A 230,686-nucleotide genomic window follows, 5' to 3' on the forward strand; every position below is an offset into this window, starting at 1 on the left:
AGGAACGCAAAGAATTTTCTCGTCGCGATCGCCACCATCAATCATTTCTAAGAAGCCAATAGGTCGTGCCGCAATTATACAGCCAGGAAAGGTAGGTTCATCAATGATCACCATACCATCTAGGGGATCGCCGTCATCAGCTAAAGTGTTGGGGACAAAGCCGTAGTCATAAGGATATTTGACTGACGAATAAAGTACCCGGTCTAAGGCAAAAGCTTGTAAGTCTTTGTCGAATTCGTATTTATTTTTACTCCCGCCTGCAATTTCAATCAGAACGTTGATGAGACCCGGTTTTGGTTGGGGTGGTATACGGGATAAATCCACAAACAAGCTCCTCTTATAAAACAGTACATCGGGGATATAAGCAATATTGCCTCCCCGTGTAGAATTTTAGGGCCAAGATGGACTTCAATACTACTTTAATTCAGGGGAAAAGGAGAAAGGGGAAAGGTTAAGGGTTATGGCTTTTCCTTTTACCGAAAAATATTCTAGTGACAAAAAGTGCGGCGATTCCTAAAGAATCGCCGCATATTGGCGCTGTATCATCAGCGCGTGGATTATTCAGTTGTTATAGCGGACAGATGGTTAATGCTTCATCTCTCATCTGTTTACAGAGAGTAGAAACAATGGTTGTTGCTGAGTTATCTGTTCCCACTTTGGGTTTATTGAGTTGTGAATTGCCAGTCTGATCGTTTAATCCCCGCTTCTGGGTAGATTATAAGTCAGAGGTTGTTGCGTGTTGTGTACATTTGTCGAAGAATAATGAGCAATGACAAATACAGGTAATGTCAGAGTCAGTAGAGCGATCGCGGTTCCCACAATGTCTGCCAACCTATGGGAATATGTATCGGTATTGGCAGACTGACTATTTGAATTCATACAAAAAATTTGAATTTCACCACTTCACTTTGAGCTTTACTCTCCGAAGAGAGCCTTGATCCTATTTTAACTACTTTTAGATGTAACCAGCGGATACATTTATAATCTTATCCAGTTTTACAAGTGTCATAATATTCCTACGCTACAAAAGTCTTTTGATACAAAGTTCTAGATAAACATTTTGGGCTTTGATGTGGTAGCTAAGATTAAATATCACTGGCTCTTCTTGTATCATTTTTGCTGCTTTTGATTTAGGATTTAGAGAATCATAAATTACATTTTTGCAGTTGAGTGCAGATGCAATTTTTCATCAATCTTGGGCTTGATTGCATTAGTATAACATCTGAAAAAGCTTTGTCTAAGGTAGTTTTAGGGATATGTGGTTAATTTGTGTTACTTAAAAACTTCACCGAAAAATCACTGATTATCTATTAATCATAGTGATATTCCACAGTGGTAATACTGAAACGAAATCATGTTTTTAGATTAACCAATATTGTTGCTTTTTGTAACCAGAAATCGACACTGAATAAATACAGCTATATCTACCTGGTTCAGCATTATTAAATTAGTTAGGATGCTAAGAATATTCCCAAGACATGAGTAAATATTACTAGTAATACTTTCTTATTTTGTCAATCTATATTTAGGTAGATTTGAAGATATTTAGATACTATATATCTACATAAATTTAGCAAATTTTTCAGCACTATATCTCGCAATAATGCAGTGTTTAATCGTAATTTTATCACAAATTGAGTATGAGGAAACCGCCGCTAATCTAGGGCGGTTTGGTTAAGCAATCGGAGGGTATTTATAGCTTAAATTGCTAATTTTCAAATTGTTGTAGCCAAGTTTGCACTTGCACAACTAACGTCTACCATAGGCAGTCATTGGTTCTTTAATAAAACGAATGTAAAGGTGTTTAAATGTGGATTTAATCACCCGTGGCATCGCAAAATCGATGGGGACTAGCTTATCTGGTAGTCGCCAATCTTCTATTTTGAGTAAATCAGGTTCTAACTGCGGAAAATCAATCTCAGCCAATTGTGGGCATAGTCCTAATCTTTGAGAAGCTGCGACTGTGGGTACTTGCTGCGGTGGGACATTGAGAATTTCTACCATTGCCCGATCCAGGGCAAACACATTTGATGTTGCTGCCAAAATACCTAATGCACGCGGTTCTCCATTACTAGGGCCATTGCCATCATGACCGATGATCCCATCTAAAATGGTTAAGCTGGGGTTAATAGCCTTTGCAGTTTCTACTAACATCTCCGCAAAGCGGTTTGCATCTTTACCGGCTTCCATGTGCCACCAAGCTTTCATTTTGCCGGGAACGCAACCAAAGAGGTTTTTTACGCCTAAAGTTAATGTTAGTTGAGCATGGGATTTAACTTTGGGTAAGTTAATCACCACATCCGCCGCCATTGCTTCTTTTGATAGCAACAGATGATTAAAATTTTCGCTGACGGTTTCGTAACGCTGACCGTGAAAATCGATAATTGGTAGGTGAAGTTCCTCGAAAATTGGTGCATAGCCATTGGCTATAGCCACACCCTTGGCACTACCAAAAGCGGGACTATCCCCTAAAAAAGGCTTACCGCCAACTTCCATTACCATCTGGGCAACTGTGTAAACCAATTCGGGGCGAGTAGTACACTCTTTACCAGGACGCGCACCTGTGAGTAAATTAGGTTTGAGCAAAACGCGATCGCCTGGCTTAACAAAAGCTGCTATCCCCCCAAAAGGTTCCAGCAGCGTTTCTAGGGACTCGCGTAAAGTCTCTCGTTCGTAAGAATTAGCACGGATTAAGCTGACAGATGGTTTTTGTGTCTGCATGGATTATTTAGACAAGTAGTAAAGATAAAGAAAAAAGAATTTCTTCTTTCATATATCTTCCTACTATCTTTTTAATCCAGGTTGTCTGATTCTGGAGTGAGGGGTATGATACCGCTCATCTGTTCGAGATTTAACACAGTGGCTAATTCCGCTTCACTCATCAGTCCTTTCTCCAAAACAATCTGCCGTAAAGATTTGCCAGTTTCTAAGGATTCTTTTGCCACAGCCGCTGCATTTAGATAGCCAATGTGGGTATTTAAGGCGGTAACTAAAGCCAAACTACCTTCCGCGTATGCCAAACAACGTTCTTGGTTAGCAGTAATCCCTTTGATGCAGCGTTCCGTGAGGGCAGCGATGGTATTGCCCAAAATTTCAATACTATGAATCAAATCATAGGCAATTAGCGGCATCATCACATTTAATTCTAATTGTCCCGCTTGGGCTGCCAGGGCGATCGCATTGTCGTAACCCATGACTTGAAAACATACCATTGATGTCATCTCTGCCATCACCGGATTGTATTTGCCTGGCATAATTGAAGAACCAGGTTGCACGGGGGGTAATTGAATTTCCTTGAATCCAGTTTTTGGCCCCGAATCCATCAACCGTAAATCATGGGAGATTTTGACTAAATCCTGAGCTAAATTACGTACAGCACCAGAAACATTTACAAATGGTGCCATACTCTGCATTGCAGCCATGAGATGGGGTGCAGGTTGCAAAGGCGAGTTGAGTAATTCTGCTAATACTTCCACCACCCGCGCCCGATAACGTGGATGAGTATTCATACCTGTACCAGCCGCACTTCCACCTAAACCCAACACCATTAAATCGCTAGAGGCAGTGTAAATCCGGTTTTGATGTTCTGCAAGTATATACGCCCAAGCGCGAAAGTTCTCGCCTAAGCGCACAGGAACAGCATCTTGCAAATGAGTTCTACCAGATTTGACAATATCCTGAAATTCTGCGGCTTTGGCTTCCAAGGCTGCGATCGCATTATCTAATGCTGGGTGTAATGTATGAGTCAGCGCCAATAAGCCACCAATACGAATTGCTGTAGGGATGACATCATTGGTAGACTGCCCATAATTCACATGATCGTTAGGACTGACACGCTTGTAGTTACCCTTTTCATCCCCCAAAATTTCTAAAGCACGATTCGCCAGCACTTCGTTGACATTCATGTGGTGCGAAGTTCCTGCACCAGCTTGATAAACATCAACCACAAATTGATCGCGTAGCTTCCCTGCAAGTATCTCATCAGTTGCTTGTACAATCGCCTGACTGATTTCTTGGGGAATGCATCCCAATTCACCATTAACAATTGCCGTAGCTTTTTTAATTAATAAACCAGCATCTACGTAAGTAGGTAGCGGCTTCAGCCCGCTAATTGGGAAGTTTTCTATTGCCCGCAGCGTTTGGATACCGTAATAAACATTACTAGCAATTTGGCGATCGCCCATCGAATCCCGTTCGATGCGAAATTGGGAGTCTGCTTGTTGAGTCATGGTAAGTATGATTTTAGAGAATCTCAGAACACAGATCATCCCACGGTTAGGCAGAGATTTGGTGTTTGGTAATGGGTAATTGGTAATGGGTAATTGGTAATGGATAATGGGTAATTGCTATTCTCCTCCTTGTCCCCTTGTCCCTCCAACTCACAAGTCCTAATTTCCAATTACAATTAAGCCGCTGATGGCATTGATATCAAGCGATCGCTCTCCTTCAGCAAAGGTTAAAATAAACCCATAAACTACCAATACCTCAGCGAAATCATGTCCCTGGCTAGAGAATTAGAGACTACACCAGCAGCTATTGAGGACATCACAGAAAATGTTATCTTTCCTCCAGGTGATTTATACTCTGATGAACCTCCCTTGGAAACCGAACTACATTTAGAGCAAATCATGCTCTTACTTAAATGTTTAAAATGGTTGTGGCGCGATCGCAATGATTTTTATGCTGCTGGCAACCTGACAATTTACTATAGTTACAATCAGCGCAAAGATGAAAAATTCCGAGGGCCAGATTTTTTTGTGGTTCTCGATACAGAACGCAAAACTCGTAAAAGTTGGGTGGTTTGGGAAGAAGATGGTAAATACCCGAATTTAATTTTAGAAATTCTTTCGGACTCAACAGCGAAGACAGACAGAGGATTAAAGAAAAAACTTTACCAAGATACTTTTCGGACTCCGGATTATTTTTGGTTTGATCCCTACACCTTAGAATTCGCAGGATTTCATTTACTTGATGGTAAATATCAACCTCTAGAACCTAACAATCAAGGACATTTGTGGAGTCAACAGTTAGGCTTATATTTGGGTATTTATCAAGGTTTGGTAAGATTTTTTACCCCTGAAGGTGATTTAGTTCCGACACCAGAAGAAATCGCAGAGTTAGTAGAATCAGAACGTCAGCAAAAAGAAATTGCTCAACAAAAAGCAGAAAGATTAGCTGCTAAGTTGCGAGAGTTGAATATTGATCCAGATACAATTTAGAACTGTAAATGTCAGAATACCACTAAAATTATTAGGATTCAAATTTTAAGTTCAAGTGACCAATGACCAATGACCAATAACAAATGACAAATAACAAATAACACCCTTTACCAGCTATCTTTAATTGCAACGCTCTACTTAATTTAGAATTGCTAATGACCATACCCAACTGGATTACTTTTTCGCGCTTATTAGGAATACCATTTCTTCTTTACGGCTTATACAATCCTACAACCGAAGCTAAATGGATATGTTTAGCAATCTTTTTAGTAGCTGCATTAACCGATTGGTTAGACGGCTATTTAGCACGGAAACTCAACCAAATTAGCGATTTAGGCAAATTTCTTGACCCTTTAGTTGATAAATTCTTAGTACTTGCGCCGTTGATGGTATTGATTGAATTAGGCAAAGTCCCCGCGTGGGGAGTATTTCTCATCTTAGCGCGAGAACTAGCGATCGCAGGTTGGCGAGTCAATCAAACTCAAATTACTGGGGCGAATATTTGGGGTAAACTTAAAACTGTCAGTCAAATCATTGCGATCGCACTTTTAATTGCACCGTTATCAGCAGATTGGCAAATTCCAGCAATAACTGCATTTTGGGTTTCCGTCATCCTAACATTAATCTCTGGGGCAATTTATCTGCTACCCTCATCTGATTAAACTACTGGTACTCAAAGTTTCTATCAGCCTTCTTCTACATTTATTGATGCAACTCTATTGCGGTAGCCGATAAGCAATTTCAGCAATTTTAGATCTGACAGGTCTTTCCTTGTTAATTAATACTAGCTTCTGCCTATTTCCAGTTACCGATGGCAGATTTTCTTGTTGCATTTCCCAAGCCAAAGTCGTATAGACAATGGTATCCAAGTCATTATACTGGGGTTGCCAACCCAATACCTGACTGATTTTCTCGGCACAAGCTGTCACACAAGCTGGATCTCCAGGACGGCGTTCAGCTTCAATTACAGGGAAATCTACACCAGAAATAGCCTTTACTCTTTCAATTACTTGGCGCACACTGTAGCCTTTGCCATAGCCACAATTGAGAGTTTGGCTTTCTCCACCCGCCTCTAAATAGCGTAAAGCATCGACATGGGCAGAGGCTAAGTCTTCAACGTGAATATAATCACGAATTCCTGTCCCATCAGGAGTGGGAAAATCTGTGCCAAAAATTTTGACTTCTGACTGACGTTTAAGTGCTGCATTACAAGCGGCTGCAATTAAGTGTGTTACATTGCGTAAACTTTGCCCCAGTCGCCCACCCGGATCTGCACCGCCCACATTAAAGTAGCGTAGAGTTACATACCGCATTCGAGACGCTAAACTGTGGTCTTGAATCAGCCACTCACTCATCAGCTTTGAGCGTCCATAGGGGTTAATCGGTAAAGTAGGTGTAGATTCAGTAACTGGGTTTTCTTCTGGTTCGCCGTAAACTGCGGCTGTACTAGAAAAAATAAATTGGTTAACGTCTAGAACATGACAGCACCGCAGCAAATTGAGAGTATTGCGTGTATTGTTACTGTAGTAGTCAAGGGGATGAGCAACTGATTCTGGTACAATTAAACTGGCAGCAAAGTGTAACACGGCGCTGAATCGGTGTTTGGCAAAAACTTGGTAAAGACGGTCTGTATCTGCTAAATCACCAATAATTAATTCACCATGTAGTACCGCTTTCGGTGAACCTGTAGAACAATTATCGTAGACCACCACATCATAACCAGCTTCCCCTAATTGGCGCACGACATGGGAACCAATATAACCTGCACCGCCAGTTACTAATACTTTCGTTTTCATCTACCTTTACCTAACAAAACGACCCTGACAGTTTTAAAGGCGATCGCAATATCTAACCATAAAGAATAATTTTTAATGTAATAAAGGTCGTAAGCTAGCTTTTGGGCAGCATCCTCAACTGAAGCACCGTAAGGATAAAGTACCTGTGCCCAGCCAGTAATCCCTGGTTTGACTAAATAACGTAGTTCATAATATGGAATAGCTTCTTTAAGTTTGATATCAAACTCCGGTCTTTCAGGACGAGGGCCAATTAGACTCATATCTCCCCTCAACACATTAAAAATTTGTGGTAGTTCGTCAATCCGTAAAACTCGCAGCCAATACCCTACCCTGGTAATTCGCGGATCACGTTGAGTTGCCCATTGTGCACCTCGCTTCTCAGCATCTTGATACATAGACCGAAATTTGTAAACCCTAAATGGTTTACTGTATAAACCTGTGCGTACTTGACTGTAAAAAACTGGGCCATGACTATCCAACTTAATAGCCAGCATTGCCAATAGCATCAGGGGAAATAAAAATATCAGTAATAGGCTTGCCAGTATCAGGTCTATAACCCGCTTTACTTTCAAACTTATACCACCAGGCACTAGGTTAAAGCCAGCGCTAAAAGCTAACCAGCTATCTTCTAGCACTGATGAGGGAAGTTTATACCATAGAGTTTCGCAAATATCTGGTAACCTGTATGTTGGGATACCTTGCAGCCTGAGTTGCATCAACTGCTGCACCTGAATATCAGAAAAATCCCTTGGGGTTGCAACTACTACCCCAGATAAAGGCTGCTGCATCCAAGCTGACAAGTTATTCAGTCCACCTCCGTAACTCAGATGCGATTCTGTTTTTGCTAATTCAGCAATATCTTGACTAGCTTCGGCAAGTACTACCAAACGCCCTAATGGGTTATGTTCGAGGAACATTTGGGCAAATTTCATCCCACTCTCGCCACCTCCCAGCATCAACCACTGACTTTGCTCGGCGTGCGATCGCAACCACTTCACTGCCCATAATCTTAAAATTACAGCCCAGATGGTAAATATTCCCAGGCTGACTAGCAAAATGCCTCTTCCCAGCAACGGATGCTGTCCCCAAGTTCCAGTTAGGTAAATTAGGGCAGAAGTAATGGCAGCAACTATAAAACTAGCTAGTAAGATCCGCGCTGGAGCCCGCAAACCTGCTATTTGTGTATCTGGATGATAAGTATCTGCAAGATAAAGCCCTGCCAGAACCAGCAGCATAAATCCGCAAACCACTCCATCAAATCCCGCAATTGGCTGACCTAGACGTAACCAAAAGGCAACCCCTAAACAGACAACTAGGCCAAAAATATCTCCTACCAAAAGTAATACAGGCATTAAGCGTGGAATTGTAATTACTTGAACGCTTCCCCTGTAAGTGTGAAATGGTATATTGAACATAAATATTTTATACTACTCTTAATTCCGAAGTAAACGAGCTATAGGTAGTAGATTTTTGCTGCTTAAATATGCTTAACCCTGAGTATTCATTAATAGAAGTCTTGATTAGCAGTTGCCAATTTTCCTCTGCAAATTTGGCAAAGTTGATTAGCTCAGTTTCCGTTTAAGAGTATTTTAAGTGCTTCAGGGAGAATAACTAGTCCCTTTAATTACAAAGAAAAATTACAAATAATTTAACATACAACATAGTGATTTTTATAACAATTAATTTACATAACTTGTAATTTCTTAGTAGATGTTCTCGAGATATTTTTATTGCAAGGTATATACTTGTTACACATAGCTTTTGATTCTATGTAACTGGTGCTTTACCGATTACTTATTAGTCAAACTTTTAGGTATAAATATTAAATCTCAATAAATAATATTTATGCATTGACTAATCGTTATAAGATGTTCTTATAAATACTAGTGAATTTGTCAAACATAGTATTTATAGTGAATAAAGAACAGGAATTAGTATAGAATAATCGGGACGTTTTGGGAATCAAGACATTTGAGAGAAACTTTCTGATCGGAATATTTTGCTAATACTTTTGATCCATAGCAAGACTAGCCATACTCCATTAGTTTGGTTCGGTCACTAATTGCGTTGGTATAAATAATAGCGCCAACTCAATTTATCACTGGTTTTTCAGGAAATTGTTTTATGCCTACTAAGCAAGAAGAGCGTGAAGTCATTGATGTCCAACAGTATTGGACAGTTCTCAAAAGGCGTTGGCCAGTGACAACAGTTGTAATTGGCTCTGTGTTTGGCTTGACAGCCTTAGTAACCTTCCTTCAAAAACCAGTGTACGAATCGCAAGCCAAACTGTTATTCAACAAACAAAATGGCGTTTCATCACTGACTGGTTTGTCTTCCCAAGTAGGAGAACTGAGTGGGTTGACCAACCTCAGCAATCCAGTGGATACAGAAGCCGAGGTCATCCGCTCAAACCCTATCGTCCTAAAAACCATTACCAGCCTTAACCTCAAAGATAAATCGGGTAAACCACTCTCAATTGAAAAATTTCTGAAATTACTGAAATTGAAAACCATTCGGGGAACGGATGTCATGCAGCTTTCCTACCGCAGCACGAATCCGCAAGAAGCTGCATCTGTCATTAATTCTCTAATGAGCTATTACTTAGAAAATAATGTTCGGACAAACCGTGCAGAGGCGAGGTCTGCAAGAGAATTTTTAAATCGGCAATTACCAGAGGTAGAGAAACGAGTTTTAAAGGCAGAAATGGCCTTGCGCCGATTTAAAGAAAAAAATAGGGTAGTTGCTCTAGATGTAGAAGCAAAAGTTGGTGTTGAAGGATTAAAAGAGCTAGCCGAGGAAATTACCAGAACTCAAGGGCAACTCACTGCTGCTAAAACTCGCTCTCTGGCTCTGCAAAATCAAATGAAATTGAATACAGATACCGCTGTTGAACTCACCACCTTAAGTCAATCTCCTGGGGTACAGCAAGTACTGACAGAATACCAAAAAGTACAAGACGAGTTAGCTGTGGCACGAACTCGCTTGACCGAAGACAACCCAAAAATTATCAATTTGGAGAATCAAGAAGTAGCTCTTAGAAACCAATTAGAAGGGAGAGTTGCTCAAACCATAGGCAATTCTGAGTATACGCCAGAGCAAAATTTGCAAATTGGCAACCTCAAGCAGACTTTAACTGAAAATTTAGTTAAATCAGAAGTAGAACGTTTAGCATTAACTAACCAAGTAGCAGAATTACAGCAGGTACTTATAGTCAACAAAAACCGATTGGATAGCTTACCTCGGCTGGAACAACAACAGCTACAGTTACAACGACAGTTGAAGGTAGCCCAAGTTACCTATGAACAACTGTCGAAGCAGTTACAAGAAGTTGAAGTTGTAGAAAACCAAAATGTTGGGAATGCAAGGGTCATATCTGAAGCTTTAGTTCCTGATAAGTCTGTTTCTCCAATTATTCCTCTAAACTTGGCACTAGGGGGAATTTTGGGAATTATATTGGGTGCAGGCACAGCACTGGTGTTGGAATCTATAGATAATTCCCTCAAGACTGTAGAAGAAGCCAAGCGACTTTTGGACTATCCCTTGTTGGGTGCAATTCCACTAGCTGAAAAAGCTAAAGGTAGTGAAGCTGCAAGTGAACAAGAATTGCCTGTACTCAACAATCCCTATTCACCTGTATCTTCGGCTTTTGAAATGCTCCAAACTAACTTAAGTTTTAGCATTTCTGACAAGATGCTGAAAGTAATTGCCATAAGCAGTTCAATTCCTGGTGAAGGAAAATCTTTTGTTGCTGCTAACTTAGCAGTAGCGGTAGCCCAACTGGGACGGCGAGTATTGTTAGTGGATGCAGATATGCGTCGCCCTCGCCAGCATAAAATTTGGGAGCAAAACAACCTCGTAGGACTAAGTAATATTTTAGTCGGTCAAACTGAGTTACAAACTACAACTAAAGAAGCTTTGATGACTCTGGATATTATTACGGCTGGGACAATTCCACCTAACCCAGCTGCACTTTTAAATTCTCAACGCATTGCTACATTTATTAAGCAAGCAACTCAAGAATATGACTTTGTAATTATCGACTGTCCACCTTTGACTTTAGTTGCTGATGCCCTGATGTTGAGTAAGTTGGTAGATGGAATCCTGCTGGTTATACGTCCTGGGGTTGCTAATACTGGGTCAGTTAATGCTACCAAGATGTTGTTAGAGCAGTCTGGTCATCAGGTTTTGGGCATGGTAGCTAATGGTGTTACTCCTGAAAGTAGCTACGGTGGCTATTATGCAAAGAGTTATTACGGAGCAAAGCAATCTCACAAAAATGGGAAAGTTGATGCTTCAATATCAAAAATTCGGATTTCATGAGCCTTTTTGCAAGATTTTAGATGCCTCTGTGAATTAAATTTTGGTAAGTGCGATCGCGATAGAACATTAGAGATAGAAACAGACTTTAAACCTGGAAATTATTGGTAATAATGCGTATATTCAAGCAGTTATTCCAGAATTATAATAATCTTTTTATTGATCGGGGACGGACAAGAATTATTCGTGCATTACTCACGGGTAGTACAACATTAGTTGTCAAAGGAATGTCTACTCTAGCTGGATTTATTGCAATTCCACTAACAGCTAAATATTTAGAAACAGAAAGATTTGGTTTATGGTTGATATTAAGTTCATTATTAAGCTGGATCAGTATTGCTGATTTTGGTTTAGCAAATAGTTTAACAAATGCATTAGCCACAGCTGATGCTAATGAAGATAGGCAGATAGCCAAAGAATTTGTATCAAGTGCATTTTATCTAATGCTCTTAATAGCATCAATCTTATTAATAGTCTTCTTAATACTATATCCATCAATCTCTTGGGAACGAGTATTCAATATAAATTCAATACTGGCGAAACAAGAAGTAGGAGTATCAATTTTTGTATGTTGGATTTTGTTTATCATCCGTCTGCCACTTTCAATTCCTAGTCGCATCTATGCAGCCTATCAAGAAGGATATTGGTATCAAATATGGGGTGCCTTCAGCAGTTTTTTATCAATAATTAGTATAATAACTGCCATTTATATTCATGCTAACTTACCCTGGTTAATAGTAGCTAGCTTCGGAACTTTACTGATAGGAGATATATTTTCTGGCATCCATTTATTTTGTTTTAAACGGAAATGGTTAGCACCTAAATATGAAAATTTTAACGGGCTTCAATGTAAATGGCTCTTAAAAACTGGGTTTCAGTTCTGGATTGCTCAAATTTCAGCAATTTTAATTTTTCAAACAGATCTAATTATTGTTGCTCAATTATTTGGTGCAAGTTCAGTAGCAAGTTATGGAATTACTTTAAAATTGTTCTCTCTCATTCTATATATTTCATCCTCATTTATTATTTCTCTTTGGCCAGCCTATAGTGAAGCTTTAGCTAAAGGAGATTATGCCTGGATTAAGAATACATTTAAAATGTCTATTTATATCAGCTTCATCTGGTCTATATTTGTAGGCATATTACTAGTTATATTTTCTCCGCAACTTATCAGCTTATTAGTTAATAAAGAAGCAATTCCACATATTAGCTTGCTTTTAGCGATGCTGTTTACAACAGTATTAAATTGTATTGCCCAATGTGTAGCAATGTTGGTTAATGGGTTAGGCGAATTAAAGTTACAAGCTATATTAGCGCCTGTTTCTGCTATTAGTAATATTCTTTTATCAGTTTTCTTAGGTAATTTACTAGGTGTTTCAGGAGTAGCTTGGTCTACGGGAATTTGTATTTTGTTATTCTCTTTAGGAGCAGTAGGTGTTGATATTATAAATAAGCTGAAATTAAGAATTAGTAATATAAGTTATTTGTAGGTTAAATAAAAATGATTAAAAATTGCCCTATATGCTCTTCTAAAAGAGATGTTTACTTCAAAGCAACTATTATTAATAAATATGAGGTTAGCTATCTATATTGTAATAATTGCGGTTTGCTACAAACAGAGTATCCATATTGGCTAGAAGAAGCTTATAGTAGTGCTATTGCAGATGCAGATACTGGTTTAGTCGCGAGAAATATTGCAATTTCTAAAAGACTAGCTTGCATTATCTTCTTCTTTTTTGATCCACAAGGCAGGTATTTAGATGTTGCAGGTGGCTATGGGATGCTAACAAGACTGATGAGAGATATTGGTTTTGATTTCTACTGGTCTGACTTATATTGTGAAAATATTTTAGCTAAAGGCTTTGAGGCATCTACTACCACTAATGAATTTTGTGCAATAACTGCTTTTGAGGTATTAGAGCATATCTATAATCCTATTGAATTTATTCAAAAATCTATCAAAGATGCTGGTACATCAACAATTATTTTTTCTACAGATTTGTTTGAAGGTAATCCTCCAAAGCCAGAAAATTGGTGGTATTATGCGTTTAATACAGGACAGCATATTTCTTTCTATCAAGCGAGAACAATTCAATTTATAGCAGATAAATTATCAATGTTTTTTTATTCATATAAAACTATTCATATACTTACTTATAAACAGATAAATCACCATATACTTTTGAGAATAATGGCTGGACGTTTAGGAAATATCGGCTATGAATATGTAAGAAAAAGAATGAATTCCAAGATTTTAACAGATCATAAAAATCTGCTTAGAAACCTATAAAAAATACATAATAATTCAATATACGGGTATTTTCGAGAAAATACTCATTTTTCATATTTTAAATAGCAGGTAGAAATGATAAAATTATATTATGATTACCAAATATTTTCTTGGTCAAAATATGGCGGAATTTCCCGCTATATATATGAAATTGCAACTCGAACTGCAAAAATTAATACATTTGAAGTGCAAATTGTTGCTGGATTTTATGTAAATAAGTATTTGGAAAAATGTAGTGTGGATTTAGTCAAAGGATGGCAAATACCTCTCATACCAAAGTCATCCAAAATTATAGGTGCAATAAACGCCGAATTGTCTAAAATATGGCTTAATCATAGTAATCCTGATATTGTTCACGAAACCTTCTACTCTAGGTCACGTATAGCACCTAAGCAATGCAAAACTGTCATAACAGTTTACGACATGATTCACGAAAAGTTTGCACATTTGATGCCAGAAAAAGATAGAAAATTTAGTCTCATCAAAGCAGAAGCAATTAGACGTGCAGATCATATTATTTGTATATCTCAAAATACAAAGCAGGACTTAATTGAAATCTTGGAGATAGATCCTAAAATTATATCTACGATATATCTTGGTTATTCTCTTCAAAGCCATAAAAATATCGAAGAAACTCCAAAAATATCTGACCCTTATATACTTTATGTTGGAGAGAGGAGATTAGAATACAAAAATTTTAAGAAATTACTTCAAGCATATGCTAGCCGTCGAGTGATATTTGATAATTTTAAACTTGTATGCTGCGGAGTAAAATCCTTTTCTGATGACGAGATAGCCATGATTAAAAGCTTTGATCTTGATGATGCTCATGTCATATATGTACCAGGAGATGACAAAATATTAGCAAATCTTTATACTAATGCATCTGCATTTATTTATCCATCTCTTTATGAAGGTTTTGGTATTCCGCCTCTAGAAGCAATGTCATTTAGTTGTCCTGTTGTGTGTAGTAACACCAGTTCAATTCCGGAGATAGTTGCAGATGCTGGTGAATATTTTAATCCTTATGAATTAGAAAGCATAGCAGATGCATTAGAAAGAGTTCTTTTTTCACAAGTAAGGACTAAAGAACTTGTTATGAAAGGTAAAGAAAGAGTAAACTATTTTTCTTGGGATACCTGTGCAGAGCAAACACAGCTCGTATATAATTCATTACAATAAATGTTATTCTAAAAGCAGAAAAGTAGAAAAATTTTATTATTTTTCAAGCATATACATTTCTGTTGTTAGCTATATTATGTAGATATTGTATGTGGCGCAAAATTGTCAGTCCTGAAGTACTTTTTCTACTAGGTACACTTCAAGCTCTTTCTCCTTATATTCTTTGGATTATTCAAGGGCCAAATGAGAGTTATAACTATGAAATAACTTATTTGCCTTTATTTTTATGGACTGTCGGATATTTTTTCTTTTGGCTAGGAACTAGATTTTTTAAATCTAACCTGGATAATATATCTACTGCGATAATAAAAATTAGTTTTAGTGGTTTAAAAAGAATAATATTCATTATTTCAGTTTTAATAATTATTCAAATTATAAATATTGTTCGAGCTTATGGTTTTTTACCAATTCTAGAATTTTTCTCAGGAAATATAAATATAAATGATGTGAACAACAATGCTGTTGAAACTGGCTTTGGTCAGTTAGGTCTTTTTGCCACGTCTTTATTTTTTTTAAATGGATTATTATTATCTTTATTAATCAAAGCGATAGAATCTAATAAAAAACTCTCTTTCTTTTTCGTAGTTAATTTACTAATAGCTATTTTTGGAACTTTGATAACTGGAAAGCGCCAGGGATTGTTTATTTTAGTATTTTTTATATTTTCTGGACTCTCGATCCGTTTTAATAGCCCATTAAAAAGCTTTATAAATATATTTGGACTCCAGATCAGTAAGCAGGTAAGAATCCTACTTTACTTGGTTGTTCCAGCAATCTTAATTTACTTTATGGGTTTGATGGCTTCTTTAAGAATTGGTTCCGGTTATCAAATATCTGGTACTGATGAAACTATAAATTATCTCCAATGGCCTCTAATTAATTTCGAGGCGCAGTGCGAACAAGCTGGTTTAGGTCCATATAAGTTTAACCCTATATACACTTTCGTTAATTTGCTACCCTATAGACTTTATGAAGACTACGTAATGAATAATGATTTACCTAATCTTCCTGAGCCAAGTTCTCCTGTAGGGTTCTATGGAAATTTACATTGGGGATTAGGAATTCTGGGAATTATTGTATTTTCTTTTATTTTTGGAATAATATCTAAATATTTTTATAGCAAATCATTTTTTAGTTTGCCACATTTGTTAATTTATTGCCAAATTACATGGACTTTAATTGCTGCTCATACCTATAATCATTTTCTTTTTCTTGTTTTTTTACCATTACCTGCATTATGTTTCTTAATTTTTGGCTTTTTCTGCAATACTATATATAACAAATAAAACAACCGCAGTAGAGCCAGGACAATTTATAATCTTTTATTGGCAATAATCATCTTTAATTATTGTTAAAAAATTGAAATATCAAAATTTATTACCCTGCAATAATGATGAAGGTATTATGTGTTTTTGGAAAGTATCAGTATGGGAATCCTGCCCGTGGAATTAACACTGAATACGCAGCATTTGTACCAGCTTTAAGAAAATTAGGACATGAGGTGATCCACTTTGAATCATGGGATATGTCAGCCTACGCCAGTTACGCTGAAATGAACCAATCACTACTAGAAACAGTGAGTAAAGTACAACCTGATGTCATGTTAACAGTTCAAATGCATTATGAAATTTGGTTGGAAACATTAAAAATTATTCAAGCACGTGGAGATGTTGCAACTATTTGTTGGACTACTGATGATTCTTGGAAATACAGGCAAGTATCGCGATTTATAGGCAGTGCATATCATGCAATGACTACAACATATCCTGAGATTATCAATAAATATCATCAGGATAATATTCAAAATGTTTTATTATCTCAGTGGGCAGCTAGTTCAGAGACATTTAATGAGCCTTTGTCTTGCAAATCTTGCCAATATCCAGTCTCTTTTGTAGGAAGAGCATTTGGTAATCGAAATTACCGCATATCTCAATTACAAAAATCTGGAATTGAAGTGGCAAGTTTTGGTTATGGCTGGCCTTCTGGATCAATACCAGCAGAAGAAATACCAAGGATTATGAGAGAGTCCGTAATCAGCCTTAATTTTGCTAACTCTATAGGTCAAAACCAAATTAAAGCAAGAACTTTTGAAGTCCCTGGTGCTGGTGGTTTTTTATTAACCGAATATACACCAGGATTAGAAAGGTATTATACACTAGGTAAAGAAATTGAAATCTTTTATGATATCCCCGAATTAGTTGAAAAAATAAATTACTATTTGGCACATCCAGAAGAACGGGACGCGATCGCGTGGGCTGGATTTGAAAGAACTAAGCGGGAACATAATTATGAAATTCGTATGCAAGAAGTTTTAGACTTTGCTATAAAGTCTAAGGAAAATTGGCTAAAAACCAATCGCATAGAATTATCAAAACTATCACTTCATGATGCATGTGAATCCCACAAAATTAGCTGGAATTTAAAATTTTTAAGTGTAATTTTATTGTGGTTTAGTAGATTAATTTTCGGACACCAAAAAGGTAGCAAAGCAGCAAGAAGAATTATATTTGAAATCAGCTGGAGACTGTTTAAAAAAACTACTTTTACAGCTAGCGGTTGGCCTGGTAGAATGTTTCCCAAATATTGATATGGGAGAGTTTGGGAAGTATAGTTGCTCGTAACCAGGGGTTGTATCTCATAGAATTTATATGTTAAGTTTTGAAATTTACATTTATTTGGCGATTTATACCATATAAATATTTAGAATTTTTTTAAAGATAAAATCCTAGTCATAATATTATAAATTTCCAGATGTATTAAGCATGAATATAGAAAAATAAGATTATGAAAACATCTGTTAGTGTTGTTATCCCATGTTACTTTTGCGCTCACACCATTGATAGAGCCGTTAATTCTATAGCTCAACAAACTCTTAGACCATCAGAGGTCATACTTGTCAATGATGGAAGTGAAGATGATACTTGGAAAATTATACAAAAATTACAAGCTGAATATGAAGAAAATTGGATAAAAATTGTAGATTTAAAGTTAAACTATGGTCCTTCTAAAGCTCGTAATATTGGTTGGGATTTAGCTACTCAAGATTATATTGCTTTTCTGGATGCTGATAATGCTTGGCATCCAGAAAAAATAGCATTTCAGTATTTATGGATGTGTAATAATCCTCATGTATTAGTTTCTGGACACGCACCACCTGGATCTATTGCAAATTCAAATAAATATAATCTAGAGCCTATACTCTTAAATCAAGACCTTAAAGCCAGAGTAGTGACAAAAAAACAAATATTAAAGTCTAATCCTTTTGAAACTTCATCAATAATGATTAAGAGAAATATTCATTATCGATTTGATAATAGGAAAAGATACTGCGAAGATTATTTTTTATGGATGCAAATTTGTCTAGATCAGCAAATTATTTATTTATTGGATAAACAATTAACTTATGTTTATAAACAACCTAAAAGTTTGAGTAGTAATATTTGGAAAATGAGATTAGGAGATATTAATAACTTTTGGAAACTTTGGAGAAATAATAGAATCAACTGGGCAGAAATGATTTACTTGATAAGTAAATCATTAATCAAATTTATGATTTTATTAATTTCACCCAAACTTCACTCTTATATGAAATATATTTTATATTCTCACCAGAATTAATATAAAATCAACTATAGCAAATAGAGTTAATCAATGGAAGCAGCAATAAGTATTAGTGCATCACTAGTTCTTTATAAAAATGATAGTGATATGGTTAACCGTGTGATAATGTCCACTATCAACACACCTCTAGATATAAAATTGTGTGTGATTGATAATTCACCTGATCCTAATTTAAAAACATTATTTACGAATATAGAGCAAGTTGATTATCATTATAATGATGCCAATAATATTGGCTTTGGTAAAGCACATAATTTAGCGCTTTCTAAATGTAGAATGGCTGACTACCATCTTGTACTTAATCCAGACATATACTTTGACAAAAATGTTATACCAGAACTAATAAATTATTTAGAAAATCATCAGGAAGTTGGTCTAATTCAACCCAAAATATTGTTTCCTAATGGTGAAATACAATATCTTTGTAAGCGTTATCCAAGAATGTTTGCATTGTTCGCTAGGCGTTTTATTCCTCAATCATTACACTTCCTGATAAAAGCTTATTTAGACTGGTATGAAATGCGGGACATGGGCTACGATCAGGTAGCAGATGTTTTGTATTTATCCGGGTGCTTTATGCTTTTTCGTAGAAAGTATCTAGATGAAATTGGATACTTTGACGAAAATATATTTATGTATCTTGAGGATGCAGATATAACTTTAAGAATGGCTGAAAAATATAAAACAGTATTTTATCCTCATGTACATATTTTTCACCATTGGGCTAGAGGCTCATATAAATCAATTAATCTCGCAATAATTAATATTCTGTCAGCTATTTATTTTTTCAACAAACATGGATGGAAAATTTTCTAGAACACTTGCTTAAAGCAAGTATTTCAGTTGATGCTTATTCTGAACTCAAAAAGTTAGAAAATTATCAACGAGAGATGATAGTACTATCGCTTTTAAGACACACCAGGGTTATCGGAATTTTGGATTTTTTGCAAAATTTGTTCAACTTGGGAAGCTTTTTCCTTTCTATTTTGCGACTTGAAAATATTTATAGCCTTTTTGAGAGAAGTTAAAGCTTCATCGCGTTTATTTGTTTGCCATAATGCTAGTGCTAAATTTGTTAATGCATCGGCATAATCAGAATTGATTTCCAAAGCTTTGCGATATTCGCTCATAGCCTCATCCCAACGGCTTTGGCTAGCATAAACAATACCGATCGCATTATAAGCTAGGGCATATTTGGGTTTGAGGCGGATGGTTTCTTGGTAAGAGGTGATTGCTTCCTCTAGCTTTTCCTGTCGAAATAGTACATTTCCCAGTTGATAGTGACCAAATGCGTCTTCGGGGAATCTTTTGATAAATTTACGTAAACTTTCCTCTGCTCCTTTAAAATCACCTTGACTGTATTGAGCATTGGCTTGTTGAATAAACTGCGATCGCTCTTGCAGAAGTGAGTCTTGCTGTAACTGTGCGATTTTTGGCTCTGTAATGTTGATGTTGGGCTGTGGAGTTAATCTTTCAGCAGACTGTTCTGGGGAATGAAAAGAATTTTGCCATGTTACCGCTAACACTGATGGCGCGCTAATAATTGTCGTTATCATGCTCAGTGTTAAGTAACTAAGAGGTTGAACACATACTGTTTTAAGTTGGTTGTTCAGCGTCATCGTCCTCAATCCCTTAAGAGTGTTCTGATCCCTATAATAAATTGAGGTGCGTTAACAAATCTACAAACGCACCTCAGTTATTTGTCTGTAATTGGGTGTTAAATGTTCCTGGTAAGGTCAAGGATCAAGGCAAACTAACACAGTTGAGAGGATTATCAGTGAATTAACTGGTACTTGAGAGTTAAAAGCCACATGAACCTCAGCGTTGAGGCTGGCTGAAGCTGTAACATCTCCTTTAAAGAGGAAATGAGGAAATTTATGTAGTATACAAAATAGTTTATATGGCTTCCCATATTGGTGAGGTACAGCATTAAAAATTAACCGCAGATGGAAGAGGATAAACGCAGCGAAAAGTTTGCGCGTCCGGGTCTCCCGGCGCAAAACTTTTCAAGACAGATAAACGCCGATAAATTTGTACTTCACTAGAATAGAAAATGCTATAAATAATTATATTGATTAACTATTGTCTACTTAGTTAATCTAATGTTGTATAGAGTATATTTGAAATTCTATATTATTTTTTCAGCATTTCTACACATAAGATTACTTATAATTATCTAGATATCAAACAAGTGAAAATACTTGTGTAAATCCGACATTTTGCAAGGAGATAATACAGTTATGGGTTGGTTACAAAGACTCTTTGGTATGGAAAAACCAGAAGATGCTCAAGTGAACCCTGAGCCAACTTTAGTGGCTGAGAACTCTTCTGAAGGCGAAAGCATTCCGCTTGAGCGAGTGGGACTCAATGGGGAATATGATCAAAGTGGTTTAGCAAAAAGAGTTGCGTTGGCGTTTGACGAAGATTCTCGCTTTGATGACATTAATACAATTTATGTTGCTCAGTTAGGCAGTACAGTAGTTTTAAAAGGAAAAGTACCAGATCAAGACATTTTAAGTCAATTGGTAGAGATTGCTGGTGGAGTTAGTGGTGCTACCGATGTTGTGACTGATGAAGTAGCAGTTGGCTAGTATTGTTTGTTTCGCAAATTTTAGGTTTTAAATTTTGGATTGAAGAATTAAACAATTTAAAATTTAAAATCTAAAATTGATTAGCTATTTTTATGAGGAGCAGACTGTCAATGAAAACTCAAATCTCGGCTCGTCAATTTGGGATTGGGCTAACTTTATTAACTGTTTTAATGCTAGCAAGTTGTGGTCAAAAGCCGGAAGAATCTGCTAGCAGCAATACTGAAAATCCTACTGCTGTTTCTCAAACGAAACCTACGGCTAAGAGTGCAACTGCAACATCTACAAATCAAACTGTAATTCCCGCAGAAGCTCAAAAACTAGGTGTGAAGCCTGAAGGGGAAACTGCTTGTCCTAGTAATGCACCAATTAAAGGAAAGATTACCAAAAAGCGAGGCAATATCTACCACGTTGCAAAATCGCCTGATTATGCGAAAGTTAAACCTGAAATCTGCTTTAAAGATACAGCAACAGCAGAAAAAGCTGGTTTTTCTGCGCCTAAATAGGTAGCTTGTTAAGATGATTTAGTAATTTAGCCCGCCTTTGCGGGCTGAGTTTTTTGAGTAGATCAAACAGGGATACGATCGCGGTTATGTGGGGTATCAAAATCAATCAACGGCCCTTTGGGTACAATGCGCGTGGGGTTAACCTTGGGATGACTACGGTAATAATGCCGTTTAATATGGTCTAAATTGCAAGTTTCTTTAACGCCTGGTATTTGGTAAAGTTCTTTGAGATAATTCCACAGATTAGGATATTCCACAATTCGCCGTAAGTTGCATTTGAAATGCACATAATAAACAGCATCAAAGCGAAATAGGGTAGTAAACATACACCAGTCAGCTTCAGTAATTCTATCGCCGCAGAGATAGCGTTGTTTGTCTAATACTTGTTCCCAGTAATCGAGTGCTGCAAATAATTCTGTTACCGCTTCATCATAAGCTGATTGAGTAGTGGCAAATCCCGCCCGGTAAACACCATTATTTATGGGTTGATAAATTTTATCAATGGTTTCGTCAATTACTTTTTGCAAATCTTGCGGATAAAAGTCAACATCAGCTTTGGCAAAATCATTGAATTCTGTATCAAACATCCGAATGATTTCGCGAGATTCATTATTGACGATGGTCTTTTCTTTGATATCCCATAAAACTGGAACTGTTACCCTACCACTATAGTTGGGATCGGCTTTTAGATAAATTTGCCATAGATAGTTAGCGTTATTCACTGTATCGGGAATTGCTCCCGACTCATCATTAAATTCCCAGCTATTTTGAGCAATTTCCGCAGCAACTACCGATAAACTAATTACATCTGTTAATCCTTTTAACTGACGGAGAATTGCAGTGCGACAAGCCCAAGGACAAGCCCAAGAAATATATAAATGATATCGCCCTGGTTCAGCTTTAAATCCACTCGAACCATCGGCTGTAATTTTATTGCGAAAAGTGGTTGATGGGCGGATAAATTTCCCTTGGGAATCTTCCTGATCTCGTTCCGACACCCACTTACCATCTTTGAGTATTCCCAAACCCATAAGCATCTCCTGATAACAATTTTGGATTTTCGATTCAGGCTTTTGCAGAAATCTCAAATAAAATTAAAACTTATTTATTAAATAAAAGTTAAATGAAAGTAAGGGTTTTGAAGCAAAATTCTATTATGTGCCCTAATGTACAACTTGAATGCGCTGTTTTAGGCTTATTAAAGACTTTTTCTAATTATAGGAATCCGGTTTGATTTCTGAAAAATTTCAGCTTTGGCACTGATGCGTTACGCTATCGCTAACGCATCCTACGCGAACTTTAAAAATCAAATATTTTAATTGAGTACCAGTCATTAGCAAATGACTAATGACTAATGACGAATGACGAATGACTAATGACTACTCAGCATTCAGAATTTTTGGTACTTTAAAAAATTCTCCTTCTTGTTCTGGCGCACAGCTGAGGATGGCTTCTCGGTCAGGATAGGGTTGTAATTCATCCTCTCTTGTCACATTGCTGACATCAATAGCCCTGGTTGTAGGGGGTACATTACTGACATCGAGTTCACTTAACTGCTCTATGTAATCTAGAATACTTCCTAGTTGGGTAGTAAATTGCTCCTCCTCTTGGGAGGTTAATTCTAAACGAGCAAGCAAGGCTACTTTATGGACTAATTCACGATCAATCATTATTGTGTCAAAGGTCAAAGGTTTAAAGGGTCAAAAGTCAAGAGTCAAAATTCAAAACTATCGACTCTTGACTCTGGGCTAAAAGAATACGTCAATTTGCGATCGCCCAGTGGTTTTCAGCCAGTTCTGAGCTTCAATATAGTTATTGGGAGCCATACGAATGGCGCGAATCCAATAGTCGGCGGCTTGGTCAAACAAAGCTTCGCCACCATCATTATCCCCAGCTTCTTTGGCTTTTTCGCCTTGGTAATGATAAATTACGGCGATGTTGTTTAAGGCTTGGGGGAGGCGTGGGTTTAACTCAATTGCCTGATGGTACAATTCTAAAGCTTTGTCATGGTCGCCGTTGCTGGCATAGATTAAGCCCATATTGTAGAGGATGTAGCCGCGATCGTTGGTATCTTCCTCTAATGTGAGTGCTTCTTCATAGTATTCTAAGGCTTCAGCATATTCGCCTTCTGCTTGGGCCGACATGCCATCTCGATAATAAACAAACGCTTCTTTAGCTTTTTTGTTAGTTGGCAGTATCTTGAGAATGATATCTGCCATGACTGTAAAGGATTTGTCAATAAAGTTATCGTTTTTCTGGGTTCTTGGCATATTTGCCTCTGTGAGATTGCAGCTATTGGCGTGAACAATGCCCGGAGAGTTTGTTTAGCCGTTGTTGAGACGCGATAATAATTTTCTACGTCTTGTGGGCATAGACGAACACCCTTATTTTCCCTCTAAAGCCAACCAGATGAAAGGGGGGAGGCGCGAATTATGTCCACGTGGTAATTTTGCCATCCGTATAGTTAATAACTAATTTAACTAAATTTGTCAGGTATTGTTGTCGTTGATTGGCACAACACAGTCTGGACTGTTGTGCTGAGGTTTATTGACTAAGGTGCTAACTGGGTAGCTAGTCATTGACGCGGCTGGATAAGGACGTAATAGCGGTTCTAGTACTTCAGGGCTTTCCAGTTGGGGATCTAACCACTGATTGTAATCTTCAGGAGCCAGAATTACGGGCATCCGGTCGTGGATGGGTTCGAGTAATTCATTCGCTGCTGTGGTCAAAATGGTACAAGAGGCTATTTCTTCTCCTGAAGCCGATTGCCATTTCTCCCACAATCCAGCAAAAGCAAAGGGTTTTTCATTTTGAAGACGAAAATAAAATGGCTGTTTTTTGTTCTGTTTTTTTTGCCATTCAAAGAAGCCATCCGCCAGCACTAAACAGCGCCGACGCTTAAACGCTGAACGAAAAGAGGGTTTTTCGGCAACAGTTTCTGCTCTAGCATTGATGAGTTTGGCCCCTATGCTGGGATCTTTTGACCATGAGGGGATTAACCCCCAACGTAACTGCTGAAATTCTCGCCGATCGCTTTCGGGTTTATGTAGTACCGTTGCTATCATTTGCGTAGGTGCAATGTTATATTGCGCTGCTAAATCGGGCACTGTTTCCAACTCAAAAGCTTGAGCTAATGCTGCGGCGGTTTGCTTTAAAGTAAATCTTCCACACATAGTTTTATTTGCGATCGCAGATTAAAATTAGACGTATAAATCCGATCAATCATCGATATTTTTTTATTTCTTCAGATAATTCTATTTTCACTCTGATGCTGAATATAAATAAAAAAATATCCGGTTTTTTGAAAATCATTTGGTAAGATATTGTATTTTAAACCCCCCCTTCTTTCGCTCATATTCCCTATTATATTTTTGGCATGGAAACATTGCGGCTGTACGATTTTTTACCTTCAGGTAATGGCTATAAGATTCGTCTTCTCTTGACGCAAATCGGTATGCCATTTGAGAGAATTGAACTCAACATCACTAAAGGCGAGACTCGAACACCCGAATTTTTGAGTAAAAATCCTAACGGTAAAATTCCCCTTTTGGAGATTGAACCAGGGAAATATTTAGCAGAATCAAATGCTATCTTGCTGTATTTAAGTGAAGGCACAGAATTTCTACCTTATGATAGGTTTCTGCGCGCTCAGGTACTGCAATGGTTATTTTTTGAACAAAATAGCCATGAACCTTTTATCGCCACATCAAGATTTTTAATCTCTATTTTAGGCAAGCCTGAAAAACACCAAGAAACGATGAAATCTAGGCTTGATAAGGGTTACGCTGCCTTGAAAGTGATGGAAAATCATTTAAGCGATCGCAGCTTTTTTGTGGGCGATCGCTATACTATTGCTGATATTGCTTTGTTTGCTTACACCCATGTAGCTGATGAAGGTGGTTTTGATTTAACACAATTTCCTGCTATCCAAGCTTGGATAGAACGTGTTAAATCTCAACCTGGGTATATAACCATTCACCAAGAATGACAGTATGATTTTTTTACCAGTTATCAGTTAACAGAGGTTAACTTTCAATTAATCACTGTTAACTGACCACTGATTTGAAAGTGCTGAGTTCCTAGTTGTGATTGCTGAGTCAAAAATCCATTGAGACTGTCATGCATGGATTGAAATACTAAGTTTCAGTGTCAATTTCTACCAACTTTTGCCGAGAAGTAGCACCAGATTTAATCCTAATATAAGATTTTGGTACATTAAATTTTTCAGCTAGTAATTTAATTAACTCTTCATTAGCTTTTCCATCTACTGGTGGAGATTTTAAATGTACATTCAAACTACCATCAGCTTGTTCTTCAATTTTTTGCTGTTTGGAATTAGGTTTTACTTTAACTTTTTTTTGCATTGCCTATTTTCTTTATTAGGTGTCGCCTAATTTTAACAAGCTGGTCATACAATTTTGGATTTTAGGTTTTATACTAGTTTGACAATAAAATGCGCCAGATGGTAGGGGCAAGGCACTGCCTTGCCCTCTAGAATATATTGATGTGTCGCAAACATTATTTGATTTGGTATTCGATTTTAGATTAACTCCATAGATTCAAACTGTTGCACAAAGAGTCTCAATTAAATTCACAACTCTTTGCTTGACTTCATCGCGAACGCGGCGAAAGGTAGCAATTGATTCGCCTTCGGGATCGTCAAGATGCCAATCTTCAAAGACTTCGCGTAATACCCACTCTTGCGGTAAGTTTACGCCACAACCACATAAAGAAATTACAGCATCATAATCTTGGGGATTGAAGTCACTTAAAGCTTGAGAAGTTTGATGGCTGATATCAATTCCAATTTCTGACATTACTTCTATAGTCACGGGATCTACCTCACTGGCGGCTAAACCGGAACTAGAGACAAGAATTTTTCCTTCTCCGAAAGTGCGTGCAAAACCCTCTGCCATTTGGGAACGACGGGAATTCTTTTTGCAAACAAACATTACGCGTTTCATGATATTTCTGCTTATTCTTTGTTAACAAAAGGTAGAGCAGCAAAAATTGCTGCTCTAAAATTTTTATCTATGCATAGCGATCGCTTTTTTACGCGCAACAAGGCTTTTGCAAACTTGGTGCTACTTCTGAAGAGTTAGCATTAGCTTTAAGATTCTCCTCTGGTGCTGTATCTGCTACCTTCACTACAAATACTTCCCAGCGATTACCATCGGGATCGGTTACCCATACCTTATCTTGCAAAGCATAGCAGCAGTTAGTATCCTCTTCGGTAAATAATGCTAGTCCAGCTTCCGTAAATCGTTGGATTGCAGCTTCTACGGCTTGTGTAGTTTCTACCTGCACACCTAAATGAGATAATGCACCGCCTGATTGCACACTATCAGTTAGGTTCAATGTCAGGTTTAAGGCTGGGTTGGGAATATCGAATTTAGCGTAGTCAGGTTTATATTTCACGGGTTCTACGCCAAACATCGCTCGGTAAAATTCTACTGATTTTTCAATATTAGTAACGTTCAAAGCCACGTGAGTTTTGAGAACTGACATAAATTTACTCCTTAATGGAAAGAACTAGTACAACGGGGATCTCGCAATGTTGCTTTTTCTGGTTCTCGTGGAAACCAAGCTGCTGTTCGTTTGCAAAATTCCACTAGCATCAACATAACTGGGACTTCGATTAAAACGCCTACTACTGTTGCAAGTGCTGCACCAGAATTTAAACCAAACAGCATTACAGCTGTTGCGATCGCAACTTCAAAGTGATTACTGGCTCCTATTAATGCTGCGGGTGCTGCATCTTCATAAGCTAAATTTAGCTTTAAAGCTATGACATAACTAATGAAGAAAATGAAATTAGTTTGGATAAATAGCGGCACAGCAATTAACAAGATGTGTAAGGGATTGCTAACTATTAATTCTCCTTTAAATGCAAATAGCAAAATCAAAGTAATTAACAATGCTGTAATGGCAATTGGACTAAGATATTTTAAAAATTTTCTCTCAAACCAATCTCTACCTTTATGTTTCAAAATCCAGTAACGGCTATACATTCCTGCTATTAATGGCAAGCCGACATAAATTAACACCGATAAAACTATTGTTTGCCACGGAACTGTTAAATCATTTGCTGCTAATAACCACCTGCCTAAAGGTGCATATAAAAACAACATTGTTAGAGAATTAACTGCTACCATCACCAAGGTGTGACCTTGATTACCATAGGAAAGATACCCCCACAGCAATACCATTGCTGTACAAGGAGCAATACCCAATAAAATTGTCCCCGCAATATAAGAATTTGTTAATGCTACTTCACTACCATGAATTAATTCGCTACCTGTAATTAAAGGACGAAATAACCATCCTATAAAGAACTGAGCAAATACTACCATCGTAAATGGTTTAATTAACCAGTTCACAACCAATGTGAGAATTACAGGTTTAGGAGCGCGAATTGCATTAGCAGCTTGGCTAAAATCAATTTTTACCATGATGGGATACATCATGAAAAATAGACAGATTGCAATGGGAATTGATACTTGATAAAGACTGATTGCATCCAGTATTACTGCTACTTTGGGAAATAATCTTCCTAATGCTATGCCTATAAAAATGCATAAAAATACCCAAATTGTGAGGTATTTTTCAAAGAAACTTAGCTGGCTTCCTGCTTGTACAGGTGCTTTTTTTATCTGTGGATTTGTATTCATCGAGATTTGAATTAGTGGGCGAATTTTAGAGAAGTGGTATACATCAATAAAAATTGATGGGTTAGGCGATCGCACTCCCTCAAAACCTCGGCGTTTGAGATAGAAGCTGAAAATGCTGAGTTTGAGTTGATTATTAGGTGGCGTGCATTCCAAAAGCGATCGCTATGGCTTTGCTGCGTTCATTGGCATTACCGATACAGGTAGTATTGAGGCTATGTCTCTATCATTTCAAAAAAAGTTGATATGTCAATCACAGGTAGAGGACTATACACAAAAATTCATCAAAAAAAGTTGATATATTAGCTAGGCTTATCAAAGCTATGTGCGTAGCGATTCGGAATTCATAATTACGCTTGATACATTTTTTTAATCGCAGCAAGAACGGGTAGGGATAATTAAACTTTTGTTTTGGAAATCTGCCAAATAATCTGTTAAAACGTTAAATTGTGGCAAATTTAGGCTGTAATAAATCCAGCGCCCTTCTTGACGTGAGTTAACTAAGCCAGCTTCCTTTAAGGTTTTGAGATGAAAGGAAAGCTTTGATTGACTTACCTCCAAAGCATCGCATAAATCACATACACAAAGTTCTCGCTGTCGCAGCAGTTCCAACACGCTAATCCTTAAAGGGTCGGAAAGAGCGTGAAAGCCGGCAACAATTAAATGGGGAGTGGTAGCAGTGGAGGTTGGCATCAATTAGAGTTCGATAAGGGTAATCTACCTTTATTGTGAACTAGAAAATATTGCTCAGGTGCGTGAAGCGGAGCTATTCTGAAGGGAATCGCTACTCACACAAAGATAATTTTCTCTATCTCTGACAATTTAACTGCTATATAGTTAATTAGCTATATTAAATAACATAGCAAAATCATGTGAAAAGCAACCCCCGATAGATCAGTGGCGTTGATTACCTCTTCAAACATCCACCTTTGCTATGTTTTGTTGCAGTTCAAATTGAGCGATAACGGATAAAAAATCGATGTGGGGAAGTGCTATTACGGCTTATTTGCATTACTTAGGGTTCATGTTGGCTTTTGGTGCTTTGATTGTGGAAAGCCAATTTTTGAAGAAGGATTTTAGCCTAGAGTCCGCCTGGAAAGTTGTCATAGCTGATGCGGTTTATGGCTTATCTGCCACAATGATTCTGATTACAGGGATTGTGCGAGTCGTTTACTTTGGCAAAGGAACCGATTACTATCTCAGCAATTCGGTTTTCTATATGAAGGTGAGCATTTTTATATTGGTAAGTTTGCTGTCTTTATATCCCACCTTCTCTTTTTTGTCTTGGATTAAAGATTTACGCAATGGCAAAACACCGAGTTTGGAATCAGCAAAGGTGCAGCGAATTTCTTGGATGATTAGAGGAGAGTTATTTGGGTTTACCTTAATTCCTTTGCTAGCGGTTGTTATGGCTAGAGGAATTGGGGTGTTTTAAGAAACTAGGGAAAAGGGAAAGGGAGAAAGGGGAAAGGATTGGGACTAGTCAATTTCTTAAATCAATACCTTCGCTAATTGAGTAAAATTGTTGGCGAAGGTATTGTCTGTATTTGTAATTTAGCACTCAACACTCTTGTACAGACGCGATTAATCGCGTCTGTTGCAACTCAGCACTCATTACTGATAATGAATACCAGCTTGTTTAAATCTGTGCAGAACTTCACCCAAGCGATCGCAATCTGCAATTAAACTGATCCTGACATATCCTTCGCCGGCAACGCCAAAGGCATTACCGGGAGTGACGACAACGCCGGTTTGTTGCAAGACATCTAGGGCAAAATCTGTGGAACCAACGCCCACAGGACATTTCACCCAAAGATACATTGTGGCTTTAGTTTTGGGAATATCCCAGCCTAACTTGCCTAATCCTTCAATCAGGAAATCGCGACGGGTGCGGTAACGTTGCTGGACTTCATGCAAATATACATCTGGCAGTTGTAAGGCGGTTTCTGCGGCTGTTTGTAAGGCAGCAAAAATCCCATAGTCTAAATTGGTTTTTAAAGTCCGCAAACCTTGGATGACATGGCGATTCCCCACCACAAACCCAACGCGCCAACCTGCCATATTGTAGGTTTTGGATAAGGTGTGAAACTCTACACCAATTTCCTTGGCACCAGGAATTTCTAATAAGCTAGTGGGTTGATAACCATCAAAGGCTAACTCGGCATAACACAAGTCATGCACTAAAAGAATTTCATGTTTCCTCGCAAAGGCAACGATTTCTTCAAAAAATTCGCGGGGTGCGGTGGCTGCGGTGGGATTGCTGGGATAGTTGAAATAGAGGATTTTGGCTTTTTGTGCCACTTCATCGGGAATTGCCCCTAAATCAATTAACCAGTCGTTTTCTGGCTTGAGAATCAAGCTGTAAACTTGCCCACCAGCGATTACCGGGCCGCGAAAATGGGCAGGGTAAGCAGGAGATGGTACCAGAACGATATCACCAGGGTTGATGTAGGCGATCGCTAAATGAGCTAATCCTTCTTTGGAACCTAGTAAGGGCAAAGCTTCACTATCGGGATCGAGGGAGACACCGTAACGGCGATCGTACCAATTAGTAATAGCACGACGGAAATTTGCAGTCCCTTCAAAGGGCGGATAGCCATGATTGGCGGGATTTTGCAAAGCTGCCATTGCCGCTTCTACCACTGGTTGCGGTGTTGGGCCATCCGGGTTCCCCATGCCCAAATCAATCAAATCTAACCCTTGTTCCCTCGCCTTTGCCTTGAGCTCATCTAGACGAGCAAATACATAAGGTGGTAACTTCTGTATACGTTCTGCTGGGACAATCCAATCCAAACTCATTGCTCAACCTCGTCACTGATACCCCTGACTGAGACACGATTTGTCGCATCTCGACTATCTACTGGTGCAGTGGTAGAAACCATCGCTGCCATTAACTGTTCCAGCGCTACTTTAAAAGGTAGTCGATGGATATCGGAATTTGGATTGAGGGCGATTTCCGCAGCAGTTTGCAGTTCAGCTAGGGTAATGTTGCCCAATCCCAAATCACTTAATTTTTGTGGCAATCCAATCTCTGCATAGAATTTCACTAGCTGTTGTCTGGATGTGGCTGCTAGTTGATTGCCTTGTACCATTTCTTCTAAACGCAGTTGCACCAAGATGCCATAGGCAACTTTTTCGCCGTGAATGCTGCTATGTCCGGCAATGTGAGTTAAACCATTATGCACTGCATGGGCGGCAACTGTACGGCACTGTGCGCCTCCTAATCCCCCAACTACCCCAGCCATCAATACTGAAGCATCTACGACTGCTTGCCAATCTTCACTACCTGGCGCTTGCAAGGCGGCGACTGACTTTTGCAATAAAATATCGCGCAAAACTCGTGCTTGTTGCACAGCACCAATAATTAAAGTTTGTTGGGAATGTCCACTACTAACTGACGCTTCGTACCACTTGGCGATCGCATCGCCAATTCCCGCTACTAAGGTATGCTGTGGTGCGGTTTTAATCAAGTCGTAATCCAGAATCAGCAAATCTGGACAGCGAGATAGCGCCACATCATAAAGAAACGCCCCATCCTCAGAATACACATTCGACAGCGCCGACCAAGCTGCACAGGTAGCCGCAGAGGTGGGAATTGTCACTACTGGTAATTGCAACTGATGGGCTACTAACTTCGCTGTATCCAGTGCTTTACCACCACCAACACCGATAATCAAATCAGCTTTATGTGCTTTTGCTGCTTTCCGCAAAGATTCCAAGCTAGCTTCACAGCAATCTGCACCATAATCAGCTGCCGCGATATCTAGATGTTCTTGTTCTAAAATTGGCTGCAAACTCTCTTTGGTAATCGCCAGAGTTTGCTTTCCCGCCACAATTAAGGGACGACTCCCCAAACGCGCAATCTCTGCTGATGCAGTCTGCAATATGCTGGAACCACGAATTACTTTTGCTGGCGCGATCGCAAGCGTCAATAATGAACTAGGTGTTTGAGTAGACAAGGTTTGAGTAGAAATTTGATTGGGCATATAACTAGTTTGCCAAAACCTTGATATTTCTTAACAACTTAAAAGCGCAAATAGATAATGATGCCGGATAGTTATAAGTTAAGCTGTTTGCCACTATCAGCAATTCTGATGACTCAACTAATAAAATTGGGGAATGACATCAACTAAGCCTGTTGCCAACTGGTGAAGCAGTTTGACAGCATGGCTTAATTCTATGTTGCCCATTATCCTGAAATTCCGAACTATCAAAGTTTTGAATAACCGTATAGTTAATTAACAATACCACTCCCAGATACTGAGGAAAAGTCTCTGGGCATTCGGGTTTGGGCTTTGAGGAACAGCCAATAATTTTTCCTACCACCATTACCGATTACCGACAGGTTGATTAACTTTTTCTGATTACTGGAATTGCTAAGTTAATATCTTAAACTAAAAAAAATCATTATTGTATACTGAAATACAAAAAAAACTATGTTTTCCTGATAACAGAAAAAATTACTATTGTTTACAAGAATATACTTACTCAATCAAGCTAGATATTTCTACAAAAACCTTGCCATACATCAAAAATATCAATCTTTGGGTAGAAGAATATTGATTGCATAACTGGTGTAAATAACACAATCTCAGAGAATTCAGGAAACAGAGAATGCGATCGCTACATGAATAGGGGCGCAAAGTTTTGCGCCCCTAAAGATGATTGATGTATTGCCAAGATTGAAATGGAACTTGAAGCCTAAAAAATGCTTTTTGTTAGACTTTATCCGGTATTGCCAACATTTCTAAGCTGTAGGCTTTGGCAACTGAGCAAATTTTTCTGGGTAAACTTCCACAGTGATATTAGAGTCTTCGCGACTAACGAGCGATCGCTTCACCTGACCCAAGTATACAGGTACAGTTAACCCTGGTTCTGGGTGGGTCAAAGTCCGGGCACGAATTGTCAGCTGACTGTCAGCCTTAGTTCCTAAACGTCCATAAGAATAGAGATTACTAGCCGCTTGACGCAAAGTTGCATCTAATTCTGAAGTGGTAATTTGGGGTGTGATGGCAATTACGGCTTGTGTGGAACCATTGTCATAAACCAGAGAGTAGCGGACTGCACCAGGAATCACAGTCCGACTTAAAGGTACTAATGAGAGTGCAAATAAACCCGCTGTGACCACTAGCATAAAGCCAGTTGTACCCACCAGCCGAAAGCGGATACCCCATTTAAAAATAAAACTCAGGACTGCTAAAGCAGCAAATACCAACGTGGCAATCCCTGACCATTGGGTATATTGAAGAAAATCAGCTGTTGTGAGCATAAGCTTGGCTACGGAGGCATGAATTTTTGATTACAGACAAAACCATTCTACCGAGTGCTTACACCATCGACTTGCTAAGTTCTCAATGGTTAATCATACTAATTTGAGATTGTTTGATAGTCTGATAAGTTATGAGACTAATTTTTCTATCTCAATTTATCTAAAATCTGCTGTATTAATAACGGTGACAATCAATTGCTAAACTACCATCCTGAGCAATTGCAATATCTATTCTGTATTCTGCTGGGCAAGTTTCTACTGAATTACCTTGAATAATTTTTATTTCCTCTGCAAGCTGGCAACTTTTTAACTGTCCTTTTTCATCAAAAAAGATGTAACTTTTGGCTTTACAAGAAAAATTTGATCCGCCTGTGCGAGAATTGGAGATTTGTAAATTTATATCGTGGCTCAGAATACAAGTTGCCAATGAACCATTCGAGTAATTATTAATAGTACCTGTTTCACAACCAATCGCTGCTTTAGCAGGCAGAGATATGACAAAACTTAGCGTTAATATACCCAAAGCAGATGTGAAAATTCCCAACTCTGAAGAGCATGATTTCATGAAAAAAATCCTGAGATTTTTAATGCAATATTCTGGATACTTTCATGAGTAAGAAAAGACATATAAAAGGGCATCTGCAAGAGATGCCCGTCATGCAGGAAAACCCCCAGAAGGGTTGTCCTTACACCTTCCCAACAATCAGCAACAGTGACTAAATTTAATTAGCCACACTCACAGACGTGAATATGTTTATATTATTAAAAACAAGTTATAAGTGACTGCGGTGTATACACGGAAAATATGTAAGTTTTGATATCTAGGAATCTTATTTTATTTGTAAATTTATTTATGAAGATAGAGAATCAGTAATACAGAGGAAAATAACAAAGGAAAAGGACGAAATCATTATGATTGTGAATTTCCAAATCCCTATGATGCGATCGCCTATTGGGGGTTTTAGCCTAGCAGGGTGAAACCCAATACTACAAGGGATAGCGTTTTGAACTCAAAATTGGTTTTGGGGAAAAGGTTAAAGGTCTTTTCTTTTCCCTTGAAGCATTCCCCTTTTTCCCCTTAAATGACAAGTATTGGGGTGAAACCCAGTCTAGCTTTCAAGTTTTATCTCTATTCTTAAAAATAGGCAATTTTGGCTATGACTCAGGCAAAAACTGTGTAGGGGCGTAAAAATTCGCGTCTCTACAGAGAATAGATGTATTGCCAAGATTTTTTCAATATCAATGATCCTCAGATGGCACATCACATTTTAAAAGCAACTAAAGATACAGTACATCTCGGTGGTTTTTCCCATTTACTAACACCAGCACTGACTGTTAATTCCAGTGACACGATTGAGGTAGAAACTTACAGTGGTTATTATGTGTACGACAAAGCGCCACCGGAGTTTCTCACACCAGAATTTCTTGATATTTGCCAAAATTTAGCTGCAGAACGTAAAATTGCTAGTGGGCCGCATTTACTCACTGGGCCTATTTATGTGCGTGATGCCGAACCTGGGGATGTTTTGGAAGTAAAATTAACTGCGATCGCACCCAGTTTACCTGTAGGCTTCAACGCCATTCGTCCAGGTTGGGGCGCTTTACCCGAAATCTTTCCTCAGCCTGCTTTAAGATTTATTCCCCTCGATTTAGAAAACAATATTGCGGAATTTCCTACAAATAGCGGCATTAAAATTCCCCTCAAACCATTTTTTGGTATCCTTGGTGTTGCAACTCCCGAAACATCTCGAATTTCTATTCCACCAGGTTATTACGGCGGTAATATTGATAACCGGGAACTACAAGCAGGTTCTCGGATATTTTTACCAATTTTTGTTCCAGGTGCTTTATTTTCTATTGGTGATGGTCATGCGGCTCAGGGAGATGGTGAAGTTAATGTTACCGCTATTGAAACTTCGATGAACGGGAAAATTAAGCTCACTTTACGTAAAGATTTGCATTTCACAACACCAATCGGAGAAACTCTTACTGATATCATCACAATGGGTTTTGGTGAAACCTTAGATGCCGCCTTAGAATTAGCCTTGAAAAATATGATTGATTTCTTGGAGCGCTTTACAAATTTGTCGCCCGAAGAAGCGTATGTATTATGTAGTTTAGCCGTAAATTTTCGCATTACCCAAGTTGTCAACAGCCCCCAGAAAGGCGTGCATGGAATGCTACCGAAAGCAATTTTTTCTCATAAAATCAATTGGTAAATAAGTAGCATAGATATCAATACTGCTCGGTTAAGGATTTTCAACTCGGAATTTAGCTTGGGGAAAAGGTGAAAGGGGAAGGGTTAAAGGTTTTTTCTTGCCCCTTTTCCCCTTCCCCTTTTGCCCTTAACCGACAAGTATTAGCATAGATAGTCTAATATTTGCCCAAAACCCAGAAATATCAAATGGTGAGCAGTATTATAGCAATTGCTTACCAATGACAAATAACAGATTGTAATTGCAATTCAAAGACCATTGATTATGTCTAATATTCTCATTCAAATGTTGCTAATTGGTTTAGTTGCTGGCATTGCTGGCGGGATGTTTGGAATTGGTGGTGGGGCAATTATGGTACCAGCAATGGTATTACTGATAGGACTGGATCAAAAATTTGCCACAGGTACTTCAATTGCTGCACAAATTTTACCCATTGGGATTTTAGGAGCAGCAGTTTACTATCGCAATGGTCAACTAAATATTAAATATGCTGTAATTATTGCAGTCGGTTTAGTAGTCGGAAATTTATTTGGGGCATTGTTTGCCAATCAGCCTTTCATTAGTAGCGAGACCATGAAGAAGCTGTATGGTATCTTTTTGCTACTTTTAGGTATTCGCTATTTATGGAATAATTGAAGAATATAGCAAGTTTTTAGTTATCTTGTCTGAATTTGGTAATGGGTAATTGGTAATTGGTAATTGTAAAAAAAATCAGACCCATGACCCATGACCTATTACCAGTACTGAAATTCCATGTTAATACAGGAAGCGCGATCGCATACTCGGCTAGGTAATTGCTATCATCAGTAAATCACGGTGCTAGGCTGCTTATATCGTTATCTGTAATTTAGATAACTCTTGACTGTTGATTCTTGAATGCCTGTAGGTAGACCACTAATCTGGCTGCCTTGAACTTTGGTTGAATTTCAATTACCTACAATGGATCGTCGGAATTTTCTTAAGTATGCAACTTTCACGGGATCAAGCTTTGCCTTAACTAGCTGTATTCAAGGTAGAAGAAATTCCCAATTAGCAAGCGATGTCACCCCGGTAGCCTCACCTGTAGTCGTCAACGAACCGCTAAAGGTGGGGTTTGTTTATTTAGGGCCTGTAGGAGATTTTGGCTGGACTTATGCTCACGATTTAGGTCGTAGAGAAATGGAAGCGAATCTTCAGGATAAGGTGAAAACTACTTTTATTGAAAATGTCAGTGAAGCTGATGCAGAAAGGGTAATTCGCCAACTAGCAGCAGATGGTAGCAAACTAATTTTTACAACTTCCTTGAGCTACATGAACGCCACAATGAAAGTAGCCAAAGAATTTCCCCAAGTGATATTTGAACATTGTACAGGTTCTCAACTTGCTGCCAATGTCGGCACTTACTCCGGACGCTTTGAAGAACCGCGCTACTTAACAGGTATGATTGCTGGCAAAATGACCAAATCAAATATCATTGGTTTTATTGGTGCATACCCCATTCCTGAAGTCATTCGCGGGATAAATGCATTCACTCTAGGATTACGAACCACCAATCCTCAAGCAAAAGTTAGAGTGCTATGGGTGCAACATTGGTATCACCCTGCAAAAGAAAGGGAAACAGCCCAAGCTTTGATTAATTTAGGTGCAGATGTACTGACACAGCATACTGACTCGACTGCTGCTATGCAATTAGCGGCCGCCAAAGGTATTTATGCTTTTGGTTACAACAGCGATATGAGCAGCTTTGGTGCGAAAGTACACCTAACATCAGCAATTAATAAATGGGGAAAATTTTATATAGATACAGCTTTAGCTGTGATGAATAATACCTGGAAACCACAAAAGACTTGGAGTGGTATTGCTCAAGGTATGGTAGATATTTCCCCCATGAATCAGGCGATTCCTAGCGATGTTCAGCAATTAGTCAACGCCAAGCGCGAACAGTTTATTCAAGGTACAGCCCATCCTTTTGATGGCCCAATCAAAGACCAAAAGGGGGTACTACGCCTACCCAAAGGTAAAGCGCTTGACGATCAACTAAAAGAGAAAATGGATTGGTATGTTCAGGGAATTGAAGGGTCAATTTCCTAGTCCCCAATCCCCAATCCCCATTACCCCTTATCCCCAGAGGGGGCCCCGAGTTCCCCAGTCCCCAATCCCCTTTTACCGCAGATTTACGCAAAATAATTTGGTAACACTCTTACACGAACTTTCTCACTCTCCACCCTAGAGAGTAATACTGATTTTCCTTAACTAGTAAAACTTAATGAGGTGTTAGACCCCTACCACCTAAATCAGGGTATTTACTGTATTATTAGTCAAATAAGTCAGAGTTTATATATTCTGGCAAAAATAAATGGGTGAATATAAGTAACCAAATTATTGGCTAATGCATAAGTACCACAAGTTTTGCTAGTTACTTTGTGGTTCGATGATACACGCCCAATATTAAGTAGGTAAGGCATTAGCCCTACCTATCGTAAGTCATATGTTTCGGTCAATTTTTCAGCCCTAGATTTTTGTCAACTATTAACCTCATGTCTGAGGATAAGAATAAATGTTTTACAGGATTTACAGGTTTTACAAGCTTTGCCCTGTATAAATTGAACGTACTTCGCCATTACGCCGCACGATCGCTTCACCATTATTCACATCTACTAGTGTCCAACCACTGGAGCCGATGCTTTCACCAACAACAACGCGGTGGCTGACACCGTCAATTTTAAACAAAGCCGCAGATTTGTTGCCTAACTCTAGTATTCCTTCTAAGGTTTGAGTCGGAGCATAAACTTCTGGAACTGTGGCTACAACTTGGTGCTGGGATGCAGCAGATGCGGGTGCTGTAGCTGTGGGTAATTGTGGTGGTGCAACGCGGAATGATGCTACTGGTAATGTTGGTAGTAGATTTGATGATTGCTTAACGACAAGTGGCGCAGTTCGTACACCTACAGCTTTGAGATCTGGACGCACAGCCGCAGCATACATATTAACGCTCACCGGCTTGGCTGGTTTGCGAGGCGAATTTAAGGCTTTTTTCACCGGATTGAGCCGAGATGCACTACCTACTGATGATATGGTTTTGGGAACACCAGGCAGCAGTGGCGGTGTATAGCGCATTGGGGAAGGCGCTTGATAAACAGGGATATATATGCGCTCAACAACGTTTGTCGAACGGACTGGTGCTGGTGGTGTATTATTCGCTGTCAAAGGCTGTGGTAAGAGAACATTTCTTGCGTCGTTAGCTACTGCTAGGGCTGCTGGTTTAGGATTAGCAATTCCTGGGGTGGCGTAGCTTTGATTGTTTCTGTTCTCTTGCTGATCGATGACTGATAATGCACCTAGCATATAGTCAACTAACTCAGCTTGCACATCAACTTTCTGCGGTACAGCACGAGGCGCAATCTGAAGATTGGTAGCTAAGTTGGGGACAACGGGGAAGGTAAAGGCTTTGGAGTTGAGCAAAAACAGAATCCCCGCGATCGCTACACCAACAATTGTTGTGCCGACAATCAGCAAGGTGGCTAAAGGCTTTCTGCTTTTTTTAATTTTGCGGGTAACTGCTTTGCGAGGAGCATTTTCAATTACAGTCTTTCTCACTGGGTTGTCTCTAATTTGAGACACTCCCTGGATATTTTGGTGTGGATCATCTGGTAAGACAATCTCTGGCATTCTTACTGTCTGTACAGGGACGTATTGTACATTCACAGTTTGGGTAGGAAAACTACCGCTATAATCCAGAACATTGTCAATATCGGCAAATAGTTCATCCATCAAGCCATCAGCATAAACTTCAATCGTCCAAGGTTCGTTGGAGATCAACTCATCTGACGCTTCCGGAATAATGAAACGGGTGCTGGCTTCTTTTAACATAGGCTTTGTGATGGTAGCTGCGAAGGCGGAGAAAAGCCGCCCTGACTGCCTGGGGATAGAGATTTTTGGTTAAACATCCAACCTCCTGTCTAATATAGACAGGCTGATTGCTTGCTGGTATTAAATTCAACTGACAATCTAGAGACTGCTGATGATGCCAGTTCTTAATTCATGTCATCTATCATACCAATCTCTTCCCTACTACTATACTCAAGCTTCATGAAGTTTTTTTGAAACCAATGCTGGAAACTCTGACTGGCTCTTTGTTTTGCGTAATTCTAGATATATTAATAAAGCATTTATATCTGCTGGGTTCACCCCCCCAATCCGTGCGGCTTGACCGATGGTGAGCGGTTTTACTTTACTTAACTTTTCCCGCGCTTCTTTAGATAATGTATCAATTGTTGAATAATCTAAATCAGCAGGCAGTTGGCGGTGTGCTTGACGGGCAATTTGGTCAATCTGATTTTGTTGTCGCGCTAGGTAGCCAGCATATTTAATGTCAATTTCTGCGCCTTCTTTCTCAGCTTGGTTGAGTTCCGTGTTACCTAGTCCATATTGTTCCAGCTTGATGTAATGGAATCCCGGACGGCGGAGTAAGTCAGCCAGGGTGATTGAGCCTTTAATTGCTTGTTGGGTATCAGCTGCGATCGCTTTGCCAATTTCATCATGTTCTTTAACGCGGGTGCCGTGTAGCCGTTCTTTTTCGGCAATGATTTGGGCTTGTTTGCGGGTAAACATATCCCAACGGCGATCATCTATTAAGCCAATTTCTCTGCCCAAGGGTGTTAATCGCTGGTCGGCGTTGTCAGAGCGTAGTATTAAACGGTACTCCGAACGACTAGTGAGCATACGGTAAGGTTCACGTAAATCCTTTGTACATAGGTCATCCACTAAAGTACCTATGTAACTTTGCTCACGGGGGAAGACAATCATTTCGCGATCGCGTGCAAATCTGGCGGCGTTCACACCTGCAACAAAGCCTTGGGCTGCGGCTTCTTCATAACCTGTAGTACCGTTAACCTGTCCCGCACAAAACAGCCCCGCAATTTTCTTTGTCATCAATGTGGGATAACACTGAGTTGCAGGTAAATAGTCATATTCCACCGCATAAGCCGGACGCAGCATCACACATTTTTCTAAACCAGGGAGACTCCGCAGCATTTGGATTTGCAGATTTTCTGGTAACCCTGTAGAAAACCCTTGAATATATAGTTCGGGAATGTCTCTACCTTCGGGTTCAATAAATATTTGATGGCTTTCCTTATCAGCAAAGCGCACTATTTTATCTTCAATACTGGGACAATAGCGAGGCCCCTTAGCTTCTACCCAACCACCATAAACAGGCGATAGGTGCAAATTCTCTTGAATTAAGCGATGAGTTTCTGGTGTGGTGCGGGTAATATAACAAGGCATTTGTTCCCGTTCTACCCACACTTCCGGGTCAAAGCTAAACCAGCGCACCTCTTCATCCCCAGGCTGGAGAGTCATTTTGCTGTAGTCTACCGATCGCTTGTCTACCCGTGCTGGCGTACCAGTCTTGAGTCTGCCAGTTTCAAATCCTAGCCTATTTAAAGTTTGTGTTAAGCCCTCAGCTGCAAATTCCCCAGCACGTCCCGCCGCCATCGATTTGTTACCAACCCAAATCCGACCACCTAAGAAAGTACCAGTAGTCAATATCACAGCTTTACATTGGAACGCCACACCGAAGTAAGTCTCAACGCCAATCACTTCATCATTAGCGCCTAACACCAAGTCTGTAGCCATCCCCTCACGGATGATTAAATTCTCTTGATTCTCGACAATTGCTTTCATCACAGCTGCGTATTCTCGCTTATCCGTTTGGGCGCGTAAAGCCCATACAGCCGGGCCTCGGGAAGAATTGAGAATCCGCTTCTGCAAATAGGTGCGATCGGTCATTTTGCCAATTTCCCCACCCAAAGCATCAACTTCATGGGTTAATTGAGATTTAGCCGGGCCGCCTACTGCGGGGTTACATGGTTGCCAAGCAATTTTATCTAAATTCAGCGTCAACAGCAGAGTTCTACAACCGAGGCGGGCAGTAGCAAGGGCTGCTTCACAACCGGCGTGACCTGCACCGACGACAATAACATCAAAAGCGTCTTGAAATTCAATGGAATTGTGCATGGTCATACTTACAAGGTCAACAAACTGAGAGTTATGTTCAATTTTAACTGATACCGTAATTTCATGGATGTGTGGAGATATCCAAATCATATTATCTATTTATCTATAATGCATTCAAAAGCAATATCATTGATATTCCACAATTTATTTGAATAAAAAATATACTATCTCACCCGTAATAATATGATGTTACTAATTTTATGAATTAACTTTTAGCCTGAAGGGAATATATAAAAATATTTGATTATTTGATAAGATATTAACAATCAACATTAACATAAAGATATCTTGCTACATGAATGCTCTATTTTTATTCAAATAGGTGCCAATTATGAGAATAAATCAATTAACATATTATGATCGTAAGCGAGAGTGGCGTTTTGAGCCAATACAGTTTTCTGAATTAAACCTTTTGGTAGGTGCTTCTGGAGTTGGTAAAACTCAAATTCTTGAGTCAATTATCAATTTACAAAAAATTGCTGATGGCAAATCCTTAAATGGAGTAAGTTGGAATATAGACTTTACAGTTGATACAAATTTATATAATTGGCAAGGAGAATTTGAAACCGGAAGCCTAGTTAGTTTAATATTAGATAGCCAAAATGAAAAAAATCAATTTAAGATAGTTAATGAGTTTTTATCAGTCAATGGCAAAACAATTATTCACAGGAATGCACAAGAAATAAAATTTCATAATCAAATTTTACCAAAGCTATCTTCATTTCAAAGTGTAGTAGCTATATTGAGCGAAGAAGAAGATATTGCCCCCATTAAATATGGATTTAGCCAAATTACAGACAATAGTGATGACTATAGCAATAACAGTATGATATTTCTGAGCTTTTTTGTTAATAAAATTTTCGACAACTATTCTGTATTAAAGGATAAGTATTCATCATTACCTTTAGAAGATATCCAAAAAAGTAATCTATTAAATCAAATAAAACTAGGATTAACTTACGAATATTTTCCTGAAGTTTTTGAGAGAATTAAACACCATTTTATGGAAATATTTGTTCAAGTTGAAGATATTAAGCTAGAACAAGATGAAGAATTAGTGAAATCTCTTAATCCTAAAAACTATCCTATAGTAAAAATCAAAGAAAAAGGTGTAAATAATTGGATTAATCAAATACAAATTTCTTCAGGTATGTACAAAACACTCATGTACATAAGCGAACTGTATTTATCTGCAGAAGGAACAGTTATCTTAATTGATGAATTTGAAAATAGTTTAGGAGTAAATTGTATTGATATAGTTACAGAGCTTATATTGGAAAATAAGAATTTACAATTTATAATTACTAGCCATCATCCTTATATAATTAATAAAATTAATATAGAACACTGGAAAATAGTGACTCGCCGAGGTGGTGTAGTAACAGCTAGAGATGCAAAAGAATTTAATCTAGGTAAATCAAGACATCAGGCATTTATGCAATTGATTAATCTTGATGCATATAAGGAAGGAATTGCAGTGGGATGAATCTTTACTTTCTTGTTGAGGGAAAAAGAACTGAAAGAAAAGTATATCCGGCTTGGCTAGCTTATCTTTTACCTGAAATCAAACAAGTTAAAAATTACGATGAAGTTGAGAAAAACAATTACTATTTATTTAGTGCAGAAGGTTATCCTTCAATAATTTACGAGCATCTACCTAATGCGATCGCAGATGTTCAAGAACAGGGAAATTACAACTATCTTGTAGTATGTTTAGATGTAGATGAAAATACAGTTGGTGAGATACAAAATGAAATTTATGAGTTTCTCGCATCTGAGAAAATTAAACTAGGAAATATTGAGCTTATAATAATAGTCCAAAATAGATGTTTTGAAACATGGTTTCTTGGAAACCGAAACATTTACTCGAGACAGCCGCAAGATAGACCTTTACTAGATTTTGTTCGGTATTATGATGTCTCTGTTAACTGTCCAGAGTTAATGGGTAAATATCCAGATTTTAATACTCATGCTCAGTTCCATACAGCTTATTTGAAAGAATTATTTAAAGCAAAAAATATTAATTACTCTAAGAAAAACCCAGGAGATGTGTTAAAACCATACTATGTAGAGCAATTATTAAAGAGAATTAAGGAGCAAAAGCAGCATCTACCTAGTTTTCAAACTTTTATAGAGTTTTGCAATACTATTAAATTAAATATATCCAATTAACCTATTAATGCAACGAATATTACGAAAATTAACTTTATTTATAATTACTTTCTCTTTGACTTTTATTTTAGTTGCTAGTAATGGAATTGTGCATCACCAAACAGTGATTAATACCGCACAGTTTAACAGTTGCTTAAATAGTATTTCCACACCATGTATTACACCAGACCCCAAAACCTCAGAAACTCCCATTACGCCTTTTACCCCTGACCCCCAACTAAACGAGCAACAGCGTTTTTTAACTACAATTGCTATTAAATTATCGACAATTCCCCAACCTGGAACTTTTGAGTATATATTGCTGCGTAAATATGGCGCGCCATTTATTAATCAAAAAGCAGAGACAAAATTACCGCCAAAAGTTCTATTTGCCAATGAGCAAGAAACTAAGGAATTTCAATCTACTTTAGAAATGGTGAAAGTTAATGGTACTAATGATTGTTATTTACAGCAATCAGCCGGATTAGCTTTTAATAAAGCACGAGCCTTACAAAATATTCCCCTAAAATCAGGCTATGGTGGTGGTGATTGTACTCGCACTTTTACCACCAATTTAAGATTTTGGAACAAATATGCTAATAGTAGAACTTTAGATAAAGTTCGCCAAGGTAAAGAAACCGCTATCTTGGGAGTAGTTGCACCACCAGGATCATCACAACATCTGTGGGGATTAGCTATAGATTTACGCGTTTCTAGCCCGAAGCAAAGACAAGCTTTAAATCAAAATGGTTGGTTTCAAACCGTAGAAAATGATATTCCCCATTGGACTTATTTAGGTTTAACTGAAGCTGAATTACCTGTGTTTGGATTTAAAAAACAAGTCGTGAGGGGAATTACTTATTGGATTACGCCGATTTAAGTAATAAAAATCAAGAGTGAAGCGTCAAGAATTAAGGTCAATATTATCAAGCAGGTACGCAGCAATTACAATCATCTCACTTCTACATAACGTAATTCTGCATTTTGATTTACTTCGTCCATCGTTTCTAGATAGGCTTTAATTGCGTGTTTGATATTTTCTAAAGCTTCTTCTTCAGTTTCTCCCAAAGTCCAGCATCCTGGTAAAGCAGGACACCAAATAGCATATCCTATATGAGTTTTATTTAACTTTACTTTATAACGCATATCTAAGATAACCACTTTTGCCTGACATTTTATCTCGTTAAATTAAACAAAAATTGATCATGTGATACTGCACAAATTGAAAATATAAAGTTATATAGCCAAAATTGAGGATTTATTGACACAAATCTTAATTTAATCGGAAAAAATTGAATTGACAATTATCTATAGACCATTAATTAACAGGGCGAAAGGTTCTGTGCTTCTTACCTATTCCCTGTTTTCTTGCCTAAAAGTGCAGGCATTTTTCTTTTCGCGATAACATATAAGCGCGAAGCTCTATCTATGGGTAGATATGTAATGATGCCTCTACGTCAAACCTTAACCAAGCCAGACTTGCAACTGTCTTACCTAGAGTGGCACCAAGGTGAATTACCCTTACTACTGTTACACGGCTTAGGTGACCAAGCCCTTGTGTGGTCTAGCTTAGGGGATTATCTGGCAGCAGATTATCATATAGTTGCGCCAGATATGCGCGGTCATGGCGAAAGCAGCAAGCCGGAATCTCTATTAGATTACTCTTTTGAGAGTGCGATCGCGGATTTAGAAGCACTCATGGATCGTTTAGGATGGTCTAGTGCCCATGTTGTTAGTCATTCATGGACAGGTAAGTTAGCTGCAATTTGGGCGAGACAGCATCCAGAACGTTTACGCAGCATGATTCTGGTAGATCCGATTTTTATTTGGAAAATGCCCAACTTCTTCAAGTTGACATTTCCTCTGCTTTACCGTGTGTTACCTTTTCTCAAAAGTATGGGCCCCTTCGCTAGTTATGAGGAAGCTGAAAAGCAAGCGCAGCAGTTAAGCCAATATCAAGGCTGGACTTCCTTACATCAGCAGGCTTTTCAAGCCGGAGTCGAACAAAAACCCGATGGTAGTTGGGGTAGCAAATTTACCATAGCTGCCCGCGATGGTATTTTTGAAGATGTGATGCGTGTAGCTGGGTTAACAGAACCTGTTTATATTCCAACTCTGTTTGTGCAACCACAAAAAGGCGTAAACCGCCAAGAATGGCAACTTAAACCCTACAAAACCTATCTCAAAAACTTAAGTCTCTGCCAAGTTCCTGGTAATCATTGGCCATTCTTGACAAAACCAGAAGAATTTAACCGAACTGTGGAAGCTTTCTTAAAACAGCAGCAATGAAATAAATCTCATGATCATTGAACGGGAAAGCTAAAACTTATCTGTAATTATTAACTATAAAGGATGAAGAAAATTGTTATGTCATTGCGAATTTTTCTTTTTCATCCTTTATCCTACATTTTTATATCTACGTCATGAGCCTTTGTATTAATCCCGCTTGTACTCAACCTCATCAATCAGGCCCGCAGGAATATCGCTTTTGTCAAACTTGTGGTTCTCAGTTGGACTTGCTGGAACGCTATCGGGTAATGCGGCTGATATGCGATAACTCTGGCTTTAGTAAGGTTTATGAAGCATACGAAAAAGATACACCTAAAATCATTAAGGTATTACAAGCAAATCTTGGTGCTGACCCTAAAATAGTAGAATTATTTCAGCAAGAAGTAGCTGTATTGGGGCAATTAAATCATCCTGGTATACCGAAGGTTGATGGATACTTCCAATATAAAACCAGAGATGGTTTGCTGTTGCATTGCCTGGTAATGGAACAAATTAACGGGATTAATTTAGAGCAATGGCTTAAACAGCATGATAATGTGCCTATATCTCAATCACAAGCTATAGCTTGGTTGAAACAGTTGCTAGAAATTTTAGTGGTATTACATGGTAAGCAATACCTGCATCGAGATATTAAGCCATGTAATATTATGATTCGTAATTCTCCAGAGAACCAGACTCAGGAAGATGGCGGAGATTTATTTTTAATTGATTTTGGCACAGCTAAAGAATTAGCCAAGTCTTTAACTGGGATAAATGCAATTATGTCATCTGGTTATAGCGCCCCAGAACAACTGCATGGTGAAGCTGTACCGCAATCAGATTTTTTTGCTTTGGGACGCACCTTTGTATTTTTATTGACGGGATACCATCCCTTAGATATGTATGATATTCAGCATAATGTTTTGCACTGGCGCAATCGTGCCAATCATATCTCAACATTACTGTTAAATTTAATTGATTGGTTGATGGCACCTGAGATAGAAAAACGCCCTGCCAATGCCCAAGAGATTTTACAGCGTTTAGAGGAAATCGAAAAGCAAATAAATGCAAATTCAACAGTCAATTTAGGGCAAAATATTCAAACTGAACAGCCATATTCACCAATTAGTAAAACTTTATTAACCAAACCCAAACCGCATCTTTTGTCATTAATTGCTGCATTGATTGCTTCTTTAGGATTGCTGTGGGTGTTAGCTTTAATTCTAGGAAATTTAAAACTGAATTTTATCCCTAATTATGGACAAGCACCGGAACGAAAAGGGAAGGTAGATTATTTTCCTTATGAGGAAGGTAGGGATAGCAAAGGGAGAGCAGCCGAATTTAATATTGCAGTGTTATCAGTTGAATATAAGTGGCTGCTAGGCAGTAATTTTCAAATTAAATATAACGATAGTATTATTAGTTTAGAAGTTTTAAAGTTAAATTTAGAGCAAGAGGGTATACAAAAGATTATGGAAAACCCTACAGAGATAATTTCTGTAGGTACAGCTTCTTGCGAGGGTGATGTTGCAACTGAACAAAGTCGGGCTTTAGAACGTTCTAAACAAATCCAACTTTTAGCGAAAAAATTATTTAGTGGTACTGTCAAAAATTATCGCTTATTAAATTTGGGACAATTTCAACGCAGTGATTGTCAGGCAAATCAAGACTTAACTGCATATCAAAGAAGTATTATTATTATTGGCGTGAAGCAGAAATCCGATGGTGTAATTCTGGATGAAGCTTTGAGAAATAGATTAGAGAAGAAGCCTTTTGCTGATTTTAAATTAGAAGATTATTCTTTAGGTTCGCCCCAAAAGTTTAAGACAATACCGAATAATTTATAGTAAGATGCGTTAGCCAAAAGCTAACGCATCTTACAGATGATTGATATAGCATTCCTATGAGATTTGTGAAAAAACAAACTACATTTATATTTCCTGATTTCCTACTTCCTATTTTCAAGAGTAATTTCACCACTCATTGTAGGATTGCTATATATTACAAGGGTTTTTTGAATTGGAATTAATTACAGCTTGTGTTATGCGATCGCCCCAAGGTTTTTTCGCTGAAAACTAGTCATTAACCCTTTTTCATATCACGAGCCATGTTGAGGTAGTAATCCATTTTGGCATTAGAACGGCGACGGTTAGCGGGAGTTTCCACTGGAGTATTTTGCTTAGTTTCTATTTGTTGTGGAGGTTCAACCCGCTTTGTACCTTGCGCTGCATCAGATTCTAAAAAGTAACCAGACTCAGTTAATCCCAAGAGTTTGGCGAAAAAACCAAAGAAACTTTTGACAACATTTACAAATTTATTCCAAATGACAGAAAGAAAACCTTCAACACGAAGGTACAAGTTTTGGAGAATTTGTGTTAAACGAGACATAGTAGCCCCCTAAATTGATGATTTAAGAAATTTTGATCTAATTTTATGATGATTGCATGATATAGCTAAACGTCTCTGTCAGTAGATGTGTTTTGCTGTGCGGCCAGGCTAAAAGAAAATAAAGAAGACAACAGGGTAATATTTTTACCACGGAACGCCATTTGATATGGAATACTGATGAATAAAGTACCAAAAATAGACCGTCAACGAGAGCATCAAGCCAACGAACGCACTTTTTTAGCTTGGTTGCGTACTTCGATCGCACTCATTGGGTTTGGATTTGCGATCGCTAGATTTGGTTTATTTTTAAATCAGCTGGATGTAGCCATCACCCACAGAGAACCTGATGTACATCACTTATTCAATTCGGAAAATTTAGGGATTGTCTTAGTAATTTTTGGGATTGTCACGATCGCTTTAGCTGCATGGCAATACAATCGGGTTTTCTGGCAAATTGAACGAGGTAATTATCAACCTCATCGTCTATCAGTATGGATAATGACAGGAGCCGTGATGATTTTCGGGCTTCTCAGTATTCCTATTCTATTGTTGCGTAATCCAGTTTCACCTCGCCCATCGCCTGTGATTAATCAACCCCAATCTGCTTTGGGTAAGGAACAAGGGAGATGAGGGGACAAAAATATAAACTTAGTCTGGGAAACGCAAGGGTGGGTATCAAACCGAATCTTTCCTTTTCCACCGGAGAATGAATTTTCAGGATAAGGTATTTCCAAGAAATAAATCATTCCATCTTGTGGGGCGGGCATCTTGCCCGCTACATAAACTGGGCGGACAAGATGTCATAGGTGTCAACTTAAGCTAAAAGCTATATACGGTGAGTGTTGTACAAAAACCCTCGCCCTCATCCCCTAACCCCTTCTCCCTGAGCTATCCATTACCCGGATCTTTCTCAACATTTACGAGAGTATTCACTCACGCTTTTTATAACCCTGATTCCTTCGTCATCAATTCTCAATAAAAACCTAATTTTAGCGAGAAGACTAAGAGTTAATCTGTCAAGTATGTTTGACACCTCAGTGTTCAAGATGCCCACAAAATAAGCATTTCAAGATTGTAAAGAAAGATGTGACTAATGGATAGCTCCCTGAGGGAGAAGGGGAATTAAATCTCTTGCTCCCCTCTCCTGGTGGGAGAGGGGCTGGGGGTGAGGGCTAAACCTTGCAACCAAGAGGGTTTCACGTTAAGTTGATACGTATGACAAGATGTCCACCCCACAATAAATACTGGGATATTCTTTTATTTGGAAGTCCCTAATAGCTCATTCAATCCGCCTGTTCTGCTTTCTCTACTGTGTCGTCGTTCACTCCCAAAGTAAAAGCTAAAGGGATGCGCGATGGATAGGCTTTGACTACCTCTCGGTAAACATCGTAGTTTGTGGGGAATATCTTCTGTTGAGAATCCACTTTATAGCTCACCTTATACTCTACGGTTTTTAATAATTCTGGCTGACTTACCTCTTGTTGAGGTTTTTTACGCTGTTCCACCTCGCTGACAGTAGGACGGGGTGGAAGCGCAGGCCACCATAAACCCCGATCATCAGGGCCAGTCACCGCACCTTCTGGCTTGATACCATTGCGATTGAGTAAAGATGTAGTAGCAAAGTTTTCAAATTCTGGTGATGGCTGATTAATATATTTCACGCGCCAGGTATAAGTCGTCAGCGCTGTGGCTTCATAATCGCTACTACTAACTGTACTGCAACTGCTGAGAGTTAGCGCCGTGAGCATCACCGCAGTTAAAGGCAAAAATCTGGTTATTTTCATCTGCTTTCGGAATAGCTGTCTCACGAATGAAGCAAAAAGCCTCGTTCACGGAGTAAAAAGCCTCGCTCACGGAGTAAAAAGCCTCGTTCACGAAGCAAAAAGCCTCGTTCACGGAGTAAAAAGCCTCGTTCACGGAGTAAAAAGCCTCGCTCACGGAGTAAAAAGCCTCGTTCACCGAGCAAAAAGCCTCGTTGACGAAGCAAAAAGCCTCGTGCGCGGAGCAAAAAGCCTCGTTGACGAAGCAAAAAGCCTCATTCATGGAGTTCAACTATTTATAGAAGTCCTCTTTTCATCTTAATTCCATCACATAAGCCAGGCTTATCAATACTATCTGTAATTATTTGTCAAGTCTAGTTGACTTTTTGTAACAATTTTGTTAAATTTATTTACATAAAGTAACAAACCAAAGAAAAACAACTATGTATACCACCATTAACGAAGACGGCGTTCTCAATAACTATGCAACTGAACCCCAAATGTATTACGCTGAGTACCCTGCAATTTGGGAACAACGCAAATATGTAATACAGGCTGTTTTCGCTACTTTAATAGTCACAACTTTAGCTTTAGTAGGTTTCAGCGTTAGCTAAGATTTTTGCAATTCGCTATCTGTATCTCTCATCGTCATTTGAACTTCTCCCATCAACCTCGGTTAGTTTCGCCGGGGTTTTTTGTTGCTCAGAGGTAGCTCAAAGAAGTCAGTACTTGAAAACATGACCTTTACTTATATATCAAATTTCCCTGACTTATGTCAGAATTTTTTAGCCAAAAAGTGCCTGAAAAGCTTACTTTTTCGCCTATGAATGAATTTTTCTGAAATTATTATTGATTTACGACGCTGCTGATTCGCTTTTGGGGTGTACGCTCGATATACAGTAACTTTCACAATTGATTGTTGCCATAATTGACACCTTGAGGTAATACCATGAGAAATTATGCTGACAAACAGGACTTCATTTTGAGTCAAAGTAGAGATTTCAGCGGATGTGACTTGAGCGGAATAGACCTGAGAGCAGTTGATTTGAGTGGTATTAATTTTGTGGGAGCAGATTTGCGTGGTGCAAATTTGTGCGGTTCTATTCTTGTGGGTGCTAACCTGCGTCAGGCCAATCTGATGCAGGCTTCTTTATGTGGCGCTGATTTAAGTGAGGCGGATTTGACTGAAGCTAAATTAATTGAAGCATCGTTAATTGAAGCAAACTTAGTGCGAGCTAATCTCGCAGGAGCGAAACTCTGTGGTGCAAAATTATTAGAAGCTAATTTAACTGAAGCTAATTTAATTGGTGCAGATTTAACATGGGCAAATCTTACTGAGGCTAACTTAATTGAAGCTAAACTTTGGGGAAGTATTTTAACTCATACAAGGCTGGTGGATGCGATTATGCCTGATGGCACAATTCAGGAGCCGCAAATCATATTTGTTGCTTAAATATTATGACCACGTAGGATGCGTTAATAACGCATCCTACATAATTAAAATTCGCGGCGTGAGAAGACCAAGATTGCGATCGCTAACTTTTGCTTAAATAATTATGACCATGTCGGATGCGTTACGCTGTCGCTAACGCATCCTACGATGATTAAAATTCGCGGCGTGAAAAGACTAAGATTGCGATCGCTAAGAGCAAGGCGCTGTAGATTAAGCCATAGCCAGCATTAGCAATCAGCGCACTTGGTTCTGGTAATGCTTGCAAACCATAAACAGCGTAGTTCTTTAAATCTAAACGCGATAAATCTGGCAATATCAGATACAAAGCTTGAGTAAGTTGTTGAATACCTGGGCTATTGCTCAGTTTCCCAAATTTCAATAAATCTTGGGTGATGTTACCCAATAAATATACAGCTAAAGTTAAAACTATCGCTAATAGGGAACTAGTAAATACGCCCAAACTAATAGCCACAGCAGCAATTAAAGATGTTTGCAAAAATAAAAAAACTGCGGCAATTACAATACTATTTGCGGAATGATGGATATGTCCAAATTGTAAAAATATCAAATAAATGCCAGTCATAATGGCAATTAGTAAGGCGAGGACAGCCGATAAACCCAAGTATTTACCAGTAATAAATTCACTGCGACTAATGGGTTTGGCAATTAACATCAAAACAGTACGCTTTTCTATTTCTTTGTTAACTAGTCCAGTACCGACAAATACAGCCACAATTAAGGCAATCACACTCATAGCTGCAATACCAAAGTCCAAAAACATTTTGCCATCGGTATTAGCCGCAACTTCAGGTAATAAACGGATAGCGGCGGCGAGTATGAGGATGTACACACCGATAATATAAAGAATGCGATCGCGAATTACTTCCTGAAATACATTCTTAGCGATCACAAAAATTCTACTGAAATTCAGCATATCTAATGAATGTTGCATTTTAGAAATATAGTTGAAATTAATTTAGGGATTTTTAGAAAATAAATTATCCAATTTAATCAGATAATATTTTTCTTTTTCTCCCTGCCCCCCGCTCCCTGCCCTTCTGCCAAGAAAGTGATGGTATATTTTTTAGTTGTAAGTCCCTATCGTTGCGCTGGCGGTAATCCTAAAATTGGTTTACTAACCTTGCCGCATTCAACTTCGGCGATGATGGGTTTTTCATCGGTTTTTGAATTAGTGGCTCTGCTCGTAGTATCTGCAATTGGTCGAATTTGACAGGACTGCTTGAGATAATAACCGCGTCTGTCAGAACTAGGGCCAGTCCAAATACTGAGAATATCTAGTATATATTCGTCTTTTTTGCGAGGATTAGGGTTGGAAATTCGTGGTTCAATTCGCCATAAAAACTTCTCGTCTTTTTGTCTGAGGCGTTTGTCTTGAATTACTTGATCTGCGAGATTACTGAGATTTGCATTAGCACTTTGTAGCCATTTCTCGACTTGTGACCAAGGCTGTTTATCGATTTGATTTTCTAATTTTGGTCTAATTTCTCTCAGAATTAACGCACCATTAGGGGGAATGTTGGTTGGCAATTCTGTTTTAACTACAAAGGCACTGTTTTTAAAATTATCAGACAATAAACTAGGATATTTTTCTACCCAGTTATTGACAACAAAGTAGAATTGCAGCCAGCAACTTAGTACCATACAGCTAGCTACCAAAACAATTATTCTTTGGCGGTCTTCTGGTTTAGGAATTTGAGCTTTAGCATCCGTACCACTTCCTTCAAAAAATTCTGGTACGGCGGTAATTAGTGCCGAGATTGTCGGCCACAAAACTATAGTATTGGGAGTAATACCAGGATTATTTTGTTGCCCAAATGCAAACACACTTACTAAAAATCCTGTGATTACTGCACCGACAGGCATAAAAGTACCAGGAACCCTTAAAGGGTCATCGGTAGTATACCAAGATGTACCAGCTATTAAAAATAACCAACCAAAAAATGCAATTACATCCTTAATAGGAGGCGTAGCAAAGTAAGATATTGCCCAAGAAAAGACACTTAAATAAATTAATGTCTGCCATGCATAAGCCCTGGGAGGAACAAATATCTTTTTGAGCCTAGCGTATATATCTGAAATAAAATTGGTGAAACCCTGTAAATCCTTAAATAATACGTTCATGTTTTAACCTCTAGGTCATTTAATATTCATCAGATCATACTGTCGCGTCAATAATTAAATTAGAAAACTTTATTGCGAATCAGTAAAACAAAAGTTATAGCCGTATAACTTAAAGAATTAGCTATTAATAAAGTCGATACCAAATTATTACTAATTAACTTATAGCGTTTGAGCTTACGCCAGTTGGGAGGTTCATTGCTTGTAGTTTCCTCTCTCTTTTTCCAAAATTCTTCATTGAGTAAGAGTGAGAAACCTCTGAGCAGAAATAACTTGACAATAAACGTAGCAAAGAAAATTATAAAAGCAGACAAAATAATGATGGTCTGGGTATTAGAATATTTAACCGTATTGAAAAATATATAGTTAATTAATTCTGTCCTCAACTGCAGGGGCAACATAGGCTCTATGACGAAAAACGCTACCCAACCAATCACGCTGGAAAAGAGATTAATAGATATTGCATAAAAAATACTAGTTTTTTTGTCAAATTTTAATCTTCTGTTGAGACAGTAGCCTTCTATAGAGATGGCCATCAGTAGAAATAAGAGATCAAACAAAATTGCGCCAATCGGCAAGACTCTGGGAAGCGTCCAATCGTCAAACATAAACCTTCCTCTGTAAGGGTTAACTGTAGAGAGTATAACTGGCATACCCACTGTGATGGGGGCAATTATCTCATTGTTCTTGCCTTTTACCATCGGGATGTGCCAGTATTTTTCGGGGAATGGGGAATGGGTAATGGGGAATGGGGAATGGGTAATGGGTAATGGGGAATGGGTAATGGGTGAAAAATTAAGGCTTCAAATTTAATACATATATTTAATGTTCTATGCCCAATGCCCCATGCCCCATTCCCAATGCCCAAATATCATAGCCGCTCTACCTGAGAGTGCAAGACGTTCGTTAAGATTAAAAATTGCTACATTAGAGCTTTTCGAGAAATGACAAGGAACGGTATCGGTATTCGCACGGCGCAAGTGCGTCCTGAACGGCTCACTGGTCAAATTCACGTCTACGACGGTGCTGGGAAAGGGAAGTCCCAAGCAGCTTTAGGCGTGGTTTTGCGCTCGATTGGCTTGGGAATTAATACACCGAGCAATGCAAATCGTGTCTTATTACTAAGATTCTTAAAGGGGCCAGAACGAGATTATGATGAGGACGGCGCAATTGCTGCATTGCAGCGTGGCTTTCCCCATTTAATAGACCAGGTACGAACTGGGAGAGCAGAATATTTTGGGCCTGACGAAATTACTGCCTTTGACTGTGCTGAAGCAGCTAGAGGTTGGGATGTCGCCAAAGGTGCGATCGCCTCTGGTCTATATTCTGTTGTAGTTCTCGATGAAATTAACCCAGTTCTAGATTTAGGTTTGCTGGAAGTTGATGAAGTTGTACGGACACTTAAGTCTAAACCCCAGGATTTAGAAATTATTGCTACTGGACGTGCTGCACCGCAAAAGCTGCTAGATATTGCTGATTTACATTCGGAAATGAAGCCTCAACATCACCCCACAGCAGAAGCATTACTGATTGAGGGGATTGAGATTTATACGGGTGCTGGCAAAGGTAAGTCTACCAGTGCTTTAGGTAAGGCATTACAAGCTATTGGTAGAGGAATCAATCATCCTGGTTCTACCCGCGTGATGATTATGCAATGGCTTAAAGGTGGTAGCGGCTACACAGAAGACGCAGCGATCGCAGCCTTACAGCAATCATATCCAGAGGTAGTGGATCACCAACGCTGTGGACGAGATGCGATCGTCTGGCGCAATTCCCGACAAGAATTAGACTACGTAGAAGCCGAAAGAGGTTGGGAAATTGCCAAAACTGCGATCGCATCTGGATTGTATAAAACCATTATTTTGGATGAACTCAATCCCACCGTTGACTTAGAATTACTCCCCGTAGAACCGATTGTGCAAGCATTACTTCGCAAACCCCGTGATACGGAAGTAATCATCACTGGTCGCTGTCAAAATCAACCTTCATACTTTGATTTAGCCAGCGTTCACTCCGAGGTTTATTGTCACAAACACTATGCCAATCACGGTGTAGAACTAAAACGTGGCGTAGATTTTTAAATTGGGTGTTTGGTATTCTCATTACCCATTACCCATTACCCATTACCCTTTCCCCATCCAATTGTATTTTTTAATTACTAATTAATAAGTAATTCCTCTCAGGCTTTTTAACCATTTTTTCAAGTAGTTTTTATTATCCACTTATAAAAAATGGTTAAAATATGCTGTTTCGTAAATTACTTACTTTACCAGCTGTTCTAGCTGTTTTAGGCAGTACATTTCCGGCTTTTGCTATTCCGTCGGAAGTGTTTATTTCGGAATTGCCAGAAATCCAGCAAAGCTTACCACCAGGGTATGCAATGCGTTTACCTGAACAAATTCGCTTAGGAGATGGAAGCAATCGCGATTTGCTCAGTAAACTAACTGTCAAAGTTTTTTCTAGTAATTCGCCTCGCAGTATGATTGTGGGTTTGTTCAGTTGTGAAACTACTGATACGTCTTGTTTAGTAGGCAGTTTTAGCGTTGATAGCCCCAATTCTGTAACTGCAATCAAAGAATTTTATAAACACAGACACACAGGTAAGCCAGTTTCTTTAGGAAAAAATATTCAAGGGTATTTATTAGAAGGAAATCAGCAAAACCCACCACAACCTTTTTCCTCACTAATGTGGCAACAAGATGCATTAGTCCACACAGTTTCCTTTCCCGTTAAAGAACGGCAAAATATTCTTTGGATGGGTTATTCTATGGTGCATCAGCCACCTGTTCGCCGCACCTACGCAAAGTTGAAAAGACCAAGTCCGGTATACTCGGCTGAGAAATAAAACAGAATAATTTGTAATTCGTAATTCGTAATTCGTAATTACAAAGTTGTTGTTAGGGATAACCCAGATCCCCGACTTTTTCAAAAAGTCGGGGATCTAAATCTTATACCAATTTGAAAAAAGAATGCGACAGATTGTAGGGGCAAGGCAGTGCCTCATTGGTGTCAACTTAACGTGAAACCCGCTCTTGTGCAAGGTTTCGCCCTCACCCCCAGCCCCTCTCCCACAGGGAGAAGGGAGCAAGAGATTTAGTTCCCCTTCTCCTGCGGGAGAAGGGGTTAGGGGATGAGGGCGCGAGGTATTTGTACAACGCCCGCCCTATATAGCTTTAAGCTTAAGTTGACACTAATGGGCAGTGCCTTGCCCTCTAGAATATTATTAATGTGTCGCAAACATTCTTTGATTTGGTATTACTAAAGTATGTGATATTTCAACCTAGATAGGCTTGAATCGGATCGCGAAAATAGTTTAGCCTGAAATTGTCTACCTATCTTTTTTTAAGGTGAACAATGCCAGAGCCTGACAAGAACATTTTAAAAATACAGCCAATCACGCTAGTGTTGATTATCTCGGCTTTAATTCTTTTACCGCTTTTATTCGCTGGTTTTCTATCCCAGTAAATTCTAGAGCAATTGAGATTCTTTAACTCAACTGATTACCAAGCATTTGAGGAATTTGAGGAGAGCGATCGCGCTTTGCAATATGTACCAATTCTTCATCATTCGCTACATATCCATAAATTTTAGGGTAGGGAACTCCTACCCTCTATAGATTTGGGTACATATTAGCAATTCTCAGCTAATAATTCACTAGTTGGTCATTTTTGTAAAAAATCAGATTTCCTCTATTAAGCAAGCTCTGCAAAAATAGAATTTATCAAGTTTACTGGAGCATAGAATTTAAAGCTTTTCTTTGGATTTTTCTGTGATTTTTTAGGTCAAGAGATTATCGCTAATTCTAGGTTTCAGTATATATCTTTGTATATATATATAGTCATGCCCTAACCGTAAATCTTTCTCCCTAAGGAGACATGAATACAACTCAATTTGGTAGCTAACTTAAGAAAGTAATTATTTGACATGAGAAACCGAACAAGGTTTCCACTGGCTACAAAAGTCAAAAGCTTTAGTTAGTTAAAAGGAGTTTTCAAATGTCAGACACCAGTAAGCGCGGTTTTGCTTCTATGGATGAAGATAAGCAACGCGAAATTGCTAGTAAAGGCGGACACGCTGCTCATGAAAAAGGTACAGCACACGAGTTTACCTCTGAGGAAGCGCGTGAAGCTGGACGCAAGGGTGGTGAAGCTGTAAGCCAAGACAGAGAACACATGGCTGAAATTGGCAGCAAGGGCGGCAAGAGTTCCCACAGAGGCAGCAGCAAATCAAATAACAATGATGATGAGGACGATAACGAAGAAGGCAAAGGCACTCAGGGTGGTACCCGAGAGCAACATTCTAAGGCTGGAAAGCAAAGCCACAAGAATAAATAGAGGCTAATAGGGATTGGGAACTAGGTACTAGGTACTGGGTATTGGGAACAGTTAATTTTCATGCCTTCGTTGTGTGATTGATCACATCAGAGGTTAGCTGGAAAAATTTATGAGTGCTGGGTAAAAAACTACTTAGTAGTTCCTAATCCCTAATCCCTAGTCCCTAGTCCCTAATCCCTATTTAGGTAATACTTGGCGCAGTGCTTCTAAAAGTCTATCAACACTTTCTTTACGGCTATTAAAGCCCATTAGTCCAACGCGCCAAACTTTACCAGCTAGTTCGCCAAGACCACCGCCAATTTCAATGTTATGTTCATCAAGTAACTTACGGGCAATGGCTTTGCCATCAACTCCTTCAGGGATGCGGACAGTGGTCAGTGTTGGGAGACGATATTCTCGCTCTACGTGCATACTTAATCCAATATCTTCCAAACTATCCCAGAGATACTCTACATTTTTTTGATGACGTTGCCAGCAGTTTGCTAGTCCTTCTTCCGCCACCAAACGCAGTGCTTCCCGTAATGCATAGTAAAGATTAATGGGCGCTGTATGGTGATAGGTGCGTTCCGTACCCCAATATTTACTTAGCAAGTTCATATCTAAATACCAGTTAGCAACCTTGCTGCGTCTGTTTTGCAATTTCTCTACAGCACGGGGACTCATGGTAAAGGGTGAAGCACCCGGAGAACAACCTAAACCTTTTTGACTACAGCTATAAGCGAGGTCAACTCCCCAATTATCTAAAAATATGGGCACTCCACCCAAGCTTGTAACAGTATCCACTAGTAGCAGCGTGCCAAATTCACGACATAAATCACCAACTCCCTCCAAAGGCTGACGCGCGCCTGTAGAGGTTTCAGCATGAACTAAAGCGAGAATTGCTGGGCGATGAGTTTCTAGTGCTGTGCGGATTTCATCTAAATTAAAGACTTGTCCCCAAGGTTTGGTAATAGTGCGGACATCTGCGCCATATCTCCCCGCCATATCAACAAGGCGATTGCCAAAATATCCCGCTACACCAATTAATACGACATCGCCGGGTTCTGTAACATTGGCGATGGTTGCTTCCATTGCGGCTGTTCCGGTACCGCTAACTGCAATTGTTAGGGGGTTTTCTGTCTGCCATACGTAGCGTAGTAATGACTGAATCTCATCCATCAAAGCAAGAAAAGCGGGATCGAGATGTCCAACTGGTGAGGTATTCATTGCCTGAAGAACGGCTGGATGAGCATTGGAAGGGCCAGGCCCCAATAATAGACGATTGGGTGTTGCTAAAGGTGCAAGCTGTAACCTCTGACTGTCGTTGATTGATACGGTATGCGTCATGATTTTTTTTAGCTATGCGGTACTTACCGCATCATAGAGCGATCGCATCACCGTTTTTTGAGTGATTCTTAGGATTCTTAATTTTGCTTATCAATGATTGTTGAAGTAAGATGCAGCATACTTTTACAAGCATCAAAAGCAAGATATTTCAAAGATAATTACCAATTTAGATAACCTTGCCCCCGGTATTATGGTCTTGATGGCAGTTCTCCCAATACGCTTCGGATAAGTCTTTTGCATCTCCCTCGTGATTTGGGAAAAGGGTAATGGGAAAAGGGTAAGGGTGAATTCAATCCTTTTCCCCTTTTCCCTTGCCCCCTTAACCGAACTGTATTGGCAGTTATCCCCCTTTCTTTTGGCAACTACAAGAATGGCACCACAAGACGCAAGGCAAGAAGCACCCGCAACCCAGCGCAACCGCGAACCGATTTTAGAAGTACTTTTACAAGTGTTACCTGCGAGTGGCACGATATTAGAAATAGCTTCTGGAACTGGCGAACATTCAGTATTTTTTGCTCCCAAATTCAGCCCGCACCAGTGGCTACCCACAGATGTCAACCCGCAGTCACTCGCCAGCATTAGTGCCTGGATTGAACACTGTGGCTATGATAATATTTATCCACCGCAAACACTGGATGTGAGAGAAGCAGTTTGGCCAGTGGAAACAGGAGTAGTCAGCGAGTGGCTTGAGACTTCACCAATTACTGCGATCGTCAATATTAATATGATTCACATTTCACCTTGGTCAGCTTGTCTGGGGCTAATGGCAGGGGCAAATCGCATCCTGAAATCAGGAGGTATCCTGTATTTATACGGCCCATTTAAGCGAGGTGGAGAACATACAGCACCGAGTAATGCTGCTTTTGACGAATATTTACGCGCTCAAAACCCCGAGTGGGGTGTGCGTAACTTAGAGGATGTAATTGCAGCAGCTAATGCAGAAAATTTTGTCTTCAAACAGATTTACCAAATGCCCGCAAATAATCTTTCCGTGGTGTTTGAACGCTCTGCTAATGAATAAATTATTTTTGGAGATAATCATTGCTCGTTACCAGAAAAGATACTGATAAAGGTGTTTTTAGTTAGGTGATTGCAGACAATAAATCATCCAATTGAATCAGATATTATTTGTAAGATTCAATGATATTCTATATAAGCAACATACTCATTTTTCCTACCTGCAAGCTGAGTAATGCTTAACATTCCTTGCTTGGACTGACCTTGATTATCTTTAAAAGTCCAAGTATTCCAAATACCTGTTTTGTTTTGCTTGCTATCTTGTCGTTTCCAACCGAATTTTTCAACCTGAGCAGCATAATTATTCATTAATGCTTGAGCATCAAGTTTAGTATTTAATACAGCATAAGAATCAGCAGATGTTTTTAAATTCGTACCAAAGACTCCGCTAATTTCCACATCGGATAGAGAGACTAAGGCTGGAAGTTGTACTTTTTCAATAGATTTACTAACTGAACACTGAAATTCCGATGAACTTGTAGATGGGGAAAGTTCTAGTTTTAGACGTACTTCTGGACGTATTTCCGTAGTGGAGAAGAATTTGTTAGCTGGTTCAACACTTAATATTGCCTTATGGGAGATAGAGCAATATGTCATGTCTTCATTTGTCGAATTGTCATCCAAAATAGAGTTTGAAAGTACAAAACCTGACTTTTGATTTGATGAATCTTCCTGTTTTTCTATTTGCCAGCCAGATTTAATTAGCTGTTGCTCGTAAAAAGTTTTAGCTTGTTCTGGTGATTGCACTACATCCAGAATTATTTCAAAGCTCTCTGCTGAATGGGCAATACTACCAACAATTTTTGCTTTTTCAGGTAATGGCAAATTTACAGGTAATTGCTTTGGTAGTTGCCCTGGTATTAACTGAACTTCAGGAAATCCTAGCCAACGTTGCAACAAATATTGTAATGCTTTTGATTCCCCTTCCGATGTTGGGACTGCGGCAACTGTTGCTAATCCTAAGACAACAGCACTCAGCATGGTAAAATAATGTGAAAATTTTTTCCCAAACATGAGCAATCTCTGTATTTAGCTACAAACAATATTTAGAATATCAATCAGTTATTTAAGCTAACTGATAAGACCGATCAATATAAGTCAATTTATTATTCTGTTATCTAAAATAAACTGATAAATTATTGGCAATTTTTGACTAATTGAAAAGTACTATTTCATACAATCATAACTATTTTGAGTTACCCGCAATTAATCCGTTTATCTTAATAAATATTAATATTTTGCTTTTTTATGAAAAAATCTAGTAACTATGAGGAGGTAAAAGAGACGGAACAAGCCTCACGTTCATTTACAGCATATTACAGGCGTGTTTCCTATAATTATGCAAAATATATATTCAATCTTAGGTGGGTTGCTTGTGAGTAATTAATTCTTCTAGAGTAAATACGACTTTAAATTACACAATTTCACAAGATAATTATGGTTTTTGCAGGTAAAAGACCTAATAACTTAGGGGTTAATAACGGGAAACTAGCATCTTGTCCCAATAGCCCTAACTGTGTATCTAGCCAAAGTGCAGATGCAGTCCATCAAATTGCCCCACTGACTTTTACATCAACCCCAGAAGAAGCGATCGCCAATCTTAAAAGTATCATTGAGTCTTTACCCAGAACCCAGATAGTTACAGAAAGTCCTGATTACCTATATGCAGAATTTAAAAGTGCCTTACTAGGCTTCGTGGATGATGTCGAATTTTATCTTGACCGCAACGCAAATGTCATTCAGGTGCGTTCAGCTTCCCGCTTGGGTCAAAGCGATTTAGGTGTAAATCGTCAACGCATAGAAACTATTCGCGCCAAGTTTAACGAAGCTTAAGGGACTTCCAACTTAAAAAATGTACTATCACTGTGTAGGCAGAGGGGCAGGGGGCAGGGAGCAGGGGGAAAAATAAAAATATCTTCTCTCGGAAATGGGATAATTTATTTTCTGGAAGTCCCTAAAGAGGCGGGGTAGAGACGCGATTAATCGCGTCTTTACAAGCGCAGGGAGAAATTCCCATTCCCCATTACCCATTCGCCATCCCCAGCGCTTTTCGTAATAACATTTGGTCTTCTAATTTCGCTTCAAAACGCCCATTTTCAATATCACGAATCCAACTTTGGCTTTTACCTGTTAGCCTTGCTAAGTCTCGTTGGCTTAACCCTAGCCTTTTTCTAGCTTCAAGAATATATTCAACAGAAAGATTTATTTGTGGTTTGAATTTTGTTTTGCGGCTAGTAGTTCGCTGCTTCTTCTTAGATTTCGCCAGTTGTTTTTTCCACTCTGGTGGAACTTCAAAATATAAGATGCGGGCATTCATTAATCGATTCCACTTACCACGAGGAGCTGCATCAGTTAATCGCGTACCGTTACTACCATCATCAATCCAGAAGTCCAATGCTGCGTCTGCGTCTTCGGGGATATCAACTAACTTTGCCCATAAAGGTTGAATTTCTAATGGGTAAGTAACGGGATCGAATATAGGTTTGAGTCCATGATAATTAAGTACTTCTAAATCGCTTTCAAATATTCTTAAGAGGCGTTGGCGATTCTCCGGGTGTCCAGAGACTTGGCTTAGTTTTCGCTCGCCATAAGCAACTCTCATGAGGGTGGGGATAGTAATGCGCTGTTCTCTACCTATTTTGGTTTTAAATAATAACCACAGCATCATCCGCGCTGCGCCTTCATGCTGCTGCCAAATGCTCATGACTACATTTAGTAAAGCTTTGGGTAAGGTACCGTATTGATAGAAAGCAGTACGCTCTTTGCAACCTTGGCGATTGAGAAAATACTCTGCCCACTGACCGGCTTTAATTGTAAAAGTTAATCCAACTAGATGTTTGCATCCTAAATCGTCTTCTTGAAAGTGGTGTTGAATATCTAATAAATGCCACAAGCGGCTTTTTTCTAGGTATACTCCCGGTATCTTTCCTTTTGCGGGTAAATCAATAGAAGCGATCAGTTGACAGGGTTGTTGAGCAAGTTCTTTAATCAAAGCTAGCTTGGTAGTTTTGTTCAAGTCTTTACGTTTATCTAGCCCTAGATAGTCCTCAATCTGTCGGTCGTTGATGGTAAACTCTTCTTCCCAAGGATGATCTAGGTTAGTGGCGTGAGCTGCATAGATTAAGTGCATACAAGCAGATCTAATATCAAATGCCTCGATCGCAGATAAAGCCTTGGCACCTTTAAGTACGCTTGTTGCTTCAGAATTATTACTATCCGTCACTCGGAATGCGATCGCACCTTTACCGCCATTAATTTGTCGTTGATAATACAGCTCTCCATCCGCATCAACTTCCCAGGGAAGCGATTGACGCTGTGCTAAAACGTTACATAATTCCCAAATGACGATGGCTGAGGCAAAAGGATGTCCTTTTCCATCGGTAAATAGCTTCTGAGTGGCAATCAGATTAGCATCAACCTTACATCTACCCTTTTTTGCTTGATAAGGGACTGGAGAATTGACAGGGCAAGAAATGACACATTGCGGTGTCATATAACCTTCGCAGTCATTACACAAACTAGGGTCTATCCAGTAGTCACCATCGATAACTTTGATCGCATCTTTAGGACACTGAGGAAGGCATTTGTCACACTGAATACAGCGCTTAGTAATGGCGTAGGGCATAGTATTGTTAGAGTGATTTTTAAATTGAAATGCTAAATAAAGCCGTAAATATCTACGGGCTTCAGCTTTTATTTATTCCTCTCGGTGGCAAAGATGCCGAATTTTCTAGATGTTGCTAATACGCGATCGCCGCAAAATTTTTATCAGTTAAACTTAATTGCTCTTCATTCAACAATTATGTTGATATCAACATCTTACTATACTAACATTAGTAACTTTTTTAACCAAAAAAGTATGATTTTTTTGTTCATTTTGAACTATTAAATGAATCTTCACATTTGCCAAAAAATTATTATACAGAGTAGTTCCCGCTAACATTTATTTACCGATTTTAACATGAATGTAACAAACCTCTTTCTAATTTCATAGAGGATATTAGGAAAAGCATAAAATGGACTTTATTACGATAAAATCATTATTTTTTTAAGAATTAGCCAGCAAAATGTAGAAATTTGCGTCACAGAAATTTGAATATATCAAAATCAGGAAAATTTTACATTATTAAATTTAGTTGATATTTAATATTCAAAAAAATTCTCTTTTTTTTAGCAATATTTTGATAATTTTAATTTTGCGATGTTTATATAACAATCTAATATCATTCATAAAACTATTTGCATAGAAAGAGAATAGAGTCCAGGCGATAGCAAATCATCAATCAATTTATACTTAGCTGCACCAAAATTGAGACTACTATATTATTGTATAGGCAGAATATAGTTACTTGCTGATGTATTTTATTTACCTAAAAATCTTTGTATTTGTGGGAAATTTAGTTCATGTAGGATGCGTTAGTGATAGCGTAACGCATCTGAGTTTATATATTTGTTGGGAATTTAGTTGTAATTGATGAATTGTGTATGTTGAAACACAGAATATTGAGAGTACAAGCGCGACTGGAAAAGAGTAACTTAACAAATAGCTGCCGATGTTGCCTCAGTAGAGCTTGGTATTGAGTACAGAAACGCTAGTACCCCCACCTGTAAGTAAATATTCGTACCCTCAAAAAAATACTAGTACCCCACCATAAAAAAACTTTGAAATCTTTACTAAGCAAGGGTTTCAACAGTTGAGTACATCCCTAATTAACTGCTGTTACTAGATGAGGTAGCTGATATAACACTTTTGATAGATAGAACTCAGACCAGTGTCATCAATTTCTATCGCAGTTGTATTTGATATATGAACAAGACAAGGAGACAAAGATAACAAGGAGGATAAAGTAAAGAGATATTTGTACTTTCTACACAGATTGCTATAGTTGAGACTTTCAATAATAGATAGTTAAGAAATATAAACTCTAAAGAAATTCTAAAAAATATAGTTTTACCTGAGTAGATTTAACCCAAATATCTTTTTTTGTGATATATATCACAAAAAACCGCTTAACATTCCTAATTTATATCTAGCTTTCAGTCCTATATATAAACGCGACAAACATAAGTTGAAGTAATAGCTGCGTATATCAAATATCAAAGAGGTTATCTGTGATTTGTAAAGATTATTGACATTTAAAACTGGAAATAACCAGATTTAAAATGCAGAACTTATACCCCCGCATCCATAGGAATATGCGGCTTTGCAGTAATGCTTATGAAATCTAAACTCTTGAGAATTCTCACAGTATTTTTATTAAGCTTAGTAGTGCTTTCTCCAGCTTTAGTGGCAATAATTGTAGTTTGGCAGGAACATCTAAATTTTAAGGCTACACAAAACCTAGTGTATGCTGTTTCAGATGTTCAACACTTCGCTAATCATGGTGTCACTACCGCTATTTCTATATTATTATGGGTGATAATTTTGGCTCCCATTGGCCTTTGTTTAGGAATTACTTTGCATAAGAGCTATGTTGCTTATCGTGCTGCTGTGCTGCAAAGAAAAGTCAAACTGTTGGAAAAAATGTGGCAGCAAAATACTTATCCAGAGGAAATTATTTTATGAAACAAATTCCCCTTGGGATCATAACTTTAATTGCAGGTATCTTAATTACACTAATTAGCTTGTGGGTAGGGCAAAATAATCATCTTCTGCCTGTTCAAGCCTCTGCACAAGCACCTTTAGTAGATAATTTCTTTAATGTGATGGTAGCCATTGGGACTGCTTTATTTTTAGTAGTACAAGGGGCAATACTATTTTCTGTAATTAAGTTTCGCCGTCGTCGTGGAGATAATGGCGATGGCCTGCCAATTGAAGGTAGCTTTCCCCTAGAAATTTTGTGGACGATCATCCCCGGAATCATTGTGATTGGATTAGGGGTTTACAGCGTAGATGTTTACACCGAAATGGGCGGGATGGATGAGATTGGCCATCATCACGGTATGACCCACGAGTCAATGATGGTACAACCCAAATCAAACCCCATTGGGATTGGTTCAACACCTGCAACCGAGGGTAAACCACCATCTTTAGTGGTCAACGTCACTGGAATGCAATATGCTTGGCTGTTCAACTATCCCGATAGCGATGTCAATACAGGCGAACTGCACGTTCCCATCGGTCAAGATGTATTGCTGAACATCTCTGCAAATGATGTAATTCACTCATTTTGGGTGCCTCAGTTTCGGTTGAAGCAAGATGCAATTCCTGGACAACCTACACAGTTACGGTTCACCGCCACCAAAACAGGAACCTATCCCATAGTTTGCGCCGAACTTTGTGGTGGCTATCACGGTAGTATGCGTACTTCTGTAGTTGTCCACACCCCAGAAGATTACGATCGCTGGCTGACAGAAAATCGTGTAGCCCAACAGCCAGAAATGGATCAAACTGTTGCCGTCAATCCATAACTTGCAAGGCAAAAGGTGAGATTGAATCTTTACTACTTCTATCTTTCCCTAGCCCTTAGTCTCTAAACCCTGGTTTTATGACACAATTAGAAACTTCCAAAACTACAGCAGTCGTTACCCACCACGAAGTACCCCAAAAGTGGAAATGGTACGACTATTTCACTTTTAATATCGATCACAAAGTCATTGGCATTCAATATCTGGTAACCGCCTTTATTTTTTACCTGATTGGCGGATTAATGGCGATGGCGATTCGCATCGAATTAAATACACCAGATGCAGATTTTCTCGATCCCAACCTCTATAATGCCTTCATGACCAATCACGGCACATTGATGATTTTTATGTGGATTGTGCCGGCGGCGATTGGGGGATTTGGTAACTTTCTGATTCCCTTGATGGTGGGGGCGCGAGATATGGCGTTTCCCAAATTGAATGCGATCGCCTTTTGGTTAAATCCGCCAGCTGGGGCGTTACTTTTGGGTAGCTTCTTCTTTGGTGGTTCCCAAAGTGGCTGGACTGCTTACCCACCATTGAGTTTAATTACAGCTAACACTGCCCAATCAATGTGGATTTTAGCGATCGTGTTGGTGGGAACTTCCTCAATTTTGGGGGCGTTAAATTTTGTCGTCACCATCTTGAAGATGAAAGTCCCCAGTATGCAATGGACGCAAATGCCGTTATTCTGCTGGGCAATTTTAGCAACTTCAGTTTTAGCCCTGCTGTCTACCCCAGTGCTAGCAGCTGGATTAGTGCTGTTATTATTTGATATCAACTTTGGCACTTCTTTCTTTAAGCCGGATGCTGGCGGAAACGTGGTGCTTTATCAGCATTTATTTTGGTTTTATTCCCACCCCGCAGTATATTTAATGATTTTGCCCATCTTCGGCATTATGTCAGAGGTGATTCCCGTTCACGCCCGTAAACCGATATTTGGCTATAAAGCGATCGCTTATTCTAGCTTGGCAATCTGCATTATTGGTTTATTTGTTTGGGTACACCATATGTTTACTAGTGGTACACCTCCTTGGATGCGGATGTTCTTCACAATTTCCACTCTGATTGTTGCTGTTCCCACTGGCGTGAAGATTTTTGGTTGGGTAGCAACACTTTGGGGCGGTAAAATCCGCTTTACCAGTGCCATGTTATTTGCGATCGGCTTGCTGTCAATGTTTGTAGTTGGCGGATTGGGCGGTGTAACCTTGGGTACAGCACCTTTTGATATCCATGTTCACGACACATATTATGTGGTAGGTCACTTCCACTACGTTTTATTTGGTGGTTCTGTATTTGGTATCTATGCAGGAATTTACCATTGGTTCCCCAAGATGACAGGCAGAATGATGAATGAAACCTGGGGAAGAGTACATTTTGCCCTAACTTTTGTTGGTACTCATCTCACCTTCTTACCCATGCACCAACTCGGGTTGCAAGGAATGCCGCGCCGTGTCGCCATGTATGACCCTCAGTTTGCCGGAATTAATCATATTTGTACCATTGGCGCGATGATTCTCGGCATATCTGTAATCCCGTTCTTCTTCAACGCCATTTGGAGTTGGATGAATGGCCCCAAAGCGTCAGATAACCCTTGGGAGGCGCTAACTTTAGAATGGACAACTACTTCACCCCCGGCGATTGAAAACTGGGAAGTACTACCAGTTGTGACTCACGGCCCCTACGATTATGGGCGCAGCGATGAAGGAAAACCAACAGCGCAAACTGTTGCCTCGGTTTAACGCCAGTTGATGCGTTACGCGATCGCTAACGCATCATACGTGAACTGTTCCCTGTTCCCTCCTTAAATTTGGAAATTGGAATTTATGCAGGATTCAACTTTGAACGCCCCAGAAATAGCGTTGGGTTCAGCGGCTTCCCATGAAGAACATCAAGACTTGCGGGTGTTTGGGCTGCTGACGTTTCTGATTTCTGAGTCTTTGATGTTTGGTGGTTTTTTTGCCACTTACCTAATTTTGCGTGGTGGTGCCGCAGTTTGGCCGCCGGAAGGTACAGAAGTAGAATTGCTTGTACCGACAATTAACACCATCATCCTAGTTTCTAGTAGCTTTGTGATCCACTTAGGTGATACAGCGATTAAGAAGAACAATATTGCTGGAATGCGCCTATGGTATGGCATCACAGCGTTGATGGGGGCTATTTTCCTTGGAGGTCAGGTATATGAGTATCTGACTTTAGGATATGGGTTAACTACCAACGTGTTTTCTAACTGCTTTTATTTGATGACAGGTTTCCACGGTTTACACGTATTTATAGGGTTGCTGTTAATACTGGGTGTACTGTGGCGATCGCGCCGTGTCGGTCATTACTCTGCTACGAAACATACTGGCATTGAAATGGCAGAAATCTACTGGCACTTTGTAGATATCATCTGGATTATCCTATTTACGCTGTTGTATATCCTGAGCGTATTTTAGAAGTTACGCGAAATGTAAAGCTGAAAAAACCAGGAATCAGCTAAAAGAACAAGTAGCCACAATTAAACTCAATTTTGAGGGGAAAGGGGAAATGTTTTTCCTTTTTCCCTTTTCAGCTTTTATTTGAGGAATTTCGTGAGATATTTGTTTTGAAAGAAGAAAATAAACCGCGATCGCAATTTCCACAATCCGATTGAAGTGAAAGTAGTATCGATGGTATGAATGCAATTCTTATATGGAAAATACCCTAAATTAAAGTTGCTATTTAAAAGCGGGGAAATATGAAAATGCTTTTAATAAGTGCGAGTCAGCCAATATAAAGTAATCTAAAGATTCTAGTTGAGCAATTTATCAAGATTGCAGTCAAGAAAATTTTATGGTTGATGTAACTGTACAGGAATCTCAATCATCAATTCTGTTCCTTGCCCTGGCTCTGATTTTAAACTAATTTTTCCTTGATGTTCCTCAATTATTTGATAGCTAATTGATAATCCTAAGCCAGTTCCTTTGTTTACTGGTTTAGTTGTAAAAAATGGATCAAAAATTTTAGCTTGGATTTCTGGCTTAATGCCAATGCCGTTATCAATAATCGTAATTTTAACGGTTGCTAACTCTGTAATTTCGGTTTTTATGATAATTTGTTTATCTTGAGCTTTATCGTGCTGTTCTAACACTGCATCAATGGCATTATTTAGAACATTCATGAATACCTGATTTAATTCGGCAGGATAGCATTCAATTAAGGGGAGATTACTGTAATCCTTAACAATTTGAATATCCTGTCTGATGCGATGTTTTAAAAGTAATAAAGTACTTTCAATGCCTTCATGAATATTCACTTTCTTGCTACCAGCTTGGTCAAGCCGAGCAAAGTTTCGCAATGATAAAATCATTTCGCTAATCCGCTCAGACCCTATTTTCATTGATGTGAGAATTTTAGGTAAATCCTCAAGAATAAATTCTAGATTAATATCGCTAGCTTTTTCTTCAATAACAGCATTAAATTGGGGATATTCTTGTTGATAGGCTTGAATGAGAGCTACTAAAGATTGGATGTGATTATCAAGGTATTTGAAATTACCTTGCATGAAATTTATAGGATTATTGATTTCGTGAGCTAATCCTGCAACCATGCGCCCCAAACTAGACATTTTTTCTGTCTGCACAAGTTGCACTTGGGTTGTTTGTAATTGCTTGACAGTATGTTCTAATTGTTTGGCTTGTAATTGAGCGTTAATAGTTGCTGTAGTGAGTGCTTTGAGATTATTGTATGCCTTGGAATGGTAACGAATCCGAGCAATTAACTCCACTGGATCTGGCAACTTAATTAGATAGTCATTCGCCCCTGCAGCAAAGGCTTCTGCTTTTACTTTTGCTTCTTCTTTACTAGATAGCATGACTATAGGAATATCGCGTGTTGCGGGATGGGAACGAAACCAACGCAACAACATTAATCCATCCATTTCTGGCATCACCAAATCCAGTAAAATTACTGTAGGCGAAAGCGCGATCGCCTCTTGGATGGCTTGTGTGGGGTCACTTATATAGTGAAATGAAATTTTGGGATCGCTAGACAGAATTTGACAAACAGCTTCACCAATAATTAGCTGATCGTCAATTAACATTACCCTTGCTTTATCTGTAGCGATATCTTCCTGAGAAAAAGCAGATTCAGAACTATTTACTGGAAAATAAGTCGTTACAGTTTTTGTGATATCTGACGATACTGATCGTAATTCTAGGTGTGTGACCATATCAAAGTATTAGTAAAACTAAACTAAGTGATTAGTTGTATTAATATTAACCTATTTTTCGCTGTTGAATAGAAATGTGTTTTTTTGTAAAAAATCAGTGATTTCTCTAACTTAAAAAAACATATTTTTTGAGTCTATAAAACAAATTTGTCAGAGTATTTTCTAGTGGAAATCCAAGATAAAATAATGTTTAAATAGTAAATTTACTGAGATTTATTGATAACCTCAATTATGATTAGCCAGCAGATATAGATTTGATACAAGCTGAGGCGATCGCATCGACCCCTAAAATCTCTACAGCTGCATTCAACTCTGCTGCGGCTTTGGGCATACCGTAAACAATCGAAGTTCTGCTATCTTGGGCAATGGTATGCCAACCAGCATCTCGCATCATTTTTAAACCTTGCGCGCCATCCCTACCCATCCCAGTGAGTAGAACTCCTATACCGTTTCCAGTCCAGTTTTTAGCTGCACTTTTAAAAAAGACATCAATTGAGGGATGGTAGTAGCAATCTAAGGGTTCTTCTTCATACTCAAAAGTTAAATTGGGACGCATCACGAGATGATGATTTCTACCAGCTAGTAAAACCTTCCCCGGTTGCACAGAAGCACCAGGATTAGCTATTTGTACAGATAAAGAAGTTTGCTCGTTTAACCAAGCGGCAAAATTGGCAGTAAATTGAGCATCTAAATGTTGAATAACAACTATTGCACCTGGAAAATCTGGAGGAAATTGCGAGAGAATTTTTGTTAAAGCTTGCGGCCCACCTGTAGAAGCACCAATGGCAATTAATGATGGTAAATTATTAGGTTTATTTACTATTCTTGGACGGGGAGATTTATCAATTAATTTGGCGATAGTAGAGATTTTTTTCAGCAGTCCGGTACTACCTTCCGTAGGCGTATTAATAGCATCTAAAGCGCCATAAGACATTGCTTCAAAAACTTTACCAGCATAACGGCTCACACTAGCAGTCACCATGATAATTGCACAAGGCGATCGCTTCATGATGTGCTTGGTGGCTTCCACTCCATCCATATTGGGCATCAGCACATCCATTAAAATTAAGTCAGGAGTATCAGCTGCACATTTATTGATAGCTTCTACACCATCGTAAGCAATCCAGGCAACATCATAATCTGGTATTTTGGCGATGGTTCGGCGTAGAACTTCTACAGCCATTACCATATCGTTAACAATGGCGATTTTCATGAATTGGGGAAGGGGTAATGGGTAATTGGTGATTGGCTTAGTTATTAGCCTTAAATCTAAAATCTAAAATCTAAAATCAGAATCAGGGTTCGCCGATTAGGTCTATTACGGCTTTGAGTAAGGTATCGTCGTGAAAACTACTCTTTGTGAGATAGTAGTTTGCGCCTGCTTCTAAGCCATGAATTTTATCTTCTTCTCGGTCTTTGTAGGAAACGATAATTACAGGTGTATGCTTTAATTTTTCATGGCTTTTAATTTGGCTGGTGAGTTCAAAACCATTCATTCTTGGCATATCAATATCTGTAATAATCAAATCATAGTCGCTGCTACGAATGGCGTTCCATCCATCCATACCATTAACTGCTACTTCGACTTTATAACCTCTGTTTTCTAATAGTTTGCGCTCCATTTCACGGACTGTAATTGAATCATCTACTACCAGCACGTGTTTGTAGTTTTTGACGGCTGCTTTTTGAGTAGTGTGATTTACCTGGCTAATTTGTCCACTAGAAAGCACTTTGGCGATGGAACGAACTAAATCTTCAATATCAATAATTAATACTGGCGAACCATCATCAAGTAAGGCGGCGGCGCTGATATTGGGAACTTTACCCAAACGGGGGTCTAGGGGTCGTACAACTAAACTGCACTCGCCAATAAATCGGTCAACTACTACACCATAGCGACTGAGGCGATCGCTAATAATTACGACTGGGAGTAATTCGGGATTTTGTACCTGTGCTGGTAATTCTAAAACTTGATGGGCTGAGATTAAAGCGATCGCTTGCTCATTTAGCATAAAAAATGGCTGATTCTCAGATACCACAATTGCTGATCTGGGAACCATCATTAACTGATCGATACGTGCTAAACCAAAGGCGTAGGGTTCATTGGCAATTTCTACTACAAGAGTTCGCAGTACTGACAGCGTTAGGGGAAGCTGTAGGTAAAATGTCATACCTAAGCCTAAATTAGAAGCAGCCCGCAAATTACCGCCAACTTCCCGGACTGCGCTATGTACTATATCTAATCCCACACCCCGCCCAGAAATTTCTGTCACTGTTTTGGCTGTAGAAAATCCAGGTAAAAATAGAAACTCCATCAACTCAGCTTCAGTGAGTTTTGCAGCCATTTCGGGAGCAGTGAGGTTTTTTCTGACAATCTCCTGGCGTAAAAATTCTAAATCTATTCCTCGCCCATCATCAGAAACCGTAATTAACAGCATTCCAGCACGGTGGACAACTTCTATGCGAATTGTGCCGGTTTCTGGCTTCCCTACTGCTAAACGTTCCTGGGGTGTTTCAATACCGTGATCTATAGCGTTACGGAGAATATGAGTTAAAGGCCCTTCCAGGCGTTCGAGAATGTCCCTATCTACCAGCGTGGATTTCCCAGTAATTTCTAATTGAATGCGTTTACCCAATTGTCTGGACATATCCCGCACCATACGCGGAAAACCTTGTCCAGCTTCGCCAAAGGGACTCATGTGAGTGGCGATAACTTGGCGATATAAGCGATCGCTTAAATTAGTAGAACGCTGGCAAAATAATTCTATTTCATTGTGGCGATCGCCTAATAGCTGGCGGCATTCACTAGCTATTTGCGATACTGCACTCATTTGCTCTTGGATTTGGCGTTCTATTAAATGCCCAAAATGTTGTTTACCTAATAACTCTTGTAACCCTTCTAATAAGCCGGATAAGTGGGTATGACTAGTTTTGAGTTTCAGCAGAGAATCGGCAAAACCTTCCAACCACTTCGCCTCAACTAAGGATTCTCCAGCTAAACCCATCAAGGAGTTGAGATTTTCTGCACCTACCCGCACAACTCGGTTTTGTATGGTTTCGGGTTTTTCTCCTGAGTTAAAAACCTGAGATAGCGGTACAGCCCAAGGAGATTCTGCTGCTGGCTGTGGTGGCGGAATTTCTGCAGGGACAGCTTGACTAATAGGCTGGGACTTGCCAATATTTGCGATCGCACTAACTAAAGCTTGAATACTGGCTTCATCTGGTAATTGTGGGTTAGGGTTACCTTCGCAAGCTTCACCTATATGTAGCAGCATATCTACAGCCGCTAGCAGCACATCAATATTAGTTGCATTTAACTTAATTTCTCCCCCCTGCGCTGCGACAAAGCAATCTTCCATTGCATGAGCTAAGGTAACAACTAAGTTGAGTTGCACAATCCGCGCCGCGCCTTTAATAGAATGAGCCGCACGCATCAAAGCTGCTAAGTCTTCGTGGTGATGGGATTGATTTTCTAGTGCTAAGAGGCGATCGTTTAAAATAGCAACTTGGGTTTTTACTTCCATGCTGAATAAATCCAGCATAGAAAAATTACTATAATCTGTTTGTTTTGTCATCTATACACCTTTCTGTCCAAGGTGGTAAATAATAATTCCTCATCCAAATAGCCGAGACTCTTCTCACGCCAATAGAAAAAACCTTTGGTAAAGTGGTGAGTTGCTGCTGTCATACTATTTGGCGTATCTCGTAATTCACGTTGCTGAAATCGCCGAATTCCATAAAGTTCATCTACAGAAAACACCCACACACTACCTGCTTTTTCCACTACCGCCATGCGTGGATATACAACAGGACTCAAAGTTGCAATTGGGGTATTAGCAGTTTCCAAATTCAGCAAATGAGTTAACGAGATACATAATTGTAATTCGCCGCGAATATTGACCAATCCTCGTAATATTTGATTACTCCGATGGGGTAATGTATGAATCAAAGTCGGCGATATACTTTCTTTAAAAACTTGCGTAGACAGCGCCAGCCATTCACCTTGCAAACGAAAGATAACAACTGTCAGAGTTTCTGCAATTGTTAAAGTTTTAGCATCTGCCCGTTCCTGAGAAAATAGCTCAGTTCGCTCATGGCGATAATTTTCGGGTATAGTGCGCTCTAGTAACTGACGACCAATATTTGAATAAACCGGACAGTTACGACAATGAATAAAATTAGGTAACTCTGGACAAGAGCGATCGCCAGCAATCCCGATGAGTTTATAACAATTATTCATAGTAGAAAAAGAAGCAGAGGAAGCAGAGGGAGCAGAGGGAGATAAATTCCCATTACCAATTACCAATTACCCATTACCCATTACCCATTACCCATTACCAATTAACTAATTGCCCTAACCTTAAAACGCGAGATTTCTTGACGTAAACCTTGAGCAACTTGGTTAAGTTGAGAAATCGTATTATTAATTTCTCTCAAAGAACCAGCAGTTTGAGCAGAAGTACTGCTTAATTGTGTCATCGCCTCACTAATTTGTTGCGCTCCTTGAGATTGAGTTTCCATCCCTTGACTAACAACTTCAAACCTGGGTGACAAATCCTGTACTTGCTCAATAATTTGTCCTACCTGAGTGCTGATATTAGCGACATCTTCCACAGTTCGTCCGACTTCTGTGGCAAACTTATCCATTTCCATCACGCCTGTAGAAACGGAAGATTGCATTTGTTTAACCATCTGCTCAATATCAAGGGTAGCCACTGCAGTTTGGTCGGCTAAACGGCGAATTTCTCTCGCAACAACAGCAAAACCTAAGCCATATTCCCCAGCTTTTTCAGCTTCAATGGCTGCATTTAATGACAGTAAATTTGTTTGGTCTGCTACTTTAGTAATTGTGAACACAATATTATTAATATTGTTAGCTTTCTCGCTAATTACTCCTAACCTCGCAGCAATAGAATTAGTCGCCTCTGCTAGTTGGCGCATCGTTGCTTCCATTCGCAATAAATCTTTTTGACTATCAGTTGCAGCTATTGTTGTACTTTGGGACATAGCTGCTACTTCTTCCATTGTTTTTACAAGTTCTCTAGAAGTCGCGGAAATTTCTTTCGCCGCTGCTGCTACCTGATTGGTTGAGGCTACTTGCTCGGTAAGTGTTGCTTCTAATTGTTTACCTGATGCTGCTATCTGAGTTGCGGAAGAAGTTGCTTGAATCCCCGATTGTTGTACTTGTCGAATCAGATTACTCAGGTTTTGTGCCATATCTTTTAAAGTAGACATGAGCTTACCAATAACATCTGTTGAATTAGATTCAACCTCAACTGTTAAATCTCCAGCAGAAACCTTTTCTGCTAAAGTAAAAGCGCTTTGTAAAGAACGGCTTAAAGCTCTACCAGGAATGAGAATAATAGCAAGACAAACTGATATTACTGTTAATATAATACATATCAAACTACCGACAATAACTAAATCGGAAAAACTTTGCAGTTGATTAACTTCTTTTTGGTGCTCTTTTAAGTTTTCATCTTCTGCTTTGAGCATTTTATCAAGTTCTTGCCTAACTTGATCCATAACCTTTTTGCCTCTATCTTCAGAGAAATAGGTCAGCAACTGTTTATCTTGCCCATTCTTTTTCATTTGAATTGTTGTCTCTGATAGATGAATCTTTTCTTTTGATAGCTCTAAAATTTTATTAAATGACATACTATTTGAGCTATCAGATTTAAATTCTTTACTCAATTCATTTAAAACAATACTTATTTGTTCTTCTGCCTTATAAAAAGGTTCTAGATATTCTTCTTGTTTTGTAATAATAAATCCTCGCTGTCCAGTTTCAGAGTCAACTAATAGTTTCTCCAATTCTTTTAAATTTGCTTTTAAAGCGTAGCTTTTACTAACTGTATCTGCATTATCTAATAACTCTTGATTGGTTCTTTTTGTAATATATGTTGTCATGCTAGCTAAGATAACAATTAGCCCACATCCAGCTACTACAAATTGATTAAGTTTTAAACCTTGTTGCATATATTTATTGTGTCCTCAAATAATGTGAAATATATTTAGTTAATTGAGAGAAAGCTATAATTAGCAGACAAAACATCTAGGCAGAGACACACCTTGTAAATGCAAGCGTTCCCATGCCAGCTATCAGACAAACAACTTATAAATAAAAGATAGATAACTTAACAATTCATCACGTTAAAAACGTACTAACACAGCAAATATCATCTTGATTACTGATTATGCAGCCGATGAATGCGTTGCCAAAGCAGCTCAGCATTAACCATATCTCCTTGATGTTCTCGCAATAAAGCTAAATGAATTAATGCTTCTTCGTGATTGGGTTGCAGATAAATTGCTTTTTGGAAAGATGCTACTGCTTGTTCATTTTCACCCATTGCTTGTTGCAATTGACCAAGCAAGACATAGCCTTCGACACTAGCCAAATTTTGTTGGAGATAGTCTTGGCAAAATTGACAGGCTTGTTGCAAAGAGCCTTGGTCAGCTAAAGTTCTAGCAGCATCTAGAAAGTTTTGCTGGGAAATTTGTGGTTGCTGCGGTTTGCGATGGTGAGCAATACGCGGTTTGGGTGAAATGGGATGATGCTTTTTGCGATCGCCTGGGCTACTTTTGGCTACAGAACGAGACACATTCGTTTTACGATAGGCAAAGGCCAAAGAATGAGGAACCAAGGTAAAGCGCGAATTCAGTAACAAACCTGTTTCTGCATGACCAACAAATAACAAACCATCCTGAATCAGTAACCGTTCCAAGGTGCGAATAGTGCGTTCTTTGGTACTGGGTTCAAAATAAATCAACAAGTTGCGGCAAAACACAACATCATAGGATGCAGCACCCAGCAGAAAATCGATATCAGCTAAATTACCTTGGCGAAAATGCACTAAATTTCTTACCTGTTCGCACAGTCGGTATCTCCCCTCAGTTGGTTGAAAATAGCGTTCTTGGAAAGATAAACTATTGCCGCGAAACGAATACTTATCGTAAATCGCTCTTTGAGCCGTTAACAAGCATTTTTTACTGATATCAATCGCATCAATGTGAAAATTAGCCGGATTTAACCCAGTCTCCAAAAGTGCGATCGCAATTGAATAAGGCTCTTCACCAGTAGAACATGGCACGCTTAAAATCCGTAATACTCTTTTGGACTGATTGATCAACCACTCAGATTGAATATATTTTTGTAAAAAATTAAAAGATTCCCGCTCCCGAAAAAACCAAGTTTCTGGAACAATTACACTATCAATTAATGCTTCCCATTCTGCTGTAGATTCCTGCACTTTTTCCAAATAGGAGGCTATTTCTGTAATTTTCCCATCCGCCATTCTCTGCTCAATAGCTCTAGCAATACTAGCAGCACCTATTGAGTTTGCATCTAAACCAATTCTTCTTCTCAGTAAAGCTTCGCCATCAGAATAGGTCATTATAAATAGTGGTACAAAATTAAATATATTGTGCTTAATTCATTCTGTTTAACTACGGCCAGCATATTTATTTGTGATCATGAAGTACACGGGTAGGGGCAAGGCAGTGCCCATACGTGTCAACTTAAGCTAAAAGATATATACGGTGCGTGTTGTACAAAAACCCTCGCCCTCATCCCCTCACCCCTTCTCCCACAGGAGAAGGGGAATTAAATCTCTTGCTCCCTTCTCCTGGTGGGAGAGGGGCTGGGGGTGAGGGCGAAACCTTGCAACCAAACGGGTTTCACGTTAAGTTGACACCAATGGGCAGTGCCTTGCCCTTATAATTATCTGTACCTCACGAACTTGCAATCTAGTGTATATGTTTAGCAGTGGGTGATTACTTCTAGTAAAGAATGCAATATTTAGGAAATTCCAAACAATAAATTATTCAACTTATTTTTTCCAAAATTCAGTTTACCTCCCCCTGCCTAAATATTTAGTTAGCTGGCAAAAGATAAACTTGTTCTGCTTCTGATAACAAATGTTCAATCTGCAAACATTGAATCATACCTTGCTCATCTAAAATCATCTTACCCAGATAAGGGGTTGAATTTATTTGAATATTGGTATCAACTAACTGTATTTCTGATTGCTGCAACGTTTCTACAACTCGCTCTGCCATCAAACCTACAAAAGCAGACTTTGAAGAAGACTTTGCAACATTTCCTCGCCAATAATTCACCAGAATAATGCGAGAACTCAAGTGTTCACAGCAGGGTTTACCTTGTATCAACTGGCATAAATCTAGCACAGGAACAATTTGTCCTCGATAGTTAAACACACCAGCTAAATGCTCAGGTGTGTGAGGAAGGGTTTTGAGGGTGACAAGTGGTAAAACTTCTACAACCTGTTGACTCGCTATAGCGTAACGCTCATTATTTAAGTAGAAGAGTAACATTAACATTTATACACCTCACCCAACCTACATGAAAGGGTTTTCGTTCTTAAGATAGCCTTAGTTATAGTCAACAGCAATAAGGGTTTATTTATAAATATTTTTGTAGGTTGTGTTAGGCACTTATTTTTAATATGATTTGTGACGAAATAACTATCCTAGCGCCTAACGCACCATCTATGGGTTTAATTAAGTTTCGGGCTTTTGTTTCTCTTTCAGCATCGTCGCTGTTTGGAGATCTAGCTGGCTCAATATTTGGTAAACTCTTCCTCGATAGTGGTATACCTCCGCATATTGAGGATTAATCCTCAATGCTTGATTGTAATCCTCTATAGCAGAAAGATATTTTTTAAGTTTAGTATTAGCCATTCCTCGGCGCACATAAGCTTCAGTCTGTTTAGGATTCAATTGCAATACTTGTGTGTAATCTGTTAATGCTTCTTGAAAATTTTGCTGTTCAAAGTTTTGCTTTCCAGATGCCATTAAAATTTCAATAGCTTTTTGACGAGTTTCCGTAGCCTTATCAACTATTCCTGCTAATTGATATTGTTCATATGCTTGTAACCATTGTTTTTGTTTTTCAAAATCTTTAGCTTGATATTCAGCTTTTTTAGCTATATTCTCACTGTTCATCCAGCAACGTTTTTCATCATCAAATCGCCTCATTTGATGCCATTGCTGGGCTGCATCTTCCCACTGTTGTTTCACTTCCAGTAGTCGAATTTCACAGATTTGCTTTTTTTCTAAATTTCCTGCTTGTTGCCAACAGTTTGCTGCTGGTTGCCACTGTTCATATTTCTCAAATAATTCAGCAGCCTGCTTATATCTTCCAATAGCTTCCCATTCTCTCGCTGCTTGTGCAAATTGGCCTTGTGCTTCTAATAAATGAATTTCACAAATTTGCCTTTGTTCAACATTACCTACTTTTCCCCAACAGGTTGCTGCTGATTGCCATTGCTGAACACGCTGGAAAAGTTTAGCAGCAGTTTCCCAATTTTCTAATTCAGCAAAAATTTCCGCAGCTTCTTGATATTTTCCTTCTTTGTGTAGTTGTTTAGCTCTTGCCTGGGAATATTTTAATCTATCACCTGATTTCTCAAAACATTCAGCAGCTTGTAGATAAAACTCAGCTTTTAAGTAATATTCTCCACGTTGCTGCCAATCTTGAACTTGTGTACCCGAACGATTTTCTGCAACCGTTTGCATATCCTGAATTGTGTAGTGATTTATTAGCTCAGGTTGTTGCCAAAATTCAGAAATTTTTTCTTCCCAAACATTTAAAATCCGACGGGCACGAGTTATCGCCACATAAAGTAAATTTAGTTCTAATAATAACCCTGGTGTTTCATGCTCTTGCAATCGAGAAGGTTTTTGTAAAGCTCTCTGCCATAAATCCCGACGACACTGAAAAAAATCTACTAAAAATACAGTATCAAACTCTAACCCTTTAGCTTCCTCAATTGTAAACACTAAAGAAGACTTAAAAGCCTCGCGCAGATGTTCTCTTTCTGGATTTGTCCTCACTAAAATAGCATCACCTGGATGCAGCGTTTGCAGTATAGATTCAAGCTGTTTATTAGAAGCAGCAACTATACGAGTTGGTTCGCCATAATTACTAATATCCTCAGTATTCTTATATGGATAAGATGTATTTAATAATCGATAACGTACTTGTAATATTTGATTAGCTAAATTAACTAATGAACCAACACTGCGGAAGTTGAATGTAAATGTTTCTTGCAGAGGTTGTTGTCGTCCGTGGTGAAAAAATCTTGTTTTTAAGTCTTCCCAACGAAAACCGCTAGGACTAATCATTTGGTGTAAATCACCAGCAAAAAATAAATTACCTGTGGGTGCAATTAGTCGCATGATAAATTCCAACTGTAATTCCGTAAAATCTTGCACTTCATCACAGACAATTAACCGATAATCTTTAAGACTTTTTTCACTGATAATTTCTAAAGCTCTACGAGTCAAATCTATCTCATCAAATCGCCCATTCTCTTTAATTTTTCTTTGATACCAATAGGTAAATGCAGAGTAAAAAGTAGCACGTCTACTAAGTTGGATAATACTTGAACGTTTAGCACCTAAATGTTCATATTCAGATTGGCTTAAATAATCTGCATCTAAAGCTAATTGGCTGCCTTTAATAATACTGCGAATTTCATTCCAAACTAAAGCAGTAGGATATCTTTGACGTTCTTTATGTAAATAAATTTTTTCAAAAATATGAAAATTTACTTCATCTTCTGGTGAATAAATCTCTCCCGTTTGCTCGAGAATTTCTAAACATAAGTCTCTTAAGGTTTTAAACTGAAATAGAGATGTAACTGCAGGATTGTTAGTACCTAATAATTGATAAAATTGTTCTTTTGCATTGTTTACCAATAAAGGGTTGTAAGCAACATAAAGCCTTTTACCAGATTCTGGATATTGTAAATAATCATATAAAATGCGATGTATAGCTACTGTAGTTTTGCCAGTTCCAGCACTACCTTTGAGAAGAATATCGTGGTTTTTTGTAGCTAGTGCATATTCTTCTGGTGTGAGTTTTAATTGTAAATCTACATCCTGATTGATAATAGCGCTTTGCCAATCTTCAGGTGAGTCTATAATTAACCACTGGATATTACCTAATAGTTCATCTCTATGTTCTGATGAAATTACTGAATCTAAATCTTCATCTTCTAATAGAGCTAATTCTAGTGTGTCACGTTCAGTTTGTGGCAGTTCATGCAAACTTGATTCTATGTTACCTAGGGTATTAATTATCTCTCCATCTAACCAAGTTGTATCTGGTGTTCTTTCTCTAGCTGCCTTTCTAGGAACATCATCATGATCCAAACAAATATCCTGAATAGCGATGTAAACTCCTGCTTTTCCTGTTTCAGGCTGTCTTGATTTGTTGTAAGTGAAAATTAAACGACTAGCACGATCAATCCTTGCTTCCCAAACTCTTTTAGTAATGCCTTTAAGCCGTTTAACCCTCAATCCACCATCAAACTGCCGCTGTCTTAGCTGATTAATGCAATCCCAAGTTTTTTGTCGAACAGTACTACTAATATCTTTACGCAAAAATTTTACAACATCTGGATGTAAGACGATTGAGAGCATAATTTTGTTTTGTCAGCTTAAATAAATTAGTCAAAAAATACATAGATAAATAATTAATATTGGTCTAACTCTTATTAATCCTAAATTGCCAAGTGAAATTTGCGATCGCCCATACCCAAACAGAGCAAATATGGCTGACTTTCTAGAACTAATAAAATTGTTCATCCATTGCTTTTAACATTCTCTCAATCTTCTCCATCGCCAAGGGTGATGGTTGAGAGCGTTTATTTTCCCAACGGTTAATTGTTGAATATGTAACACCTAGAGAAGCTGCAAACTGTTCTTGCGTTAGCCCAGCCACAAGCCGCAGCCTCCGGATAAGCTGTCCTACCTCTGGCTGATTTCTCACCAAGGGTTTTTTGATATTCATTTACCTTTTCAATCCGCTATCTCAAGTAGCTAATGCTATATTATTTGCTACATCCTAACTATGTTTAAATGCCGCAATCATCAGTAATCACTCGTAATTAAAATTCTTCTTGAGACAATTACTGCTTTAGCCTGAGTGCGGGATGATGAATTGCAGACGAATATTACGCCAGGGAACAGAGAAAAGCCAGCAAAGGCTTTGGCTATCTAATTTTTATGTTTAGGTGTTTAGTAATTTATCTAGCGATCGCGCCATCTCAGCCACTACTCTGCTACTCAACATACTGGCATTGAAATGGCAGAAATCTACTGGCACTTTGTAGACATCATCTGGATCGTTCTATTTTCGCTGCTGTATATCCTGACTTTGTTTTAGGCTGTAAATCAAGGTTTGGAATAGATTAATAGTAGTTACCCAAATAATTAAGTTTACCTAGATTCAAAATCAAAACAGTAGATTTAGTTAACGATTTTCTTAATAGAATCCTCCAGATATTTACTCATACTATATCAGTATCAATTGCAAGTACCTGCATTTTTCCCATGCTTTAGGAGCCTATACAATCATTGGTGGATTTTTATTTTCATCGTAAAAGACAGGCGGATTTTTGATTATTTTTGCGTAGCTAATTTATCTATAATATTTGATGAATACTTTCAACAACTTGCTCAATAAAGTCGACTGCATCATTAACCAATAATTCATCTATATACCATCGATTTCCTATATTATAAGTAGGATCTATATCAGCTTCATGAGCAATTTTATTTCTACGATCAACAATTAAGCTCATTTGCTGTTTGATATCTCTTGTTGGCCTACATATTTTAACAGCAACTTCGTCCCATAATTTCTTATCTGATATAAGCCTAATTGCGTCAGCTATCTTATCTGGTTGTTGAAAGCTTTTATAACTAAGAGTTTCTCTGATTTCATTTTCTAGCCAAGAAACATTATTATTAAGCTTATTCACTATACTATTTGATATTACTGGAATTAAAGACGAGATTGTATGAGACTGCTGTATAAATGTGGAGCCGTAACTCTGCTGAATCTCGTTTTCCAACCAAGATGCAATATCTGTTGCCATTATCCGTTCTTGACGAGCAGCACTTAACGAAATTTGAAACCGAGAAAAGGCTGATTGAGTAGTATTCGCGGGAGGGCTGGGTTCAGGACGTTGCTCGCAATGAATTTCTATCATCCCCAATGTAACAACTTCGTGAATGTAATAGTCTAAAGCACTCACAGCTAGAACCAAAGATGCTCTTAAAATATCAGACACATCTAAAGCACCGGTAGCTTGAGCTTTTATAGAGTTGTGAAGAGCAATGAGGTCTCGAACGCGACCAATACTAATACGAAATTGGTCAAGCGCTGACTGCATAGGTAGAGGTAGAAGTTAGTGCAATAATCTTATCTGCTAGGTCTGAAAAAGTTTTCCTAAATTCTTCTTGTTTCTTTTGGTTATTTTCTAATACTATTCCTGTTTGTTCCAATTGCTCAGGTGTGAGGTCATAAACTGGTGTTCGGTGTTCCTGAGACAGAGCAATCAGACTATTAAAATTTGAGATTTTCGTAAGAGAGAAACTACCGTTAATTCCCTGCTCAGTGTATAGTGTTGCAGGTAGCATCATATTATTCTGGCGTAAAATAGGAACTAACTTATCAGAGACAGTTTGCTCAACTTTCTGAATCCATGTTTGAAAGGCAGCAGTCTCTTTTCCTCGTATAATTCGATAATTTTGCACAATAATTCCTAAAAAATGTAACTTAACGTTAGGAAATGGGTAAGCAGCATCTTTCAGAATTTGCAGAGAGCTTGCTGTTTTGGCCCAAGCGCACCATCTTGGTAAAACTTTAGCTAAAGAGTCTATTGCCATTACTGAGAAGAAATCCGCAGTGGTTGGCACAAGAAAAAAATCACTCGTCATTAATAAATTCTGATTTATCGAGCCTAAACTTGGACTCATATCAATTAAAATATAATCCGCATTAAACTTAGTAGCTGTTTTATCTAATAAATCAGTGATAGAGCCTGGTAAATTTTTAAGGGCTTGAATTGAACCACTTAATTCTTGAGCAATACCTAATGTCACCTCATATTCAGCAAATCCAACATGACCAGGCAATAAAAATAACCCATCTCGACCTTGTACGGGTATACAATCTACAGCCTCAATAGCCCTAGGTTGAGACTCAAAAGCGGGAGCTAAACCTGTCTTAATGTTTGACGTTGTATTATATATATTTTCTATTCTTGCCTCATCATCCTCTGTTTCTTCTCCCAAAGCCATTCCTGTGAGATTACATTGCGGGTCGGTATCCACAAGAATGACTCTTTTACCTTTTGAGGCAAGCATCCATCCTAAATTAAATGTGGTTGTTGTTTTGCTAACTCCACCCTTGTGATTAAACAAGGCAATTTTTAGAACCATTGCAATATGCCTGCATACATTAGCTTTCAGGTGTCAATTATAAGTATAGCTTGGGGCTTTTGTTCAAAAGTCGCTAGTTTACATACAAGCCGAGAAAACAATACGGTTCAGTTAAGCCTCACAATTAGGTAAAGGCTAAAGCAGAGACGCGAAATTTCGCGTCTCTAAAACTAATTTTGATCAAGTGGAGTGTGGGTGTAACAATTTTTGGGACAAGTCCTAGCGCAAGCCTGGCAACCAATACAATACTCTGGATGAATGATAGACATAACTTTACGCTCTATTTCCTCATTCTCTTCATCTTCCACAAACTCGCCATCTTCGTTTAATGCTCGCAGGATTAGCACATTCCGACCACAAGCTTTAAAACATCTACCACAGCCAATGCATTTGTCTTGGTTAATATCTTGGACAAATTGGGGTGTCCAAGCTTTTCCCCCAAATGTTAAACCAGTAAGTATTGCCATAGTGTAATTTTCCGTAATTGCCAGGGACAAATCAATTCAAAAATGCTTGAGTGCAGTTAACAGTCAACTGTTAACCGTCATCACTCAACTGTTAACCGTCATCACTTAAACTAAATAGGGTTCTTGGTGAGTGCGAATTGTGCAATCAGAACGGGGGTAGGTAACACAGAGGACAATAAATCCTTTCGCCATCTGATCATCATCGAGAAATACCTGTTCAGATTGATCGACTTCACCTTCAACTACCTTGGCGACGCAACTAGAGCAAGAACCAGAGCGACAGGAAAAGGGTAACTCTAAGTCTTGTGCTTCAGCAGCATCTAGAATCGTGGTATTTTCATCAACAGGAATGGTAATGTCGAGCGATCGCTTTTTATTGATCAATCTCACTTGAAAAGTTGTCATCGTCATATCCTCCAAAATAAATAAAGGTTTCAGTAATCAGCTACAAGGTACGCCAGCAGGGGAACAATTACCTGCTTGGAATGATTTCCCACAACCACAGGTATCAGTGGCGTTGGGATTGCTAAACTTAAATCCGCTTTCCAGTAAGCCATCGATAAAATCAACCACAACGCCTTCTAGTAACGGGGCGCTTTTTGAATCAACGTAGATGCGTAACTTACCTTGCTGCATCACTATGTCATCGGCTTGCGGAGCGTTGATAACTTTGATGGCATATTGATAGCCATTACAACCGCCATCCTCAACAGCAACACGGATACCGCGTTGGGTAGCATTTTCATCTTTATTTGAGGCTAAAAGAAAAGTACGCAGACGGAATTCTGCTGCTTCTGTTAATGTGAGAGTCATAATTTGGGGATTGGGGATTGGGGAGCAGAGGAAGAAATTATTACTCAGAACTCAGCACTCAGCACTGGCTAAGGCAAAGTTACTTAGCTGTAGGGGGTTATGATAATGAGGAGAATGAGTACCGCACACTGGACAATTGCGATCGCGGTAGGAACGACGCTTGGCAAATGCCATCTGGTGTAAATCCATTGTTAATAGTTGCGATAACAATGGTTGGTTAAATCCAGTAATTAACTTAATTGCTTCTAGTGCTGTTAAACAAGCCAAGGTTCCAGAAACCGCACCTAGCACGCCAAAGCTACGCCGATCCCATTCTGGTTTTTCGGGAAATAAGCAAGATAAGCAAGGTGTAACGCCAGGGACAATTGTAGTGAGATAAGCCTCCATCCCATCCATCGCGGCTTCTACCATCGGCTTACGCCAACGCACGCAAGCTGCATTCAATAAGTCGCGTTCCACAAAATTGTGGGCGCAGTCAAGCGCAACATCGGCAGATTGAACTAAGGAATCGACATTATCCGGCGTAACGTAATCAAATATGGCTTCGACTTCCACATCTGGGTTGATATCCTCAAGCCGTTCTTTGGCTTTAAATACACGCGGTTTACCTACCCAATCATCACTCATGAGAATTTGGCGATTCATGTCATCTAGCCGCAACTCACCGCCTCGAACTAAAATCAAACGCCCTACACCCGCTACCGCCAGGTAAAGTGCTGCTGTACCGCCTAATCCTCCCACACCTGTAACCACTACTGTTGCAGATTTAAGTCGCTGCTGTGCTTTTTTGCCAAAACCAGGGAGCATGATTTGGCGGCGGTAACGTTCTAATTCATTAGGCGAGAGGTTTACCACTGTTGATTTCTCCTAATACAGCACAGCGTAAATACAACAACCTTTCAAATAACGCAAAAGCCTATACTCTTATTTATTCTTTTGACTTTTGACTTTTGCGGAAAGTTGCGTGCGGGGGTTCCCCCCGTTGAGCAAACTTTCCAAGACGACTTTTGACTTACTTTTAGCTTGTCGCAATTTCTGTCAGCATGACAATATTGTTAGGCTTTTGCTTAAACACCTTGAACAACTTTTGTTCTAGAGGTGTAGAACTGAGGAAAACTTCGTAAGCTTGTTGAAGTGCTGTGCAGTATAAATCGAGTTTCTCAGCTTGGCTTAGTTCTGAATTATGAGCATCAATCTCTTGAATAGATTGAGAAAAACGCTTCAAAATATGCAGACGATTAACTTGGACAACTTTAGGATCGTAAGGAAGTTGAAAAAACTCGAAGTATTCTTCTGCATTTACAAGTTGATTAAACTGTTCTACGTCCCATGTCATAATTTTTTCTCCAAATTTTTTAGCTGAGATTTCAGTTCATCTAAATGACGGTAAATTTCGTAAGTTTCGGCTGCTAAAGCTGTTAAATTTTGGTAATCAGTTGGCAAGCCTTCAGCTAAATCATGAAGATCCATCTTCATTTGACCAGCTTTACTATTCAGCTTCTTAATTTGTAGTTTTAAGTCTTCAATAGCTTGTTGATTTACACAATCTGTTTCTGCTGATGGCACCATAAGTTTCTCCGTTGCTTGCCTGCTTATTGCCTATATTTTGGTGACTTCATTGTATTTTTCTGCTAATTCAATGCCCTTTTGTGTGAGTTTCTCGCCCTCGGCTGCTAACTTTTCTAGAGAATCAAAGCCGAAACGTTGAGCATCGCGTAAGGTTCTAGAGACTAGCAACAAACGACCAGAAAAAACCAACACCCAGCCAAAACCTTCATGACTCAAATCGAGAACTACTTGAGATAACGAACCAGTTTTCTGCTCGATTTGGGCTGCGATCGCGCGATAGAATGACATAATTCTGGCTTTGGTGGCGGGTTCAACATCGCCCTCTACAGAAATTTGGCGTTTAGCCTGTTTGCTGACAATATAAGGTTTAAGAATTAATTCATCCGACCAATTGCGATAAAATCCATAAGAATCTTGAGCGTGAATTTGTCTAACTAACTCTTGCACAAAGGGAGAATTTAAAGCTTCGCTACTAACGCTGGGATTAACAATTTCAGTTGAACTCATACGCCTACTTCCTCTTCTGCAAAATTTGATGATTTTTGTTGTAAAGCTTTCCGCAACCAAGGCGGAGGACTGCCTTTCAAAGTCTTAACTAACTGTTCCAAAAGGTCAGTAATTTTGTCATCCTCAGACCTAGCTTTAATTGGTGTAATGCGTTTCTTGATTAACCGAGCAGCCGCACTTCCACCAATGGCTGATACATAAACAATTGTGCAATCAGCCAAAGCTTCAATTTTGGGAACTAATTTATCCTCATTACCATCTTCTTTGAGGTCGCCATCAAATTTCAGAGTATTGAGAAACTGATACCCCTCTGGTGAAACTTCATAAACATCGATTTTTTTCGCCCACCCAAAATGAGCATTAATATGAATTTGGTCGCTAGTTGTAAAAGCAATTTTCATATTTATCCTCCAATAATTACGAATTTTTAATGCTTGGTTTTGTCTTCTTCTGCTTCTAAAAATAAGTTGCCGATGTCAAACAACAATTGCATGGTTCCTCGGTAGCCGACAGTACAACGCTGTCCGTTACCTAACCTGTCAAAAATTGGGAAACCAAGACGATAGAAAGAAGTTTCTAGACGACGAGCGATCGCTTTACCATGAGAATTAGCAATCACCAAATCAGAACCTACCGCTAGCCGCTCAAAGTCTTCCAAATCGCCAATAGTGACGCTTTCCACAGGGAGTTGCTCTAACAGCGGCGACTTTGTGGTTGTGACTGCGGCCTGAACTTCCGCACCCATTGATTGCAAAAACCAAACTATTGACCACAGCAAATCCGGTTCTAGTGCTAACGACACCCGCTTACGCCCGAAGTAAAAGTGAGTATCCAGCATCGCGTCTTGCAACTGGCGGCGTTGGTGGCGGTATTTGGCTGGGACTGTATTCCCGCTAATATCAACCAGTCCTTGCAAAAAGTCATCCACTGCATCTAACCCAGTCAGTTGGGGAAAGATTTCGTAAGGTATGCCAAACCGTTGTTGCAAACTCTCGGCTGCACCGCGCACACTTTCGCCTAGTGCGAGAGTAAACACCGAACTACCCATTTGTCGGAGTTCTGCCAAAGTTGTACCGCCACCTGTCACTGCACTGTAAGAATCATCCAAATGACCATCCAGTGAAGCAGAAAGGTCAGGTACGACAATGGCTTTTAGCCCAAAGGCTGAGACAATCTCTTTAATTTCCTGCACATCCCCGGCTGTAAACGCAGAACTTGCCAAAATATTGATTTGGTCTAGCCTGGTTTCTCCTGGTTGGGGAATTTCTTTAACTATGCTTTCGACTGCTGTGGCAAAACCATCTTGCAATGCACCTTTAAAATCAGGTGTAGAAGCAAATACAATCGGCAAATCATATAATTCTGGATGACGTTTGCGGATACTTCTGAGGATACCTTCCATGTCATCCCCTCTGGTTTCCGTAAGTCCAGTAGTTAACAAACCAATAATTTCAGGCTTTGATTTTTCTACCAGCGTCAAGATTGCTTGCTCGATATTGTCTTCGCCACCCAAGATAGTGGTAACTTCAGTCATGGCAGTGGTGGATAGGGGAATGGCTTCCCGAAAATGCCGCACTAACATGACTTTGGCGAAAGCAGTACAACCCTGAGAACCGTGAAACAAAGGCATTACGCCCTTCAATCCTAAAAATGCTAAGGCTGCACCTAAAGGTTGACTTTGCTTTAAAGGATTGACTGCAACTGATTTATTTGCAGCGGTTACAGTTGCCATTAGTTGACCTCCTCTTCCCAAGGTGCTGGTTTGCGTACTTGTTGCCAGACTGGACTGTAAAGCGCTTCATCCAGTTCTCGTGCCATCTCCACCATGCCCACATATCCGGCGTAGGGATGATGCCGTTCTTGATTAATATCTAAAAATGGAATGCGGGCTTTGAGGGCAGTGTATTGATTGCGACCACCAGCAATCAGCATATCGGCTTTTGTCTGGGCAATCACCCGGAGTAATTCTTGGGCGTTGCCTTTTTCCATAGCAATGCCATCTTTTCCTAGTAATTCTTTGATCCTCGCTTTATCTTCCTCAGTACTTTTCTTGGTACTAGTGGCGACAACTTCCATTCCCAAGTCTTTCGCTGCCGAGATAATTGACCAACTTTTCACACCCCCGGTATAAAGAACAACCCGCTTACCTTTGAGACGGGAGCGATAGGGAGCTAAAGCTATATCTAGCGCAGCAGTTTCTTCGGCAATTAATTTCTCTACTCGCTCTTGCAAACTGCGATCGCCTATCTTTGCAGCAATATTCCGCAAACAGCGATTCATGTCATCCACTCCATAGAAAGATTCTTCAATGTAAGGAATGCCATAGCGTTCTTCCATCTTTCTGGCCACGTTGATCAAGGCTTTGGAGCAGATCATGACGTTGAGTTTGGCACGGTGAGCATATTGAACTTCTTTGTACTTAGCATCACCAGTGATTTTGGCTAAAACTCGAATACCTAATTTTTCAAATAAAGGCAGAACTCCCCACAATTCGCCTGCAATGTTGTACTCACCAATGAGATTAATATCTAATGGGGTTGTATATTCTGGTTCAGCACTACCGATAACATATTCTAGTAAGGCTTCCCCACCAACACGATTACCAAGGTTTTTGCTACCAATAAAACCAGGTGAATTTACAGGGATGACAGGTGTACCTGTTTTCTTGGCTGCGGCTTCACAAACTGCGTCTAAATCATCACCAATTAACGCCGTCACACAAGTGGAGTAAACGAATACTGCGGCTGGTTGATAGCGTTGCTGTACTTCCAAAATTGCTTTATACAGCTTTTTTTCCCCACCGAAAATAATATCGTTCTCATTGAGGTCGGTTGTAAAACCCATTTTGTAGAGATGAGAATTAGAGGAAAGACTACCACGACCACCCCAAGAGTTACCAGAACAAGCGATCGGCCCGTGGACTAAATGAGCAACATCGGTAATGGGGACTAGGGCGATTGATGCTCCATCAAAAGCACAACCTCCTTGTGCTGCACCAGGTTGGGCTTGTTGGTGACAAGATTTATTTTTCTTCTGCCCATGCTTGTGGTGATTGTGTTCGCATCCTGGCTCACTCAGCAGCTCGTTAATTTTGCCTTGGGTGATTTTCATGGGTGTTTGAGAGAGTTTTTTTAACGCAGAGGGGCGCGAAGGTAAGCGCAAAGATACGCAGAGAATTAACAGATGTATTTGGTTATATCTTCAGCACACTCATCTGCGAGGTAGGAGAGGCAGCGGAAGCGTAAAGCTACAAATTCGTCGTAGAGGGGATTTAATTTGCAGAGTGGGGGAATATGAAAAGTGTGTCCGAAAAATTTAACGTTGCGTTCAAAGGGACAGCAACAGGGAATAACTTGGCAAATGAGATGGGCGGTATTGCGATCGCATACTTGAATTTGGTTCACCCATTGGCGTAAGGGAAAGAGAATATCGAAGCGATCGCGGCTGTTAATGATGGTACTCATAGCGTTTATAAGGACAGCAGAAGAAGCAGAGGGGGCAGAGGATGCAGGGGAGAAATGCCCTATGCCCCATGCCCTATGCCCATTAATTACCGAATCAAGTCGTAGGAAATATCGGTCTTAGACGGAATGATTGTGTTGCGATCTAACTCATCCAGAATTGTGTTAACAATCCAGTTGAGTAGGTTGATTGTGCCTTGGTAGCCGTAGGTAGCGTAGCGGTGCAGGTGGTGGCGGTCAAAAATGGGGTAGCCAATCCGCACGAATGGGGTCTTGGTGTCGCGCCAGAGGTACTTACCGTAGGAGTTACCGATGAGCAAGTCTACGGGTTCTGTAAACAGTAAGGAACGCATATGCCAGAGGTCGCGTCCACCGTGAATTGTCGCACCTTGACCAAAGGGGCTAGAGTCGAGTAAGGCGCGCAATTCTGTCTCAAAATGTTCGTTGCTGTTGCTGACCAGGATGTGAACTGGTTCTGCACCTACTTCTAAGAGGAATTGTGTCAAACCAATTACTAAATCAGGATCGCCATACATTGCCACCCGCTTACCGTGTAACCATGCTTGAGAATCGGTCAACGCATCCACTGCACGTCCCCGTTCATCTTCTAATTCTTGGGGAATTGGCTTACCAGTTAATGCGGACAGTTTCATCAAGAATTCATCAGTACCACGAATGCCTACTGGACGGTTAACGTAGGTCTTTTGATGCCATTCGTGTTCGATGTATTCACGAGTTTTGGTGGTGGCGTAAGCTTGGAGTGCGATCGTCGCTTCAGCATTGATAGAATCAGCTGCATCTTCTAGCTTGGTTCCACCAGGATACATATTATATGTACCATTATTCGGAGAATCCAAGTATTCTGAGTTATCTGCTAACAAGGTATAGTCAATTCCCATCACATTAGCAATCCGCTTAATTTCGCGGAGGTTGCCAATGTATGTTTCAAACCCAGGAATAAAGTTGATTTTGCCGTTGGTGGTTTCTTTCTTCTTACCGGCTGTCAAATTTGACAGAATCCCCTTCATCATGTTGTCGTAACCCAAAATGTGGGAACCAACAAAGCTGGGAGTGTGAGCATAGGGAACAGGGAAGTCTTCAGGAACAGCACCTTCTTCCTTAGCAGTTCTAATAAAGGCTTGCAAGTCATCCCCAATTACTTCTGCCATACAGGTAGTGCAGACAGCAATCATTTTGGGCTTATATAAGTTGTAGGAAACTGCTAAACCTTCAATCAGGTTCTTCAGACCACCGAATACGGCTGCATCTTCCGTCATGGAGGAGGATACGGCAGAAAACGGTTCTTTGAAGTGACGGGTCAAGTGACTGCGGAAATATGCAACGCAGCCTTGAGAACCATGTACAAAAGGTAGTGTACCTTCAAAACCAACGGCTGCCAAAATTGATCCCAGAGGTTGGCAAGCTTTCGCAGGGTTAACAGTTAAAGCTTGTCGGGCAAAGTTCTTTTCGCGATATTCCCAGGTCTTTGTCCACTCAGCAATCCGGGTAACTTCTTCAGATTCATGCCCACATTCAAACTCTTTTTTGGCTTGAAATAGCTCTTGGTATTCCTGCTGTTGGAAAAGTTCGGCGTGATCCTTAATCTTGTTTACATCGTGTTGAGCCATCAGTATTCTCCAAGTTTGGGAGGTAGGGAGTGGGGAAGCAGAGGAGCAGAGGAGGCAGAGGAAGAGGCTGTATTACTTCTTCCAAGGAGCGCCTATTAAGCTCCAGGTGGGACTGTTGAGAGCGAGATCCATGTCACGGGCGAAAATTGCAAATCCGTCGTAGCCGTGGTAGGGCCCGGAATAATCCCACGAGTGCATTTGGCGGAAAGGAAGTGCCATTTTCTGGAATACGTACTTCTCTTTAATACCAGAGGCTATTAAGTCAGGCTGGAGTGCTTTAACAAATTGCTCAAATTCATAAGCAGATACGTCGTCATAAATCAATGTGCCGTTCTCAACATAGTGAGTAGTACGTTTGTAGTCGTCGTTGTGACCGAATTCGTAGCCTGTACCAATGAGCTTCATGCCGAGGTCTTCAAAGGCAGGAACAACGTGACGGGGGCGCAAACCACCCACCATGAGAGCAACGGTTTTTCCTTCTAAGCGAGAGCGATATTTATCGAGTACTGCTTTGGTTTGCGCTTCGTACTTAGCGATGACTTCTTCTGCTTTTGCTTGGATGGTTTCATCAAACTTGGAGGCAATTTCCCTCAAGGACTCAGCAATTTTGGTGGGGCCGAAGAAGTTATATTCTAACCAGGGAATACCATAAGCTTCTTCCATGTGACGGGAGATGTAGTTCATGGAACGGTAGCAGTGAACTAGGTTCAGTTTCACGCTGGGGGTGAGCATCATCTCATGTAGAGTACCGTCTCCAGACCACTGAGCCACAACGCGTAAGCCGATTTCTTCTAACAGGATGCGGCTAGACCAAGCATCACCACCGATGTTGTAGTCACCAATGATTGCCACATCATAGGGGCTAGGCTCAAATCCGAGAGTGCCTTCTTTCTTGGCTTTGTCAGCTTTAGGGAATACCCAGTCACGAATGGTATCGTTCGCAATGTGGTGTCCGAGGGACTGAGACACACCTCGGAAGCCTTCGCAACGCACGGGAACAACAGTCTTGCCAGTATCTTTTGCTTTCTTCTTAGCAACAGCTTCGATGTCATCCCCAATTAGACCGATGGGGCATTCTGATTGAATGGAAATCCCACGATTCAGGGGGAATAATTCTTCAATTTCATCGATGAGTTTGGCAAGTTTTTTGTCGCCACCAAATACGATGTCCCGTTCTTGGAAATCGGAAGTAAACTGCATTGTACCGAAGCTGTCAATGCCAGTTGTACCGATGTAATAGTTGCGACGACCAGACCAGGAGTAGTAACCGCAACCTACAGGGCCGTGACTGATGTGAATCATGTCCTTAATCGGCCCCCAAACCACACCTTTGGAACCTGCGTAGGCGCAACCACGGGTGGTCATTGTACCGGGAACAGATTTGATGTTGGACTTAACACCACAATCGGACTTACCTGCTTCGTAAACGTTCAGGTGCTTTTCCCGTTTTTTCTTGGCTTTGTCAGGATATGCTTCCAGAACTTCCTGAAGCAAGGCTTTTTTATCAATTTCTGATGCTGCCTCGGTAGCAGTGGTTTGCTCTAAAATTGCGGCTTCGGAGGGTGTCATAGTTTATCCTCTTGACTACTTGCGATCGCAGAGTTTGGGAATAGGGAGTAGGGAGTAAAAGTAGGAAAGTGGGCGGGTAGCTAAATAGATGGATGATTTTCAGGAGGGTTCTTTGCGGGTCTACTCATCAACCCATTTAATTCTTGCGCTAACTCCAGCCCACAATTAGCTGACGAGTAAGCTTAAACAACAACAGCGGCTTTGGCTGCGTCTTCTGCAACTGCCTTATGGTACTCTTCTTCACCGCCAAGGATGCCGAATTCAACTAGCAGTTCTTCCAGTTCGTCCATTGAGATGGGGGTTGGAATAGTTAACTTGGTGTTGTCTTTGATCTTCTGAGCGAGAATACGGTACTCTTCCGCCTGGGGATGCTCAGGAGCGTATTCGATTACGGTCATCCGCCTCAGTTCAGCGTGTTGAACTACATTGTTACGGGGAACAAAGTGAATCATTTGAGTATTGAGTCTCGCAGCCAATGCTTCAATCAATTCCACTTCGCCATCAACATTACGGCTGTTGCAGATTAGGCCACCCAAGCGTACACCACCAGAGTGAGCATACTTGAGAATGCCTCGTGCAATGTTATTGGCAGCATACATTGCCATCATTTCACCAGAGCAAACGATGTAAATTTCTTGCGCTTTGCCTTCACGGATAGGCATAGCAAAACCACCGCAAACAACGTCGCCCAATACGTCGTAGGAAACGAAATCTAGGTCTTCGTAAGCGCCGTTTTCTTCCAAAAAGTTGATAGCGGTAATGATCCCACGTCCAGCGCAGCCGACACCAGGCTCAGGCCCACCTGACTCCACACATTTAACATCCCGGTAACCAGTCAGCAATACTTCTTCGAGTTCTATATCTTCAACTGCACCACGTTCAGCAGCTAAGTGCAGAATGGTGGTTTGAGCTTTGCTGTGCAACATCAAACGGGTAGAATCTGCTTTCGGGTCACATCCGACGATCATGATCCTTTGACCCATTTCCGCGAGACCAGCAAGCGTGTTTTGAGATGTTGTAGACTTACCGATACCGCCTTTACCGTAGAATGCGATTTGTCTAATGTTGTCAGTCATGGTTGTTTTCCTAGTAATGGGTTGATGGTTTTGGTTTTGTCAACTTTTGGGTTTTATAGATGCGATCGCTCCTAGTAACTAGGCGATCGCAGTTGAGAAAGTCGCTGGTGGCGCTCGCTCTAACACATTCCGAATGAGAAAAGAGAAAGATTGCATGGTTTGGTAATTGGTAATTGGTGATTGGTAATTGGTAATTGGTGTGATTTTTAACGACCCTTACTGAGGCTAAACATAGGGTCAACTGCTTCTACTCGTAAGCTTAGGCTCACACGCTCTTGTAATTTGGCTTCAACGGCTACTTTGAGGGTTGCGGTACTACTGGGGCAGGAACCACAAGCACCTTGCAGCATTACTTGGACGCGATCGCCATCTACGTCGTACAGTTCAATATCTCCGCCATCGGCAATCAGTAGTGGTCTAACTTCTTCGTCTAGAACCTTTTGAATCAAGGCGATTTTTTGGACGGTTGTTAGTGGTCGTGCGGATTTTTCTTGAGTAGTGGCAGCAATTTTTGTGCTTAATTTGTAGCTAGTACCAATAGATAATTCTTGTTGCACCGCAGAGATTAGGTCATCGATATTTGCTAGACAAGAACCGCAACCGCCACCTGCTTTGATATAGCTGGTTACTTGTTCGGCAGTAGTGAGGCTGTTTTCTTGAATCACCCGGCGAACCTTAGATTCGCTGATCCCAAAGCAACTACAAATCAATGCGCCTTCATCATCGTCATGAGCAACTACCGGAATTCCTCGGTATTTGAAAATCGCCGCTTCTAAAGCTTCTTGTCCCATCACCGAACAGTGCATCTTGGCTTCTGGTAATCCGCCTAGATATTCGGCAATCTCTTTATTGGTGACTTTCAAAGCTTCGTCTAAGGTTAGACCTTTAATTAACTCAGTCAAAGCCGAAGAAGATGCGATCGCACTTGTACAACCAAAGGTCTGAAACCGAGCATCAAGAATTTTATCACTGTCTACTTCTACCTTAAGGTGCAGTCTCAGCGCGTCTCCGCAAGCAATACTGCCCACCTCTCCAAAAACCACTGCCACACCTGCTTCATTGTTATCTGTGATCGCACCTTGGTTTTTGGGATTGTAAAAAAGTTCTAATACCTTATCCGTATATTCCCACATGACTTTGTTTAAATTGGTTATTTTTTATTTATGGGTATAAAGGAAAACTTCTTCCTCTGCCTCCCTGCTTCCTCTGCTCCCTCTGCTCTCTTAATGAGCCAACGCTTCTTCCCGCCCTTGCAGCCAGTCAGCTTGGTCGTTGTTGAATGGAGAGATAGCCCGTAGGCGTTCGACAATTGGGGGCATGACTTCGAGGACTTTATCTATCTCGGCTTCAGTGGTGTAGCGTGAAAGACTGAAGCGAATCGAACCGTGCAGAATGGTGTATGGTAAGCCCATTGCTCGTAAAACATGGGAGGGTTCTAAAGAACCAGAAGTACAGGCGGAACCAGAAGATGCACAGATGCCGTATTGGTTGAGGGATAATAAAATCGCTTCGCCTTCGATGTACTTGAAACCGATATTGGTGGTGTTGGGTAATCTGGAAGTGGGATGACCATTAACTTGAGTGTCAGCGATCGCAGTCAGCAAACCTTTTTCTAAGCGATCGCGTAATGCTTTTTCCCGTTGTATATCTTTTAAATGTACTTGTGCTAATTCCGCAGCTTTGCCTAAAGCAATAATACCGGGAACGTTCTCTGTACCAGCTCTGCGTCCTCGTTCTTGGTGTCCACCAATTAACAGGGGACGGAACCTCACACCGCGTCTGACATACAATGCACCCATCCCTTTAGGAGCATGGAGTTTGTGACCGGAGAGGGTGAGCATATCAATGCTGCTAGTCTTGAGGTTGAGGGGAATTTTACCCACCGCCTGCACAGCATCTACATGGAAGATAGCGCCTGCATCCTTCGCCCGTAACCCAATCTGCTCAATGGGGAAAATCACGCCGGTTTCATTGTTGGCATACATTGTAGAAACTAAAGCAGTATTGCCAGTGAGGGCAGCTTCTAGTTCCATCAAGTCGATTTGTCCCTGAGCATCTACAGATAAGTAGGTAACTGTATAGCCTTGTTTTTCTAGTTGTTTGCAGACATTGAGTATTGCTGCGTGTTCTACTTGAGTAGTAATAATATGGCGTTTTTCTGGTTGTGCTGCTAAAGCTGCTTTGATAGCTGCGTTATTGCCTTCAGTACCGCAACTGGTGAAGATAATTTCGGAATCTTCGGCTCCCAAAAGGGATGCAACTTGCGCCCTAGCTTCCCTAACTGCTTTCCCTACCTGTCCGCCAAAGCTGTGCATCGAAGAAGGATTACCGTAAAACTCGGTGAGGTAGGGCAGCATCGCCTCTATAACTTGCTCATCTACCTTAGTCGTGGCATTGTTATCTAAATAAATCACACTCATGCTTCTACACTCACCACTTTTTGCTTGCGCTTAGATAATTGCTCGGAAAGTTTTTGAGAATACAGATTAAACCAGCGTTTCCAGTAATCTGTTTGTGATGTTCCTGTTAACTTGTCTATTAGGCGATCGTGAGTAGCAAACCACCATTCCCAATAATCAGTCGGCACAGGAATGCAACCATCTTGTGTAGGACAATAAGCGAGACATTGAGAAACACTATAAGCACCAACACAGTTTGTACAAAGGTTAGAATCAATCCAGTAGTGACCATCTGTGGTGATTTTGATTGCACCTGTGGGACATACAGACCGACAGCGATCGCAGGAAATACATTGGCTGGTAATCTTGTAACTCATAACTATCCTCCTTTTTGGGTATTGGGCATTGGTAATGGGTAATGGGTAATGGGTAATGGGTAATTGGCAGTAATTATTTCTTCCTCATCCCCAGTCCCCAGTCCCCAGTCCCCAGTCCCTATTCCCTATTCCCTAAAATCCATTGCTCGTAAAATTCCAAAGCAACCTTTTCAATTACGTCGTAAGCTTCAACGGTCTGTAAGCCAACTTTCTGCAATTGTTCTTGAGGACAGTGACCTATTTTGGAAACCAGAACCGCTTTGCAATCGGAAATAGTATTAATAATGTTGTCTAAAGTGGCTTCTTCGCCATATCCACTTTGGCAATAATGGTCAATCTTGCGATGACCGATAAACTTAGCACTGCTACCATCGACTTCGTAAATCATAAACTCTTTAGCATGACCGAAGTGCTGGTTAACTAAACCACCGCCTTTAGTGGCGACTGCAACTAAGATTTTGGGTCTGTCTTGTAGAGATGTTGTATGTAATGTCTCTACTACCTTTTCTTTGACGGCTTGAATTTCTTTTTGCGATTTCTCAATACCTGCATGGACTTCTTGGCGTTGCTCTAGATTATATTCTGGAGCCATTTCCATGAATTTATCTTTGGTGAATTCTTGACTACGGTCTTCACCTAACAATCCCACTGCATCGGCGCGACACTGGCGACAGTGGCGCATCATTTTCATATTGCCAGAACAGCTATCTTGTACTGCTTTCAATTCTTTAGATGTGGGGCCGCGCTGACCTGTTAAACCGAAGTGAGTACCATGTTCTGGGGCAGAAATCAGGGGCATAATATTGTGGAGGAATGCGCCCTTGGAACGAATGACTTTGTTGACTTCTACCAAATGTTCGTCGTTAATTCCCGGGATCATGACCGAGTTAACTTTGCAAAGGATGTCTGCTTCTTGCAGGGCTTGTAATCCTTCCATCTGCTTTTCATGCAGAATGCGGACACCTTCAATTCCTCTATAGCGCTTGCGTTTGTAGTGAACCCAAGGATAAATATTCGCTCCGATTTCTGGGTCTACCATATTAATAGTTATGGTGACGTGGTCGATGTTGAGTTGTTTAATTCGATCCACATAATCGGGAAGCATCAATCCGTTAGTTGACAGACAAAGCTTGATATCTGGTGCTTTCTCAGTAATTAACTCGAAGGTGCGGAAAGTTTTTTCTGGATTCGCTAGGGGATCTCCAGGGCCTGCAATTCCCAAAACGGTCATTTGGGGAATTTTGCCTGCAATCACTAAAACTTTATGCGCTGCTTCTTCTGGTGTGAGCAGTTCGCTGACAACACCAGGACGGCTTTCGTTTGCACAGTCATATTTGCGGTTGCAATAGTTGCATTGAATATTACAAGCTGGTGCTACTGCAACGTGCATCCTCGCATAGTGATGATGAGCTTCTTCGCTATAGCAAGGATGTTTTGCAATCCTTGCTTGGATTTTTTCATCTAAACTTGTTGTGGTATCGGTTTTGCTACTGCAACCACAACCGCCAGATTTGGCTTGAGTTGTTATCTCCGTAGTGGCAGAAGTTAAAAGCCCTGTAGGTGGTGTCATTGAATTTCGCTACGTATTAGGGTTGGGGGCTGGCATTATGGAAGATGCTTTCAATCTCAGCCAAGTTTGTTGAATATTGACTGTTAACAGTTAACTGTCAAAGCTCAAAAATCCACATTATTAAATATGCAAATTGAATGTGGAACAGCTAATATCGCATCTTCAATTACTTCTCGCTACAACTTTTGATAGTTATAACTGTCGAGTTTTTGTTAGTGCATTCAGTATTTAGCGATACATTTGTGTTAGTGCCTTGGGTGTTGTGCGCTACGTGTTTTATTTATAGCAGCCGCCTCACAAACGGAAGTTGTGAGTGTTTTTTATAATTTATTAAACTTATTAAGCTTGTACTCAAAAAGTGAAACTGATACTTGCCAAGCTTTGCAAAAATTTTAAAAAAAGTTTTTAGGTATAGGTACTAGTATTTTCTGCACTAGGTACGAGTATTTATGATGAAGGGGTTCAAGTATTTCTGTACTCGCCTTGAACCTAGCACTACCAAGAGTTTGAGTGTAATTTGAGGTGTTTTTTGGTTGGGTTTTATCTGTACTCAGATATTGCACCATTGCTACCCAAAGCACTATTTATTTGGGTATTTGAGAGACAAATAACTGGAGTAGTTAACTTATTACTGCCCCAGTTGTTAAGCGAAATTCAATTCCGTATCCAAAATAACACTTTTCTCATGGAAAAATTTAATTTTAAAATAACTTAACCAAAAATCGTGTCATGAGATACAGAACCACTTTTTTCATCGTTGCAGGGTTTTTCGTTAATGCGGATCAGCACAAAGTTGAGCTAATTATGTGCGGGGTCACTCCCGTTGAGGCTTTTACCCCATCAAACTGTTTCAGAAAAGCACCCATTTCAACAATGCGAAATCCTTGATATACAAAGTTTTTGCCTTTATGAGTTACTTGGGAGCGTTAAGGGATTTCCAAGAAATAAATTATTCCATCTTGTGGGGCGGGCATCTTGCCCGCCACATAAACTGGGCGGACAAGATGTCCACCCCACAATACATACTGGGATATTTTTTTATTTGGAAGTCCCTAATAGTTTTTGTTCGCCTAGAGCAAGTATAGCATACATAAAGCAAAAATATTTGCTCAAAAATTTGCAAATATTTCTACTTCTGTGATTAATGTATATACAGCTACAGAATTTTGAAGGTTAATCTATTTAATCAATTAACAATTAATCATAGTAAAACGTAGCTTCAGATACAGAAAATTATTTTTCAATATTTTTCATCTAATATTGAGATGAGTACAAATTTATATGCAAGCAACCATGAGCAAAATCCGGTCAAATCCTGATGGAGCTTTCATTTTTAAATAAATCAGTACTGACTATTGACTCTGATAAATACTAGTACCTTGGGGTAAAAATTTTTTTTTCTGCTTGTAAATTCTGATGAAATCAGGATTGATAGTAATTGAGTACAAGCTAATAAATGCACTGGTATGGTTAGAGTCACCTGGTATAACTAGTTCTTATAAACTGGGCGGGATAGAAATAGACTAGTCCCGCTGCCTTAGAAGTCAAAAGAGACGCGATTAATCGCGTCTGTACAAGAGTACAGTTTTCTTTAATAACGATAATTTTCACCAATACTACATAGATTTTTAAGTGTAGTAGTTAATTAGTGATTGTTGAATAGGTATAAATTCAAATTTTTGAGCATGAATCATGAATAATTAAGAATCAAAATTTTCTACAGGCATTTTGCTTATGTTTAAGCCTCCTACTTGTAATCTCAATACGCAAATTTCCGAGATACCTGTTAGCGATCGCTGGCGAATTTATCAGCACTTACAAGATGTAATGATTCCCTGTAGGTCGCCAGCAGATCATTCTGTCATGGTGGGTTTTAATCATGCGATCGCGGCTCTTTTTGTTCGCAGTCATGCCCACAATTCTTTTGCTGCTCGGCAAGAGTTACTCGATTGGCTAGAAAAATCTTGTACAGCAGAAGTGAATTATTAATTACTTGCTGATGAAAATTTAAGCATGAGGAAGCTAGCATGATGACAGTATTACTTGCCAGTATGAGTTTGATAGTTATTCCGGCAATTGTGAATACATATTTTGGCTATTTATTGCTACGAGCCAAGAAATAAAGTTTGAGTAATTCATCATACCACTATTGCTAATAGCAATTAATCCCCAGGGGAAAAGCTAAAATCCTACAAGAGGCGTTGGGCATTATGAATGCGATCATTGTTAACGATACTACACTAAGGGATGGAGAACAGGCGGCGGGTGTGGCCTTTAATGTTGAGGAAAAAGTAGCGATCGCTAAATTATTAGACGCTATTGGTGTAGGTGAATTAGAAGTAGGTATCCCCGCAATGGGTGAAGTGGAAACCCAAGCGATCGCCGCAATTTCTCGCTTGGGTTTACAAGCTCAACTTTTAGGTTGGAACCGTGCGAATATCTCAGATATTCAGGCTTCCATCGCCTGTGGGTTGCAGCGCGTACATATATCTGTTCCCGTTTCCGAAATTCAAATTGCTGCCAAGTTTCATGGACAGTGGCGCTTGATGTTAAGAAAACTCAAAGATGCCATTAGCTTTGCACGCGATCGCGGTCTTTGGGTAGCAGTCGGTGGCGAAGATTCTTCTAGAGCCGATGAAAAATTCCTCTTAGATGTAGCGCTTTATGCTCAAGATTGGGGTGCATCCAGATTTCGCTTTTGCGATACTATCGGCATTCTCGACCCCTTTACTACATACACCAGAGTTCATCAATTGGTGACGTATTTATCAATCCCAGTGGAAATGCACACCCATAATGATTTCGGTTTAGCAACCGCAAATGCTTTAGCTGGGTTGCAAGCTGGAGCCTTAGCGGTGAATACAACCGTGAATGGCTTGGGGGAAAGAGCTGGTAACGCCGCCTTAGAAGAAGTGGTGATGGCGCTCAAACGCATCCAAGGAATTGATTTAGGAATTGATACCACTCGGTTATTAGAGCTTTCGCGAATGGTAGCAACTGCATCAGGTTGTCATGTACCTCCTTGGAAAGCGATCGTCGGTGAAAATACCTTTGCTCATGAATCAGGAATTCACGCTCATAGCGTTTTGCAAAACCCTGTGACTTACGAACCTTTTGCACCAGAAGAAGTAGGCTGGGAAAGACGCTTAGTTGTGGGTAAACATTCAGGTCGGCATTTAGTAGCTAACTTACTACAGCAGCAAGGGATCAATTTAAACCCAGATGAAACCCAATCAATCTTAAATGCAGTAAGGCAACAATCTGTAGAAAATAAACGCAGCTTGAATCTAGAAGAACTTTTGAGTTTAGTTCCATCTGAGAGATGATTAAATTTTAGATTTGAGATTTGAGATTTTAAATTTTGGATGAGTTTTTGAATTGATATAAATTTTATGCAATTGGACGAACTAGAACTTGATTTACCCCCAGTATTTGAAATTGGTTCAAAAGTCAGAACTCGCAAATTAATCCGCAACGATGGCACTTACCCTGGGAAAGATATTGGGGAAACATTAGCAAAAAAAGGAGAAATTGGTTACATCGTTAGTATTGGTACATTTTTGCAAACTTCCTATATTTATGCGGTGCATTTTATAGAAAAGGGTGTAATAGTCGGTTGCCGGAAAAAAGAACTAGAAAATGTTGAGGAATCTAAATGAAAGTAATGCTGCGTCAGAATTCTGCTGGACAGTTATTAGTATATGTTGCTAAAAAAGACCTTGAGGAAGAAGTTGTGAGCCAAACAGAGGGTTCGGAAGGTAAAATTTTTACCTTAGCTAATGGTTGGGAATTAGCAATTCCAGATTTATCAGAACCTTTAAAATTACCGCAGACTGTAGAAGCAAAAAGGCTTTCCTAAACAAAATTTCTTGAATAAGTTGGTAGGGTGTGTTGTCGCGCAGCGCAACGCACCAATTTATCATCAGGGTTTCCTACATACCAGGAATCGATAAAATTTAATATGTTAACTAGACTTTTTTACCTTATTTTATGAGCCCAAAAAATCTCGCAGAATATTGTATGAAAGTTTTTTATAAGTCAGCCTAAATATTAGATTATTTCAAATCTCTTGTAGCGCTCGTTTCAATCAAGAGACCTTTTAGCAATATCTTCGATATTTACATCAAAGTGATTCATTAATACTACACTCCAATATAAAAGCCCGCTTAATTTTTTGGTGAGCTTTTCGCGGTCTATTGGCTTAAAATCTACCAATAATTTGTCTATCATTTCGTTAATTTCCTCAGCTTGTGTTAATACCATTCCTGCTGTGGAGGAAATTTTTACTTCATAGTTATAATCACTATCATTATTAGTCGCTTCTACTTTTTTTTGATAATCGTGTAATTGCATGGTTAGTTACACCTTGAGTTAATGTAGTAAATAATAGTTGCAATTATTTAGTAATATTGTTCACACAGTTGAAAGCAGCATTATATCTCATGTAAAGAATTTACAGCATCGGCATTTGTCTGGAATTACGTGTTTGTAGGTAAATGAAGCAGACAGGACACAACAATGTTGTGCCCTTCAAACATCCTTTGATATCATTTCCGCCTAATGATTGATTTTGAATTTTGCGGAAAGTCTGAGCGGAGGTTTCCTCCGCTCAGAACTTTCCAAGAGAGAATTTTGAATTGATTCATCCTTGCTTGATTTTGGTAAACAAAGTTTCGTATTGCTTTGTGGCTGAATCAGATAAGGGAAGCAAAAATTCACTTTTATCGAAAACTGCAGGATTATTCACTAAAAGATTGAGTAATGGTTCCTGAATATCTGCAGCTGCAATATTTGTAGCAGTTGGCGAGTTAGTTTTGGTGAGAATCGCAATTTGTTTAGCGATCGCGGGTTGTAAACAAAAATCTATCCATCTATTTAATAAATCATCTTTAACAGCACCTTTGGGGCGTACCCATAAATCGGCCCATAATGATGTTCCCGATTGGGGGATAACTGCTGCTAGTTGCGGATAACGCAATAATACTGGTGTTGCATCCTCAGACCAAGCAAGTGCTAGCCAGGTGTCACCAACAATTAAAGGTTCTAGGTAGGTTCGAGAATCGTAGAATTTAACTTGTTGATTTAATGTCCGCAGTTCTGTTTCCAAGTTTGGTACTTGCTCAAGATTCTCGGTATTGTAAGATTTTCCTAATTTCTTTAAAACTAGACCAATTACTTCTCGTGGGTGATTGAGTAAAGAAATGTGCGATCGCAATTCCTCTCGCCACAAATCACTCCAATCTTGGGGTTTCCATCCCAATTCTTGAAACTTCTGGCGGTTATAAATTAATACTGTATTACCCCAACGGTAAGGAGCTGCCCAAACTTTCCCTTGTGGATCGGGATTACCTTGGTCGTTGCGCGTTACCAGTTGCTTCCACTTTTCATCTATAGCCGACCATTGTTTGATTTGTCCTTGATTTATTGGCTCAACTAGGTTTTGTTGAATCGCCGCTTTCAGCCAATAATCTCCCAATGTGACTATGTCAGCTACGGGTGTTTTTTGGTTTTGCTGAAATGGGATAAACCGACTCCATCCTTGTTCATCACTAGTTTTTGGCTTTTCCTGCCAACTTTGCAATTGTTTGAATAAATCTTGTATTTGATCAACAGGAGTAAACTTAGACTCTACCTGTCGCTGTAAGTTCTTCTGAAATTCATTAACTACCTGGCCGGGTATGGAACCTTTTAATAGCTGTACTTTCAGCTGCGTCCGGTTGCTTCCACCACAGCCAATAAGTAGTTGTGAAATTGCCAGTGTACCTGTGGCTAATAAAAACGACCGTCGATCCATCGATTATGGGATATGTGATGTTGCATTATACCTATGTTAAGCATTGAAACACCAGAATTTTCACAACCTGACCTCTTGAGGGAACACCAAAAATTAAATGTTAACTGTCAACAGTCAACGGTTAACAGTCAACCACAGCTTCCTAAATTTTTATCCTACTTTTGATAGATGTGGAAATTTGCTTGTGCTTGCTGTAATTGATACAGGCTAATGCTTTTGTACTTTTTCTTAATTGGCTGAATTACGCAACTGAGCTTGCTTTCTCTGCTTTATGGTCGAATCACATGATTTGTAGAGAATGTATCCCCCGCATATTTGATTGATATTGTCCTACAAACTCCTGACCTGAGAGAGGCGCGATCGCGCCGGGAATGGCTGACTCGGCTTTACCTTAGTAATAGCATTGCATAAGCTTTCGTGTGTAACTCTTCTGGGAATTACACACCTGTCTAACTAAGATTTTTGCGTCTCAGTTTAACTAAATTATGCTGCTAAAATCACGAAAATGGCTATAGTAGTTGGTTTTTGGGCAGGAAAATCTTCACTTATCTCTATTTTATTGAATTTATCGCAAAATTAATCCCAAAAACTTAAATTTACTCAACAAAATTATGAGAGCTACTAAGGAAAATATTTAGATATATTGATAAGTAATGACTTTAGTTTCACAATCCAACAGAAGTTGGCAAAAATTAAATAATTCATAAGTATATTTAAGGTCGGCAGTAAATTGAATAACATAGAGAAAATATGCGGATTAGGGTATTAAATGGAGCCATTACAAAAGCAGATCACGACTTTGAGCCATAAGCTGGATAACCTCTGCCAAGTGATTGAGGAGCTTGATGGTAAAGTGACTCAAACTCTATCAGAATGCTCTTTAGCTAAAACCCAGGCAAGAGATAGTTATTCAGACAATACCGAAGCTGTACATTATCAGTTCCGGGGGAATCTTAATTACAATCCTGAAATGGAACATAAGGATGTATTGGCTGATGGCATTTACAGCGATATGAATCGTCAAGGAGGAGAAAAAACTATCTCCCCAGAAATTCAAATACAAAGACTAACAGCACAATTAACTGCAGCGTACAATCGCATTGCAGCCTTAGAAGAACAATTACTCCGAGAAAGAATTCACTAATTTGTCCAACAATTTTAGATTTTAGATTGACCCCATGCCTTCTACGGGGTTTTAAATTTTGGATGTTTAATTTTTTCCCAAATCAATCAGTAGCTTGTAGCTTAAATATTTCACAATTTCAATCCAAAGTTTTCGATTTAAAATCTAAATTTGGTGATTTTTGTAACCTGATAAACCGTCACTTGCTGAGTCTTGAGATCCGCTATAGTTGATTGAATCTGCTCAATCTCTCAAGTTGTTTTTCGATGGCTTCCAAAAGTTGGTTTTGCTGCCAATCTAGACTAAGATGAGCAGCGATCGCAGCTCCTCCAGCGCCCATACCTTCTTTCACAAAGCCCTGTTCGTAAGCCTGGAGTTGGGGATAACAAGAATCAGTAAAATTCAGTTGTGTAGCTAGTAAGGGTGGGGTTTCTCCACCCTTCATTATGTCTTGTTTATCTAAACTGAGGGCTAATTCCACCGTTCCCCCAGTGGGATCTTCTGCTACCCAACGCGTTGTACCTACTACTACTTCTTCGGGTTGCCAAGATAAATTGTAAGCTTGGGCGATCGCATTAATTAAGGCATAAACAGCTAGCATTTGCGTCCCACCAGCCAGCAACACACCACAACTGCGACTAGCTGCGATCGCCATTCCCGCCACCACCACTTGCATGGGATCACCAACAGCTGCGATCAGTTCTAGAGGATCTACTTTGGATTGGTAATTGGTAATTGGTAATTGGTAATTGGTAATTGGCGATTGGGGATTGCTTAGTCTTTGCCTCATTTTTTCCAAACCTGCTTGTACCAAGGCTGATTTTTGGTCATGGTTACAAATAGGATGGCTGCTGTTTACCTTGCCCTCGGCTGGTATGCCCAAGCCAGTTAAAATTGCTAAGGCGGTAGTTGTGCCACCAACCACACATTCTCCTAAAACTAAATACCCATCTTGATTAGCAGCCAGTTTAGTACCCCAAAGCAACCCTTGTTCTAGCAAGTGCTTGACTGTTGCTAATTCCATTGCGTTACCTTGACTTAAACACCTAGCAGGAAAGCCACCCAAATCGATTGTGGGTACTGCTGGGGTGTAGGGTAATCCTGCATTAAACAAATAAACAGATGTTTTCAGCGCTTCCACCACAGCACGAGAAATGAGCACAGGCGACGCACCAGCCGCTAGTGGTGGTAGAGGATATTTGGCTTGGTGTTCAGCACCATAGTAGAGAAATTCTGCATCAGCACAAGCTGTATACTTTCTATCTTCTGGAGTTTTTCCCGCCGCAGAAATCCCCGGAATCAAACCAGTTTCTGTAAATCCTAAAATACAAGCAAACACAGGTAAGCGATCGCGATACTTAGCAATCCAAGCTTCCCCCTGTGCTATTTGAGTATAAATACTAATCATTGGAGGGGTCAAGGGTCAAGGGTCAAAGGTCAAGGGTGAATGCGACTAAGCTTAGGTTCCTAATATTTGTGCGATTTGGTATAAAGTTCAATTACTATAAATCTGGACTCTGGACTTTTGACTTTTGACTCTTGTACAGACGCGATTAATCGCGTCTCTGCAACTTTTGACTTTTATTCATAATCCATCAAAACTTGTACCCAGCGAGGCGGACGGGGGATAGGATTTCCCAGACGATCCAACAACAGCCATGCTCCTATGTGGACTACAAACAAGTAGATAAAATTATTGAACATAATCAAAGCGATCGCTCCGATTTGTATCCAAAATGTACTGGGGTTGATTAATAATCCCAGCTTCAGAAATATCCACTCTAATAGTTCTGTTACTTGGTTAATTGCATAAATCCATAAGTCTTCACCGGATAGCACCGACAAAAACCATACCCGAAAGAAAGCCCCTAAAGTCCCGAGTAACATACCCAAGTTAATAGAAACTATCCAAGGAACACGGCGATTCCATGCACTACCTAACAGCACGCCCATAAAACCATAGGGCATCACAAATAGTAAACTACGAACAGGGCCCATCAACACCCCTAGCAGCAAGCCAGATGTAACTGCTGCCATCCAAGCAGCGCGTCGCCCCCAACGCAGGTAGACTAGAGCGATCGGTACCGGAAAAAATATTTTTAATACCGGGCCCAAAGGAAAATAAAAATTAATAAACCAAATCAAACTCGCAGTACTAGCCAAAAACGCTGTTTCCACCATCCTTAAAGGTGCATCTACCTTTAATTGGGGAGGTTGCAGCGTGCTTTGATTGTCAAACTTGAGCGAATTGCCTTGTTTGTCTGACCGATTTTGCGGGGTTTGAGATTCAGGCGATGAACCAGGCTGTGGCTCATCTGGCAAAGAATCTAAAATGCTCATATTTGACAAGTATTTAAACGATCATTCTTTCCAAGGCAGTCAAATCAGGAATACAAATAATATCTTGATCCCGTTTAATCAAGCCTTTCTTTTCTAGCCTTGTCAAGACTCGTGTTACTGTTTCTCGTGCCAACCCACTTAAACTGCTGAGTTCTCGATGCGGTAAATTAGGAATTTCTGTGCCTGTTTGTGCCTTTTTTCCCTGTCCTTCCGCCAAAAACAGCAAAGTATCAGCTACCCGTGATTGGCTGTCAGATTCCCGCAAGCGCAGTCTGCGATTGACTTGTCGCAAACGCCGCGCCATGAGTTGAGCTAATCGCATTCCTGCCATAGGCTCTGTTTGAAGTAACTTGACAAAGTCCTGGGATGGCATACTACCAATAACAGTAGGTGTGAGGGTAATGACATCGGTAGAGCGAGGTACTTCATCTAGTGCCGCCATTTCCCCAAACAGTTCACCTTTGCCAATAATATTTAATGTTACTTCTTTGCCTTCTAAATTATAGGTACGAATTTTGACCCAACCATCAACAATGAAGTATACTGAACCACCCCAATCATTTTCTAGTAAAATTACTTGATTGGGTGGATGAGTACGGGTCACAAAATGAGTGAGGGCTGTTTCCACAACCAACTCTGGTAGCCCTTGAAAAAAGGGAGTCGAGAGCATCCAGGGATTGGCAGGTGTTTGCAGGCTAAATCGGTCTTCCATTACAAAATCTGAATTACATATTTATTAAATAAAGCTGTTGGATACACAACAAACGACAGTGTTATCTTTAAGCCTAAGCTATCAGAACACTTTACAAAAATAAAACTAAACTATGTTACACAAGAAAGCGACTCAAGAGTTGTTTTTTTAGTATTTAAAAACCTCAGGGAGTCTAGAAACGCCTCCTAAAGTTATTCTTTATGGGTAAACGCGATCGCCAACTCTTGACTTCCTAACCTCAGTAGACACATTAATGATACTCAAGGTAGTTAATTTTTGCTAACCTTATACTCTTAACTTAACTGTTTGGGGATTTGGGACTGGGGACTGGGGATTGGGGATTGGGGATTGGGGATTGGGGATTGGGGATTGGGGATTGGGGATTGGGAAAAAGCAGGGGGCAGGGAGCAGGGGGCAAGGGGAAAAGAACTAATTACCGATTAACAATTACCAATTACCGATTACCAATTACCAATTACCAATTACCAATTACCAATGCCCAATATCAATTTCTGCCCAAGGTCTATTGACGATAGCTTAAATTCCCATAATCTATAACATAAACATAATTGCACTTAGAAGTGCGATCGGGAGATTGGCAAAGCGCCAACCCGCGTAGCTTCAATAATTGTAAATTAATTTGCTTAAAGATTGACAGAAAGTTCTACCTAAGGTATATACAGTGACTTCTCGCGCAGATGAAATTCAAAGACTAATTGCAGATATTGACAATTTACTTGCCAGTAATGGTAAGCGCCTGTCTAAACTCCTGTCTAGTCAGGCGCAGGAGCCAAAAGAGGTTTTAGACCGAATTCGCGATTTTCTTGTGAGATTGGGAGAAAGTGATGTTTTGGCGAGTGATAGTCAAAACCAGCCCACAGAACAAAAACCGCGATCGCCTTTGTTAGCAAAATTTGTCGATCAAAATCTTCAGCAAGCTTCACAGCCAGCAAGTGAAGAACAGAGTACAACTCTGGGGCAAAATTTAAATAGTGAAATCAAAGCTTTACTTCAGCCGCTACAAGCAGAATTAGCAACTTTGTTGCAAGAGCGAGCCACGCTAGTACAAGAAATTAGGCAATTAGAGCAAAGGCGGCTACATAGCTATTCCCTGACTCAGCAGTTAGCCACCCAAGAACAGATCATTAAAGAATTTTTAAAGGTGCTTGTTAGTCGCCTCATGCCTGCTTTAACCTCACAGTTAACACAGAGTTTAGCGAATTCTTCTGGTTCTACTGTAGCTAATAATACTAACTCTGAAACCGCCGCAGCGACACCTCAACCTTTCTTACAATCCTCTGAGCAGATAGAGCAGCTAACTAGATTAGGTCAGGAATTCGACCAACGGTTATTATCACTTGATGGCACTTTAAATATCGTTTTTGAGGCATTACAGCGCAATATTCGCACCTACCATGAATCCCTATCGCAAGCCCTGACAAGAATGCACGCTCAAGGGTTGCAAGGGGAACAAGTCATGGTGAGCTTTGTGAATAATTTGACGCATTATTTACAAGAATTTCCCCAACAGCCAGCATCTTTATCCACACCTAGGGAAGAAGTAATTCCAGCAACCCTAGAGCCAGATGAAACTAAGGTTGAATTAGTCAATCAACCATTAGTAAATTTACCAGCGCCAGCAGAAAATACTCCACCTCCCGATGAGTTGGATGCAATGCTGTTGGAACTGATTGCAGATGCGTCATCCTCTTTCGAGGCTCCTGATGCTGCAACACCAGCTACATTACAGTCAGATAGTTCTTCAGTAGATGAAGTAGATAAACTTTATGCCAGTTTGTTTGGTAAGAAAAATGAGACTCAGCCTATTGCAGAAATAGAGCCGCACCAAGTTGTTACTAATGAACTGTCGCCACCTGAAGCTGTTTTACCATCAGAATTATCCACTGAGCCAGTGGAATCTGTAGATGTTGTTGTAGAAAAGCCAAACAATCTGGAGTTAGAGCCAACAGAAATTACTGTTGCAGAAGCAAGTCAAGAAACTTTAACTGCAGTCGAAAATTTACCTCCACCACCCACAGATTTATTTTCCCAAGAATGGGAAACGTTATTTTTTGATGAAACTCCACTAACAACGCCACCAGTAGCCGCAGTTACAACCACAACCGAGGTTGCAGCTAATCAAGCTAATACCGATACAATTACATCCCTCACAGACTTGTTAGTTGAATTAGGCGATGATCACCAAGATGCGATCGCAGTTTCATCTCCACCAGCAGATGTCTCAAATTCAACAACAGTAATAGCTTCTAGCTCAAGGACAGAAGTTGAAACTCACGATGAGCCGCCAGAAAACTCCTCAGATAGCTACATTCCAGCTTCGCCTAGAGAAAATTTGCTTTCTCTAGAGACTGCAGCTACCATGCCAGATATTTCCTTGGATGATGAGCAGCTGCAGCTATTGGATCAAGATTTGGCTAACTTTGATGGGTTGCTAAATTCTCAGTCACCGCTAATCACCAGTTGGGTAAATCGCAGCAATCAAGCCCAACAACAGCAAATTCAGGAAACTGTACCCCAGGAACCAGCAGAGGATCTGTCCCCCAATGCTTTGAATCAGACGGAAGCGCCTCAAATTACTCCCACTTCCTTCCCACAGCCAGAAGCTGAGTTTAACTTTAGCCCAATTATCGAAAAAAAAAAGGAAGAGACTTCAACTACAGCAACTTCTTCCTTGTCTGGTGCGCCCAGCCTCAATCAGCCAGAACCTGCACCGCAAAATACTCCAGACTCGAACTGGTATCTAGGAATTGATTTTGGTACAACAGGTATTTCCGCCGCACTTTTGGATCGCTCTACCTATGTTGTGTATCCTATTTACTGGTCAGCAGAAAATCCAGCAGGCGGTAGTGCTTTCCAGCAATCGTTTCGGTTACCAGCAGAAGTTTATCTACCTACGGCTTCTGGGCAAACAGCAGCCACATCACCACAGCCAGATCCCAAATTAAAAAGCACACTGTATTCTGCACAGTTGAAACCTTATTTACAAGTAGCCATTCCCTACAAGAGTGCTAGGCAAAAATGGGAACCCGTGCTGCAATTTAATGAATTTTCTGCGGGGCCTTTAGTTTGGGTAGTGCGATCGCTCGCTAAACTCCTCTTAACGCTCAAGTCGGATCGCCAAAGTACTACTCAAGGTTTAACTGCAACAGCGATAGGTTTAAAAGAGCCAGCTTTCCACAACATTATTAATAATATTGCAGGTGTCATCTGTACTTGCCCATCTAGTTGGTCAGAACAATATCGCTTTAATTTGCGAGAAGCTTTACTCAATAGCAAATTAGTCAAACATCCACAGCAAGTCTTTTTTGTTGAGGAAGCGATCGCAAGTCTTTTGAGTGTACTCGATGCTGGTAATGGTGAAGCAGTACAGTTAAGCCATAGTCAAGGTTTACGTTCTGTACACAGCAACGAACAACCCCTAGTAGGCGATACCCTAGCCATCAATATTGGGGCTACCGCCACAGAAATGGCATTAGTTGATTTACCAGAAAACTTATCGCAATTTGCCCATAATGACTTCATGCTGCATAGCTTTGCTTATGCAGGTAAGGGCATTGAGCAAGATATTATCTGTCAACTACTTTTACCACCCAAATCTCGGCAATTGCGCTCGGAAATTACCGGGGAGCAAATTAGCAGTCAGCCTGGACTTTGGCAATCAAATATTCCTGGTTTAGATCAGATGCATTGGCAAAGTTTGGGGTTAGAAGATTTAGAACTTCCGCGAGTTGGCGAACCAGATATTGTGGCGCGGATTTATCTCCAGCAGCGTTTAGAAAGTTCACTGTTGGGGCAAGCTGTACTAGATGCGGCATTAGCTCTGAAGTTAATCTTACAACACCAAGAATCTTTCACTCTCGATTTAGCCGATCAGCGATGGGTTTTACAAAGGCGAGATTTGGAAAGCCAAGTCTTAGTTCCCTTTGTGCGTCGCTTAAATCGCGAACTGAATAAGTTACTGGTAGCGCGTGGTATCCCCACAGAAGCAATTAACCAAGCTATCTTAACAGGTGGCGTGGCTTCCATCGCTACAGTCAATCGCTGGCTGAAACAAAAACTCCCCAACGCCAAAATAATTCAAGATTCCTATCTGGGTGAAAATGGCGCGCCTAATTGTAGTCGAGTTGCTTATGGTTTAGCGATGTTACCGCTACATCCCCAAGTTTTAGAAATCCCCAGGCAACAATATACCGATTATTTCCTATTTACAGAATTGCTGCGATTGTTGCCCGATAGACCCCTCTCCTTTAGCGAAATCATCCAGTTATTTGAGGGTCGTGGCATTAATACCCGCATCTGTCAACAACGCCTATTAGCCTTCTTAGAAGGAGAATTACCTGCCGGTTTAATACCCAACCCGCCTGATACTGCATGGCTCACCCAAAGTTCTCAAAATAACCCAGATTATCATGCGATCGCATCTGCCCCACTGTTTGAAAAACAAGGTAGTCTCACCTATCGACCGAATACGCAACAACTTTCATATTTACGTCGCTATCTCGATGCCATCAAAGCCAGTACACAGCAATCTTTAGAGGAACCATATACTGTTAATTTTGCTTTAGAGGTTTAGGGGATTGGGGATTGGGGACTGGGGATTGGGGACTGGGGACTGGGGACTGGGGACTGGGGACTGGGGACTGGGGACTGGGGACTGGGGACTGGGGATGAGGAAGACAAGGAGATAAAGGAGAATAATCAAACACCAATTACCAATTACCAATGACCAATTACCAATTACCCATTACCAATGACCAATTACCAATGACCAATTACCAATTACCAATTACCCATTACCAATGCCCAATTCCCCATTTCCATATCACTTAATTATTTTCTCTTACGAAAATATACTGAAACTTTATATTTTTTTGTTCAATTGAAAGATTGTGTAAAGCTACCTTAAATCTTCCGATAGTAGATAAAAAAATTGTCTATATTAGCACTCAGTACAAACTCAGTAGCAACTGAACATAAGTGAAACGGTACAGTCCAGTCACAACCGCAGGCAAACTATGTCCATGTCTACTTATACTACTGATGCAAAAGGTTGTACTGTGGAGAATTTAGCATTATGGAATCAGATTGATTCCGTAAATCTATCGCCACAGTCTTTACACCCCTCTATCAGCAGCACAGCAAAAAGATTGATTGATATTTTCGGTGCGATCATCGGGCTAATCATTACAGTAATGGTAGCAATTCCTGTAGCAATTCTTACCTTTGTTGATGATCCAGGCCCGATATTTTATTCGCAAATTCGTTGTGGCCTTCAGGGTAAACCCTTCCGTATCTGGAAGTTTCGCTCGATGGTTGTCAATGCTGACAAACTCAAGCATTTGGTAAAAAACCAAGCTCAAGGTCACATTTTTAAAGCTGTAGACGATCCCCGCATTACTCGTGTGGGTAAGTTCTTACGTCGTACCAGCTTAGATGAATTACCTCAGTTTTGGAACGTCCTACTGGGAGATATGAGTCTAGTTGGTACTCGTCCACCTACTCCTGATGAAGTGATTCATTACGAACCTCATCATTGGGAAAGATTGCAAGTTAAGCCAGGTATTACTGGAGAATGGCAAGCTAATGGTCGTTCTAGTATTACCGACTTTGAAAAAGTAGTCAGTATGGATATCGACTATCAGCGTAAGTGGTCGGTTGTTTACGACCTCAGCCTTATTTTGAAAACTATCAGGGTTGTCTTTTTAAAGACAGGTGCTTATTAATTTACTGCCACTCTTGCTAGTCAGGGTGTGCCTATCTCACCATGAGACAGAATTCAACATTATGAGTGTATACTCCAAAATTTTTGGTAATTTATAATATTGAATTTTGAATTGTTTAGCCTTTTACGCCACTACCAGTTTCTGTAGGTACGATATAGCGTTGCAAGAAGAGAAATAGTACCAATACAGGGGCAATAGAAATTACTGAACCAGCAGCTACCAACCGCCAATCAAGAGAAAACGTACCTGCAAGCTTTGCAACGCCCAGGGGAAGAGTGTATAAGTTTTCGTCTTGGATGACAATTAACGGCCACAAAAAATCACTCCAAGAACCGATAAAGACGAAAATAGCCAGGGTTGCAAGGGCTGGGCGAACTGCCGGCAACATTACATACCACCATAAACCTAACTCGGAGCTGCCATCCATACGGGCAGCTTCTTCTATTTCTTTAGGAACGCTCATAAAAGCTTGGCGCAATAGAAAAATCCCAAAAGCCGAAGCTAAACTCGGAAAAATCATTCCTAAATAACTATTTCTCAAACCTATTTGAACAGTCAAAATATATAAGGGAATCATCACGATTTGAAAGGGAATCATAATCGTGGAAACAATGGCGATAAAAATCCAATCTCGTCCGGGGAATGACAACCTGGCTAAGGGATAGGCTGCTAAGGAGCAAAACAGCAGATTTAAACCCACAGTCAACAATGCCACCAGCGTGCTGTTGTAGAGATACTGGGAAAAAGGTAGAGAATTCCAGACATTAGCAAAATTATCTAATGTAGGTTGGCTGGGTAACAGCTGCAGTGGCGACTGCAAAATGTTTTCTGTGGGTGATTTTAAGGCTGTACTAATTAGCCACAGCAAAGGAAACAGAGTTAAGAGTGCGATCGCGCCTAAAATACTATATGTTCCTAAAATCTTAAATTGGGAATTCTGCCGAAAAATTTTCATAGCTAAACTAAATTTACCAATTTCAAACATTATAATTATTTTTTGCTATGTTCCTGGTTTATATCTATTAATTTGCATACGAAATTATCAATTATTAAGTAAAAATTACTAATATTGAATTTTTCTGCCTCTAGTCCAATGGCAAAAATCCCAAAAAATCAGTAATTATTCGGAAGTAAATTATAGTAATTACTGCAAATATTAAATTTTAATCTGCTAATTTTATATATTCAAATGAGGCTTTGATATCAGTAGATTGAAGTTTTTTAGAAAATACTTGCCCATATTAATTTTATTGCTAATATTTAGATAAATATTAATATTCAACAAATCTTGCCCTATTTTCTAATATTGCTAAACGTAATCAATGTATTAGATAATAAATTTAATCTATAGCAAGTTAAGTGATTTTCATAAATTAATAGATTATTGCAAGTAATAATTTTGTTGTATTTTAATAATTTGTTAGTAATCTGCTCCTTTTTTTTAATATGCAACAAAATCATATTTATAAAAAAATATTTGATGTTTTTCTTCAAATAGATAACAGTTGGATATTAAAAATAATTCATAATTTTACTATTGGACAAAAAATTCGTTATGGTTATATCCTGAGTCTTAGTATTGCCGTTTTAGGTACAGTTGGCGGGTTGATAGTTGGAGATTTTTACCAAAGACCAGCTAGACAGCAGAAAGATTCTGCCCAGTACGAACTACAGCTACTCCATCGCTTGCAGACTGCTATTTTACAAACAAGGAATAGTCAACAACAAGTTATTGCTGTAATTACCCATAAACCAAAATTATTGCATCATCAATACGCTGATTTTGCTAAGTATGCACTTGAACTGAAAAATCTGTGGTCTGAAGTAGAAACTCATGTGAATAGCGAAAAATATCAACATGAGAACAACAGTGAAGGGATACCAGATTTTCTCAAAGCTCATTCAAGAATAAAAGAAGAATATATCAGCCAAGTAGAAAAGCTGATGGCAGAGATTCCTGCTAACTATAATTTTAAACTAGAAGATATTGAACCATTACAAGAATTGTTAGTTAAATTCTCTAGCAGCTCTATAGCCCTAGAATATGATTTAATTGATGATGACTTAAATCACGTAATTAATGCCTCTTATCAGGATGAGAAACAAGCGGAAGTAGCATTAAGTGATGCAGAAACAATCCGCTTTAAAATTGTTGCCACCAGCGTTTTACTATCAATAATACTAGCGGGTATTGTTGCTCACTACACAAGCTACCTATTAACGGCTCCTATTTTAGCTGTGACTAAAGTTGCAAAGCGTACAACTGAAGAATTGAACTTTAATATATTAGCGCCTGTAACTACAAAAGATGAAATAGGAGTCTTAGCTAGCTCGCTCAATAGTTTAATTCAACGTCTAGCGCAATACACTGATGAACTAGAATTAGCACGTGAGACTTTAGAAACTAGGGTAGATGAACGAACTCATGAACTAACGCAAGCTTTAAATTCATTAAAGCAGACACAAACTCACCTCATTCAAACAGAAAAAATGTCTGCTCTTGGTCAAATGGTAGCTGGTGTTGCTCATGAAATTAATAATCCAGTAAACTTTATTTATGCCAATTTATCTTATATTACTAACTATACAAATGATTTAATTGCATTAATTGAACTTTACCAGAAACGCTACCCTCAAACAGAACCAGCAATCCTTAAATTTACCGAAGATATTGACTTAAATTATATTTGTGAGGATTTACCAAAAATTACAAATTCTATGGAAGTAGGTGCCCAGCGTATTCGTGAGATTGTACTAAGTTTAAGGAACTTCTCAAGGCTGGATGAAGCTGAAATGAAATCAGTCAATATTCATGAAGGTATTGAAAGTACATTGCTGATTTTGCAACATCGCCTGAAAAGCAAGCCTGGTTATCCAGAAATTGAAATCATCAAAGAATATGGTAACTTGCCAGCCATCGAATGCTATGTTGGGCAACTGAACCAAGTATTTATGAATATTTTAATGAATTCTATCGAAGCGTTTGAAAGCCAAGGTCAGAAATGTTCAATTAATCGAAATAAAATTGCTACAAATATTATTAATATACGCACTCAAATTACCGAAAAAGATTGGGTGAGAATTAGTATTCAAGATAATGGTATTGGAATTCGTGAGCAAGTGAAATCTAAAATATTTGACCCGTTTTTTACGACAAAACCAGTAGGAGAAGGTACAGGTTTAGGGTTAGCAGTTAGCTATCAAATTATCGTGGAAAAACATAAGGGATATCTGAGATGCATATCAGAACTGGGAGAAGGAACTGAGTTTCAAATTGAAATACCTATTAGTCAAAGGTGATTTGTCATTTGTCATTTGGTAATTGGTAATTGGTAATTGGTAATTGGTGGTTGTTATTTTTCCCCCCTGCTCCCCTGCTTTTTCCCAGTCCTCAGTCCCCAGTCCTCAGTCCCCAGTCCCCAGTCCCCAATCCCCAATCCCTAATCCCCAGTCCCTAATCCCTAATCCCCAGTCCCCAATCCCCAGTCTCTATCAAGTAGGCAAAACTAAGACCTCGTCACCTGGAGAAATTAAGTTTGTGCCTACTGGGATGACCGCTAGGGCATTGGTTTGAGCTAAATTAATTAAATTGCCAGAACTATGGCTACCACCGGCTTTGCGAAACTGGTAAATTCCATCAATTAAGTGTAATTGACCCCAAACATAAGTTTCGCGCTTACCATCCGATCGCATCAAGAACTGCGATCGCACTTTCACAAATTTTACTTGCCAACCTACACTTAGCCCTGAAAGTTTCTTAATTGCTGGCTGAACAAAACGCAAAAAGGTTACCAACACCGCCGCCGGGTTTCCTGGTAACCCAAAGTACAGCGCTGAATTTTGCGTGGAGAAGCTAGCTACAGTCAGAGGTTTACCCGGCCTCATGGCTACAGCACGAATGTGAATTTCTGCTTCTAGAGACTCCAAAATTTTGTCAACATAGTCATAATCTCCTACCGAAACCCCACCGGAAGAGATGACTATATCAGCATTAGCGATCGCGTAAGCTATGGTTTTCTCAAGTGCTACAGGATCGTCCTTAACAATACCTAACATTAACGCTTCTGCTCCCGCTTGCTTAACTAAAGCTGCGAGTGCATAGCCATTAGAATCGACAATTTGTCCGGCTTCTAGGGATTGATTGACGGTAACCAGTTCATCTCCTGTGGAAAAAATTGCCACACGCGGACGACGGTAAACACTGACTTGAGCGCATTGGGCTGCTGCTAACACAGCAATTTCTGCTGGGTTTATGAGAATTCCGGGTGGTAGTAACTGAGTTCCAGCTTGGTAAAACTCACCTTTGTGTCTAACAAATTCTTGGGGTTTTGGCGCAGCGAGAATCTCAACTTGCTTGTCTTGGCGGTTTGTTACTTCTTGAATCACTACAGTATCCGCACCTTGGGGCATAATTGCACCTGTAAAAATCCTGGCTGCCTGACCCTGTAAAATTGTAGATTGGGGCTGATAACCTGCGGGGATTTCCTCAACAATATCCAAAACGGCTGGTTGTTCGGCGCTTGAGTGCTGTACATCTTCATAACGCACAGCATAGCCATCCATCGCCGAGTTATCCCAATGGGGAAAATCCAGCTGACTAGTGACAGGTGTAGCGAGAATGCGTCCTGTGGCTGCTAATAAATCTAGATTTTCTGTATTACCCTGAGCATCCAAAGGTTGGACTAAATTTAAAATAACTGCTTCTGTATCGCTGACTGATAGCATAAGCGATCGCCTGGTGTGAGAAATTGTTAAAGGTCAAGGGTCAAAGGTCAAAGGTCAAAGGTCAAGGGTGTGACTTTTGTCCAACATTTTTCTTAATCCTTCAATCTACTATTAAACATAGTGGCAATAATTAATTCCTTAACCCCTAAATAAAAATCCTGCCCGTATAAACAGCCATTCCCCCTTCCCCATTCCCCATTCCCCTAACCATTTATGACTATCGAACGAGTACCCCAAAAACATTATCCCAAGGCTGAACTTGGGCGGCGCGGTATGGCGTTGGGATTAGATTTCTTTGTGATTTGGTTAATCAGTTCCTTTTTGGGAAACAACAATTTAGGAATTCAGGTGATGCAAATTTTTGTGTTTGCGATCGCTTGGCTAATTTTGCGGGTACTAGTTGTATATAACAACCAGGGACAAAGTTTAGGGCGTTGGGCTTTTGACCTCAAAATTTTGGAAGTCGAAGAGGGACAGGTTGTAGGCAGAATTCCGACTCTGCTAGCATTGCTAAAGCGGGAAGCGATCGCTGGTTTGGGTGCTATTTGTGTGTCAATTGCCTTAGGCAATATTCGCGCCAACCCCACTGCTATACTGCTAGTAATTCCTCTGGCGATTGACTGTGGTATAGCCTTTAATGATACCCAGTTGCGTCAAGCTTTGCATGACCGCTATTCAGGAACTATCATAGTTTCGTCGCGTCGTGGCTATTCGCTAGATATAAAAGTCAAGCGATTAGTTGAAAATTTACGGCGGAATGTGAGAAGATAGTCATTTGTGTTAATTCTCTCCAGGCTTTACGGTTTGAAAGATTATGGCTAAGAGCAAAGGTGTCCGCATCATCGTGACACTAGAATGTACCGAATGTCGCACTAACGCTAACAAGCGCACCCCTGGTGTTTCCCGGTATACCACCACGAAAAATCGGCGTAACACCACCAACCGATTAGAACTGAAAAAGTTCTGTTCTCATTGCAACACACACACAGTCCACAAGGAAATTAAGTAAAAATGAGTTACTACCGTCGTCGTCTGTCTCCGATCAAGCCGGGAGAACCAATAGATTATAAAGATGTTGATTTGTTGCGGAAGTTTGTCACAGAGCGCGGTAAAATCCTGCCACGGCGGATTACTGGGCTGACATCTCAGCAACAGCGGGACTTAACATTGGCAATTAAACGTGCCCGGATTGTGGCATTGTTGCCGTTTATCAATGCGGAAGGCTAATTCCGGTTGGAAACGAGAATTTTAGGTTCTGGATGATCTCAAGCAGCTGCGTTGATAATATATGTAGCTGCAAATTTTTATATTCCAAAATCTAAAATTGCAGAAAGTTCAGTGTAGAATCGTGTTCTACAATCTAAAAAATCAGCAGATTTTGGATTTAGTAGTTATTATTTAATCCAAAATCTAAAATTTATTCGTACACCAAATTAATTGCGAGAGTTGTGGAGAAGGGGACGCTAGTTGAATTTAGGGTTCAAGGCGATCGCCGTCTGGGAGTCGTAGATCGCCCAGATGGAAAGACCCGCTGGTTTGTGGTAGATGAACGCAGTCAATCCCACAGCCTCGCGCCTAGACAAATTACTTATATTGTTACCGGACAAACCTTCAAGCCGTCTGAGATTAACAGCTTTTTAGAGCAGGTAAAGCCATATCTCGACCCATCAAGCTTGGAAGTCGCCTGGGAATTATTGGTTGAGGATGGGGAAACAGTTACTCCAGTGGAAATGGCGAATTTGCTGTTTTCTCAAACAGATCCACCTCTGTGTTACGCCGCCCATTGCTTGTTATCAGACGATAAACTTTATTTCAAGCAAAAAGGCGAAGCTTATGAACCACGGACAACTACTCAAGTAGCAGAACGCAAACATCAGCTAGAAGTAGAAGCCCTGAAAGCTAGGGGACAGCAGGAATTTTTAGCGCGTGTAGAACAAGCCTTGACAGGCGAAACTGTGGAATGGCAACGTCACGATCGCCAGCGTTTAGAAGCGATCGAAAAATACGCAGCTTTACTAGCTGATGTGGTGCGGATGGGAGTAAATTATGATTCTCTGTCTCGGGCTTATCCGCCACCAGCACCAGTATTAGAAACCATGACTATGCTGGGACGTGCCGCAACTCCCCAGGGCGCATTACAACTTTTGGTAGATTTGGGTTGGTGGAGTCCCAATGAAAACTTATTCTTGCGTCGTTCGTCCATTCCCGTTCAGTTTCCTAGCAAGGTATTAGAAGTGGCGCAGCAGCGTATGGATTCTCCACCGTCCGATCTAGATACAAATCGCCTAGATTTGACTCACCTGAAGGTGTACACAATTGATGATGAAAGTACTACAGAAATTGACGATGGCCTAAGTTGGGAATCGCTAGCTGATGGGCGAGAACGTCTGTGGGTACATATTGCCGATCCCACCCGTTTATTAATGCCAGAAGATGAATTAGACCTAGAAGCGAGGAAACGGGGCAGTACAGTTTATTTGCCTACAGGGATGATTCCCATGTTCCCTGAAGTGTTAGCCACTGGCCCCATGAGTCTGGTACAGGGAAGGGTGTGTTGTGCCCTGAGTTTTGGCATTATTTTAGATGAGACTGGACAAGTAGAAGATTTTAGTATTCATCCCAGCTTAATTAAGCCGACATACCGCCTCACCTACGAAGATGTAGATGAGATGCTGGAATTAGGCGTACAAGCAGAACCAGAAATTGCTGCGATCGCCATGTGGGCACAACGACGCAAAAATTGGCGTTACGCTCAAGGTGCCATTAGCATCAATATGCCAGAGGCGATGATCAAAGTCAAAGGCGACGAGATCAGCATTGATATTTTAGATGATTCCTCATCACGGCAACTCGTAGCGGAAATGATGATTTTAGCTGGTGAAGTCGCAGCACGCTACGGTAAAGTTCACCAGATACCCTTACCTTTTCGCGGTCAGCCACAGCCAGAATTGCCCCCAGAACAGGAATTACTCCAGTTACCAGCTGGATTTGTTCGCGCCTGTGCCATGCGTCGCTGTATGCCCAAAAGCGAAATGAGCATTACCCCAGTGCGTCATGCTGGTTTGGGTTTGGATACCTATACTCAAGCGACTTCTCCAATTCGACGCTACAGCGATTTGCTGACTCACTTTCAACTCAAAGCCCATTTGCGCGGTGAAGTTCTACCCTTCTCTGCCGAACAGCTTAAAGAAGTGATGATGACCGTCACCAGTATCACCCAAGAAGTGACAATGGTAGAACGGCAAACTAATAGATATTACGCTTTAGAATATTTACGTCGTTATCCAGATCAAGTTTGGCAGGTAACAGTCTTGATGTGGCTACGAGAAGATAGCAATTTAGCCCTAATTCTCTTAGAAGATTTGGGTTTACAATTACCAATGTCTTTCCGTCGTTCGGTAAATTTAGGCGAACAGTTATTAGTAAAAGTTAGCCTTGCCGACCCACAAAAAGATATGATTCATTTCCAAGAAATCATTTATCAAGAAGCACTGAATTAAACTTAGTAGGGCAGTGTATTTAAAGAGAAGTAGCAAAGGCTGTCATTCTTACAAAGTTCTGAGCGCCAGCTTCCGGCGCTCAGATTTTGCACTTTGTCCTTTGCCATTGGTGAGCCACTGCGCCCTTAGGGGTTCCCCTGCTTGTACACCGGAAGCGTTCCTGTAAAACCTTCTCCAGTCGCAGAAGCTAGCTTCTCTACGAGAGGCGGCACCTACACTTAACGCCTATCCTATCTCTGCTACTTCTGCTTTTAATTTTTCTTACCCCTGAGTATTACTTCTGCTTTTGTTCAGGTGGAGCAGCTTGTGGTAATACAGATTGGTCTTGATCGTTAGTGTTTAGAGGCACGTTTAAATGTTTTCTTGCCATCTGTTCAGCGATTGAGCGGTCTTGTTCGTTTTCAAACTGACTTTCATCTAACAAATGCTCGCTCGTAGCTGCTTGATCTCGGTTGGGCTTGCTGCCATTTTTCCACCTGTATTTAAAGTCCATAAGTTCCAAGCCAGATAAACTGCAATTTGTGGCTACGGTCTTAATAGTAGGTAGGAATAAAATATTGTGCTTCTACCATAAGTTCCAACTAAATTAGTACCTCAAAGCAGAAGTCAAACTGCATCTGGGAATTCCATCTCTTTAGAAACAGTCTTTAAAGCCTCAGCCTAATGCTTCTAGTAGAAGAGACAGTTAATCATAAATGCATATACTGCAATTACCAAGCAATAGTTTGACGGGCTTCTAGTACCAGACCTACTAGAAGCTTTTCCTTATTATCTATTAATCTGATTGAAACATCTATCAAAAGATATAAAAAATTCGTCATTCTTAACTAAATTAAGACTTAAGAAAGTCAGAAATAACAAGGATTTATGAGACAGCTAAATTCTTTGTAAGGGCACGGCATCCGCCATCTTTTGGCATATCAAATATCTTATTGGTGCCGTGCCCCTACCCATCTGTCGCATTCTTTTTTCAAAATGGTATTAGATTATTTTTTGACGTTGTAAAAAAGTAGTTGTAAATACACATAGGGGCGTAAAGCTTTGTGCCCCTACTAATGGAATCATAAGCTAATAAGTAAACTACTTTGCTTGAATAGGCGTAAGGGCTACACCTTGGTAATAATGTCCTAAAATTTGGAGGTGGTTTGCTCCGCGTCGAGCTAAATTATAAGCTCCCCACTGGCTCATTCCTAAAGCATGGCCATAGCCTAAACCTTGGAGAATAAAACTGCCATCTGCGCCTCGTGTTACACGAAAACGGGTACTTTTCAGCCTAAGTGCAGTACGGACTTCTTCTCCCTGTAAAACTTTCGTACCTTTATCGCCAACAATTTTTAGGACTTTCACACTTTGGAAGGGTGAGAAGGCTTCGGGAACTACATCCTTAACATTGCCTACACCAGAAATACGAGAACTAATTTCACTAGGCGAGAAGGTTTTTACCCAACTACACTCACTAATATTTTGATCGTAGTCTTGAACTGCACGCAGGTAAGGTTCCTTACTTTGCCAAACATCTTCGACATTCTCAGTATGTCCACCAGAACAAGCATGGAAGACAGAGAGAATAATTTGGTTTTGGTAGGTTAGTACCTGTCCAGCTGTACCATCTACTGCGGCGTAGGTAGTAGGAGTTTCGCTACTAACACCTTTGTAAATTTGCCAGCGATCGGGAGTATCACCTAAATCGTAAATGGGATTACGATTACGTTGCTTTTCACGTTCGTAAAGGGCATAGGTACGGGCTGCGATCGCCTGTGCTTTGAGTGCTTCTTGGGGCCATTGAGCATCCATTTCACCACCAATCACACTGTAGAGATATTCTTCCATATCTACCCAGTTGACAGCACTTAAGCCTTTTTCTGTAGCAACAACTAAAGTTCTACCACGATACCAGCGATCGCCAATGTAAACGAATCCTTTACCTGTTGGCTCAATCCAAAATAAACCAGATTGCCATTTATCCAAAGCTACTCCCCCAGGAACAGCTTGGGCATAAAATGCATTATTCGCTGGTAATTCACCCAAAGTCCTACCAGTACTATCTTTGACGGTTGCTGTTGTCGAACTACCAACTTTTACCTGATTAACATCTCTTTCAATGGCGACGCGTAGAATTACAGATGCTTGTGCTGGTGCAACCAAAGCTATCCACAACAGCAAAGTTACCCACCAATGTTGTCCTTTAATCGGGGAAAGTAAAGAGCCAAGTAAAACTTTAAATTTCATGCCTATGTTTATTCACATTAGTATCTTTTGACGCTTTGGAGTTATCGCATCCACAACTAAAGATGAGACGCTTTACCATCGCTGGAGGTTGCTACCTTTTACTAATTATGCATATTTAATTTAATACCTGTTAATGAAGTTACTGCTGGCAATATTAAATTGATTTAGCAAGAGAAAATTTGGTTGAGTCAATGGGTGAACGAAAAAAGGTGTGGGGGAGAACTTAGTTAGCGACATTCCCCCATTGGGTATTTAAAATTGCCGTTCTTATTCTAGCTGCCAAAGTTTGACAGTTTCGTCCCAACTGCCACTGACAAGGGTTTTGCCATCTGGGCTAATGGTGACCGAACTAACCTTATCAGAATGTCCTGCGAGAGTACGGATTTCTTTTCCAGTTTCCAGGTTCCACAGCTTGATAGTTTTGTCCCAACTGCCACTGATGAGGGTTTTACCATCTGGACTAATGGCAACGGAACTAACCAAATCAGAATGTCCTGTAAAGGTGTGAATTTTTTCTCCAGTTAGCAGGTTCCATAGTTTGATGGTATTATCCGCACTACTGGCGAGGGTTTTGCCATCTGGGCTAATGGCGACGGAACTAACGCTATCAGAATGTTTTTTTGTGAGAGTAGGGATTTCTTTTTTGGTTTCCAGGTTCCACAGTTTTATGGTTTTATCATAACTGCCACTGACGAGGGTTTTACCATCTGGGCTAATGGCAACGGAACTAACCTTATCAGAATGTCCTGTGAGAGTAGAGATTTCTTCTCCGGTTTCCAGGTTCCACAGTTTGATGTTATTATCCGCACTACCACTGACGAGGGTTTTACCATCTGGGCTAATGGTGACGGAACTAACCAAATCAGAATCTCTTGTGAGAGTACGGATTTCTTTTCCGGTTTCCAGGTTCCACAGTTTGATAGTTTTATCCTCACTACCACTGACGAGGGTTTTACCATCTGGGCTAATGGCGACGGAACTAACGTTACCAGAATGTCCTGTGAGAGTACGGATTTCTTTTCCGGTTTCCAGGTTCCACAGTTTGATAGTTTTGTACCCGCCACTGACAAGGGTTTTACCATCTGGACTAATGGCAACGGAACGAACTAAACTAGAATGCACAGGGAGGGTTCTTTCTGAGAAAGAATTACTGAGAACACCTTGATAGCGAACATAGCCATAGATTTGACTTCCAACTAACCCCAATAAGGTAATAGCAGCACCCACCAATAACCTTTTTGTCAGCTTAGGATTTTGTGTTAATAGGTTTTTTGTTGCTATTTTTGTCTTTGCAGATGGCTTTATGGATGCTGCTGGTATTGCTTGTGCTTGAATGGGTACTGTCGGAGGTACTGGCGATGGAGCAGGTGTAGAAATTGCAAGCTGGGTTGGCGGTACAACAGATGGTGATGATGGTGGTGTTATAATTACTGGCTGGGTTGGCGGTACTGGTTTAGGTGGAGGGTTTAAAGCTTGTAATACTTCTTGTGCCGAGCCATAACGCTGCTGATAGTCTTCGTGCAGCAACTTATCCAGAATTTGCCCCAATTCTTGACTGACTGGTTGCTGTAAATTTTCTCGCCAATTTGCAACCCAACCATAACCTTGTCGCTTCCACAATTCCCAGGGATGAATCCCGCTCAATAAATGAAAGCAAGTTGCACCCAAACCATATAAATCACCAGCAGGGTAAGCTTCTCCTCCCTGCATTTGTTCCAAAGGTGCATAACCGAAAGAACCAATCATCGTTCCTTGTGTAGCCACTATCGTTTGTGTCAGTTGCTTTGATGCGCCAAAATCAATTAAAACAATTTTGCCATCCCCACGCTGAATTATATTCTCTGGCTTAATATCGCGATGAATAACCTTTTGTTGATGTACAACCTGGAGAATATTTAACAAGTCCTGCAATAAATCCCGTATCTTTCCCTCGCTAAAAGTTCCTTGCTGTTGTAGCTCATCGAGTAAATTCTGCCCATCGATAAATTGCTGCACCAAATACAAACGACTATCTTCTTGAAAATAAGCCAGCAAAGTGGGAATTTGTGGATGTTCTCCTAACTGTTGTAGTCTCCTCGCCTCCTGCTCAAATAATTCCGTCGCCTTTTGCAGTCCTGCGGTTCCCTGTACTTGTGGTGCAAATTGCTTGATAACGCATTTTTCCCTTAATTTATCAACGTCTTCTGCCAAATAGGTTTTGGCAAAGCCACCACCACCTAAAGATTTAGCCGGACAATACCGATTTCTCAGTATCAACAAAGGAGCACCACAATCAGGGCAATATTTGGTACTGTCATGTACGGAAGGATTCTGACAAGCTGGGTTGAGGCAACAGAGCATGACTGTATATATACTGGCACATACAAGTATTATCAGTCATTCACTAAGATTTTTCAGTAAAATTACGACTGATTTTGTTTGATTTATGTATTGTTTTTCGGAATTTTCTAACCAGTTTTCTAGTTACACGTTCTGTATGTAGTAAAACATTTGTAACCTTATCTATGCTTACTGATCAGCATCTTCCTCAACCTTCTTTAGCTGCTGCTGAAGATAACCTATCGGAAGAGCATCTTTTGCAGAAGGTACAAAGAAAACTTGTTTTCCAGACCAATTCAACTCTTGATTAAAAGCGCGAAGAATCTCAGATCCTGCAATTAGCTCATCTTCTGAAAAAGTACCTGTTTGAATCTTTGCTATATCTTTTTGCACTTCTTCTCGACGTTCAGTACTGCAATTACTTAGATCTGGGTTAAACAGAGCCTTTTTATCTTGTGTAGCATTATAATAAAAAGTCTTAATGTCTTCTGAAGAAATCGGAACAAATGAATCAAGCCGTTCTTGGTTTTTTCCTGCTACAGTGTATACTTTTTTTGAGCAAGGTCGTGTAAGTGTAGATAGTGCCCATGAGATACCACCTGCTAGATAGACTCTTGGTAAAGTTTGCATACCTGGTTTAAGCTGAACTTCACTGGCTATTTGTGGTATTAACTTTTTCTGCTTTAGATTCTCTGCCGCTTTCGTAAAATCAATATTTCCCTGGCTCTTTTTTACTTCCCTAGTAAAACGCCCTGTACCAAAAGGGAAAGAAAATGTAATGTGTTTATTATTAGAGTCAAGATAAGCTCCTTTCGTATTACTCGATCCGATATCAACTACAATAGTCTCGTTAAGTCGCCACGCTGGAACAACCCCATCAAAACCAAAACTAGCTTCTTCCTCTGAGGTGATAAATTTCATCGTCCTTCCAGTTGCTTGTCGGACTTCTTGGGCAATAACTTCCCTATGAGGAGCAGGAGCGTCCTGTACAAACCCACTACTTCCATATATCACTATTTGCTCACAGGAGATATTAAATCGCTTTTGGATATCCTGAAACGTAGACTTTACAGCTTTCACAGCTGCCAATTTTGAATCGGGGTTAGGAGCATTCACGTTTCGATCTTCAATTTTTTCTTTTCTAAAAACTACAAGTTTTGCCCCATCCTCATTAAGAGTTGCCAGTTCTTGAATCACTTTTCCTTTTACACCCTTACCACCTACCTCAATAGCACCAAACAAATTACCCGATTTCTTGACAAGTTTATCTGTACTGCATTGATTTCCGGTCTCTTTTGATGGCGAAGCTGAAGCTGACGCTGACGGATTCGGAGACGACGAACTAACAACCGCCCGACACCCAACCCCTGAAGCTGCAAGGATACCTGCAAGTAGTGAAATCGCGCTCGCTTTAAAAGGAGACTTAGAAGCGTCACCTACCACTTGTTCCTGTGTCAAATGAGATATGACACAATCATTACCATAGTTATTGTATGGCTTGTATATACCTTGAAGCTCTTGGTTAGGATGCTGCTGACCATTTTCTACAATGCCGTTGCACATCCATTTGTTCTGTTGCATAACACCTTAGTCCTGCTTTCTAAATCTTAGTAATACACGGAAGCTAATTTAAATCTTAGGGGTTCTGGTAGCAATTGAGTCAAAGGTCAAAAGTCAAGATCCAGATTTCTTGCTTGCCTGAACTGCCATAATACTTAACTGCTAAAACTTTAGCGCGCTTTGATCATTCTTATGAGCATGATCAAAGCGCGCTAATTATACAACAAATTACCAATTACCTGAGTTTGTATCATCCCATACTTGTAAAGACAATTCATTGAGATGGGTAAGGGCACTTTGAATTTGTGCATCTGTTCCCTGTAGTTCCAAGTCAAACCAACCATCTCCAACAGCATTGGCTCCCAAAATTGCCGCAGTAATATTCACAGTTACACCATAGTCAGAGACAAGACGAGAAATCACAGGTTCTTGGTGATAATCCTTAGGAATTCTCACTCTAATACGTTTGGTAAGTGAATTGTTATTTGTCATTTGTCATTTGGTAATAGGTAATGGGTAATTGGAATTAATAATTTCTCCCCTGCTCCCTGCCTCCCCAGTCTCCATTACCCCTAATCCCGTCCCAACTCATTCCACATCCTTAATGCGGGTCTTGCGTTCTAGAATTTCTTTCAATACCAGGGTGACAACTGCTAACAGCGCCAAAAGTACAGCAGCAGAGAAGGCGGCTTCAGTTTCATACTGTTTGTAAGCATCTTCTACAAAGAGCGGTAAGCTCTGAGTTTTATCAGCAATATTGCCAGATACAACCGAAACTGCGCCAAATTCGCCCATTGCTCTGGCATTGGTAAGGATTAAGCCGTAAAGTAAACCCCAACGAATACTAGGTAAGGTAACACGCCAAAATGTCTGCCAATCATTTGCACCTAATGTTCTGGCTGCTTCTTCTTGATCGCTGCCAAATTCTTCTAAAACGGGAATTACCTCCCTGGCGACAAAGGGCATACTTACAAATGATGTAGCTAGTACCATCCCTGGAAAAGCAAAGATAATTTGGATATCATGTGCTTGTAGCCAAGGGCCAAACCAGCCATTGCGCCCATAAAGCAGCACAATCATTAATCCTGCCACTACTGGCGAGATAGAAAAGGGCAGGTCGATAATACTCAAAACTATCGCTTTACCAGGGAACTTATGACGCGCGATCGCCCAAGCTGCACAAAGCCCAAAGACTGTGTTTAGCGGTACAGATATGAGCGCTAATAACAGGGTTAGCCAAGCTGCATGGAGAAAGGCGGGTTTAGATAAGTTGGCAAAGAACGGGCCTATACCTTTGCTAAAGGCTTGAATAAAAACATTGAGTGCTGGGATATATTGCACCAGCGCTAAATAGGCGATCGCAATCCCAATCAAAAGCGCTGGTACCCAACTCTTCGTTTGTTTGGGCTTGACTGTAGCTTGATCTGATGGCGTGGAGTGAAAACTTGGCTCATTTACCGTCATATCTTCTTGACCAGGCTTGTAAGAGATTAATTGCTAAAAGCAGCACCAAGGAAATTGTCAGCAAAACCATGCCGATGACAGTTGCACCAGAATAGTCATACTGCTCTAAGCGTTGAAAAATTAACACTGGTGCAATTAAATCTTGGTACGGTGTATTAGAAGAAATAATTACAGTAGAACCATATTCCCCAACTGCACGGGAGAAACCCAAAGCAATACCAGTGAGAATTGTGGGAAATAAAGGCGGTAAAATTACTTTCCAAAAAGTCTGCCATTGAGAAGCACCTAATGACCAAGCGGCTTCTTCAATTTCATGTTCCATTTCCTGAAGTACAGGCTGCACTGTGCGAACGACAAATGGTAACGAGATAAAAATCATTGCTACTGCTACCCCTGTACGGGTGAATGAGACCTTCAACCCCAATGGTGCTAACAGTGAACCAATCCAGCCATTATCACTATATACTGTCGCTAATGTTAAACCTGCTACCGATGTCGGCAGGGCAAACGGTAAATCTACGGTAGCATCAATGATCCGTTTTAAGGGGAAGTCGTAGCGCACCAAAATCCATGCTATCAAAGTCCCAAAAACCCCATTGAGCAGAGCCGCAAACAATGAAGTAACAAAGGTGACATTATAAGTAGCTAGTGCTAGAGGACTAGTAGCTATTTCCCAAAATCTAGCTGGCGGCTCCGTACTCGCTTTCAGAAACATCGCCGCGATCGGGAGAAATAACATTACTGTGAGGTAGCCGAAAGTGATTCGCCAAGTCCAGGGAATCTGACGCAACTTATTGAGAAATTTTTTCCAGCCCGGAGTTTCGCGGTCAGCTTCAAAAGAAGGAGATATAGCCATAGTGAAAAGCGTCAAGGGACAAGAGTCAAGAGTGGGAGAGACGCGATTAATCGCGTCTGTACTTAAAGGACAAAACCCAAGGGGTGAGGGTTAAAGGTTCAGGGTTTAGGGTCAAGAGTTATTTCTTTAACGCTCTTCCAGAAAATAAATTATGCAATGAGTGAGAGCAAATCTGATCATGAAATTCTTTCTCTCCTGCTCCCCTAGCCTCCCCTACTTACAACAGCGATTGTATATTTTTTAGTTGGAAGTTCCTGATTCTCTATTCTCTTATGCCTTAACGTTTCTTTTGGGCTTGAATCTTATCAAAGATACCCCCCTCAGCGAAGAACTTTTTATCAATTGCATTCCAACCACCGAAATCTTCAACTGTACCCAAGGTTTTAATTTTGGGATATTTGTCTGTCACTTCTTTACTTTGGGCTAAAGTCTCATCTACAGGACGGAATCCTAATTTGACAAATTCTTGTTGGGCTTCGGGAGTGTAAAGATATTTCACAAAACCTTCAGCGACTTCACGATTACCATGCTTGTCAACATTCTTATCTACTACAGCGATGGGATTATCGATGGAGATGTTGACATCAGGCACAATATACTCAACCTTCTCACCTTTTTGTTGTGCCAAAACAATTTCGTTTTCGTAGTTGATTAAGGCATCACCCTGACCTTGCTTGGCAAAGGTATCAGTAGCTTCGCGTGCGTCTTTAGTAAGAACTGGCACATTATTGTAAACCTTAGCTACAAAGTCTGTAGCTTTAGCTTCATCACCACCGGTTTTAACTACAGAATTCCAAAGTGCTAGGAAATTCCACTTAGCAACCCCTGAGGTTTTAGGATCAGCTGTAATCAGCTTGACTCCGTCTTTGGCTAAATCTGCCCAAGTTTTGATACCTTTAGGGTTACCTGGACGAGTCACAAGAGCAGCTACAGATTTGGAAACAATACCATTATTAGGAACTTCTTTTTCCCATCCTGGTTGAATTAATCCCGCCTTTTCAATCTTTTGGGTATCTCCAGCTAGTGCTAAGTGAACAACATCTGCTTCCAAGCCATCAATTACAGCACGAGTTTGAGAACCGGAGCCACCATAACTTTGTTTAAAGGTAACGGTTTGGTTATGTTCTTGCTTCCATTTTTCTACAAACTTAGGAATAATAGCTTCGTGTGCTGCTTTGGTAACTGCGAAAGAAACAAGAGTTAATTCAACATTTTGTTTGTTAGCAGCAACGTTACTAGCTGCAGGGGTTTCTGTGGCAGAATTATTATTACTACCACCAGAGCAGGCGGCGAGGGCCACACTCAACATTGTCCCTACCAAAAACATCGATACAAAGCCTTTGAGCGAATTTAGTTTGAACCGAGTGATGATTCGCTCAATACTCAGTTGCGATCGCTTGCGGGGGTGCGGCCACAGACTCATTCCAGATCCTCCTCTAAAATATCTACGGTGATTCTATGCAAATACCGTATATACACATGGTATATAAGATAATCGCAGGTATTGATAGCAAAAGGCAATAGGTAAACGGCGAATTCTCTATCGAGAATATGGTGTTTTAATATTTTATGTAGAAAATTCAACCTGTTTTTACTGAAAAATTGCAGATTTTTCACACCAAAATAAATTCAGATGATTTGATTGGGCGATCACTACTCATTCATAAGATTGCTAACTGTTAGATGCACTAACAATACATGCATTAATCGATAGATAAATAGTATTTTTTGTGTAAAACCCTTGATTCGCTTTGCACCATTCTGATAATCTAATTTTTACCAATTAAATACTGTATTTCGATAGTATTTTAGGTGTTTTAAGATATACCAGGCATTAAAGTTACCATGACGCACAAGGAATCTCAGAAGTCTTTCACACTACCCTCACTGCAAACATCTGCTTTATTGCTAGCAGCAGGCTTGGGTATTAGTGCTTTGCTTCCTGTTTATGCAGCAAGTAAAGTTTCTCAGACTGCATCTGTGAACCAGAAAACTCAATTAATTAGCCAAAACAAGAAAGTTGAAATCACCCTAGTTTCCTACGCCGTTACTAAGGCTGCTTATGAAAAAATCATTCCCCAGTTTGTAGCTAAATGGAAACGGGAGAAAGGCCAGGATGTGATTGTTCGTCAAAGTTATGGTGGTTCGGGTTCACAAACTCGTGCGGTGATTGATGGCTTAGAAGCAGATGTTGTGGCTTTAGCATTGGCTCTGGATACCAAAAAAATTGAGCAAGCTGGCTTAATTCAAGCTGGTTGGGAAAAAGAAAACCCCAATAATTCAATTGTGACTCGCTCCGTTGTAGCGCTAGAAACCCGTGCTGGTAATCCCAAAAAGATTAAGACTTGGTCTGATTTAGCCAAACCAGGGGTGAAAATTGTGACAGCGAACCCCAAAACATCAGGTGGTGCTAGGTGGAATTTCCTAGCATTGTGGGGAGCGATCGCTAAAAATGGTGGTAATGAAACTCAAGCTCGGAATTTTGTCACCCAGGTCTTTAAAAATGTCGTTGTGTTACCAAAAGATGCCCGTGAATCCAGCGATGCTTTTTATAAGAAAGGACAAGGAGACGTTTTACTCAACTACGAAAACGAAGTCATTTTAGCAGCCCAACAAGGTAAGACAGACACTTCTTACGAAGTTCCCGCAACCAACATTTCTATAGATGCTCCAGTCGCAGTTGTAGATAAAAATGTCGATAAACATGGTACTAGAGCAGTTGCGGAAGCTTTCACTAAGTTTTTGTTCACAGCAGAAGCTCAACGCGAATTTGCGAAAGTAGGGTTTCGTCCAGTGAACTCTACTGTGGCTAAAGAAGTACAGAGTAGATTCCCCAAGATTTCCCGGCTCTATACAGTTGGAGATTTGGGTGGTTGGAATACTGCTCAGAAGAAGTTTTTCGACGATGGTGCAATCTTTGATAAAATCCAGAGTGGGCGCTAATTCGATATTTTGTTAACAGAGAGAGGAAAAATGGTAAAGGTTTGAATTACCATTTTCTTTTCTCCTATCTGAGTTATGTCAGGATGTCAAATAACTATCCTGATTTGTTAACCACACACAAATAATATTCTTAAATATCCTTCAATGTGGCATGATTATCGAACTGTAAGTAATGTTTGATAATCTGCTCGACACTATTACCACAGCTATTAGCTAGCAACTTAAGGTCAGCACCATTATTAGCTTGAATGCTAATAAAAGTATGACGAGTAGAATATGGTTTTAAATATTCAATTTGCTTGTCTTCTGCTAACTTTTTTACTACCCCAGGATAGCGGTAAACTTTACCGTTAACCTCAACGGTATTACCCGCCCAGATATCTGTTAGGGTATTACTTGAATATTGTTTTCCGGAAATAGTTTTAAACACTAATTCATTATCTCTTTTACCATTACTATATAATTTAATTAATAAATTAATTAATCTGCTCATTCCTTGCATTTTGAAAAGCCTATTTTTATTGCTTTTAGTCATGCCAGTGCTGCTGTCAAAAGCCTCTTTAAAAAATATCCAACCTTCATTGAGTTTAATATTTCTCCACTTCAAAGCGAATACTTCACTATGCCTACAACCAGTGAGAAACAAAAATTCGATTAAATCAGCACCATGCTTGATAGATGGTTGTTCAGAAGTTCTGAATGCTTGAATAATTAAATCTCTCTCTTGGAGACTGTATGCCCTATAATCTTCAACATTTAAAATTTTTTGAGGCTTTTTCGATATATTGTAAGTTTTTTTGATTTCTAAAAAATAATCCTGTGTCAATTGCTGATTGCTGATTGCTCGTTGACACATATTGCTCAACAAACTAAATAGCTTTTTAATCTGTTGTTTGTTGCTCTGTTTGCGAGCAAGCTGCTCAATTAAATTATTAGCTGTATCCAGATTTAGCTCTGCAGCTAAAAAGTCCTTAATTAGGTTAGTGTAAACAACGAAATTTTTTTTATAGGTAGTTTTTTGAATCTGCTTGGTTTGCAATTTCCAATTCACAAATTCATGCCATAATTCACCCAGCAGAGGTGGCTGTATCAGATTTTGTAACTGACTAATTGTGGTTAATTGCTTAATCGTTAAATATTTAGCAAGTGTTGGGTCAAAACAACTGCCATCGGGATGATCGATGTCAGCTTGTATTCTGGCTGCTAGTTGATTAGCCCATTTTAGATTTTCTGGCGTGTCAGTTCTCCCCAGTCCTTTATAAGCTTGTCGCTTGTGATAAAACTGCTGGCTAATACGAGTGCTGAATTGTAGCCTTAAATTACCTTTATCAGAACCGACACGTATATCTGCTAATTTGATAGAATCCTTGCTACTCTTACGATTTGAGTACATAGTAAATTTCTAGTAAAAATAGCAATTTTATCAATGACAATTACTAGAATAGTTGATTTTCCGTCTTTTGATGAAAGCAGGAATGGGGTTGTTGTAATGGTCGAGCCACACAGCCAATCAGAGCAAATGCAGCAAGTTGTTTACCGCATTTTAGATGCCAATTTAGATCGCGCTCGTGAAGGCTTGCGAATTGTTGAGGAGTGGTGTCGCTTTGGACTGAATAATGCTCAGTTCACTGGAGAGTGTAAACGCTTGCGGCAAGACATAGCTCATTGGCATACAGCTGAATTGCGAGCAGCGCGAGATACACCGGGTGATGCTGGTACAGACTTAACACATCCTCATGAGGAAAAACGCACTAGCATCAAATCTGTGTTGCAAGCTAACTTTTGCCGTGTCCAAGAAGCAATGCGGGTGCTAGAAGAATATGGCAAGCTGCATGACCCTAACATGGGTAAAGCTTTTAAGCAGATGCGGTATCAAGTTTATACCTTAGAAAGCAATTTATTGGGTTATCAACGCCATCAACTATTATGGCGATCGCGTTTATATTTGGTAACCTCGCCAGCCGAAAATTTGCTATCAACGGTAGAAGCTGCTCTCAAAGGCGGATTGACTTTGGTACAGTACCGTGACAAAACTGCTGATGATGGTGTTCGCCTCGAACAAGCCAGAAAGCTGCGACAACTATGCCACCTCTACGGCGCACTGTTCATTATTAATGACCGGATAGATTTGGCTTTAGCAGTAGATGCTGACGGCGTACATCTGGGACAGCAAGATATGCCGATTGAGATTGCCAGACAATTACTCGGTTCTCATCGGATAGTTGGTCGTTCCACTACAAATGCTGAAGAAATGCAAGCAGCACTGGCGGAAGGCGCTGATTATGTTGGTGTAGGGCCAGTATATGAAACACCCACCAAAGAAGGTAAGCCAGCAGCAGGTTTACAATATGTCAGCTATGCTGCCAAAAATTGCTCTATTCCCTGGTTTGCTATTGGCGGCATAGATGCCAATAATATCAATGACGTGATTGATGCTGGCGCGCAACGTGTAGCGGTAGTGCGATCGCTCATGCAAGCAGAACAACCCACCCTTGTGACTCAATATCTGCTCTCCCAACTCAATCGCATTAAACCAGAATCTTAAATAATTCCAAAATCAAAAAAAATTTTCAAAAATTTGTGACATTTTATGTCTGACGAAATCACGCTTCAGGTTAATGGGGAGAACCATAACTGTTCATCCCAAACACCTTTACCCGAATTACTTCAAAAACTAGGTTTCAACCCCCGCTTAGTCGCAGTAGAGTACAACGGCGAAATTTTACATCGCCAATTTTGGGAGCAAACAAAAGTGCAACCAGGCGATCGCCTAGAAGTTGTCACTATTGTTGGAGGTGGATAAGGTTTGTCATTTGGTAAAGGGTAAAGGGTAATTGGTAATCGGTAATTGGTAATCGGTAATCGGTAATCGGTAATCGGTAATCGGTGTTTGTTATTTTTCCCCCTGCTCCCTGCTCCCTGCTCCCCTGCTTTTTCCCAATCCCCAGTCCCCAGTCCCCAGTCCCCAGTCCCTACTCCAACTTATACAGCGAACGGTGAAGGGTTTTGCGCTTGGCTAACTCTTTGCCTTTGCGACCAAGTTGTTCCCGTAGCTGTTGGTCTTTACACAAGCGATTGAAAGCTTGAAACACTTCATAGCCAGAATAAGGATTAACTAAGATGCCGTTTTCTTCATGATGAATGGCATCAATAACTCCGCCTAAACGAGAAGCAATTACTGGTTTACCAAAGTAACTCGCTTCTAAGTAAACGATACCAAAACCTTCCATACTGCTAGCTTGGTTCTCGACTAAATTCAGCATGGCAAAGATATCGCAGGCTGCATAATACCCAGCTAATTCGCGATCGCTTATTTCTCCGGCAAAGTGTACCCTTTGGTCAACTCGTAAGCGATTAGCCAGGGATTTCAGTTCCGCTTCACAAGGGCCTTGCCCACAAATTATATAGTGAACATCCACGCCAACAGTCAGCAGTAGCGGTAGGTTGTCAATGATGCGGTTAAAGCTTTTATGCTTGACAAGCTTTCCTACAGAGAGAATAACTACTGCTGTTTCGGGAATATTGTACATTTGGCGGACATTTGCACGTAATTCGCCCAAATTACCAGGATTGATTACATGGCTAAATTTATCCGCCCTCACCATTGGGTTGATAACGTGGGTAGGAGTCTCTAATCTTAACCTTGTTCTGAGATAATCCTGGGTAAAGGAACTGTTGCAGACAATTCCCTCAGCTCGCTTGAGTGTCAATTTAAATAGCGATCGCCATAAGGGATTACGTAAGCCACAAACAATATCATTCCCGTGGAGGTAGATGAAAAAGCGAATTGGTAAAAAATAACTTAGTAGTAATAGTGAAGGGAATTCGTAGCCATGACCCCATTCAATATAGCGATAACGATAGCGAAAATAAAGTTTGATTGCTAATACAAATGAATAAATGAGGTTGATTAAAGGATTGAAAAAACTCCAATCTCTCAAAATAGGCCAGCGATAGACAGGAAACTTTTGCACTCGATCAAATGCTTGATCGCCTGCACAACTAGCTGCTAAAACAATTATCCGCTCTGGATCTTGCAGACAGCGATTATAAATATATTCACCAATAATTGCTTCTTTTGGCAAGAAACTACGGGATATTACGAGAATGTCTGGTAATGCAGTTTGTTCTCTAACATTTCCCGCCAGTTGTGAAATATGTTCCATAATAAATGTGATAAGTATAGTTAAAAAAAATTAATTTTTCATACTATCAACAAAGCGCAGAAATGAGTGATAATTAACCGCTATCCTTGAGCATAGATTGTCTGAATTGAAAAAAATTCTCATTGAGGTATGAACTCAAGGATAAAGCAGAAAGCATAATTATTTGACGCTATTCACATCTTAACTCGCCTCAATTCTGCAAGTACAAAGCAGTGACTTTTACATTTGGGTGCATCACTTGTACGGTTACCCTCCTCCGTAGTAACAAGTAGTGTAGGAGACTTGCCTAATGTGCAGCCTCCACTAGCTATCGAGCAAAAATTCCTTTGGGTAATACCAATAGGAAATTTTCCTCCTCTGTATCTAATTTTCCACTCTTTTCTCATTCTCGCCAACAGCTATTCCGTAACAACCTCTAATCTCTATATTTTTTTTAACATTAGTTTTGAGCATCAGTAACTGATTTCGGCATGGCAAGAGTATTTAAACTAAGGCTGATGAACTTTTAATACGTTGATTTAAAAAAGCATATTTTTTCATCCTTTTTTGAGTGCTTGCAGTATACTAATGCCAGCATTTTTTTGAAAGAGTATTTTGAGATATTCAATTATTTGATTTGTTAATTTTCTTTTCAATTGTTCACCACTTAAAATCTGTCTACCTAATTAACAAGCATTGAAATTTGGGACTACCAGCGAAATCAATTGCTCATAGACTTTTGTTTGTGGTAATGACTAAATCGAGTTTATATCAATAGAATATCTTGGAACTAATTGAGATTCTGCCAAAATGCCAAAAAATTGCAGTCGTTTTTAGTAAAAATTAAGTTGCTGATTGGTATCAACAATCATGCACCTCTAGGTTCAGCAATACCCCAAAGGCTAGATGCAGTCGGCAAAATAATTCCTCAGTAATTATGGTAATTAAGGAAATCTCAAAAGTAAATACCACAATTACTTGCCAGCTAAATCTATTTTGATAATTATCAAGTCAAATTACTGTAATTCAGATAACGAATTTGCAAGGGAATGGGGAATGGGGAATGGGTAATGGGTAATGGGTAATGGGTAATGGGTAATAATAATTTCCCTTTTTTCCTTTTCCCCTTTCGCCTTTTCCCCCTCATCCCCGTTCCCAGTCCCCAGTCCCCAAATGATTAATTGATCACAAAATTCCCGCGATCGCACAAGAATCTGAGGTACGGTAATCTACTCAAGAAATCCCCCCTAAGCTTGCTGTCTAGGCAAGATATGACGCGGTACATTGAATATGTAGCCAAGAAAAATGAATATTACAGAGAGCTACTGCCAATCAAACACTCGCTTGCTTGCTACGGGCTGGCGTTACTGACCAAGCAAATCTCTCCTAGCAGCGTTGGGAGAAATCATCACCAATACCGTTTTTCAAGCAACTGTATTATGCGTAAAAAACTACAACTAGCCATCAAACCGCTGTTAAAAACTGTTTTTGTCCTCAGCCTGGTGTTAACTCTAGCACTTGGTCACGCTGATGGAGCGTTAGCCGCCCGTAGTGGTGGACGAATCGGTGGTGGTTCCTTTAGAGTACCTTCTAGCCGCACTTACACACCTCGCACCTATGCGCCTCCAGGTGGAGGTGGATATTACGCCCCTTACCCTGGTGGTGGTTTTGGATTTCCTTTCCTGTTACCTTTCTGGGGTATTGGCGGCGGATTCGGCGGATTATTTAGCATCTTAATCTTTATTGCGATCGCTAATTTCATACTGCAAGCCTTCCGCCGGGCTAGCAGTGGAGATACTAGCACCGACGATGTAGGCTATAGCAGCAATCCCGCTGTATCTGTAACTCGCTTACAAGTTGGATTATTAGCTCAAGCACGTGGTTTACAAGGTGAACTTGACCGCATTGCTGAAACCGCTGATACTAACTCCCCACAAGGTAGAGCAGAAGTTCTGCAAGAAACTAGCCTAGCTTTACTCCGCCATCCAGAATATTGGGTATATGTTGGTGGTGGTACACAACAAGCTAAATTGAATTCAGCTGAAGCTCAATTCAACCGTCTCTCACTAGCAGAACGCAGCAAATTTAGCGAAGAAACCCTCTCTAACGTTAACAACCAACTCAGAGCAGCACTAGCTAAAGAAGCTTTACCTGGTGCTGAAACTCCTGAAAATCCCACTGATTTAATTACCTCTGGCCCTGGAGAATATATTATCGTCACCTTACTAGTGGCAACTCTGGGCAAGTCTGCAATTCCCTCAATTAACAGTGCTGATGATTTGCGTCAAGCATTGCGCCAAATTGGTGGTATTCCTAGCGAGCAACTTCTAGCTATTGAGGTGCTTTGGACTCCTCAAGCTGCAGGTGATACTCTGACTTCTGATGATTTGTTAGCTGAGTATCCCGATTTGACACTTGTTTAATTCCATCAAATTACTAAAATACGATAAAACCGCTTGCTGACAGCAAGCGGTTTATTGTTTCGGTATAATCATGTTAATTATATTTCTTCCTTATCGATTTTATAATAGCAAATTTATTGACAACAGTCAATCTCTCCAGAGAACAGTTTTGATCAAGTTAATATATGGTGGCAAATTGCGATCGCAGTATGGCGTAAATAAACTACCCATTCTCAACGAAGGAAATGCTGAGACTCTATTCATTTTTAATTTTTAATTTTGCGTTCGCGTAGCGTGTCAAAGACAAAAGTTGCGTGCGGGGGTTCCCCCCGTTGAGCAAACTTTTCAAGACGAATTTTGAATTCCGCTTTGCGGTTTTCCCCTCAACCGTCTCGGCTTGCGGATAGGACGCATTGCTTCTCGACCCAAGACAAACAATCCCGCAACACCTAAGCAAACAAACCAAACATATTGATACCAATATTGTCGCATCTGCTCTACTGTGCGTAATTCTAAGTGTAGAGTGCTGAAATGAAGCAATAGTATAACCGTCATTAACGCTGCAAAACCAACGAAGCTTAAACCAACACGAATCCTTGCAGGTCGTAAATCAAAGTCACCAATTTCGTCTAAATCAATTTCTGCTAGTTGTTTTAAAGATTTATCTGCTACGGATGAGGCTGTTTGTAATTTGCTACTCAACTTGGGAGGTAAAATCGGCGTGAGAGATTCTACAGCTGGGCGACGTAGCAAAGCCTCAGTGTCTCGCAGCAATTCCAAAGGCTTAGGAGTAGTCTCTGGCTGTGGCAATTCTTTGTTTTCTGTAGCAGATGTAGTAGTAGCTTCGCCTTCAAAATCCATACACAGCAAGTTTCTGAGTAACTAGAATTATCAATAGCCTAGCGAATCAGTTAGGGACTAGGCAAATAGTTAAAGCAAAAGCCTGTTTTGTTGAAGGGGGAGTTCCCCAATCCCCAGTCCCCAGTCCAGGGTGCTTTCATACAAAAAAAGAAAAATACATAAGTCTTGATTTCTCGTTTTTTAGCATGGCTTTTTCCCTCTCTCCAAACCTCTCTCCCTGTGGGAGAGAGGCTTTAAAACCCAGTTTTAGTTTTTTCTCTGCTTGTATGAAACCACCCTGCCCATACCCAATCCCCAATCCCCAATCCCCAATCCCCAATCCCCAATCCCCAATCCCCAATCCCCAGTCCCCAATCCCCAATCCCACCCCTATTCACATGAACTTTAAAAAATTGTCGTTAAGGCTTCATCTATTTTTGCGAAACTCTAGCTATTAACCGCTACCTTCTGAGTGGGAGAGTGCTAAATTAATGTCGCGTCTTTGTGGCAATTAATGGTAATCCACAGCTTTGTTTTGTGATTATCCTGGCAAGTTCCCCAGGTAGTTGTTTCTGTAATAGGTTGTATGATTAGCGATCGCAGGTAAACTAATGGCTCTATTAAAACGACAACAATTTTTAATGTTGAGTGCTGTATCTGCTGCTTGTTCAGTAGCTGCATTTCCGCTGCAAGTTCTCAGCGCCCAGCCTCAGCCAGGGGGTGAGGGGGTGCAACAAATGAATATTTTGCAAGCAATTATTTTAGGTTTCGTACAAGGACTGACAGAATTCTTACCCATTAGTAGTACAGCCCACTTAAAAGTTGTACCTGTGGTTTTGGGTTGGGGCGATCCGGGGGTAGCGTTTACAGCAATTATTCAATTGGGTAGCATTGCGGCGGTGCTGTGGTACTTCTGGCCGGACTTGGCGCGAATTATTAAGGGTTCAGCCAGAGCGATCGCTCTCAAAGATTACAATGACTATGACTTGCGGTTAGCCTTGGGGATAATTTTGGGAACTTTGCCAATTATCTTCTTTGGGCTTTTAATTAAAAAGTTTATCCCCGACTTTGATAATTCTCCTATCAGAAGCTTAAGTGCGATCGCCATTGCTTCTATCTTTATGTCTCTACTACTAGGATTAGCAGAACAACTGGGTAAGCGTCAACGTAACTTTGAAAAGCTGACCATGAAAGATGGCTTATTAATGGGTTTGGCGCAATGTTTAGCATTAATCCCAGGGGTATCTCGTTCTGGTTCTACCCTCACAGGGGGGTTATTTATGGGGTTAGAACGGGAAACCGCAGCGAGGTTTTCATTTTTGCTAGGGATTCCCGCCATTACCCTAGCGGGGTTAGTGGAATTAAAAGATGTTGTCGGCGCAGGTTTAAGTAGCGATGCGATGATTCCCCTAGTTGTAGGCGTGATTTCTGCCGCTATCTTCTCTTATATTGCGATCGCAGGTTTGTTGCGCTTCCTCAAAACCCAAAGCACCTGGGTATTTATTTGGTATCGATTGGCATTTGGTGTAGCTATTTTAGGGGCAATTAGTGCTGGTTTATTGAAGAATAGTTAATAGTCCTTGGTCATTTGTCCGTAGTAGTTCAACACACAAATATTGACAGGTGTAGATTGGGGAAAGGGAAAAGGGCAAAAAGGAAGGGTTTAAAACCTTTACCCTTTTCCCCTTACCCTTTCCCCCACCTGTCAAAAAACTTTGGGAGGCTACTAGTCATTAGTTTTTAGTGACAAATGACCAATAACAAATGACAAATAACAAATGACTACAATTCACCCCGCCAAAATTAGTAAAGTTTTACCAGATTCCATCGCGGCTGAAATCGGCTTTGAGGTGGGGGATGCGATCGTTGCAATTAACGGTACAAATCCCCGCGATTTGATTGATTATCAATTTTTATGTGCTGATGAGGTTCTAGAACTAGAGGTTTTGGACGCATCTGGTAAAACTCATCATGTGGAAATTGAAAAAGACTATGACGAAGACTTAGGGCTGGAATTTGAAACGGCGCTGTTTGATGCTTTAATTCAGTGCAATAATCGCTGTCCCTTTTGCTTTATTGACCAACAGCCACCAGGAAAGCGTTCTAGCTTGTATTTTAAGGATGACGATTATCGTCTGAGCTTTTTATATGGTTCCTATTTAACTCTTACCAATTTACCAGAGCGGGAATGGCGGCGGATTGAACAGATGCGTCTGTCTCCTTTATATGTTTCTGTTCATGCTACAGAACCAGACGTGAGAATTAAACTCCTGAAAAATCCCCGTGCTGGGCAAATTTTACAACAACTCAAGTGGTTCCAAGAAAGACGGCTGCAAATTCATGCCCAAGTCGTAGTTTGCCCTGGTATAAATGATGGCTTACACTTGGAACAAACATTAGAGGACTTAGCGTCATTTTATACTGGCGAAGTGCCGACAGTGGCATCAGTGGCAGTAGTCCCTGTGGGTTTAACAAGATTTCGCCCCGAACAAGACGAACTTACCCCTGTAACACCAGAAAAAGCGCAAGAAGTGATTTCCCAAGTGCGATCGCTGGCTTTAGAGTTTCGCCAAAAGTTCGGTTCTAGCGTGGTTTGGTTGGCTGATGAGTGGTTTTTAATTGCAGGTGAAGAGTTACCCAGTGAAGCTGAATATGAAGAGTATCCCCAAATTGATAATGGTGTTGGTTCGATTCGGTTATTTCTCAAGCAATTTGCAGCTGCGGCCGAATCACTCCCAGCTAAAATTTCTCCTGAGAAGAAATTAACTTGGGTAGTTGGTAATGCAGTTGAGCAAGCATTTCAACCCATACTCACACAATTAAATGCTGTGACGGGTTTGCAGGTAAATATGCGTGCCTTAGCTAGCGATTATTGGGGGCAAAATATTAGTGTTACCGGTTTATTAACTGGGCATGATTTAGTTCTAAACTTAAAAGGGCAAGATTTAGGTGATGGCATTTTGCTGCCAAATGTCATGCTTAAACATGGTGAATTGATATTTTTAGATGATATGAGTATTGAAGAAGTTGCTAGCAAATTGGGAACTAAAATCTTTCCCATATCAGGAATTGAACAATTAATCAATACCTGCATTGGCTGAAATAGGAAGGATGAAGTGTAAAGTGTAAAAGATGAAGTCAGAAGTAGATGTCTTGCTGATTTTGGGCAAGCAAATATTGAGATGCTGAGAATTTATACAAATTCCTTTAAGGATAGGATATTTTTATACTTTATACTTCCTACTTCAGTTAATTATTAAACAAACAATTAATCTAAGTAAGGAGTGAGGAGTGAAGAATCAGGAAAAGCGTGTTACCAAATTACAATTACAACTAAAAAAAGCCGGATTCTTCATTTTTAATCTGCAATTTTTACTATTAAATAGTTTGGGAATTATACCAGCAATTGCGGCAGATGAAGAACCTGTATTGAGCATAGTTTATAGTCAAGATAATAGTAATCAATGGTCAACAATTACTAATCGCTTGCAAGCGGCTGGGGTGAAATATTGTGTGATTCCCTTAGCTGATGTGCGAAGTGCGACAGATTTGGGCGATCGCAAGGTATTATTTTTGCCTAACGTTGAGACATTAACACCAGCACAAACTATCGCTTTAGAAGAATGGATGAGTAAAGGCGGGCGTTTAATAGCTAGCGGCCCTGTAGGAAGTTTATCAGCGCCAGGAGTTCGCCAATTATTGCGGAGTATTGTAGGCGGTTTTTGGGGATTTAGTTTGAGCGAAAAGCAAGAGCTACAACCAGCAAAAACCAAGCTACCAGAAGACTGGGTCAACCAAGAAGGGATGTTTGGCAAAGTACATGGTGGCGTAATCTTACCTGATAGCGTCAGTACACCTGCGGCGGTGTGGAAGAGTACAGATAATCAGCCTGCGGTAGTCACTACTGACCGTTCTACTTTGTTAGGCTGGCGCTGGGGTGTAGATGCAGTTGCAGGTGCAGAGTTAGATAACGCTTGGTTAAAAGCTGCGATCGCGCGTTATATGAAGCTACCACCCAGTGCTAGTAGAAAGGTCGAAGGTGGTTCACCTACTTGTTCTACTTCCACAATTGCTAAATCTCCAACGCCAGCGTCACTACCACCAGTGATTACAACTGCGATTCAACCAGTTGTGCAACCGCCAATTACCAATACACCAAAACCACAAACTAAAACGCCACCAAAAGCGATCGCCACTGCTCCCCAACTTAGACCATTAGTGAATGTCACACGTCAGAATTCGCGGGAGCCGATTGACGCACTAGAAGACACAGTGCGGTTGGATGTAGTACCCAACTCGAATGTACCAATTAGTAGCGGCGATGCGATCGCGCTGCAACAGGAGCTAGAAAATCTGATTGGGCGTGTGGAAAGCTCTAATTTAGCGGCTGCTACTAATGGTACTAATGAAGATATTGCCAGCAATACCGAAGGGCTGAAGGTAGATCGCCCCAACTTAATTGCTAGTCGGTCTGGCGTGCAAATACCAGAAACAGCCGTAGCAATTACTCAAGCCAGAGAAATAGCCAAAAATATACCTGTGTTGGTAGCACAAAAAAATTATGCTTTAGCACGTCAGCAGTGGCTCACAGCCAAGGCGAGTTTGTGGAAACAGTTTCCCTTAAATCGCAGATTGGCTCAACCAGAAATTCGCTCAGTTTGGTTAGATAGAGGCACAATTGTCCGTGCTGGTAGTGAGCAAGGACTAGCGCAAATATTTGATCGCTTGGCACAATCTGGAATTAACACGGTATTTTTTGAAACCGTCAACGCTAGTTACACAATTTATCCTAGCCAAGTTGCACCCCAACAAAATCCCTTAGTTCGCGGTTGGGATCCATTAGCCTCAGCCGTCAAATTAGCCCATGCGAGAAATATGGAACTACACGCTTGGGTTTGGGCTTTTGCGGCGGGTAATCAGCGTCACAATGAAATTATTAACGCCAAGCCAGATTATCCGGGGCCAGTGTTGGCGGCTAACCCCGATTGGGCAAACTACGATAATCGTGGCAACATGATTCCTATCGGTCAAACCAAGCCCTTTTTTGACCCAGCCAATCCCCAATTGCGGCAATATTTACTCAGGCTGTATGAAGAAATTGTCACTCGCTATCAAGTAGATGGGATTCAATTAGATTACATCCGCTATCCCTTCCAAGACCCCGCCGCCGGGAGAACTTACGGCTATGGGAAAGCCGCCAGAGAACAATTTCAGCAACTTACAGGTGTAGATCCCACGAAAATTTCTCCTAGCGATCGCGATTTGTGGCAAAAGTGGACAGCATTCCGTACCGAGCAAGTTGATAGTTTTGTTGCCCAAGTTTCCCAACAACTGCGACAAAAACGCTCTAATTTAATTGTCTCCGTGGCTGTATTTCCCCTACCAGAAATAGAACGCATTCACAAACTGCAACAGCACTGGGAAGTTTGGGCTAGGCGCGGAGATATCGATTTAATTGTGCCCATGACTTATGCTTTGGATACTCCTCGCTTTCAACGGCTAGCACAACCTTGGATTGCTTCTACACAATTAGGTGCAACTTTATTAGTACCGGGAATTCGGCTGCTTTCTTTGCCCACTGTAGGCGCATTCGATCAACTGCAATTGGTAAGAGATTTACCTGTTAGCGGTTATGCACTTTTTGCTGTTGATAATTTGAACAACGAGTTCCACAAAATCTTTAGTAATACTCAAGGGAAAGCCCAACCCACTAGCGCCGAACCGATTCCCCATCGTCAACCTTTTCAAGCAGCTGCTGTGCGTTATAGCGCCTTACAACGAGAATGGAAATTTATTTTGCAAAACGCTCAAATGCGGATGCCTACAACTACAATTGCTGAGTTTAATAATCAAGCACAAGTTCTACAAACAGCTTTATCTCAACTAGCAGCCTCACCTTCTGCTAGTAAGTTCATCACTGCTAAAGCTGCACTCAGCCAATTCCAATCTCAATATCGAACCTGGATGCGCCAAGAAGCAATAGAAAATCCTTATCAAGTCAAAGTCTGGGAGAATCGTTTGGCAGCAATTGAACGTTTATTGCGTTACGGCGAACGACGGTTGCAGTCTCGTCCTTAAAGGCAGAGGGGCAGGGAGCAGGGGGCAGAGGGGAGTAAAATTTTTGTGAAATCTAAAGATTGGAATTGTTGACTTTTTGGAAGTCTCTAAATAAATATCAGCATTGCATATTTGCGGGATGAATTCAGACTTATGGAAAAAGCTGAAAGTCGATTCTTTGCGTCTTTGCGCCTCTGCGTGAGACAAAAATCATCCCATCAATCAGCAACGCCTAAATCTCCTCATGCTGTGGATGCGGGGGTGAAGGTGATGTTATGTATCAGCCTATCCCCTTGGTTTTGTGTTGCGAAAAAGGCTAATCGTTAACACTGCAGAGAAAAAAAACGCAGGATTGAGAGAGAAAGTTGGAAAATTGATATTTTAGTATTTTTTAAACTTACAACCTAATTTTTTGGTAAAAACCCCCTTACCAATTACCAATTACCCATTACCCATTACCTAACCCCCAATGCCTAATAATTCTTAAGAATGTTGTATCTATATAACAGAAATTTTCCCGTGTTAATACGCGAGTGGTAATTAACTATTAGAAAGAAAATATTACAATAGCTGGAAATAATCTTAAGGAGGCCACAACTGAAGTTATCTCAATTTGAACTATTACTTTCAAAGCTCAATCAAGATTAAGCTGTTATGCATTTGAATTTTATGTTTCGCACTTAGGCAATCAAGGGTCAAGAGTTAAAGGCTAGCTTGGACTTGAGAACGCCAGAATATTCGAGCTAGGCGCGTATCAGCTTACTACTTTATTTAAGTGCTAAACTCTGAATCTCAATACTCAACCCGGCAATAACTATTTTCTACTCGGAGTAATCGCCAACATCTATGCCAACCATACCTCAACTGCTGTGGCAAAAAGACTTAAAGTCAATGATTGACTTTCAGCCGTTGATTGTTGGGCCACAAACATTAGTGGCGGATGCGATCGCTCTCATGGCTAGTCAAGGCAAAAGTGCTTTAGTAGGTTCATCTACAGAGATTCTTGGCGGGTTTACTCAGAAAAATTTGGTCAAGCTAGTAGCTGCTGGGATTGACTTGAAAACCACTAAAATCTCTGAGGTAATGCAGACTCCAATCGTCAAGCTCAAGCTATCTGAGGTTAACGATTTAGCCACGCTGCTTTCTCAGTTACGCCAATCTCAATTGGATTTGCTACCAATCGTAGATGAAAATGATTGTCTGTTCGGTGCAATCACATTAGATAACGTTTGTCAAGTGCTTGAACAACAGCCCCAGCCATCTATAGATCAATGCAATACGATTGAGAAACAGTTATGGTTGCTAGAGTCGGTAATAGCTAGTGCTAACGATGCCATTGTGATTACAGAAGTAGGCTCACTAGATGAACTAGACCCAAGAATAGTTTATGCGAACACAGCCTTTACCCGGATGTGCGGCTACAACTTGGGTGAAATTGTAGGCAAAACACCCCGGATGTTACAGGGTGAGCAAACTTCTCGCGCGGAATTGGCAAAAATCCGCACAGCACTGCAAACTGGAGCGACAATTAAGACAGAATTACTCAACTATAAAAAAGATGGTACTCCCTACTGGGTAGAGATGAACATCTATCCCATTAGAGACGAAGCTGGGACAATCATTTATTTTGCTGCCATCCAGCGAGACATTACCAAACGCAAAAGTGATGAAGCATCGATAAAAAAGACAGCAGAATTATTTCAACAACTGGCAGAAAATATTCCGCAAGTATTATTTGTGCGGGATGCAAAAGCAGAAAAAATTTATTATGTCAGTCCCGCTTACGCGCAAATTTGGGGCAGAAACAGCGATCGCCTGAATGAAAATCCTCAAGAATATCTTGATTCTATCCATCCCCAAGACCGCGATCGCATCATTGCAGCCAGAGAAAATCTGTTATTAGGTGAGTCTTTCAACGGAGAATATCGCATTATTCGCCCTGATGGTGAATGGCGCTGGATTGCTAGCAAAACTTTTCCCATTAAAAATGAATTCGGAGAAATTTATCGCATTGTTGGTATTGCCGAAGATATTACCATACTCAAACAGACACAAGCAGATTTAAGTCAAGCCAACGCAGAGCTAGAACGGCGAGTATTAAAGCGCACTATTGCCTTAGAAGAAATCAACCAACAGCTAATCTCGGAAATTTTAGAGCGCCAAACCATCGAAGAGCAATTACGCGAGAGCGAACAGCGTTATCAAACTATTGCCACGCTCTCACCTGTAGGTATTTATCGCACAGATGCATCGGGAAAAGTTCTCTACGTCAACGAATACTGGTGCAAAATGACGGGAATGACCCAAAACCAAGCCTTAGAAAATGGCTGGATAGCAGCTCTTCACCCCGCAGACAGAGAACGGGTGCAAGCAGAATGGTTGCAATCCGTAGCCCAACACCAGCCTTTTCGTGCAGAATATCGCTATCAGCGTCCAGATGGCAGCGAAATTTGGGTTTTTGAGCAAGCCGTTACCGAGTGTAACGACATGGGAGAAATCATTGCTTATGTAGGGACAGTCACCGACATCAGCGAACAGCAAATAGCACTGCGCGATCGCCAACTTGCAATCCAAGCACTCAGAGAAAGCGAAGAACGCTTCCGCAACTTAGTAGAAACCAGCAGCGATTTAGTCTGGGAAGTGGATGAAAACGCACGTTATACCTACGTTAGCCCGCAATTCCGCGAAATTTTGGGATATGAACCAGAGCAAGTACTGGGTAAAAGCCCCCTTGACTTTATGCCATTACCCCAAAGACAAAGGTTGGCAGAGAGTTTTGCAGCATTTTTCCTGACACCACAAGCATTTCAATGTCTGGAAAACATCAAGATACATCAACAGGGCCATTTAGTTGTGCTGGAAACTAGTGCTGTTCCTGTATTTGATACTCAAGGTAAATTCATTGGTTACCGTGGGATGAGTCGTGATGTTACCCAACGCCACCAAGCAGCAGCATCATTAAGGGAGACTCAAAAGCAGCTACAAGCGATATTAGATAATTCTTCAGCAGCTATTTTTGTATTAGATATTCACAATAGATACTTACTGATCAACAGCCAGTATGAAAAACTATTTAATATCAAACAAGCAGAGATAGTAGGTAAAAGTGTTTATGACATTTGGGATGCTGAGATTGCCGATCAGTTTGTAGTCAACAATCACCCAGTCATTACTAATGGTAGCTCCATTGAAGTAGAGGAAGTTGTTCCCCAAGCCGATGGATTACATACTTACCTGTCGAGCATTTTTCCCTTAAAAGATAACAATGGTAATATCTATGCTGTTTGTGGCATAGCTACAGATATTACCGAACGCAAATTAGTTGAGGAATCACTACTCAGCCTACGCCAAGCCATAGAAAGCACCAGTGATGGCGTTGCTATTGTTGATCTCACAGGTAAAGGTATTTACTTTAATCCAGCATTTCTCAATTTATATGAATATACCCAAGCAGAATTACAAGCACCAGGCGGGTTAGTAGCAATTTACCAACAGCCGCAAGACCGTGAGGAATTATATCAGACTCTTGTGCAAGGCAATTCCTGGCATAAAGAAGTGACCATGCGATCGCGCAGTGGTCGCACCTTACAAGTATATCTGCGCGCTGATGCTATTAAAGACGCGACTGGCAAAGTACTGGGAATAGTATGCAACCATACTGATATTACCCAACGCCAGCTAGTAGAGGCAGGTTTACGACTCCGCGATCGCGCGATCGCGGCCAGTAGCAATGGGATTATTATTGCTGATGCCAGTATACCCAATGGGCCCATTATCTATGTGAATTCTGCCTTTGAGCGGATGACTGGATATATTGCCACAGAAGTCATTGGGCAAAACTTTAATTTATTCCACAACAATGATAATCAAGCACAATTAAAACAACTAAATGCTGCAATGCAAGCGGGTGAAGACTGCACTGTGATTCTGCGTAATTATCGTCAAGATGGCGAACTTTTGTGGACTAAGCTCAACATTTCTCCTGTTTATGATACTGCAGGGACGCTCACTCACTACATTGGCATTCAAACAGATATCACTGAACGCAAACAAGCAGAAACAGCACTACTTCTTAGCCAACAACGACTGCAATACTTACTGGCTTCAACCCCAGCTGTAATTTATAGCTGCAAAGTTTCCGGAGATTTTGGGGCAACTTTTATCAGCGAAAATGTCAAGGCTATGATGGGCTATGAACCCAGAGAATTCCTCGAAGATTCTAGCTTTTGGGCTAGTCGTATCCACCCAGAAGATGTATCAGATGTTTTTGCCAAAATATCTCAGATTTTTTCTCAAGGATATTCTACCTATGAGTACCGTTTTTTACACAAAGATGGTAATTATCGTTGGGTTTACGATCAAGTCCATGCAATCAAAGATGAAGCTGGTAACTTTGTGGAACTTGTTGGTTACTGGGCAGATATTACCGAGCGTAAACAATTAGAACAGGAGCTAATAACAGCACTGGAGAAAGAAATAGAACTCAACGAGCTCAAATCTCGTTTTATCACCATGACTTCTCATGAGTTCCGCACACCGTTGAGTACGATCCTCTCTTCTTCAGAGTTACTAGAACACTACCGCCACAAATGGACAGACGAAAAACAACTGATTCACATTCACCGTATCCAAACTTCTGTCCATCGGATGACAGAAATGTTGAATGATATTTTGTTTATTGGCAAAGCTGAAGCGGGAATACTAGAATATCATCCAACATCTTTTGATTTAGTCGCATACTGTCAGAATTTAGTTGCAGAAGTTCAACTAGATCATCAGCAACACCGTATTGATTTTCACAGCCCGGATGAATTTAGAGAATGTTACATAGATGAGAAATTGCTGAAATATATTCTCAGTAATTTACTCACAAATGCCATCATATATTCCCCAGACGATCGCCATATCAATTTCACTCTGACTTGTCAAAATGGGCGAGCAATTTTTGAAATTCAAGACCAAGGAATAGGCATTCCCGAAGCAGACCTACCTTATCTCTTTGCATCTTTTCATCGAGCTAGTAATGTAGGTAATATCATCGGTACTGGATTAGGGCTAGCAATTGTGAAAAAATGTGTTGATATCCATCAGGGTGAAATTTTTGTCACTACTCAACTAGGAGTTGGGACAACTTTCACAGTCACTCTCCCCATGACTCAGCATCAGCAATGATTTACATCAGGATGAATGGGCATTTATTACTAAGTTAAATACCCAATTAACTTTCACAAAATCTCTTTACAGAATCAAATACAAACAGAATTAAATTATGACTAAAATTTTAGTAATTGAAGATGAAGAACTCGTACGGGAAAATCTATTAGATCTACTAGATGCGGAGGATTTTGATACCATTGCTGCTGCTAATGGCAGAGTCGGTATTAACTTAGCTTTCTCGGAAATTCCTGATTTAATTTTGTGCGATATGATGATGCCGGAAGTAGATGGTTATGGCGTATTAACGACATTGCGCCAAGACCCATTAACGGCCACAATTCCCTTTATTTTCTTAACGGCTAAATCTGCAAAAGCTGATTTTCGCCAAGGTATGGATATGGGCGCAGATGACTATCTGACAAAGCCTTTCACCCGTGCCGAATTATTAAGTGCAATAGTCAACCGTTTAGAAAAGCAAGCAGCTTTAAAAAAGCATTTGTTATCAACTCAAACTGCAAATGTGGCATTATCACCCAAGATGCAGTTACTAGAAACTTATTTACAACAAGTAGTTAAACAGGGAAAATTTTCGGAATTCGAGTTATATTATCAACCCATAGTAGATATCGCTTCTGGGAAGATTATCGCCGCCGAAAGTCTATTGTATTGGGAAAGCCCAGAATTAGGTTTGGTTCCCCCGGTAGAATTTATGCAATTAGCCGAATCTACAGGTTTAATTCTGCCAATTGAACAATGGATAATTACCAATGTCTGCTCGCAAATTAAAAGCTGGCAATATAATCTTGACTTTTTACCGTTGAGTATCAATGTTAATGTATCTGGCAGCCAATTTTATGATCCAGATTTTATCTCAAAGCTATCTGAACTTTTAGCCAGCAAGAAAGTTTCGCCCCAGCACTTAGAAATAGAACTGAGTGAAAGCACCCTGATGCAAGACATCACGAATGCGATCGCTATTTTAGGAAAATTATTTTCTTTAGGTGTAAAAATTGGTCTAGATGATTTTGGTATTGGCTCTTCTTCTTTAGTTAACCTCAAAGAATTACCTATTAATACCTTAAAAATCGGTCGATATTTTATTCACAATATTGACTCAAATCCACAAAAATCAGCCCTCACCAAAGCCGTAATTGAAATGGCTCATAAGCTAAATATCAGGGTAATAGCTGAAAGTGTAGATACAGAAGCAGAATTAGATTTTTTACGCCAATCTAATTGTGATGCTATGCAAGGATTTCTTTTAAGTCGTCCATTACCAGCAGCTGAATTAGAAAACTTTTTTTAAATACAAACTGCTGAAAAATTTTAACTCTCATACCTGGAAATTAAATAAAAGCTTCGGCATTGCATAACAAGGAAATATTTTGTTTAGCAATGCCATAAGCTAGTTGGGTATGTAGAATTGGCTGACTTGAAAACTATTATAAATAGCTTATATTAGTGATTGTGTTGGGGTTCAAGTATAAGTTTTCGTGTAAGTTGTATATTTTGTATACAAACAGCCAATTTCTATCTATTTTTTTGGTGAGAGCATGGCAAAAAGATCTCTTCAAGCATCAGAAGAAGGTATCAGAAAAGCCAAACAGGCTTTTAAACGTAAAGGTTGGACGCAAGAATATCTAGCTGCGACGGTAGGTTTAGAAACTCGTCAGCCAATTTGGAAGTTTTTTACTGGTAAACCAATAGACCGACAAGCTTTTAACGAGATTTGCATAGTTTTAGACTTAAACCCGTTGGAAATCTCGCAAAACTGTACTGAGGATGAAATAACACCTTCAGAACAGCCACTCAATACCTACATGAATTTCCATTTGGATATTGAGAGTTTAGTAAAAAAGCTCAGGTCGGCTCAATATGAAAGGATTCAAGCCCAGTGTGGTACGGTGCATATTTTAGATATTGCGCGGCCTATTGGGATAAATGAGTTATATGTTGATGTCAATATCCTAGAAGAAATTAATAGTAAAAGATGGGTAGATATTAATGATTTACAACCGCCTGATAGAGAGCAATTTGAGCGATTTGGTTTAGGAAAAGTCCGGCAAAAACGGGTGAGCGGACAAGATGTAGTATTACAATATTCCAAACTGATGTTGCTAGGAAAACCCGGCGCAGGTAAAACTACATTTTTGCAATCACTAGCTATAAATTGTAACCAAGGCAACTTCCTTCCTGATTGTTTGCCAATATTTATAAATTTGAAAAACTTTGCGGAAGATACAAGAGACCTGCTACAACCTAGCCTAGTAAAATACATCCATAAATATTTTGCAGTTTTTGATATTACTGAACAGCAAATTATCACAGTATTATCTCAAGGAAAAGTATTACTTTTATTAGATGCTTTAGATGAAGTAGCAGAACAAGATAGCGAAATAATTCTCAAAAATCTGCGACAGTTTATTGAAATCTATCATAAAAATATTATAGTTATTACTTGCCGCGTTGCTGCCCAATATTATCGATTTCAAGGGTTTACAGAGGTAGAAATCGCGGATTTTACTAAATCGCAAATTACTACTTTCGCTAACAAATGGTTTTTAGCGGTGGCTAAAAAAAGTCCAGCCAAAGCACAGTCATTAGCACGTAAATTTATCCAAAAATTAGAACTTGCAGAGAATGTGCAAATTTTAGAGTTAGCCTCTACTCCCATTTTGTTAAATCTCACTTGTTTATTATTTCAGTTTGTCGAAGATTTCCCATCTAAGCGTGCTGAACTATATAAACAAGGATTAGATTTACTGCTGGTACGCTGGGATGAAGCCAGAGGGATAAAACGCGATCAAATTTACCGGAATTTTTCGCTACTCCAAAAAATTAAACTGCTGAGTCGGATTGCAGCCATTACCTTTGCTCAAGGAGAGTATTTTCTCCCTGAAAAGAAAATGCATCAGCTAATTGGCGACTATCTATCTCATATTCCCCAAGGGACACATGATGCCGATGCTTTAGAATTAGAGAGTGCGGCCGTGTTAAAGGCAATTGAAGCGCAACATGGTTTATTAGTAGAAAGAGCTAGAGGTATTTATTCTTTTTCGCATTTGACTTTTCAAGAATACTTCACAGCGAGAGAAATTTTTGCTAATGCCAATACTCAAACACTAAAAGAACTTGTTGAGCAAATCAATGAAGAACGTTGGCGAGAAATCTTTTTACTAACCGTAGAGATGTTGCAACCAGCTGATGAATTATTGCAGCTAATGAAGCAACAAATCGACCGACTAGCAACTGTTAACGAAAAACTAGAAGATTTTCTTAACTGGTTAATAGAGAAGTCATCTACAGTCAAAGGATCTTATCATCCTGCTAGTGTGCGTGCTTTTTACTTTACCATTGCACTGCCTCCCGAACATCCTTTAGCCCGGACTCAGAATTTTGCGATATCTTTAGATCCGCAAATGGCTGGTAATCTTTCTCTGGATTTAGCCTTAGATTTAGCCTTAACTCATGCTTTATCAGTGAGTGTGACAATTACAGCCGATATATTTAGCCAACGCTTATTTGCTTTAAGTTTAGCCCTCGACCTAGAACATTTACTAATAGATGAACCATCTTTACAAACATCAATAAAATTATTGAAAAACCAACTACCATCACCAAAACAGGGTAGAGAAGCATTAAAGATGTGGTGGCAAACTCATGGTGAAGGTTGGATTAGAAAATTGCGAACTTTAATCATTGGTTCCCGCCAAATTGGTCATGCTTGGCAGTTTAACGAACAAGAATGGCAGAACTTACAACAATATTGGTACGCCAATCAATTACTATTAGATTGCCTCAATAGCGCAACTAATGTTACTCCTAATGTAAGGCAATCAATAGAAAATACTTTGCTGTTAGTTGGTGGGTAATTGGTAATTGGTAATTGGTAATTGGTAATTGGTAATTGGTAATTGGTAATTGGTAATTGGTAATTGGTAATTGGTAATTGGTAATGGGAATTTCTCCCCTTGTCTCCCTGCCCCCTGCCCCCCTGCCTCTTCCCAGTCCCCAATCCCCAGCCCCCAGACGGATGAGTAATTACAGCGCTTTAGTTACACTCAAGACTGAGTACTTTGCTATCTTCCGGTTGAGATTTTTGGAAGAGTTGAATTATTTATGCAAATTCTTGAGCGTTTCTTGCCGCTGTTATTGTTATTGACAACAGTAACAGCTTGTAACCAAACCAGTGCTTCTTTAGATAATTCCACACCGCAACCATCTGCATCTGTTGTACAACAGGCAGATAATTCTCCACAACAGGCGAAAAATGTAGTTCGGACTGAACCGCTTTCACCTACACCAATTAGAATTGGCTTGAATAATTTACCAGCACCTTTCGCTACAGAAAGTGCTTCCAAAAGACCTCAGGTGGTAGCTATTCCGCAAAATCCTGTGCTGCGTGTACCATCAGGATTTACGGTTAATGTTTTTGCTGATGGCTTAGATGCACCACGCTGGCTGGCTTTAACTCCCGATGGTGATGTGTTAGTTACTGAAACTCGGCAAAACCGCATTCGGCTGTTGCGCGATCGCAATGGCGATGGGGTTGCTGATGTAAGTAAAACTTTCGCTAGCGCCCAAAATGGGCTAAATATCCCGTTCGGTATGGCATTTGGCGGAAATTCCTTCTTTTTGGGTAATACCGATGCTGTGCTACAGTTCCCCTATAGTAAAGGTCAACAACAACTGAGTGGTACGGGTAAAAAAATTGCTGACCTGCCTGGTGGTGGCTATAATCAGCACTGGACGCGTAACGTGGTAGTTTCGCCTGATGGTAATAAACTATATGTTTCTGTTGGTTCCGAAAGTAATGTAGATGAAGAACCGCTACCACGCGCTTCAGTTCAGCAAATGAATTTAGATGGTTCGCAAAAGCAGACTTTTGCTTCTGGCTTGCGTAATCCAGTCGGTTTGGATTTTCACCCAGTCACCAAGGCACTTTATACTGCTGTAAACGAACGTGATGGTATTGGTGATGACTTAGTACCAGACTACTTTACGCGTCTCCAACAGGGAGAATTTTACGGCTGGCCCTATGCATATCTCACACCCAATAACCTTGACCCACGTCAGAAAGCCAATAATCAAAGTAAACGCCCTGACTTAGCAGCCCGTACAAGTACCCCAGATGTGTTATTTCAGGCACATTCAGCAGCTTTGGGCGTACAGTTTTATGATGGTCAGACATTCCCACAAAAATATCGTAACGGTGCTTTTGTAGCTTTTCGTGGTTCTTGGAATCGCGATCGCGGGACTGGTTATAAGGTAGTATTTGTACCCTTCAATAATCAAGGTCGTCCGCAAGGTTACTATGAAGACTTTCTCACAGGATTTTTGCTCAATCCTTCTACACCAACCACTTGGGGGCGACCTGTAGGTTTACTAGTTTTACCTGATGGGAGTTTATTAGTCACAGAAGAGGCGAATAATCGGATTTATCGGATTCAGTATCAGGGGGGTTAGGGAATGGGGAGTGGGGATTGGGGACTAGGAAAAGGCAGGGGGCAGGGAGACAAGGGGAAATTTTGGAAACTCATACTAAATTTAAAAAATGAATGCGCTACATAGATTCACAGAAGTCTCAACCAGAAAGGAATTCCAAATCCAAAATGGTATAACTTTGAGGGTTTTCTTTAGGCTTAACCTGTTTGCGTTACATTATTGAAAAATTAACTGCGATCGCTATTAGGTTTCAAAATTAGTTATGTCTCAGAATGATAGTAATACTCAGTCAAATATTGCACCTTCTGCCCATTCTGGGGCTAGATATTGGGGCAATGTCGAGGTTGTGGAAGAAGGCGAAAACTATAGAATTAGTCGTGTGGAAATCAAGCCTAGGCACGGGATTAAGCCGCAAATCCATTATCATCGCAATGAACATTGGGTGGTAGTGTCTGGTATCGCCAAGGTGACTTGTGGTGAACAAGAAGTATTAGTGAATCGTAACGAGTCTACTTATGTTCCGGCTGCAACTCTGCATAAGGTAGAAAATCCTGGCTCTATTCCTCTGGTAATTTTAGAAATTCAAAACGGCGAGTATTTAGGGGAGGATGATACTGAGCGCCCTTTTGACTTAAGTCTGGTGCAACCTGTCACTGAAATTACTAATTCGTAATTCGTAATTGGTAATACTCTTGCTGCATTTCTCACAAGCAGCGATACAGCATATCTATGTTAGGTTAAGCGCTGGCTTAACCTAACATGGATATTGAAAGCTTCACTTATATTTTTTGTGATGTGGTTGCTGCTTTGATCAGTTTGAATCTATTGGCGAAGAACTAGTCCGGAATGATACGATTTTCTTCACGGGATGCGCGGATGGGTAGGTGTTGCAAAAGCGGTTTCCACAAAAATCTCTGAAACTATCTTTGTATCAGGCTTTTCAAGCTCCATTGCTGTAAAATCACCCGCGCACATTACAGAGAAAGGCTTTCAGCGATTTTGGTTTTGCGTTTTTACTATTGCTCATGTTATTATGGCACTGTCCGCGCAACAGAACCTTGAAAACTGCATACACAGTGCCTTTGGAGCTTCTGCCATTGCAATTTCACTTAATCCCTATTAGGGATTGAAACGGTCAGGAAGAACCGCCTGAGACTGTTGAATTTATTGCAATTTCACTTAATCCCTATTAGGGATTGAAACCTATTAGCAATTATGGTTCATGGACGATGGACATTGCAATTTCACTTAATCCCTATTAGGGATTGAAACTTAAAGATGAAATCGAGCAAGCTGAAATAGATTTATTGCAATTTCACTTAATCCCTATTAGGGATTGAAACAATTGAGGATATTGATGCACTGGTGCGTAAGCATAAGATTGCAATTTCACTTAATCCCTATTAGGGATTGAAACTCATACAATTGAGAACTCATCCATTAATTGAGCAAATTGCAATTTCACTTAATCCCTATTAGGGATTGAAACTTAAAGATGAAATCGAACAAGCTGAAATAGATTTATATTGCAATTTCACTTAATCCCTATTAGGGATTGAAACAGACAATTTAACCAAGGCTAAAACAAGGTATATAAAATATTGCAATTTCACTTAATCCCTATTAGGGATTGAAACAACCAAAGGGCGATAAGCAATTCTCTATTTACTAATTGCAATTTCACTTAATCCCTATTAGGGATTGAAACTGCCTACCTTTTTTGCGAATGATGTCTAGACTTGGTAGTGATTGCAATTTCACTTAATCCCTATTAGGGATTGAAACAAGGGTGATTGAAGTTAACAATGAGAAGCTATCAAATTGCAATTTCACTTAATCCCTATTAGGGATTGAAACATTCGATGTGTAGGTAAACCATTTATTACTTCCATTGCAATTTCACTTAATCCCTATTAGGGATTGAAACTACATCTGATAGTACGACAGAGACAGTGGACTGCTGATTGCAATTTCACTTAATCCCTATTAGGGATTGAAACAACATTGACAACGCTACCACTACCAGTTCCCGGCAATTGCAATTTCACTTAATCCCTATTAGGGATTGAAACTGCTACCAATTACAGCAGTAGCAGAAAACCTCAACAATTGCAATTTCACTTAATCCCTATTAGGGATTGAAACTGGCCATGATGAAAACCAATTAGAACGCACAAACATTGAAATTTCACTTAATCTCTATTAGAAATTAAGAGTGTATTGAGCAAAGTAAAAATCAAATAACTGTAGGGTCTATTAGGCGCTGATTTGCAAGATGATTTGTCACGGGATAGCTATGCTAGCGCCTAACGCACCATTCACGCGGCGGTGCGTTACGGCTAAATTTCTTTATCTCTGTGTCCCAAATCCTTTCATAGCCGTAACACACCCTACTGGGCTGACTCCATAGCAGATGTTTTTGACAAAATACTTGCGTTGTTAAACAAAGTGCTTGTCTTGTGTATACGCCACTCTACAAACTAAAAATCAAAGGTTGTCCGCAACACTCCAACATATTGGGTATTATTGCTGCTATTGTTCTCTGGGTTGAGAATTACCCAAAAGCCGGGAGTCACTGAGATATTATCGTTGAGCCGCATACGGTAAAAGGCTTCGATATGGTAAGCATGGTCGCTTTCTTGACGGATATCGCTGCTGGTAACGTGGGGTGGGATACCAAATAAGATTCCTGGGAGATTACCTCTTCCTCCGAAATCAGGGAATGATACACCAACTGCGCCAAACCAAGCATTAGCATTAGCACCATTGTTAACCAATAATGTATCTCTGCCACCCCTACCATCAGGGATATTACTCAAACCAGAATTTTCCGCACTAGCCCAGATATACCCACCCCAAGCATGAACCTGGAAGTTTTGCGAAAAGCGATAGAATCCTTGTGCGCCTACTATATTATTGGAAGTTGCGATGGTATCTCCAAAAGGAGAAATTGCTAGGTTACTACCTGCTCCACCTGTAAGATTAACTTGTCCGCCAGGACTATAGCCATGAGAATAAGCAATCCCAATTGAACCTTGTTTGCCGTTGAAAACCAAGTGTGCTAAAGCATTGTAACCACCATTAAATATGCCATTGCCTGATGATGGATTTTCGGGGGAACCTGCAAGATAGCCTAAAGTCAAAATTACATCTGGAGTGATGAACCAGTTAACCGCTGCACCACCACCACCCCGTCGGAATAGTGGACTATATTGTCCAAACAATGAGGGAACACCGTTACCGTCATCTGCAATTACAGCCGGAGTCACGGTTGATGTAATATCAGTGTAGCCAATACCTACAGGCCCCACCACAAAGGAAACCGCATCGCTAACGGGGAAGTAATAACGGATGTGCGGAATCGACAGGGTATTGTTGCTGTTGGTGTCAAAGTTCAACCGCGTCATGCCTGTACCCGTGACGGAGGCTATCTGACTGGTATTATTAGAATTTAAGAAATTGCCAAACTCCAGCCGGACTCGCAACAAGTCTTTGCCTGTAAAGCTGCTTTCTAAATTTAGACGACCGCGATCGCTAAAATAGGTATTGGATCTATCCCTATCTCCGCCGACACTGTTACCAAAGGTATCGCTAACAGCAGTAATAATTTGGGCATTTAATTTAGTAGTGGTGGAAAACTGTTGTGCTTCTAGTGTTGCTTCCCGCGCTTCTAATACATCAACTCGCCCACGCAGAGTTGCTAATTCTGCAGAAAACTCTTGCTGTAAATTTTGCAACACTGCTAAGTCTTCTTTTCTGACTAAATCAGTGGTCGCAGTGGCAATTAATTCATTAATTCGATTCAAGCAAGCATTTAAACCAGCTGCAAATTCATAACGGGTAAGGGCACGGTTACCGCGATAAGTTGAATCAGGATAACCTGCAATACAGCCGTAGCGTTCAACTAATGATTGTAATGCTTGAAATGCCCAATCGGTAGGGTTGATATCTGAAAGCTGGGACACAGAAGTTACTTGGTCTTGCAAAGTAACAGAGTTAACATCTGCGTTGGGAAAATTATCGTTTGCAGGTATCGCCCAAGCTGCGGGGCAGATGAAGAATAATAGGGGAAAAGTACATAATAAATTTTTTAGCATGGTTTTAAAAAGGATATATGCAATAGTTGGGAATTCGTAATTCGTAGTTCGTAATTCGTAGTTCAAGCGAACTCAGCAATTATTATTAGTGGCACAACAATGTTGTGCCCTTAATTTATGGTTAAATCGCGTTAATTTTGAAGAGTAAAAAACGAACCGCATTCGCGTAGCGTCTCGCAGAGAAGGCACGAAGTACACAAAGGAAGAAAGAAAAGAAGCAGATTGTAGATCTAGATGTAGGTTGGGTTGACGTAAGGAAAGCCAACACCAAAATATAGGTTAAGCTTTCAAAATCCATGTTGGGTTAAGCGTAGCGTAACCCAACCTAATCTTCTTTGTCCCTTTCTTCGCGCCCTTCGCGCCTTCTCTGCGAGACGCTACGCGAACGCGGTTCGTTCCCTAATTTATCCAAATACAAGCGAGAATGAAAGCAACAAATTACGAATTACGAATTACGAATTAGTAATTATTACCGTTTGGATCTTCTGCGGAGTCGGTCAATCATTACTGCGACAATAATCACTAAACCTTTAACAACAAGTTGCCAAAAGTAAGACATATTCAACAACGTTAAACCATTGTTGAGTACAGCAATAATTAATGCACCGAGAAGAGTTCCGCCAATAGTGCCGATACCACCTGTAAAGCTAGTACCGCCTAAAATTACAGCCGCGATCGCATCTAGTTCGTAACCTTGACCTAATAAGCCTGTAGCACTGTAAAGGCGGCTGGCACTCATGATTCCGGCTAAACCTGCTAATAGTCCACTCACGCCATAGACAAATAGTAAGACGCGATTGACTTTAATCCCGGTTAATCTTGCTGCTCTTTCGTTACCACCTACTGCGTAAATTTGCACACCTAATACTGTTTGCCGCAGAATAAACCAACTAGCTGCTACAGTCAGTAAGGCAATGATTACTAGCCAGGGAATGGGGCCTAAATAGCTATTACCTACCCAAGCAAAATTTAGGTCGGGGTTAATTACAGTTGTACCATTAGCTACCAAGTAGGCAGCACCACGTAAGGCTGTGAGTGAACCCAAGGTGACAATAAATGGCGGTACATCTAAAAAGGTGATTAGCGCACCGTTGACTAAGCCTAATAGCAATCCTGTGAGTAATGCTGCTGGAACAGCCGCCCAACCTAACGCCGGGAGTAGGGAAACTAACACCGCAACGACGGCAGAAACAGCTAAGATTGAACCGACGGAAAGGTCAATACCACCTGTAAGAATGACAAACGTCATCCCCGTTGCTAGCACAATGTTAATTGATGCTTGGCGCAAGATATTGACGGCGTTACCAGCTGTGGCAAAGTTGGGAGTGAGCAGGGCAAATAAAATACAAATCAGGATCAGGATGGGGAGAATCCCTGCTACCTGGAGAAAGTTGTTGAGTGATTGACGCTGGCGGGATTTGTTTTGACTTCCGGAACGATTTTGGGTAGGTCTTAAAGTTTGACTCATGATGCTAGTACCTCTGCTGCTCCTGTGGCATAGTGCATAATGTTTTCTTGGGAGATTTCCTTACCTGGGCTACCGTCAAGTTCACCAACTAACTGCCCTTCTCGCATGACTAAAACGCGATCGCTCATGCCCACAACCTCGGGTAATTCGCTGGAAACCATTAAAATGGCAATACCTTGGGCTGCAAGTTCGCTCATAATCCGGTAGATTTCGCTTTTGGCACCAATATCTACACCGCGTGTCGGTTCATCCAACATCAATACTTTGGGTTTAATGGCTAGCCAACGCGCTAGTAAAAGTTTCTGCTGGTTCCCACCGGAAAGATCCACGGCGCGAATTTCTAAATTCGCTAACCGGATTTGAAAATTTTCGACTGCATCTGTGGCAATTTTATTTACTGAACCCCAGTTAACAATGCCAGCGTTAGCATCCTGTTTGAGGCGATTCAGGGCAATATTCTTTCTAGAACTCATTTCTAGAAATAAACCCTGGTCTTTGCGGTCTTCGGGAACGTAACCAATTCCCGCAGTAATAGCATCACTAGGGCTATTAATTTCGAGTTTTTTGCCATCGAGGAAGACTTCACCACTGGCTTTGCGGTCAGCGCCAAAAATTAGCCGTGATACTTCTGTGCGTCCAGCACCCACCAACCCAGCTAAACCCACAATTTCGCCAGCATGAATTTGCAAACTAGCAGGTTTCACTTTGCGTCCATCGCTGATATTTCTCACATCCAACACTACCGGGCCGACTTGGGTTTGGCGTTGGTGTTCGTAAAAGTCCTGCATGGGACGACCAACCATCATCTGCACTAAGCGTTGCGGCGAAATTTCTTCCCGCGTCAAACTGCCAATATATTGCCCATCCCGTAGTACACTAATGCGGTCAGCTAAAGCATAGATTTCTTCCATGCGGTGACTGATATAAATAATGGCAATGCCATCATTGCGGAGTTTGCGAATTACCTCAAATAACCGTTCCGTCTCCCGGTCGGATAGGGCGGCTGTGGGTTCATCCATTACCAAAACGCGACTATTATCTTTTAGCGCCCTGGCAATTTCTACCTGTTGTTGTTCCGCAATCGAGAGCGTACCGACTATAGTATTGGGTGCAAAACTAGCGCCCAAACTTTGCAGTACTTGCGTTGCTTCCCGTTCCATACCTGGGCGGTCTAAAAACTGACCTTTTTGCAACTCGCTACCCATAAACATATTTTCGGTAACGGTTAAATTGGGTGCAACATTCAGTTCTTGATAAATCAAATTAATCCCCGCCTGTCGCGCTGTCCCTGGATCGGTAATTTTTATTGGTTTACCATTGATGCGAATCTCCCCTTCATCGGCTATATAAGCCCCAGCCAGGATTTTCATCAATGTACTTTTCCCTGCACCGTTCTCCCCCATCAGGGCGTGAACTTCTCCCGGATAAATTGTGAGATTAACATTTTGGAGAGCAGGTACACCATGAAATCGTTTTGTTATTCCTTGCATTTCCAACACCGGGGTGGTGGTTGGTGCATTGGGTATTCGTTGGAAATCGGTTGTCATAAATTGTTTGGTAGATTTGGGGAAGGGGGAAAAAATTCTTGTAGAGACGCGATTCATCGCGTCTTTGAATTGCGTCTACCACCCTGGGAAGGTGCTGACGTTATCTTGAGTAATCAACTTCACGGGAATAAGAATGTTAGGATTGCTGGGTTTTTTACCTTGTAAAATGTCATTGCCAACTTGAACCGCTTTTTGCGTCATCCCTCTGGGGTTTTGGGTGGCTGTGGCTGCATAAAGGCTTTTTTTAGATGCGATCGCATTGATTGCTTCTGGCGCACCATCAACTCCCACAATGAAAAATTCTTTGCGTTTGGCTTGGTTGGCTGCTAAGTCTACACCTACGCCACTGGGGTCGTTAATGGCAAAGACTGCATCTATTTTGGGGAAGGTAACGAGTAAATCACTCATGACTCTCAATCCCCCATCTCTGCTACCTTCAGCGTTCTGGTTTTTTGAGAGGATTTTAATATTGGGATATTTAGCTAAAGTATTTTCGCAACCATTGACTCGCTGAATTACAGAGGTAACTGGCGGGCCGTTAACAATGACAACATTACCTTTACCTTTGAGGCGATCGGCAATATATTGACAAGCAACTTCTCCAGCTTGCAAATTATTGGTGGTAACTGTGGCATCAACTTGAGCATCAACTGCTGTATCTACCGCAATTACAACTGTACCTGCTTGCCTTGCTTTATCGACTGCGGGTCTAATACCTTTACTATCAGCCGCATTCAAGACGATTAAGTCAGTATTTGCAGCTACGAAATTTTCAATTTGGTTAAATTGCTGGTTGAGGTCATAGCCGCTAGAAACTACAGTTACTCTGACATCATTACCGCCAATTTTTTTGGCTTCGCTTTCAGCCCCCTTACCCATCAGCACAAAGAACGGGTTACTTAAATCGCCAACGGTAACACCCACAGCTTTTAATTTTCCCTGATGATTGCTGTTAGCACCTATAGCATTTGTGCTATTGCGAGAGACATTAGGACTAATACAGCCACTCAGGGTTGTGCTAACGATACCTAATAGACTGGCTGCTATTACCATCCTGTTTACGTTCATTTAGACTCCTCATAAAATTCAACTTAGCTCCTAAACCCCCCTTTCCCCCTTCCCCCTTCCCCATTCCCCTTCCCTACCACCCTTGGTAACTGCTAATGTTCTCTTGCGTTACCAGCTTGACTGGAATCAAAATATTGGGATTACTCGGTCTTTTGCCCTGTAGAATGTCGTTACCAACATCCACAGCTTTTGCAGCCATCCCGACTGGATCTTGCGCTGCAGTTGCCGCAAATAAGCTATCTTTGGTGGTCATGGCTTTAACTGCATCTGGGCCACCGTCAACCCCAACGATAAAAAATTCTTTGCGCCTAGCTTGTCTCGCTGCTAAGTCTGCGCCTACGCCACTTTGGTCATTGGTGGCAAATACTGCATCTATCTTGGGAAAGGTTGTTAGCAAATCACTCATGACTCGTAATCCTCCGTCCCGGCTTCCTTCGGCGTTTTGGTCTTTGGAAAGGATTTTGATACCAGGATATTTCGCTAATGCCTTTTGGCAGCCATTCACGCGCTGAATGACTGAATCCATCGGTATACTGTTGAGGATGACGACGTTGCCTTTACCTTGCAAGCGATCGCCAATATATTCACAAGCAATTTCTCCAGCTTGCAGATTATTGGAGCTAATTGTGGCATCTACCTTGGCATCAACAGCCGCATCTACTGCTATGACTATCTTTCCTGCTCTTCTAGCATTATCAATTGCAGGTTTAATCCCTTTATTATCTACGGCACTGAGAATAATTAAGTCAGCATCAGCAGCCACGAAATTTTCAATTTGGTTAAATTGCTGATTTAAATCAAAGCCGCTGGAAACTATACTCAATTTCAAATCATTACCAGCAATTTTCCTAGCTTGGGACTCAGAACCCTTAGCCATAGCCACAAAGAAGGGATTTCCCAAATCGCCCAGACTAACACCAAGCGATCGCAATTGGGAATTTTGCTCGCCCTGATTTTGGGCGATCGCGTTTGTGCTGTAGCGCGAAACGTTGGTACAAGCTGCCAAAGTACTGCTGATAAGACTGATGATACTAGCTGCGGTCGCAATTTTCCTCATAATTCATCTATCCAAATATGGATTTCAACCTATATCTGCAATGTCATTGCAATTTGAACTAGGACTGAAAACTTCAGACCTAATTAGGTGACGCTGCTAGCTTGTAGCTGCTCAATTGCTATCCAATCTCTGAGCTATTAATAGTGATTTGAGCTACTACTATTAGCAATACTCATACCAATTCTGGAAAATTTGTCACTAGATTTTCAGCTAGACGCTCGGAACAAATCTGAATGACTCAATTGTGAATTAGCATTTATGATTTTTTTGAATGTTAAAAGCTGCTGGCTGCAATACATCAAATTTTTACATTATGGTTTTGTAAAAGCTACTTGAATGTACTGGTATAAATTACTTTGTCTTTGGTTAATCTTGCTTGTAGCGGCAGGCACTTTTTATCTAAAACTACTTTTTCTAAAGTTGTAAAACTCTAGCGTTTTCCTATCTCTAGAGAAGTATTTCTGAGAAATTAGCCGCTTTTAGCTCATATCCAAATTTAACCAAATTCACTGCTATTTCTGAAAATCAATTAATAAAATTTAACACTCTCTAGGAACTAATATTTAATGTCAAATTTGAGGTTTTTTCAGAGTAGGCTATTGTGAATTTTTATAGCAATCCTGGAAAGCATCTGTTACCCATGAAACGTATAACAGCACCATACCTGAAAATTATGGGAAATTATTTTTCAATCTGTCTCAAGTATGCTATTCTCAGGAACTTTTTTTTGAGATTCTTCAGGACGTTACTTAATACAAAACGGTAAGATTTTCATCTATCTAACGTCAGAATCAGGGAGTAAAAACTGCGATTTTTAGATGATGGCTTTACGGGGATAGCAGCAGGTTTCCCAAATCCTGCACTTGGCAATCAACATATGCTTAGAATTTTAAAGTAGCAGGTAAATACTTAGCCACTAAATCTTCATAATATGGTCTGAGTTCTTGCCAATTTGGAGGATTGGGGTTTTTAGAATACAAATCATAAGGATTGAATAATTTTACCCACTTGAACATTTCGCGATCGCGCTGATTCATTAAATGTTCGTAGGCGTTTTCTCGATGTTGTGGATAAAAGGAGTGATAACGCAGAATGTACAAAGCAGGTTCAGGTAAATAGGGCTTCATCATATGATATAGATATTCATCATGACCCCATGACATCTGGACATTACTTAATCCACAATTCGGCTCGTAAATCCCATATTTGGTGTTATATTTCGGGTTATTGTAATCAGGATTTTCTTTAAAGAATTCTGCAAAGACAATTTTATCAGAGAATGCACAACCCACAGGATAAGTATCACCGACAGTCGCCCATTGGGGTTCACCAAATAAACACAGCACCTTCCCCATATCGTGAAAGAAGCCAGTTAGTACCATCCAATCAGGATGTCCATCAGCACGAATAGCTTCTGAGGTTTGCAATAAGTGCTGTAACTGATCTAAATCTGTATCTGGATCGGAATCGTCAACCAATTGGTTTAAAAATTCCACCGCATCCCAAACCGTCATTTCTCGCTGATTAAACTGCAAAAACTCTGCTTTTTTCTGAAGAACAAAGTCGTATGTTTGGTTAACATGATTTAAGCGATAAAACTCTTTAACTGAATCTCTAGTAGTTGTTTCATAATTTCTGTATTCAGCAGTAGTTTTACCCGCTTTAATTATGCTTTCTGGATCGGGATAGCGATTCAGTACATCTTCTTCCCATTCTTCTAGGGAATGTAAGGGATTTTTTTCAGCTTGATTAACGGTATTGAGAGTATAAGACATATTTGTGAGGAGTTACGCCAGTTTCTTGTGGAATCGGACTTTGACTCTTTATGCACACGTGTGCATAAGTCGATGTTTTTATAATTGCACACGTGTGCATAAAACGCGTATTAAGTTTTTTTGCAACTTCTCGAGTCAACCTCAGCAATTATATGATTAGAGTCTTTGCGGCTGCTGTCAGCGTAGTCTCAAGCCTGTAGTATGTAGGTGCTGAAAGCAAGAATAATCGCCCAAATCGTCTCAATCTTAATTCCTATAGCAGCAATACTACTCGATTAGGCATTATTCAAAATTGGTTTCGGGAAAAGGTTAAAGGTTTTTTCTTTCCCTTTTTTCCCTTAATTGACAAGTATTGATAGCAGCAGGGATCTTTAACAGTTAGGTTCGCCCTATGAGTAATAGTACCCTCACAGGTACTATTACTCATAATTTTTAGTTGATATTGTAGCTTTGAGAGTAAAGCGAAAGAGACATCTGTCTTCTAGCTATAGGACTCATATTTGATTTTTGAAGTTCAGGTAGACACGCTAGTAGGATGCGTTAGCGATAGCGTAACGCATCAATCCCAACGCTGAATAAATCTATGCTCAAATTACAGAAAGTAAGCTGAGTGTAAACACATATATTAAGTCAAAATTACGAACAATTTCTATCACTTAATTAGGTAAATTATGAGGCTAAAGCTAAGATTTAAACCAGTTTCTTTTAGTTGGGTTGCTCTACATCCCCAACCTCGAGGAGTTATCCAATTTATTGGAGGAGCATTTTTCGGTACCTTTGGCCCCATGTTCTTTTATCGCTATTTACTAGAAAGTTTATTTAATCGGGGCTATACAATAATTATTTTGCCATTTAACTTTACTTTTGACCATTACACCGAAGCCGGGTTTCTCATCAAAGAACAGTATAGAATTATCCCGGAATTGGTGAGAATGGCAAAGCTAGCAGGTTATAATTATGAGATTTACCAAGATAATTCTAACTTTGCTTGGATAGGTCATAGTATTGGTTGTAAATACATTGCGCTTTTGGAAGCATTTAGTAGCTTTCCTGAGGAACCAGATGCTATTAAGCAGATAATTCGTGAAGTAATTCAAGAAGCTTCAGGTTCCTTATCTCCAGAAAAGCAAGAGAAGAAAGTTCAAATTGTGTTCAATGATATTGAATATCTAATCAATGAACTGAGGCGGAAAAATATAAAAACCCAAAATTTAATTTCCTATTATGTCAACCCCCAAGATTCTATAGCTCAAGACAAAACTGATAATTCTGATGTTAGTATTGGTAGCCTCTTTATTAAAAGCCAGCCATCTCTACTGTTAGCTCCAGTTAATACTAAACTTGACAGCGCCATTAAACCTAAACTTTTGGCAAATTTTCTCATTAGTTTAGGAGTGGATATTAAACCAACTCCTGAAGAAACATTTGTTTTAATGGAAAAGAGCCGTTTATTTAATTTGCTAGGATTAGTTTATTTCAAGTCAGATAATATAGGTAAATCAACACGCGAATGGTTCTTAGATACATTTAAAAAGCCGCCGCAAGATTTCCGTGCAGAATTAAAAGGTGGACATTTAAGGTCTTTAGGATTTCGTTTAGGTAATTTCGTTATCAATTTTCCTGATTCTTTTTCGATTTTACCTATCCAATCCGTCAAAAATAGAAATGCCGATTTTGAATTTCATGTAACTCAACTGCTAAATTATCTCGAAGAAAAACGTCAGGAAAAGCAAAAATCAAATAAAGAGTTTATTGAGCAAGTAAAACTAGAATTAGTGTAGATGTATGTTGGGTTAAGCGCATCGCAACCCAACATGAATATTGAAAGCTTAACCTATATTTCGCTGTTGGGTTTCCCGACTTGCGCGAAATGGTGTTGTGTTAGGTGTTAATTTCCAAATATGATTTGTTGCTAAGTATTTATCTGTGCGGCGGTGCGTTACGGCTAAATCTCATTGTCGCTACGTCCCAAATCCTTTCACAGCCGTAACACACCCTACCAATTACTATAATGAATATCGGTGCGTTGCGCTGCGCGACAACACACCCTACCAATTAACAAATACCTATTACCCATTACCAATTCCTAAATTCCTAAAGCTGTTCTAATATTTTGCACAATAACTTGTGGTGACTCTGCAATATCTATAGATAAGGTGTCTAATGGCTCTTCGAGAGTATGAAATTGACTATCCAATAGAGCTGCACTCATATAATGATTTTGGCGCTCTTGCAAGCGCTTTTCGATTAACTCATAAGACCCTTTAAGGTAAACTATTTTGACGAGGTTGCTATCTACTAACAAAATTTGACGATAGCTGTCTTTTAATGCTGAACAAGCTAACACCACATTTTGATTGTTTTGAAGCCAAGTTTTAATAGCTGTTTGCAAATTTTGTAACCAAGGTGTTCTGTCAGCTTCCGTTAAGGGGATACCACTCCGCATTTTTTCTACATTCTCTGGTGAGTGGAAACTGTCAGCGTCGCTAAATTTCCAGTGTAAAGCTTCGGCTAGTAGTTTTCCGATGGTGGTCTTACCAGAGCCAGAAACACCCATGACCAGAATAATCATTTGACAAATATCTCAATTTTCCTAATAATTAATATTATCATGCACACGTGTGCATAAAGTGTAGTAAAATAATAAATGAGCAAAAGAAAAATCTCCATAGAAGATATTGCTCGGAAAGCAGGTGTTTCGCATACCACGGTTTCACGTGCTTTGCGAGACAGTCCGTTAATTAGCCCTAAAGTGCGAGAAGAAATTAAACAACTGGCGCGAGAAATGGGTTATGTTCCCAATGGGATTGCTCAAAGTTTACAAACTCAAAAAACCAATACCATTGGCGTAGTAGTCACTTCCATAGCAGATCCCTTTTTTGCGGAGGTAGTAGAAGGAATAGAACAGATAGCTAGATCCTCAGGTTTGAGTGTGTTGTTAAGCACTTCCCACCGCAATGTTGAGCAAGAAATAGCAGCGATTGATAACTTTTATCGTCGTCGGGTAGACGGTATTTTAGTAGCTGATTCTCGAATTAATACAAACCATACCCAGCAAATAGGGCAAATAGCTACACCCACAGTTTTTATTAATAGCCAAACTGCAAACCAACCCGAATCGTTTCACTCAGTCAGAATAGATGATTACTTAGGCGCTAGGTTAGCTGTACAGCATTTAGTCAGTTTAGGACATACTTCTATAGGGTACTTGGGTGTAGGCGATCGCAGTTTATCAAATCAGTTACGCCAAGAAGGTTATCAAACAGTTCTGAGTGAGGCTAATCTACCACAGATAGATGATTGGATAGCAATTAGAGAAGAAGATAATACCAGAACCAGCGATGTTGTCACCGGACAACAGATGCTACCTCAGTTAGTCAAAGCTGGTGTAACCAGCGTCTTTTGTTACAACGATATGGTAGCAGTGGGCGCGCTCTTAGCTTGTAAAAAATTAGGTATTTCTGTACCTCAAGATTTAAGTTTAGTAGGATTTGATGGTATTGCTTTAGGCGGTTATATTACTCCACCGCTCACAACAATTCGCCAGCCAATGTTAGAAATTGGTCGTGTAGCTATGCAAATGTTACTAGATTTATTGCAGGACAAAACTGTAGAGAATCGGGTTTTATCTCCTTATTTAATTGAGAGAGGAAGTACGGCGAGGAAATAGGAAATAGGTAATGGGTAATTGGTAATTGGTAATTGGTAATTGGTGATTGATGATTGGAGAATCCATGTGCACATTTCATTCTGGCATAAATAAGCAATTTTTTATTAAACAAGTAAAGCCCTAGGTTGTATTCATTTTTTCACTGCTGTGCTAATCCATTGGAAACCCTTCTATCTCATAAACGCTAATATCAATTTATTTAAATCCAGCAGTGGATATAAACTCTCAAAAAGAGATTATGTCAGAGATATTTAATTACCAATTACCAATTACCAATTACCAATTACCAAAATAAACTTTACTAAAAAAAGATGTTAACTAAAAAACGAAATTTATCAAGCGATCGCTGTTTTGCTCCAGAACCAGTACAGCGACAAATTGCGCGTCAATTTTTTGACAGCATCTCTACTCTACCCCTAGTCTGTCCACATGGTCATGTAGAGCCAGCTTTGTTAGCAAATCCAGCCGCCCGATTTGGTTCACCAACGGAATTATTGATCCTTCCCGACCATTATATTTTTCGGATGCTTTATAGTCGGGGGATACCTTTAGAAGCTCTCGGCATACCTACCAAAGATGGTACACCCATAGAAACTGACCATCGCCAAATTTGGCAGATATTTGCAGACCATTTTTATCTATTTCGCGGTACACCCTCTGGTTTGTGGCTGAAAGATGAACTAATTAACGTCTTTGGTGTGGATGAGCCTTTAAATTCGCGCAATGCTGGCAATATCTACGATTATCTAGAAAAGCAGTTAGCTTTACCGGAGTTTTCACCCCGGGCTTTATTTAAACGCTTCAATATAGAGGTGCTTTGTACCACCGATGCAGCTAGCGATAATTTAGAATACCATCAATCCTTGCACCAAGAGGATTTTACCCAAATTAGACCAACTTTTCGACCAGATGCAGTTGTCAACTTAGATGTTATCGGATGGCGAGAAAATCTTGCTCAGTTGGAAAGGGCTGTAGGTAGAGAAATTAGCACTTACGCTGCTTTTATCCAAGCTTTAGAAGAACGTCGGGCTTTCTTTAAAAAGATGGGTGCGACAGCTACTGACCACAGTGCTGCTACACCTTATACCGCACGCCTTTCTGACCCAGAAGCCGAAGCTATCTTTGCTAGAGCATTAAATAACAAGCTCAATCCCAGTGATGTAGAGCAGTTCACTGGTCATATGTTCATGGAAATGGCGCGGATGAGTGTGGAAGATGGCTTAGTTATGCAGATGCATTGCGGTATTATGCGTAACCATAACCCAGCTATCTTTGAGCGATTTGGGTCTGATAAAGGCGCAGATATTCCTCTGCAAATCGAGTGGACGCAAAATCTGCGTCCGTTGTTGAATGCTTACGGTAACAATAAAGACTTCCATTTAATTTTGTTTGGCTTGGATGAAAGCTCATATAGCCGGGAGTTAGCGCCGCTAGCTGGGCATTATCCGGCTGTATTGCTTGGGCCACCCTGGTGGTTTCACGATAGCGTTAGTGGTATGGAGCGCTACTTTAATCAGGTGATGGAAACTGCGGGACTTTACAATACTGCTGGATTTAATGATGATACACGCGCTTTCGTTTCTATTCCCGCCCGTCACGCTGTTTGGCGGCGTGTAGCTTGTAATTGGTTAGCAGGGTTGGTAGTCAGGGGGTTAATTGAGGAAGAGGAAGGCTATGACATGGCTGCGGCTGTAGCTTACGACCTCGCTAAGGATGCTTATAAATTGCAGAGACGCGATTAATCGCGTCTGTACAAGATTGCTGAGTCAAGAGAATAGGGGTAGTGGTTCATCGCCTTAATTTTGAGGGTTGAAATAACGAACCGCAAAGACGCGTTCGGCGCAGCCGTTCCCGAAGGGTAGGACACGAAGGTAAGAGTTTTGAGAGAGTTTTTGCATTAGTCTCAGGGGAATTATTAATGCCGAATTTAATATTGGATAGGCTTTTTAGCCTGCAAGGCCAGGTAGCAGTAATTACAGGTGGATCGGGGGTGTTGGGTGGTGCGATCGCACGTGGTTTGGGTTTGGCGGGGGCGCGGGTGGCGGTTATGGGGCGCAATGAGGCACGGGCAGAGGCGGTAGTTAAGGATATTATCGCTAATGGTGGGGAAAGTTTGGCGGTGCTGGCAGATGTGAGCGATCGCGCACAATTAGAAGTGGCTAGAGATGCGATTCTACAGCATTGGGGGCAAATAGATATTTTAATTAACGCCGCTGGTGGTAATATCCCGGCTGCCACAATTACCCCTGATGCTACATTCTTTGATATGCCACACGCAGCTTTTGAGCAAGTGGTAAGTTTGAATTTGGTGGGGACTTTATTACCTAGCCAAGTTTTTGGTGAAGCGATGGTAGACAAAAATCAACCTCGGGGTTGTATCGTGAATATTTCTTCGATGTCTGCTATCCGTGTAATTAGTCGGGTGGTTGGTTACTCAGCTGCTAAAGCGGGGATAGATAACTTTACGCGCTGGCTAGCGGTAGAACTCGCGCAAAAATATGGAGATGGATTGCGGGTGAATGCGATCGCACCTGGTTTCTTTATTGGCGAACAAAATCGAGATTTACTGCTAAATCCTGATGGCAGTTTAAGCGATCGCGGACAAAAAATTATTGACCATACCCCAGCCGGACGTTTTGGCGAACCTGAAGAATTACTCAGCACGGTAATTTGGTTATGTAGCGCTGGTTCTAGTTTCATCAACGGCGTAGTTGTACCTGTAGACGGTGGTTTTAGTATCTACAGCGGTGTTTGAATAGGCAGGGGGCTGGGAGCAAGGGGAGCAGAGGAGGCAGTTCATGTAGGATGCGTTAGCGATAGCGTAACGCATCTATATTCAGCTTTCTTAATTTTGAATTGAAATGATGTATTCATTAGATATAACTCACGGAACCCTTGCAGATGAGCAAGTTTCCGAATTAGTTCATGCAGCTTTAGCAGATCCTCAATTAGATGGAAAGCGCATCTTGGTATTAATTCCTGATGGAACTCGTACTGCACCAATTCCCCAAATGTTTCGCTTGCTGCATCAGGAGTTGGGTAAGCGGGTGGCTGCTTTAGATTATTTGATTGCGCTGGGTACACATAATCCCATGAGTAAAGCACAAATCAATCGCTTGGTGGGTGTCACAGCACAGGAACGCGAGACAACTTTTAAAAAGGTGCAGATTTTTAACCATCTTTGGCATCTACCAGATACTTTTATTGATTGTGGGGTAATACCATCTGCAGAGATCGCAGAAATTAGCAATGGAATGCTAAATCAAGCAGTAGAAGTGCGCGTTAATAAGCTGGTAACTGAGTATGATTTGATTATGATTTGTGGGCCAGTATTTCCCCATGAAGTTGTCGGTTTTTCTGGCGGGAATAAATATTTTTTTCCTGGGATTGGTGGGCAAGAAGTAATTGATTTATCACACTGGTTGGGGGCTTTAATTACTTGTTATGACATTATCGGTACGCCAGGAATTACACCTGTACGGCGCTTAATTAACCGCGCTGCTAGTCTGATTCCTACGCCGAAACTATGTTTAGCAATGGTGGTTGCACCAGGAACAAATCAGTTAGCAGGACTTTATATAGATAAACCAGAAACAGCTTGGGAAGCGGCGGCGAAACTATCAGCGAAATTGCATATTAAATATGTAGATCAGCCTTTTAAACAAGTGCTTTCCGTCATGCCCCAAATGTATGATGATATTTGGACAGCCGCTAAAGGAATGTACAAGTTAGAGCCAGTTGTAGCTGATGGTGGTGAGGTAATTATCTATGCGCCTCATATTACAGAATTTAGCTATACACATGGCGAAATTCTCGCCCAAATTGGCTATCATGTGCGAGATTATTTTCTGAAACAATGGGATAAATTTCAAGACTATCCTGGTGGAGTGTTAGCCCATAGTACTCACTTAAAAGGTATGGGTACTTTCGATGCAATTAAGGGAGAACAAGCGCGGATTCGGGTAACACTAGCCACTGGTATTTCCCCAGAACGCTGCGCTGCTCATAACCTGAACTATCGCGATCCGGCTACCATTGAACCTCAAGAATGGGCAAACCGCGAAGATGAAGGGATTTTACTTGTACCCAAAGCCGGCGAGATACTTTATCGGTTGACCGGAAGAGGCAGGGGGGAAGGGAGCAGGGGGCAGGGGGAACAAGCCCTTTCCCCTTATGTGGAGCATAGCGGAACATGGGTACAAGCCCCGCCGTAGAAGGGCGCTGGACTGGGGTTGAGTACAAGCTCCATCTCAGTTTTCCCCCTCGCTCCCTGCCCCTTTTCCTCTTGCTGACGGTTGACTTTTAACCAATGCCCAATGCCCCGTGCCCCATGCCCCATTTTCACTAAAACAACTATAATTTCTTATTAAATCTCATAGTATATTTTTATATCTAAAAATATACTGGTACAACTAAGCGTAAATAAATTGCTCAATTGAAAAACGTGCAAGCGCAAGGCTCAAATGTTTAAGCACACAAAAGCTCTCACTACCTCAGAATTAAAATCTGCAATTGTCCGCAATCCTTTAATAGTTGGACTAGATACTCTGGTGATAGAAGCGATCGCTCTCATGAGCGGTGTGCAGGCTGTTTGTGATGCCGCTAAAGTGGATGAACTTCATCTCAATGCCAGAGCCAGCTGTGTTTTAGTAGTAAATGATAACAAACTATTAGGTATTCTCACAGAAAGAGATGTAGTAAGCTTGTGCGCCCAGCAGCGTCCTTTAGAGAATTTGGCGATTCGGGAAGTGATGATTCATCCAGTCATTGCTCTGCATGAGTCTGACTTTACTGATGTATTTTTCGCGGTGAATTTGCTCCAACAATACCACATTCGCCACTTACCTATCCTCGATGAGCAAGATCTCGTTGTGGGCTTGCTCACCAATGAAACTCTGAGACAATCTTCTCGTGCTATCAATCTTTTGCGCTTGCGTTTGGCATTTGAGGTAATGAGTCGTGAAGTGATTTGTGCTGCGCCAGATAGTTCGATATTGGCGATCGCGCAACTGATGACAGCCCATCGTGTCAGTTCTGTCATGATTGTCCAAACTGGTGGTAGCGAAGCTGCACCACTCAAAATCCCCGTGGGAATTTTAACTGAGCGGGATATTGTGCAATTTCACGCCTTAGGCTTGAACCTGGAAACCTGTTGCGCTCACATGGTGATGAGTACGCCAATTTTTGCCGTAAAACCTGAAGATTCGCTGTTGGTGGTGCAACAGATCATGGAACAGCGCTTAATTCGGCGCTTGGCGGTGACAGGTGAGCAGGGAGAGTTATTAGGGATTTTGACTCAAAGCAGTTTGCTGCAAGCCCTTAACCCCTTGGAACTATACAAGCTAGCGGAGGTTTTGGAAAAGAAAGTAGTACAACTAGAGACAGAAAAAGTACAACTCCTAGAAGCTAGAACTGCGGAATTAGAGCAGCAAGTAGAAGCCCGCACCACCGCCCTCAAGACTAAAGCAGAACAGGCGCAACTGGTATCTGATATTGCCATGCAAATTCGCTCATCTTTGAGTTTGCAAACCATTCTCGAAACTACTGTGCAGCAGGTACGGCAATTTCTAGGTTGCGATCGCGTCATCATTTTGCGATTTGAAGAGGATGGGCCCGCCGCAGTTGTGGCAGAATCGACTAATTCTGCCCTATCTTTGATAGGCAGATGCATCAAAGATGGCTGTTTTCAGAAAGATTATCGAGAAAATTACCGTTATGGGCAGATTCGCGTAGTTCAAGATATATACACAACCCAAATGACTGATTGTCATCGACAGATGCTGATCAGTCTCCAGATTCGCGCCAAAATTTTGATACCTCTGTTGTGTAACGGTGAACTCTGGGGCTTACTAAATGTCTCCGAAAGCGACAAAACCCGTGAGTGGCAACAATCAGAAGTTGAACTGCTGCAAGCTTTATCAGTACATTTAGAGATTGCTCTCCAGCAAGCTACTATCCACCAACAATTACAAGAGCAACTGCGCGATCGCCAACGGGCGGAAATGACACTGCAAAAATTGGTAACCGGAACTGCGGCGGTTACGGGAGATGACTTTTTTCCCGCCCTAGTGAGCCACATTGCTGAAGCATTAAATGTCTGCTGTGCCCTTGTCAACGAATTGGTGGGTGACAAACTCTATAGTCTGGGATTCTGGGAAAATGGAGCCTTACAGCCAGCTATTTCCTACCATATAGCTCAAACTCCCTGCGAACATAGTCTTAGAGACGGGGAATTTTACTGCCAAAGCCAACTGCAAACAATCTTTCCTGATAATTTAGCCTTGCAGACAATGCAGGCAGATAGCTATTTAGGTATTGCTTTAAAAGACAATCTTGGTAATACAATTGGCAATCTTTGCATTCTCGATAAACAGCCCTTATCACAGCCTAAATATAACGAAGCGATCGCTATTCTCCAGGTATTTGCCGCACGAGCCGCCGCAGAATTGCAGCGGATAGCAGCAAACGATGCACTACATCGCTTAAATCAGGACTTAGAAGCAAGGGTAGAACAGCGGACTGAAGAATTACAAGCGCGAGAAGTAGAACTCCAGAAAATCTCGGAACGCCTGGCCTTGTCGCTTAAATCTGGGGGAATTGGTTGTTGGGAGTGGGATATTTTACAGAACACCATTCTTTGGGATGAACGGATGTATGAGCTGTATGGAGTCACTCCACAATCTAATTCCCATATAATCTACGATACCTGGACAAACAAGTTACATCCAGATGACCGGAAACCGACCGAAACATTGCTCCAGCAAGCAGTTTTAGGACAAGCAGAATATGATACTGAGTTTCGGGTTGTGCATTTAGATGGCAGTATCTACTTCATCAAAGCTTATGGGGTGGTGGTACGAGATTCCCAGGGAAACCCCCAGAAAATGATTGGAGTTCACTTTGATATTAGCGATCGCAAGCGCGCAGAACTGGCCCTACATAGTAGCGAACAACGCTTCCGGCGGATGTTTGATTCCAATGTCGTCGGGATGCTATTTGCCGATTTTCAAGGGGATATTCTTGATGCTAACGATCGCTTCTTGCAGATGCTGGGTTATACCAGGGAAGAGTTAAATGCTGGGGCTATGAATTGGAAAGCCATCACACCGCCCGAATACACCTCTGCTGATGTGGCAGCGCTGAAGCATCTGAGTCAATATGGCGCGATGAATCCTTGGGAAAAAGAATATTACCGCAAGGATGGCAGCAAGATTCCTGTGTTGCTGGGGGTGGCTATGCTCCCAGGCTCAGATCGTCAAACTATTTGTGTAGTGGTAGATATTAGCGAACAAAAAGCTGCATTGTGGGAACGCGAACAAGCACAGATGCAACTGCAACAGCAGGCCAGACATAAACAGTTGCTCTGGAATATTACCCAAACTATTCGCCAATCCTTAGATATTGGGGTCATTATCAATGCAGCAGTGACTGAGGTAAGACAAGTATTAGGAGTAGATCGGGTAGCGCTTTACCGCTTTCAACCAAATTGGAGTGGTGAATTTATCGCGGAATCTGTAACTGCTAATTGGGTCAAACTTGTGGGATCTCAGGTGAAAAAAGTTTGGGAAGATACCTATCTTCAAGAAACGGAGGGCGGCCGATTTCAAAATTATGAAACCCTAGTGGTTGCTGATATTGATCAAGCTGGCTTACAGCCTTGCCATATTGAACTGTTGCAACAGTTTCAAGCCAAAGCTTATGTAATTACACCCATCTTCGTGAATGAATCACTTTGGGGTTTATTTGCGATGTATCACAATCATCGACCTCATTCATGGACAACATGGGAAATCGAATTATTGCGGCAAATTGCCAACCAGTTGGCGATCGCAATTCAACAAGCAAGTCTCTACGAAAAAAATCAGTCGGAACTATTGGTGCGCCAGCAAGCTGAAGCCAGAATTGCCCTGCAACTGCGGCGACAGCAAACTCTAGGAGCAATTATTGAACAAATTCGCAAGTCTTTAGATCTCAACGAAATTCTGGCAACGGTAACTCAACAGGTGAAAGATTTAATGCATTGCGATCGCGTCATCGTGTTTCGGCTGTTTGCGAATGGCAGAAGTCAAATTGCAGAAGAAGCTGTATCTGCTGAATTTGTCAGCCTCAAAAACCGCCACTGGGATAACGAAGTTTGGTCTCAAGACATCCTTGATTTTTACTGGCAAGGTCAGCCCCGCATCGTTCCCGATGTGATGAATGATATCTGGACGCATTGCTTGGTGGGATATTCCCAGGAAGGACAAATCAAATCTAAAATTGTGGCACCCATCTTACAAGAAGTGCGTAACCAAAATCATCGCTGGGTATCTCCTTGGGCAACAAATAAGCTGTGGGGAATTTTAGTTGTTCATGCTTGCCAGGAAAGAAGAGTCTGGAAAAACTCGGAAGCCCAAATTCTGCAACAAATTGCCAACCAGTTAGCGATCGCAATTCAACAAGCGAATCTGTTTGAGCAATTACAGCAAGAACTCGCTGAACGTCAACAAGCAGAAGCCAAGCTCACGGAAATCAATCAACAGCTAGCATTTTCTAACGAAGAACTCGCCCGCGCTACCCGCCTCAAAGATGAATTTTTAGCTAACATGAGTCACGAACTTCGTACCCCTCTCAATGCCATTCTTGGTATGACTGAAGGGCTACAAGACGAAGTTTTTGGCAGCATCAATCAGCAACAACTCAAAGCTTTAGACACCATTGAGCGTAGCGGCTCTCATTTGCTGGAATTGATCAACGATATTTTGGATGTAGCAAAAATTGAAGCTGGACAGATTAAGCTTGATTACACTTCAATTTCCATCACAAATCTGTGCCAATCTAGTTTGGCATTTATCAAACAACAGGCATTGCAAAAACGCATCCAGCTAGAAACTAAAATTCCGCAAAATTTACCAAACCTAATAGTAGATGAACGACGCATTCGTCAAGTATTAATTAACTTACTCAATAATGCAGTCAAATTCACCCCAGAAGGGGGACAAATTACCCTAGAAGTTAACCAACTTGCCCCTGACATCGCTAACAATTCTCTTGAGCAACATTTTTTACAAATTGCTGTGAAAGATACAGGTATCGGCATCGCCCAAGCAAATATCAACAAACTATTTAAGCCTTTCATCCAAATTGATAGCGCTTTAAATCGTCAATACGCGGGTACAGGCTTGGGGCTAGCATTAGTGAAACGCATTGTAGAACTACACGGCGGTAGAGTGGGGCTAAGTAGCGAATTAGGTGTAGGTAGTTGTTTTACCATCGAGTTACCCTATACCCCAGTTTTGACCGTTGTAGAAGATACTCAACCTGATGTTACTCCAGAATTTGTTTGCTCAAACCTTGACCATGCCAGTCCGCTAATTTTGCTTGCGGAAGATAACGAAGCCAATATCAGTACAGTTTCTAGCTACCTCCAAGCTAAAGGCTACCGCATTCTGTTAGCAAATAATGGTAAAGAAGCGATTGAGTTAGCAACAACTCAGTGCCCTAATTTAATTTTGATGGATATTCAAATGCCCTTGATGGATGGTTTAGAAGCCATCAAACTCATTCGTCTCGATCCCAACTTAGTTAATACTCCCATTGTGGCACTCACCGCATTAGCCATGAATGGCGATCGCGATCGCTGCATTGCCGCCGGAGCCAATGACTACTTAAGTAAACCTGTTAAACTCAAGCAATTGGCTACTACTATTCAACAGCTATTAAGTACCTAAATAATTAAACATTCTTTACCCTGTTCCCTTTATGGCATCGATTTTAGTCATTGACGATGAACCTGATAACTTTGATGTGATTGAAGCATTTTTAAGTCAGCAAGATTACATACTGCATTATGCATCTGGTGGAAAAGAAGCGATCGCATCTCTCAACCTATTTCAGCCAGATCTCATTTTGCTTGATGTCATGATGCCGGGAACAGATGGTATAACAGTCTGTAAACAAATTAAAGCCATACCGCAATGGCAACCAGTCCCCATTATTATGGTGACAGCGCTCACGGGTAAAGAAGACCTAGCACGTTGCTTACAAGCTGGTGCCGAAGATTTTATTAGCAAACCTGTCAACGCGGTGGAACTGCGCGCCCGGGTTCATGCAATGCTAAGGATTAAGCAACAATACGACAAAATCCAAAGTTTATCTCATATTCAAGCCAATACCATCAAAGTTTTAGAAAGCACTCTTGATGAACTGCGCGGTAACTTAGCTACTGCTTTACCCCACGAACTCAATACACCACTCAATGGCATTGTTGGCATCGTCAGATTGCTGATGGATGATCTTGAGAATATGAATCCTGCCGAAATCCGGGAATTTTTAAGCTTGGCAGATAAATCCGCCCGCAACTTAGAAAAATTAACCAAACAATTCCTGATTTATTTAGAACTAGAGTTATTAGCACAGCAGCCGCAAAACATCGAACCGCAATCAACTTACTTTTCCCAGGATGCGATCGCCCCCGCTTTGCAATCTCATGCCCAAAGTTTTCAGCGCAGTGACGATTTAATATTTGCAATTGAGGAAGCTGAGGTATCTATTTCAAAGCAATATTTAGAAATTATCCTCCATGAATTAGTCGATAATGCCCTCAAATTCTCCCAAACTGCTACAGCCATCAAAATTAGCACTCAGATCAACAAAGAAATGCTGAATCTCTATATCCATGATTTAGGTAGAGGAATGACAGCAGAACAGATTTCCAAAATCGGTGCTTTCATGCAATTTGAACGCAAAACCTATGAACAGCAAGGCATAGGCATGGGCTTAAAATTAGTCAAAAAAATTGTCGAAATTTGTGGTGGTAATTTCTCAATTACCAGTATTTATCAACAGGAAACAACAGTTCAAATTGCCTTACCCCTACATCATCAATAGCAAATATAGCAATCATATTTTATTTATTTAGAATTGTAGGGTACGTTATACCATTTTGAAAAAAGAACGCGACAGATGAGTAGGGGCACGGCACCAGTAAGATATTTGATATGCCAAAAGATTATGGATGCCGTGCCCTTACAAAGAATTTATCTATCTCGGTTAATGATTTTCAACTCTTAATTTGGTTTAGGTAAAAGGTGTACCCCTGCGCTTAGAGGTTGTTTGAAAAGTTTTTCCCTGTGATTTTAATTGCACTTTTACCCCCCCTTAATCCCCCCTTGTCAAGGGGGGAGACCGGAAAATCCAGTTCCCTCCCCTTTCTAAGGGGAGGGCTAGGGTGGGGTAAAAATATTTGATACACTACTACAGACTTTTCAAACATCCTCTTAAGGAAGCTACGCGTAGCATCTCCGCAGGAGAAAGGTTAAGAGTTAAAGGTTTTGTCTTCCCCTTTTCCCCTTAACCGACAAGTATTGAATTCTCTGTTAGGGCATGGCAACCAAAATCTTTGGGAATATGCAATTATCTTAATGCTGCCATGCCCCTACTCATCTGTCCTTTTATTGTTTCAAAATGGTAGGATTTACCTTGCGAAAGCAGCTTTGGCAGCGACTTCTAATGCACCTATATCTATAATCGCACCACCTCTACCATCTCCATCTTGCGGACGGTTTAAGCCTAGCTTATCAATAGTTGGTGCATTGACACCATTGAAAGTCTTGGTGCCAGTATCAATCGCCGAACTACCAGATCTGAGGGTGAAATTAGCCTTGGTTGGATCGCTAAATAGTGGGTCTTTTCCCACCAGATTTTGTGTTAGCGAACCGTTAAATTTGGAGGAATTGTAAACAAGGTTATAGGCGTATTGAAAATTCTTAGATTTCGCAACGTTGTTTACTTCTCCGTCCTTGCGAGCATACATAATGTTGTTGAACACTTTCACTTGATCGGACTCAATTACAGAAATTTCTCCATACTGTTGAGTATCAGGATATTGCCCATTTTGATAGGTTGTATTGTTGACCACATCAACATAGGCACTACTATATACATGGATACCAGCAGCACCGTTTCTATAAACAACGTTATTTGCAACCAGAGTTTTGCCTTGATAACGTTGATGCAGTGAATTCTGTTGAGTGTTTAGTGAATCATCTATGATAATTCCATGTCCTTCAGTGACTTTTCCTGCATCTTTCCAAGGAATTAAGCTTTTATTGTCGTAAAGCGTATTACCTTGGATAATCATTTTATATTGGCTGGTATTGTTGTCAGAATTCCAGTTGTACATCATCCCCATAGGATTTGCGCCCCAAGGACTATACCAACAATTCTGAAAAACCACATTATTCTCGTATGTGAGATAGTCTGCTTTGATGGAACTAATTCCTGTCCCACCAAACTTAGAAACTCTGTTGTTCCGAATGATCACATGGTGGGAAAAGTCACGAATTTCAATTCCATTACCTGCTGTCTGGGGATTGTTGTAATTGTATTTTTGCTGTTGTGCATACTGCAATGTGATATTGTCGTTGTTGCCCTCTAAGGTCAGACCCTCAATGGTGATGTAAGAAGACCCAAGCAATTTAATAGCAGTCCAATTGCGCGATTTGATGAAAGGGCTGTGTCCAGGATAGGCTTTGAAGGTAATGCGTGCATTCGGCGTACCTTGTTTTTTATTAATCACCATAATTTCTTGGTTAGGGTTAGCTTGCGTATAAGTCCCATTCATGATGTAAACTGTATCGCCTGCTTTTACCAAGTCTGCTGCCTTTTGCAGCGTCCGAAATGCACTACTTTCCTTCAGTCCATTATTGTTATCGTTCCCAGTTCCAGAAACAAAGTAGGTATTACCAGTATTACTGAGAGCGAGTTTTGTAGTTGAGTTATTTTGAGTATTTGTCAGTTTTGCTGTAGATAAATCTGCGTTATCAGCATATTCAGCTTGTAACTTAGCAGCATTGCCAAGGTTAACAGGTTGAGTGATTGCAACCGGTTGATCCAAAAACATAATAATGCGACTCCTAAGGTGTTTGATGAATTGAGTAGCACACTCCTGGCAATGAATAAACGGAAATCTACAAATTACCGTTTCACAAATATTTGCGATCGCATAGATGCCTATCTAATTCATTCAAAGGCTCTCAGCCCAAATTCTGAGCCTCGCCACATCTCCCACTGATGATGGTTTTTAAGTTAGCCAATTTTGCAACCAAATTCGCGTTTACTTAGGATGCGATTATCTAGGTGAAACCGCTGTTGTAAACCTGACCTAGAATACCATCTGTTTTTATACCATCCGATCAACCTATGCCACTTTTGAACCTGGCACAATTGTGGGGACTGGGTAATGGATAATTGCTAATTGGGAAAAGGAGAACAAATTTCAAATACCTATAGATTCTTACAAATGATTGAGGACTGCCATATATATTGGGAAGGATGAGACAATAGAGTTATGTGCAAAGAATATCTATTATTATTTTGCTGTTTGTAACCAAAATTAATAGCACGCTAGTAATTTCAATCTTGTTTAACAGCCCATAGCAATAAATATAGTCAAAGACGTTTATAGAGAGTATATAAGTACTGCAAGGAATTATTAGAAAAATTTGGTACAAGCTCTATCGGTAAGCCTTTGCAGTCAACAATATCGCCAATAGTAGATTGGGTCATCTTCTGTATATTGCACAGAATTTAACGATGCATCGCTTTCACCCTATGGAGGTGATAATTATGTCTACAAAATTCCGTAACCGCTTAGAAGCTGGTCAGATGTTAGGTAAACAACTAACAGCCTATACTGGTTGCCCAAATTTGCTGGTTTTAGGCTTACCTCGTGGTGGTGTACCAGTAGCGTATGAAGTAGCAAAGGCACTAGGTGCTCCATTAGACATCTGCTTAGTAAGAAAACTGGGTGTACCTGGGCACAAAGAATTGGCAATGGGTGCAATCACATCGGGAAGTATTCGGGTATTGAATTATGATGTTGTAAACTCTTTAGCCATCTCCACTGAGACGATTGAGCAAGTAACTGCTGATGAATTTCAAGAATTACAGCGTCGCGATCGCGCTTATCGAGGCGATCGCCCTCCAGTTAATGTCAAAAATTGCACAGTCATTGTTGTGGATGATGGTATTGCTACTGGCTCAACCATGCGTGCTGCTATTACTATATTGCAACGCCAACAACCCAAGCGCATGATTGTAGCAGTTCCAGTTGCACCACCTGAAACTTGTGAACAATTGCAGAAGATAGTCGATGAAGTAGTTTGTTTGAAAATACCAGAGCAAATGTGTGCAGTTGGTCTATGGTACGAAAACTTTTTACAAACTACCGATGAAGAAGTGCGCTATCTGCTTGCGAAGCACTCATCTGCTAGCAATTATTCTGTTTCACTTTGAGAAAGAGAATAATTCCGCCCTAATTCTAAAAATTATACCAATTATCAGAATGCTTGCAAGAAATAAATTATTGATAAGGGTACAAAAATGTTGTACCCTTATCATTTCTCTCATTCTTTTTTCAAGTTGGTATTATATTAATCAAATAAAGAAAATTCTCTTGTTTATTGAGCAAACTCATGACGAATGAAAATCGATTGAGCTTTGGAGCAGCAGCATAATTACTCCTACAACCACGAAGGATAAACTTATCCAAAATAAAACTAAATTCAGCCGCATTCTATTTTTATTCCTACAGTTGAATTATGTTGTTGTTACCGCTTCGTAGTTAGCAGCAGAAAAAACGCCGAGTTACGATTAAGTACACAACACTGTATTTATTGCAGATTAAACAATACAATTTCTCAATACCTCTGTCTAAAGACTCAATCGTTAACTAACAATCATTTATGTTGCACGATTAGGGTAGGTAGAATGCCTACCCTATAAGATTTTGATGCAATCTGAGATATGTAATCTCTAATTTTTAACCTATTTTGTTTTGTAGTTCCAGACACTCACCACCATGCAAAGAGAGTATCTAATTTAGCTTTGATCGAGGAGATCTATTCTAGCTGTTCCAATTGGAATGTCTCCTTTTAAGCCAACTCTTTGGCCAGTTACACCATAAAGCAGTGTTCTTACGCCTGAACTCCTGGTTCGTATACCTGTGAGATTTACCTCTACCACACCACCAGAAGTTACAGGTTGCTCAAAGGTGATTGCTATACGTTCTTTACTAATCTCTGTTTTGGCAGCAATTTGTTTACCTGATTGATCTGTAATCTCTATACTATTAAAACGTTCCATTTGGTCTGGTAGAGATATCATTAAATCTTGCAGCGACATACCAACTACGGCAACTTGGATAAAGTGAGCATTATTACGAACACCAGAACCAGTAATGTGGGGAACATTAATTTGATATGCTATTTGAGATTGTGCCTGTGTATTTAGTTGTTCATATTTAACAGGTGTAGCTATAGCGGCAGCAGATGTAGTGAGGATGAGAGCAGATAAAGTACTACCAATTAATTTTTTCATCATAATAACCTCGTTCTTCAATTACCAAGAGCTTGATGTCAATCAAGAGCCTGTAATTAATAGATTGAGTTATTAATCTGAGATCAAGCTGACTGAAAAATTAGAGTCTGCTGAGTTTTTGATAATATTTGCCTCTGTTCTCGTTGGGAACACTCCAGTTCGGGATCTGTGACGAGGTTTAACTAATCAGGCTGACAAGAGATTACTCGCTGGCTTTTGAGTTCGCGACAAAGCATCTCGATAAACCTGCTCAAATAATTCTCTTTGGGCATGGCTACCCCCTATTTGAGACAATTTTGGTAGTACAGGTTGAAGTTGATTGACTGCCTCTGAGTAATTACCTTTAGCGTGGGCAATCATCCCTCTAGCGCAAGGAATGGCAATTTCCGACCATTGTCGCCGCAGAAATGGGTTAATCTTCAGGGTATGTTGCTGCAAACTCTCCCACATCTGCTTTAACCAGTCATGACGTTCTGCTCTCGCTAATGCATAGATATAGTGCAAATCTTGAAAGGGTAAAGCGTGTTCATGCAGGCGAGGTAGTAAGTAAGCGCTTAACTGCTGCCAGCGCTGTTCTACATCAAACCCTTGCAACTCTAGTCTTAACAATAAAGCGATCGCACCTACCTGATCTTTAGGCGAGGATTTCTGTGCGCGTCCCCAAACATGGCTATCGTAAAGTGCTAAGACTTTCGCGGCGTTACCTTGCTCTAAATAGTAAAGCGCTATATGCCACCAATTATGGGTATAAAGCATAGAGTTGCAGTTTTCCCAAGTATCAGCCAGGCTTTCCATCCAAGCAATTCCCTCGTCAATTCGTCCTTGAGTTTCCATCACATGAGCCACAGCATGATGCGCCCAAGGATCGTGACGATTCATAGAGGTTGCTATTCGCCCCATTGCTTCTGCTTCTGGCAAACGATGGCATTGTTCTAAACCAAATGCCACCATACCGTATAGATAATGATTGTCGCGATTTGCTGGTAATACCTTTTGCGCGATCGCCAGCAATCTCTGTTGATCGCCCAAGTAAAAGTAGTGATATTGCCCTTGCTGTACAGAAATTAAGTCACGGGGATATTTTTCGGTAAGCGCTTCATGGATAGCGATCGCCCGCTCAATTTTCGCTTCCGCCCAAGCTGCGATCGCCTGCACATACAACTGCTCTCTATCGGTGATTTTTGTAAGTTGCTGTTGCGCTACTTGCAGGTGCGGCTTGGCTTGCTTCCAAGCTTGAGCATTTTCCTGAGAAAGATAATAAGCAGCTGCATAAGCACGAATAATTGCACAGTTGGGATCAGCTGCAATCCCTTGGTGAATTACCGCTTCCGCCTCTTTGCCATAACTGAGGGCTTGATCGATAAAGCTGTTAATAGCTGCGATCGCGGCTTTTGAGTCTGTTGTAACTTCAAGTCCTTGAGCGTCTTCTAGCATAGTTCTTTCCTGGGATGGCGATCGGCAGTCACGTTAAAACGCTGGTAACCCTTCAATTGGTTGGGTAACCATAAAGTACATTAAATCGGTCGGAATAGTGTATTTATGTTCCTGAGTATGTCACAGTAACAATGAAAATGGCAAGACAAATTTCCCCGTTGCATAACTTCAGACTGATCAGGTAGGAGAAGCCGTGCTTTGGGTGGGTTCCCCGATTTGTACCCCTGCGGAGAAGCAATCTACGTGTAGCGTATCCGAAGGATGGCTTCCCGCAGGATGGGGGATAAGGGGAAATTACCAACACCCAACACCAATTCCGAAAACATAATTAAAAGATTTTCTAATTGTTATCTAGAATACCGACTCTAATAAAGACAGGTGATATTCTTTAGTTGTGTGTGAGGAGCAAGTTAAAACAAAAAGCGCCTAGGGTGGAAACACGGCAACACTCCTGGGCGTTTTTTGCTTATTTTAGAGTCAAATTTTTTGTAGATTGGGAGACATTTACAATGTCTCATTTTTTTCCTTCAGCCTGTCCAGTCTACGCACTTTAAAATTTTATACAACATATTCAACAGGTTTAGCAGGTGCGATCGCAAATTCTTGTATTTTTTTTTGCAGCACCACAGCTTTAGTCAGCTCATCGGTATTGAAATTAGATGATGAGCGTAGAAACTTGCCAATCTCACAAGATTGTGGTTTTTAGCTAATATGTAAATTAAATAACCCAGAGCTTATACCCATTCAAAATCGCTGTAAAAGATTTTATTCATTCATTATCAGGGGTAAAAATAATGGAAACCTTTAATGAGTACCATTTAAACTCAGCAGAATTTCCCTTCCTAGAAACTTTACAAGATAACTGGCTAGTAATTAGAGATGAGTTTAAACATTTTATTAATAACGCATCTCCTGAAGAAATAAAATTTACTTATGAGGTGCTAGGCCCTAAAAGTAAAACTATTAAAACAAAGGGCAATTCCAAATATAGTGCTTTTGGTATATTGTTCCAAGGTCTTTTTATAGAAGAATATATCAAACTACATCACATAAAATATCCCGATTATGGGACAAATGATGCATCAGCTAAAGCGTTGGAAATCAGAGAGAAATACTTTCCTAACTTGGCTAAGGTAATAGAAAAAGTTAACTTTAGCAATGAGGATATTATTAGAAACGCTTATTTTGGTACATTTCATCCAGGTTTGGATATCAAGCTGCACGTAAACTATAACCCGCACATGAATCGGGGCTATTTAGGTTTGATAGTTCCCGAGGGAGATGTGGCGATGAAAATCTGCCATGAGCAGCTTTATTGGCATGAAGGTGAGTTTTTGATTTTAGATCATAGTTATCCACATTGTCCGCATAATTATACTAATTATGACCGGACTGTTTTGGTTGTCGACTTTTTTAAACCGGATAAACCGAGAGCAGAAGTTATCCAATTTGAACAAGAGCAAATTGCCCAAAGAATGCAAGATAATCCTTACAGCTTAGGTGTTTTTGGTAAAAGCGATAAAGCAAAAGAAGAAGATTTTATCAAGTACGGTTTAGCTCATCAATTAGAGTGGGATAAAGCATTGTAGGGGAGATGAGGCAAGGGGGCAGGGAGCAGGGAGCAGGAGAGAAATAATTAATGATAAACTCCAAACACTCAACACCAATTACCAATTACCAATTACCAATTACCAATTACCAATTACCAATTACCCATTACCCATTACCCATTACCAATTACCCATTACCCATTACCAATTACCCATTACCCATTACCAATTACCCATTACCAATGCCCCATGCTTAATGACCAATACCAATCATAAATGAATATAAAAACCTACAGGAAATTAATCGCAAAACAACTGAATCAAGACTTTAAATCTGCTGTTGAAATTGTGGAAATACCGATTCCTATTCCGGCTGCCAATCAACTATTAATTGAGAACAAATTCGCTGGTGTTAATGGTGGTTTTGACACCTTACTTTGTCGGGGAGAGGTTCCCTATTTTCACTTAACTCCGCCCTTTGATTTGGGTGTAGAAGCAGTAGGAACAGTTGTGGCTGTAGGTGAAAATGTACAAGATTTTCAAGTCGGTGATGCGGCAATAAGTACAGCGCGAGGTGGTGGTTATCGAGAATATCAGGTTATTGATGCTAATTTAGCGGTGAAAGTGCGGGAAGCAACTCCAGAGGTTTTAACGCTCATGCCTACAGGTGTATCAGCTTTGGTGGCGTTGGAACAAGTGGGAGAGATGAAAAGTAATGAGGTGGTTTTGGTAACTGCGGCGGCTGGTGGTACAGGCCATATTGCGGTGCAATTAGCCAAGCTAGCAGGTAATCATGTGATTGGTACTTGTAGTTCTGAGGCGAAGGCAAAGTTACTCCAAGAATTAGGATGCGATCGCATTATCAACTATCGTACAGAAAACCTCGACCAAGTCCTCAAGCAAGAATATCCCAATGGCATTAATTTAATTTTTGACTGTGTAGGCAAACAAGTGTTTGATACTTGCGTTGACAACTTAGCAGTACGGGGACGGTTGGTGGTAGTGGGTTTTATCTCGGAATACGCCAAGAATATAGAACAAATTACCCAACCCCGCATTTATCACCAGCTATTTTGGAAAGCTGCTTCTGTGCGCGGCTTTTTAATGCCACATTACCGTGAGTATATGCCAGAGGCGCGCGATCGCCTTTTAAATCTCTTCTACACTAATAAAATCAGAGTTAACGTTGACCCTACCCAATTTAAAGGTATAGAGTCTATTCCTGATGCGGTTGAATATCTGCTCAGTGGTCATAACTGTGGCAAAGTAGTTGTCAAGTTTTAATATTCTTCAATTGCAAAAACAATGACACAAAATGCAGAAAATACTTTAAAAATAGCTCAACAAGCATTTGAGAAATTTACCCACGCCTTAGCCACAGGCGAATGGCAAGAATTTCTAGATATGCTGACAGAAGATTTTAACTTTTGGTTTCCAGTTGGTAAATTCCACGGTTTGAATGAGGGAAAAGCACGGGCTAAAGAATTTTTTGAATATGTGAGTGCGTCTTTTCATCCTGGTATCACGCTAACTTCACTAGACCGAGTTACCAGTAATGAAACAACTGTGGTGTTTGAATTTCGAGATGAAGGGCTATTATTCGGAGAACCTTATAAAAATCGTATAGCAGTTTCTTTTGATGTGCGTGGCGACAAAATTTGCGCCTACCGAGAATATTTTGGTAGCGATGGTAAATCTTATTAGGACTTACGCAAGTGTCATATTTTTTTCGTGTAGGTTTGTCCAGGGTCAAATGTCAAGAGTCCAAAAAACCTCAATTTTTGACTCTTGACTCTTAAGCCAGAGGAACACTGTGCAAGTTGCGTAAGTCCTACCTATTAAAGAAAATACAGTTCAGTTAAGAAAATTAATTGATCATAAAACCAAAAAACTAGTACCGCAAGGCGGAATTCAAAATTCAAAATTCAAAATTAAGACAGAGTAATAATTTTGGAGGGGGTTTGGGGGACGCAACCGTCACCCAATCGGGGGTTTGGGGGAGAATCCCCCAATTCTTCTGGCTTCTTGAATAACTGATAAATCAATCCCTAATGAGCTTAACTGAACTGTATTCTTACTTTTGACTTTTGTACAGACGCGATTAATAGCTTCTCTTTGACTTTTGACTTGTTCAGTTAATTATTTTCAAAGTTTGGTTGATTAATTTCTTTGGATTTAGCCTCTGCTGCTTGATATGCATCCAAGTAATTTTTACCACCCAACATCACATCACCATAATACTCATAAGGCGCATCGCCATAGATGGGTAGCGGGTCATCTTCGGGATAATCTTCTTTTGATTCTTCGATAATTTCTTTGAGTTGCGTGACATTAAAACTTGCTGCTGGAAAATAGTAAAGCTGCTGCGAATCTTTTTTCAGAAACGGTAGATTGGGATCGACAATAGACTCTGCTAATTCAATCCAAGCGTGTTCAATAGGTTGATATGGCTTACCAGGGAACACTAAAAATCCCTGAACATACTGGGCTTGATCAGTCGCCAGTGCTGCTTTATAAGCATTATCAAAGGTTTTTTTAGCCTTGCTTTTAATCCGTTGAGAAATCTCAACCGAAAGCGCTTCATCCAATGGTTTATTCATCGATAAAAAGAAGTCAACCTCTGCGGGGAATTCAAAATTCAAAACTCACAATTACAATTCCCATAAATATTTATGGGCTTGTATTCTGTTCTTCTTTAGTCAAGCACCTACTTCAACATCCTAGCATTCACCAGGACAGTCAACAGTCACCGAACCGCATTACTTTCCTCTCCCGGCTAAATCTTGGGCTTTCGCTTCTGGGTCAAATTTTAAATTAGCATTCCACTTTTGGGCTTGGCGGAATTTTGCGATCGCACCATCAGTATCGCCTACTGGCGCTAACTTCTCACCTTGCATAATTAAGACTGTGGCTGCTTGTAATAGCAGAGAGGGATTTTGACAGGAGTTGAGTTCGGCTAAGGTTTCCGGGTGCACAATTAAGTAATTATTGATCAAGCCACAACCATCTTTTACCAACTCATCTAAGTTGAAATTCCAAAGAGTGATTTTGTTGTCAGTACTTGCAGAAGCTAACCGTTTTCCATCTGGACTAAAGGCGACGCTTCTCACCCAATTACCATAGTTGCTAGTTATGGTTTTGAGAACTTTCCCAGTGGAGACATCCCAAAGTTTGATAGTGCTGTCATCACTCCCAGAAACCAACTGTTTCCCATCTGGGCTAAAGGCAATACTATTGACTAAATCACTATGACCGCTAAGGGTTTGCAAAACTCTACCTGTGGAGAGTTCCCAAATTTTGATGGTGTTGTCATGACTCCCAGAAGCCAACCTTTTTCCATCAGGACTAAAAGCAACAGTATTAACCCAATCGAGATGACCACTGTTGGCGTAGCGTTCCCCTGGTAGAGTTTGTAGTAGTTTGCCAATGGTGACATCCCAAATTTTAATGGTGTTGTCACTACTCCCAGAAGCCAACTGTTTACCATCTGGGCTAAAGGTGACACTATTAACTGAGTCACGATGACCGCTATTCAAGAATACAAAAAACCCACGGAAATTGTGCAGAACTTTGCCAGTGTTGACATCCCAGATTTTGATGGTTTTGTCTTTACTACCAGAAGCTAATTGTTTACCATCTGGGCTAAAGGCGACGCTTTTGACCCAATCGCGATGACCATTTTTAGCGTTGGTTTCAGAAGGAAAGGTTTGTAGGAGTTGACCAGTGGTGACATCCCAGATTTTGATGGTCTTGTCGTCACTTCCAGAAGCTAATTTTTTGCGATCGCTACTCAAGGCGACGCTATTTACCGCCCCCCGATGACCGCTAAATGTGTGCAGCAGTTGACCAGTGGTGACATCCCAGAGTTTGATGGTGTAATCGTTACTCCCAGAAACCAAGCGTTTACCATCACTGCTAAAAGCGAAACTATTGACCCAAGCCTCATGTCCACTATTGGGGTTACTGTCGGAAGGAAGAGTTTGCTGCACCTTACCAATCGTCACATCCCAAAGTTTAATGGTGTGATCGTTACTCCCAGAAACTAACTGTTGACCATCACCCCTAAAGGCTACACTATTGACCGCTTCGCGATGACCGCTAAGAGTTTGCAGCAGTTTAGCTGTGGAGACATCCCAAAGTTTAATGGTCTTATCATTACTCCCAGAAAGCAACTGCTTACCATCTCTGCTAAAAACAACGCTATTCACCGGATTGCTATGACCGCTCAAAGTTTGCAGTACTTTGCTGTTGCTAAAATTCCAGAGTTTGATGGTGTTATCACTGCTTCCAGAAGCTAACTGTTTACCATCTGCGCTAAAAGCGACGCTATTGACCGACTGGCTATGACCATTAAAGGTTTGCAGTACTTTCCCGGTGGAGACATCCCAGAGTTTGATGGTCTTGTCCTTACTCCCAGAAACTAATTTTTGACCATCACTACTCAAAGCGACGCTATTGACCACATCACCATGACCGCTAAAGGTTTGCAGCAGTTTTCCAGTGGAGACATCCCAAAGTTTGATGGTCTTGTCCTCACTCCCCGAAGCTAATTTTTGACCATCACTACTCAAAGCAATGGTTTTGATCACACCGCTATGACCATTAAAAGTTTGCAGCAGTTTCCCGGTGGTCATATCCCAGAGTTTGATGGTCTTGTCCTCACTCCCTGAAACCAATTTTTGACCATCACTACTAAAAGCGATGCTAGTAACAGAGTCTTGATGACCGCTATCTATATAGCTTACTGTTGGTGTAGCATCTCGTAGATGGGGAAGAGTTTGTATAACTTTACCTGTGGAGACATCCCAGAGTTTAATGGTATTGTCATTACTTCCCGAAGCTAATTTTTGACCATCGGGGCTAAAAGCAACACTATTGACCGCACTATTATGATCGCTGAGAGTTTGCAGTTCTTGAAATTTATTCTGGGGTTGTAAATACACCGCCTCCCGCAATCTTCCTACAACGTGCATTTGGGTAATGGCTGGTGGTGGATTTAATTTCTGCAGTTTTTTCACAGCTTTTAACGCTTCAATAATCGCATCTCTGGTTTGACCGGAGGCGGAAAAAGTAGCTGAGGAGTTAACCAGGGAGTTAATTTCGTTGATTTCCGCTTGTTTTTTTTGCGCTTCCGCCTCTAATGCCCATCGCCATGAGATAATCGCCAAACTACCGAAGATTAATCCTGCAGTAACGGAAACAATTAAACCAACTTTGAGTAAGCTATTCAGCTTGGCTTCACCCAGTTTTCTTTGCTTCCTTTCGTTTTCTAGTTCCGCCATTAACTCTTTCAGCTTCGGTTCTTGTTGCTGGCGAATAAAAGCGGCTAAATAGTCATGTACCAGTTGATAACGCCCGGCGGGGTTTTCTTTTAACAAAACCACTAAGCCTGATTTCACAAAAATTTCTAAAACTAACGCTAATTTTTGGCTCAGAGATGATTCCCTAGGTAAAGTAGGAGTTTCATTGAGATATTTTTGACTTTTTCTCAGCCTTCGCCTTCTATTTCTTTGCTTCCGCGTCTCATTCTCTTCCTGAACAAAGGCTTGTAAATCCCGTTCTAATTCCACCAGGGTCCTCAGAGGTCGAGTACCTTTCTCATCAGTGAGCAAATATAGTAATAAATCTGCCAATTGCTGATTGTCAGCACCACAATCATGTACAACTTCATCTAAATAATGCTTTACTAGTTGTTCTTTTGTACCGCGTTGCCGATATTCTGCCAAAGTTGTAATATTCTCAGTCTGCAATTGTGCGCCTATCACTTGTAATTCAATTGGACGCACTTCCCCTAGTTCGCTGGCTAAATCTTGCACTAGTTGGTCAACTAAAGTAGGCTCTAAGCGAAAGCTGGTATTCTCAGTTAAGCGCTGAATAATTGATTTCGCATCACTAGGCGAAAAATTGCCCAACTTATAAAGTACATTTTTGCTGAGAATATCATTATTAATAATCTGCATATTGGGCAAATCATTGCATTCCAGCAAATAATGCAAGTAATCTAACCGCAACGACAGGATTACTTTCACAGACAGAACATTAAAACATTCTCCCAAGAACTCAAAAAATTGCCGCCTCTGCGCTGGTTCAGGGTAAGTGAAGAAAAATTCTTCAAATTGGTCAAAAATTAACACAGTGCGGAGGTTTTTTGCTTCATTTTCCCGTAATTGAGCAAGTAAGTTGAGAGGAGATGAGGAAGATAAGGGAGATGAGGGGGATGAGGGCGATAGGGATGAGGAAGTTTGAGAATAAAAACTCGGAGTTTCTTGATCTGAACTCGGCCTTTCGCGTTCCAAACTAGAAGTTTCTCGTTCTGAACTCGGCCTTTCCTGTTCCAAACTAGAAGTTTCTCGTTCTGAACTCGGCCTTTCATGTCCCAAACGAGAAGTTTCTTGTTCTGAACTCGGCCTTTCCTGTTCCAAACCAGAAGTTTCTTGTTCTGAACTCGGCCTTTCCTGTTCCAAACCAGAAGTTTCTTGTTCTGAACTCGGCCTTTCCTGTTCCAAACCAGAAGTTTCTTGTTCTGAAGCTAAAGCTTGAACTTCCAAACTAAAACTTTTCCCTCCCTCATCCCCCTCATCTCCCTCATCTCCCCCATCCCTCCTCTCCCTTAGCGCCTCAATCATCACTCGCCCCAACTCTTCTTCCCAGTGGCTATAAAAGCGCATGACAACAGGTAAGTTATCTTGAATACCAATGGCTTTTTGTTTTAAAGCTGGAACCAATCCCGCGTTAATTAAGGAACTTTTACCTACACCCGATTGCCCATGAATGACTATCAACTTATAATCAGGGCGACCAATGCGCTCAATTAAGCGTTCGACATCAAGTAAACGACCAGAGGCGGCGATTTCTGGAGAAATATTCTCTTTTAAAGTGGCTGATGCGACTGTTTCTGCAAATACTTGTTTGGTTGAGCCTAAACGTCCAGCACCAATAAACGCCCGTAAGCCAAATTGTTGCTCAACGGAACGCTGCTGTTGTTTAATTTCATAAGCTTGGGCATATTCTTGCTGTTCAAAATAAAGTCGTTGGAGATAATCGAGAATTTGAATATAAAGTTTGAGGTCTTTGAGCGGATTAGTATGCTTTTTCGCAGCTTCTAAGCTAGTAATTGCGTCTTGAGTTTGCCCTAAATGATATTGAGAAAGCGCCAGGATAAATTGATATAAGCTGAAATCATGAGCAGCAATCAATTTTTCTGGTAATTCAGATAATAAACCCGATTCTACGTGAGGAATAGCTGACCAAATTTGCAATGCTTGCTGAATAAAATTATTCGCTTCCTGCCAAGATTTTTGCACAAGAGCGACTTCGGCTAAAAAGCCATAATCTTTTGCTAATTCTCTTGATTGATTGTTAGCTTGATGTATTACTAAAGCTTGCTGGGCAAAACTTTTTAGCTGGTCTGCAAAGTTTTGAAACTGCTGCCAAATCCTCACATCACGAAGAATATCACCTAGTTGTTCGATGGCATCAGCAATTAACTGCGGATTTTGAATTTCAGCGAGTAAGTCTATATATTGTTGTAAATAATTTTGAGTTTTCTGCCAATTATAATTATTAATATCTAAATATTTGGCAGCTTTGAGGTAATAACACAGAGCTATATTGCCAATAATCTTGACTTGCCGTTCTAAGTTATTACTTTTCTGCCAAAGTGTGAGCGCTGTTTGATAATGTTCTAAAGCCGCATCTAATTGATGATTGACTTGTTTGATTAACCCCAGCAATGATTCGATATCAGCCTGAATTTCTAAGCTGTTAAATTCGGAATCACCCAGCAAATCTCTCTGGGCGGCTTGGAGTTCTGTCTCTAATCTGCGATATCCAGCTAAACTCAATGTCAAGTTATTACTAAACCACTGATCGGCAGTTTTTTGCAAAAAAGCAACTAAATCTTGTTTGGAAATAGCAAAGTTTCTAGTAATCGCCCAACTTTCTAAATCAGGCGCAACTTGCATCAGTTGCTTGTGAACTTCATCGTTAATCCACAACACCAAAGGGAAAGGACAATGCTTGCGAAATTCTTCCCGCACTTGATTTGCAGAACTCAGCATCTGCGGTAAATCTTGCACATCCTCTAAACCCACCACCATTAAACAAGCTGGTAATTTTTCTGCAAACTCCTCGCGGATAGCGCTGTACAGCGTTCTGTTAGTTTGCTGGATAGTTAAAATGCTGATTTCCACCCGACAAATTTTTGGTAATTGCACCAGGAGGCGATCGCGCAGGTTAGTATAGTTGCACTTTGCCAAAATTAGCTTAAACTGCCCCACAGAAGCTTCTAACGCCCAAGCTAGTTGTTGCAAAGTGCGATCGTTATTTTCTGGTGGGTGGTTGTCATTCATATATGGGGATTGGGGATTGGGGATTGGGGAACTCGGGGCCCCCTCTGGGGATAAGGGGTAATGGGGACTGGGAAAAGCTGAGGGGAAATTATAGAAAGTTTTTATCCTTATTGATGTACATCAGAGATGATGACGATATGTGCGATTAATAATTATTGCGAAGAATATATACCTAAAGGCGTATTGCCAAAAGTCAATTTCTTTATATCATAATTAAATGCGATCGCTCTTAAGAAATAGAAAAATTCTAGAATTAAAAGCATATTTAATTCACACTTGCGTAATAAGTTCTAAATAATAAGAGTGTTATCTTAAAAGCAAGGTCATTTACTCAATTTTTGAGGAATAAATCATGACTGCAACGCTTTTAGCAGGTAGTTCTATAGAGTCGTTTTTAGGTAAAGAAGCAGAAGACCTGCTCACCTATAAAGCAAAAGTTTCTCAAGATTTATTACATTTACCGGGGCCAGACTTTGTGGATCGAGTTTGGCTAAACAGCGATCGCAATCCGCAAGTATTGCGTAATCTGCAGCAACTCTATTCTACTGGTCGTTTAGCATATACTGGCTATCTCTCAATTCTGCCAGTAGACCAAGGTATTGAACATTCAGCCGGAGCATCGTTCGCGCCTAATCCGATTTATTTTGACCCAGAAAATATTGTGCGGTTAGCAATAGCTGGAGGTTGTAATGCTGTTGCTACAACTTTAGGTGTCTTGGGCAGTGTTTCGCGGAAATATGCTCACAAAATACCCTTCATAGTCAAAATAAATCATAACGAACTTTTGACTTTCCCCAATCAATTCGATCAAGTCTTATTTGCTGATGTCGAACAAGCTTGGAATTTGGGTGCAGCTGCTGTTGGTGCGACAATTTATTTTGGTTCCGAACAGTCAACTCGACAAATTCAAGAAATTAGCCAAGCTTTTAAATACGCCCATGAATTAGGGTTAGCAACTATTCTCTGGTGCTATCTGCGAAATGACGCTTTTAAGCAAGATAAAGACTATCATCTAGCTGCTGACCTCACCGGACAAGCAAATCATTTGGGTGTCACGATTGAAGCAGACATTATTAAGCAGAAGTTACCAGAAAATAATCATGGTTACGCTGCTGTAGCCAAAGCAACAGGCGAGTCTTACGGTAAAACCAACGAGCGGATTTACACAGACTTGGTAACCGACCACCCCATTGACTTGACACGCTACCAAGTACTGAATTGCTACTGCGGACGCGCAGGATTAATTAACTCTGGTGGTGCGTCTGGTAAAAATGACTTTGCTGAAGCAGTTCGTACTGCGGTTATTAATAAACGCGCTGGTGGTACTGGCTTAATTTCTGGACGTAAGGCGTTTCAACGTCCCTTTGAAGAAGGAGTGAAATTATTTCACGCTATTCAAGATGTTTACCTATCACCAGATGTGACCATAGCTTAATGCAGAAAACATAGCAAATTGGATTTTGAATTGGTATAAGGTGGGTCATGTATCCACCTTAATTTTTCATAAGAATAATCAATGCTAATCATCAAAAATCTAGCTGGCAATTTACTTGATAAAGAGATGAGACTAGACTAAATTTTTGCTAAATCCTCAGGCACATTAAACTTTAATAACCTATCATCACAACTTGGTAATTACAGGCAATTGCCATTTCATGCTCAATGACAGCAGAAAAAGTATGAAAAGAGGGAAAGTTTTAAAAAATTAAACAATAATTCCGTTGAAATATCCCTTTAAAAGGTAATAATATAATGCTCACAAAACTCTGATTGTGAATACAATTTTTTTTGACTGAGCTTAAAAATTTATATATTGAAAATCCCACTATGCAGGATTATAATTTTCAAATTCTGTGCTATAATCGTGGATATAAAGATTATTTTCGGTTGAGCTATTCGTTTTGATTTCACTAAAGCGTCTCTCCGAATTTAAGTCTCTACGCTAACTGGATTCGGAGACAAACCATGTCGATTTATGTTGGGAATTTGTCCTATCAGGTTACAGAAGATGACCTGAAACGGGCTTTCGCGGAATATGGAACAGTTAATCGCGTTCAACTACCTACAGACCGCGAAACTGGTCGCCCACGTGGCTTTGCATTTGTGGAAATGGACACAGATGCTCAAGAAGTAGCTGCAATTGAAGCACTAGATGGTGCAGAATGGATGGGACGCGATTTGAAAGTCAACAAAGCTAAACCTCGTGAAGAAAGAAGCCCTGCTTCTCGTGGTGGCTGGAATAACAATAACCGCAATAATCGTCGCTACTAAGCCTGGCGCTGAAAACTTAAAATCTAGAGTCTCCAGCAGATAAAGCCAAAGGCTCAATTCTGCTGGAATATTTTATTTTGTCTATTCATCCACATTCAGGAGGAATGAGAATGACCCAAGTAGTTTTAGGAGAGAACGAAGGTATTGAATCAGCTTTACGAAGATTTAAGCGGGAAGTTTCCAAAGCCGGAATTTTCCAAGATATGCGTAAAAAGCGTCACTTTGAAACGCCTTTAGAGAAAGAAAAACGCAAAGCAGTTGCAAGACACAAGCAAAGTCGTAGACAACGTTCTCGCTACAAATAAAATTTCTTAGAAATTTGCTCTTCGACTAAATCACTGTGTTTAACTACCATATTGGTAGCTTTACTATCAGCAAGCCCAAAGAAGAGAAGAGGCTAGAAACTAGGGACTAGGGACTAGGGGCTAGAGACAGCTAGACATCAATAATCACCTTTAGTAGTAGCACTGTTTTAGCTTGCAGTGCTACTACAAATGTATATAGAACTCCAATACTGCTCGGTTAAGGATTTTCAACTCTTAATTTGGTTTGGGGAAAAGGTGAAAGCGTAAGGGTTAAAGGTTTTTTCTTGCCCCTTTTCCCCTTCCCCTTTTGCCCTTAACCGACAAGTATTGTATAGGAATCTTATTTAATTTTTGTAATTCATGTAGCGTGCTTAGGGATATTTATAAAATAAATCTTCAGTAGGGTGTGTTAGCCTAACGCACCATCCATGCGGCGATGCGTTACGTTTCTTTTGCGGAACTTACAGCTATGTAGAGCTATCTTCTTTGTATACTTACAAAGTGTCGCAGATACTTTTAGAATATCATCTCTGATTCTAGGTTTTCAGATACAATGTTGCGCCTTTATCATCTTTTAATTGGTGTTATCTTGGTAGCACTAATCCCAGTGGGAATTAAATTTGTTCCACCTCTGTTTTCTGCAAACAATCCCCAGCAGAAAAACCCAGCAGTACAGCCGTTAAATAAACCTAGTCCTAATGAGGGAGAAGGGAATATTTGGCAGGAAATTTTAGTTAATAAGAGTGCGCCAAATAATTGGCAAGTTGTTCCTTGTAAGGGAAATGCACCGCTTTTATGCGTTTCAACCCAAGGCAAGCTTTTAGGTACAGTTGAGATTGGAGTTTACCCATTAGCAAACAATCCCGATTTTCAAAAGAAACTAGAAGCAGTTGGGATTCCCGCAGGTAGCAAAGTGGATTCCCAGAATCCTCAGTACCAAACTCAGATATTGACAGCACTAAAAGCTTGGGTCACAGACTACTATAGTGCTATCTCTAAAGACCGTCAGGCTACTTACAAAAACGATATTATCTTCTCTAGCCATCCCCCCCAAACAGTAACGATTGGCAAACTTCCAGGACTCCGTTATGGATTTGTGGGAGTAAAACGCCAAGGAGGAGTGCAAGAACAACATATTGGTCATGTAACCTTTGATGGAACTTCACTTTACGTAATTACTAGTGGCTATGACCCTGCTTCAGCTACAGGTAAGTTTGATAAGTTAGAAGACTGGGCCATTTTCCAACCATATTTATATGCGATCGCAGCTGATCTCAATTTGCCCCAAAAATAAATTATTTGTTATGCTCTCAAAAAGAGCCGACTACCTGTAGTCCCACAAGCGATTCCCCCGCGTCATCACTGCTAATAATGGGAAATAAAATTAACCCATGCTTTTGGCTAAGTTCTAATTGTGCTGTCAGGTATCCTAGTGCAGCCCCAGCTAGCACTTCGGTAAGACGATGACGATTGAGGTTGATTCGGGAATAGGCAATCAAAGATGCGCCAGAATACCAGATGAGTGCCGAACCTGGATGATAATGGCTTTGTACAGTAGCGATCGCAAATGCTGCTGTCGCATGACAACTTGGGAAACTATCACGGGAGTCGGAATCGGGGCGCTTCACATCTGTAATTTCCTTTAAAGAAATACAAAGCAGAGTACTGGTAGTCAGGGAGTCTAAAGCCCGTAAAGCGTGTTGTCCGCCTTGTTTCCCATCTTGCAACAGAGGTAGGGTAACACCAGCACCTAAGTACAGCGCAGTTCCGCCACCGGAGACAAAATTAGACAAGTCTTTGTCAAAAGTATCTGCGATCGCTTTCGGAGCCAAAATCGTACAGTATAGGGCAATTAAAGTAGGGCATAATGTTATTAACCCGGAGATAAACAGGTTATTTTGCATTTGATTTATGTATAGTAATTTTTGATAACAATTTTCATGCATAATAAATAGCGATCGCCGCCATTTATTTAAAATAAATATCACTCTATTTAGAGAGGCAAAATAGAAAACTCTCTTTTACTTTTTCCAAGAAACCTTTACATCATTCGGTTATTAATAATTGGTTTGAGTAATAGATAATTGCAAACATTACCCATTACTCAATACCAATTACCTCTCAGATTAAATCTCAGCCACAGCTCGTTCAATCAAACGACGTGCCAAAGTTTGCGTCCCAGTGTGTTCGTAGTAGTTAGTTGCCACATCCAAAAACGCCCCCAGGTAGTCTAATTTATCATTAGAAAATTCGACAAAATTTTGCAAATGACCGACAACGTTTTGTGGAGTTAAATTATTGGCAGTAACTAGATCACCCATCCAACCTTTAACTGAGTCAAAGCTTTGACCAATAAAGTTCAGCTTCCCACTATCATTGTTACCTGGGATAACATCTTTGATGCTTTGAAAAGTTGAGTTTTGTGATAATTCCTGGGGATTTGTTTGACTGATACTAGATAAAGCTTTGCTGATAAAGTCAGGCCCTAAAGGTATCAAACCATCAACGCAGACTAATGCAACCATGCGAATCAAAGATTCACCAGCATACTCACCTAAAGAAGCAACAAAATCACCAATGCTGTCTCCGGGAATACCATTAATTTGGCAGAAGGCTACTAATTCAGCTACAACTTTTAATGTCAAGTCAATAGTTTGGGCTTTGTCTGGTTTGGGAGTGACACTATTTAAAAAACCTAACAGAGGAATTTTCTCACCCACCTTATTAGCTAAAGCTGCTGCACCTAGGGCTTTATCTGTACCATCAACAGTTTGATATAGCCACAAAGCTGTTTGATATCCTTGAGATTTATCGTTGAATAGATAAATTGCCCGTTCGCCAATTTGTTGAATTAGGGCTTCGTCACTTTCACCAGTCACGGTTTTAATGGTATTGACAAAGCCTACAGTATTTTGCCACTCACCAGGAGCAACAAAATCTAGGGCGTTCAACATAGAAACAGTTAAATTACTGGTTGGTAGTTCATCAACCAACTGAAAAATCGCTTTACTCAAAATAATCTCCTGATTGCTGTGATGTAATTTTTATTTCTCTTGTGCAGCTTATACCAATTTTGGATTTGAGATTTGAGTATTGAAAACCTCTAACACAAGGCTGCTTCCAAATTCTCAAACAATACTAATTATGCCAATTTGGTATTATTTGAGTCTCGCCAAACCATTCAAATCGAATTTTTCTAACCAAGCTTCTCTATCTGAGGCTGTAAATGTTGGGTCTTTGGAAATTGCTTTTACTTGGTATTTACCAACCAAAATTGAAGTTTGAGTATTACCAAGTGTAACTGCAGGATAACCAGCAACTTTTTTGCTACTATTGGAGAATTTTGCTGCTGCAGTGGGAGTACTAGTTGTGTCGGAAATGGCTAGTTGTGCTACAACCTTGCCACCTTTTTTCAAATTCGCTTCCGAAAAGCCTTTTTTCTCTTGAGTATAAACGCGTTGGTAGCCATCCCCTCCACTAGGGAAGAATTTGTTCAATTTACTACCCTGAGTTGCATTTTTAGCAACTGCTTGACCACTTCTTTGGCGACTACTTTCTTGCTGCGCCTGATCAAAACGTCCAGGGGTTTTAGCGCTACAGGCTGATGTCAGCAATAATACTGATATTAACAAAGCAGCTAAAATCCTACGCCCACGGGTTAAAGTCATGTTGAGCTTCTCCTTAATGCTTGAGCTTTGAGGCAATTATCAGCGCTTGTCAGGAGTTTCGCAAGAAACTTTACTTTTTGATAATTATTGGTGGGTATCCTGGATTACAGATGTGTTGGGGAGTTGGAGATGAGGAAGAATCGCAATGATTTTTGAATCTAGCAAATAATGGCTGATAGCAACAACTAAAAATAGCCAATCGCTAATGTTCTCACAACTAGCAATTGGCTATTTTTGATGACTAACAATTGACAAATCCCTAAGTTAATGCTTCAGCACCACCAACAACTTCTAGAAGTTCTTGAGTAATTGCAGCTTGTCGAGCTTTGTTGTAAGACAACGATAGGGTTCTAATCAATTCACCGGCGTTGTCACTGGCGTTGTTCATTGCCGTCATCCGTGCGGCTAGTTCACTAGCAGCTGATTCTTGTAATGCCCGTAATAGCTGGTTACCCAAATATAAAGGCAATAGTGAATCCAGAATTTGTACTGGATCTTGTTCAAAAATCATGTCCCGCGGGAAAGGACGGGCTTCGGTAGTCACTTTTTGGCGTTCTACTTCAAATTGACCACCACGGGTTGTCAAGCGGAAGATTTCGTCATCCGCTGCTTCTAAGCCTTGAGGATCTAAAGGAAGTAGGGTTTGCACAACTGGACGTGAACTCACCAAGGAAACAAATCGAGTGTAGATTAATTCGATACGGTCTACACTTTCCGACAGAAACAAAGACAACAATTCGTCAGCAATCTTTGTGGCTTCTGCTGCGGTAGGAATTTGTTCTAAACCGCTGTAGGTAGCATCAATTGGTTGGTCACGGCGTTGGAAGTATTGGATAGACTTGCGTCCTACCAACACAAATTTGTAATTAATACCTTCGGCTTGGAGTTCCTTGGCACGATTTTCGGCACGGCGAATGACGTTACTATTGTAACCGCCACACAAACCGCGATCGCCTGCAATGACTAACAGTCCTACTGTTTTAACTTCCCGTTTTCTCAGCAGCGGCAAGTTGGCTTCTTCAAACCGCAGACGGGTTTGCAAACCATATAAAACTTGCGCTAGTTTATCAGCAAAAGGACGGGTAGCTAATACTTGCTCTTGCGCCCGGCGTACTCTCGCCGCCGCTACCAGCCGCATAGCTTCTGTGATTTTTTTGGTGTTTTTGACCGACTGAATGCGATCGCGTATTGCTTTAAGATTGGGCATATTCCGATTTTAGATTTTAGATTTTAGATTTTAGATTTGGAGTTTCGGATTTTAGATTTAATCCAAAATCCAAATTCCAAAATCCAAAATTGTTACGCTGTTGCTTTGAAGGTCTTCTTGAATTCGGTTAGCGCTTCCTTTAAAGCAGCTTCTTCTGCGTCACCCAGTGCTTTGGAAGATTTCACTGCTTCAGCGTACTGAGGTTTGCCGGTCTTCAAGTAATCGCGGAGACCTCTGGTGAAGGTGGTAACTTTGTCTACAGCGATATCATCTAAATAACCGTTGATACCAGCGTAAAGAATAGCTACTTGCTCGTATACAGACAGTGGGTCATTTTGGGGCTGCTTCAGGAGTTCCCGTAAGCGCTGACCGCGTGCCAACTGGTCTTGGGTAGCTTTATCTAGGTCAGAAGCAAATTGTGCGAAGGCTTGCAGGTCGTCAAATTGTGCTAGTTCCAATTTAATCTTACCGGCAACTTTTTTCATTGCCTTGGTTTGCGCCGCAGAACCTACACGGGATACGGAGATACCGGGGTTTACAGCAGGACGGATACCAGCGTTGAACAAGTCAGAAGACAAGAAGATCTGACCGTCGGTAATGGAAATTACGTTGGTGGGGATGTATGCTGATACGTCACCTGCTTGGGTTTCGATGATGGGTAGAGCTGTCATGCTACCTTTACCCAATTCATCACTCAGCTTCGCTGCTCTTTCTAACAAGCGAGAGTGAATGTAGAATACGTCTCCAGGGTAAGCTTCCCGTCCGGGTGGACGACGTAGCAGCAAGGACATTTGCCGATAAGCTTGGGCTTGTTTGGAGAGGTCATCGTAAATGACGAGAGTAGCTTTGCCTTTGTACATGAAGTACTCAGCAATGGTGGCTCCGGTATAGGGAGCGAGGAATTGTAGGGTTGCAGGGTCACTGGCGTTAGCGGCGACGACTACGGTGTAGTCCATTGCGCCTTTGTCTTGCAATGTTTGAACAACGTTAGCAACGGTGGAAGCTTTTTGACCAACAGCAACGTATACACAAACTACATCTTCACCTTTTTGGTTGATGATGGTGTCAATTGCGATCGCGGTTTTTCCGGTTTGACGGTCACCAATGATTAACTCCCGCTGACCACGACCGATGGGAATCATGGAGTCGATAGCTGTAATCCCGGTTTGCATCGGTTCGTGTACAGAACGACGAGCAATAATACCAGGTGCTGGAGATTCAATCAAACGGTTTTCTGATGTCTTGATATCTCCCTTACCATCGATAGGACGACCTAAGGCATCCACCACGCGTCCAATCAAAGCTTCCCCTACGGGTACTTGGGCAATTCTACCAGTAGCAGTTACAGAGCTACCTTCTTGAATTTCCCGACCTTCGCCCATTAACACCGCACCTACGTTGTCTTCTTCCAAGTTTTGGGCGATGCCTACTGTACCGTCTTCAAATTCCAATAGCTCCCCAGCCATAGCCTTTTCCAGACCATAGATCCGGGCAATACCGTCACCTACTTGGAGTACGGTACCGACGTTAGCAACTTTGACATCTTGGTCGTATTGCTCGATTTGCTGTTGAATAATGCTACTAATTTCGTCAGGTCTGATTGAAATGCTCATATGTCTAACTTTTTTTCTTGGGAGACGGAACAGAGTAATCGGTTCACCGAAACTACTGAATTTCTATGAACTGCTTAAGCGCAAAGAAAGGCGACGCAACTGACCCCGTAAACTAGCGTCAATTACCTGCGATCCTACTTTAATGATCAAACCACCAATTAAGTCGCGGTCGGTTTTGATTTCCAGTTCTACTTGGCGAGCATTAGTGATGGACAGAACCTTGTCTTTTACAGCTTGTTGTTGAGCTTCTGTGAGGGGAACAGCTGAAGTTACTTCCGCTAACACGGTTTGATTCAGCTGGCGCAACAATGCTAAATACTGCTGTAAAATCTGCTCCAAGAAGAAAATCCGGCGCTTGTCTACCAGCAGTTGCAAAAATCTGCGTAAGTACTGATTTGCGCCATCACCCAATATTTGGGTGATCACTGCTTTTTTCTTTTCAGGCTGAATAAAAGGGTTGTCAATTAAGTTTTGCAGTGGCGCTGAATTTTTCAACAAATTCAGTAATGCCCGCGCATCTTCACCAAATTCTTCCGTCAGATTTTGGGATTGAGCAATTGACATCAGAGCCTGTGCGTAAGGTTGGGCGACTTCGGCTGTTTCTACATTACTTTTCATCAGCTTCCTCCCACCTGCGCGATACTGCGGTCAATTATTGTTTGTTGAACATCGTCAGCAATACCAGTCCGCAGTTCTGACTCGACTTTTTGCAATGCTAATGCAGCTACCCGCTGCCGTAGTTCGGCCAGCGCTCGCTCTCTTTCTGTGTTCAAATCTGCTGCTGCAGTTTGTTGCAAGCGTTCTACGTCTTGCGCTGCTTTTGCCAACAGAGCTTCTTTAGCCGCTTGGGCGCTTTCTTCGGCAGCTTTGCGGATGCGTTGCGCTTCTGCCTGAGCTTGAGTTAACTGCTCCTGCGCCTGAGATAAAGCAATTTGTGCCTCTTTTTGGCGCTTTTCTGCTTCCCGAACTGCGGTTTCAATATTTGACCGTCGCTCGGTGAGGATATTGCTTAAAACTTTACGTCCGAAGTAGAATAATATGCCAACCAGAATCGCTAGGTTAATGAGATTGGTTTCAAACAGGTCTAGGTTTAGACCGAAACCACCTTCTGCTGCGCCTTCTGCTAATTCAGAGTGTTCTGTGGCAAGTAATAAGAATGTGCCCATGTTACCCATCTACAAGTGCGCTGCTCGCTTGCTAATACGTTGTATTTTCCCCAAGGGAAATAAAGTTGCTTAACCTCCCCAAGGAAATCAAGTTTCTTAACTTCCCGAAGGAAAAAAGTGCCTTTTTTGACACTTAATTAAGCGCTTCGTGGCAATTGCCCATCTGCGCGTATGCTTTCACAGAACCTAATACTGTCGCTTATCTAGCGAGAGCCGGCCCTAATAGTTTTTCTAGAATCTGTCTGCTTAGAGCATCAACTTGTTGTTCTAACTCGCTAAAAGCTTGTTGTTTTTGTTGCTCTATTTCAATAGCAGCGCGTTCTCTCTCTTGTTGAGCTTCCTGTTGCGCTTCAGCGATTTTTTGGGCAGTAATTTTCTTAGCTTCCAACTGAGCTGCTTCTATAGCTGCTTGCGATTGCCTGCGAGCGTCTGCTAGTTGTTGCTCATATTCCTGGGTTAAGCGTTCGGCTTTAGCCAAGCGTTCTTTGGCATCAAGGGTATTCGTTCGGATGTAATTATCGCGATCGTCCAGCACCTTGGTCAGTGGCTTATAGAAAATTACATTCAACAAAGCTGCTAACAACAGGAACTGCAATGCCATCAATGGCAAAGTAGCATCGAAATCAAACATTTCTCTCCTCTTTGGCTGGAGTAGCAGTTTTCATGGCTAGCAATAACATCCAACCGTTTATATTTTAGGAACCCTTAGCCAACAAGGGTAACTTACATCAGAACGACTAAATACCCAAAAGATTTTAATTGTAGAGGCGTGAAGAGTCACGTCTCTACAATCATAAAACTTTTAGGTCTTAGGAAAATGGGTTAGCGAATAGCAACACCAGCGCGATTACCAGACCGTAAATGGTTAGGGATTCCATGAACGCCAAGGTTAACAGTAGAGTACCCCGAATTTTGCCTTCTGCTTCGGGTTGACGGGCGATACCTTCTACTGCTTGACCTGCAGCATTACCTTGACCGATACCAGGGCCAATTGCAGCTAAACCAATTGCTAGAGCAGCAGCCAGAACTGAAGCAGCAGAAACTAATGGATCCATGATGATTTTCCTTGCTTGAAGTACAGAACTAACAAAAGTAGGTTAACTAGTAAAGACGTGGTTTCCACGCTGCACCAAGTTCTCACAAATCGCACTGGGCGATGTTTTGAGCATCTATGCTCGTCGGAACTGTGCTATCTCCTGAGAAGCGTTAATGATGCTCCTCATGCTCATCTCCGCCATGTCCCTCCATCGCCTCATGAATATAAGCCCCAGCCAGGGTAGCAAATACCAGGGCTTGGATGGCACTGGTAAATAAACCCAAAGCCATGACAGGCAGAGGTATAAATAGAGGAACAAGCAGAACCAGCACCGCTACAACCAATTCATCCGCCAATATATTCCCGAATAGACGGAAGCTTAGGGAGAGGGGCTTGGTGAAATCTTCTAGGATCGCGATCGGCAACAGAACAGGCGTTGGCTCAATATACTTTTTAAAGTAGCCCAAACCCCGCTTGCTAAAACCGGCGTAAAAATACGCCAAAGAGGTCAGCAATGCCAATGCTACGGTCGTATTGATGTCATTGGTGGGAGCTGCGAGTTCTCCTGAAGGTAACTTGATTAGTTTCCAAGGGATGAGCGCGCCTGACCAGTTCGATACGAAGATAAACAAGAACAATGTGCCAATGAATGGCACCCAAGGGCGGTACTCTTTCTCACCAAGTTGGTTTTTTGCCAGATCCCGAATAAATTCTAGGGCATATTCCATCAAATTTTGGATGCCGCGAGGAATTCTTTGGGCATTGCGAGTAGCAGCTAGTGAAGCTATTACTAGAACGCCAATCACAAACCATGAGGTGAGAAAAACCTGCCCATGAATTTTCAGATTGCCCAATTGCCAGTAGAAATGATGACCTACTTCTAATTCGGCTAGGGGAAATGAATTAAAGGCGTTTAAGACACTAAGCATTTGCATTCTTCAAGCATTTTCCCCAACGAGCGAGGATGGGAGTATTGTCTTTGTGAGCCTGACTTGTTAAGAATCAGGAAGAAACGCAGTTTGCACGGTGTAGACGAGGAGCGTGGCTTTGTAAGTTAGAAATCCCAAGAAAATGGGCAAGATCTGTAACTCATGCCATTGAGTTGCTAATACAATCAACCCAATAAATAGAGCAAAACGACTTTTACTCAGACGCTTTTTCTCACCACCGAGTCGCTCAACGTCTTTGGCCAGCATTTTTAAGTAAACCACACCTGTACACGCTCCAATCAAATAATTCAGAGCAATGTTTAGCGAATAAAAAATCCACACAGAGATAAATATTATCCCTGTCAACACAAGTGTGATTACCAACAACTTCTGGTAGAGTTGATAGAACTCTCCCATAGAGTTTACTCGTTCTTCGTCATCAGAACCAGATTGAGCATTTGGTGTTGTTGTTGGAGTCGATGCAGTTGATTCGTCTGACAAGCTCACGAGACTCGAAACCAGTACAGATAAGGATGATGACTGCACATCCAGTCAGCTGAATCATATCACGATCTGGTAACAATACTTTAGAAAAAAACAATTAACTTGTTGTTCAGCAGCCAGCAACCAACCAAATAAGGCGCAATGAGGAGAAACAGAGAAAGGGTTGGAGCTAGCCACAGACACCTTTACAATAGCTCTTGATCTGGCGATCGCTTGCTGCTTAATAATTTTCTTAAGGTCTATTCCGTAAAAGTACTAATACTCGAGTTGTAATGCCTAGATGTTACAACATTTGATCAAATATTCTGCCAAGATTTACAAGAGCGATCGCGAATCTAAATTTCATCTAGTCATCTACTAGTATAAGATGAATTTTCAATCTAGGCGAGATGCCTATCCCAGAAGCTGAAAAAATATCTCTGTGATATTGCAAGTCCTAGCGAGCAGCTTGATATCGAAAAATTACAACATTCACCAAATATAAATGCCCTCAAAGAGAATTACAGGCAATCTCTGAGGGCGTGAGGTTATATGTATAGCTCAAAGTAGTTTTTGCACCCCGTTAACAAAGAGGAGGTTTAAGTGGTAGAGGTTTATTGATTAAGCTTTCTGAGCAGATTCCGCTTTTTTCCGCTTCATCCACGTACCAAAGCCAATAGCCAGCAATGAGCCACCAATTGTCATTGGTTCGGGAACGGGTGCTGTAACGTCACCTTCAAAAGAGGTTGCTTTACCAAAAGGGTTGCGGCGGGTAATATCCCATCCTCCAAGACCTGCGGGAGAATTACTGAAGATGGAGAAATTGAGGAAGCTAGATAAGCTACCAACACCACCACTTACATCTTTTAGCACTTTAAAACTAACATAGTCAGGGTCTATACTGTCTACTGCTAAGTAACTTGGAGTATCAACAGTTGCTTTAAATACACCCACCAATCCTGACAGAGAGAATGATGAATTACTCTTGATAAATTCAACACCACCTTGGTTTATGGAATCAAACTGGATACCGTAATTGTATGCGTTCCCCGTTTGACCTTTGAATACAACACTTGCGGCTTCAGCGGGTCTAGCACTAACAGCAGCAACAGACAAGACAACACTAGTAGCGGCAATACTCAGCTTTTTAGCTAATTTCATCCGCAAATTCTCCTTTAATTATTGTATAACTACGTAAGTACAAGCTCGTAAGAGATGACAAGTACAATGTATTAGCATTTACTTTTATACGGAAGCAGAAAAAGTAGTTTTGAATAAAACTTTATATTTTTGGAGGGTTTTGTAAATTTCGGGTAAATGTATATTTTTTGAATAAAAAAAATCCGGATAGTTTAAAATCCGAATTTTTATAGTTATATAAGCACTTGAGTAAGATAGTGGGAATCCTGAATAGCTAATTACAGAGCTTGGTGTAACCCCGTGAGCTAACTTAGTGCAATTCTCTTGAGGTTGGTGTCAACATCACTATTTGCTGTTTCAGAAGCTTTCTCACTCCCTCTAACTCTAGCTGTACAGCAGATAGTATTTGCGCCACCGTAGAATTACCATCACAGCGCTGTAGAAATTCCAACTCTTCTGCCGATAAATTAACTATTTGGTAATCATAGTTAAATATACATTGGCTGGGAAAGCCATCTATACAAGGATTAAGTTCGGGAATTGCTTGCAATAGGGAATTATCTTCTGACCAATCAGCTTTCGTGATGGGGGGACGACCTAGGAAAAATTCGTAATGGGTGACTTCTGGATCGAGTAATTCTATTAAGCGGTAGATTTGGCGATCGCTTAAATTTTTGGCTCGCTCCATCAAATCAGGTGCTTTGGCTAAAAGTCTGTCTAATTGCCAGAAACCAGGATTGGAGAAACCGATAAACTCTAAGCCAGAAGCGTCAATTAATTCAAATAGCGTCTCAATGTTGTAATCAATCTCTTGGGGATGAACATACATATCAGCGAAGTTTTCATCCCGATGATTTTCTAATGACCAGCGCTCTTTTTCCCGTTTGGCAATCCGGTTATTTTCTGGTAAAGAAGCAAATATTTGCCGCCCAACTTGTACCCCATCACGGTAATCGCCACGTTTTTCACCTTGGAGGAGAGCGATCGCTTTTTGCATCAGTTGAATTTCCCAGCGTCCCAACTCACCATACACAAAAATGTGCATCAACCCACCTGGGGCTAACTTTTTGGCTAAGGCTTGAATACCACGAATGGGGTCAGGGGTATGATGCAAAACGCCAACACAATTAATTAAATCAAACTCACCTGGTAGCTGTTCTACATCGAATAAACTCAAGTGATGAAACTCTACACGGTTAGCACCAGAACGTTGACAACGTTCTTTTGCTACTGCCAATGTCCCAGCACTCAGGTCAATGCCGACGACTTGTGCTTGGGGGTTAAGATGCACCAAGTATTCTGTTCCCACCCCAGAGCCACATCCTGCATCTAAAATCCGAATATTCTGCTTTTGTGGCTTCTGTCTGGTGCAAAAATTGTAAGCTGCTAGCCAATTCCAACGCCAATTGTACCCAGGCGGAGCTTCATCAAGCAGTGGTTCTGGCGGAAATGGATAGGTATCGTAGAGTTTGGCAACAGCAGTACTAACGGTTTGAGGATCTGACATTTTTGAAGCGACAATGCAGCAATTCTGAGTTTATCGAATGCTGGACATTTATGGTATAGCTGGTGACGAAAGAGGCAGGGGAGCAGGGAGCAGGGGGAGATGAGGACAAATAACAAACACCCAATTACCAAATCCAAAATCTAAAATCTGAAATCTAAAATTCTTTGTTTCTAATCGCAAATCTTTTTAAATAGGCAAATCTTTGCTGTAGGTTTTTGTAAACCATTAGTTACAAAACTTAATCTTAATCTCAGATAACTAAGAGTACTGGCTATGGAATTTATAACTTTGATGCGTCAGATTCTACATACTTCTTAATAAATCAACAGGTAAGCCGCAAAACGTTCTAATCTAAAAGCTGACTGGGTTAATTTACTGGCAGTTTTGAAGGCGGTACTCTTAAGGCATGACCACCGATGTGTCAAGCCTCAAAGCGACCCAGACTTAACACATAAATGCTTATGATGGGAGTTTTACAAATCCGATGAGTGTTAAGGCAAGTGGTGGAAGCTCAGTTGCGCGTCCGCAACTATATCAAACCCTAGCAGTAGCAACAATTACCCAAGCGGAACAACAAGACCGCTTTTTGGGAACTGGCGAACTGAACGAACTGGCAACCTATTTTGCATCTGGTGCAAAGCGTCTAGAAATTGCCCAGACGCTCACGGAAAATTCCGAGATTATTGTATCTCGGGCTGCCAACCGAATTTTCGTTGGTGGTTCGCCAATGTCTTTCTTGGAAAAGCCAAGAGAAGCAGAATTGGCAATGGCTACTGTTGCTCCTGGGAATGTGCAAGAAGGCATGAAACTAGGAACCGTCACCTACGTTGAAAGTCGGGGTGGATTCCTGGAAAATTTACGCTCTATCTTTAACAGTTCTCCCAGTGGCCCAACACCTCCAGGTTTTAGACCGATCAACGTTGCTCGTTATGGCCCTAGCAACATGGCCAAGAGTCTGCGGGACTTGTCCTGGTTCTTGCGCTATGCTACCTATGCGATCGTGGCAGGTGACCCCAATATCATCGCTGTGAATACACGCGGTTTGCGGGAAATTATTGAAAATGCTTGTTCTGGTGAAGCAACAATTGTGGCTTTACAAGAAATCAAAGCAGCATCATTATCTTTCTTCCGTCAGGATGCTAAGGCTACAGAGATTGTGTCTCAATACATGGATGTATTGCTGACAGAATTTAAAGCAGCAACACCTTCCAATAAACTGCGTCAACGTCCTTCTGGAGACCAACAAGGTTTACAACTGCCTCAAATTTACTTTGAAGCAGCAGAACGGCGGCCCAAGTTTGTGATGAAGCCTGGGTTATCCGCATCAGAAAAAAATGAAGTCATCAAAGCTGCATATCGGCAAATCTTTGAGCGCGATATTACTCGTGCTTACAGCTTGTCTGTATCTGACCTAGAATCTAAGGTGAAGAACGGCGACATCTCTATGAAAGAGTTTGTCCGTCGTCTAGCCAAATCTCCTCTTTACCAAAAACAGTTTTACCAGCCTTTTATTAATAGCCGAGTAATTGAACTAGCTTTCCGTCATATTTTGGGACGGGGGCCAAGTAGCCGGGAAGAAGTACAAAAATACTTCTCGATTATTTCTAACGGTGGTCTGCCAGCTTTAGTAGATGCTTTGGTGGATTCGCCAGAATACAGTGACTACTTTGGTGAAGAGACAGTACCTTACCTGCGTGGTTTGGGTCAAGAGGCACAAGAATGTCGTAACTGGGGGCCGCAGCAAGACCTGTTTAACTACAGTGCGCCTTTCCGCAAAGTACCTCAGTTTATTACCACATTCGCTGCTTATGATCGCCCACTCCCCGATCAGCATCCCTATGGTTCTGGTAACGACCCACTAGAAATTCAGTTTGGGGCGATTTTCCCGAAAGAAACCCGCAATCCCAACACCAGCCCTGCACCTTTTAGCAAGGATACTCGGCGGATCTTAATTAACCAAGGGCCTGGTATTAATAGCCAAGTTAGCAATCCTGGTGCCAGAGGTGAGTTCCCTGGTAGCTTAGGGCCTAAAGTCTTCCGCTTGGATCAACTGCCAGGCACAATTGGCAAAAAAGCTGCTAAAGGCGCAAGCATTAAGTTCTCCGAAAGCTCTACTCAAGCAGTCATCAAAGCTGCATACTTGCAAGTTTTCGGTCGTGATGTTTACGAAGGTCAGCGCTTAAAAGTCCAAGAAATCAAGCTAGAAAACGGACAACTCTCTGTCAGAGAATTTATTCGTGCTTTAGCCAAGTCGGATGTATTCCGCAAAACCTACTGGACTTCGCTGTATGTTTGTAAAGCGATTGAATACATCCACCGCCGCTTGTTAGGTCGTCCTACCTACGGTCGTCAAGAAATCAACAAATATTTTGACATCGCCGCTAAACAAGGCTTTTATGCCGTAGTAGACGCAATTATCAACAGCGTAGAATACAGTGAAGCATTTGGTGAGGATACAGTTCCTTACGAACGCTATCTGACTCCATCTGGTGTGGCGTTGCGACAACTGCGAGTTGGCAGTATCCGCGAAGATGTCGGTGGAAAAGTCCAGAAGCAAGAAACACCATTGTTTGTAACTTTAGGTACAGTTACCGACACTCGGACAGAACCGGATATTCAATTCCGGATTAACCAAGGTGTTAGCAAGCAACGCGAACAAACCAAAGTCTTCAAGCAGGTGGCAAACATCAGCGACAAAGCTGCTGTGCAAACTTTGATCAGCGCCGCCTACCGCCAGATTTTTGAACGCGATGTTGCACCTTATATCGCGAAAAACGAGTTCTCTGCTTTAGAAAGCAAACTGAGTAACGGGGAAATCACTGTTAAGGAATTCATTGAAGGTTTGGGTTACTCTAACCTCTACATCAAAGAGTTCTACACTCCTTACCCCAACACTAAGGTAATTGAACTGGGAACTAAGCATTTCTTGGGACGCGCACCCTTAAATCAAGTAGAAATCCGCAAGTATAACCAGATTTTGGCTACTCAAGGGATTCGCGCCTTTATCGGTGCTTTAGTTAACAGTGCGGAGTATGGCGAGGTATTTGGTGAAGATACAGTACCTTATCGTCGCTTCCCCACCCTACCTGCGGCTAACTTCCCGAACACTGAAAAGCTGTACAACCAGCTGACTAAGCAAAATGATGATTTGGTAGTACCAAGCTTTAAGACAGTACAACCACGCCTGACTTTGGCAGGAACATCATCTTCGGGACGTAATGGTTTTACTGACCTGGGTCGTTCTTCTACTAGCGCTCAGGGACAATTGGGCGAAACAGCAAATCGTTGCAAACCTGCACGCATTTATCGTCTGAGTGGTACAAACCAAGCGGAAACCCAATTGGTGATCAATGCCATTTACTCTCAGGTATTAGATTTATTTAGCAGTGATATACCTGCTAATTACCGCTTAAACGCACTAGAAGCCAAACTGCAAGCTGGAGAAATCTCGGTACGTGAGTTTGTCCGTGAACTAGCTAGTTCCGATGTCTATTGCGATCGCTTCTACACACCCTACCCCAGCGCTAAAGTAATTGAGTTCCTCTGCCGTCACCTGTTGGGACGCGCACCGGCTACTCAAGAGGAAATTAGCGAATACAACAAGCTGATGGCTAGCTGTGGTCTAAGAGCTGTTGTAGAGGCAATTGTTGATAGTTCAGAGTATGCCCGCTACTTTGGTGAAGATGTGGTACCTTACCCACGTTCCTCTTCCTTAGGTAACTAATACTCTCGTTTGTCAGTAATTAACACTCACAGGTCAGGAGTTCATGTCTTGGACTCTTGACCAAATTCTGTTTTGAGTACTGAGTGTTGATTTCTGGGCGTGAACCAGCACTGTTGACTTTTGACAAGAGCTTGGCAATCTTTCGTAACATTACTTTCAGATTGGAAAAAATAACGTAAATCTGAAAAGGAATATTACAAAATATTAAGAGCAGTCATAAATGCTCAACAGAATGCCGGAGAATGTTTTGCGGAAGGTAACTGATGTTTTAAATACTTGTGTGGTTGTATTGACTCAAGTAGTTTGTAATTCATAGCTGAGATATTTTGTCAAGTGCTATGTCTGAAGTAAAAACGAAAAAACACAGCTACCGTTACCCAAATTGAAAGTCGCACCAGTTTTAATTTAAATTCTGGTTTAAATCGTAGTTGGAGGAATCCATTAATGAGTATCGTCACGAAGTCCATCGTGAATGCTGATGCAGAAGCCCGCTACCTCAGCCCTGGCGAACTAGATCGGATCAAGAGCTTTGTTAGCGGTGGTGAGCGCCGTCTGCGGATTGCTCAAATTTTGACCGAAAACCGCGAGCGTTTGGTTAAGCAAGCTGGCGAACAAGTTTTCCAAAAGCGTCCTGACGTTGTATCTCCTGGTGGTAACGCTTACGGTCAAGAATTGACTGCTACCTGCTTACGCGACTTAGACTACTACTTGCGTCTAGTTACCTACGGAATCGTATCTGGCGATGTTACCCCCATCGAAGAAATCGGTGTAATCGGTGCTCGTGAAATGTACAAATCCTTGGGTACTCCTATTGAAGGTATTACCGAAGGTATCCGTGCCCTAAAGAGTGGTGCTTCCTCCTTACTGTCTGGTGAAGACGCTGCTGAAGCTGGTTCTTACTTCGACTACGTAGTTGGTGCCCTCTCCTAGGTTAAAGCTGTTTCGTGGCTTAAACCGAAGTATTGCAATACGGTTGGAAAAAAGGAATTAACAATATGGCTCAAGACGCAATTACCTCTGTCATCAACTCTGCAGACGTTCAAGGTAAATATTTGGACTCTGCTGCTTTAGATAAGCTAAAAGGCTACTTTGGAACTGGCGAACTGCGTGTACGTGCTGCTAGCACCATCAGCGCAAACGCTGCTGCAATTGTTAAAGAAGCTGTAGCTAAATCTTTGTTGTACTCTGACGTTACCCGCCCCGGTGGTAACATGTACACCACCCGTCGCTACGCTGCTTGTATCCGCGACTTAGACTACTACCTACGCTACGCTACCTACGCTATGCTAGCTGGCGATCCTTCCATCCTCGACGAGCGCGTACTCAACGGTTTGAAAGAAACCTACAACTCCTTGGGTGTTCCTGTTAGCTCCACCGTACAAGCTATCCAAGCTATCAAAGAAGTAACCGCTAGCTTGGTAGGTTCTGACGCTGGTAAAGAAATGGGCGTTTACCTAGACTACATCTCCTCTGGCTTAAGCTAAGAGTTAGTTGGCACTTAATAATTTAGGTGCGGCTTAATTGAGGTCTGGAAATCAATCATGATTGCTAGAGTGTTTATCGCTTACCTTGGTTGAAATAATCAATTATGATGAGTGTTAGTGGTCTAGTATTGATGCTTGATTTCCAGCCTTTGCAGTGATTAATTAAAGAATTGCCTTAAAAAAACACTCCCCTTTTTTTGAAATAAAAAAGTTTTCACAATTAATACAGGAGAATCTAAAATGGCCCGGTTGTTTAAAGTTACTGCTTGTGTACCCAGTCAAACCCGGATTCGCACCCAACGCGAACTACAAAATACCTACTTCACCAAGCTAGTCCCCTTTGAGAACTGGTTCCGTGAACAGCAACGCATCATGAAAATGGGTGGAAAAATCGTTAAGGTGGAACTGGCAACTGGTAAGCAAGGTACAAATACTGGGTTGCTGTAATTACTATATACCTAACATTATTGTAGGGAGTTAAAAGAGGTCGATATTGGCCTCTTTTTTGTTATTGGGTAATTGGTAATTGGTAATTGGTGTTTGTCATTATATGCATAGTTTTTACAACCACATATATCGTAGGGACACAGCAGTGCTGTGTCCTTTCCTGTAGCAATTTTCCGTAATTTGATGACTATTGGATCAATTGGAAAGAGTCAAAAAACTTTCTAATATCACTGATTTGCGGATTTTGATCGCTGACAACTAAGAGCATATACATCCGTTGGTTAACAATAAAAATTCTCCCCGTCCAAGTCATTTTTTCTTTTTCATCCCACAGCTTAATTTCTTTACCAGGGTATGCGCCTAGATTAATATTTTCCTCGCTGAGTAATTGTTTCTCATCCCCTAACATTCCTTCTAGAGCAGAATTCAATAATTCACTTGAGGAAATCTGAGTCACATCATTTTTAAAGTCAGCATAGCTAACCATATACACATCTGTGCCATGCAGACTGAGATACATTTTTGTAGACTCAACACCCTCATGCATCTCGCTTTTATCTGGTGTCATGTCTGAGATGTCACCATTTGGCATGAGAATAGAGGATTGACCTTCATCGGGAGAGAATTCTTTCCATTCTGATGCAGTTGCAATATCTTCAGTGCTAGTCTGTGCGTAGATGCCAGTTGATGTGGATAATTCGGTTAGATTGAGGTTTTGGCTGATGATTGCATCTACTTTGGGACTGTTGAATGTTAATGCTGATAGTGAAATTGAAGCAGCGAGAAATAATCTGTTGAATTTGCTGATTGTTTGTAACATGGGATTGTCTGTTTAACTCGACAATCCTAGTATCCCTAGCTGTATCTGAGTTATACCCAAAGAAAATCGCGCGATTAACGACTTTTATTTAGTATCTATATAACTTTCTAAAAATTCTGAAAATATTGGCGATATAGCTTGCAACGTATGATCACTTCGTCATTTAACAGATTTACTAAACCCAGCGCTATTAATTTATACCTGACTGCATCGCTGAATTTTCCTGGTTTATTAGTATTTATAATCTCTTTCATCGCTGCGCCTAGTTCCTGTTGCTCTGTCAAAATTAAGCTAAGATGACGCAAATGATTGCTGAAAATCCCTGATGGGGTGGATGCTGTTTCCAAAAAACGAGATAAGGTTATCTCACCACAAGCTATTTTATACAAAGCCAGACGCACTAAATAAGGATGTCCGCCAATCATATCTCGCAATTGCTCAACTTCTGTATTAGTCCATTCCAGTTGGTGACGTTGGGCTAAATCGAGGATTTGTGCGGGGGTAAATTCTGGTAATTCTATGGGTAAACCTACGTTAAATGGGGATTGGTTGATATCCATTGGTACATAGGCTTCCGTGGAATGTACTACCACTAAGCGGAGTTTTTTCCAGATTTCTTGTTGTCTTCCCTCTTGATGGAGAGAACGCAATAGTCCAAAAAAGTCTTTGTAAATTCCTGGATACTCAAATAATCTATCTACTTCTTCCAGTGCTAAGGTGAGGGGTTGATTAATTTTGGGAAGTAGATATCGCTCTAGGTAATATTTGACAGCCAGTTTACTACCAATGCGGGGAGCCAATTTCCAATGCTCGTCTAATTTTTCTAGCAGTTCGGTGGCTAATTCGAGATGATCCTTGGTCAATTCTAAGATGATGCGATCGCAAACCCAGCGTAAAAATGTACTCAAGTCGCTGAAAAATTCCTTTTCCCCTAGCTCGAAGTTCATAATTACCGTCGCGTCACCTTGATTTTTCGCTTGTTGAATAATTCGCGCTAGCAGGGACGATTTCCCCATTTTTTGGGGAGCTTTAATACAAATCAGTGCAGCAGGTTTGCTAATTTCTTCAAAACATTGCTGTTCTACGGGGGGACGCTGGACGTAAAAACTGGAATTTAGTGCTAGTTGTTCTCCGTCTGGATATTCTAGAGCGCTCATAGGTAATGGGGTGAATAAGGTGGGAATTTTTTCTTGTTTCTCTGATTCCTCTAATTCTCCTAATTCCGCAGAATTGCTATTTTCTGTGTTAGCTGTTGGCTTTCTGTAGGGGATACCAACGCTTCGCCAATCTTCTATACCCAAAGCTGCACAAATCTGGATAAATTTTTTACGGTCAACAGGTTTCTTTTGAAAAAAATTACTGACCGTACTTTGACCCATAGATTCTTTGTACTCATCATATATATACTCAGCTAACTCTGTCTGACTACCGTATTGCCCGTCGAAACGTTGTAAAACCTTTTCTTTGCATTCTTCATCGCGTAGTACTACTGAGCGTGTTGAGCGAGGCATGGCAGATGGTGACAATAGCTACGCAATTTAGCTTAAAGGAAAAGGCTTTTTGTTGTAAAGTCAAGAACAAGTCGATAGTAAGTCAATCGATACTCGATATTCTCTTGGCTTAACTCAGGTGATATAGCTGTTTAATAAAAACTCACTCGATTCAGATCCCCGACTTCTTCAAGAAGTCGGGGATCTAGGGGAGCTAGTCCTCAATATCTTTTTTATTTTTGTGGATAAATTATGACGGGAGATTATGAGTACAAGGTTGGTGGGAGTTTACCAGAAAATGCCCCCAGTTATGTATTTAGGAAAGCCGACACGGAATTTTATCAGTGGTTGAAAGCGGGGGAGTTTTGTTTTGTATTTAACTCCCGACAAATGGGTAAAACCAGTTTGCTGACTCGAACAATGAAACGATTGCAAACAGAAGGTTTTGCTTGTGCGAAGATTGATTTAACTGAAATTGGTAGTGATGAAAGCAGTCTGGAAAGCAACCTCGATCAATGGTATGCGGGTATTGCTTACATCTTGGTAAATCAACTACAAGTTTTATCTCCACCTGAAGAATTATTTATTTGGTGGGATAAACGTATTCAATTACCTCCCGTGCAGCGATTTGGTTCATTTTTGGATGAGGTAATGCTGCCAAATGTCAAGGGAAAGATTATTATTTTTATTGATGAAATCGATAGTATTTTAAGTTTAAATTTAAAATTTCGTCACTCAAATGATTTTTTTGCTCTGATTAGAAGTTGTTATGAAAAGCGTGCTTTAAATCCAGATTTTAATCGTTTGACCTTTGCTTTACTGGGTGTGGCAACTCCCAGTGATTTGATTGATGATAAAAAACGAACGCCGTTTAATATTGGTCGAGCAGTTCAACTTAATGGTTTTAAGGAAGAAGAAATCGCACCCTTAGCTGAAGGATTGAAGGTAAAAGTCAGCAACATTCAACAAGTGATGAAATGTGTTTTAAGTTGGACTGGCGGACAACCTTTTTTAACGCAGAAACTTTGTAATTTATTATTACAAGAATTATCTGTATATTCAGAATGTTACAACCCAGAGCCAAATGCTTTAGATTGGGTGGGGAAAGTTGTCAGAAAGCAAATTATTGATAACTGGGAATCTTTAGATGAACCAGAGCATTTAAGAACTATACGGAAAAGGATTGTAACTGACGATAAATTTGCTGGGAGTTTGTTGGGTTTGTATCAGCAAATTTTGCAAGAAGGAGAGATTGCTGTTGATGGTAGTCCAGAAAAAATGAGGTTGCGTTTGACTGGATTGGTAGTAGAACAAGAGGAAAATTTAAAGGTTTATAATCTTGTTTATCGGAATGTTTTTAATTTAAGTTGGGTTGAGACAGAGTTCAATAAATTGCGTCCTTATGCTGATAATTTTAACGCTTGGGTAAAAAGTCAATGTCAGGATAATTCTTATTTATTACATTCGGAAAATTTAGAAAAAGCTCGTGTTTGGGCTGATGGTAAAAGTTTGAGTGATGCTGATTATCGGTTTTTATCTGCGAGCTTAGAAGCTGAGTTAAATCAGAAGGTTGTGAAGGCAGAAACCAAACTAAATAAAGCTTTGCAGGAAGAGAGGAAAACTAATCAGCGTTTATTAAAAGCACAAAGAAATGCTAAGAAAGCTTTAGGGGAAGAGAGGAAAGCCAACCAGCGTTTGCTGGAAACACAACAAAATATTGAAAATACGCTAATAGAAGAACAGCTAGCGAATAAACGGCTAACCAAAGCTCAGAAAAGAACAAGACGAGTATTGATAGCTGGTTTATTCGGATTAATTATCATGGCAATGATAGCAGGGACATGGTTTAAGATTGCGCGAGATACAGAAATAGCAGCAGATTTAGAATTAAACGGTGCGCTTGTACAACAGCAATTTGAAAATGACCCGTTAGGAGCATTGCTAAGAGCTATGAAAATTGCTCGAAAACTACAACAGCAAGTCAGCGATGGTCGCCCTTTAGAAAAATATCCGGCTCTAAATCCCATGCTGGCTTTACGAAGTATCTTAGTTAACATTAAAGAACGTAACCAGTTTCAACATTTCGCACCTGATTTTGCACCTCGACAACTAACATTTAGTCCCAATGGTCAGTATTTTGCAACAGCAGGAGAAACAGTAGCTTTATGGAATAGTAAATGGGAAAAAATAGATGAATTTTATGGTAATAAATCTACTGAAATTGATGATAAAAAAGTAATAAGAAAATCTAAATGTTCTGGTAGTTGTACTTTTTATAGTGTGAGTTTAAGTCCTGATAGTAAGCAAATTGCAGCAGCGCAAAGTGATGGCTCAATAGTGTTATTAAACATATCTGGACAAAAGCTTGTGAAATTTAAAGAGTTTCAAACAGATTTGGATATTGCAAATAGCGTAAGTTTTAGTCCTGATGGGACGCTACTTGTTACTGCATCTCGAAAAGAACAATCTTTTATACCGTCAAAAGAGAATAAAGTATTTTTATGGAACTTGTCAGGAGAAAAGATAGCTGAATTTAAAGGTCATACTGATATTATTAATAGTGTTAGTTTTAGTCCAAATGGTCAATTGATTGCAACTGCCAGCAATGATAATACAGCACGCTTGTGGAACCTTTCTGGACAACAGCTTGCTGAGTTTAAAGGGCATGAAAGTAGAGTAAATGATATTACATTTAGCAAAAATAGTGATTTGGTTTTAACTGCTAGTAGCGATAACACAGCACGATTATGGAATTTATCTGGACAGGAAATTAAAAAATTAAAAGGAGGAATTCACAGTATATTTAGTGTAAATTTTAGCCCTGATGGTCAACAAATTGTCACTGGAGGAGGTGATGGTAAAGTTCGCTTCTGGAATTTATATGGACAACAATTAAGTGAATTAAAAGTTAGTCCAGATATTATTACCAGTACAAATTTTAGTCCCGATGGTAAGCAACTTGCCACAGCCGGAAATGATAACATGGTGAGGTTATTTGATTTATCAGGAACTAGGAAAAGAAACGAATTTGACTTACTTACAGATAGAATTATCGATTTTCGGCATAATGACAAAATTGTTGATAGTGTCACCTTTAGTCCTGATGGTGAATTCATTGCAACAACTGAAGATGGACTGATGAGGATATGGAATTTAGATGGACGAAAAATTCACGAAATTAAACCGCCTGATAATTACGCCAATGATGCAAATTTTAGTCCTGATGGTAAATTCATTGCAACAGTAGAACATGGAATAAGTCATCAAAAATTGAGTTTCTGGGATTGGACAAAACCAAGACTAACCCATTTTAAAGAAGGATTTGCATATCCTTTTGGTATTCCTCAGTCTATAAGTTTTAGCCCTGATAGCAAACTACTATTGACCCCAGGAATAGATAATACAATACAGTTGAGAGACTTATCGGGAAATGTTGTTAAGGAGTTTAAGACTGGCGGCAACTTTATAATAGGGAATATGCGTTTTAGTGCTGATGGTAAACAAATAGTCGTTCTTGGTAATAGTCTTGGTGCAGACCCAGACAAAACTAGCTTGAATATTTATGATTATGAGATAGTAAAGTTATGGAACTTATCAGGAGAAAAAGTAAGTGAATTCAAAATACCTAAAAAACAAAGAGCTATGGATATTAGTATTAATTCTGATGGTATAGTAATTGCTACTACCATCATTGATGAAGGAGACAAAGACTACGGTACAGTTTGGTTATGGAAACTATCTGGAGAGAAACTCGCTGAATTTAAACCATACCAGGGTGCAGTTAAAACAGTGCGTTTTAGTCCTAATGGCAAAATATTTGCAACATCAGGAATTGATAGCACAATCAAGTTATGGAACTTAAAGGGACAGCAAGTTGGCGAATTTAAATTAGGTCAAAATAATAGCAAATTAAAAGCAAAAGAGAATTATAATATTGTTGAAGAAAACAGACCTCGTAATTATGTTAACTGGATGAGTTTTAGTCCAGATGGCAAGAAGCTTGCTGCTGCGTGTAATGATGGGATGATACGTTTGTTTGTAGTTGATAATTTAGAAGAAATGTTAGAGCGAGGTTGTAAGTGGTTGGATGATTACCTTGCTACTCGTCCTGAAATGCGAAAAGAAATTTGCCCTGATAATAAATAGTTACTCTATACATTTATGGTGTTAGGGAAGTGCGATCGCATTTTGGTAGTTTTGAGAAGTGCGATCGCATTTTGGTAGTTTTGAGAAGTGCGATCGCATTTTGGTAGTTTTGAGAAGTGCGATCGCGTTTTGGTTTTTGGGTAATTGCGATCGCATTTTGGTAGTTTTGAGAAGTGCGATCGCATTTATTGGGTTTTTGGAGTGTGCGATCGCGTTTTGGTTTTGGGGATGGCGATCGCGTTTTGGTTTTTGAAGAATGCGATCGCGTTTTGGTTTTTGGATAGTGCGATCGCATTTTGGTAGTTTTGAGAAGTGCGATCGCATTTTGGTTGTTGAGAAGTGCGATCACGTTTTGGTTCTTGGAAAGTGCGATCGCATTGGTGGTGTTGGAGAAGTGCGATCGCATGAATTTAATTAGTTGCTAAAAAATATTAATGATGTACTTGTTATAATCTCTTCATAAGCATTTAGGAAAGCTTGAAAATGCGCCAATTTACCCTTGGAGATATCCAAAATATCTACAGCGATGTTTTAGAACAAGCTGCGATGGAACCAATCATACTGACAAGCGAATCACAAGCTAGTTACGTAATTATGTCAGCAGAGAATTACGAGCAATTAATGAATAGAATTGCTCAATTAGAAGATTTAATTTTAGGTCAACAAGCACAAATGGCTGTAGCTAATTCTAAAATGGTTGGGTCTGAGATTTTTACTACAGAACTCGAACGTCTAGCAGCATTTGATGATTAATTTATGGTATGGCAAAATTAGATGGTTTAGAGACGGTTCTCGATTTTCTCAAAGGTTTACAACCCAAAATCGCTGCCCAAATAGCGAAAAAAGTAATGTCACTCAATGTTGACCCCTTACCCGCAGATTATAAAGAATTAATTGGTTATCCAGGATACTATCGCGTAGATTCTGGAGAATATCGTATTGTTTACCGCTTTGATATAGATGCAGATTTGGTCGAGGTAATTTTAGTCGGTAAACGTAACGACGATGAAGTGTATAAGCAGCTTAAACGTTTGCTGGGCTAGAGATTTGTAGTGCGATGTCTGACGACAAGCCTTACGGCTACGCATTTGTGGTGTTGGAGAAGTGCGATCGCATTTTAGTAGTTTTGAGGAGTGCGATCGCATTTTGGTAGTTTTGAGAAGTGCGATCGCATTTTGGTAGTTTTGAGAAGTGTGACGCATATAGCAGTTTTGAGGAGTGCGATCGCTTAAAACACAGTTCTGCTTACCACCACAACCACTCATCCAAGGATATAACATCTAAAATACTAACAATTAATCTGGGATTTTTGGCTTTTAAGCAGAGAAAATCAATTAGGAGTTGGCGCTGAGGAGTAATGCCGAAAAAAGTCAGAGAGTTGAAAGCAATGGTGTCAAAAGTTGGCTATATCCTTCAACCAGGAAGAGGTAAAGGAAGTCATACATATTGGAAGCATCCGTTTTTACCCGAAGAACCCTTGACAATACCAGGTAAAGACGGTGATGATGCTCCGTTATATTTAGAAAAAAATATCCAACGGGTGCTGAAAAAACTGCAAGAAATGGAAAGCACGGAAAACGAAGCAAACCAGGAGCCAGAAGAATGAACTATCACTACAGCATGGTAATTCAATGGTCGGAGGAAGATAGACTTTTTTTAGTACACTTACCTGAGTTCCCCTGGCAACAATTTCATACGCATGGTAGGACTTATGAAGAAGC

General features: G+C 40.5%; 192 protein-coding genes, 3 pseudogenes and 1 CRISPR repeat array (2 of these 196 cut by a window edge). Of the genes and pseudogenes, 87 read left to right on the top strand and 108 right to left on the bottom strand.

Going from position 1 to position 230,686, the window contains the following annotated elements; translation table 11 throughout:
* On the bottom strand, positions 1–324 hold the 5' portion of the coding sequence (locus tag AACU25_RS09405) for an inorganic diphosphatase (RefSeq protein WP_045871833.1). The gene continues 189 nt to the left of window position 1, outside the view; 324 of the gene's 513 nt are visible here — the first part of the coding sequence; it begins with the start codon at positions 322–324; its stop codon lies beyond the left edge, outside the window.
* Positions 325–491: 167 nt separating this feature from the next.
* Between AACU25_RS09405 and AACU25_RS09410 the strand changes: the two genes are divergently transcribed.
* Positions 492–689 (top strand): hypothetical protein, encoded by a 198-nt coding sequence (locus AACU25_RS09410; RefSeq protein ID WP_096574975.1) that lies wholly within the window; start codon positions 492–494, stop codon positions 687–689.
* Between the two features lie 4 nt (positions 690–693).
* Here the strand turns inward: AACU25_RS09410 and AACU25_RS09415 are convergent, their stop codons facing one another.
* The 3 genes from AACU25_RS09415 to AACU25_RS09425 form a co-directional block, all read right to left on the bottom strand.
* Positions 694–879 carry a TLTLP motif-containing protein gene (locus AACU25_RS09415; protein WP_096574977.1) on the bottom strand — a complete coding sequence of 62 codons (186 nt, stop codon included), beginning with the start codon at positions 877–879 and terminating at the stop codon, positions 694–696.
* Between the two features lie 870 nt (positions 880–1,749).
* Positions 1,750–2,721 (bottom strand): Npun_F2552 family protein, encoded by a 972-nt coding sequence (locus AACU25_RS09420; RefSeq protein WP_096574979.1) that lies wholly within the window; start codon positions 2,719–2,721, stop codon positions 1,750–1,752.
* Positions 2,722–2,792: 71 nt separating this feature from the next.
* Positions 2,793–4,229, bottom strand: coding sequence for an aspartate ammonia-lyase (locus AACU25_RS09425; RefSeq protein WP_096574981.1), 1,437 nt, complete (start codon positions 4,227–4,229; stop codon positions 2,793–2,795).
* Positions 4,230–4,496: 267 nt separating this feature from the next.
* On the opposite strand from AACU25_RS09425, the gene AACU25_RS09430 reads away from it, so the two are divergent.
* Complete coding sequence (locus AACU25_RS09430; RefSeq protein ID WP_096574983.1) at positions 4,497–5,219, top strand: Uma2 family endonuclease; 723 nt, start codon at positions 4,497–4,499, stop codon at positions 5,217–5,219.
* Positions 5,220–5,374: 155 nt separating this feature from the next.
* A complete protein-coding gene (gene pgsA / locus AACU25_RS09435; protein WP_096574985.1) occupies positions 5,375–5,881 on the top strand; it encodes a CDP-diacylglycerol--glycerol-3-phosphate 3-phosphatidyltransferase in 507 nt (168 codons plus the stop codon).
* Positions 5,882–5,935: 54 nt separating this feature from the next.
* Here pgsA and galE read toward each other — a convergent pair whose 3' ends face one another.
* Both galE and AACU25_RS09445 read right to left on the bottom strand, forming a co-directional pair.
* A complete protein-coding gene (galE, locus tag AACU25_RS09440; RefSeq protein WP_096574987.1) occupies positions 5,936–7,015 on the bottom strand; it encodes a UDP-glucose 4-epimerase GalE in 1,080 nt (359 codons plus the stop codon).
* Positions 7,012–8,430, bottom strand: coding sequence for a sugar transferase (locus tag AACU25_RS09445; protein WP_190445744.1), 1,419 nt, complete (start codon positions 8,428–8,430; stop codon positions 7,012–7,014). Before AACU25_RS09445 ends, galE begins: the two co-directional genes overlap by 4 nt.
* A 709-nt stretch (positions 8,431–9,139) precedes the next feature.
* Here AACU25_RS09445 and AACU25_RS09450 point away from each other — a divergent pair.
* The 8 genes from AACU25_RS09450 to AACU25_RS09485 all read left to right on the top strand — a co-directional run bounded on the left by AACU25_RS09450 (position 9,140) and on the right by AACU25_RS09485 (position 19,241).
* Positions 9,140–11,335, top strand: a complete 2,196-nt coding sequence (locus tag AACU25_RS09450) for a GumC family protein (protein ID WP_096574988.1) — start codon at positions 9,140–9,142, stop codon at positions 11,333–11,335.
* Positions 11,336–11,445: 110 nt separating this feature from the next.
* Positions 11,446–12,822 (top strand): MATE family efflux transporter, encoded by a 1,377-nt coding sequence (locus AACU25_RS09455; protein WP_096574990.1) that lies wholly within the window; start codon positions 11,446–11,448, stop codon positions 12,820–12,822.
* An 11-nt stretch (positions 12,823–12,833) separates the two neighbouring features.
* Positions 12,834–13,622: a methyltransferase domain-containing protein gene (locus AACU25_RS09460; RefSeq protein ID WP_096574992.1), complete on the top strand. Its 789-nt coding sequence runs from the start codon at positions 12,834–12,836 to the stop codon at positions 13,620–13,622.
* A 75-nt stretch (positions 13,623–13,697) separates the two neighbouring features.
* Positions 13,698–14,804, top strand: a complete 1,107-nt coding sequence (locus AACU25_RS09465) for a glycosyltransferase family 4 protein (RefSeq protein WP_096574994.1) — start codon at positions 13,698–13,700, stop codon at positions 14,802–14,804.
* 89 nt (positions 14,805–14,893) lie between these two features.
* Complete coding sequence (locus AACU25_RS09470; RefSeq protein ID WP_096574996.1) at positions 14,894–16,090, top strand: O-antigen polymerase; 1,197 nt, start codon at positions 14,894–14,896, stop codon at positions 16,088–16,090.
* A gap of 104 nt (positions 16,091–16,194) precedes the next feature.
* Positions 16,195–17,391, top strand: coding sequence for a CgeB family protein (locus AACU25_RS09475; protein WP_321206680.1), 1,197 nt, complete (start codon positions 16,195–16,197; stop codon positions 17,389–17,391).
* Between the two features lie 197 nt (positions 17,392–17,588).
* On the top strand, positions 17,589–18,422 hold the full coding sequence (locus tag AACU25_RS09480) for a glycosyltransferase family 2 protein (RefSeq protein WP_096575000.1): 834 nt from the start codon (positions 17,589–17,591) through the stop codon (positions 18,420–18,422).
* Between the two features lie 33 nt (positions 18,423–18,455).
* A complete protein-coding gene (locus AACU25_RS09485) occupies positions 18,456–19,241 on the top strand; it encodes a glycosyltransferase (RefSeq protein WP_199347289.1) in 786 nt (261 codons plus the stop codon).
* 92 nt (positions 19,242–19,333) lie between these two features.
* Here the strand turns inward: AACU25_RS09485 and AACU25_RS09490 are convergent, their stop codons facing one another.
* Positions 19,334–20,044, bottom strand: a complete 711-nt coding sequence (locus AACU25_RS09490; RefSeq protein WP_096575002.1) for a tetratricopeptide repeat protein — start codon at positions 20,042–20,044, stop codon at positions 19,334–19,336.
* Between the two features lie 621 nt (positions 20,045–20,665).
* On the opposite strand from AACU25_RS09490, the gene AACU25_RS09495 reads away from it, so the two are divergent.
* Both AACU25_RS09495 and AACU25_RS09500 read left to right on the top strand, forming a co-directional pair.
* Positions 20,666–21,016, top strand: a complete 351-nt coding sequence (locus tag AACU25_RS09495) for a BON domain-containing protein (protein ID WP_096575004.1) — start codon at positions 20,666–20,668, stop codon at positions 21,014–21,016.
* A gap of 110 nt (positions 21,017–21,126) precedes the next feature.
* Positions 21,127–21,519, top strand: coding sequence for a sunset domain-containing protein (locus tag AACU25_RS09500; protein ID WP_096575006.1), 393 nt, complete (start codon positions 21,127–21,129; stop codon positions 21,517–21,519).
* A 62-nt stretch (positions 21,520–21,581) separates the two neighbouring features.
* Here AACU25_RS09500 and AACU25_RS09505 read toward each other — a convergent pair whose 3' ends face one another.
* The 4 genes from AACU25_RS09505 to AACU25_RS09520 all read right to left on the bottom strand — a co-directional run bounded on the left by AACU25_RS09505 (position 21,582) and on the right by AACU25_RS09520 (position 24,692).
* Complete coding sequence (locus AACU25_RS09505) at positions 21,582–22,550, bottom strand: glutathione S-transferase family protein (protein WP_096575008.1); 969 nt, start codon at positions 22,548–22,550, stop codon at positions 21,582–21,584.
* Between the two features lie 348 nt (positions 22,551–22,898).
* On the bottom strand, positions 22,899–23,189 hold the full coding sequence (gene gatC / locus AACU25_RS09510) for an Asp-tRNA(Asn)/Glu-tRNA(Gln) amidotransferase subunit GatC (RefSeq protein ID WP_096575010.1): 291 nt from the start codon (positions 23,187–23,189) through the stop codon (positions 22,899–22,901).
* A gap of 78 nt (positions 23,190–23,267) precedes the next feature.
* Entirely contained in the window at positions 23,268–23,789 is a 522-nt protein-coding gene (locus tag AACU25_RS09515; RefSeq protein WP_045871815.1) for a photosystem I assembly protein Ycf3, read from the bottom strand.
* A gap of 219 nt (positions 23,790–24,008) precedes the next feature.
* Positions 24,009–24,692: an SOS response-associated peptidase gene (locus AACU25_RS09520; RefSeq protein WP_096575012.1), complete on the bottom strand. Its 684-nt coding sequence runs from the start codon at positions 24,690–24,692 to the stop codon at positions 24,009–24,011.
* Between the two features lie 203 nt (positions 24,693–24,895).
* On the opposite strand from AACU25_RS09520, the gene AACU25_RS09525 reads away from it, so the two are divergent.
* Positions 24,896–25,507 carry a glutathione S-transferase family protein gene (locus AACU25_RS09525; protein ID WP_096575014.1) on the top strand — a complete coding sequence of 204 codons (612 nt, stop codon included), beginning with the start codon at positions 24,896–24,898 and terminating at the stop codon, positions 25,505–25,507.
* Between the two features lie 148 nt (positions 25,508–25,655).
* Here the strand turns inward: AACU25_RS09525 and AACU25_RS09530 are convergent, their stop codons facing one another.
* The 5 genes from AACU25_RS09530 to AACU25_RS09550 all read right to left on the bottom strand — a co-directional run bounded on the left by AACU25_RS09530 (position 25,656) and on the right by AACU25_RS09550 (position 28,880).
* Entirely contained in the window at positions 25,656–25,883 is a 228-nt protein-coding gene (locus AACU25_RS09530; RefSeq protein WP_096575016.1) for a DUF167 domain-containing protein, read from the bottom strand.
* Between the two features lie 195 nt (positions 25,884–26,078).
* Complete coding sequence (gene arsC / locus AACU25_RS09535; RefSeq protein ID WP_190445743.1) at positions 26,079–26,483, bottom strand: arsenate reductase, glutathione/glutaredoxin type; 405 nt, start codon at positions 26,481–26,483, stop codon at positions 26,079–26,081.
* Positions 26,484–26,571: 88 nt separating this feature from the next.
* A complete protein-coding gene (locus AACU25_RS09540) occupies positions 26,572–27,027 on the bottom strand; it encodes an ArsI/CadI family heavy metal resistance metalloenzyme (protein ID WP_096575017.1) in 456 nt (151 codons plus the stop codon).
* Positions 27,028–27,038: 11 nt separating this feature from the next.
* Positions 27,039–28,190, bottom strand: a complete 1,152-nt coding sequence (gene arsB / locus AACU25_RS09545; RefSeq protein ID WP_096575019.1) for an ACR3 family arsenite efflux transporter — start codon at positions 28,188–28,190, stop codon at positions 27,039–27,041.
* 366 nt (positions 28,191–28,556) lie between these two features.
* Positions 28,557–28,880: an ArsR/SmtB family transcription factor gene (locus tag AACU25_RS09550; protein ID WP_096575021.1), complete on the bottom strand. Its 324-nt coding sequence runs from the start codon at positions 28,878–28,880 to the stop codon at positions 28,557–28,559.
* 286 nt (positions 28,881–29,166) lie between these two features.
* Here AACU25_RS09550 and AACU25_RS09555 point away from each other — a divergent pair, with 286 nt between their 5' ends.
* Complete coding sequence (locus AACU25_RS09555) at positions 29,167–29,622, top strand: DUF2214 family protein (RefSeq protein WP_096575023.1); 456 nt, start codon at positions 29,167–29,169, stop codon at positions 29,620–29,622.
* 179 nt (positions 29,623–29,801) lie between these two features.
* Here AACU25_RS09555 and AACU25_RS09560 read toward each other — a convergent pair whose 3' ends face one another.
* From AACU25_RS09560 to AACU25_RS09575, 4 genes are all read right to left on the bottom strand, one after another.
* Positions 29,802–30,986 carry an aspartate aminotransferase gene (locus tag AACU25_RS09560; protein WP_096575025.1) on the bottom strand — a complete coding sequence of 395 codons (1,185 nt, stop codon included), beginning with the start codon at positions 30,984–30,986 and terminating at the stop codon, positions 29,802–29,804.
* Positions 30,983–32,173 (bottom strand): iron-containing alcohol dehydrogenase family protein, encoded by a 1,191-nt coding sequence (locus tag AACU25_RS09565; RefSeq protein ID WP_096575027.1) that lies wholly within the window; start codon positions 32,171–32,173, stop codon positions 30,983–30,985. Before AACU25_RS09565 ends, AACU25_RS09560 begins: the two co-directional genes overlap by 4 nt.
* 761 nt (positions 32,174–32,934) lie before the next feature.
* Positions 32,935–33,456, bottom strand: a complete 522-nt coding sequence (locus AACU25_RS09570) for a Ycf51 family protein (RefSeq protein ID WP_096575029.1) — start codon at positions 33,454–33,456, stop codon at positions 32,935–32,937.
* 175 nt (positions 33,457–33,631) lie between these two features.
* On the bottom strand, positions 33,632–34,021 hold the full coding sequence (locus AACU25_RS09575; protein ID WP_096575030.1) for a hypothetical protein: 390 nt from the start codon (positions 34,019–34,021) through the stop codon (positions 33,632–33,634).
* A gap of 688 nt (positions 34,022–34,709) precedes the next feature.
* On the opposite strand from AACU25_RS09575, the gene AACU25_RS09580 reads away from it, so the two are divergent.
* The 3 genes from AACU25_RS09580 to AACU25_RS09590 all read left to right on the top strand — a co-directional run bounded on the left by AACU25_RS09580 (position 34,710) and on the right by AACU25_RS09590 (position 37,742).
* Positions 34,710–35,675, top strand: coding sequence for an acetamidase/formamidase family protein (locus tag AACU25_RS09580; RefSeq protein WP_096583627.1), 966 nt, complete (start codon positions 34,710–34,712; stop codon positions 35,673–35,675).
* 261 nt (positions 35,676–35,936) lie between these two features.
* On the top strand, positions 35,937–36,308 hold the full coding sequence (locus tag AACU25_RS09585; RefSeq protein WP_096575032.1) for a sulfite exporter TauE/SafE family protein: 372 nt from the start codon (positions 35,937–35,939) through the stop codon (positions 36,306–36,308).
* A gap of 303 nt (positions 36,309–36,611) precedes the next feature.
* Entirely contained in the window at positions 36,612–37,742 is a 1,131-nt protein-coding gene (locus tag AACU25_RS09590; protein ID WP_096575034.1) for a BMP family ABC transporter substrate-binding protein, read from the top strand.
* Between the two features lie 489 nt (positions 37,743–38,231).
* Here the strand turns inward: AACU25_RS09590 and AACU25_RS09595 are convergent, their stop codons facing one another.
* A complete protein-coding gene (locus AACU25_RS09595; RefSeq protein WP_096575036.1) occupies positions 38,232–39,521 on the bottom strand; it encodes a hypothetical protein in 1,290 nt (429 codons plus the stop codon).
* Between the two features lie 210 nt (positions 39,522–39,731).
* On the bottom strand, positions 39,732–41,675 hold the full coding sequence (gene mnmG / locus AACU25_RS09600) for a tRNA uridine-5-carboxymethylaminomethyl(34) synthesis enzyme MnmG (RefSeq protein WP_096575038.1): 1,944 nt from the start codon (positions 41,673–41,675) through the stop codon (positions 39,732–39,734).
* A gap of 325 nt (positions 41,676–42,000) precedes the next feature.
* Here mnmG and AACU25_RS09605 point away from each other — a divergent pair, with 325 nt between their 5' ends.
* The 3 genes from AACU25_RS09605 to AACU25_RS09615 are packed head-to-tail and all read left to right on the top strand — an operon-like array spanning position 42,001 to position 44,700.
* On the top strand, positions 42,001–43,155 hold the full coding sequence (locus AACU25_RS09605) for an AAA family ATPase (protein WP_096575040.1): 1,155 nt from the start codon (positions 42,001–42,003) through the stop codon (positions 43,153–43,155).
* Positions 43,152–43,841, top strand: a complete 690-nt coding sequence (locus tag AACU25_RS09610; RefSeq protein ID WP_096575042.1) for a hypothetical protein — start codon at positions 43,152–43,154, stop codon at positions 43,839–43,841. Before AACU25_RS09605 ends, AACU25_RS09610 begins: the two co-directional genes overlap by 4 nt.
* 7 nt (positions 43,842–43,848) lie before the next feature.
* The gene (locus tag AACU25_RS09615) at positions 43,849–44,700 is read left to right on the top strand and encodes a D-alanyl-D-alanine carboxypeptidase family protein (RefSeq protein WP_096575044.1); all 852 of its coding nucleotides are present in this window, start codon (positions 43,849–43,851) and stop codon (positions 44,698–44,700) included.
* Positions 44,701–44,771: 71 nt separating this feature from the next.
* On the opposite strand, the gene AACU25_RS09620 is transcribed toward AACU25_RS09615, so the two are convergent.
* A complete protein-coding gene (locus tag AACU25_RS09620) occupies positions 44,772–44,966 on the bottom strand; it encodes a type II toxin-antitoxin system HicB family antitoxin (protein ID WP_045870849.1) in 195 nt (64 codons plus the stop codon).
* Between the two features lie 300 nt (positions 44,967–45,266).
* On the opposite strand from AACU25_RS09620, the gene AACU25_RS09625 reads away from it, so the two are divergent.
* Positions 45,267–46,109, top strand: a complete 843-nt coding sequence (locus tag AACU25_RS09625; RefSeq protein ID WP_096583629.1) for an alpha/beta fold hydrolase — start codon at positions 45,267–45,269, stop codon at positions 46,107–46,109.
* Positions 46,110–46,243: 134 nt separating this feature from the next.
* Positions 46,244–47,935, top strand: a complete 1,692-nt coding sequence (locus AACU25_RS09630; protein WP_096575046.1) for a serine/threonine-protein kinase — start codon at positions 46,244–46,246, stop codon at positions 47,933–47,935.
* Positions 47,936–48,170: 235 nt separating this feature from the next.
* Here the strand turns inward: AACU25_RS09630 and AACU25_RS09635 are convergent, their stop codons facing one another.
* Positions 48,171–48,476 (bottom strand): threonine dehydratase, encoded by a 306-nt coding sequence (locus AACU25_RS09635; protein ID WP_096575048.1) that lies wholly within the window; start codon positions 48,474–48,476, stop codon positions 48,171–48,173.
* Positions 48,477–48,653: 177 nt separating this feature from the next.
* On the opposite strand from AACU25_RS09635, the gene AACU25_RS09640 reads away from it, so the two are divergent.
* Positions 48,654–49,106: a YidH family protein gene (locus AACU25_RS09640; RefSeq protein ID WP_096575049.1), complete on the top strand. Its 453-nt coding sequence runs from the start codon at positions 48,654–48,656 to the stop codon at positions 49,104–49,106.
* Positions 49,107–49,759: 653 nt separating this feature from the next.
* On the opposite strand, the gene AACU25_RS09645 is transcribed toward AACU25_RS09640, so the two are convergent.
* Positions 49,760–50,260 carry a hypothetical protein gene (locus AACU25_RS09645; protein WP_096575051.1) on the bottom strand — a complete coding sequence of 167 codons (501 nt, stop codon included), beginning with the start codon at positions 50,258–50,260 and terminating at the stop codon, positions 49,760–49,762.
* Positions 50,261–50,280: 20 nt separating this feature from the next.
* Positions 50,281–50,505 carry a hypothetical protein gene (locus tag AACU25_RS09650; RefSeq protein WP_190446135.1) on the bottom strand — a complete coding sequence of 75 codons (225 nt, stop codon included), beginning with the start codon at positions 50,503–50,505 and terminating at the stop codon, positions 50,281–50,283.
* Positions 50,506–50,679: 174 nt separating this feature from the next.
* Between AACU25_RS09650 and psb34 the strand changes: the two genes are divergently transcribed.
* On the top strand, positions 50,680–50,850 hold the full coding sequence (gene psb34, locus AACU25_RS09655; protein ID WP_190446133.1) for a photosystem II assembly protein Psb34: 171 nt from the start codon (positions 50,680–50,682) through the stop codon (positions 50,848–50,850).
* Between the two features lie 335 nt (positions 50,851–51,185).
* Positions 51,186–51,689: a pentapeptide repeat-containing protein gene (locus AACU25_RS09660; RefSeq protein ID WP_096575054.1), complete on the top strand. Its 504-nt coding sequence runs from the start codon at positions 51,186–51,188 to the stop codon at positions 51,687–51,689.
* 151 nt (positions 51,690–51,840) lie between these two features.
* Here the strand turns inward: AACU25_RS09660 and AACU25_RS09665 are convergent, their stop codons facing one another.
* The 3 genes from AACU25_RS09665 to fraC all read right to left on the bottom strand — a co-directional run bounded on the left by AACU25_RS09665 (position 51,841) and on the right by fraC (position 54,436).
* Positions 51,841–52,620, bottom strand: coding sequence for an ABC transporter permease subunit (locus AACU25_RS09665; protein WP_096583631.1), 780 nt, complete (start codon positions 52,618–52,620; stop codon positions 51,841–51,843).
* Positions 52,621–52,787: 167 nt separating this feature from the next.
* Positions 52,788–53,831, bottom strand: a complete 1,044-nt coding sequence (gene fraD, locus AACU25_RS09670) for a septal junction protein FraD (protein ID WP_096575055.1) — start codon at positions 53,829–53,831, stop codon at positions 52,788–52,790.
* 59 nt (positions 53,832–53,890) lie between these two features.
* Positions 53,891–54,436, bottom strand: a complete 546-nt coding sequence (gene fraC / locus AACU25_RS09675) for a filament integrity protein FraC (RefSeq protein ID WP_096583633.1) — start codon at positions 54,434–54,436, stop codon at positions 53,891–53,893.
* 336 nt (positions 54,437–54,772) lie between these two features.
* Here fraC and AACU25_RS09680 point away from each other — a divergent pair, with 336 nt between their 5' ends.
* The 3 genes from AACU25_RS09680 to AACU25_RS09690 all read left to right on the top strand — a co-directional run bounded on the left by AACU25_RS09680 (position 54,773) and on the right by AACU25_RS09690 (position 58,162).
* Complete coding sequence (locus AACU25_RS09680; protein ID WP_045870599.1) at positions 54,773–55,909, top strand: cob(I)yrinic acid a,c-diamide adenosyltransferase; 1,137 nt, start codon at positions 54,773–54,775, stop codon at positions 55,907–55,909.
* A gap of 161 nt (positions 55,910–56,070) precedes the next feature.
* A complete protein-coding gene (locus AACU25_RS09685) occupies positions 56,071–56,673 on the top strand; it encodes a hypothetical protein (RefSeq protein ID WP_096575057.1) in 603 nt (200 codons plus the stop codon).
* A 1,150-nt stretch (positions 56,674–57,823) separates the two neighbouring features.
* Positions 57,824–58,162, top strand: coding sequence for a KGG domain-containing protein (locus AACU25_RS09690; RefSeq protein WP_096575059.1), 339 nt, complete (start codon positions 57,824–57,826; stop codon positions 58,160–58,162).
* A 177-nt stretch (positions 58,163–58,339) separates the two neighbouring features.
* Here AACU25_RS09690 and AACU25_RS09695 read toward each other — a convergent pair whose 3' ends face one another.
* Positions 58,340–59,488, bottom strand: a complete 1,149-nt coding sequence (locus tag AACU25_RS09695) for an alanine--glyoxylate aminotransferase family protein (protein WP_096575060.1) — start codon at positions 59,486–59,488, stop codon at positions 58,340–58,342.
* 370 nt (positions 59,489–59,858) lie between these two features.
* Here AACU25_RS09695 and AACU25_RS09700 point away from each other — a divergent pair, with 370 nt between their 5' ends.
* Positions 59,859–60,509 (top strand): DUF938 domain-containing protein, encoded by a 651-nt coding sequence (locus tag AACU25_RS09700; RefSeq protein WP_096575062.1) that lies wholly within the window; start codon positions 59,859–59,861, stop codon positions 60,507–60,509.
* A gap of 116 nt (positions 60,510–60,625) precedes the next feature.
* On the opposite strand, the gene AACU25_RS09705 is transcribed toward AACU25_RS09700, so the two are convergent.
* Entirely contained in the window at positions 60,626–61,519 is an 894-nt protein-coding gene (locus AACU25_RS09705) for a hypothetical protein (protein WP_190445932.1), read from the bottom strand.
* A gap of 423 nt (positions 61,520–61,942) precedes the next feature.
* Between AACU25_RS09705 and AACU25_RS09710 the strand changes: the two genes are divergently transcribed.
* Positions 61,943–62,338 carry a DUF1499 domain-containing protein gene (locus AACU25_RS09710; protein ID WP_096575065.1) on the top strand — a complete coding sequence of 132 codons (396 nt, stop codon included), beginning with the start codon at positions 61,943–61,945 and terminating at the stop codon, positions 62,336–62,338.
* 190 nt (positions 62,339–62,528) lie between these two features.
* Here the strand turns inward: AACU25_RS09710 and AACU25_RS09715 are convergent, their stop codons facing one another.
* Entirely contained in the window at positions 62,529–64,130 is a 1,602-nt protein-coding gene (locus tag AACU25_RS09715; protein WP_096575067.1) for a helix-turn-helix domain-containing protein, read from the bottom strand.
* Positions 64,131–65,723: 1,593 nt separating this feature from the next.
* Here AACU25_RS09715 and AACU25_RS09720 point away from each other — a divergent pair.
* From AACU25_RS09720 to AACU25_RS09735, 4 genes are all read left to right on the top strand, one after another.
* Complete coding sequence (locus AACU25_RS09720; protein ID WP_096575069.1) at positions 65,724–66,071, top strand: hypothetical protein; 348 nt, start codon at positions 65,724–65,726, stop codon at positions 66,069–66,071.
* On the top strand, positions 66,068–66,916 hold the full coding sequence (gene coxB / locus AACU25_RS09725; protein ID WP_096575071.1) for a cytochrome c oxidase subunit II: 849 nt from the start codon (positions 66,068–66,070) through the stop codon (positions 66,914–66,916). The genes AACU25_RS09720 and coxB overlap by 4 nt, the downstream gene beginning before the upstream one ends.
* Positions 66,917–66,993: 77 nt before the next feature.
* Positions 66,994–68,652: a cytochrome c oxidase subunit I gene (ctaD, locus tag AACU25_RS09730; RefSeq protein WP_096575073.1), complete on the top strand. Its 1,659-nt coding sequence runs from the start codon at positions 66,994–66,996 to the stop codon at positions 68,650–68,652.
* 84 nt (positions 68,653–68,736) lie between these two features.
* Entirely contained in the window at positions 68,737–69,348 is a 612-nt protein-coding gene (locus AACU25_RS09735; RefSeq protein WP_096575075.1) for a cytochrome c oxidase subunit 3, read from the top strand.
* Positions 69,349–69,722: 374 nt separating this feature from the next.
* On the opposite strand, the gene AACU25_RS09740 is transcribed toward AACU25_RS09735, so the two are convergent.
* From AACU25_RS09740 to AACU25_RS09780, 9 genes are all read right to left on the bottom strand, one after another.
* Complete coding sequence (locus AACU25_RS09740; RefSeq protein WP_096575077.1) at positions 69,723–71,102, bottom strand: ATP-binding protein; 1,380 nt, start codon at positions 71,100–71,102, stop codon at positions 69,723–69,725.
* Positions 71,103–71,337: 235 nt separating this feature from the next.
* Positions 71,338–72,315, bottom strand: coding sequence for a chemotaxis response regulator protein-glutamate methylesterase (gene cheB / locus AACU25_RS09745; RefSeq protein WP_096575079.1), 978 nt, complete (start codon positions 72,313–72,315; stop codon positions 71,338–71,340).
* An 82-nt stretch (positions 72,316–72,397) separates the two neighbouring features.
* Positions 72,398–74,677, bottom strand: coding sequence for a hybrid sensor histidine kinase/response regulator (locus tag AACU25_RS09750; RefSeq protein WP_096575081.1), 2,280 nt, complete (start codon positions 74,675–74,677; stop codon positions 72,398–72,400).
* A complete protein-coding gene (locus AACU25_RS09755; RefSeq protein ID WP_096583636.1) occupies positions 74,674–75,342 on the bottom strand; it encodes a chemotaxis protein CheW in 669 nt (222 codons plus the stop codon). The genes AACU25_RS09750 and AACU25_RS09755 overlap by 4 nt, the downstream gene beginning before the upstream one ends.
* Positions 75,343–75,443: 101 nt before the next feature.
* Positions 75,444–77,081: a methyl-accepting chemotaxis protein gene (locus AACU25_RS09760; protein WP_096575082.1), complete on the bottom strand. Its 1,638-nt coding sequence runs from the start codon at positions 77,079–77,081 to the stop codon at positions 75,444–75,446.
* Between the two features lie 209 nt (positions 77,082–77,290).
* Positions 77,291–78,499 (bottom strand): CheR family methyltransferase, encoded by a 1,209-nt coding sequence (locus AACU25_RS09765; RefSeq protein ID WP_096575084.1) that lies wholly within the window; start codon positions 78,497–78,499, stop codon positions 77,291–77,293.
* 478 nt (positions 78,500–78,977) lie between these two features.
* Complete coding sequence (locus tag AACU25_RS09770; RefSeq protein WP_339382011.1) at positions 78,978–79,439, bottom strand: chemotaxis protein CheW; 462 nt, start codon at positions 79,437–79,439, stop codon at positions 78,978–78,980.
* Positions 79,440–79,625: 186 nt separating this feature from the next.
* Positions 79,626–82,553 carry a UvrD-helicase domain-containing protein gene (locus AACU25_RS09775; protein WP_096575088.1) on the bottom strand — a complete coding sequence of 976 codons (2,928 nt, stop codon included), beginning with the start codon at positions 82,551–82,553 and terminating at the stop codon, positions 79,626–79,628.
* A gap of 148 nt (positions 82,554–82,701) precedes the next feature.
* Positions 82,702–82,923, bottom strand: coding sequence for a helix-turn-helix domain-containing protein (locus tag AACU25_RS09780; protein ID WP_096575090.1), 222 nt, complete (start codon positions 82,921–82,923; stop codon positions 82,702–82,704).
* 243 nt (positions 82,924–83,166) lie between these two features.
* Between AACU25_RS09780 and AACU25_RS09785 the strand changes: the two are divergent.
* Positions 83,167–83,298: pseudogene (locus AACU25_RS09785) on the top strand (cytochrome c oxidase subunit 3); the annotation flags it as partial.
* 259 nt (positions 83,299–83,557) lie between these two features.
* On the opposite strand, the gene AACU25_RS09790 reads toward AACU25_RS09785, so the two are convergent.
* From AACU25_RS09790 to nifB, 20 genes are all read right to left on the bottom strand, one after another.
* Positions 83,558–84,310, bottom strand: coding sequence for a HEPN domain-containing protein (locus AACU25_RS09790; RefSeq protein WP_096575092.1), 753 nt, complete (start codon positions 84,308–84,310; stop codon positions 83,558–83,560).
* Positions 84,294–85,361 carry a ParA family protein gene (locus AACU25_RS09795; RefSeq protein WP_096575094.1) on the bottom strand — a complete coding sequence of 356 codons (1,068 nt, stop codon included), beginning with the start codon at positions 85,359–85,361 and terminating at the stop codon, positions 84,294–84,296. The genes AACU25_RS09790 and AACU25_RS09795 overlap by 17 nt, the downstream gene beginning before the upstream one ends.
* A 170-nt stretch (positions 85,362–85,531) precedes the next feature.
* Complete coding sequence (fdxB, locus tag AACU25_RS09800; RefSeq protein ID WP_096575096.1) at positions 85,532–85,828, bottom strand: ferredoxin III, nif-specific; 297 nt, start codon at positions 85,826–85,828, stop codon at positions 85,532–85,534.
* Between the two features lie 105 nt (positions 85,829–85,933).
* Complete coding sequence (locus AACU25_RS09805) at positions 85,934–86,233, bottom strand: 2Fe-2S iron-sulfur cluster-binding protein (RefSeq protein WP_096575098.1); 300 nt, start codon at positions 86,231–86,233, stop codon at positions 85,934–85,936.
* A gap of 36 nt (positions 86,234–86,269) precedes the next feature.
* Positions 86,270–86,641, bottom strand: a complete 372-nt coding sequence (locus AACU25_RS09810; protein ID WP_096575100.1) for an iron-sulfur cluster assembly accessory protein — start codon at positions 86,639–86,641, stop codon at positions 86,270–86,272.
* A gap of 51 nt (positions 86,642–86,692) precedes the next feature.
* Positions 86,693–87,496, bottom strand: a complete 804-nt coding sequence (locus AACU25_RS09815; protein WP_096575102.1) for a HesA/MoeB/ThiF family protein — start codon at positions 87,494–87,496, stop codon at positions 86,693–86,695.
* A gap of 163 nt (positions 87,497–87,659) precedes the next feature.
* Positions 87,660–87,977 (bottom strand): nitrogenase-stabilizing/protective protein NifW, encoded by a 318-nt coding sequence (gene nifW / locus AACU25_RS09820; RefSeq protein ID WP_096575104.1) that lies wholly within the window; start codon positions 87,975–87,977, stop codon positions 87,660–87,662.
* The gene (locus AACU25_RS09825) at positions 87,974–88,210 is read right to left on the bottom strand and encodes a CCE_0567 family metalloprotein (protein ID WP_096575106.1); all 237 of its coding nucleotides are present in this window, start codon (positions 88,208–88,210) and stop codon (positions 87,974–87,976) included. The genes nifW and AACU25_RS09825 overlap by 4 nt, the downstream gene beginning before the upstream one ends.
* 30 nt (positions 88,211–88,240) lie before the next feature.
* Entirely contained in the window at positions 88,241–88,717 is a 477-nt protein-coding gene (locus AACU25_RS09830; protein WP_096575108.1) for a NifX-associated nitrogen fixation protein, read from the bottom strand.
* Positions 88,714–89,118 carry a nitrogen fixation protein NifX gene (gene nifX / locus AACU25_RS09835; RefSeq protein WP_096575110.1) on the bottom strand — a complete coding sequence of 135 codons (405 nt, stop codon included), beginning with the start codon at positions 89,116–89,118 and terminating at the stop codon, positions 88,714–88,716. The genes AACU25_RS09830 and nifX overlap by 4 nt, the downstream gene beginning before the upstream one ends.
* 26 nt (positions 89,119–89,144) lie before the next feature.
* Positions 89,145–90,449, bottom strand: coding sequence for a nitrogenase iron-molybdenum cofactor biosynthesis protein NifN (gene nifN, locus AACU25_RS09840; protein ID WP_096575112.1), 1,305 nt, complete (start codon positions 90,447–90,449; stop codon positions 89,145–89,147).
* Entirely contained in the window at positions 90,449–91,828 is a 1,380-nt protein-coding gene (gene nifE, locus AACU25_RS09845) for a nitrogenase iron-molybdenum cofactor biosynthesis protein NifE (protein WP_096575114.1), read from the bottom strand. The genes nifN and nifE overlap by 1 nt, the downstream gene beginning before the upstream one ends.
* Positions 91,829–91,893: 65 nt before the next feature.
* The gene (locus tag AACU25_RS09850; RefSeq protein ID WP_096575116.1) at positions 91,894–92,181 is read right to left on the bottom strand and encodes a Mo-dependent nitrogenase C-terminal domain-containing protein; all 288 of its coding nucleotides are present in this window, start codon (positions 92,179–92,181) and stop codon (positions 91,894–91,896) included.
* 86 nt (positions 92,182–92,267) lie between these two features.
* On the bottom strand, positions 92,268–93,806 hold the full coding sequence (gene nifK, locus AACU25_RS09855; protein ID WP_096575118.1) for a nitrogenase molybdenum-iron protein subunit beta: 1,539 nt from the start codon (positions 93,804–93,806) through the stop codon (positions 92,268–92,270).
* A 72-nt stretch (positions 93,807–93,878) separates the two neighbouring features.
* Positions 93,879–95,375 carry a nitrogenase molybdenum-iron protein alpha chain gene (nifD, locus tag AACU25_RS09860; RefSeq protein ID WP_096575120.1) on the bottom strand — a complete coding sequence of 499 codons (1,497 nt, stop codon included), beginning with the start codon at positions 95,373–95,375 and terminating at the stop codon, positions 93,879–93,881.
* A 182-nt stretch (positions 95,376–95,557) separates the two neighbouring features.
* On the bottom strand, positions 95,558–96,451 hold the full coding sequence (gene nifH, locus AACU25_RS09865) for a nitrogenase iron protein (protein WP_096575122.1): 894 nt from the start codon (positions 96,449–96,451) through the stop codon (positions 95,558–95,560).
* Between the two features lie 206 nt (positions 96,452–96,657).
* Positions 96,658–97,584, bottom strand: coding sequence for a Fe-S cluster assembly protein NifU (gene nifU / locus AACU25_RS09870; RefSeq protein ID WP_096575124.1), 927 nt, complete (start codon positions 97,582–97,584; stop codon positions 96,658–96,660).
* 90 nt (positions 97,585–97,674) lie between these two features.
* A complete protein-coding gene (gene nifS, locus AACU25_RS09875; RefSeq protein ID WP_096575126.1) occupies positions 97,675–98,871 on the bottom strand; it encodes a cysteine desulfurase NifS in 1,197 nt (398 codons plus the stop codon).
* Positions 98,868–99,227 (bottom strand): ATP-binding protein, encoded by a 360-nt coding sequence (locus AACU25_RS09880; RefSeq protein WP_096575128.1) that lies wholly within the window; start codon positions 99,225–99,227, stop codon positions 98,868–98,870. Before AACU25_RS09880 ends, nifS begins: the two co-directional genes overlap by 4 nt.
* A 118-nt stretch (positions 99,228–99,345) precedes the next feature.
* Positions 99,346–100,797, bottom strand: coding sequence for a nitrogenase cofactor biosynthesis protein NifB (gene nifB / locus AACU25_RS09885; RefSeq protein ID WP_096575130.1), 1,452 nt, complete (start codon positions 100,795–100,797; stop codon positions 99,346–99,348).
* Between the two features lie 1,734 nt (positions 100,798–102,531).
* Here nifB and AACU25_RS09890 point away from each other — a divergent pair.
* From AACU25_RS09890 to nifT, 4 genes are all read left to right on the top strand, one after another.
* Positions 102,532–102,786 carry an Asr1405/Asl0597 family protein gene (locus AACU25_RS09890; protein ID WP_096575134.1) on the top strand — a complete coding sequence of 85 codons (255 nt, stop codon included), beginning with the start codon at positions 102,532–102,534 and terminating at the stop codon, positions 102,784–102,786.
* Between the two features lie 221 nt (positions 102,787–103,007).
* A complete protein-coding gene (gene nifV / locus AACU25_RS09895; RefSeq protein WP_096575136.1) occupies positions 103,008–104,123 on the top strand; it encodes a homocitrate synthase in 1,116 nt (371 codons plus the stop codon).
* Positions 104,124–104,189: 66 nt separating this feature from the next.
* Complete coding sequence (locus AACU25_RS09900; protein WP_096575138.1) at positions 104,190–104,456, top strand: nitrogen fixation protein NifZ; 267 nt, start codon at positions 104,190–104,192, stop codon at positions 104,454–104,456.
* Positions 104,453–104,656, top strand: coding sequence for a putative nitrogen fixation protein NifT (gene nifT, locus AACU25_RS09905; protein ID WP_096575140.1), 204 nt, complete (start codon positions 104,453–104,455; stop codon positions 104,654–104,656). Before AACU25_RS09900 ends, nifT begins: the two co-directional genes overlap by 4 nt.
* Before the next feature lie 224 nt (positions 104,657–104,880).
* Here the strand turns inward: nifT and AACU25_RS09910 are convergent, their stop codons facing one another.
* Positions 104,881–105,150: a nucleoside triphosphate pyrophosphohydrolase family protein gene (locus tag AACU25_RS09910; protein WP_096575142.1), complete on the bottom strand. Its 270-nt coding sequence runs from the start codon at positions 105,148–105,150 to the stop codon at positions 104,881–104,883.
* A 289-nt stretch (positions 105,151–105,439) separates the two neighbouring features.
* Positions 105,440–106,591: an extracellular solute-binding protein gene (locus tag AACU25_RS09915; protein ID WP_096575144.1), complete on the bottom strand. Its 1,152-nt coding sequence runs from the start codon at positions 106,589–106,591 to the stop codon at positions 105,440–105,442.
* A gap of 769 nt (positions 106,592–107,360) precedes the next feature.
* Between AACU25_RS09915 and AACU25_RS09920 the strand changes: the two genes are divergently transcribed.
* Positions 107,361–107,735 carry a hypothetical protein gene (locus AACU25_RS09920; RefSeq protein ID WP_096575146.1) on the top strand — a complete coding sequence of 125 codons (375 nt, stop codon included), beginning with the start codon at positions 107,361–107,363 and terminating at the stop codon, positions 107,733–107,735.
* A gap of 202 nt (positions 107,736–107,937) precedes the next feature.
* On the opposite strand, the gene cobT is transcribed toward AACU25_RS09920, so the two are convergent.
* The 3 genes from cobT to AACU25_RS09935 all read right to left on the bottom strand — a co-directional run bounded on the left by cobT (position 107,938) and on the right by AACU25_RS09935 (position 110,766).
* Complete coding sequence (cobT, locus tag AACU25_RS09925) at positions 107,938–109,122, bottom strand: nicotinate mononucleotide-dependent phosphoribosyltransferase CobT (protein ID WP_096575148.1); 1,185 nt, start codon at positions 109,120–109,122, stop codon at positions 107,938–107,940.
* Between the two features lie 173 nt (positions 109,123–109,295).
* On the bottom strand, positions 109,296–110,054 hold the full coding sequence (locus AACU25_RS09930; RefSeq protein WP_096575150.1) for a DUF2232 domain-containing protein: 759 nt from the start codon (positions 110,052–110,054) through the stop codon (positions 109,296–109,298).
* A gap of 13 nt (positions 110,055–110,067) precedes the next feature.
* Entirely contained in the window at positions 110,068–110,766 is a 699-nt protein-coding gene (locus AACU25_RS09935) for a Crp/Fnr family transcriptional regulator (RefSeq protein WP_045870616.1), read from the bottom strand.
* 682 nt (positions 110,767–111,448) lie between these two features.
* On the opposite strand from AACU25_RS09935, the gene AACU25_RS09940 reads away from it, so the two are divergent.
* Both AACU25_RS09940 and AACU25_RS09945 read left to right on the top strand, forming a co-directional pair.
* A complete protein-coding gene (locus AACU25_RS09940) occupies positions 111,449–115,360 on the top strand; it encodes a hypothetical protein (protein ID WP_096575154.1) in 3,912 nt (1,303 codons plus the stop codon).
* A 448-nt stretch (positions 115,361–115,808) separates the two neighbouring features.
* The gene (locus AACU25_RS09945; RefSeq protein ID WP_096575156.1) at positions 115,809–116,510 is read left to right on the top strand and encodes a sugar transferase; all 702 of its coding nucleotides are present in this window, start codon (positions 115,809–115,811) and stop codon (positions 116,508–116,510) included.
* 115 nt (positions 116,511–116,625) lie between these two features.
* Here AACU25_RS09945 and AACU25_RS09950 read toward each other — a convergent pair whose 3' ends face one another.
* Entirely contained in the window at positions 116,626–117,465 is an 840-nt protein-coding gene (locus AACU25_RS09950; RefSeq protein ID WP_096583638.1) for an ABC transporter permease subunit, read from the bottom strand.
* A gap of 491 nt (positions 117,466–117,956) precedes the next feature.
* On the opposite strand from AACU25_RS09950, the gene AACU25_RS09955 reads away from it, so the two are divergent.
* Complete coding sequence (locus AACU25_RS09955) at positions 117,957–119,810, top strand: sensor histidine kinase (protein WP_096575158.1); 1,854 nt, start codon at positions 117,957–117,959, stop codon at positions 119,808–119,810.
* Between the two features lie 192 nt (positions 119,811–120,002).
* Here AACU25_RS09955 and AACU25_RS09960 read toward each other — a convergent pair whose 3' ends face one another.
* Complete coding sequence (locus AACU25_RS09960) at positions 120,003–121,235, bottom strand: molybdopterin molybdotransferase MoeA (protein ID WP_096575160.1); 1,233 nt, start codon at positions 121,233–121,235, stop codon at positions 120,003–120,005.
* Positions 121,236–121,448: 213 nt separating this feature from the next.
* Between AACU25_RS09960 and AACU25_RS09965 the strand changes: the two genes are divergently transcribed.
* The 4 genes from AACU25_RS09965 to AACU25_RS09980 all read left to right on the top strand — a co-directional run bounded on the left by AACU25_RS09965 (position 121,449) and on the right by AACU25_RS09980 (position 124,735).
* Complete coding sequence (locus AACU25_RS09965; protein WP_096575162.1) at positions 121,449–122,006, top strand: RDD family protein; 558 nt, start codon at positions 121,449–121,451, stop codon at positions 122,004–122,006.
* A 43-nt stretch (positions 122,007–122,049) separates the two neighbouring features.
* Positions 122,050–122,244 (top strand): 50S ribosomal protein L33, encoded by a 195-nt coding sequence (gene rpmG / locus AACU25_RS09970; RefSeq protein WP_071989401.1) that lies wholly within the window; start codon positions 122,050–122,052, stop codon positions 122,242–122,244.
* A 2-nt stretch (positions 122,245–122,246) separates the two neighbouring features.
* Positions 122,247–122,462, top strand: a complete 216-nt coding sequence (gene rpsR, locus AACU25_RS09975) for a 30S ribosomal protein S18 (RefSeq protein WP_045870620.1) — start codon at positions 122,247–122,249, stop codon at positions 122,460–122,462.
* A 221-nt stretch (positions 122,463–122,683) separates the two neighbouring features.
* A complete protein-coding gene (locus tag AACU25_RS09980; protein ID WP_096575164.1) occupies positions 122,684–124,735 on the top strand; it encodes a ribonuclease catalytic domain-containing protein in 2,052 nt (683 codons plus the stop codon).
* A 274-nt stretch (positions 124,736–125,009) separates the two neighbouring features.
* On the opposite strand, the gene AACU25_RS09985 is transcribed toward AACU25_RS09980, so the two are convergent.
* From AACU25_RS09985 to AACU25_RS10020, 8 genes are all read right to left on the bottom strand, one after another.
* A complete protein-coding gene (locus AACU25_RS09985; RefSeq protein ID WP_096575166.1) occupies positions 125,010–125,228 on the bottom strand; it encodes a bromodomain-containing protein in 219 nt (72 codons plus the stop codon).
* A 587-nt stretch (positions 125,229–125,815) separates the two neighbouring features.
* Complete coding sequence (locus tag AACU25_RS09990) at positions 125,816–126,964, bottom strand: SpoIID/LytB domain-containing protein (RefSeq protein ID WP_096575168.1); 1,149 nt, start codon at positions 126,962–126,964, stop codon at positions 125,816–125,818.
* Positions 126,965–127,231: 267 nt separating this feature from the next.
* The gene (locus tag AACU25_RS09995; protein WP_096575170.1) at positions 127,232–129,304 is read right to left on the bottom strand and encodes a serine/threonine-protein kinase; all 2,073 of its coding nucleotides are present in this window, start codon (positions 129,302–129,304) and stop codon (positions 127,232–127,234) included.
* 168 nt (positions 129,305–129,472) lie between these two features.
* Entirely contained in the window at positions 129,473–130,864 is a 1,392-nt protein-coding gene (locus tag AACU25_RS10000; protein WP_096575172.1) for a Ppx/GppA phosphatase family protein, read from the bottom strand.
* A 207-nt stretch (positions 130,865–131,071) separates the two neighbouring features.
* Entirely contained in the window at positions 131,072–131,335 is a 264-nt protein-coding gene (locus tag AACU25_RS10005) for an NIL domain-containing protein (protein ID WP_096575174.1), read from the bottom strand.
* Positions 131,336–131,431: 96 nt separating this feature from the next.
* Positions 131,432–132,307 carry a sulfate ABC transporter permease subunit CysW gene (gene cysW / locus AACU25_RS10010; RefSeq protein WP_096575176.1) on the bottom strand — a complete coding sequence of 292 codons (876 nt, stop codon included), beginning with the start codon at positions 132,305–132,307 and terminating at the stop codon, positions 131,432–131,434.
* Complete coding sequence (gene cysT, locus AACU25_RS10015) at positions 132,294–133,163, bottom strand: sulfate ABC transporter permease subunit CysT (RefSeq protein WP_096575178.1); 870 nt, start codon at positions 133,161–133,163, stop codon at positions 132,294–132,296. Before cysT ends, cysW begins: the two co-directional genes overlap by 14 nt.
* A gap of 277 nt (positions 133,164–133,440) precedes the next feature.
* On the bottom strand, positions 133,441–134,586 hold the full coding sequence (locus tag AACU25_RS10020; RefSeq protein ID WP_096575180.1) for a sulfate ABC transporter substrate-binding protein: 1,146 nt from the start codon (positions 134,584–134,586) through the stop codon (positions 133,441–133,443).
* 422 nt (positions 134,587–135,008) lie between these two features.
* Between AACU25_RS10020 and AACU25_RS10025 the strand changes: the two genes are divergently transcribed.
* Complete coding sequence (locus AACU25_RS10025) at positions 135,009–136,106, top strand: sulfate ABC transporter substrate-binding protein (RefSeq protein WP_096575182.1); 1,098 nt, start codon at positions 135,009–135,011, stop codon at positions 136,104–136,106.
* A 130-nt stretch (positions 136,107–136,236) separates the two neighbouring features.
* Here AACU25_RS10025 and AACU25_RS10030 read toward each other — a convergent pair whose 3' ends face one another.
* Positions 136,237–137,499, bottom strand: coding sequence for a tyrosine-type recombinase/integrase (locus tag AACU25_RS10030; RefSeq protein WP_096575184.1), 1,263 nt, complete (start codon positions 137,497–137,499; stop codon positions 136,237–136,239).
* A gap of 33 nt (positions 137,500–137,532) precedes the next feature.
* On the opposite strand from AACU25_RS10030, the gene AACU25_RS10035 reads away from it, so the two are divergent.
* The gene (locus AACU25_RS10035) at positions 137,533–138,651 is read left to right on the top strand and encodes a thiamine phosphate synthase (protein ID WP_096575186.1); all 1,119 of its coding nucleotides are present in this window, start codon (positions 137,533–137,535) and stop codon (positions 138,649–138,651) included.
* 45 nt (positions 138,652–138,696) lie between these two features.
* Positions 138,697–138,909 carry a sulfur carrier protein ThiS gene (gene thiS, locus AACU25_RS10040; protein WP_096575188.1) on the top strand — a complete coding sequence of 71 codons (213 nt, stop codon included), beginning with the start codon at positions 138,697–138,699 and terminating at the stop codon, positions 138,907–138,909.
* A gap of 169 nt (positions 138,910–139,078) precedes the next feature.
* Here the strand turns inward: thiS and AACU25_RS10045 are convergent, their stop codons facing one another.
* The gene (locus tag AACU25_RS10045) at positions 139,079–140,272 is read right to left on the bottom strand and encodes a glycosyltransferase family 4 protein (RefSeq protein WP_096575190.1); all 1,194 of its coding nucleotides are present in this window, start codon (positions 140,270–140,272) and stop codon (positions 139,079–139,081) included.
* A 1,418-nt stretch (positions 140,273–141,690) separates the two neighbouring features.
* Between AACU25_RS10045 and AACU25_RS10050 the strand changes: the two genes are divergently transcribed.
* Positions 141,691–142,674, top strand: coding sequence for a DUF1517 domain-containing protein (locus tag AACU25_RS10050; RefSeq protein ID WP_096575192.1), 984 nt, complete (start codon positions 141,691–141,693; stop codon positions 142,672–142,674).
* A gap of 324 nt (positions 142,675–142,998) precedes the next feature.
* Here the strand turns inward: AACU25_RS10050 and AACU25_RS10055 are convergent, their stop codons facing one another.
* On the bottom strand, positions 142,999–143,514 hold the full coding sequence (locus tag AACU25_RS10055) for a hypothetical protein (protein ID WP_096575195.1): 516 nt from the start codon (positions 143,512–143,514) through the stop codon (positions 142,999–143,001).
* 590 nt (positions 143,515–144,104) lie between these two features.
* Here AACU25_RS10055 and AACU25_RS10060 point away from each other — a divergent pair.
* The 9 genes from AACU25_RS10060 (at position 144,105) to AACU25_RS10100 (ending at position 160,825) form a co-directional block, all read left to right on the top strand.
* Positions 144,105–145,067, top strand: coding sequence for an undecaprenyl-diphosphate phosphatase (locus AACU25_RS10060; protein ID WP_096575197.1), 963 nt, complete (start codon positions 144,105–144,107; stop codon positions 145,065–145,067).
* Positions 145,068–145,271: 204 nt separating this feature from the next.
* The gene (locus AACU25_RS10065; protein ID WP_096575199.1) at positions 145,272–146,594 is read left to right on the top strand and encodes a TIGR03279 family radical SAM protein; all 1,323 of its coding nucleotides are present in this window, start codon (positions 145,272–145,274) and stop codon (positions 146,592–146,594) included.
* A gap of 190 nt (positions 146,595–146,784) precedes the next feature.
* Positions 146,785–149,571, top strand: a complete 2,787-nt coding sequence (locus AACU25_RS10070; RefSeq protein ID WP_096575201.1) for a family 10 glycosylhydrolase — start codon at positions 146,785–146,787, stop codon at positions 149,569–149,571.
* A gap of 132 nt (positions 149,572–149,703) precedes the next feature.
* Positions 149,704–149,877: a hypothetical protein gene (locus tag AACU25_RS10075; RefSeq protein ID WP_190445843.1), complete on the top strand. Its 174-nt coding sequence runs from the start codon at positions 149,704–149,706 to the stop codon at positions 149,875–149,877.
* 519 nt (positions 149,878–150,396) lie between these two features.
* Positions 150,397–154,722, top strand: a complete 4,326-nt coding sequence (locus AACU25_RS10080) for a PAS domain S-box protein (RefSeq protein WP_096575203.1) — start codon at positions 150,397–150,399, stop codon at positions 154,720–154,722.
* Between the two features lie 97 nt (positions 154,723–154,819).
* Positions 154,820–156,013 (top strand): EAL domain-containing response regulator, encoded by a 1,194-nt coding sequence (locus AACU25_RS10085; protein ID WP_096575205.1) that lies wholly within the window; start codon positions 154,820–154,822, stop codon positions 156,011–156,013.
* Positions 156,014–156,260: 247 nt separating this feature from the next.
* A complete protein-coding gene (locus AACU25_RS10090; RefSeq protein WP_096575207.1) occupies positions 156,261–158,579 on the top strand; it encodes an NACHT domain-containing protein in 2,319 nt (772 codons plus the stop codon).
* Between the two features lie 247 nt (positions 158,580–158,826).
* Positions 158,827–160,173, top strand: a complete 1,347-nt coding sequence (locus AACU25_RS10095) for a PQQ-dependent sugar dehydrogenase (RefSeq protein WP_096575209.1) — start codon at positions 158,827–158,829, stop codon at positions 160,171–160,173.
* A 241-nt stretch (positions 160,174–160,414) separates the two neighbouring features.
* Positions 160,415–160,825: a phosphomannose isomerase type II C-terminal cupin domain gene (locus AACU25_RS10100; protein ID WP_096575211.1), complete on the top strand. Its 411-nt coding sequence runs from the start codon at positions 160,415–160,417 to the stop codon at positions 160,823–160,825.
* 423 nt (positions 160,826–161,248) lie between these two features.
* Positions 161,249–162,368: direct repeats of the CRISPR family, unit length 37 nt; unit sequence ATTGCAATTTCACTTAATCCCTATTAGGGATTGAAAC.
* A 264-nt stretch (positions 162,369–162,632) separates the two neighbouring features.
* Here the strand turns inward: AACU25_RS10100 and AACU25_RS10105 are convergent.
* The 6 genes from AACU25_RS10105 to AACU25_RS10130 form a co-directional block, all read right to left on the bottom strand.
* Positions 162,633–164,249 carry an iron uptake porin gene (locus AACU25_RS10105; protein WP_096575213.1) on the bottom strand — a complete coding sequence of 539 codons (1,617 nt, stop codon included), beginning with the start codon at positions 164,247–164,249 and terminating at the stop codon, positions 162,633–162,635.
* A 469-nt stretch (positions 164,250–164,718) separates the two neighbouring features.
* Entirely contained in the window at positions 164,719–165,717 is a 999-nt protein-coding gene (locus AACU25_RS10110; RefSeq protein WP_045870411.1) for an ABC transporter permease subunit, read from the bottom strand.
* Positions 165,714–167,264: a sugar ABC transporter ATP-binding protein gene (locus AACU25_RS10115; protein WP_096583642.1), complete on the bottom strand. Its 1,551-nt coding sequence runs from the start codon at positions 167,262–167,264 to the stop codon at positions 165,714–165,716. Before AACU25_RS10115 ends, AACU25_RS10110 begins: the two co-directional genes overlap by 4 nt.
* Before the next feature lie 75 nt (positions 167,265–167,339).
* Positions 167,340–168,332 (bottom strand): ABC transporter substrate-binding protein, encoded by a 993-nt coding sequence (locus AACU25_RS10120; protein ID WP_096575215.1) that lies wholly within the window; start codon positions 168,330–168,332, stop codon positions 167,340–167,342.
* Positions 168,333–168,405: 73 nt separating this feature from the next.
* Positions 168,406–169,389, bottom strand: a complete 984-nt coding sequence (locus AACU25_RS10125; RefSeq protein WP_096575217.1) for an ABC transporter substrate-binding protein — start codon at positions 169,387–169,389, stop codon at positions 168,406–168,408.
* A gap of 881 nt (positions 169,390–170,270) precedes the next feature.
* Entirely contained in the window at positions 170,271–171,164 is an 894-nt protein-coding gene (locus AACU25_RS10130) for an inositol oxygenase family protein (RefSeq protein WP_096575219.1), read from the bottom strand.
* Positions 171,165–171,835: 671 nt separating this feature from the next.
* On the opposite strand from AACU25_RS10130, the gene AACU25_RS10135 reads away from it, so the two are divergent.
* Complete coding sequence (locus tag AACU25_RS10135) at positions 171,836–172,945, top strand: DUF1350 family protein (RefSeq protein ID WP_096575221.1); 1,110 nt, start codon at positions 171,836–171,838, stop codon at positions 172,943–172,945.
* 305 nt (positions 172,946–173,250) lie between these two features.
* Here the strand turns inward: AACU25_RS10135 and AACU25_RS10140 are convergent, their stop codons facing one another.
* Positions 173,251–173,736: a gluconokinase gene (locus AACU25_RS10140; RefSeq protein WP_096575223.1), complete on the bottom strand. Its 486-nt coding sequence runs from the start codon at positions 173,734–173,736 to the stop codon at positions 173,251–173,253.
* Positions 173,737–173,811: 75 nt separating this feature from the next.
* Here AACU25_RS10140 and AACU25_RS10145 point away from each other — a divergent pair, with 75 nt between their 5' ends.
* The 6 genes from AACU25_RS10145 to AACU25_RS10170 all read left to right on the top strand — a co-directional run bounded on the left by AACU25_RS10145 (position 173,812) and on the right by AACU25_RS10170 (position 185,703).
* On the top strand, positions 173,812–174,834 hold the full coding sequence (locus tag AACU25_RS10145; protein WP_096575225.1) for a LacI family DNA-binding transcriptional regulator: 1,023 nt from the start codon (positions 173,812–173,814) through the stop codon (positions 174,832–174,834).
* A 311-nt stretch (positions 174,835–175,145) separates the two neighbouring features.
* Complete coding sequence (uxaC, locus tag AACU25_RS10150; protein ID WP_096575227.1) at positions 175,146–176,576, top strand: glucuronate isomerase; 1,431 nt, start codon at positions 175,146–175,148, stop codon at positions 176,574–176,576.
* A 176-nt stretch (positions 176,577–176,752) separates the two neighbouring features.
* Positions 176,753–177,589 (top strand): SDR family oxidoreductase, encoded by an 837-nt coding sequence (locus tag AACU25_RS10155; protein ID WP_096575229.1) that lies wholly within the window; start codon positions 176,753–176,755, stop codon positions 177,587–177,589.
* 106 nt (positions 177,590–177,695) lie between these two features.
* The gene (locus AACU25_RS10160) at positions 177,696–179,048 is read left to right on the top strand and encodes a lactate racemase domain-containing protein (protein WP_321206764.1); all 1,353 of its coding nucleotides are present in this window, start codon (positions 177,696–177,698) and stop codon (positions 179,046–179,048) included.
* Between the two features lie 249 nt (positions 179,049–179,297).
* Entirely contained in the window at positions 179,298–184,544 is a 5,247-nt protein-coding gene (locus tag AACU25_RS10165; protein ID WP_190445844.1) for a GAF domain-containing protein, read from the top strand.
* A gap of 31 nt (positions 184,545–184,575) precedes the next feature.
* The gene (locus AACU25_RS10170) at positions 184,576–185,703 is read left to right on the top strand and encodes a hybrid sensor histidine kinase/response regulator (protein WP_096575233.1); all 1,128 of its coding nucleotides are present in this window, start codon (positions 184,576–184,578) and stop codon (positions 185,701–185,703) included.
* A 586-nt stretch (positions 185,704–186,289) separates the two neighbouring features.
* Here AACU25_RS10170 and AACU25_RS10175 read toward each other — a convergent pair.
* A complete protein-coding gene (locus AACU25_RS10175; protein ID WP_096575235.1) occupies positions 186,290–187,717 on the bottom strand; it encodes a right-handed parallel beta-helix repeat-containing protein in 1,428 nt (475 codons plus the stop codon).
* 725 nt (positions 187,718–188,442) lie between these two features.
* On the opposite strand from AACU25_RS10175, the gene AACU25_RS10180 reads away from it, so the two are divergent.
* Positions 188,443–189,111, top strand: a complete 669-nt coding sequence (locus tag AACU25_RS10180; protein ID WP_096575237.1) for a phosphoribosyltransferase — start codon at positions 188,443–188,445, stop codon at positions 189,109–189,111.
* Positions 189,112–189,696: 585 nt separating this feature from the next.
* On the opposite strand, the gene AACU25_RS10185 is transcribed toward AACU25_RS10180, so the two are convergent.
* Both AACU25_RS10185 and AACU25_RS10190 read right to left on the bottom strand, forming a co-directional pair.
* Positions 189,697–190,197 carry a hypothetical protein gene (locus AACU25_RS10185; RefSeq protein ID WP_321206915.1) on the bottom strand — a complete coding sequence of 167 codons (501 nt, stop codon included), beginning with the start codon at positions 190,195–190,197 and terminating at the stop codon, positions 189,697–189,699.
* A gap of 183 nt (positions 190,198–190,380) precedes the next feature.
* Positions 190,381–191,628: a tetratricopeptide repeat protein gene (locus AACU25_RS10190; protein WP_096575241.1), complete on the bottom strand. Its 1,248-nt coding sequence runs from the start codon at positions 191,626–191,628 to the stop codon at positions 190,381–190,383.
* A 794-nt stretch (positions 191,629–192,422) separates the two neighbouring features.
* Here AACU25_RS10190 and AACU25_RS10195 point away from each other — a divergent pair.
* The 4 genes from AACU25_RS10195 to AACU25_RS10210 are packed head-to-tail and all read left to right on the top strand — an operon-like array spanning position 192,423 to position 194,882.
* Positions 192,423–193,217 carry an aspartyl/asparaginyl beta-hydroxylase domain-containing protein gene (locus AACU25_RS10195; protein ID WP_096575243.1) on the top strand — a complete coding sequence of 265 codons (795 nt, stop codon included), beginning with the start codon at positions 192,423–192,425 and terminating at the stop codon, positions 193,215–193,217.
* Between the two features lie 50 nt (positions 193,218–193,267).
* On the top strand, positions 193,268–193,435 hold the full coding sequence (locus tag AACU25_RS10200; RefSeq protein ID WP_190446117.1) for a hypothetical protein: 168 nt from the start codon (positions 193,268–193,270) through the stop codon (positions 193,433–193,435).
* Between the two features lie 19 nt (positions 193,436–193,454).
* Positions 193,455–194,462 (top strand): quinone oxidoreductase family protein, encoded by a 1,008-nt coding sequence (locus AACU25_RS10205; protein ID WP_096575245.1) that lies wholly within the window; start codon positions 193,455–193,457, stop codon positions 194,460–194,462.
* A gap of 21 nt (positions 194,463–194,483) precedes the next feature.
* Positions 194,484–194,882 (top strand): nuclear transport factor 2 family protein, encoded by a 399-nt coding sequence (locus tag AACU25_RS10210; RefSeq protein ID WP_096575247.1) that lies wholly within the window; start codon positions 194,484–194,486, stop codon positions 194,880–194,882.
* A gap of 431 nt (positions 194,883–195,313) precedes the next feature.
* On the opposite strand, the gene AACU25_RS10215 is transcribed toward AACU25_RS10210, so the two are convergent.
* Both AACU25_RS10215 and AACU25_RS10220 read right to left on the bottom strand, forming a co-directional pair.
* Positions 195,314–195,778, bottom strand: coding sequence for a hypothetical protein (locus tag AACU25_RS10215; RefSeq protein ID WP_096575249.1), 465 nt, complete (start codon positions 195,776–195,778; stop codon positions 195,314–195,316).
* A gap of 159 nt (positions 195,779–195,937) precedes the next feature.
* Positions 195,938–201,529, bottom strand: a complete 5,592-nt coding sequence (locus tag AACU25_RS10220) for a WD40 domain-containing protein (protein ID WP_096575251.1) — start codon at positions 201,527–201,529, stop codon at positions 195,938–195,940.
* A 352-nt stretch (positions 201,530–201,881) separates the two neighbouring features.
* Between AACU25_RS10220 and AACU25_RS10225 the strand changes: the two genes are divergently transcribed.
* The 4 genes from AACU25_RS10225 to AACU25_RS10240 all read left to right on the top strand — a co-directional run bounded on the left by AACU25_RS10225 (position 201,882) and on the right by AACU25_RS10240 (position 205,399).
* Entirely contained in the window at positions 201,882–202,964 is a 1,083-nt protein-coding gene (locus AACU25_RS10225; RefSeq protein WP_096575253.1) for a class I fructose-bisphosphate aldolase, read from the top strand.
* A 530-nt stretch (positions 202,965–203,494) separates the two neighbouring features.
* Complete coding sequence (locus tag AACU25_RS10230) at positions 203,495–203,800, top strand: RNA recognition motif domain-containing protein (RefSeq protein ID WP_045870433.1); 306 nt, start codon at positions 203,495–203,497, stop codon at positions 203,798–203,800.
* Between the two features lie 110 nt (positions 203,801–203,910).
* Entirely contained in the window at positions 203,911–204,105 is a 195-nt protein-coding gene (gene rpsU / locus AACU25_RS10235) for a 30S ribosomal protein S21 (RefSeq protein ID WP_045870434.1), read from the top strand.
* 553 nt (positions 204,106–204,658) lie between these two features.
* Positions 204,659–205,399: a hypothetical protein gene (locus tag AACU25_RS10240; protein ID WP_096575255.1), complete on the top strand. Its 741-nt coding sequence runs from the start codon at positions 204,659–204,661 to the stop codon at positions 205,397–205,399.
* 16 nt (positions 205,400–205,415) lie between these two features.
* On the opposite strand, the gene AACU25_RS10245 is transcribed toward AACU25_RS10240, so the two are convergent.
* The 13 genes from AACU25_RS10245 to AACU25_RS10305 form a co-directional block, all read right to left on the bottom strand.
* Positions 205,416–206,093 carry a phosphatase PAP2 family protein gene (locus AACU25_RS10245; RefSeq protein ID WP_199347353.1) on the bottom strand — a complete coding sequence of 226 codons (678 nt, stop codon included), beginning with the start codon at positions 206,091–206,093 and terminating at the stop codon, positions 205,416–205,418.
* A gap of 138 nt (positions 206,094–206,231) precedes the next feature.
* Complete coding sequence (locus tag AACU25_RS10250) at positions 206,232–207,119, bottom strand: hypothetical protein (protein WP_096575257.1); 888 nt, start codon at positions 207,117–207,119, stop codon at positions 206,232–206,234.
* A gap of 144 nt (positions 207,120–207,263) precedes the next feature.
* Positions 207,264–207,773, bottom strand: a complete 510-nt coding sequence (locus AACU25_RS10255; protein WP_096575259.1) for a hypothetical protein — start codon at positions 207,771–207,773, stop codon at positions 207,264–207,266.
* Between the two features lie 259 nt (positions 207,774–208,032).
* Positions 208,033–208,980, bottom strand: coding sequence for a F0F1 ATP synthase subunit gamma (locus AACU25_RS10260; protein WP_096575261.1), 948 nt, complete (start codon positions 208,978–208,980; stop codon positions 208,033–208,035).
* A 92-nt stretch (positions 208,981–209,072) separates the two neighbouring features.
* On the bottom strand, positions 209,073–210,593 hold the full coding sequence (gene atpA / locus AACU25_RS10265; protein WP_096575263.1) for a F0F1 ATP synthase subunit alpha: 1,521 nt from the start codon (positions 210,591–210,593) through the stop codon (positions 209,073–209,075).
* A 63-nt stretch (positions 210,594–210,656) separates the two neighbouring features.
* Entirely contained in the window at positions 210,657–211,211 is a 555-nt protein-coding gene (gene atpH, locus AACU25_RS10270) for an ATP synthase F1 subunit delta (protein ID WP_096575265.1), read from the bottom strand.
* Positions 211,211–211,768 (bottom strand): F0F1 ATP synthase subunit B, encoded by a 558-nt coding sequence (locus AACU25_RS10275; protein WP_045870443.1) that lies wholly within the window; start codon positions 211,766–211,768, stop codon positions 211,211–211,213. The genes atpH and AACU25_RS10275 overlap by 1 nt, the downstream gene beginning before the upstream one ends.
* 190 nt (positions 211,769–211,958) lie before the next feature.
* Positions 211,959–212,390 (bottom strand): F0F1 ATP synthase subunit B', encoded by a 432-nt coding sequence (locus AACU25_RS10280; RefSeq protein ID WP_096575267.1) that lies wholly within the window; start codon positions 212,388–212,390, stop codon positions 211,959–211,961.
* Between the two features lie 178 nt (positions 212,391–212,568).
* A complete protein-coding gene (atpE, locus tag AACU25_RS10285; protein ID WP_008233924.1) occupies positions 212,569–212,814 on the bottom strand; it encodes an ATP synthase F0 subunit C in 246 nt (81 codons plus the stop codon).
* A gap of 151 nt (positions 212,815–212,965) precedes the next feature.
* A complete protein-coding gene (gene atpB / locus AACU25_RS10290) occupies positions 212,966–213,730 on the bottom strand; it encodes a F0F1 ATP synthase subunit A (RefSeq protein ID WP_190445802.1) in 765 nt (254 codons plus the stop codon).
* Between the two features lie 60 nt (positions 213,731–213,790).
* Positions 213,791–214,231: an ATP synthase subunit I gene (locus AACU25_RS10295; RefSeq protein ID WP_045870445.1), complete on the bottom strand. Its 441-nt coding sequence runs from the start codon at positions 214,229–214,231 to the stop codon at positions 213,791–213,793.
* A gap of 597 nt (positions 214,232–214,828) precedes the next feature.
* Entirely contained in the window at positions 214,829–215,368 is a 540-nt protein-coding gene (locus AACU25_RS10300; RefSeq protein WP_096575269.1) for a PEP-CTERM sorting domain-containing protein, read from the bottom strand.
* A gap of 289 nt (positions 215,369–215,657) precedes the next feature.
* Positions 215,658–216,854, bottom strand: coding sequence for a class I SAM-dependent methyltransferase (locus AACU25_RS10305; RefSeq protein WP_096575271.1), 1,197 nt, complete (start codon positions 216,852–216,854; stop codon positions 215,658–215,660).
* A gap of 484 nt (positions 216,855–217,338) precedes the next feature.
* On the opposite strand from AACU25_RS10305, the pseudogene AACU25_RS10310 reads away from it, so the two are divergent.
* From AACU25_RS10310 to AACU25_RS10325, 5 genes and pseudogenes are all read left to right on the top strand, one after another.
* Positions 217,339–220,032 (top strand): annotated as a pseudogene (locus AACU25_RS10310) (phycobilisome rod-core linker polypeptide); the annotation flags it as partial.
* Positions 220,033–220,077: 45 nt separating this feature from the next.
* Positions 220,078–220,569, top strand: a pseudogene (locus AACU25_RS36885) (phycobilisome rod-core linker polypeptide); the annotation flags it as partial.
* A 453-nt stretch (positions 220,570–221,022) separates the two neighbouring features.
* Positions 221,023–221,508 carry an allophycocyanin subunit alpha gene (gene apcA, locus AACU25_RS10315; RefSeq protein ID WP_045870449.1) on the top strand — a complete coding sequence of 162 codons (486 nt, stop codon included), beginning with the start codon at positions 221,023–221,025 and terminating at the stop codon, positions 221,506–221,508.
* A 65-nt stretch (positions 221,509–221,573) separates the two neighbouring features.
* Positions 221,574–222,062 (top strand): allophycocyanin subunit beta, encoded by a 489-nt coding sequence (apcB, locus tag AACU25_RS10320; RefSeq protein WP_045870450.1) that lies wholly within the window; start codon positions 221,574–221,576, stop codon positions 222,060–222,062.
* Between the two features lie 240 nt (positions 222,063–222,302).
* On the top strand, positions 222,303–222,509 hold the full coding sequence (locus tag AACU25_RS10325) for a phycobilisome linker polypeptide (protein WP_045870451.1): 207 nt from the start codon (positions 222,303–222,305) through the stop codon (positions 222,507–222,509).
* Between the two features lie 187 nt (positions 222,510–222,696).
* Here AACU25_RS10325 and AACU25_RS10330 read toward each other — a convergent pair whose 3' ends face one another.
* Both AACU25_RS10330 and AACU25_RS10335 read right to left on the bottom strand, forming a co-directional pair.
* On the bottom strand, positions 222,697–223,329 hold the full coding sequence (locus AACU25_RS10330; protein WP_096575275.1) for a hypothetical protein: 633 nt from the start codon (positions 223,327–223,329) through the stop codon (positions 222,697–222,699).
* 107 nt (positions 223,330–223,436) lie between these two features.
* Positions 223,437–224,840 (bottom strand): AAA-like domain-containing protein, encoded by a 1,404-nt coding sequence (locus AACU25_RS10335; RefSeq protein WP_096575277.1) that lies wholly within the window; start codon positions 224,838–224,840, stop codon positions 223,437–223,439.
* A gap of 231 nt (positions 224,841–225,071) precedes the next feature.
* Between AACU25_RS10335 and AACU25_RS10340 the strand changes: the two genes are divergently transcribed.
* On the top strand, positions 225,072–228,965 hold the full coding sequence (locus tag AACU25_RS10340) for an AAA-like domain-containing protein (RefSeq protein ID WP_096575279.1): 3,894 nt from the start codon (positions 225,072–225,074) through the stop codon (positions 228,963–228,965).
* 13 nt (positions 228,966–228,978) lie between these two features.
* Here the strand turns inward: AACU25_RS10340 and AACU25_RS10345 are convergent, their stop codons facing one another.
* Positions 228,979–229,371, bottom strand: a complete 393-nt coding sequence (locus AACU25_RS10345) for a hypothetical protein (protein ID WP_096575281.1) — start codon at positions 229,369–229,371, stop codon at positions 228,979–228,981.
* Positions 229,372–229,448: 77 nt separating this feature from the next.
* Here AACU25_RS10345 and AACU25_RS10350 point away from each other — a divergent pair, with 77 nt between their 5' ends.
* Together AACU25_RS10350 and AACU25_RS10355 are read left to right on the top strand one after the other, a co-directional pair.
* Positions 229,449–229,718: a type II toxin-antitoxin system prevent-host-death family antitoxin gene (locus tag AACU25_RS10350; RefSeq protein ID WP_096575283.1), complete on the top strand. Its 270-nt coding sequence runs from the start codon at positions 229,449–229,451 to the stop codon at positions 229,716–229,718.
* A gap of 8 nt (positions 229,719–229,726) precedes the next feature.
* A complete protein-coding gene (locus tag AACU25_RS10355; protein WP_015131022.1) occupies positions 229,727–230,008 on the top strand; it encodes a type II toxin-antitoxin system RelE family toxin in 282 nt (93 codons plus the stop codon).
* Here AACU25_RS10355 and AACU25_RS10360 read toward each other — a convergent pair.
* The gene (locus AACU25_RS10360; protein WP_190445803.1) at positions 229,949–230,245 is read right to left on the bottom strand and encodes a hypothetical protein; all 297 of its coding nucleotides are present in this window, start codon (positions 230,243–230,245) and stop codon (positions 229,949–229,951) included. The genes AACU25_RS10355 and AACU25_RS10360 overlap by 60 nt on opposite strands.
* Positions 230,246–230,322: 77 nt before the next feature.
* Between AACU25_RS10360 and AACU25_RS10365 the strand changes: the two genes are divergently transcribed.
* Together AACU25_RS10365 and AACU25_RS10370 are read left to right on the top strand one after the other, a co-directional pair.
* Entirely contained in the window at positions 230,323–230,571 is a 249-nt protein-coding gene (locus AACU25_RS10365; protein ID WP_096575285.1) for a type II toxin-antitoxin system HicA family toxin, read from the top strand.
* A protein-coding gene (locus AACU25_RS10370; protein WP_096575287.1) for a type II toxin-antitoxin system HicB family antitoxin crosses the window boundary here: on the top strand, positions 230,568–230,686 show its 5' portion. 112 nt of this gene lie beyond the right edge of the window; only the first 119 of its 231 coding nucleotides appear in the window; the start codon lies at positions 230,568–230,570; its stop codon lies off the right edge, out of view. The genes AACU25_RS10365 and AACU25_RS10370 overlap by 4 nt, the downstream gene beginning before the upstream one ends.

This window comes from Tolypothrix tenuis PCC 7101 (assembly GCF_963874875.1).
GTDB lineage: Bacteria > Cyanobacteriota > Cyanobacteriia > Cyanobacteriales > Nostocaceae > Aulosira > Aulosira tenue.

Excerpts from the sequence above, each read along its gene's own strand:
- AACU25_RS09685 (WP_096575057.1), top strand. The coding sequence starts at position 56,071 with ATGCTGTTTCGTAAATTACTTACTTTACCAGCTGTTCTAGCTGTTTTA.
- AACU25_RS09960 (WP_096575160.1), bottom strand. The coding sequence starts at position 121,235 with ATGCTATCAGTCAGCGATACAGAAGCAGTTATTTTAAATTTAGTCCAA.
- galE (WP_096574987.1), bottom strand. The coding sequence starts at position 7,015 with ATGAAAACGAAAGTATTAGTAACTGGCGGTGCAGGTTATATTGGTTCC.
- AACU25_RS09560 (WP_096575025.1), bottom strand. The coding sequence starts at position 30,986 with ATGAGTTTGGATTGGATTGTCCCAGCAGAACGTATACAGAAGTTACCA.
- AACU25_RS10170 (WP_096575233.1), top strand. The coding sequence starts at position 184,576 with ATGGCATCGATTTTAGTCATTGACGATGAACCTGATAACTTTGATGTG.
- AACU25_RS10105 (WP_096575213.1), bottom strand. The coding sequence starts at position 164,249 with ATGCTAAAAAATTTATTATGTACTTTTCCCCTATTATTCTTCATCTGC.
- AACU25_RS10230 (WP_045870433.1), top strand. The coding sequence starts at position 203,495 with ATGTCGATTTATGTTGGGAATTTGTCCTATCAGGTTACAGAAGATGAC.
- gatC (WP_096575010.1), bottom strand. The coding sequence starts at position 23,189 with ATGATTGATCGTGAATTAGTCCATAAAGTAGCCTTGCTTGCTCGTTTA.
- AACU25_RS09810 (WP_096575100.1), bottom strand. The coding sequence starts at position 86,641 with ATGACTCTCACATTAACAGAAGCAGCAGAATTCCGTCTGCGTACTTTT.
- AACU25_RS10035 (WP_096575186.1), top strand. The coding sequence starts at position 137,533 with ATGACAATTACTAGAATAGTTGATTTTCCGTCTTTTGATGAAAGCAGG.
- AACU25_RS09515 (WP_045871815.1), bottom strand. The coding sequence starts at position 23,789 with ATGCCAAGAACCCAGAAAAACGATAACTTTATTGACAAATCCTTTACA.
- AACU25_RS10100 (WP_096575211.1), top strand. The coding sequence starts at position 160,415 with ATGTCTCAGAATGATAGTAATACTCAGTCAAATATTGCACCTTCTGCC.
- AACU25_RS10160 (WP_321206764.1), top strand. The coding sequence starts at position 177,696 with ATGATGTATTCATTAGATATAACTCACGGAACCCTTGCAGATGAGCAA.
- AACU25_RS09775 (WP_096575088.1), bottom strand. The coding sequence starts at position 82,553 with ATGCTCTCAATCGTCTTACATCCAGATGTTGTAAAATTTTTGCGTAAA.
- nifU (WP_096575124.1), bottom strand. The coding sequence starts at position 97,584 with ATGTGGGAATATACGGATAAGGTATTAGAACTTTTTTACAATCCCAAA.
- AACU25_RS10360 (WP_190445803.1), bottom strand. The coding sequence starts at position 230,245 with ATGTTATATCCTTGGATGAGTGGTTGTGGTGGTAAGCAGAACTGTGTT.
- AACU25_RS10215 (WP_096575249.1), bottom strand. The coding sequence starts at position 195,778 with ATGAATAAACCATTGGATGAAGCGCTTTCGGTTGAGATTTCTCAACGG.
- AACU25_RS09690 (WP_096575059.1), top strand. The coding sequence starts at position 57,824 with ATGTCAGACACCAGTAAGCGCGGTTTTGCTTCTATGGATGAAGATAAG.
- AACU25_RS10065 (WP_096575199.1), top strand. The coding sequence starts at position 145,272 with ATGACTACAATTCACCCCGCCAAAATTAGTAAAGTTTTACCAGATTCC.
- AACU25_RS10130 (WP_096575219.1), bottom strand. The coding sequence starts at position 171,164 with ATGTCTTATACTCTCAATACCGTTAATCAAGCTGAAAAAAATCCCTTA.
- AACU25_RS10260 (WP_096575261.1), bottom strand. The coding sequence starts at position 208,980 with ATGCCCAATCTTAAAGCAATACGCGATCGCATTCAGTCGGTCAAAAAC.
- AACU25_RS09605 (WP_096575040.1), top strand. The coding sequence starts at position 42,001 with ATGAGAATAAATCAATTAACATATTATGATCGTAAGCGAGAGTGGCGT.
- AACU25_RS10075 (WP_190445843.1), top strand. The coding sequence starts at position 149,704 with ATGGAAAAAGCTGAAAGTCGATTCTTTGCGTCTTTGCGCCTCTGCGTG.
- AACU25_RS10125 (WP_096575217.1), bottom strand. The coding sequence starts at position 169,389 with ATGAGGAAAATTGCGACCGCAGCTAGTATCATCAGTCTTATCAGCAGT.
- fraD (WP_096575055.1), bottom strand. The coding sequence starts at position 53,831 with ATGAACGTATTATTTAAGGATTTACAGGGTTTCACCAATTTTATTTCA.
- atpA (WP_096575263.1), bottom strand. The coding sequence starts at position 210,593 with ATGAGCATTTCAATCAGACCTGACGAAATTAGTAGCATTATTCAACAG.
- nifD (WP_096575120.1), bottom strand. The coding sequence starts at position 95,375 with ATGACACCCTCCGAAGCCGCAATTTTAGAGCAAACCACTGCTACCGAG.
- AACU25_RS09590 (WP_096575034.1), top strand. The coding sequence starts at position 36,612 with ATGGATCGTCGGAATTTTCTTAAGTATGCAACTTTCACGGGATCAAGC.
- nifN (WP_096575112.1), bottom strand. The coding sequence starts at position 90,449 with ATGGCAACTGTAACCGCTGCAAATAAATCAGTTGCAGTCAATCCTTTA.
- AACU25_RS09910 (WP_096575142.1), bottom strand. The coding sequence starts at position 105,150 with ATGCAATTACACGATTATCAAAAAAAAGTAGAAGCGACTAATAATGAT.
- atpE (WP_008233924.1), bottom strand. The coding sequence starts at position 212,814 with ATGGATCCATTAGTTTCTGCTGCTTCAGTTCTGGCTGCTGCTCTAGCA.
- cysT (WP_096575178.1), bottom strand. The coding sequence starts at position 133,163 with ATGGCTATATCTCCTTCTTTTGAAGCTGACCGCGAAACTCCGGGCTGG.
- AACU25_RS10275 (WP_045870443.1), bottom strand. The coding sequence starts at position 211,768 with ATGGGTAACATGGGCACATTCTTATTACTTGCCACAGAACACTCTGAA.
- AACU25_RS10090 (WP_096575207.1), top strand. The coding sequence starts at position 156,261 with ATGGCAAAAAGATCTCTTCAAGCATCAGAAGAAGGTATCAGAAAAGCC.
- AACU25_RS10355 (WP_015131022.1), top strand. The coding sequence starts at position 229,727 with ATGGCAAAATTAGATGGTTTAGAGACGGTTCTCGATTTTCTCAAAGGT.
- cobT (WP_096575148.1), bottom strand. The coding sequence starts at position 109,122 with ATGATTAGTATTTATACTCAAATAGCACAGGGGGAAGCTTGGATTGCT.
- AACU25_RS09490 (WP_096575002.1), bottom strand. The coding sequence starts at position 20,044 with ATGACGCTGAACAACCAACTTAAAACAGTATGTGTTCAACCTCTTAGT.
- AACU25_RS09495 (WP_096575004.1), top strand. The coding sequence starts at position 20,666 with ATGGGTTGGTTACAAAGACTCTTTGGTATGGAAAAACCAGAAGATGCT.
- AACU25_RS09540 (WP_096575017.1), bottom strand. The coding sequence starts at position 27,027 with ATGTCAGTTCTCAAAACTCACGTGGCTTTGAACGTTACTAATATTGAA.
- thiS (WP_096575188.1), top strand. The coding sequence starts at position 138,697 with ATGTCTGACGAAATCACGCTTCAGGTTAATGGGGAGAACCATAACTGT.
- nifS (WP_096575126.1), bottom strand. The coding sequence starts at position 98,871 with ATGAGTGTGATTTATTTAGATAACAATGCCACGACTAAGGTAGATGAG.
- AACU25_RS10255 (WP_096575259.1), bottom strand. The coding sequence starts at position 207,773 with ATGACTTTAACCCGTGGGCGTAGGATTTTAGCTGCTTTGTTAATATCA.
- AACU25_RS10080 (WP_096575203.1), top strand. The coding sequence starts at position 150,397 with ATGCCAACCATACCTCAACTGCTGTGGCAAAAAGACTTAAAGTCAATG.
- AACU25_RS09720 (WP_096575069.1), top strand. The coding sequence starts at position 65,724 with ATGAAATCTAAACTCTTGAGAATTCTCACAGTATTTTTATTAAGCTTA.
- AACU25_RS09735 (WP_096575075.1), top strand. The coding sequence starts at position 68,737 with ATGCAGGATTCAACTTTGAACGCCCCAGAAATAGCGTTGGGTTCAGCG.
- AACU25_RS09425 (WP_096574981.1), bottom strand. The coding sequence starts at position 4,229 with ATGACTCAACAAGCAGACTCCCAATTTCGCATCGAACGGGATTCGATG.
- AACU25_RS09930 (WP_096575150.1), bottom strand. The coding sequence starts at position 110,054 with ATGAGCATTTTAGATTCTTTGCCAGATGAGCCACAGCCTGGTTCATCG.
- AACU25_RS09645 (WP_096575051.1), bottom strand. The coding sequence starts at position 50,260 with ATGAAAATAACCAGATTTTTGCCTTTAACTGCGGTGATGCTCACGGCG.
- AACU25_RS10175 (WP_096575235.1), bottom strand. The coding sequence starts at position 187,717 with ATGTTTTTGGATCAACCGGTTGCAATCACTCAACCTGTTAACCTTGGC.
- AACU25_RS09750 (WP_096575081.1), bottom strand. The coding sequence starts at position 74,677 with ATGACAAAACAAACAGATTATAGTAATTTTTCTATGCTGGATTTATTC.
- arsB (WP_096575019.1), bottom strand. The coding sequence starts at position 28,190 with ATGAATACAAATCCACAGATAAAAAAAGCACCTGTACAAGCAGGAAGC.
- mnmG (WP_096575038.1), bottom strand. The coding sequence starts at position 41,675 with ATGACCATGCACAATTCCATTGAATTTCAAGACGCTTTTGATGTTATT.
- AACU25_RS10005 (WP_096575174.1), bottom strand. The coding sequence starts at position 131,335 with ATGACAAATAACAATTCACTTACCAAACGTATTAGAGTGAGAATTCCT.
- apcA (WP_045870449.1), top strand. The coding sequence starts at position 221,023 with ATGAGTATCGTCACGAAGTCCATCGTGAATGCTGATGCAGAAGCCCGC.
- AACU25_RS09530 (WP_096575016.1), bottom strand. The coding sequence starts at position 25,883 with ATGCAAAAAAAAGTTAAAGTAAAACCTAATTCCAAACAGCAAAAAATT.
- AACU25_RS09420 (WP_096574979.1), bottom strand. The coding sequence starts at position 2,721 with ATGCAGACACAAAAACCATCTGTCAGCTTAATCCGTGCTAATTCTTAC.
- AACU25_RS09765 (WP_096575084.1), bottom strand. The coding sequence starts at position 78,499 with ATGACCTATTCTGATGGCGAAGCTTTACTGAGAAGAAGAATTGGTTTA.
- AACU25_RS09480 (WP_096575000.1), top strand. The coding sequence starts at position 17,589 with ATGAAAACATCTGTTAGTGTTGTTATCCCATGTTACTTTTGCGCTCAC.
- AACU25_RS10030 (WP_096575184.1), bottom strand. The coding sequence starts at position 137,499 with ATGTACTCAAATCGTAAGAGTAGCAAGGATTCTATCAAATTAGCAGAT.
- AACU25_RS10165 (WP_190445844.1), top strand. The coding sequence starts at position 179,298 with ATGTTTAAGCACACAAAAGCTCTCACTACCTCAGAATTAAAATCTGCA.
- AACU25_RS09705 (WP_190445932.1), bottom strand. The coding sequence starts at position 61,519 with ATGTTTGGGAAAAAATTTTCACATTATTTTACCATGCTGAGTGCTGTT.
- AACU25_RS09445 (WP_190445744.1), bottom strand. The coding sequence starts at position 8,430 with ATGTTCAATATACCATTTCACACTTACAGGGGAAGCGTTCAAGTAATT.
- AACU25_RS09920 (WP_096575146.1), top strand. The coding sequence starts at position 107,361 with ATGGAGCCATTACAAAAGCAGATCACGACTTTGAGCCATAAGCTGGAT.
- AACU25_RS09935 (WP_045870616.1), bottom strand. The coding sequence starts at position 110,766 with ATGGAAGACCGATTTAGCCTGCAAACACCTGCCAATCCCTGGATGCTC.
- AACU25_RS10000 (WP_096575172.1), bottom strand. The coding sequence starts at position 130,864 with ATGCAACAGAACAAATGGATGTGCAACGGCATTGTAGAAAATGGTCAG.
- nifK (WP_096575118.1), bottom strand. The coding sequence starts at position 93,806 with ATGGCTCAACACGATGTAAACAAGATTAAGGATCACGCCGAACTTTTC.
- AACU25_RS09990 (WP_096575168.1), bottom strand. The coding sequence starts at position 126,964 with ATGAAATTTAAAGTTTTACTTGGCTCTTTACTTTCCCCGATTAAAGGA.
- rpmG (WP_071989401.1), top strand. The coding sequence starts at position 122,050 with ATGGCTAAGAGCAAAGGTGTCCGCATCATCGTGACACTAGAATGTACC.
- fraC (WP_096583633.1), bottom strand. The coding sequence starts at position 54,436 with ATGTTTGACGATTGGACGCTTCCCAGAGTCTTGCCGATTGGCGCAATT.
- AACU25_RS10205 (WP_096575245.1), top strand. The coding sequence starts at position 193,455 with ATGAATATAAAAACCTACAGGAAATTAATCGCAAAACAACTGAATCAA.
- AACU25_RS10345 (WP_096575281.1), bottom strand. The coding sequence starts at position 229,371 with ATGCGATCGCACTTCTCCAACACCACCAATGCGATCGCACTTTCCAAG.
- nifX (WP_096575110.1), bottom strand. The coding sequence starts at position 89,118 with ATGAAAATTGCTTTTACAACTAGCGACCAAATTCATATTAATGCTCAT.
- uxaC (WP_096575227.1), top strand. The coding sequence starts at position 175,146 with ATGTTAACTAAAAAACGAAATTTATCAAGCGATCGCTGTTTTGCTCCA.
- AACU25_RS09520 (WP_096575012.1), bottom strand. The coding sequence starts at position 24,692 with ATGTGTGGAAGATTTACTTTAAAGCAAACCGCCGCAGCATTAGCTCAA.
- AACU25_RS10135 (WP_096575221.1), top strand. The coding sequence starts at position 171,836 with ATGAGGCTAAAGCTAAGATTTAAACCAGTTTCTTTTAGTTGGGTTGCT.
- AACU25_RS10335 (WP_096575277.1), bottom strand. The coding sequence starts at position 224,840 with ATGCCTCGCTCAACACGCTCAGTAGTACTACGCGATGAAGAATGCAAA.
- AACU25_RS09760 (WP_096575082.1), bottom strand. The coding sequence starts at position 77,081 with ATGCAACAAGGTTTAAAACTTAATCAATTTGTAGTAGCTGGATGTGGG.
- AACU25_RS10110 (WP_045870411.1), bottom strand. The coding sequence starts at position 165,717 with ATGAGTCAAACTTTAAGACCTACCCAAAATCGTTCCGGAAGTCAAAAC.
- AACU25_RS09945 (WP_096575156.1), top strand. The coding sequence starts at position 115,809 with ATGTCTACTTATACTACTGATGCAAAAGGTTGTACTGTGGAGAATTTA.
- AACU25_RS09710 (WP_096575065.1), top strand. The coding sequence starts at position 61,943 with ATGGTTTTTGCAGGTAAAAGACCTAATAACTTAGGGGTTAATAACGGG.
- AACU25_RS10190 (WP_096575241.1), bottom strand. The coding sequence starts at position 191,628 with ATGCTAGAAGACGCTCAAGGACTTGAAGTTACAACAGACTCAAAAGCC.
- nifW (WP_096575104.1), bottom strand. The coding sequence starts at position 87,977 with ATGACATGGGACGTAGAACAGTTTAATCAACTTGTAAATGCAGAAGAA.
- psb34 (WP_190446133.1), top strand. The coding sequence starts at position 50,680 with ATGTATACCACCATTAACGAAGACGGCGTTCTCAATAACTATGCAACT.
- AACU25_RS09890 (WP_096575134.1), top strand. The coding sequence starts at position 102,532 with ATGTTTAAGCCTCCTACTTGTAATCTCAATACGCAAATTTCCGAGATA.
- AACU25_RS10145 (WP_096575225.1), top strand. The coding sequence starts at position 173,812 with ATGAGCAAAAGAAAAATCTCCATAGAAGATATTGCTCGGAAAGCAGGT.
- AACU25_RS09430 (WP_096574983.1), top strand. The coding sequence starts at position 4,497 with ATGTCCCTGGCTAGAGAATTAGAGACTACACCAGCAGCTATTGAGGAC.
- AACU25_RS10350 (WP_096575283.1), top strand. The coding sequence starts at position 229,449 with ATGCGCCAATTTACCCTTGGAGATATCCAAAATATCTACAGCGATGTT.
- AACU25_RS10185 (WP_321206915.1), bottom strand. The coding sequence starts at position 190,197 with ATGATGAAAAAATTAATTGGTAGTACTTTATCTGCTCTCATCCTCACT.
- AACU25_RS09610 (WP_096575042.1), top strand. The coding sequence starts at position 43,152 with ATGAATCTTTACTTTCTTGTTGAGGGAAAAAGAACTGAAAGAAAAGTA.
- AACU25_RS10300 (WP_096575269.1), bottom strand. The coding sequence starts at position 215,368 with ATGAAATTAGCTAAAAAGCTGAGTATTGCCGCTACTAGTGTTGTCTTG.
- AACU25_RS09550 (WP_096575021.1), bottom strand. The coding sequence starts at position 28,880 with ATGCCAACCTCCACTGCTACCACTCCCCATTTAATTGTTGCCGGCTTT.
- AACU25_RS10155 (WP_096575229.1), top strand. The coding sequence starts at position 176,753 with ATGCCGAATTTAATATTGGATAGGCTTTTTAGCCTGCAAGGCCAGGTA.
- cheB (WP_096575079.1), bottom strand. The coding sequence starts at position 72,315 with ATGAAAATCGCCATTGTTAACGATATGGTAATGGCTGTAGAAGTTCTA.
- AACU25_RS10195 (WP_096575243.1), top strand. The coding sequence starts at position 192,423 with ATGGAAACCTTTAATGAGTACCATTTAAACTCAGCAGAATTTCCCTTC.
- AACU25_RS10365 (WP_096575285.1), top strand. The coding sequence starts at position 230,323 with ATGCCGAAAAAAGTCAGAGAGTTGAAAGCAATGGTGTCAAAAGTTGGC.
- AACU25_RS10240 (WP_096575255.1), top strand. The coding sequence starts at position 204,659 with ATGTTGCGCCTTTATCATCTTTTAATTGGTGTTATCTTGGTAGCACTA.
- AACU25_RS09880 (WP_096575128.1), bottom strand. The coding sequence starts at position 99,227 with ATGAGTTACAAGATTACCAGCCAATGTATTTCCTGCGATCGCTGTCGG.
- nifH (WP_096575122.1), bottom strand. The coding sequence starts at position 96,451 with ATGACTGACAACATTAGACAAATCGCATTCTACGGTAAAGGCGGTATC.
- AACU25_RS09770 (WP_339382011.1), bottom strand. The coding sequence starts at position 79,439 with ATGTTACTCTTCTACTTAAATAATGAGCGTTACGCTATAGCGAGTCAA.
- AACU25_RS10095 (WP_096575209.1), top strand. The coding sequence starts at position 158,827 with ATGCAAATTCTTGAGCGTTTCTTGCCGCTGTTATTGTTATTGACAACA.
- AACU25_RS09950 (WP_096583638.1), bottom strand. The coding sequence starts at position 117,465 with ATGAAAATTTTTCGGCAGAATTCCCAATTTAAGATTTTAGGAACATAT.
- AACU25_RS09790 (WP_096575092.1), bottom strand. The coding sequence starts at position 84,310 with ATGCAGTCAGCGCTTGACCAATTTCGTATTAGTATTGGTCGCGTTCGA.
- AACU25_RS09415 (WP_096574977.1), bottom strand. The coding sequence starts at position 879 with ATGAATTCAAATAGTCAGTCTGCCAATACCGATACATATTCCCATAGG.
- AACU25_RS10115 (WP_096583642.1), bottom strand. The coding sequence starts at position 167,264 with ATGACAACCGATTTCCAACGAATACCCAATGCACCAACCACCACCCCG.
- nifT (WP_096575140.1), top strand. The coding sequence starts at position 104,453 with ATGAAAGTAATGCTGCGTCAGAATTCTGCTGGACAGTTATTAGTATAT.
- AACU25_RS09635 (WP_096575048.1), bottom strand. The coding sequence starts at position 48,476 with ATGTCTCGTTTAACACAAATTCTCCAAAACTTGTACCTTCGTGTTGAA.
- AACU25_RS09455 (WP_096574990.1), top strand. The coding sequence starts at position 11,446 with ATGCGTATATTCAAGCAGTTATTCCAGAATTATAATAATCTTTTTATT.
- arsC (WP_190445743.1), bottom strand. The coding sequence starts at position 26,483 with ATGAAACGCGTAATGTTTGTTTGCAAAAAGAATTCCCGTCGTTCCCAA.
- AACU25_RS09485 (WP_199347289.1), top strand. The coding sequence starts at position 18,456 with ATGGAAGCAGCAATAAGTATTAGTGCATCACTAGTTCTTTATAAAAAT.
- AACU25_RS09620 (WP_045870849.1), bottom strand. The coding sequence starts at position 44,966 with ATGCGTTATAAAGTAAAGTTAAATAAAACTCATATAGGATATGCTATT.
- AACU25_RS09740 (WP_096575077.1), bottom strand. The coding sequence starts at position 71,102 with ATGGTCACACACCTAGAATTACGATCAGTATCGTCAGATATCACAAAA.
- AACU25_RS10200 (WP_190446117.1), top strand. The coding sequence starts at position 193,268 with ATGATAAACTCCAAACACTCAACACCAATTACCAATTACCAATTACCA.
- cysW (WP_096575176.1), bottom strand. The coding sequence starts at position 132,307 with ATGACGGTAAATGAGCCAAGTTTTCACTCCACGCCATCAGATCAAGCT.
- AACU25_RS09625 (WP_096583629.1), top strand. The coding sequence starts at position 45,267 with ATGCCTCTACGTCAAACCTTAACCAAGCCAGACTTGCAACTGTCTTAC.
- AACU25_RS09465 (WP_096574994.1), top strand. The coding sequence starts at position 13,698 with ATGATAAAATTATATTATGATTACCAAATATTTTCTTGGTCAAAATAT.
- AACU25_RS09470 (WP_096574996.1), top strand. The coding sequence starts at position 14,894 with ATGTGGCGCAAAATTGTCAGTCCTGAAGTACTTTTTCTACTAGGTACA.
- AACU25_RS10060 (WP_096575197.1), top strand. The coding sequence starts at position 144,105 with ATGGCTCTATTAAAACGACAACAATTTTTAATGTTGAGTGCTGTATCT.
- AACU25_RS09615 (WP_096575044.1), top strand. The coding sequence starts at position 43,849 with ATGCAACGAATATTACGAAAATTAACTTTATTTATAATTACTTTCTCT.
- AACU25_RS09695 (WP_096575060.1), bottom strand. The coding sequence starts at position 59,488 with ATGACGCATACCGTATCAATCAACGACAGTCAGAGGTTACAGCTTGCA.
- atpH (WP_096575265.1), bottom strand. The coding sequence starts at position 211,211 with ATGAAAAGTAATGTAGAAACAGCCGAAGTCGCCCAACCTTACGCACAG.
- AACU25_RS09715 (WP_096575067.1), bottom strand. The coding sequence starts at position 64,130 with ATGCCCTACGCCATTACTAAGCGCTGTATTCAGTGTGACAAATGCCTT.
- AACU25_RS09595 (WP_096575036.1), bottom strand. The coding sequence starts at position 39,521 with ATGTTAAAAGAAGCCAGCACCCGTTTCATTATTCCGGAAGCGTCAGAT.
- AACU25_RS10330 (WP_096575275.1), bottom strand. The coding sequence starts at position 223,329 with ATGTTACAAACAATCAGCAAATTCAACAGATTATTTCTCGCTGCTTCA.
- AACU25_RS10055 (WP_096575195.1), bottom strand. The coding sequence starts at position 143,514 with ATGGATTTTGAAGGCGAAGCTACTACTACATCTGCTACAGAAAACAAA.
- fdxB (WP_096575096.1), bottom strand. The coding sequence starts at position 85,828 with ATGGCAATACTTACTGGTTTAACATTTGGGGGAAAAGCTTGGACACCC.
- atpB (WP_190445802.1), bottom strand. The coding sequence starts at position 213,730 with ATGCAAATGCTTAGTGTCTTAAACGCCTTTAATTCATTTCCCCTAGCC.
- pgsA (WP_096574985.1), top strand. The coding sequence starts at position 5,375 with ATGACCATACCCAACTGGATTACTTTTTCGCGCTTATTAGGAATACCA.
- AACU25_RS09680 (WP_045870599.1), top strand. The coding sequence starts at position 54,773 with ATGACAAGGAACGGTATCGGTATTCGCACGGCGCAAGTGCGTCCTGAA.
- AACU25_RS10050 (WP_096575192.1), top strand. The coding sequence starts at position 141,691 with ATGCGTAAAAAACTACAACTAGCCATCAAACCGCTGTTAAAAACTGTT.
- AACU25_RS09570 (WP_096575029.1), bottom strand. The coding sequence starts at position 33,456 with ATGCTCACAACAGCTGATTTTCTTCAATATACCCAATGGTCAGGGATT.
- AACU25_RS09575 (WP_096575030.1), bottom strand. The coding sequence starts at position 34,021 with ATGAAATCATGCTCTTCAGAGTTGGGAATTTTCACATCTGCTTTGGGT.
- rpsU (WP_045870434.1), top strand. The coding sequence starts at position 203,911 with ATGACCCAAGTAGTTTTAGGAGAGAACGAAGGTATTGAATCAGCTTTA.
- AACU25_RS09475 (WP_321206680.1), top strand. The coding sequence starts at position 16,195 with ATGATGAAGGTATTATGTGTTTTTGGAAAGTATCAGTATGGGAATCCT.
- AACU25_RS10120 (WP_096575215.1), bottom strand. The coding sequence starts at position 168,332 with ATGAACGTAAACAGGATGGTAATAGCAGCCAGTCTATTAGGTATCGTT.
- AACU25_RS09505 (WP_096575008.1), bottom strand. The coding sequence starts at position 22,550 with ATGGGTTTGGGAATACTCAAAGATGGTAAGTGGGTGTCGGAACGAGAT.
- AACU25_RS09660 (WP_096575054.1), top strand. The coding sequence starts at position 51,186 with ATGAGAAATTATGCTGACAAACAGGACTTCATTTTGAGTCAAAGTAGA.
- ctaD (WP_096575073.1), top strand. The coding sequence starts at position 66,994 with ATGACACAATTAGAAACTTCCAAAACTACAGCAGTCGTTACCCACCAC.
- AACU25_RS09850 (WP_096575116.1), bottom strand. The coding sequence starts at position 92,181 with ATGAGTACCATCATTAACAGCCGCGATCGCTTCGATATTCTCTTTCCC.
- AACU25_RS09700 (WP_096575062.1), top strand. The coding sequence starts at position 59,859 with ATGGCACCACAAGACGCAAGGCAAGAAGCACCCGCAACCCAGCGCAAC.
- AACU25_RS10140 (WP_096575223.1), bottom strand. The coding sequence starts at position 173,736 with ATGATTATTCTGGTCATGGGTGTTTCTGGCTCTGGTAAGACCACCATC.
- AACU25_RS10180 (WP_096575237.1), top strand. The coding sequence starts at position 188,443 with ATGTCTACAAAATTCCGTAACCGCTTAGAAGCTGGTCAGATGTTAGGT.
- coxB (WP_096575071.1), top strand. The coding sequence starts at position 66,068 with ATGAAACAAATTCCCCTTGGGATCATAACTTTAATTGCAGGTATCTTA.
- AACU25_RS09755 (WP_096583636.1), bottom strand. The coding sequence starts at position 75,342 with ATGAATAATTGTTATAAACTCATCGGGATTGCTGGCGATCGCTCTTGT.
- AACU25_RS10280 (WP_096575267.1), bottom strand. The coding sequence starts at position 212,390 with ATGTTTGATTTCGATGCTACTTTGCCATTGATGGCATTGCAGTTCCTG.
- AACU25_RS09500 (WP_096575006.1), top strand. The coding sequence starts at position 21,127 with ATGAAAACTCAAATCTCGGCTCGTCAATTTGGGATTGGGCTAACTTTA.
- apcB (WP_045870450.1), top strand. The coding sequence starts at position 221,574 with ATGGCTCAAGACGCAATTACCTCTGTCATCAACTCTGCAGACGTTCAA.
- AACU25_RS09640 (WP_096575049.1), top strand. The coding sequence starts at position 48,654 with ATGAATAAAGTACCAAAAATAGACCGTCAACGAGAGCATCAAGCCAAC.
- AACU25_RS09830 (WP_096575108.1), bottom strand. The coding sequence starts at position 88,717 with ATGAGTTCAACTGAAATTGTTAATCCCAGCGTTAGTAGCGAAGCTTTA.
- AACU25_RS09955 (WP_096575158.1), top strand. The coding sequence starts at position 117,957 with ATGCAACAAAATCATATTTATAAAAAAATATTTGATGTTTTTCTTCAA.
- nifB (WP_096575130.1), bottom strand. The coding sequence starts at position 100,797 with ATGACACCACCTACAGGGCTTTTAACTTCTGCCACTACGGAGATAACA.
- AACU25_RS09995 (WP_096575170.1), bottom strand. The coding sequence starts at position 129,304 with ATGCTCTGTTGCCTCAACCCAGCTTGTCAGAATCCTTCCGTACATGAC.
- AACU25_RS09555 (WP_096575023.1), top strand. The coding sequence starts at position 29,167 with ATGTGGGGAAGTGCTATTACGGCTTATTTGCATTACTTAGGGTTCATG.
- AACU25_RS09460 (WP_096574992.1), top strand. The coding sequence starts at position 12,834 with ATGATTAAAAATTGCCCTATATGCTCTTCTAAAAGAGATGTTTACTTC.
- AACU25_RS10045 (WP_096575190.1), bottom strand. The coding sequence starts at position 140,272 with ATGGAACATATTTCACAACTGGCGGGAAATGTTAGAGAACAAACTGCA.
- AACU25_RS09795 (WP_096575094.1), bottom strand. The coding sequence starts at position 85,361 with ATGGTTCTAAAAATTGCCTTGTTTAATCACAAGGGTGGAGTTAGCAAA.
- AACU25_RS10340 (WP_096575279.1), top strand. The coding sequence starts at position 225,072 with ATGACGGGAGATTATGAGTACAAGGTTGGTGGGAGTTTACCAGAAAAT.
- AACU25_RS09805 (WP_096575098.1), bottom strand. The coding sequence starts at position 86,233 with ATGACAACTTTTCAAGTGAGATTGATCAATAAAAAGCGATCGCTCGAC.
- AACU25_RS09780 (WP_096575090.1), bottom strand. The coding sequence starts at position 82,923 with ATGAATATCAAAAAACCCTTGGTGAGAAATCAGCCAGAGGTAGGACAG.
- AACU25_RS09965 (WP_096575162.1), top strand. The coding sequence starts at position 121,449 with ATGACTATCGAACGAGTACCCCAAAAACATTATCCCAAGGCTGAACTT.
- nifV (WP_096575136.1), top strand. The coding sequence starts at position 103,008 with ATGAATGCGATCATTGTTAACGATACTACACTAAGGGATGGAGAACAG.
- rpsR (WP_045870620.1), top strand. The coding sequence starts at position 122,247 with ATGAGTTACTACCGTCGTCGTCTGTCTCCGATCAAGCCGGGAGAACCA.
- AACU25_RS09450 (WP_096574988.1), top strand. The coding sequence starts at position 9,140 with ATGCCTACTAAGCAAGAAGAGCGTGAAGTCATTGATGTCCAACAGTAT.
- AACU25_RS09915 (WP_096575144.1), bottom strand. The coding sequence starts at position 106,591 with ATGGATCGACGGTCGTTTTTATTAGCCACAGGTACACTGGCAATTTCA.
- AACU25_RS10305 (WP_096575271.1), bottom strand. The coding sequence starts at position 216,854 with ATGTCAGATCCTCAAACCGTTAGTACTGCTGTTGCCAAACTCTACGAT.
- AACU25_RS09630 (WP_096575046.1), top strand. The coding sequence starts at position 46,244 with ATGAGCCTTTGTATTAATCCCGCTTGTACTCAACCTCATCAATCAGGC.
- AACU25_RS10020 (WP_096575180.1), bottom strand. The coding sequence starts at position 134,586 with ATGAGTCTGTGGCCGCACCCCCGCAAGCGATCGCAACTGAGTATTGAG.
- AACU25_RS09565 (WP_096575027.1), bottom strand. The coding sequence starts at position 32,173 with ATGCCCAATCAAATTTCTACTCAAACCTTGTCTACTCAAACACCTAGT.
- AACU25_RS09580 (WP_096583627.1), top strand. The coding sequence starts at position 34,710 with ATGGCACATCACATTTTAAAAGCAACTAAAGATACAGTACATCTCGGT.
- nifE (WP_096575114.1), bottom strand. The coding sequence starts at position 91,828 with ATGAAAATCACCCAAGGCAAAATTAACGAGCTGCTGAGTGAGCCAGGA.
- AACU25_RS10210 (WP_096575247.1), top strand. The coding sequence starts at position 194,484 with ATGACACAAAATGCAGAAAATACTTTAAAAATAGCTCAACAAGCATTT.
- AACU25_RS10225 (WP_096575253.1), top strand. The coding sequence starts at position 201,882 with ATGACTGCAACGCTTTTAGCAGGTAGTTCTATAGAGTCGTTTTTAGGT.
- AACU25_RS09525 (WP_096575014.1), top strand. The coding sequence starts at position 24,896 with ATGGAAACATTGCGGCTGTACGATTTTTTACCTTCAGGTAATGGCTAT.
- AACU25_RS09985 (WP_096575166.1), bottom strand. The coding sequence starts at position 125,228 with ATGGACTTTAAATACAGGTGGAAAAATGGCAGCAAGCCCAACCGAGAT.
- AACU25_RS10325 (WP_045870451.1), top strand. The coding sequence starts at position 222,303 with ATGGCCCGGTTGTTTAAAGTTACTGCTTGTGTACCCAGTCAAACCCGG.
- AACU25_RS10220 (WP_096575251.1), bottom strand. The coding sequence starts at position 201,529 with ATGAATGACAACCACCCACCAGAAAATAACGATCGCACTTTGCAACAA.
- AACU25_RS10025 (WP_096575182.1), top strand. The coding sequence starts at position 135,009 with ATGACGCACAAGGAATCTCAGAAGTCTTTCACACTACCCTCACTGCAA.
- AACU25_RS09825 (WP_096575106.1), bottom strand. The coding sequence starts at position 88,210 with ATGGTGCCATCAGCAGAAACAGATTGTGTAAATCAACAAGCTATTGAA.
- AACU25_RS09900 (WP_096575138.1), top strand. The coding sequence starts at position 104,190 with ATGCAATTGGACGAACTAGAACTTGATTTACCCCCAGTATTTGAAATT.
- AACU25_RS10085 (WP_096575205.1), top strand. The coding sequence starts at position 154,820 with ATGACTAAAATTTTAGTAATTGAAGATGAAGAACTCGTACGGGAAAAT.
- AACU25_RS09585 (WP_096575032.1), top strand. The coding sequence starts at position 35,937 with ATGTCTAATATTCTCATTCAAATGTTGCTAATTGGTTTAGTTGCTGGC.